This window comes from Polaribacter litoreus (genome assembly GCF_054584775.1).
The window spans coordinates 1-162,510 of the sequence record NZ_JBTLRD010000012.1; the positions used below are offsets into that span (position 1 = coordinate 1).

General features: G+C 30.5%; 119 protein-coding genes, 1 tRNA gene and 1 pseudogene. 42 read left to right on the top strand and 79 right to left on the bottom strand.

Features of this window, described 5'->3' with window-relative positions; all coding sequences use genetic code 11:
* Positions 1–216 precede the first annotated feature (216 nt).
* Both ACW9UN_RS11580 and dprA read right to left on the bottom strand, forming a co-directional pair.
* Positions 217–1,284, bottom strand: coding sequence for a hypothetical protein (locus ACW9UN_RS11580; RefSeq protein ID WP_459486447.1), 1,068 nt, complete (start codon positions 1,282–1,284; stop codon positions 217–219).
* A 37-nt stretch (positions 1,285–1,321) separates the two neighbouring features.
* On the bottom strand, positions 1,322–2,425 hold the full coding sequence (gene dprA, locus ACW9UN_RS11585) for a DNA-processing protein DprA (RefSeq protein WP_459486448.1): 1,104 nt from the start codon (positions 2,423–2,425) through the stop codon (positions 1,322–1,324).
* A 95-nt stretch (positions 2,426–2,520) separates the two neighbouring features.
* On the opposite strand from dprA, the gene ACW9UN_RS11590 reads away from it, so the two are divergent.
* The 3 genes from ACW9UN_RS11590 to ACW9UN_RS11600 are packed head-to-tail and all read left to right on the top strand — an operon-like array spanning position 2,521 to position 4,489.
* Positions 2,521–3,426 (top strand): HU domain-containing protein, encoded by a 906-nt coding sequence (locus ACW9UN_RS11590; protein WP_459486449.1) that lies wholly within the window; start codon positions 2,521–2,523, stop codon positions 3,424–3,426.
* A 43-nt stretch (positions 3,427–3,469) separates the two neighbouring features.
* Positions 3,470–3,979 (top strand): acyl-CoA thioesterase, encoded by a 510-nt coding sequence (locus tag ACW9UN_RS11595; protein WP_459486450.1) that lies wholly within the window; start codon positions 3,470–3,472, stop codon positions 3,977–3,979.
* A 9-nt stretch (positions 3,980–3,988) separates the two neighbouring features.
* Positions 3,989–4,489, top strand: coding sequence for a mechanosensitive ion channel domain-containing protein (locus ACW9UN_RS11600; protein ID WP_459486451.1), 501 nt, complete (start codon positions 3,989–3,991; stop codon positions 4,487–4,489).
* 135 nt (positions 4,490–4,624) lie between these two features.
* Here ACW9UN_RS11600 and ACW9UN_RS11605 read toward each other — a convergent pair whose 3' ends face one another.
* From ACW9UN_RS11605 to ACW9UN_RS11620, 4 genes are read right to left on the bottom strand one after another with little or no spacing between them, the layout of a single operon-like run.
* The gene (locus ACW9UN_RS11605; protein ID WP_459486452.1) at positions 4,625–5,821 is read right to left on the bottom strand and encodes a murein hydrolase activator EnvC family protein; all 1,197 of its coding nucleotides are present in this window, start codon (positions 5,819–5,821) and stop codon (positions 4,625–4,627) included.
* 41 nt (positions 5,822–5,862) lie between these two features.
* Positions 5,863–6,633, bottom strand: a complete 771-nt coding sequence (gene lolB1 / locus ACW9UN_RS11610; RefSeq protein ID WP_459486453.1) for a lipoprotein insertase outer membrane protein LolB1 — start codon at positions 6,631–6,633, stop codon at positions 5,863–5,865.
* A gap of 1 nt (position 6,634) precedes the next feature.
* Positions 6,635–7,615, bottom strand: a complete 981-nt coding sequence (locus ACW9UN_RS11615) for a tetratricopeptide repeat protein (protein ID WP_459486454.1) — start codon at positions 7,613–7,615, stop codon at positions 6,635–6,637.
* A 1-nt stretch (position 7,616) separates the two neighbouring features.
* Entirely contained in the window at positions 7,617–8,633 is a 1,017-nt protein-coding gene (locus tag ACW9UN_RS11620; protein ID WP_459486455.1) for a sugar nucleotidyltransferase, read from the bottom strand.
* 319 nt (positions 8,634–8,952) lie between these two features.
* Here ACW9UN_RS11620 and ACW9UN_RS11625 point away from each other — a divergent pair, with 319 nt between their 5' ends.
* Positions 8,953–10,812, top strand: coding sequence for an ABC-F family ATP-binding cassette domain-containing protein (locus tag ACW9UN_RS11625; RefSeq protein WP_459486456.1), 1,860 nt, complete (start codon positions 8,953–8,955; stop codon positions 10,810–10,812).
* 180 nt (positions 10,813–10,992) lie between these two features.
* On the opposite strand, the gene ACW9UN_RS11630 is transcribed toward ACW9UN_RS11625, so the two are convergent.
* Both ACW9UN_RS11630 and ACW9UN_RS11635 read right to left on the bottom strand, forming a co-directional pair.
* Positions 10,993–11,709: a 3'-5' exonuclease gene (locus tag ACW9UN_RS11630; protein WP_459486457.1), complete on the bottom strand. Its 717-nt coding sequence runs from the start codon at positions 11,707–11,709 to the stop codon at positions 10,993–10,995.
* Between the two features lie 92 nt (positions 11,710–11,801).
* Positions 11,802–13,886 (bottom strand): lamin tail domain-containing protein, encoded by a 2,085-nt coding sequence (locus ACW9UN_RS11635; RefSeq protein ID WP_459486458.1) that lies wholly within the window; start codon positions 13,884–13,886, stop codon positions 11,802–11,804.
* Positions 13,887–14,070: 184 nt separating this feature from the next.
* On the opposite strand from ACW9UN_RS11635, the gene ACW9UN_RS11640 reads away from it, so the two are divergent.
* Together ACW9UN_RS11640 and ACW9UN_RS11645 are read left to right on the top strand one after the other, a co-directional pair.
* Entirely contained in the window at positions 14,071–14,766 is a 696-nt protein-coding gene (locus ACW9UN_RS11640) for a response regulator transcription factor (protein ID WP_459486459.1), read from the top strand.
* Between the two features lie 30 nt (positions 14,767–14,796).
* Positions 14,797–15,837: a sensor histidine kinase gene (locus ACW9UN_RS11645; RefSeq protein WP_459486460.1), complete on the top strand. Its 1,041-nt coding sequence runs from the start codon at positions 14,797–14,799 to the stop codon at positions 15,835–15,837.
* Positions 15,838–15,858: 21 nt separating this feature from the next.
* Here the strand turns inward: ACW9UN_RS11645 and purD are convergent, their stop codons facing one another.
* From purD to rnpA, 17 genes are all read right to left on the bottom strand, one after another.
* Positions 15,859–17,133, bottom strand: a complete 1,275-nt coding sequence (gene purD, locus ACW9UN_RS11650) for a phosphoribosylamine--glycine ligase (RefSeq protein WP_459486461.1) — start codon at positions 17,131–17,133, stop codon at positions 15,859–15,861.
* 103 nt (positions 17,134–17,236) lie between these two features.
* The gene (locus tag ACW9UN_RS11655) at positions 17,237–18,589 is read right to left on the bottom strand and encodes an exopolysaccharide biosynthesis polyprenyl glycosylphosphotransferase (protein WP_459486462.1); all 1,353 of its coding nucleotides are present in this window, start codon (positions 18,587–18,589) and stop codon (positions 17,237–17,239) included.
* A 174-nt stretch (positions 18,590–18,763) separates the two neighbouring features.
* Positions 18,764–19,534: a glycosyltransferase family protein gene (locus ACW9UN_RS11660; RefSeq protein WP_459486463.1), complete on the bottom strand. Its 771-nt coding sequence runs from the start codon at positions 19,532–19,534 to the stop codon at positions 18,764–18,766.
* A gap of 48 nt (positions 19,535–19,582) precedes the next feature.
* Complete coding sequence (locus tag ACW9UN_RS11665; protein WP_459486464.1) at positions 19,583–20,824, bottom strand: O-antigen ligase family protein; 1,242 nt, start codon at positions 20,822–20,824, stop codon at positions 19,583–19,585.
* Positions 20,778–21,887 carry a DUF1972 domain-containing protein gene (locus tag ACW9UN_RS11670; RefSeq protein WP_459486465.1) on the bottom strand — a complete coding sequence of 370 codons (1,110 nt, stop codon included), beginning with the start codon at positions 21,885–21,887 and terminating at the stop codon, positions 20,778–20,780. Before ACW9UN_RS11670 ends, ACW9UN_RS11665 begins: the two co-directional genes overlap by 47 nt.
* Positions 21,884–22,663, bottom strand: a complete 780-nt coding sequence (locus ACW9UN_RS11675; protein WP_459486566.1) for an O-antigen ligase family protein — start codon at positions 22,661–22,663, stop codon at positions 21,884–21,886. The genes ACW9UN_RS11670 and ACW9UN_RS11675 overlap by 4 nt, the downstream gene beginning before the upstream one ends.
* Positions 22,664–23,129: 466 nt before the next feature.
* The gene (locus ACW9UN_RS11680; RefSeq protein ID WP_459486466.1) at positions 23,130–24,257 is read right to left on the bottom strand and encodes a glycosyltransferase family 4 protein; all 1,128 of its coding nucleotides are present in this window, start codon (positions 24,255–24,257) and stop codon (positions 23,130–23,132) included.
* Complete coding sequence (locus ACW9UN_RS11685) at positions 24,223–25,020, bottom strand: glycosyltransferase family 2 protein (RefSeq protein WP_459486467.1); 798 nt, start codon at positions 25,018–25,020, stop codon at positions 24,223–24,225. The genes ACW9UN_RS11680 and ACW9UN_RS11685 overlap by 35 nt, the downstream gene beginning before the upstream one ends.
* A gap of 143 nt (positions 25,021–25,163) precedes the next feature.
* Positions 25,164–26,252 (bottom strand): glycosyltransferase, encoded by a 1,089-nt coding sequence (locus ACW9UN_RS11690; RefSeq protein ID WP_459486468.1) that lies wholly within the window; start codon positions 26,250–26,252, stop codon positions 25,164–25,166.
* A 27-nt stretch (positions 26,253–26,279) separates the two neighbouring features.
* Entirely contained in the window at positions 26,280–27,560 is a 1,281-nt protein-coding gene (locus tag ACW9UN_RS11695; RefSeq protein WP_459486469.1) for an oligosaccharide flippase family protein, read from the bottom strand.
* Between the two features lie 203 nt (positions 27,561–27,763).
* Positions 27,764–28,309 carry a dTDP-4-dehydrorhamnose 3,5-epimerase gene (gene rfbC, locus ACW9UN_RS11700; RefSeq protein ID WP_459486470.1) on the bottom strand — a complete coding sequence of 182 codons (546 nt, stop codon included), beginning with the start codon at positions 28,307–28,309 and terminating at the stop codon, positions 27,764–27,766.
* On the bottom strand, positions 28,309–29,163 hold the full coding sequence (rfbA, locus tag ACW9UN_RS11705) for a glucose-1-phosphate thymidylyltransferase RfbA (protein WP_459486471.1): 855 nt from the start codon (positions 29,161–29,163) through the stop codon (positions 28,309–28,311). The genes rfbC and rfbA overlap by 1 nt, the downstream gene beginning before the upstream one ends.
* Positions 29,160–30,170 carry a dTDP-glucose 4,6-dehydratase gene (rfbB, locus tag ACW9UN_RS11710; protein ID WP_459486472.1) on the bottom strand — a complete coding sequence of 337 codons (1,011 nt, stop codon included), beginning with the start codon at positions 30,168–30,170 and terminating at the stop codon, positions 29,160–29,162. Before rfbB ends, rfbA begins: the two co-directional genes overlap by 4 nt.
* 2 nt (positions 30,171–30,172) lie before the next feature.
* Positions 30,173–31,219, bottom strand: a complete 1,047-nt coding sequence (locus ACW9UN_RS11715) for a hypothetical protein (RefSeq protein ID WP_459486473.1) — start codon at positions 31,217–31,219, stop codon at positions 30,173–30,175.
* A 39-nt stretch (positions 31,220–31,258) separates the two neighbouring features.
* Positions 31,259–32,938 (bottom strand): DUF6909 family protein, encoded by a 1,680-nt coding sequence (locus ACW9UN_RS11720; RefSeq protein WP_459486474.1) that lies wholly within the window; start codon positions 32,936–32,938, stop codon positions 31,259–31,261.
* A 21-nt stretch (positions 32,939–32,959) separates the two neighbouring features.
* Positions 32,960–34,594 (bottom strand): S41 family peptidase, encoded by a 1,635-nt coding sequence (locus ACW9UN_RS11725; protein WP_459486475.1) that lies wholly within the window; start codon positions 34,592–34,594, stop codon positions 32,960–32,962.
* Positions 34,581–34,973: a ribonuclease P protein component gene (gene rnpA, locus ACW9UN_RS11730; RefSeq protein ID WP_459486476.1), complete on the bottom strand. Its 393-nt coding sequence runs from the start codon at positions 34,971–34,973 to the stop codon at positions 34,581–34,583. The genes ACW9UN_RS11725 and rnpA overlap by 14 nt, the downstream gene beginning before the upstream one ends.
* 166 nt (positions 34,974–35,139) lie before the next feature.
* Between rnpA and ACW9UN_RS11735 the strand changes: the two genes are divergently transcribed.
* The 3 genes from ACW9UN_RS11735 to ACW9UN_RS11745 all read left to right on the top strand — a co-directional run bounded on the left by ACW9UN_RS11735 (position 35,140) and on the right by ACW9UN_RS11745 (position 40,667).
* The gene (locus ACW9UN_RS11735) at positions 35,140–36,318 is read left to right on the top strand and encodes an acyl-CoA dehydrogenase family protein (protein WP_459486477.1); all 1,179 of its coding nucleotides are present in this window, start codon (positions 35,140–35,142) and stop codon (positions 36,316–36,318) included.
* Positions 36,305–37,036, top strand: a complete 732-nt coding sequence (locus ACW9UN_RS11740) for an SGNH/GDSL hydrolase family protein (protein ID WP_459486478.1) — start codon at positions 36,305–36,307, stop codon at positions 37,034–37,036. The genes ACW9UN_RS11735 and ACW9UN_RS11740 overlap by 14 nt, the downstream gene beginning before the upstream one ends.
* Positions 37,037–37,157: 121 nt before the next feature.
* On the top strand, positions 37,158–40,667 hold the full coding sequence (locus ACW9UN_RS11745) for a PPi-type phosphoenolpyruvate carboxykinase family protein (protein WP_459486479.1): 3,510 nt from the start codon (positions 37,158–37,160) through the stop codon (positions 40,665–40,667).
* 134 nt (positions 40,668–40,801) lie between these two features.
* Here the strand turns inward: ACW9UN_RS11745 and ACW9UN_RS11750 are convergent, their stop codons facing one another.
* The 5 genes from ACW9UN_RS11750 to ACW9UN_RS11770 all read right to left on the bottom strand — a co-directional run bounded on the left by ACW9UN_RS11750 (position 40,802) and on the right by ACW9UN_RS11770 (position 49,567).
* Positions 40,802–41,674 carry a DUF6252 domain-containing protein gene (locus tag ACW9UN_RS11750; RefSeq protein ID WP_459486480.1) on the bottom strand — a complete coding sequence of 291 codons (873 nt, stop codon included), beginning with the start codon at positions 41,672–41,674 and terminating at the stop codon, positions 40,802–40,804.
* Between the two features lie 473 nt (positions 41,675–42,147).
* Complete coding sequence (locus tag ACW9UN_RS11755; protein WP_459486481.1) at positions 42,148–44,928, bottom strand: T9SS type A sorting domain-containing protein; 2,781 nt, start codon at positions 44,926–44,928, stop codon at positions 42,148–42,150.
* 103 nt (positions 44,929–45,031) lie between these two features.
* The gene (locus tag ACW9UN_RS11760) at positions 45,032–45,784 is read right to left on the bottom strand and encodes a LytR/AlgR family response regulator transcription factor (protein ID WP_459486482.1); all 753 of its coding nucleotides are present in this window, start codon (positions 45,782–45,784) and stop codon (positions 45,032–45,034) included.
* A complete protein-coding gene (locus tag ACW9UN_RS11765) occupies positions 45,781–48,615 on the bottom strand; it encodes a sensor histidine kinase (protein ID WP_459486483.1) in 2,835 nt (944 codons plus the stop codon). The genes ACW9UN_RS11760 and ACW9UN_RS11765 overlap by 4 nt, the downstream gene beginning before the upstream one ends.
* A gap of 298 nt (positions 48,616–48,913) precedes the next feature.
* Complete coding sequence (locus tag ACW9UN_RS11770; RefSeq protein ID WP_459486484.1) at positions 48,914–49,567, bottom strand: DUF2202 domain-containing protein; 654 nt, start codon at positions 49,565–49,567, stop codon at positions 48,914–48,916.
* Positions 49,568–49,771: 204 nt separating this feature from the next.
* Here ACW9UN_RS11770 and ACW9UN_RS11775 point away from each other — a divergent pair, with 204 nt between their 5' ends.
* A complete protein-coding gene (locus ACW9UN_RS11775; RefSeq protein ID WP_397445104.1) occupies positions 49,772–50,089 on the top strand; it encodes a hypothetical protein in 318 nt (105 codons plus the stop codon).
* A 186-nt stretch (positions 50,090–50,275) separates the two neighbouring features.
* Positions 50,276–52,360 carry a TonB-dependent receptor domain-containing protein gene (locus ACW9UN_RS11780; RefSeq protein WP_459486485.1) on the top strand — a complete coding sequence of 695 codons (2,085 nt, stop codon included), beginning with the start codon at positions 50,276–50,278 and terminating at the stop codon, positions 52,358–52,360.
* 634 nt (positions 52,361–52,994) lie between these two features.
* Here ACW9UN_RS11780 and ACW9UN_RS11785 read toward each other — a convergent pair.
* The 5 genes from ACW9UN_RS11785 to ACW9UN_RS11805 form a co-directional block, all read right to left on the bottom strand.
* Entirely contained in the window at positions 52,995–54,428 is a 1,434-nt protein-coding gene (locus tag ACW9UN_RS11785) for a sulfatase-like hydrolase/transferase (protein ID WP_459486486.1), read from the bottom strand.
* An 84-nt stretch (positions 54,429–54,512) separates the two neighbouring features.
* Entirely contained in the window at positions 54,513–55,289 is a 777-nt protein-coding gene (locus ACW9UN_RS11790; RefSeq protein WP_459486487.1) for a T9SS type A sorting domain-containing protein, read from the bottom strand.
* 100 nt (positions 55,290–55,389) lie between these two features.
* A complete protein-coding gene (locus tag ACW9UN_RS11795; RefSeq protein WP_459486488.1) occupies positions 55,390–57,141 on the bottom strand; it encodes a RagB/SusD family nutrient uptake outer membrane protein in 1,752 nt (583 codons plus the stop codon).
* Positions 57,142–57,161: 20 nt separating this feature from the next.
* Positions 57,162–60,338 carry a SusC/RagA family TonB-linked outer membrane protein gene (locus ACW9UN_RS11800; protein WP_459486490.1) on the bottom strand — a complete coding sequence of 1,059 codons (3,177 nt, stop codon included), beginning with the start codon at positions 60,336–60,338 and terminating at the stop codon, positions 57,162–57,164.
* Positions 60,339–60,662: 324 nt separating this feature from the next.
* Positions 60,663–64,646 (bottom strand): hybrid sensor histidine kinase/response regulator transcription factor, encoded by a 3,984-nt coding sequence (locus tag ACW9UN_RS11805; RefSeq protein WP_459486492.1) that lies wholly within the window; start codon positions 64,644–64,646, stop codon positions 60,663–60,665.
* A gap of 240 nt (positions 64,647–64,886) precedes the next feature.
* Between ACW9UN_RS11805 and ACW9UN_RS11810 the strand changes: the two genes are divergently transcribed.
* From ACW9UN_RS11810 to ACW9UN_RS11860, 11 genes are all read left to right on the top strand, one after another.
* Positions 64,887–66,449, top strand: coding sequence for a sulfatase family protein (locus ACW9UN_RS11810; RefSeq protein ID WP_459486494.1), 1,563 nt, complete (start codon positions 64,887–64,889; stop codon positions 66,447–66,449).
* Positions 66,450–66,459: 10 nt separating this feature from the next.
* Positions 66,460–68,784 (top strand): glycosyl hydrolase, encoded by a 2,325-nt coding sequence (locus ACW9UN_RS11815; RefSeq protein WP_459486495.1) that lies wholly within the window; start codon positions 66,460–66,462, stop codon positions 68,782–68,784.
* Between the two features lie 186 nt (positions 68,785–68,970).
* A complete protein-coding gene (locus ACW9UN_RS11820; protein WP_459486496.1) occupies positions 68,971–70,344 on the top strand; it encodes an arylsulfatase in 1,374 nt (457 codons plus the stop codon).
* Between the two features lie 5 nt (positions 70,345–70,349).
* Positions 70,350–71,939 carry a sulfatase gene (locus ACW9UN_RS11825; protein ID WP_459486497.1) on the top strand — a complete coding sequence of 530 codons (1,590 nt, stop codon included), beginning with the start codon at positions 70,350–70,352 and terminating at the stop codon, positions 71,937–71,939.
* Positions 71,940–71,963: 24 nt separating this feature from the next.
* Positions 71,964–75,110, top strand: a complete 3,147-nt coding sequence (lacZ, locus tag ACW9UN_RS11830) for a beta-galactosidase, LacZ type (RefSeq protein WP_459486498.1) — start codon at positions 71,964–71,966, stop codon at positions 75,108–75,110.
* A complete protein-coding gene (locus ACW9UN_RS11835) occupies positions 75,111–76,241 on the top strand; it encodes a glycoside hydrolase family 43 protein (RefSeq protein ID WP_459486499.1) in 1,131 nt (376 codons plus the stop codon). It begins immediately after the preceding gene.
* Positions 76,238–78,289, top strand: coding sequence for a glycoside hydrolase family 97 protein (locus tag ACW9UN_RS11840; RefSeq protein WP_459486500.1), 2,052 nt, complete (start codon positions 76,238–76,240; stop codon positions 78,287–78,289). The genes ACW9UN_RS11835 and ACW9UN_RS11840 overlap by 4 nt, the downstream gene beginning before the upstream one ends.
* A gap of 10 nt (positions 78,290–78,299) precedes the next feature.
* Positions 78,300–79,907, top strand: a complete 1,608-nt coding sequence (locus tag ACW9UN_RS11845) for a glycosyl hydrolase (RefSeq protein WP_459486501.1) — start codon at positions 78,300–78,302, stop codon at positions 79,905–79,907.
* A 45-nt stretch (positions 79,908–79,952) separates the two neighbouring features.
* On the top strand, positions 79,953–83,090 hold the full coding sequence (locus tag ACW9UN_RS11850) for a glycoside hydrolase family 2 TIM barrel-domain containing protein (protein ID WP_459486502.1): 3,138 nt from the start codon (positions 79,953–79,955) through the stop codon (positions 83,088–83,090).
* A 106-nt stretch (positions 83,091–83,196) separates the two neighbouring features.
* Complete coding sequence (locus tag ACW9UN_RS11855; RefSeq protein WP_459486503.1) at positions 83,197–85,377, top strand: alpha-galactosidase; 2,181 nt, start codon at positions 83,197–83,199, stop codon at positions 85,375–85,377.
* Positions 85,378–85,412: 35 nt separating this feature from the next.
* Positions 85,413–88,319, top strand: a complete 2,907-nt coding sequence (locus ACW9UN_RS11860) for a DUF8487 domain-containing protein (protein WP_459486504.1) — start codon at positions 85,413–85,415, stop codon at positions 88,317–88,319.
* A gap of 770 nt (positions 88,320–89,089) precedes the next feature.
* Here the strand turns inward: ACW9UN_RS11860 and cydB are convergent.
* The 3 genes from cydB to ACW9UN_RS11875 form a co-directional block, all read right to left on the bottom strand.
* Positions 89,090–90,127 (bottom strand): cytochrome d ubiquinol oxidase subunit II, encoded by a 1,038-nt coding sequence (gene cydB, locus ACW9UN_RS11865; protein WP_459486505.1) that lies wholly within the window; start codon positions 90,125–90,127, stop codon positions 89,090–89,092.
* A 10-nt stretch (positions 90,128–90,137) separates the two neighbouring features.
* On the bottom strand, positions 90,138–91,493 hold the full coding sequence (locus ACW9UN_RS11870) for a cytochrome ubiquinol oxidase subunit I (protein WP_459486506.1): 1,356 nt from the start codon (positions 91,491–91,493) through the stop codon (positions 90,138–90,140).
* A gap of 62 nt (positions 91,494–91,555) precedes the next feature.
* Positions 91,556–92,158 (bottom strand): methyltransferase domain-containing protein, encoded by a 603-nt coding sequence (locus tag ACW9UN_RS11875; RefSeq protein ID WP_459486507.1) that lies wholly within the window; start codon positions 92,156–92,158, stop codon positions 91,556–91,558.
* Between the two features lie 92 nt (positions 92,159–92,250).
* Here ACW9UN_RS11875 and nadA point away from each other — a divergent pair, with 92 nt between their 5' ends.
* Positions 92,251–93,246, top strand: a complete 996-nt coding sequence (gene nadA / locus ACW9UN_RS11880) for a quinolinate synthase NadA (RefSeq protein WP_459486508.1) — start codon at positions 92,251–92,253, stop codon at positions 93,244–93,246.
* Between the two features lie 8 nt (positions 93,247–93,254).
* Positions 93,255–94,838 (top strand): L-aspartate oxidase, encoded by a 1,584-nt coding sequence (gene nadB, locus ACW9UN_RS11885; protein ID WP_459486509.1) that lies wholly within the window; start codon positions 93,255–93,257, stop codon positions 94,836–94,838.
* A gap of 56 nt (positions 94,839–94,894) precedes the next feature.
* Here nadB and trxA read toward each other — a convergent pair whose 3' ends face one another.
* The 8 genes from trxA to ACW9UN_RS11925 all read right to left on the bottom strand — a co-directional run bounded on the left by trxA (position 94,895) and on the right by ACW9UN_RS11925 (position 103,320).
* Positions 94,895–95,191 (bottom strand): thioredoxin, encoded by a 297-nt coding sequence (trxA, locus tag ACW9UN_RS11890; RefSeq protein ID WP_459486510.1) that lies wholly within the window; start codon positions 95,189–95,191, stop codon positions 94,895–94,897.
* Between the two features lie 14 nt (positions 95,192–95,205).
* Positions 95,206–96,198, bottom strand: coding sequence for a c-type heme family protein (locus ACW9UN_RS11895; RefSeq protein ID WP_459486511.1), 993 nt, complete (start codon positions 96,196–96,198; stop codon positions 95,206–95,208).
* Between the two features lie 50 nt (positions 96,199–96,248).
* Positions 96,249–96,881 (bottom strand): Crp/Fnr family transcriptional regulator, encoded by a 633-nt coding sequence (locus tag ACW9UN_RS11900; protein WP_459486512.1) that lies wholly within the window; start codon positions 96,879–96,881, stop codon positions 96,249–96,251.
* A 111-nt stretch (positions 96,882–96,992) separates the two neighbouring features.
* Entirely contained in the window at positions 96,993–97,127 is a 135-nt protein-coding gene (locus ACW9UN_RS11905; RefSeq protein WP_459486513.1) for a hypothetical protein, read from the bottom strand.
* A 70-nt stretch (positions 97,128–97,197) separates the two neighbouring features.
* Entirely contained in the window at positions 97,198–98,541 is a 1,344-nt protein-coding gene (locus ACW9UN_RS11910) for a TolC family protein (RefSeq protein ID WP_459486514.1), read from the bottom strand.
* Positions 98,528–101,728, bottom strand: a complete 3,201-nt coding sequence (locus ACW9UN_RS11915; RefSeq protein WP_459486515.1) for an efflux RND transporter permease subunit — start codon at positions 101,726–101,728, stop codon at positions 98,528–98,530. The genes ACW9UN_RS11910 and ACW9UN_RS11915 overlap by 14 nt, the downstream gene beginning before the upstream one ends.
* Positions 101,729–101,732: 4 nt before the next feature.
* Entirely contained in the window at positions 101,733–102,845 is a 1,113-nt protein-coding gene (locus ACW9UN_RS11920; protein ID WP_459486516.1) for an efflux RND transporter periplasmic adaptor subunit, read from the bottom strand.
* Positions 102,846–102,855: 10 nt separating this feature from the next.
* A complete protein-coding gene (locus tag ACW9UN_RS11925; RefSeq protein ID WP_459486517.1) occupies positions 102,856–103,320 on the bottom strand; it encodes a MarR family winged helix-turn-helix transcriptional regulator in 465 nt (154 codons plus the stop codon).
* Positions 103,321–103,552: 232 nt separating this feature from the next.
* On the opposite strand from ACW9UN_RS11925, the gene ACW9UN_RS11930 reads away from it, so the two are divergent.
* The 3 genes from ACW9UN_RS11930 to ACW9UN_RS11940 are packed head-to-tail and all read left to right on the top strand — an operon-like array spanning position 103,553 to position 105,958.
* On the top strand, positions 103,553–104,719 hold the full coding sequence (locus ACW9UN_RS11930) for a GNAT family N-acetyltransferase (RefSeq protein ID WP_459486518.1): 1,167 nt from the start codon (positions 103,553–103,555) through the stop codon (positions 104,717–104,719).
* A 6-nt stretch (positions 104,720–104,725) separates the two neighbouring features.
* Positions 104,726–105,589, top strand: a complete 864-nt coding sequence (locus tag ACW9UN_RS11935) for an acyl-CoA thioesterase (RefSeq protein WP_459486519.1) — start codon at positions 104,726–104,728, stop codon at positions 105,587–105,589.
* A 21-nt stretch (positions 105,590–105,610) separates the two neighbouring features.
* Positions 105,611–105,958, top strand: a complete 348-nt coding sequence (locus ACW9UN_RS11940; RefSeq protein WP_459486521.1) for an SdpI family protein — start codon at positions 105,611–105,613, stop codon at positions 105,956–105,958.
* A gap of 8 nt (positions 105,959–105,966) precedes the next feature.
* Here ACW9UN_RS11940 and ACW9UN_RS11945 read toward each other — a convergent pair whose 3' ends face one another.
* The 5 genes from ACW9UN_RS11945 to porZ are packed head-to-tail and all read right to left on the bottom strand — an operon-like array spanning position 105,967 to position 114,011.
* The gene (locus ACW9UN_RS11945; RefSeq protein ID WP_459486522.1) at positions 105,967–107,472 is read right to left on the bottom strand and encodes a phosphoethanolamine transferase; all 1,506 of its coding nucleotides are present in this window, start codon (positions 107,470–107,472) and stop codon (positions 105,967–105,969) included.
* Complete coding sequence (locus ACW9UN_RS11950) at positions 107,438–108,454, bottom strand: acyltransferase family protein (protein WP_459486523.1); 1,017 nt, start codon at positions 108,452–108,454, stop codon at positions 107,438–107,440. The genes ACW9UN_RS11945 and ACW9UN_RS11950 overlap by 35 nt, the downstream gene beginning before the upstream one ends.
* 18 nt (positions 108,455–108,472) lie before the next feature.
* Positions 108,473–110,926 (bottom strand): TonB-dependent receptor plug domain-containing protein, encoded by a 2,454-nt coding sequence (locus ACW9UN_RS11955; RefSeq protein ID WP_459486524.1) that lies wholly within the window; start codon positions 110,924–110,926, stop codon positions 108,473–108,475.
* Between the two features lie 35 nt (positions 110,927–110,961).
* Complete coding sequence (recO, locus tag ACW9UN_RS11960) at positions 110,962–111,684, bottom strand: DNA repair protein RecO (protein WP_459486525.1); 723 nt, start codon at positions 111,682–111,684, stop codon at positions 110,962–110,964.
* The gene (gene porZ / locus ACW9UN_RS11965; protein WP_459486526.1) at positions 111,684–114,011 is read right to left on the bottom strand and encodes a type IX secretion system anionic LPS delivery protein PorZ; all 2,328 of its coding nucleotides are present in this window, start codon (positions 114,009–114,011) and stop codon (positions 111,684–111,686) included. The genes recO and porZ overlap by 1 nt, the downstream gene beginning before the upstream one ends.
* A gap of 86 nt (positions 114,012–114,097) precedes the next feature.
* On the opposite strand from porZ, the gene ACW9UN_RS11970 reads away from it, so the two are divergent.
* Positions 114,098–114,574, top strand: a complete 477-nt coding sequence (locus ACW9UN_RS11970; RefSeq protein WP_459486527.1) for a CYTH domain-containing protein — start codon at positions 114,098–114,100, stop codon at positions 114,572–114,574.
* Here ACW9UN_RS11970 and trhA read toward each other — a convergent pair.
* A complete protein-coding gene (gene trhA, locus ACW9UN_RS11975) occupies positions 114,569–115,207 on the bottom strand; it encodes a PAQR family membrane homeostasis protein TrhA (protein ID WP_459486528.1) in 639 nt (212 codons plus the stop codon). The two genes, ACW9UN_RS11970 and trhA, sit on opposite strands and share 6 nt — an antisense overlap.
* Positions 115,179–115,892 carry a lysophospholipid acyltransferase family protein gene (locus tag ACW9UN_RS11980; RefSeq protein WP_459486529.1) on the bottom strand — a complete coding sequence of 238 codons (714 nt, stop codon included), beginning with the start codon at positions 115,890–115,892 and terminating at the stop codon, positions 115,179–115,181. Before ACW9UN_RS11980 ends, trhA begins: the two co-directional genes overlap by 29 nt.
* Before the next feature lie 199 nt (positions 115,893–116,091).
* Between ACW9UN_RS11980 and trpS the strand changes: the two genes are divergently transcribed.
* Positions 116,092–117,060, top strand: coding sequence for a tryptophan--tRNA ligase (gene trpS / locus ACW9UN_RS11985; RefSeq protein WP_459486530.1), 969 nt, complete (start codon positions 116,092–116,094; stop codon positions 117,058–117,060).
* A 70-nt stretch (positions 117,061–117,130) separates the two neighbouring features.
* Here trpS and ACW9UN_RS11990 read toward each other — a convergent pair whose 3' ends face one another.
* The 16 genes from ACW9UN_RS11990 to fbp form a co-directional block, all read right to left on the bottom strand.
* Positions 117,131–117,625 (bottom strand): DUF1761 domain-containing protein, encoded by a 495-nt coding sequence (locus ACW9UN_RS11990; protein WP_459486531.1) that lies wholly within the window; start codon positions 117,623–117,625, stop codon positions 117,131–117,133.
* Positions 117,626–117,751: 126 nt separating this feature from the next.
* Positions 117,752–123,796 carry an immunoglobulin-like domain-containing protein gene (locus ACW9UN_RS11995; protein ID WP_459486532.1) on the bottom strand — a complete coding sequence of 2,015 codons (6,045 nt, stop codon included), beginning with the start codon at positions 123,794–123,796 and terminating at the stop codon, positions 117,752–117,754.
* 258 nt (positions 123,797–124,054) lie between these two features.
* Entirely contained in the window at positions 124,055–124,765 is a 711-nt protein-coding gene (locus tag ACW9UN_RS12000) for a response regulator transcription factor (protein WP_459486533.1), read from the bottom strand.
* Positions 124,766–126,490, bottom strand: a complete 1,725-nt coding sequence (locus ACW9UN_RS12005; protein ID WP_459486534.1) for a sensor histidine kinase — start codon at positions 126,488–126,490, stop codon at positions 124,766–124,768.
* A 450-nt stretch (positions 126,491–126,940) separates the two neighbouring features.
* A complete protein-coding gene (locus ACW9UN_RS12010) occupies positions 126,941–127,921 on the bottom strand; it encodes a DUF4837 family protein (RefSeq protein WP_459486535.1) in 981 nt (326 codons plus the stop codon).
* Between the two features lie 104 nt (positions 127,922–128,025).
* Positions 128,026–129,336 carry a lytic transglycosylase domain-containing protein gene (locus tag ACW9UN_RS12015; protein ID WP_459486536.1) on the bottom strand — a complete coding sequence of 437 codons (1,311 nt, stop codon included), beginning with the start codon at positions 129,334–129,336 and terminating at the stop codon, positions 128,026–128,028.
* Positions 129,337–129,349: 13 nt separating this feature from the next.
* A complete protein-coding gene (locus tag ACW9UN_RS12020; RefSeq protein ID WP_459486537.1) occupies positions 129,350–129,577 on the bottom strand; it encodes a hypothetical protein in 228 nt (75 codons plus the stop codon).
* 1 nt (position 129,578) lies between these two features.
* Positions 129,579–130,340, bottom strand: coding sequence for an exodeoxyribonuclease III (locus tag ACW9UN_RS12025; protein ID WP_459486538.1), 762 nt, complete (start codon positions 130,338–130,340; stop codon positions 129,579–129,581).
* A gap of 42 nt (positions 130,341–130,382) precedes the next feature.
* Positions 130,383–130,613 carry a hypothetical protein gene (locus ACW9UN_RS12030; RefSeq protein ID WP_459486539.1) on the bottom strand — a complete coding sequence of 77 codons (231 nt, stop codon included), beginning with the start codon at positions 130,611–130,613 and terminating at the stop codon, positions 130,383–130,385.
* Between the two features lie 58 nt (positions 130,614–130,671).
* Positions 130,672–130,896, bottom strand: coding sequence for a hypothetical protein (locus ACW9UN_RS12035; protein ID WP_459486540.1), 225 nt, complete (start codon positions 130,894–130,896; stop codon positions 130,672–130,674).
* Between the two features lie 3 nt (positions 130,897–130,899).
* Complete coding sequence (locus ACW9UN_RS12040; RefSeq protein ID WP_459486541.1) at positions 130,900–132,705, bottom strand: AMP-binding protein; 1,806 nt, start codon at positions 132,703–132,705, stop codon at positions 130,900–130,902.
* Positions 132,706–132,716: 11 nt separating this feature from the next.
* A complete protein-coding gene (locus tag ACW9UN_RS12045; protein WP_459486542.1) occupies positions 132,717–135,008 on the bottom strand; it encodes a transglycosylase domain-containing protein in 2,292 nt (763 codons plus the stop codon).
* A 65-nt stretch (positions 135,009–135,073) separates the two neighbouring features.
* Positions 135,074–135,535: a gliding motility lipoprotein GldH gene (locus ACW9UN_RS12050; RefSeq protein WP_459486543.1), complete on the bottom strand. Its 462-nt coding sequence runs from the start codon at positions 135,533–135,535 to the stop codon at positions 135,074–135,076.
* A 13-nt stretch (positions 135,536–135,548) separates the two neighbouring features.
* Complete coding sequence (locus ACW9UN_RS12055) at positions 135,549–136,919, bottom strand: PSP1 domain-containing protein (protein WP_459486544.1); 1,371 nt, start codon at positions 136,917–136,919, stop codon at positions 135,549–135,551.
* Between the two features lie 281 nt (positions 136,920–137,200).
* Positions 137,201–137,809 carry a superoxide dismutase gene (locus tag ACW9UN_RS12060; protein WP_459486545.1) on the bottom strand — a complete coding sequence of 203 codons (609 nt, stop codon included), beginning with the start codon at positions 137,807–137,809 and terminating at the stop codon, positions 137,201–137,203.
* Positions 137,810–137,921: 112 nt separating this feature from the next.
* A complete protein-coding gene (gene fbp / locus ACW9UN_RS12065) occupies positions 137,922–138,932 on the bottom strand; it encodes a class 1 fructose-bisphosphatase (protein ID WP_459486546.1) in 1,011 nt (336 codons plus the stop codon).
* Between the two features lie 182 nt (positions 138,933–139,114).
* On the opposite strand from fbp, the gene ACW9UN_RS12070 reads away from it, so the two are divergent.
* From ACW9UN_RS12070 to ACW9UN_RS12090, 5 genes are all read left to right on the top strand, one after another.
* On the top strand, positions 139,115–139,603 hold the full coding sequence (locus ACW9UN_RS12070) for a GNAT family N-acetyltransferase (protein ID WP_459486547.1): 489 nt from the start codon (positions 139,115–139,117) through the stop codon (positions 139,601–139,603).
* A gap of 136 nt (positions 139,604–139,739) precedes the next feature.
* A complete protein-coding gene (gene polA, locus ACW9UN_RS12075; protein ID WP_459486548.1) occupies positions 139,740–142,586 on the top strand; it encodes a DNA polymerase I in 2,847 nt (948 codons plus the stop codon).
* Positions 142,587–142,683: 97 nt separating this feature from the next.
* On the top strand, positions 142,684–143,319 hold the full coding sequence (gene darT, locus ACW9UN_RS12080; protein ID WP_459486549.1) for a type II toxin-antitoxin system toxin DNA ADP-ribosyl transferase DarT: 636 nt from the start codon (positions 142,684–142,686) through the stop codon (positions 143,317–143,319).
* A 1-nt stretch (position 143,320) separates the two neighbouring features.
* The gene (gene darG / locus ACW9UN_RS12085) at positions 143,321–144,349 is read left to right on the top strand and encodes a type II toxin-antitoxin system antitoxin DNA ADP-ribosyl glycohydrolase DarG (RefSeq protein WP_459486550.1); all 1,029 of its coding nucleotides are present in this window, start codon (positions 143,321–143,323) and stop codon (positions 144,347–144,349) included.
* Positions 144,350–144,543: 194 nt separating this feature from the next.
* The gene (locus ACW9UN_RS12090) at positions 144,544–144,927 is read left to right on the top strand and encodes a hypothetical protein (RefSeq protein WP_459486551.1); all 384 of its coding nucleotides are present in this window, start codon (positions 144,544–144,546) and stop codon (positions 144,925–144,927) included.
* A gap of 3 nt (positions 144,928–144,930) precedes the next feature.
* On the opposite strand, the gene ACW9UN_RS12095 is transcribed toward ACW9UN_RS12090, so the two are convergent.
* A complete protein-coding gene (locus ACW9UN_RS12095; RefSeq protein ID WP_459486552.1) occupies positions 144,931–145,464 on the bottom strand; it encodes a TrmH family RNA methyltransferase in 534 nt (177 codons plus the stop codon).
* Positions 145,465–145,624: 160 nt separating this feature from the next.
* Between ACW9UN_RS12095 and mutS the strand changes: the two genes are divergently transcribed.
* Positions 145,625–148,198, top strand: coding sequence for a DNA mismatch repair protein MutS (gene mutS / locus ACW9UN_RS12100; protein ID WP_459486567.1), 2,574 nt, complete (start codon positions 145,625–145,627; stop codon positions 148,196–148,198).
* A gap of 1 nt (position 148,199) precedes the next feature.
* On the opposite strand, the gene ACW9UN_RS12105 is transcribed toward mutS, so the two are convergent.
* The 5 genes and pseudogenes from ACW9UN_RS12105 to ACW9UN_RS12125 form a co-directional block, all read right to left on the bottom strand.
* Complete coding sequence (locus ACW9UN_RS12105) at positions 148,200–149,486, bottom strand: Ig-like domain-containing protein (protein ID WP_459486553.1); 1,287 nt, start codon at positions 149,484–149,486, stop codon at positions 148,200–148,202.
* A 9-nt stretch (positions 149,487–149,495) separates the two neighbouring features.
* Positions 149,496–151,055 carry a sugar porter family MFS transporter gene (locus ACW9UN_RS12110; RefSeq protein ID WP_459486554.1) on the bottom strand — a complete coding sequence of 520 codons (1,560 nt, stop codon included), beginning with the start codon at positions 151,053–151,055 and terminating at the stop codon, positions 149,496–149,498.
* Between the two features lie 27 nt (positions 151,056–151,082).
* A complete protein-coding gene (locus tag ACW9UN_RS12115) occupies positions 151,083–152,201 on the bottom strand; it encodes a glycoside hydrolase family 117 protein (protein WP_459486555.1) in 1,119 nt (372 codons plus the stop codon).
* Positions 152,202–152,654: 453 nt separating this feature from the next.
* A pseudogene (locus ACW9UN_RS12120) lies at positions 152,655–152,753 on the bottom strand (fructose-6-phosphate aldolase); the annotation flags it as partial.
* Between the two features lie 147 nt (positions 152,754–152,900).
* Positions 152,901–152,982, bottom strand: a tRNA-Leu gene (locus ACW9UN_RS12125).
* 124 nt (positions 152,983–153,106) lie between these two features.
* Between ACW9UN_RS12125 and ACW9UN_RS12130 the strand changes: the two genes are divergently transcribed.
* The 5 genes from ACW9UN_RS12130 to ACW9UN_RS12150 all read left to right on the top strand — a co-directional run bounded on the left by ACW9UN_RS12130 (position 153,107) and on the right by ACW9UN_RS12150 (position 156,742).
* Complete coding sequence (locus ACW9UN_RS12130) at positions 153,107–154,048, top strand: ribose-phosphate pyrophosphokinase (RefSeq protein ID WP_459486556.1); 942 nt, start codon at positions 153,107–153,109, stop codon at positions 154,046–154,048.
* Positions 154,049–154,065: 17 nt separating this feature from the next.
* Positions 154,066–154,653 carry a 50S ribosomal protein L25/general stress protein Ctc gene (locus ACW9UN_RS12135; RefSeq protein WP_459486557.1) on the top strand — a complete coding sequence of 196 codons (588 nt, stop codon included), beginning with the start codon at positions 154,066–154,068 and terminating at the stop codon, positions 154,651–154,653.
* A gap of 179 nt (positions 154,654–154,832) precedes the next feature.
* Positions 154,833–155,399 carry an aminoacyl-tRNA hydrolase gene (gene pth, locus ACW9UN_RS12140; RefSeq protein ID WP_459486558.1) on the top strand — a complete coding sequence of 189 codons (567 nt, stop codon included), beginning with the start codon at positions 154,833–154,835 and terminating at the stop codon, positions 155,397–155,399.
* A 97-nt stretch (positions 155,400–155,496) separates the two neighbouring features.
* Positions 155,497–155,991 carry a hypothetical protein gene (locus ACW9UN_RS12145; protein ID WP_459486559.1) on the top strand — a complete coding sequence of 165 codons (495 nt, stop codon included), beginning with the start codon at positions 155,497–155,499 and terminating at the stop codon, positions 155,989–155,991.
* Between the two features lie 4 nt (positions 155,992–155,995).
* Positions 155,996–156,742 carry an LVIVD repeat-containing protein gene (locus tag ACW9UN_RS12150; protein WP_459486560.1) on the top strand — a complete coding sequence of 249 codons (747 nt, stop codon included), beginning with the start codon at positions 155,996–155,998 and terminating at the stop codon, positions 156,740–156,742.
* A gap of 15 nt (positions 156,743–156,757) precedes the next feature.
* On the opposite strand, the gene ACW9UN_RS12155 is transcribed toward ACW9UN_RS12150, so the two are convergent.
* From ACW9UN_RS12155 to ACW9UN_RS12170, 4 genes are all read right to left on the bottom strand, one after another.
* Positions 156,758–157,300 (bottom strand): hypothetical protein, encoded by a 543-nt coding sequence (locus tag ACW9UN_RS12155; protein ID WP_459486561.1) that lies wholly within the window; start codon positions 157,298–157,300, stop codon positions 156,758–156,760.
* Positions 157,301–157,375: 75 nt separating this feature from the next.
* Positions 157,376–157,825, bottom strand: coding sequence for a 6-pyruvoyl trahydropterin synthase family protein (locus tag ACW9UN_RS12160; protein ID WP_459486562.1), 450 nt, complete (start codon positions 157,823–157,825; stop codon positions 157,376–157,378).
* An 86-nt stretch (positions 157,826–157,911) separates the two neighbouring features.
* The gene (locus ACW9UN_RS12165) at positions 157,912–159,408 is read right to left on the bottom strand and encodes a GH3 auxin-responsive promoter family protein (protein ID WP_459486563.1); all 1,497 of its coding nucleotides are present in this window, start codon (positions 159,406–159,408) and stop codon (positions 157,912–157,914) included.
* Positions 159,408–160,274 carry a M23 family metallopeptidase gene (locus ACW9UN_RS12170; protein WP_459486568.1) on the bottom strand — a complete coding sequence of 289 codons (867 nt, stop codon included), beginning with the start codon at positions 160,272–160,274 and terminating at the stop codon, positions 159,408–159,410. Before ACW9UN_RS12170 ends, ACW9UN_RS12165 begins: the two co-directional genes overlap by 1 nt.
* Before the next feature lie 173 nt (positions 160,275–160,447).
* Between ACW9UN_RS12170 and ACW9UN_RS12175 the strand changes: the two genes are divergently transcribed.
* Together ACW9UN_RS12175 and ACW9UN_RS12180 are read left to right on the top strand one after the other, a co-directional pair.
* The gene (locus ACW9UN_RS12175) at positions 160,448–161,932 is read left to right on the top strand and encodes a T9SS type A sorting domain-containing protein (RefSeq protein WP_459486564.1); all 1,485 of its coding nucleotides are present in this window, start codon (positions 160,448–160,450) and stop codon (positions 161,930–161,932) included.
* Positions 161,933–161,935: 3 nt separating this feature from the next.
* Positions 161,936–162,343 (top strand): DUF6530 family protein, encoded by a 408-nt coding sequence (locus tag ACW9UN_RS12180; RefSeq protein ID WP_459486565.1) that lies wholly within the window; start codon positions 161,936–161,938, stop codon positions 162,341–162,343.
* The last annotated feature ends 167 nt before the right edge of the window (positions 162,344–162,510 follow it).

Below are 162,510 nucleotides of genomic sequence, written 5' to 3' on the forward strand. Positions count from 1 at the left end.
TGTTTATCAATTTATAATTCTAAAGATAGAAAATTTAGATATCTTTGAATATCTCAAAGATATGAGCCCAGATTGAAGCATTTGTTTGAGCTCTTTTTTTTGCAAAAACTCGATTCAGTATTTGTTCTAAACAATGAAATTACTTTCTTTAAATGGCAAGATGCTAAAATAAAATCAGCATAAAAAAAAGCGAGTGCGGAAAGCTGGAAACAGCTTCTAAAACAACTCTTTATTACTAATATCTAAATAATTACGTTTTACAAAAATTAAGATCGTTTCTAAGATTTCTCCCATATTTTGGCACTTTTTAAACTCAACATCACCCACGTAACCTATTAAATCTTTTTTTAAACGCTCTATATGACGTGGAAATGAAATTTCATCGTGTTTCATACAACGTACTATATGCTGAATTCTGTCTGGAGAACTAATCATTCTTTTGGCTATAAAAGAGCGTTCTTCGATTTTATACTGCTCTATAGAGCTATTTTGCAATCGTTTACTCACCATTTCTACCATTTTAAAATTTTCTTTTAAAAATTGTAAATTGTACACTTTTAAGTTTCCTTCAAAAGATTGCTGATCGAAATCTATGGCTCTAATTTTATATACAATTTGGTCAAAATCGTGTATTGGAGTAATTACGTAATTGTAAGATCGCATGTCTCCTAACAACCTAATAAAGCAGCGTTCTTTAAACTTTACAAACTCTTTGGCTATTTGCGCTTTTTCTGATTTTGTACATTTTGGTAAAATATCTCTAATAAAATCATCACCAGGAATTCCTGATATGTGTTCTTCTATAAGTGTGTCTTTATACACCAAGTAATTGATGGTATAAGGTGATAAAATATGCTCTAATTCTAAACCATAAACACGAGAAGCGTCTGCTTGTTTGATATAGAAATAGGTAAAGTTGTCATTTAAAATGTTTCTAACTTTAATACGAAAAGGTTTAGAGTTGCCAAAAGTACAGTAGTCTATGGCATCTACATTTAAAAACGGAATGGTACTTTCATTACCATCTGAATGCAGAATAGTGTATATTTTTTTTAAACTACGGTCTATTTCTTGTCTGTCCCATTCAGAATAATATACGCGTACCCAAAGTGTATCTTCATCATTTTTATCAAAAACCGATACAGAGCCTTGAAATCGAAGCAAATCGTTATATAAAATACTAATTTTACTGCTTCTATTGTGTTTTTTTAAAAATGCAGCCAACAGTTTATTTACAGGAAATGTTGGTTTCTTTTTTGATATTAATTTTTGATTTTCGGTCATAACTTCTAAGGATGTACCACAAAAATAGCGATATTTATTATATGGATTCAAACATCTTTCCGGGTAAAGGTTTTACGACACCTTTTAATTCCATTTGCAATAAAATTGATGACAATTGAAATAGTGGAATAGCGCAATCTAAGGCAATAACATCTAGCAATTGCTTGCCATTATTTTGTAAGTACTCGTAAATTTTTTGTTCATCTGTATTTAACTCTACAAATAGCTGTTTTTGAATGGGTGGTTTGATTTTTTCTTTAAGATCCCAATTTAACAGTGTTATAACATCATTTGGTGTATTTAGTAAGTGTGCTTTGTTATTTTTAATTAAGTTGTTGCAACCTTTACTATAAATATCTGTAGTTCTGCCTGGTACTGCAAATACATCTCTATGATACGAATTAGCAATATCTGCAGTTACTAAAGAGCCTCCTTTTTCTGCAGATTCTATAACTATTGTAGCTTGAGAAATACCTGCAACAATACGATTACGCTTTAAAAAATTTTCTCTTAATGGTTGTTCTTCACTCCAAAACTCAGTAAAAAAGCCACCATTTTCGTTTAATGCATTTATGTATTTTTTATGTGCTTTTGGGTATATTATTTCAAAACCATGTGCTAAAACAGCAACATTTTGCAAGTTATGTTTTAAGGCTGCTTTGTGTGCACAAATATCTACACCGTAAGCAAAACCACTCACAATTACAGGGTTATATTCTGCTAAGGTTTCAATTAAATTATTAGTAAAATCTCTGCCATAAGAACTCATATTTCTTGTACCTACAATCGAAATAATTTTACGCTGCTTTAAATTGATATTTCCGTCTTTAAATATTAAAATAGGGCTATCAATACAATTTTGAAGATTTTTAGGATAATCATCTTCTAAAAAATAAGTGTAGTCTATTTTATTTTTGATGATATAATCGAGTTCTTTTTCGGCTGCTTTAAGATTTTTTTGATCAAATAAATGTTTTATAGCATGTGCACCAATACCGTTTATTTTTTCTAAAACAACAGCTTTTTCTTTAAAAACTTGTGCCACATCTCCCACATTTACAATGAGTTTCTTCGCTAAAATATCACCAACAGCTTTGCTTTTTTGTAATCGTAAAATGGCGAGTAATTTTTCTTCTTTCAAAAGGTAACAATTTGAAAACCAAGATATCAAATTTTTGTTAATAAAATTCAACTTAAAAGCTTCTTTTTATACCTAAATATTATAATTTTGTAACTATGATTTTAGCCAACTATATTAACGATTTACTATACAGATACGATTGTGTGATTGTACCTGATTTTGGTGGTTTTGTAACCAACAGAAAAGGTGCTAGCGTAAATGAGGATACTCATATTTTTTATCCTCCTACAAAACAAATTACATTTAATAGTCATTTAAAAGTTAGTGATGGTTTGTTAGCCAATTACATTGCATCTACTGAGCAAATTTCTTTTGAAAAAGCTTCTACAGCAATTAGTTTATCTGTTATAAAATGGCAAAATGAAATACAGTCTAAACCTTTAGAAATAGGTAATGTTGGTGTGTTAACCTTAAATAAAGCTGGGCAAATTATTTTTGAGCCCACTACAGAGGTAAATTATTTATCAGAATCTTTTGGGCTTTCTGCAGTTACATCTTCTACCATACCAAGGCCTAAAGAAATTGTAAAACCTTTAATTCCTATTGTTAAAAAAGAAGATAAAAACGGAGTTGCCTCTTTTATAAAGTATGCAGCCACTGCTGCTATTTTACTAACATTAGGGTTTGCTGGTAAAAACGCGTACGACCAAGATAAACAAGAAAAAGTAATGGCCGTACAGAAAGAAAATTTAGTCAAAAAGATTCAAGCTGCTACGTTTGTTATTTCTAACCCTTTGCCTACTATTGAGTTAAATGTAGCCAAAAAAGTAACAAAACCTTATCATGTTGTTGCAGGCGCTTTTCAGTTTGCAGAAAATGCAGAAAAGAAAGTACAACAACTAAAAAAGAAAGGTTACAACGCCAGTATTATAGGGGTTAACAAATGGGGGTTAACTGAAGTTGCTTTTAATAGTTTTGCTGATAGAAATGATGCAATTAATAACTTGTATAGAATCCAAAAAACGGTTTCTAAAGATGCTTGGTTATTAACAAAAAAATAATCGTTTTTACTTGCCTATCCTTATCTTTGTACAAATTTACAAGATGGAAGCAAAAACACCTAAAGAATCTTTAACTGTTCTTACAGATTTAGTTTTACCTGGAGATACCAACTATTTAGACAACCTTTTTGGAGGTGAATTATTAGCAAGAATGGATAGAGCTTGCAGTATTGCTGCAAGAAGACATTCTGCAAGAATAGTGGTAACTGCTTCTGTAAACCATGTAGCTTTTAATAAATCTGTACCTGTAGGTAGTGTGGTTACTTTAGAAGCAAAAGTTTCTAGAGCCTTTAAATCTTCTATGGAGATTTATGTTGATGTTTGGATTGAGGACAGACAATCTGGACAAAAAACAAAGGTAAACGAAGGGATTTATACCTTTGTGGCTGTAGATGAAACAGGGAAACCTGTTCAGATTCCACAAATTATTCCTGAAACAGCTCTGGAAAAAGAACGTTTTGAAGGTGCTTTACGTCGTAAACAACTTAGTTTAATATTGGCCGGAAAAATGCAACCTGAAAAAGCATCAGAGTTAAAGGCTTTGTTTAAATAAATAAATATTATGTACGAATTTTTAAGTAATTACAAAATTATAGGATCAATTATTGTTGCTGTTTTAGGAACTTTAGTTCGTTTTTTAATCTCTAAATCTTTACGTAAAATTCGTGTTAATTTCAATTTTCAGAAATCTAGAATGGTTGTAATTTACAAAATTGTAACATTCTTAATTTACTGCACTATACTTGTTTTAATTGCCTTTATTTGGGGTGTTGACGAAAAACAACTCATTGTATACATCTCCTCTTTTTTAACCATTTTAGGGATTGCATTTTTTGCACAATGGTCTTTATTATCTAATATTACAGCAGGTTTAATTTTATTTATCAATTACCCTGTAAAAATTGGTGACACCATTACTATTTTAGAAAAAGATAATGATACTACTGGCGAAATTATTGATATTGGTGCGTTTTTTATCACTTTAAAAACACCTGAAAACTTAATGATTACCATACCTAACGCTATTATACTTCAAAAAAACATCAGCTATAAAACCAAATAATGTATAGTAATTTAGAATACAATTATTAATGATTTTATGCCACGCTACTGTCTTTTAAAAATTTAAATTGGATGAACAGTATGTATTATTTGAAATTAAAATAAGCTTATAGAATATTGTAAGGTGATGCAAAAACTATTGCCTCATAATCCAAGAAGATGGGTTTAAACGCGTATTATTTTTAAATAATACAAATACGAGTTTGGTTTTTTTAGATACTTTATCTGTAAAAATCTTACCAATATTTTGCCCTGTTGTAATTTTATCGCCCTTTTTTACATAAGAATTTTGCAAATTATTATATGAACTGATATAATTTCCATGTCTTATTAATACATTTTTGGTTCCACTAGAACTTACTAAAATATTTAATACTTCGCCATCAAAAATAGCTTTTGCCTCACTGCCAGTTGGCACCGCAAAATGGACGCCAGTACTATTTATGGTTATTCCAGGAAAAATAGGATGAGGTTGTACACCAAATTTTCGAATCATTACCCCTTCATATATTGGCCAAGGCAACTTACCCTTATTTTGTTCGAATTTTGCTGCCAATACTTTTGCTTCTGGACTCAAAATAAACGCATCATTATTTTTAGAAACTGGTTTTTTACTTTTGTTTTTGGCTCTTGCTAGTCTATTGGCTTTTGCAATTTCTTCTTTAATAATTTTATCGATTCTTGCTGCAATTTTTTTATCTTCTTGTACTTTCTTTCTTATTTCTCTTTTGTATTTACCCTCTTTCTTTTTAATAGTTGCAATTAAAGATTCTTGCTTTTTTTTGTCAGATTCTATTTGCTTTTTTTGATTTTTCTCTGCCAAAACCAAGGTGTCTTTTACTTTTTTTTGATACAGTAAAGAATCGTTTAATTTTTCAATGATCTTTTTTTGAATAACAATTTCATCTCCTTGCTTTTTTCTAAACTTGGTATACTGTTTCATATACTCTAAACGCTTGTAAGCTTGATAAAAGTTTTGTGAAGACAATAAAAACATGGCTCTACTTTGTTGAGATTTAATTTTGTACGATTTGTAAATCATATCAGCATAATCTGCTTTTAAAATTTCTAAATTTTTATTGAGTGTATTCCGTTTTTTTTCGTTTTTAGAAATAGCGTTCGATAGCAATTTGGCCTCTAAATTTATTGTATTGATAAGTTTATTTCTTGCCTCAATTTTTTGGTTGATATCTTTTAAATCTTCCAAAGCATTTTTTTCTTTTTTTACTTCTGTAGACAACAACCTATTTAGTTGAGTAATTTCAGATTTGTATTTTTTACGTTGATTTTCTAACTGCTTTCTGGTTTGACCAAATGCAGATAAATGTATCAAAAGAAAAAATCCCAAAAAAAGATATAACTTAAACAATTGCATTAAAAACTAAGTTTTTTTAATGAATTAGGCATATTAAAAGACATAAAAACGTCTGTATCAAACACTACTGACTTATACACTAAATCTATTGTTGTTGTAGATTTTGGTTTTTTTGCCTTTATGTTTATAGCAGATGGAAACACCGTATTTTGAATTAAATTATACGATGGATAGTTTACATCTAAGCGTAAATTATTTTCTGTATTCACAATATGTTGTTCATCTAACTTAAAATGAGCAGGATTAATAGTAAAGAAAATATCAAACAATGCTGCTTGTTTTTCTGGTGATAAAATATAACGATTGTTCGCTATTTCTACTTTTTGATCAATTTCTTTTACATTTAATAAAGATTGCCCTAAAAACAAGTTTTGTAGCTGTTCAAAATTAATTTCTACACCCAATAATTTTTCTATCATAGAAAAATCACCTTCAAAAGAATTTTTAAAAACGGTAGAATAGTAACGTACAGAAGTTGGTGTAATTTCGGCTTTAAAAACCGTTAAAAATTTAGATCCTTTTAACCAAATTACTTCGTCTTTTTTAATTTTTAAATTTACTGTTAAACCTTGTTTGGTTTTTCCATTATCAAAATTTACTTTGAGTTTGGCATCCACTGTTTTTTTATCAAAATTAGCTGCAATATGTTTTTTAGCCACTTTTCTTGCAGAAATATCTTTTGCTATTGCATTAGCGTTAATCATATTTTTGGTTGTTTTACAAGAAGCCAATACGACTGTAAAAAAAAGAATGTATTTTAAAAACTTCATGTTAGCTTTTTATTTTTTTTGCTTTTTGCTGATATTTAAGTTCTTCTTTTGTATTGCCCAAACCTTTATAGGCTTTGGCCATTTCTTCATAAAAACCGATCTCCATCTGGTCTTCTATTACAAAATCGATACCATTCTGTAACGTAGTTAATGCGTTTTTATGATGCTGTTGCGCATTTAATGTTTTAGCTTTTATTAAATACACATAAGGTTGAGCAGGAAAAAGTGCAATGCCTTGGTTACTAAACTTAATTAATTGAGTTGGGTTATTTTTCGACTTTTCTAAAATCTCTTTTAAAATTTTGTACGATTTATCGGTTTTAAATTGATTGATTAATTCTGAAATATCGTTTGGCTTGTTGTGTGCTTTTATAACTTTTTTCTTATTTACTAAGTTCTTACGTAATTTTTTTAAGTTAGCAGATAAGGCATTTTCATTTTCTAAAACATTCATTAAAGAAATAGCTTTATTATATTGCCTGTTATATAAATACAATCGTACTAAATTTTCCCTTTCTTTTGGGTTTAAAGCCACAACTTTTTGTTGCACTTCTATTGCCTTTTTATAGTTTCTTTCTTTTTGATAAATTTTAACCAAGTGCTTTAACAGCCAAATATTATTTGCATCTTTTATTAATGCCCTTTGCAGGTATTCTTTGGCTAGTAATGTGTTATTGAGTGCGAAATAGTTTTTAGAAAATTCAAAAAAAACCGCAACATCATTCGCTATTATTTGATTGCAATTTTCTAAATTCTCTAGCGCCTTTTGATGGTTGCCAATTGATTTTTGAGATAAGGCTTTAAAAAAAAATTGTTGAAATTTTAATTCTGCTGTTTCTGTTAAGTCTTCTTTTGCAGCTATGCTGTCTTGCGAAAAAGATAAATGTGAGAAAAAAACACAGCACAAAGCAAAGAGAACAATTGTAAAATATTCTCTTTGCTTTTTTTGTAATTTATCTATATTTATTTCTCTTATTTTCATTTTAGGTCAATTCCGTGTAATCTCCAATACTTACAGAGGTAAACTCTCCATTGTATTTTGCGTAATTTCCAATCATTGCATTTTCTAACTTTGCGTTAGAAATTGCTACATTATTTTGTATAAGAGAATTTACAATAGTTGCATTATTTATTACACTGCCAGCACCAATAGACACATAAGGGCCTACTTTTGCATCTTGTAACACCACATTTTCTCCAATATAACAAGGTTGAATAATTTCTGAATTTTGCAACACTACATCATCAGAAACCAAATTATTACCTGCTTCATGTTCAAAAGATAAGGTTTGTTTGTTGGTATCTACTGTTGGATCTTTTTTACCACAGTCCATCCAAGCATTCACAGTTCCAGGCACAAATTTAGCACCTTGCTGTTTTAAAGACTCTAAAACATTTGTTAATTGATATTCGCCATTTTCTTTTAAATCGTTATCTATTAAATATTGAATTTCGTTTAATAGTTTTTCACCGCTTTTAAAATAGTAAATTCCAATTATGGCCAAATCAGAAACAAATTGTTTTGGCTTTTCTATAAAATCGGTAATGATACCATTTTCTAATTTTATTACTCCAAATGCACTAGGGTTTTCTACTTGGCTCACCCAAATTGCTCCGTCTGCATTTACATCTAATTTAAAATCTGCTTTAAACAAAGTATCTGCATAGGCAACAACACAAGGGCCACTTAACGATTCTTTAGCACAGTAAATGGCATGCGCTGTACCTAAAGCAACATTTTGTACATAAACACTACCTTTTGCACCTAATTTTTCTGCAATTTTTAATAATTTTTCTTCAGTATCTATTGGAAAACCTTTTGCAGTTGTGCCAATTACAAAGGCTATTTCGTCTATTTTTTCATCTATTACAGCAGCAATATCTTCTACCAAACGTTGTACAATGGGCTTGCCTGCAATTACTGTTAAGGGTTTGGGTACTGTTAATGTATGTGGCCTTAATCGAGAACCAATACCAGCCATAGGAACTATAATTTTCATTTATGTTTTTTTGAAGATTTAAGGGCAAGATAACATTAATTCATAGATTCCAAAACTGTTTTTGGTCGAAAAAAAGAGAAAAAACCCTAAAAAAACACATTTCTCTCCCCATTTATGGGGAGGCGCCTCCCCATAAATGGGGAGAGAAAAATTTCACCATAAATGGGGATTGACAGGTATATTATTTTGATATATCTTTACACCATAGAAATTAAATATTACATGTTGTCCCCCAATTATTGTTTATTTATAAATGATGCAAAAACCCAAGTTAACTCTTGGGTTTTTTGTTTCTTTGCTAAAATTAAACATCATTTTTGTGAATTACCTTTCTGTAGAAAATATATCAAAGTCTTATGGAGAACGTGTTTTGTTCGAAAACATTTCTTTTGGCATCAATAAAGATCAAAAAATAGCCTTTGTGGCAAAAAATGGTACAGGGAAAACCTCTATATTGAATATTATTGCTGGTTTAGACAGCTCAGATACTGGCCAAATAGTAAGTAGAAAAGATATTAGTATTGCATATTTAGCCCAAAAAGATGATTTAAATCCTAACTTAACGATTGAAGAAACCATTTTTGCGACAGATAATAAAATACTATCTATTGTAAATCAATATGAAAAAGCATTACAAAATCCTGAAGAAGCAGAAGCTTATCAAGCTGCCTTTGATTTAATGGACCAATATAATGCCTGGGATTTTGAAACCCAATACAGACAAATTTTATCAAAATTAAAGTTAGACGATTTATCTCAGAAAATTTCGTCGCTTTCTGGCGGACAAAAAAAACGACTTTCTTTAGCCATCGTGTTAATTAGCAAACCCGATTTATTAATTCTTGATGAGCCAACAAATCATTTAGATTTAGAAATGATTGAATGGTTAGAAGATTTTTTTGCCAAAGAAAAGATTACACTTTTTATGGTTACTCACGATCGTTATTTTTTAGAGCGTGTTTGTGATGAAATTTTAGAATTAGACGAAGGTAAAATCTATAAATACAAAGGTAATTACTCTTATTATCTACAAAATAAAGAAGAACGTTTAGCTCTAGAAGCTACCAATTTAAGTAAAGCCAAAAGCTTATTTAAAAAAGAATTAGACTGGATGCGTAAACAACCAAAAGCCAGAACAACAAAATCGAAGTCTAGAACTGATGATTTTTACGCAATTAAAGAAAAAGCGCATCAACGTAGAAAAGATCATACAGTACAATTAGAAATAAATATGGAACGTTTAGGTAGTAAAATTCTTGAACTACACAAACTGCATAAATCTTTTGGAGATAAAGTAATTTTAGATGGTTTCGATTATGTTTTTAAACGAGGAGAACGCATAGGAATTATTGGTAAAAACGGAACAGGAAAATCTTCGTTTTTAAATATAATAACGCAAAAAAGTCCTGTTGATGCTGGTAAAGTAATAATTGGTGAAACTGTAAAATTTGGTTATTACACACAAACAGGAATACAAATAAAAGAAGGCCAAAAAGTTATTGAAGTGATTAAAGAATTTGGTGAGTTTATTCCGTTAACCAAAGGAAGAAAAATTTCTGCTTCTCAACTTTTAGAACGTTTTTTGTTTGATAAAAAGAAACAATACGATTTTGTAGAAAAACTCTCTGGTGGTGAACAAAAACGTTTGTACTTGTGTGCGGTGCTAATTCAGAATCCTAACTTCTTAATTTTAGATGAACCTACAAACGACCTTGATGTTGTTACCTTAAATGTACTCGAAAACTTTTTGTTAGATTATCCTGGAAATTTATTGGTTGTTTCTCACGACCGTTATTTTATGGATAAAATTGTGGATGCTTTGTTTGTGTTTAGAGGTGATGGACTTGTTGAGAATTTCCCTGGAAACTATTCAGATTTTAGAGCTTATGACAGCTCTGCAGAAAAAGAAGTTGAAAAAGAAAAACCTGTTGCACAAAAGATTGAAAAGAAAACCACTAAAAGTAGTTTAAGCTTTACTGAAAAACGAGAATATGGCGCGTTAGAAGCAGAAATAGAACGTCTTCAAAATCAAAAAGAACGTATCGAAAAACAATTTTTGAATGTAGAAATTTCGCCTGATGATATTCCTAAAAAATCTGAAGAGTTGCAAGAAATTATTGCATCAATAGAAGAAAAAGAAGAACGTTGGTTTGAGCTTTCTATGAAATTAGAAGGGTAGTTTTTTGAGATTTCTCCACAAGGTAGAAATGACAAAACTCCTATCATTCTCATAAAAATGAGAATTCATTTATGTTATTTAAAATATATAAAAGTTGAGATTTTTTGAGATTTACACAAAAGTTCGGGATGACAATTTCAACGGAAACCTCGAGGCAGAGCCTAGAGAAATTCTTTTCGATTAAACTCTAATAATGTTTTCTTCGGATATGATTTGTTCGTTATTGAAGCGTAATAAAATTTGTGCAACTGCTACAGTGTCTTTTTCGCAATACCTAACAATTCTTTCGATATCTTTTTCTTGGTAATATACTTTGGCAACTTCACTACCATCAATATCATCTTTTGGTGATGGTATTCCTAAAATAGAAGTTAATAATTTAAGTGATGTATAATGTTTATAATCACCAAATTTCCACAATTCTAAAGTATCTAAATGTGGAACTTCCCATGGTTTTTTACCAAATAAATTCAGTTTTTTAGGCAATTCTATTTGATGTACAATCAATCGTCTGGCAATAAACGGAAAATCGAATTCCTTACCATTATGCGCACATAAAACATTTGTATTTTTCGCAAAGTGTTTGTCTAATAAAACTTTAAAATCGGTAAGGATTTTATGTTCATCATCGCCATAAAAAGAAGTTATTCTTAGTTGTTTTTCATTTTCTACATCAACAAAATAGCCCACAGAAATACAGATTATTTTCCCAAACTCTGCCCAAATACCTGCTTTTTCGTAAAACTGTTTTGCTGTAAATTCATCTTTACGTTGGTATTGAGTTTTCTTATCGAACAATTCTTGAGTTGTTTTAGATACGTTTTCCCAATCTTTTTCTTGAGGTACTGTTTCTATATCTAAAAACAACACGTTGTTTAATTTGTAGGTAAGGTTCATAGCTTTATTTCTTTTTCGTTATAAATATACTGAAAAAGAAAAAGCTCCGAAAAATTCGAAGCTTTTTTTTTTAATGTATAAAAATAAATGATTTACTCAATCACTAATTTTGAGGTTGCTATTTTGTTACCTTCAGTTACTTTTAAAATATATAATCCAGAAGATATTGATGAAACATCAATAATTGATTTTGTACCTGCAACACTAGTTGTAAAAACTTTTTTACCGATTACATTAAAAATAGCAACTTTTTTAGTGTCTAAACTATTGCTAGTAATGGTAAATTGATTGTTTGTTACTGGGTTTGGGTAGGTTGCGAAGCCTTCTATTGAGTTTTGTAAAGTTCCTAATGTTCCTGTAAAACTACCAATAGGAAATGGTGTTGTTGCTGTTGCATTATTTGTACCACCTTCTAAACCATCTACTCCACTATAAGTCCATTCAGTTTCTGTAAATGTAGTACCTCCTGGCTGCGAGTTTGACTTTCTGTAGGCCCAGCCATCAAGATAATCATAAGCTTCTCCTGAGAAATCATTATTTACATCACCAAAAACATCAATTATTTGTCCACTTTCATAAAGCTCTATTGCATCATCTCCATTAATTGCCATAGAACTACTTGTATGTGTGGGATTCATTCCAAAAAATGTGTTAAAGTTCGTTTCTTCTGTAGCGATATATATAAATGTCCCTGCTGTTGCAGAACCTGATGGAAGACTAAACTCTACGTTACCTGCAGTAGAACCACCTCCATTAGCTGCTGAACTTACACCAAACAAAGATAAATCTGAAATATCTTGTAAAACGAACAACTCAACACCTTTTGGCGTACCGTTAGTTAAAGAACCATCATAAACACCAGTAATAATCATTTTTCTGGTTGGAGGTCCAAATACTTGCCCTGTAACATCTATAGTTTGATCTGCAACACCAGTTGAAGAAATTGTTATTTGTCCTGAATAATCACCAACTGACAAACCAGAGGCTAACCTTAAAATTACTTCAGTTGATGCAACTGTTCCTGAACTTGGAGTTATAGTAACAGAACTACTAAAATCTTGACCAGAAGTTAATGAAACTTCAAAGTTTGTAGGAGCTGTTATTGTTATATCGCTCGTTAAAAATAATCCTGAAACACTAAAATCTTCTTCAGTTGATGGACCTCCTTGACTTTCTATATACGTCATAGGATCTATAAAAGAAGTAATATTTATTTGAGGGTCAGCCGGACTAACAGTACCTGAAACAGTTAATGTTTTATTTGTATCTCCTGAAGCTACTGTGATATCTCCTGTGTAACTGTTAACAGCTAAACCTGACTTAAGTCTAACATAAATAGTAGTTGAATTTACGATGCCCCCAGATTCAGGTAAAGTAAGTGAAGCCCCAAAATCAGAACCAGAAGTCGTTGATATTTCAAAATCTGTTGGTGCGTTAACACTAATATTTTCAGTTAAATTCAAACCTTCAACTGTAAAGGTTTTTTCTGTTGAAGGTCCATTTCCTTCAAAATAGTCTAGATTGCTAACTGTTGAACTAACTGAAATAGTTGGTGCTGATGCTGTTCCTATCCAAGCACCTGGGTCAAAATCATTATCGGCCACGTTTCTAGTCTCGTTTGTATGAGAAGAACAATCACTTACAGATGAATCTGCCCAAACATTCCAATCTGCTTCATCCCATGTAGTTTTTGGTGTTGTAGCTGTTGCTTTTCTTTCTGCTCTTCCGTCTTCAAATTCATGACATGTACCAGATCCATCTTCACCTGGCACTCCAAAAATATCAACCATTACATCGCTACTATTAAATAATGCTATTTGATCATCTCCATTACTATCTGCTGGTCCTCCACTACCTGCTACAATATCTGGAGCTCTATCATTATATGCTTCTTTAAAACCTGTTTCATTTGCAGCGATTAAAACAAAACTGCCAGGAGCTAAATTTGTAATTGCAGATAAATCTATATTACTTGATGAATCTGAATTTCCATTAGTCCATCTTTTTAGAGACCAACCTGTTAAATCAGCAGCAGTATTTCCAATATTATAAAGTTCTACATATCTAGCATTTGCAGCATCGTTTGGATCTGCTAATTCAGTAATAATAACTTGACTAAAAGAAAAAGTAGTCATGATTAATGTCAGAATTAATGTAAAAAAGTAATTTTTTTTCATGTTTGAATTGATTTAAATTAAGGTTTAAATTTATAAAATAATTATGAAGTGACTGGTATTTAACTGTATTATCTTAAGGTTAAGTTCTTAACATTAACAATTGTAGTGTAATATTAAATGATTGTTAAGAACTGATTATTTTATTATAATTATGATTATTTTTGATGCCTATCATTAAGAAATTATGAATAAAAACGATATTAAAATTTTGTTAGTTGATGATGAACCTGATATTTTAGAGATTATTGGGTACAATTTAAAGAGTGAAGGCTATCAAATTTTTACAGCAGAAAATGGTTTAGAAGCTATTAAGGTAGCAAAAAAACAAATGCCTCATCTTATATTATTAGATATTATGATGCCTGAAATGGATGGTATTGAAGCTTGCGAAAAGATTCGTAAAATTAATGCTTTAGAGAATGTAATTATCGCTTTTTTAACAGCTCGTGGCGAAGATTATTCTCAGGTTGCTGGTTTTGAAGCGGGTGCAGATGACTATATTACAAAACCTATAAAACCAAAAGTTTTAGTTAGTAAAATAAAATCTTTATTAAGACGATTAAAATCAAAGTCTGAGAATGAAGAATCGCTTAAATTAGGTGATATTGTTATTGATAGAGACGAATATGTTGTTTACAAGGCAGGTAAAAAAATTGCATTGCCAAGAAAAGAATTCGAACTCTTTTCGCTCTTAACTTCTAAACCTGGTAAAGTGTTTAAAAGAGAGGTAATTTTAGATACAGTTTGGGGTAATGAAGTAGTTGTAGGTGGTAGAACCATAGATGTTCATATTAGAAAATTAAGAGAAAAAATTGGAGATAACCATTTTAAAACTGTAAAAGGTGTTGGTTATAAATTTGTTTTATTGGCAGACAAATAACTCTCCTTATATTTAAAACTTTATGATTATTTGAAAATAAAGAAAACATATTCATACGCACTTTGGTCTGCCATATATTTAACATTACTTTCTGTTATTATATATGTAATATCTTACTTTGTTGTTAGCAAGCATCTTGGCGTAAGTACCATTATAATTTCTACTATTATTTTATTTGTCATTTCATTTTTTATCATTCAGTATAGAGCCGAACATTTTATCTACAGAAGATTAAAAAAATTGTATAAAGAGGTATCTATTCTTGATATTAATGATTTAAACAAAGCATCTGCTACAACAGATATTGAAGAAATTTCTAGAAGTATGCAAAATTTTGTAGAAGGTAAACGTTTAGAAATAGAAAGTTTAACAGAAAGAGATTCTTTTAGACGTGATTTTTTAGGCAATGTTGCACACGAACTTAAAACTCCGCTTTTTACTGTGCAAGGCTATATCTTAACCTTACTGGAAGGTGCAATAGATGATAAACAAATACGGATGAAGTATTTAGATAGGGCTAATAAAGGGGTTGAACGCTTGGCAGCCGTAATTAAAGACTTAGATATGATTGCCAAGTTAGAGAATGAAGGTACAAAATTAAATATCGAAATTTTTAACATTTTAGAGCTCATTCAAAATGTGTTTGATTTGTTTGAAATGAAAGCTAAAAAAAGAAATATTACGTTGTCTTTTGATAAAATTTATGAATTTCCTGTTTTTGTTAAAGGCGATATTGAAAAAATTGAGCAAGTATTAATTAATTTGGTGGTAAACTCTATAAAATACGGAAAGCCAAATGGAACTACTTTTGTTGGTGCAGAAGACTACTCTAACAAAAAATTTATTATAAAAGTTGCTGATGATGGTGAAGGAATTAAAAAAGAGCATGTACCTCGTTTATTTGAACGTTTTTATAGGGTAGACCAAAGTAGATCTAGAGAACAAGGTGGCTCTGGCTTAGGACTATCTATCGTAAAGCATATTGTAGAGGCTCACAACGAAAATATCTTCTTAAAAAGCACGTATGGAGAAGGTTCTGAGTTTTCTTTTACTTTAGAAAAAGCAAGATAAAACTACCATTCTTTTTTTTGTTTATACTAAATCGAAACCAATATCTTTTCTAAAATTCATTTTATCGAAGTGAATTTTATCAATACTGTTATAACTTTTTTCTAACGCTTCTTCTATAGTATTACCAAATGAGGTAATTGCCATAACACGACCACCATTGGTTACAACCTGATTGTCTTTAAGCGTGGTACCCGCATGGAAAACAGTTGACTCTTGCACTTTTTCGAGCCCTGTAATTTCTTTAGCCTTTTTGTAAGCTTCAGGATATCCACCAGAAACCAACATTACAGTTGTAGCGGTTTTGTTGGTTACCGAAAATGATTTTTCGTTTAAATTTTGGTTGGCTACACCATCAAACAAATCGTATAAATCAGATTCTATTCTTGGCAGCACCACCTCTGTTTCTGGGTCTCCCATTCTTACATTGTATTCCACTACAGAAGGATTTCCATTATCATTCATTAAACCAATAAAAATAAAACCTCTGTAGTCAATTCCGTCTTTTTGCAAACCAGTAATTGTTGGTTTTACCACCAATTCTTCTACTTTATTTAAAAACGATTCATCTGCAAAAGGTACTGGAGAAATCGCACCCATTCCACCTGTATTTAAACCTGTATCTCCCTCACCAATTCGTTTATAATCTTTTGCTGATGGTAAAATTTTATAATTCTTTCCGTCAGTTAACACAAATACAGAAAGCTCAATTCCTTTTAAAAATTCTTCGATAACCACTGTTGTTGATGCTTCTCCGAATTTTTTATTTGATACCATCTCTTTTAATTCAGCTTTAGCTTCGTCTAAAGAATTTAGTATTAAAACACCTTTACCAGCTGCTAAACCGTCTGCTTTTAAAACGTAAGGAGCTGATAAGGTTTCTAAGAAAGCAAAACCATCTTCTAAATTGTTATTGGTAAACGATTGATATTTGGCAGTTGGTATGCCATGTTTATACATAAATTGCTTGGAAAAATCTTTACTGCCTTCTAATAAAGCTCCATCTTTTTTAGGACCAATTACAGGAATGTTTTTCAATTGTTCATCTGTTAAAAAGAAATCGTGTACACCTGCAACCAAAGGTGCTTCTGGGCCTACAACAACCATATCTATTTTTTGTTCTAAAACAACCTCTTTTACCGATTTAAAATCGGTAGGATTTATATTGATATTGGTTGCTATTTTAGCTGTACCTGCATTTCCTGGAGCTACAAAAAGTTGATTAATTTTTGTGCTTTCAGATAATTTTAAAGTAAATGCATGTTCTCTACCACCAGAACCTAAAATAAGTATGTTCATTTTTTATAGAATTAAGGTTGCAAATATATTTAAAATGTTTAGAAAAATTACTGTAGTAAAGGCTTAAGTATTCAGCATTTTTTGTTGGGTAATTTGTGCAGTATTAATATGCTTTTTCTTCTTTAACAAATACGTTTAAAAAGGTTCTTACAATAATTTTAATATCTAAAATAAAAGACCAATTTTCGATATAAAAAATATCTAACCTTACTCTGTTTTTTATATCAGATTTTTCTATCACTTCACCTCTATACCCGCTAATTTGTGCTAAACCAGTTATACCTGGTTTTACGGTATGTCTTTTTAAGTAATTTTCAACTTCTGCCACATATTTTTGGGTATGCGCATTCATGTGAGGTCTTGGCCCTACAATGCTCATATCACCAAATAAAACATTAAAAAATTGTGGTAATTCATCTAAACTAGATTTTCTTAAAAAAGCACCTACTTTGGTAATTCTTTTATCATTTTTAGAGGCAGATACTTTATCTGCGTCTTTATTTACAGTCATAGATCTTAATTTATAACAGTAAAATTGCTTGCCATCTATACCATCTCTCTTTTGCTTAAAAAATAATGGTCCTTTAGAATCTATTTTAATAATAATCCAAAGTATAGGTATTAACCAAGATAAGATGGTAATGCATACCACTAGAGAAAAAACGATGTCTAAAATTCTTTTTTGAATATGGGTTTCTCTTTTTTCGAAAGGAAGTGGCTTTGGTTTTAAAACTGGTATAGCACCAAAATATTCTAAAACATAATCTTTACTGTAAATTGCTCTACTTTCTGGCAAAAAGGTAAGTTCTAAATCATTTTCTTCAACAAATTTTCTAATTTTATTCAATTGTTTTTTAGACACTGTGGATGGATTACAGTAAATTTCATCAATCTTATTTTCCTCTACATATTTTAATCCGTTTTTAGTTTTACCTAAATAGTATTGAGATTTGTATTTATTTTTTGAGAAAAAACCAATAAAACGATACCCCAACTGATTTTTAGCATGGAATAGGTTTTCTAATTTTTCGGCAGAATTAATTTCACCAAAGAGAACGATATTCTTAAATTCATTTTTATAAATATTTCGTGTTTTTAAGATGTAAAATCCTAAAATTTTAAAAAACGCAATACAGCTAATTATAAGTGTAAAAATTCGAATTTGATTACCAATTACCTCGCCCTCTTTAAATAAACTGAAATAACTTAAGAAACCCAATAAGAAAATAGCAGATTGAGAAAAAAGAAGGTACAATAATCTACCAATTTTATCATGTTTAAACACATCATAAAATTTTGTGTAATAGGTTGAGAAAATCCAAAAAATAATGATGAATGTAAGAAAAGATGAATTTAAATACTCTTTATCTGAAATAAAATATACGACACCGCATATTATAAATAAATCTAATAAAATTAACAGGGGTTTTTTAAGAAGGGAGGTTTGTTGTTTCAATTTCTTTACTTTATTAGTACTTTTTAAGATAAGAAGCTATCTTGTAAAGTACACTGTCTATTTATCTTAAAATTTTTCACTGCAAATAATCATTAAAGATAGTATAAAATTATATATTTTTAAAAATATTTTTTTTAGAATTGTTCTAAATTTAAAGTGTGGCTGTACAGGTATTTATAAGCCCCATTTTAAAAAATATTTAATTGCAGATGACGAGTGTCTAAAAAAAAGTGTGAGATTTTTTAATGAGCCTCTTTTTAATATGTGAATAATTTCTTCTTTCGGGTAATATAGTTTTTTCTTTCCTATTGTATCAATTTTTTTACAAATATCAACATCTTCCATGTATAAAAAGTAGCGTTCATCAAAGCCTTTTAAGCGAATAAAATCGGCTGTTTTATACAATTGAAAGCATCCAGATAAATAATCTGCATAAAAGGGTTTTGACAAATCTTTGTCTCTATATTCGCCTTTAGATATTATGTTTTGAAAAAAAGGTTGTAAAAAAGCAAAACGTCTTACAATAAGCTCAATTATATTTGGATACCTTCTGCAAGAATATTGATGAGATTTATCTAAAAATAAAACTTTTGGAGCAATCATTGCCAATATATCGTCTTTTACTAATTCTTTAATTAAATTTGGAATCACGGACAAACTAAATGAGACATCTGGATTTAATACTAAATGATAATCTGATATTTCGTGAATTTTATTTAACACTTTATTGTGACCAGCACCAAAACCAATGTTTTCTTCAACAGCAATATATTCTATGAATTCACTTGTAAAGACATATTCAAAAAATTTATTAGGTGTGTTGTCTATTAAAAAAAGTTTTTTCTTTAAAGGTATATTTAAAAAGCTATCGATTGTATTGTGTAAATCGGATAGATTTTCATCAAAAAGGACTATAGAGCCAGTTATCATTAATTTATTTTTCACTTCATATACGTTTTAAAATATAAGGTATTTTATATCTATTTAAAAATATTACAAATGGTTAATTCTTTTCGTTTTATTGAAAAATAATAACACCATTATAATAAAAAACACCATACCTCTTTGCCTCCATAAAAATGATTCTGTTACACAGACTGCTAATATTAGAATTATAAAGTATAATAAAAAATAATCTTTAAAATTAATTGCTTTTTTTAGCAATACTATAAAAATTGAGATCAAAATGAATAAACCCAAAACACCTAATTCTGCAAACACCTGAATATATTGGTTGTGATAGTTATAATTTAAAAAACCTGGGTACAAGTTGTACTCTTTATATTTTCGATTTAAACTTTCTTGAGAATTATTAAGCCCAAGCCCAAAAATTAATTTCTTGTTTTCGTCTAAAGTTTCTAGAAAAACTTTGGTTTGGAAGATTCTTAACCCAGATCCTGTCCATAGATAAACATGCCCAAAATCTTTTTTTGATAATATTTCTTGAACTTTTGTTTTTTCAAATTCTATATTTACTCGATTTACTAATTTTTTTGAAGCTAGAATAAATACTATTAGAATAGCAGGAAGTATAAATAAAGATTTTAATTTAAATTTCTTATATTTTCTTTTAGACATAAAATATACAAAAACAAAAAACAATGTAACAACTATAATTAGTTTAGAGGATAGCAATAGCAAAAAAAACATTAAAATAAACAAATACATAAAATGATATTTTGTTTTTTGTTCTTTAAAGATGAAAAAAGCAATTGCTATACTGGTATAAATGGATAAATAAATTGCATTTAAATAACCTAAACCACTACTTAACTTATGATAAAACATAAAATTAATATCAGAATTTATAAATACATTATAAATAGCTACAACAATTAAAAGGCAAGAATACAAAACTAATGTTTTAGAAAAAACAGCTATTATTTTGTCTACATTAAAAGTTTTATTAAAACCAAAAGCTAATGGTAATATTAGATAAGACAAAAAACGAATTAGACCCTGTGTTGTGTTTTTTAAATTATCTGACCAAAACATAGATAAGAAACACACCAAATAGAAAAGTATAAATAAAACCTCAATCTTATTTAAACTAAATTTGTACTTATTTTTTACAAAAGAATACAAACAGCCCAAAAAAAATAGAATTATTGCACTACTATTAATTGCAAAACCTACTGGAAGAGTAATTAAAATAATTATAAGTAGTACGTCTGTAAAATTAGTATTTCTAATTTCTTGAAAGACATTGGTAAAAGTATGAGAGATAACTTTCATTTATTTTATTTATATCATACTCATTTTTAATTTTAACCCTATTGTTATCTATTTTTTCTAATTCTTCCTGTTTACTTTTATTGTTTAAATAAAAACTAACATCTTCTGAATTAAAAAAATAGAAAGCATTTTCTTTAAGTACAGCTTTATTAAATATATTGTTATGAGCAATTATTAAACTACTTGACCCCATTGCTTCTAGCAAAGAAGGGTTAGTACCGCCAACAGAATGTCCATGAAAATAAAGATTACAAAAATACCTTAAACTGTTTAATTCAGAAATATTATATATACTGCCAAGAAAAATTATTTGTTTATTGCTATTAAATTTTTCTTTTATTCTTTTACCGAAGGCTGTACTATCGTAATTACCAACAACTAAAAAAGGGGTTTTTGTATTACTTAAAACTACACCATCTAAAATAGTTTCTACATTATTTTCTGGCTCCATTCTAGCAATTAACATATTATATTTTTGTTTTTCTACACCAAACTTTTTTAGAACATTATCGTTTATTGTTGAAACTACCTCACTACCATAAGCAATAAACTTAGCGTTTTTATTATACTTTTTATCAATATAAGATTTTATACCTTCAGAATCGGCTACTAAAAAATCACTGTTTTTAGCAGCAAGTCTTTCTGCATACTTTAAAAATTGTCTAACAAAAAAATTGTATTTTGTTCTTTTCCATTCTAAACCGTCCATATTAGTAATAACTAATGGCTTTTTAGGAAAAAGAAAAGACCATATAGAACTGCTAGTGTAACCTAACTGTAAGATAATGTCAAGATTTTTTTTTCTAGAATCTAATATACAATTTAGGTCATAAATAAATTGACCTACTGTACCCAATTTATCTTCTGGATCATTACAAGTAACTATATTTACACCTTTAAACGTGGTATCTTTATAAGGGTGATTAGAGGAGTTGTACACGTAAACTTGACAGTTTTTATCTACTAAATATGTTGCTAAATATTCTGCAAATTGCTCGAATCCTCCATAATGATTAGGAATACCTCTAGTGCCAACAATTGCAATCTTCAATGATTTTTTCACTTACTTTTCTTTTCTTCTATACTATAATGCAAAAGAGCTCCTAAAATTAAAACGTAGAACTCCCTAAGATTATACATTCCTGTAACTATTAGTGTTGTAAATAAATAATGGATGGCTAAACCCCCAATTAAATTATATGTAATTTTTTTCTGAGTGTTTTTTGTTTTAATATTAGCATATAAATATAATAATAATAACAGCATTAGATATAACAATACCCCTAAAATTCCTGATTTAAAGAAAATATTAATATAACCGTTATGTAAAATTGGTATATATCTAATATTTTCATCTCCCAAAGGAGCTTCGAATTTTAAATCTACTAATGCACCTAAACCTTTACCAAAAAGAAAATCTGTAAAAGTATCAATCTGACTAATTGCCATACCTGCTTCATAAGCCCTCCATCTGTCCCATAATTTTGCATGGTTTTCTACATCTAACGATTTAGGAGGTGAAAAAATTTCTGTTGGTGCATTTTTCATTTTGTATAAGAAGGAATGAAAACCTGATTGACCTCTTTTTATATTTGCATTAAATAAATACACGTAGAATAAACCAAAAAATACGATTACAATAGTTGCATATTTTATAGCTTTTGAAGTAATTTTTATGTAACCAAAAACAGCCAATAATAAAATAATTAGAGACACTATCATTGTTCTTGATAGATAAAGGCTGAATGAAAGAAACAAAATTGCCAGAATAATTTTTTTATAAAAAAGATTTTGAACTACATTTATTTCTTTGAATTTCCACGATGCTATTAGTAACATTATCGCGAATGATTCAATTTCATTTGATATACCTCCAATTTTCCTCAAAGCCCCAACTGATGTAGAACTAAAATCTACTTTAAATAAAATGATAAAAATATGATACACCGCAAATAGTAGCGATATTGAAATGATAATTTTAATAAAAGATTTAAGATTATTAATTTTTTTTGAGAGAAAATACCCTGCTAAAATTCCTAAAATAGGTTTTGTGAAATAGGTAAAATCTTTGATAAAATTATACAAAGTAACCTCATTAAAAAAAGATGAAATGCTTGCAATGATTACTATAACTATTAGATAAGAAATAATGTCTATAATTTTTTTTGAAACTTTAGCATAGTAAATTATACAGGTTGACAAAAACAATAAATAATGCAATTCAAAAACTGAAATAGAGATTAATAGAATTAGGGTAATTGCTAAGTAAGTATTATGTATATTTAATTTAAACAAATTCAGTATTTTATGAATGTATATTTATAATTTTTGCAAATGTTCTAGATGATTTTTCCCAAGTATAATATTCTTTAATTTGATTTTGAATTTCGATTAAATCTGCCTTATTTTTATGTTTTAACAATTCATTTATTTTCTGTTTTAATTCGTTTACGTTCTCTATATTTACATGGTAGGGTTTAAAAAAATTAAAATCGCTTAATGCGGTTTTATTAGAACATACTACAGGAATTTTTAATGCAGCTGCTTCTAAAGGAGGTATACCAAAGCCCTCTGCAAATGTTGGATATACAAATACTGTTGCTGCTTTATAGAATTCTAGCAAGTCATTATTTGAAATAGAGTTAAAGAAATGTACTCTTTTTTTTACATCATAAGGTAAGTTATTGTATTCTTTGTCGAGGGTTTTATTATCTAACGTTTTGCTTCCAATAAAAACAATTTTTGTATTCTTATCATCTATATCAGGAAAAATTTTTAACAGTGCTTGCTGGTTTTTTCTGGGCTCTATTCTACTTACATATAACAAATAATTATTTACTTTATATTTCTTGTAAATATAATCTTGAGACTGCTTTTTATTGTAATCTTTGAAAAACAATTTGCTTACCCCATTTGGAGTTATACCTATTTCTTTATTATTAAGACCATAAAACTCTTGTATTCTTTGTTTAGAATACTCAGAAACGGTTAATAAAACATCTGACTTCTTTGCACTAATTCTAAACAAAAAATTTCTTTTAATTCTATAAGACAAGGAAAAGAATTGAGGAAAATCATTAAACAAAATATCGTGTATTGTAACAATATACTTACAGCTTTTTGATTTAAAAAATGGAATTACATATTGAAAATGAGCATAATCAAATTTATAATGAGTTATTATTTTAGGAATCTCTGAAAGCATTCTTAGAATTCTTTTAGACTGAGTAAAATAAATGAACTTAATGTTGTTATACTTACTAAACTCATCCTCTATAGACTGGTCTTTGAAACACCCAATATAAATTAAAACGCTAGGGTTTTGTTTTGCAAATTCTTTGTAAATTTCTTTAATGTAGGTTTTTGTTCCTTGATGCTCTTTGTTTAGCAGATAACCATCAACGAATATTTTTAAAGCTTTTTTTGTAGGCATAATTTATTTTCAAAGAAATTTGGGCTAAAATACTATTTATTGAATTAAAATGTTTGTTGCTATACAATTTATAACCTGTAATCAATTTAACCTCTCTAGACTGGTTAAAGCCTACAAAATGTATATAAGAAATGTGTGTTAAAAAAATTATTTTTTTTCCTAGATTGCTAATTCGTTTACATAAATCTACATCTTCTACATACATAAAAAAATCTTCATCAAAGCCTTTCACTAAATTCCAAACTTCCTTTTTTATCATCATAAAAGAACCAGAAACCCAATCTACTTGATAATTATTCTTAGTAAAATTACCCGTTATAAACTCATGTCTTTTATCATTTAAATTTGATAATTTTAATAAATCTAAAGCTCTTGGAAATTTACCTACTGAAGGTGTATACTGTTTATTACCATTTAACATTTTAATACCTACAACACCAATATTGTTGTTTTCTATTTCATCAACAACAGGTTGAATATCTTGCAATAGAATTGTATCATTATTTAACAGAAGAATATTTTCTCCTATTGCTTTGCTAACGCCTAAATTATTGGCTTTTCCAAAACCCAAGTTTTTGCTCTCTGCGAATAGCCTAATTTTAGGATAGTTTGATTGAATATAATCTTGGCTGCCATCAGTAGAATTATTATCAACAACTATAATTTCATAGGCTAATGAAGAACAATAACGTTTTATAGATGCTATGCAATCTTTAAAAAAGTGTTTACCATTGTAATTAACTATAACTATTGAGAGTTTCATATATTGTTTTTTCAATTATAAATTGAAATGGCTAAAATTATTTTTTTAATTTGTAAAAGAAACTATTGATCTTTTTATTAGTAGTACGCTAATATTAACTAATATTTATCAAAAGTCAAATATATTGTTATTTAACAAAAAACTTAAATATAATTGTCCAATATTTCAGCCCATTTTTTTGATAAGTTGTTCTTATAAAATTTATGTGCTGTAACTTGAGTATTGGCTATAATTTCTTTGTTGTTATATAGTTTCTCTTTTAAAATTTTTAAGGATTCTTCAACAATATTATTTTCATCAATTAAGAAGCCATTTATACCATTATTTATTATAGATTTTGGCCCAATATGACTGGTTGAAATTGTTGGAATACCACAATACATTGCTTCGATAATTACTATGCCAAACAACTCCTCCCAAGTATTATCTTTTGGTTTTTTAGAAAAAAGTAGTTGAACATCGCTTTTAGAAAATAAATCAAACAATTCTTTTTTAGAACTTATATAGCCTAAATATTCTATGTTAGAAAAAGAGTTTGAAGCCTCTAAAACCTTTTCTTTTAAAGGACCATCACCAATAATTTTTAAAGAATATTTTTCTCTATCTAAATTTTGCATTAAATCCAATAATTCATAAATACCTTTGTCTTCTACAAACCGACCAACAAATATTAGGTTTGTTTTATTAGATACTTTATTGTCAATCTGCTTTTTTTTTATTGTTATTGAATTATCTATAGCGTGATTTACTACAACTATTGGGCAAGATAATCTATAGTGTTCTTCTATACTTTTTGCGGTAACTTTTGTAACAGCAAAAATAGCTTTAAGTTCATTTTTTAAAAAATTAGCCCATGCAATTTTAACATATTTTGTATTACTAAATTTTTGCTTTGGAAAAAAACCACCAGACCAATTGCCCCAAGATGTAAAATAAAAAACATTATGGTTCTTTAAAAAAAATCTGAGAAAGAGTAAGTAATAATCTAAAGGCGCTATGCCAAAAATAATATTCTTTTTCTTACTAACAATTAGGTTAGCAAAAAAAATACAGTTTTTAACCTGTTGTTTAAAAAGGCCAATATCTAATCTAACGATACTTTTTACAAAATATCTAAGGATTAAAAACTCTCTATATCTGACTTCTAAATTTTTAGCTGAAGCATAGGTTTCTAATGCCGTAAAATGTTCTTTTGTACTTCTTTCATGAAGAACATAAATTATTTTTTTCATTGCAATAGTTTTATTATTTAATCAATCTTAGGATAACCTAGGATTTTTTATTTTAAACAAGTAAAAAACGACTAAAGCTAGCACTACAAACTCAGCCACTGCTAAAGCTATTGCAGAACCAATTGCTCCGTAATTTTTAGATAGTAACCAACATAAAATTATATTTATAGTCCCCCCTGTTATTGTTGCTCTATTAAACAATTTTTCCTTATTCAAATTTACCAAACCTACAATACCCAAAAGATAATTTAAACTTCCAACTACAATTACGGGTAATAGAATATAAAAAACAATCGAAAAATCTTCATTATCAACGCCTAAAAATTGGATAAAAAAATCTTCAAATAATAACAAAGTAAATAATATAATTAGCAGAGGAAAAAGATAATATGAAGATAGTTTAAAGAGTTTAGAAACTGCTTTATAGGGGCTTAGTTTAGAAAACTTAATACTCATATTAGGATAAATAGCTTGTGACAAGGGCGCTATTAAGGATTGTACTGCCTTAATTATCTTTTCTACAGCCGCATATATACCAACTTCTACATTTGTAGATAAGAAACCCAAAAGCACAATATTTAAATTTTTATAAACACTCAAAGACAATGTTGAAAAAAACATATGCCTATTTTCTACAAGCATTTTAAATACTTCTGAGGGTTTTGGAGTACAATACTTTAAATTAAACTTGCTATAAGCTATATAGATGGATAATATGCTTGCAAATAAAAAACTAATAGCTTGCGCACCAACCGCCCAATTAATATCTTCTGGCTGCTTTACAAAAATTAAGATTAAAACAACTGCAACTAACCTAATTAATAAGTTTATAATTGTGATAAACTTCATTTTTTCCATACCCTGAAAAAACCAAACAGGCACAATAGTTTGACCTATTAATATGCCAAATGACAAAAAAAATAATTCTTTATTTTCAGAGAGATCTTTTACAAAAAAAATAGCTAATGTGTAAAAGGCTAAAACTATAGTAAGTATAACAGCCTTTATTATTTGTATAGAATGAAAAATATGGTCTATTTTTTTTTGATTATTTCTGTGAATTGATATTAATTTTACACCTGTAAAACCAAAACCATAATCAGTTAAAATTACAAGATACATACTTACACCAAAAGCAAATGAATATAACCCATAATTACTGATACCTAAAACGTTAATTAAGTAAGGCATAATTAATAGCGCTAATCCAGTATTACCTAACTGTAAGATCATTAACGCACTAAAATTTTTGAATACTATAGTTTTAGTAAGTGTAACTATTCTACTTATGGTTTGTTTTAAAAGCATTAATTATGCATATTTAACATAGTCTTTTCTTGGAAATCTAATTGATGAATTGTTCTTAAAACTATTATTTATTGAACTTAAATTAATTATTATCTTTTGCTCTCTGAAAAAAATTCTATAATCATCAAATTAGACAGTCTAAGCATTTATATTTAATCAGTTTAAAATCTTTTTTTAGAAATCTAATTGATAATGCTACACTACTAAACATGCATTAATTTAATTCTTGGTAAAAAGTTATCCTTTTCTGATAAGATAATTTCTTCTTTTTTTAACATCCAATTAATATTAAAAAAAGGATCATCATAAAAATAACCTGCATCACTTTCAGGATTGTAATAATTATCGCATTTATAACTAAAAATAGTGTTATCTTCTAAAGTAGCAAAACCATGTAAAAAACCTCTTGGTACAAACAATTGCTTATTATTTTTACCTGAAAGTTCCACTGAAAAATGCTGTCCGAAAGTTTGTGAATCTTTTCTAAAATCTACTGCTACATCCAATACCCTGCCTTGAATTACCCTTACAAGTTTTGCTTGTGCAAATTCTCCTACTTGATGATGAAGACCTCTTAACACCCCTCTCTGCGATATTGATTGATTATCTTGAACAAAGTTTGTATCTAAACCTGTTTTTTCTTTGAATACTTTTTGGTTAAAGCTTTCAAAAAAACTTCCTCGGCCATCATCAAATATTTTTGGTTCAATAACAAAGCATCCTTTTAAATTTGTATGTATTACTTTCATTAAATTTCTATTAAATTTGTTCCATAACCACTTTTCATTAATGGTTTTGCTAAAGCTGCTAGTTCTTTTTTGTTGATAAAACCACTTTTAAAAGCGGCTTCTTCAATAGACCCTATCTTTAAACCTTGTCTCTCTTCGATAACTGCCACAAAATTACTTGCTTGTTGCAGAGATTTAAATGTACCTGTATCTAGCCATGCTGTTCCTCTATCTAAAATTCTAACCGATAATTTATTTTCATTTAAATAAGCTTTATTAATATCTGTAATCTCTAACTCACCTCTTTTACTCGGTTTTAAACTCTGTGCTTTTTCTAATACAGAATTGTCATAAAAGTAAATACCAGGAACTGCAAAACTTGACTTTGGTTTTTTAGGTTTTTCTTCAATAGATATTACATTTTGATATTTATCAAACTCAACAACCCCATATCTTTCTGGATCGTTTACATGATATGCGTACACAATACCACCACTTGGGTTAGTATTCTCTCTTAATAATTTAGACAAACCCGATCCGTAAAATATATTATCTCCTAATATTAGAGCTACTTTATTATTTCCTATAAAGTTTTTTCCAATCAAAAAAGCTTCTGCTAATCCATTTGGTTTTTCTTGTACTTTGTATTGGAAATCGCACCCTAATTGACTTCCATCTCCAAATAAATTTTTAAATAAAGGTAAATCTTTTGGTGTAGAAATAATGAGAATTTCCCTTATACCAGCTGATATTAACGTTGAAACAGGATAATATATCATTGGCTTATCATAAACAGGCATTAATTGTTTGCTTATTGATAAAGTAAGAGGGTGTAATCTGGTGCCTGAGCCACCTGCTAAAACAATTCCTTTCATAATTTATAATTTTTTAAATACCATTCTACTGTCTTTACAATACCAGATTCAAAGTTTTCATCTGCTTTCCATCCCAAATCATTCTCCATTTTACTGGCATCTATGGCATATCTAAAGTCGTGTCCAAGCCTATCTTTTACAAAACTAATTTGCGCTTTATAAGTTGTATTTTTTGGATGAATTTCATCTAAAATTTCACAAATTTTATGAGCTATATATAAATTATTATGTTCATTATTTCCGCCAATATTATAGGTTTCTCCTGGCTTTCCATTTTTGTATACGAGTGCTATTCCTTTACAGTGGTCTAAAACATATAGCCAATCTCTAACATTTTTACCATCTCCATAAATTGGTATTTTTTCACCTAAAATTGCTTTTTTAATAATTGTTGGAATTAATTTTTCATCATGTTGTTTTGGTCCGTAATTGTTAGAACAACTTGTGGTAACCACATTTAATCCATATGTATGAAAATAACTTCTTATTAAAAAATCTGAAGAAGCCTTAGAAGCACTATAAGGGCTGTTAGGTGCATAAGGTGTATTTTCTGTAAAAAAACCGGTTTTTCCTAAAGAACCATAGACTTCATCTGTAGAGATGTGATGGAATCTAGCATTTTTAAAATGTTCTTTGTATGTATTAGAATCATTTAACCAATGATTCTTTGCAACATCTAAAAGATTAAAAGTGCCAAACACATTTGTTTTTATAAATGCATCTGGTTTTTTTATAGAATTATCTACATGAGATTCTGCTGCAAAATGTATGACACCATTAAATTGATGTATTTCAAATAAATTTTCTATTAATTTTCTATCACAAATATCCCCTTTTACAAAAGTATAGTTTGGGTGATTTGAAATATCATTTAAGTTAGATAAATTACCTGCATAAGTGAGTAAATCTAAATTTACAATTTTAAAATCGGGGTTATTTTCTAAAAAATATGGAATAAAATTCGATCCAATAAAACCTGCTCCTCCAGTTATAAGAATTTTTTGCATCCTTATTGTTTATAATTGTTTAAGTATGTATTTAACTTGACTAAAAGTAAAAAAGCAGTCATAAAAACCGCTCCTAGCAATCCTAAAATAAAAACGTAATTTTTAGCAACTCCTTTTATTTGGTATCCTATAGGTTGAAAGTTAGAAATTACATTAATAACTTCGTATTTATTAGATTTTTCGTCAGCTATTTTTCTTAAGTCAGCATTTATTTTTCGGTTAGTTTCAAACAACTCAAGTTCTTTGGTAGTTCTTTTTTCGCCACCCAAATCTATACTTGTACCTGTTGTCTGTTTTTTAGCTTCTTCTACCATAACTTTCATATAAACCATTCGTAAAGAGTCTATTTGTACTAAATTTTCTCTGTATAAAGAGTCTATTCTATTTAAGCTTTCATTAGTTAAGTTTTTTATTCTATTAAAATACTTATTACTAACTACAGAAGAAATTATCACATCATCTAGTTTACTAAAAACATTATTTTTAGTTGCTGTAACTGTAACTTTATGAATTTTATAATCGAAATCTGTAAAGGCTTCTTTAAAATTTATATAATCATAGCTTCTTATTGCTAAAGTGTCTACTTCTAAAATTAATTCATCATAAGCAGATATAATATCGTTATCTGTTTTTAGTGGTTCAATTTGAAATTTTTGTAGTGAAGCTGCTTCTATAGAATCTAAATCAAACAAATTTTGAAGGTCTTTTATTTTTTTTTGTTTTACTAAATCGTTGTAATAATAAATATTTTTGTACAACTGTTTAGAACTTCCAAAGTTAGGTTCTACCAATAATTCAGAACCATATTTTTTTTCACTTTTTACTTCTAAAAACACACCTGCTATTACACCAATTAAGCCTGCAATTCCTATTTTTATAAAATTTTCTTTAAAGAATATTAAAATTGATATGAATGCATGAAATATCCCTTTAAAAATAGTACCTATAAAATTGAATAATTTTGTAAAACCCTTACCTATAATTAAAAATAATGACCCTAAGTCTACTTCTTCTTCTTCGTTATTTTTATGCTGTTGGTTTGTTGACATTTTTATTTAGTTTGGTTGTAAAATGTATCTTTAATTGATTTAAAAAATTTGTTCTAATATTTTTTGAGTAATTGCATAAGTAGGCACAACACCTGTCATCCCTAAACCTCCAGAGGCTAAAGTTGCCCCAGTTTCTAAAGGATTATCTGATGCATAATAGGCATATCTTACTTTTACGTTTTCTGATATATTTCCTCGGATTTTTGAGGCAGATTGTATGGCTTTTTGGTAATGAGCACCTTCCATTTCTAAGCCAATTACATTCCATGTAGAATCATGGAAAAACTTTAAAAGGTCTTTGTTTTGGAGTGATGTTCCTAAAACAGAAATCATTGTACCATCAAAAACTTGCACGCCAAAATTTTCTAAATCTTCTTTGGTTAACTCATTTTTAAACGGATAATTGTCTGCTGTACCTTCAAAAATATGTGCAGATGGAATCATTATATCACCTTTACCTCCTTCTAAAATTCCTGCTTTACCCATAATGGAAACAGATTTCACATTTAAGTGAGTACTTTCATTATCAGTTTTATAAGGCTTTAAAAGTTCGTCCATTGTTTCGTAAGCTTGTTCTCCAAATGCATAATCCATTACTACGATTACCGGTTTTTCTTGCAAAGAGTGTACTCTTTGAAACGCAGAATCATCGAACTTTATTTTATCTGTATCAATAATTTGAACGTTTATGTTGGTTCCTGATGTATCTTTTATATAAATCAGTCCATTTTTTGATGCGTAATCTTTAACTTTTTGCTGTAAAGGTTTGCTATTGGCATTACTTAATAATTGAAACAGCTCAAAACCTTGATGCTTTTTTGCCTCTTCTGGTAAGGCCCCAACTGCATAAATAGAGTTTAACACGCTATGCATGTTGGCACTTATAATATGAAGTGGTCTTTTTAACAAGTCATATTTTTCTAAAACTTGTTTAATATTATTTGCCCAGATTTCTCCATAAATGTGATGCCCAATCTCTTCTACTAAAAGAGAACTAAACGTTACTGTTCTTTTTTCTGCTTCGTAAACTTCTTTAATAGCTAACTTACCCAACCAATAAATAATATGAAAAAATTTATGTGGCTTTTGTTCTGTAGAAAAGGTTTCGTAAATGTCTGAAACTTCATCAAAAGTTCTACCTAGAATACTTCCCAAATGCACAAGCAACACTTCTTTTTCTTTGTCTGAAATTATTTTTTGATGCAAAACAACCTCTTCTAAATGCAGCCATTCTCTTACAAAATCTTCACCTTCATTTAAAGAAACACGTTCTTGAATTTTATGAGATTCTATAAATAAAAAAGTTAAATGTGTTAAAATATCATAGATTTCAGATCGTCCTCTGGTAATTTCAATATTCATTTGGTCTTTATCAATCCTATAACAATTTCGTCTTCTTTTAGGTGGAATAATTGGATTGAAACTAGAATTTTTATACCCTTCATCTGCGGTTAAGTTGATAAATTGGCATTGTTCTATGCCTTCTGGGAGTCTTTCTATTACGTAAATTAAACCGTTTAATTCTATCTTTTCTTCTGCAATAGAGCCATAAATTTCTGGCCTTAGTAAAAGTAAAGATTTTCGTAGCGTTTCTCCAGAAATTCCCATAGGTTTATAAAACCCTCTACTAAACAAATGACGCATAGATATGTATAGTTTTTCTATGGCATTTGTAGATTCTTGAGCTCTTGTTCTGTCTATGTTTTTGGTATTTAGCATTTTTTGGGTGCAAATATAGAATTATTTCCCTGATAAAATATAATTATACTCATCAAGATTTTTCATTAGTTCTAAGGCTTTAGATATCGTTTTATCATTCTTTAAACGGTATTTATAAACCGCGCTAGTATAATAATATTTTTTTAAAATCTCATCCTGCAGCAACTCTATAATAATATCTTTATTTTTAGATATTTCGTTTACTTTATCTGCTAATAATTTTGATTGTATTCTTTGATATTCTTTCGTAATATTTTTGTTTTTTGAAGCTGCATATGCTTTTTTGAATAAGGATTCTTGCTTGGTAATAAAAGTAGTATCTGTTTTTAAAAAGTCTATAAAATCTTTAAAATCAGTATCTTTAAATTGATAATTTTCTAAATCTATTTTTTCAGGGTTTTTATAAAAATAAGCTGTTGCAAAATTAAAAATAGCTTTAATGTTTAAGAGCTTTTTTGTTGCCGATGTTTTTTTAGATTGCTCAATCACAACATCTGGCAACACCCCTCCACCATCATAAACAACTCTACCATTGGCAGTTTTAAACTCGTTAATTCCTGAATCAGAAAATTTAGGAACCTTACCTGTTTTATTATCTCTATTGGTATAATCTAGCTCTTGAATACATCGTCCACTTGGGGTATAGTATTTAGATATGGTTAACTTTAACTGAGTTCCGTACGTTAATTCTTTTTGACGCTGAACCAAACCTTTACCAAAAGATCGTTGCCCCATAATTACAGCTCTATCATAATCTTGCAAAGAACCACTTACAATTTCTGAAGCAGAGGCAGAGCTACCGTTTACTAAAACTACAATCGGAATTTCTAAGTCTAGAGGATCATTTGAAGTTCTATACGTATTACTCCACTTTTTAATTTTAGCCTTTGTAGTAACTACTGTTTTTCCTTTTGGAAGAAAAAAATTAGAAATATTGATCGACTCCATTAATGAACCTCCAGGATTTGATCGTAAGTCAAAAACTAATTTTTTCATTCCTTTTTTCTTCAAATCTCTAAATGCTTTTTTTACTTCTGCTGATGCCTTATTATTGAAACGAGTTAAAGTGATGTAGCCTGTTTCTTCATCAATCATATCAAAAAAAGGCACAGGATTTACCACTACTTTTTCTCTTTTTAACTCTTTTTTGATAATTTTATCTTGACGTTCAATTTCAATAGCTACAGATGTATTTGGTGTTCCTTTTAAAAACATTGAAAGCTGATCTCTCTCCATATTTTTAAGTGATTGTCCATTCACAGAAATTATCATATCACCTGCTTTAAGACCAGCCTTGTCTCCAGAAAAACCTTTATACACTTCTTTAATTTGAATGCCTTTATTAGTATAATATACAGATACACCTATACCTGCATACTCACCTTCTCTTCTTATTCTTGCATCTTCTACATCTTGTGCATTGTAAAAATTAGTGTACGGATCTAAGTCTTTTAACGTGTTTTTAATTGCTTTATCAGTTAAATCTGCAGGGTTAATTTCATCTACATAATACATGTTCAATTCTTTAAATAAAGAATTGTAAATTTCAATTTGTTTGGCAACTTCAAAAAAATTAGATTTGAATGAGAACGACATAAAAACCGTTGCTACTACTACAATTATAACTGTATTTCTTTTGATTTTAAAGTGTTTCATTTTTGGTATAATTTATTTTTTCAATAAATAAGTGCAGTAAGCTATTCATTTTTGAATGAAGTTCTTGATAAGGTTTTTCCTCTCTCCCAATATACGAAATCATAAAAATATACGGTTCGCTTACATTATCATAAACTGTTGCTTTTTGAAGGCGATATGTTTCTCGCATCAATCTCTTTAATCGATTTCTGTCTGGTGCTTTTTTAAAGTTTCTTTTAGCTACTGAAACCCCTACTTGCACAGGGTATTTTGAAGTATGTTCTATTTGCAAATACACCATTCTAAAAGGAAAAACTTTAATTGATTTTCCTTTCTTGTAGAGCTGTTCAATAAGCTTTTTGCTTTTTAGTCGTTCTTGTTTTCTTAACGTAAACTTCATAAATACAAACTTAGTTGAAAAGGATAACTTTTTTATCCTTTAAGCAAAAGAACTTTAAAAAATCCGTATTTTTATATGCAGATTAAAAATAAATTTTAAACAGTTAAGTTTTAAATCGTTTAAAATTAAACATTTTCTATTATTAAATATCCATTTTTAAAAAGATATGAAACCAGATTTATTTAAAGCACCCGATTACTATAATTTAGATGATTTACTTACAGAAGAGCATAAATTAATTCGAGATGCTGCTCGAAATTGGGTAAAGCGTAATGTGTCTCCAATAATTGAAGAGTATGCTCAAAATGCAAAGTTCCCTAAGCAAATTATAAAAGGTTTGGCAGAAATTGGTGCTTTTGGCCCTTACATTCCTGAAAAATATGGAGGTGCTGGTTTAGATCAGATTTCTTACGGATTAATTATGCAAGAAATAGAACGAGGCGATTCTGGTGTGCGTTCTACTGCTTCTGTGCAATCATCATTAGTAATGTATCCCATTTACAAATATGGTAATGAAGCTCAACGTAAAAAATATTTACCAAAATTAGCTTCTGGTGAATGGATGGGCAGTTTTGGGTTAACAGAACCTAATCATGGTTCTAATCCTGGGGCTATGGAATCTAATTTTAAAGACAAAGGAAATCATTACTTATTAAATGGTGCAAAAATGTGGATTTCTAATGCGCCTTTTTGTGATGTTGCTATAGTTTGGGCCAAAAGTGAAGAAGGCAGAATTCACGGTTTAATTGTAGAACGTGGTATGGAGGGTTTTTCTACCCCAGAAACCCACAACAAATGGTCTTTAAGAGCTTCATCTACAGGTGAATTAATTTTTGATAATGTAAAAGTACCCAAAGAAAACTTATTCCCCAATAAATCTGGATTAGGAGCACCTTTAGGTTGTTTAGATTCTGCAAGATTTGGAATTGCTTGGGGCGCTATTGGTGCTGCCATGGATTGTTATGACACTGCTTTAAGATACGCTAAAGAACGTCAGCAATTTGGCAAACCTATTGGTCAATTTCAATTGCAACAAAAAAAATTAGCAGAAATGATTACTGAAATTACCAAAGCACAATTATTAGCTTGGAGATTAGGTACTTTAAAAAATGAGGATAAAGCAACCTCTGCACAAATATCGATGGCAAAACGTAATAATGTACAAATGGCACTGAATGTTGCTCGTGAAGCGAGACAAATGTTAGGAGGAATGGGTATTTCTGGAGAATATTCTATTATGCGTCATATGATGAATTTAGAAAGCGTAGTAACCTATGAAGGTACACACGACATTCACTTATTAATTACAGGACTTGATATAACTGGTTTAAATGCATTTAAATAAAATACCAACACACCACTTTTTCCTTTTTATTTCGCTGTTTATATTTGCTTGTACCACAGATTCTGAACTTGAAATCATTAAAAATAATGATGTTACTGTTGAAGAAATAGTAAATAATCATCTCAAAATTTTATCTTTAGGTGATAGCTATACTATTGGTGAAAGTGTTTGTGAAAAATGTACATATCCAGCACAACTTGTAGATTCTTTGCAACGAAGAAATAATGGTATTAAATTTAATTTAAAAGTAATTGCTACAACTGGCTGGACCACCAGAAACTTAATCAATGCTATTGATAAAGAAGATTTAAGTACAGATTTTGATTTGGTAACGCTATTAATTGGCGTAAATAATCAATATCAAGGTTTACCTTTTTCTACCTTTCAGGAAGAATTTCCAATACTTATCAATAAAGCGCATAGAAGTGTAAATTTTGATAAAACTAAAATTATTGTATTGTCCATTCCAGATTATGCATTTACACCATTTGGCAATGGTAGCGAAACTGTTTCTAAAGAACTTGAGCAATACAATAGCCACATTAAAAAATTTTGCGAAAGTAGAAACATTACTTTTTTAAATATAACAGATATTACACAAGCTGGTTTAGCTTATCCCAATTATGTTGCTAGTGATGGTTTACACCCTTCTACAGAAGCCTACACTGAATTTGTAAAACGCTTGCTACCTATAGCTACCCAAAAACTTAGCCTATAAATTATTCACTAATAACTTATTAACAGCTAAAACGTATTCGTTAAAATATATTGTTTATATGATATTTGACAGGTTTTTTACAAATCTGATAACATAATTTTGTCATATTAAATATGATAACATGAAACTAAAAACGATGCAAGAATCTAGAAAAGACGCTATTCAGTTTATTAACCTACAATTAGCTTCATTAGGTCAACCTACTTTTAAAGATCCTACAGGTAAATTCTTAGATCCAAAATTCGAAGAATTAACAAGCGAACTTGTAAAAAGCTTACAAGAAAAATCTAGATTATTATCTAGTCATCTCTCTCCTGTTGACAGCAGAATACAAAGTTTTATAGATGATTATTTAAAAGACATTCAAATAGATAAAAACATAACAATACCCAATAATACCTTAATTTTATCTAAAGCAGGGCAAGCAAGAGAGGTAAGTTTACCACCAAATGGCAACTCTTTTAAAAGCAATTTAGTAACATCGAGCAGATTAAAACAAGGTATTTTAAACAATCCTTTACACGATAAAAGAACTACAAAAGGCACGTTTCATATTGTTGAAGGAGATTTACCTGTACCATTAGACAAATTTGAGGTACCAAAAATAGTTTTTGCACATTTTTTAAACGCTGCTTTTAATCCTTCTGACGATTTAAAAATATTGCCTTTTACCTCTAAACAAGATGAAAAGGCAAAAGTTATGGTATCTATGCTATTAAGACCAACTGTATGCCCAGAAGTAAAAGGAATCATCTCTAAAAAGTCTTTAGAGGTACGCTTTTTTGCTCCAGGAAATTTAGTGAGCAATTTAGATTTTGTCGAAAATATTTTTGGAAATGCTGGTGATCCAACCATTGCGCAAAACGACGCTGCATTAGACCCTGAACATTGGACAGGCCATACAGGTTGTATTGTTTTGGCGCCTCAACTATTAAAATTAAAGAAAAAAGAGGTTGGTTTACCTCATTTTGATGATGCAACAGAACGTCAGAAAAAAGACGGAATGTGTTGGACAGATGAAAACGAACTATACAACAATGGTGGTGCATTTAAAATTACTTGTAGAGACGAAAGAGGTGTTGTAATTACGTTAATTGCAGACAATTACTACGGTTATTCTAAAAAAGAAATAAAAACTCAAATTAGTTATTCTGCAAACCTTTACGGTTTGGTTGAAGAAGAACATGCTGGGGGTGCCATTGCGTATGCAAGGCGTGTTATGGGAGATACTGTTAACGGTAAAGATTATTTTAGATATTATGGCTTAAACCATACTTTTGAAGATGTAAAAACACTATTGGCAGATCGAATTGATGTAAAACCAGAAAATTATGCGGTAGATAAAAATTATCCAAATGTAATTTACATTCCAGAAACTGCATATTTTGATATCAACAAAAACAATATCAGCTGGATATATGAAGGCAAAGAACAAGAATTAATTTTATCTCCTTTTAAAACCTACATCCATCCTTCAGGTAATAAATTACGTTTAGAAAAACATCCTCAGAATAAATTATGGCGTATTGTAGAAACTTATCCCGAAGGTATTTTCTGCCATAAACCATGTACAGTTTCTGGTGGTGGTAAATCTGAGATTTCTAAATCAATGCAAAATGCAATTACCTATAGCAATTTTAACATTCATAATTTAGAAGAAGACTTTAAAAAAGCAGATGAAATTATAGAATTCAATTACTCTACAAGATGGAAAGATAAAACTATTGACAGACCAAAATCGAGATCTTTTTTAAGTGAAAAAAGAACCTTAGGCTCTGTAGTTAAGTTATTAACACCATCTGAAGAGAATTCTGATGAATTCAACGAATTTATTAGCAATATTCCTGTACACGTTCGTTCTTTAGTTTTATTGGTAAAACGTATGTTTAGGCAAGCACATGGTGCCAATTTAAACTGGAAAGATATGATGTCTGTTGAAATTATAAACGGCGCAAAAGGTACCTCATTATTATACAATAACACACCTGTTGTGGGTAGTTACGTTCGTATCGGATTTAATCAACAAGGCAATTGGATGTTGAATAAATTACGTTCCGATTTTTCTGCAAGCGAAAAAATTCAAACAGAAGATGATATTTCTGCATCAATAACACTACCTAGAAATCAATTTAAAGATTTACTAAATCCAGAGTTTGATAACCCAAGTGTAAAAGTGGTAACAAACTGTGAAGCACATCTGTTTCAAAGACCAGATGAAGCTATTGTAAGAGGTTATGATAAAGGTGCTGAATTTGATATTATTTCTGATGGAAGATTCTTAACAAACTATGAAATGTTAACCAAACAAGATGCCATAGCTATTTATGAAGACACCATTAATTTTGATAAATACACAGAACCTGTTAAAAATTTTATAAAAGAAATTATCAATAGCGATGATGATGATATTCAGTTTGTGCTACCTTCTCACCCAAGAATTATAGAAGATGGTTTACCAACTAAAAATCCACGTTATTTAGAACCTAACAAATTTTATCATGAAAATGAAGCTTCTTATATTTCTGATATTGGAGTGCGTTTAACAAGAAAAATAAAACAAGAAGACCCAGTAATTCATGTGGTAAATGCTGTTTTACCTGGTAGAAGAAATAACCCTGTTGATAAAGCAAACGGAATTAGACCTTTGGCTGTGTACAACCCAATTCACTACCAAGAAACCCCAGAATTATTCATGGACTTTATTTGTAGTTTAACAGGTAAATCGCCATCAACAACAGGCGCTGGTTCAGAAGGTGCATTAACCAAAGCTCCTTTTAACATGTTAACGCCAACATCTGATTTAAATAATGCGCTATTATCGCATATTTTAACAGCATCTAATGGATTTAGCACTGCAGCTGGTTATATTGGCGCAGAAAATAAAATTGACCATGATGTGAGTTTACTAATTCCTGAAATTTGGGCAAGAATGACTCCCGAAGATAGAGATCCTAAAAATCTTATTAAAAATGGTTCTTTAGAAAAATTAGAAGATTTTGAGTTTGAAGGTAAAAAAGTACTGGCAAGTAGATTAGGCTACAGAATAACAAAAAAGTTTGATTTATATTGTTTAAACAGAATTTTTGATGAACCTACAGCAGTATTTAGTGAACGTATGCTAAAACCAGAATTGCAAGGTTTAGAAGATTTTGTAGACGGAATTAACAACATTGTAGAAGCGCAACAAAAGGTAGCTATAAATTACTTTAAAGATGGTAGTGTGGCAGATGCAATACCTCCTCTACAAATTTTATTACACATTATGGCGTATGGAAATTACGAAGGTAAAGACATAAGCGACCCAGAATTACGTGAATATTTCAGTAGAGAGTATGTTTTAAATAGCGATTGGTATCAAGAGCGTTTGGTATTAAAACAAGAAAAAGATATTGCATTTTACAAACATCAAATTGATTACCTAGAGCGTTTTATTGATAACCCAAACAACGCAGCTTTGGTTAATGAAATGAATATTGAAAATCGTTTACAAAACGTAAAAACCCATTATGAAAAAGTAACATCAAAAGTATATTTAGAGAGTTTAAAGGGCACAATAGGTGCAGACCCTTTGTGCAAAAGGAAAAAAGAAAAAGTAGTTTTTAATGATGCTGACTATTTAGCAGCAAATTAATGGTTGAGGGGGCTGTCTGAAAAGTACAATTAGATGTCGTTTTCGGCTAGAATAGAGAAATCTAAAATAATCAGATTTTTTTGACTAGGTTTAAAATAACAGTATTTCTAAACTTTTCAGATAGTCTTTTTTATTTAGTAAAAAATACTAAAAGAACCTTCTGTAATAGCATGTTTAGCAACTGTACTTGCAGTTAAAGTAGCATCAAAATTAAAAGTACCTGATATTTTTTTTGCTGAGGTATCATGACTAACAATTGTTATTTTTCCATCAGCTTCATATTCATCACCATCAATTACATATTGACCTGCTGGATAGGTTTGATTGATAAAGCTACCAAAATCGTATTCACCTGGAGTAATATTATCGTTTACATAAAAGCTTATCGATTCTGATGAACTTTTATTGGCATTAACATTAATTAAATTGTTTGTTCCAATAGTAATTGTATTGGCAAATAGACTTATTTCTTGAAAAACGACACCATCTACTTTAGCAGTAAAGCTATTTTTGGATATGGGTTGAGAACTTCTTGGAATATAACTAAAGCTACCATTCGAAAAAGCTTTAGAACTCGTAGCTGTTTTATTGCTACCAATAAAACTAAAAGTTCCTGAAACGGTATTGTTTGCCAAATTAATATCTGTAAATGTAATGTTTCCTCTGCTTGAAGTTTCTCCAAAAGTGGTCCAAGTACCTGTAGAAACAGCGTTATTTTGACTGTAGGTTGCTGTGTTATTAACACCCTCTAAACTAAAGCTTTGTACATCGTAACTTTCTACATTTAAGGTAAATGCTTCGTTTGTATCTGACTTAATAGCATAAATAGAAATCTTATCGCCATCTATTACATAATTAGCATTTGATGTTCTAAAAATTTCACCATCTATTGTTACTTCAAAGATTGGATTGTTATCTGAAGGTGGAAACACAATGCCATTTTCTTGGCAAGAATTTGTAACAAGAACAAAACAAAATAATACAAAAAAATAGTGAAAATGCTTCATAGCTTATGATGTAAAAAGCAAAAGTAAGAATATTAATGATGTAAATAAACTTGTGCTACATAATTTAAGAGGCAGTCTCTAGTAATATATGTGGACATCTTTTGCAATTAACGCCTTTTTTCTTGTATTTATTGCAACATTTACTTTTTGGTTTTATACAGTTAGAAAAGCAAGAAGTTTCGCAACTTAATGCTTTTTCTAATTGAATTGTAGTTTTTTTTGCTGTATAAAAAACAATCATTTTTGTAACTTTATATTGCAAATATAATTGTTTATTTAGAATAAATAAAAATAAAATATCAAAATCTATTAAAATAAACAGGCTGTCTGAAAAGTAGATCTATATGTAATTTTGAGCGAAATCGAAAAAACCTAACTATTTGATGATCATAAATAAGATTTCTCTATTACAATCTAAATGACAGGGATTTTATACTTTTTAGACAGCCTATTTTAATAAATATTTGGCTTTTTTAGTACTTTAAAAATTTCTTATTCGTGATTTTTTGATTTGAGTGAATTTGAATCATATACCAACCATTAGGCAACTCAGACACATTTATAAAGTTATCAAAACTGTTAATTTGTTTTACTTTTTGCCCATTGATGTTGTAAATGGTTAAACTTGTAATAGACTCTGAAGATTTTAAAAACAAATTATCTCTGACTGGGTTTGGATGTACAATTATGCTATTGTTTGCGTAATTTATATCTGTAACATTTAATGTGGTATCAAACTCATAAGCACCCAAATCTATAGTAGAGTTTACTATTCTAGTATTACCAGAAGCATCTAAAGAACCGTATAAACTAGAATTGTAAAATGCATTAGTTGCTTGATCTACAACAGCTATTGAAGATAATGTAGGTCTATAATTAGCATCTAGATTAGGATTTGCTATGTTTATATTAAAAGCATCTCCATCTATATTTGCTGTAAAAGGAGTTATTGTTGGTGCTATACAATTATCAATATCTAAATCTCCAAAATTTCCTTCTGCTTGTTTAGAGTTATCAAAAACAACATCGCTTACAACAGAAGTATTGTGAAAATTATTGTAAAATATTGAATTATAAACCTCTACCTCATTTTCTAATGATCCTGAAGAACTAATGTTGATTAAATGTTTAATTGTAGATGTAGAAAAATCGTTTTTATTGTTAACAAAAGTTGAATTTAAAATAGTTGTACTCATATTTGATGTACCTGTTTCTCTAAACCAAATGGCTCCAAAATCTGAATTGTATTGATTATCAGTAAATTCAAAATTTACAAATTTAAAATTAATAGGTGTATTACTAGCTGAACTTTGAAATAAAGCCACACCGTTATTGAGTAAATTCCCTTTTATAGCTACGTTAATAAATTGAATATCATCTGTAAAATATCTATAATCCATCAACATTCCGTTACCTGAATAATTGTTTCTAATAATACTATTCTTTAACGTAAAATAAGAAGTATAATACGTTGTTGGAAAATAAATAACAGGATTACTTCCACTAGGTTTATGAGCACCTTCGAAAATAAATCCATCAAGGGTTACGCTGTTTGTATTAACAGCCATCAATTGCTCTAAATTATCGGCTTTGTTAGCAGCAAAATTGCCAGTAATATCATCATTGTTTACATCACCAGAAATAATGGTAGCATTTGTTGAATAAATTAATGACATGTCTCTATCATTTTCATCGGTTTCAGTGCCATCAAAACCACCAATAATTTGCACATTATTATCACTAATAGTATACCCTCCTTTTGTTGGGTAATAGGTTCCTGCTTTTACATATACTTTACCACCTGGCACTAAACTAGGATCGTTTAAAGCATCGTATATAGAACTGTAAGCATCTGCCCAAGATGTACCTTCTTGATTTACGGGTGCTGCAGCATCTACAAATATAGCTGCTACTGGTGTTGGTAGCGATAGACTTGCAATATCTGAAGGACCATGAAACATGGCTGTATTTGCATGTTGTATAGCCCCTAAGCCAATGCTTGTTCCACTAGAATAGGTTCTACTATTTTGAAAACAATCAGTAGTTGGAAAATCAGATAAATTATAAGCTGAACCGCCCATGGCTCCATTTTGTCTGTATGCAGCTATGGGTTCAAAATTTCCTGCAGTAATTTCTACAAAAGGGTTTGATGGCAAATAAACAGAGTTTGGTACATCATAAACTGGTGTAAAATCTCTTGCATTTGTATTACCAACAGAAATACCTGCAGATCCTATTGTTGTAGATCCTATATATTCTTTAGTTCCTGAATTGTTATAATATATGTTGTTGTACCAAGCACCACCAACACTACCAGATGTTTTTTCTAAACGAATACAACTAGCCACAGCAACTGCTGCACCTGTACCTTCTTGATTTAAAGAAAGTGTGTTATTTAAAAAATGTACACTTACACCTTGGGCTCCGTTAGAAATAAATCTTGCTACACTACCAGATTTACCAGCATCTATAACCTTGTTTGCAATAAATAAATTGTTAGCAATAAAAATGGCATCATAATCTCGAAGTCCTCGATATTCAAAAGCGAACCCTACTTGCGATACATTTTCGTCAACAATACTGTTTAATAAAGAAAACGTTTTTAGAGGATTTGATGAAGAACCTCCAACCTCATAAGACCAAACATCAAAAGCAGGCCTAGTGGTAGCATAGTTTCTAGAAAAACGACAATTTAAAAGTGTAATTTCTTTTTGAGTATAGTTTACTGTACTTGGGTGACTGTATAATGCACTGCCTCCATGAGCATTTACAAAATTGATACGATTTATTGTTATTTTTTCATTTACATGAACTAAAGTTGAACCACTAACTGTTATAGGTTCAATTTGTAAAATACGGTTTGCATTATCACTTTTAAACAATGAATTTACACGAGGTAATTCGTCTAAATCATCTCCGTTAATATCTCCAGATAAATAGACAGGATGTAACCAAGGGTCAGTACTTCTATCTGCTTTTGTGGCTTCTGTACCCACAAAACCACCGTAAATATTAACACCATATTTATTTAAAAACGGAGTTGAAGCATCTACAGGTGTGTAAGTTCCTTCTGCAATCCAAATTTCTGCACCTGCAATATTAGTATTGTTTAAGGCATCGTGTAAAGATGTATAGGCATTTGCCCAACTGGAGCCATCATTAGTTCCTGAGGCATCTAAATCTACATAAACTATGGTTTGTGCGTTAGAAAAACTTAATATAAAAAAGGATAATAAGAGTAAATATTTTTTCATTGTAATTGAGATTAATTATAATTTTCAATTACAAATTAATACTAAGACTAAAGATTAATAGTGGGCTTTTTTCTGAAACACTTTAATTTTTTTCTGAATGAAATTACATAAACGTTTCTTTAATGACTTCTATAAACTGATCGCGTTTAGATTTTGAAATCGGAATTCTTTTTTTATTGTTCATCAGCAAATAATCTCCATCATTTTTTACTAATTCTTCTACATATTTAAGATTAATAAAATAGGATCTATGACATTTAAAAAACATGGCGTTACTTTCTAATTGCTCTACAAAATGCTTTAATGGTTTACAAATTGTCTTTTGTTTGCCATTAACCAGCTGAACGTTAGTATACATTCCATCTGCTTCAAAATATACAATATCGTTGTGAGAGGTAAACAGTATTCCTTTAGGAATTTCTAAAGCTATTTTATCTACAGATAACAGCTTTAAAGATTCACGCAAATTATTCAATTGTTCGTTTAAGTTATGCTCTTTTATTGCTTTATTAGCTTTAGCAACAGCCTCTACAAGCTCTTGAATATCTACTGGTTTTAGCAAATAATCTATAGCAGATAGTTTAAAAGCATCTATAGCATACTGATTGTAAGCGGTTACAAAAATGATTTTAAAATCAATTTGATTTGGAAAATATTCTAAAATATCTAAACCAGATTGATTGGGCATTTCGATATCTAAAAATACCAAATCTGGTTTTGAGTTTTTTATTAATTGTACACCAGAAACTAAATCTGATGCCTCATCTATAGTAGTTATATGCGTACAATAATCTGTAATCAATTTAGATAACAAGTGTCTTGCCCTCTTTTCATCATCTATTATGATTGCTTTCATAAGTGTTCTGGTATTGATATTTTAATAATCACTTTTGTTCCTTTAGCCTCTTTATTTTCACCATAAAGGTCTATTGTTTTTATACTTATATCTTTCTTTAACTTTGTTTTGTACAAGTAAACTCTTTCTTGGTTAGCTTTTGTGGCAAATGATTTGTGCTGATGATTTGACTTCTTTATTACTTCGGATTTTATACGTCCAATTCCATTATCTTCTATTGAAATTTCTAAAATTGAATGCGAAATCATTTTAATAATTACTTGCAGTTTTCTATTGTTTGATTTGTGCAGCAACCCATGTTTTAAAGCATTTTCTACGTAAGGTTGTATAAATAAAGGAGGTACTTTTATATTTTTAGTATTGAGTTGTTTTTCTATTTGAATCCTATATTCTAGTTCGTCTTCAAAACGAACTTTTTCTAACTCTAAATACAATTGCAAGGCCCTTAACTCTTCATCCAAAGAAATTTCGTTTTGCTGGCTATAATCTAAATAAATTCGTATTAACCTACTAAATTTTACTAAATAAGAACTTGCTAAATCTTTTTCATTAGATATGATATAATCTTGTATAGAATTTAACGCATTAAAAATAAAGTGTGGGTTCATTTGCGAGCGTAAATTTTCTAAACGCAAATTCGTGATTTTTTTATCAATTAAAATTTTATCAACTTCAATATTTCGTTTTGCTTCTTTACGTTTTGAGCTCCACCTAAAATACAACCAAATAATAGTAAAAATAAGAAGCAGTATTAAACAATAAAACCACCACCTTTGCCAAAAAGGTTTGGTAATTATAAAAGAAATAGAAGGGGCATAAACTGCTTTTTTAGCGCTTATATTTTTTGCTTTTAACTCTATTTTATGTTTTCCACTAGACAAACTATTAAAATTAATTGTTTGTGTGTTTAAAGGAACTTGCTGCCAACTTGTGTCAATTGAATTTATACGATATTGATAAGCTACATGTTTATTGCTTTGAAAACCATTAGCGTTAAAGTGTAGTCCTATTTTATTAAAATGATAAGGCAATTTATATTGTGGTTTTACCAAGGTATCTTTATCATTAATAATTACTTTTTTAATAGTAACATTGGCTGTTTTAAAGTTTTTAAACAACCCATTATCTTTTGGTAATACATAAAATGATTTTGGTAAAGTAAGCACAAGATAATCTTTGAGAATTAAAAAATCATTTACGGCAATATTAATTCCGTCTTGAGCGCTTAATGAAGCTAAGGAGTTTGTTATGATGTTGTATTGAAACAGACCCGAATCTGTAGAAATCCACAAATAATCAACATCAGATTTTATTGTATTTATTTGAAGATCTTTTGGTAAACCTAATTCTACTTTGGTTAAAGTATCATTTTTTAATTTTAATAAACCATTATGTTGGGTTGTTAACCAAACTGTATTTTTAGATTTAGTTATAGCATTTACTAGTAAACTATTTTCATTTTTCTTTATTTCTTTAGACTTAAATGTAGTTAAATCGTATTGAAACAAACCGTTAATATAAGCCACTAAAAGAGTTGAATTATAAACTAAAGATGTTTTTACTCTATTAGCATGTAAAACCTTTTTTTCTTTAAATTTAAATGGATATTTATAAAGTATCCCTTCTTTATAATTTCCGTAAAATAATAGTGAATCATTTATTTTAGAAAAAGTTTTCGCTACAGAAAATTGAGAGCCAGTATTTGTAATTTCATGATTTTTTAAGTTTACTGTAAAAGATTCAGTAGCATTTATACTAACAATTAATTGTTCTTTTTGTGCGTCAAAAAAAAGTTTACCTATTATTTTTTTCCCCGGTAATTGAATCGTTTTAAATTGTTTTTGCGTATTGTAAAACAACAATTTACCATCATTAGTTCCTAAAACAAACCTATTGTTTTTTAAATTACAAGATGCTGTAATTTTAGAAACTAAAGGCTTTAAATTAACCTGACGTATGTTTAAATTTGGCGATACAAATACTCCATTATCTAATGTTGTAAACCAATAGTTACTATTAAAATCAATTTCTACGTCTGTAATAGATTCATTTTTAAAAATATGATCTTTAAAAATGAATTTATGATTATTTAGTTGATAAATATAAACGCCCGAAGTTGTTAAAAACCAGTAATTATCTTTAAAACTTAAAAGATTATAGATGGTTTTATCTTTTAATTCAATAGGTGTATCTAATTTTTGTTTTGTATTCTTACCCTTATTAATAACATACAGTACATTACCATTACCAGCTTTGTAGGTAAAAAAAACATCATTCTTAAACGCAAATAGCTTTGGAGATTGTATATGTTTAAAACTTTCAATTTTAACAATATTAGTACCTTTTACATTTTCTATTTTAAAAGTAATATTACTATTTAAACCCTTCTTAGAGTTTACAACAAATACATAATTTGTTTGCTCATCATTGGCATTACTAATACAAAAACCATCCAAAATTTTAATTGGTTTTCTGGTAATTTTATCAATATCATAAATACCTGTTGTAGTAAATAAGCGTATGTTTTTTGAATTGATTTGATAGTTAAAAAGTTGACCCTTGGCAAACTCGCTTGCGTCGTAAAACAATTGTAATTCATTATTTTTAACGTAAAATAGTTGTCCATAAAGATTGTTACACCATAATTTGCCAAACTCATCTAGCTTTAATTGAAAGAGTGAATTTGCTTTTTGTTTAGGATGACTAAAACGCTTATATGATTTTCCATTATAACGATACAAACCCTTATTTGCAGCTAACCAAATGTATTTTTGCACATCTTCTTTAACATCGTAAAACTCAACATCTGGTAGCTTAGATATTTTATTCATTTGTTCTATTACTGGATTTTGAGCAAAAACAGTTGTAATAAAAAAATAAATCAGTAAAACTATATGGATTCTAAAATAATGCATGACATAAAAAACAAACTTAATATATAAATTTTAAGCTAAAATTTGTTTTTTCTAAATTCCTTATTTTTTTTTCTAAACAAAAAAGATTCAAAAGTTATTTGTGAATTCTTAGAAAAATAGTGGGTAGCTATTTAAAAAGCAAAAAGTTTTGCCACTTAATGCTTTTTAAAATTGAACTATATCTTAAAGTTTCATAGTATTCATAATCAAAAACTCAATTGCACTGTTCTTGACCACTACTTATTATAGCATCAAAAGCATCTTGAGTGATAAATTGAGGTGTATATGTGCCTTCATTATTATCTAAACCTCTCATAAAACTTCTTAAATGATTTCTTGAACCGCATATTAAATTTTGATAAATACTTATAAGAGTACTATTTTTAGTTAGTGAAACATAGTTTTCTAAATCTTTGATATCCAAATCTTCAATGGTTGCTCCAATTTGTAAAGCATCAATAGTACTTTTTGCACCTTCAACTTTAAATGTATTGTAATGCGCTTGTAAATCTTTATTACTAAAAACTCCTTTTGGCAAAATAGTGTAAGAAATCTCGTTTTGTTTTAATACATCTTCTATAGCATCCATATGGGCTTGTTCGCTTTTTTTTATGTTTTCAAACTGACTTAAACTCCAAGTATTGTCTAAATACTCATAAGTATCTCTCGCTAATTTTTCTTCTTCTAACATAAACAATAATGCATCAATATCTTCCTGCAAAATTGTTGTACTTTCTTGAACATCTTCAACATCATTCAAGTCAAATAGTATAAATTCATCTTGTGAATCATCTGAACATGCATTTACAACTATAGCTAAAGTTATTAGAACAAATAGAACCGTTACTTTTTTAATTACATTTTTCATAATTTCTAATATTTAAAATTCCTTGTATAAAGATATTACGAAAAAAAGAGGTTGTAAGTAACCTAAGTTACTGGAATAAGTTAATTTTGTAACTATATTTGCGCTGTAAATACGTTGATACAAACCTTATAATATTTGATTTTTTTATCAAAATATAAAACTCTTTTTTATGCTTTTTTTTTAAGCAGTCTTGTATTGTACAACATGTTACGAGTTTCATTTACGTATATTTATTACAATGTAGATCCTATTGGTTTTATTGCAGAATTGTGTGAGAATAAAGATCAACCCGAATTGCAATGTAATGGAAAATGTCACTTAAAAAAAGTAACAGAAAGTAGTAAAAGTTCAGAAGAAGCACCTCTTCAAATCGTAGATTTTAAAGATATTTTACTACATCAACATACCATCTGCCAAGTTGATTTTCAAATAAATATAGCTGCAAAAAAAACATTTTTCAACTATCAAAATTATTATGACTACTTGATTATTGACACAAGTTTTCACCCACCACAAGTTTAGTTTTACTTCAATTTAAAAAACAGGCTGTCTAAAAACTATAAAATCCATGTCATTTCGACTCTAATGGAGAAATCTTATTTTTTGATCATCAAATAGTTAGATTTTTGACTTCGCTAAAAATGACATATAGGTCTACTTTTCAGATAGCCTCTACAAAATCGTATATAAAAAACTAAAATTTAAAAAATGAAAACAATTTTTAGTGTGCTTTTATGCGCACTTATTTCTACAGTTTCTTTTTCTCAAGACAAAAAAGAGACTAAAAAAGACACCCTAAAAAGAGTAAAACTAGATGAAGTAATCGTAACTGGAAAATTACAAAAAGATCCTATACATACCATTATTTCTAATAGATATGCTAAAAACGTTGTGCAACCAAAAAACGTGGCAGATTTATTTAATAATATCAATGGTTTTTCTGTAATCAAAAGAGGAAATTATGCTATTGATCCCTCTTTTAGAGGAAGCCAGTATGAACAATTAAACATACAATATGATGGAGGAACCAAAGCAATGCACGCTTGCCCAAACAGAATGGATCCTATTACAACGCATATTATTCCAGAAGAAATTTCTAAAATAGAAATTATAAAAGGACCTTATACAGTGCGTTATGGAGCTACTTTTGGTGGTATTGTAAATATGGTTTCTAAACAAACTAATTATTTAGAAAATGGCTTTCATGGTAAGTTTTCATCGGGTTTTGAAACCAATGGAAATTCTACCGTAAATATGCTGCAATTACAGTACATAAAAGACAAATATGATGTAGTAGGTAATTTTGGTTACAGAGATTTTGGAAATTATAAAGATGGTGATGGTACAGAAATTCCGTCTTCTTTTTTAAGCACTGATTATGGCGTAAAAGTGGGTTATAATTTTTCTGATGTTGAGCGTTTGCAATTTCATTGGAGACAATCTTTTGGACGTGATGTTTTACACGCAGGTTTGCCTATGGATACTGAATATGATAATAGTAGCATTGCTTCTTTAGACTATAAAAAAACGAATTTATCAGGAAAATTAAATAGTATTTCTGCAAAGTTGTATTATAGTTATGTAGATCATTTAATGACCAATACTAATAGACCTTCTTTTATGATGACAGAAGCTTCTTCTGCTGTTGAAGCCACAACCATGGGTGGAAAAATAGAACTGAATTGGCAACCTACCAAAAATGTAGATATTTTTACAGGTGCAGATGCGATGTTAATAGCTAGAGATGGTGGAAGAACACGATTGGTAAAAATGATGAACGGAAATATGTTGGCAACACCAATGGAATTTAACGATAAAGTTTGGCAAGATTCTTATGTAAATGATTTCGGAGTATTTACAGAAGCAAAATGGTTGTTAACAGAAAATACTTTGTTAACTGCTGGTTTAAGGTTAGATAGAATAATTTCTGACATTAAAGATCCTGAAGCAGATTTTGCAGCGCTTTACAATTTAGAAAAAAGAACAGAAAATAATATTAGCGGAACTGTTTCGTTTAAAAAACTTGTTTCTAAAAATCTTACTCTAGAAGCTGCTTTTGGAAGAGGAGTTCGTTCTGCAAATATGATTGAACGTTACATCAATCACTTTACCATCAATCAAGATCCTTATGAATATATTGGAAATCCAGATTTAAAAGCAGAAGTAAACAATCAGTTTGAAATTGGTTTTAAAGCAAAAAACACCAAAAACAGTATTAAATATGCTGCTTCTGTGTATTATTCTGATTTTCAAAACTTTATTGTGGGTATTGTAGATGCAACCAAAACCAGAAAGTTTATGCCAACTGCACAACCTGTAAACCCAAAAGTGTTTCAAAATTTAGACAACGCTTACAGAACAGGCTTTGAAGCTTCTTTTGAAACTGCAATTTTAACTGATTATTATTTTAAATCTGAATTGGCTTATGTGTATGCAAAAAATAAAGATTTAGACGAATCTTTGCCTTTAACTCCGCCTTTTAATGCAAGATTGATTTTAGGAACAAATAAAGAAAAATACTGGGCTAATGTGCAATATAATAGTACCAGTTCTCAAAATGAGATTGCACCAAGCTTTGGAGAAACAAGCACAGATGGTTACCAAACTGTAGATGTTCGTTTTGGATTTAAACCTTTTAAAAATGCAAATTTAGGTTTTGCTGCTATTAATATTTTTGATAAAACGTATAACAATCATTTAAACTTTAGTTTTACCAATCAAGCTAATTTTGGTAGGGTTCCTATTACTGAACCAGGAAGAAATTTCACTGCTTTTTTACAGTATAATTTTTAAAAATAAAATAGGGCATTAAATTTTTAATGCCCTATTTTATCAAGTAAGTTTTGATATAAAATATTAGTTTCTTGGCTAAATCTAATTCGGTTTTAATAGTCTTTTATTTTCTAAGGATATGATTCGAAAGTTAGAAAGTGTTCAAAAGGAAGTTTTTGGTTTTTTAAACACACTCCATTGCTGAACTTTATCTATATTTTGTTAACGCTGTATTTTCTAAATATTCTATTTCGATTCATAAGATAAAGCCATTCAAATACCTGATTAACTTGAGTTCAATATAGCTTTTTAGGCAGATATAGGTTTATTTTATTGAAAAACATGAGTTTGCCATTTCGAGTATTACTGAGATAAAACAAATTTTTATTGAAAGTAACTTACCAAGTAAATAGTGAAACTAAGAAATCTCAAATTTAAATTTCTTCATTTCAGTAGAAATGGTATTCGTTTCAAAGAATAAAAACTATAATACACTATAGTTTTTAAATTAAACACGCGTTGATTATGTGTTAAACCACTAATTTTAAAAGTATCATCCTATTACAAATAACGGTTTTGTGTTAATGTGTTCTATTTCTTTTCTTAAAGGATTTCTAAATCAATCACAAAAAGAGTTATTATACAAAAAAATCTTTTATTTTTTCTTTAAAAATGACTTTCTGGATTTTGGGTCTAAATATAAAACAGGTTTATTTTCCATTAATTTCTTATGAATATGATAGGTAATATTCATCCAGTCTTTGTCTTCTTTCCATAAAGGATCAATCAATTTAGACTCCCAGGTAGATAATCCTTTAGATAAATTATTTAAAGTAAGTGTATCTGAATCAGCAAGGTTATTCATTTCACTGATATCATTTGATAGGTTGTATAGAACACTGCCATGATTTTTTAATCGTATGAGTTTATAATCTCCGTGCCTAGCAGCAGCTTCTTCTAATTTTCGCCAATATAATTTTTTATGAGGATTACCACTTTTTTCATTCATCAAATATGGCAATAGGTTAACACCATCTAATGATAAATCTTCACTCACTTTTATATCTGCAGCTGCAATTGAAGTGGTAAAAATATCTAAAGAAGATGTTAAACCTGTAAATTTTTGATTTTTTTCAATTTTTGCAGGCCAACTAACAATAAATGGTACGCGATGTCCACCTTCAAATTTATTACCTTTCCAACCTTTCAATTCGCCGTTGTTAGAACTGTTATTATGCGCTCCTCCGTTATCACTTATAAAGTAAATCAAGGTGTTGTCTAGTAAATCTAGTTCTTTTAATTTATTGCGCAGTTTTCCAATATTCTGATCTAAAGACCAGGTCATTGCAGCAAGTTCTTTTCTTGGATGATCTTTATATTTTAGTAAATCTTCTTCTTTAGCATGCATTGGAGTATGAACTGCATTGTATGCTAGATACATAAAAAAAGGATGATCTTTGTTTTTTTGAACATAATCAACAGCGTAATCACCCAAAACATCTGTTAGGTAACCATCGAATATAACTCGTTTTCCATTGTGTTGTAATGCATGAGTAGCTGGAGGATTTTTAATAGGGAAGTAAGATCTTCCTCCACTTAAAAATCCATAAAAATCTTTAAATCCTCTCTGTTTTGGTTGATCTGTTTTTGTTTCACCCAAATGCCATTTTCCAATGGCAACTGTATTGTAATTGTTTTCTTTAAAAACGTCTGCTAAGGTGGTAACATCATCAGATAAACCTATATCTCCTGTATGCTTGTCTCCTGTATGATTAGCTTCAAAACCAAAACGCTGTTGGTATTTACCTGTTATTAACCCAGCTCTTGAGGGTGCACAAACGGTTGCGCTTACATGAGCATCTGTAAAGTAAACACCGTCTTTAGCCAATTGATCTATATGTGGTGTATCTAAATCTTTACTACCCATAAAGCCAAAATCTACATAACCAGCATCGTCTGCAATTATAACAATGACATTTGGTGGAGTTTGCTTTATATTTTGATCTTCTTCTTTTTTTACCTTTTTATCTTTAACACAAGAAACAAAAAGGAATAGAAAAATTGCGCACAGGTAAGAATATTTAATCATGTAATGTTTTAATCTTTAAGAGATAAAGGTTTTTATTCTTAATAAAAACCTTTATCTAGATTTTAATTAGGGTAAAACTTATGTTTATCTTTTAACAAATTTACGTGTACCAACAACGCCATCTATATAAACTTTTAAAAGATAAACACCCTGAGAAAGATCAGAAATATTAGTCTTATAAGTTTTATTTGATATTTGTTGATTTATTACTTGTTTACCTAAAAGGTTGTAAATTTCTATTTTTTCTATAGTATTTGCCGCTGATAAATATAAATTGTCATCTGCAGGATTTGGATATGTTCTAAAATTGAATTTTGAAAAATTATCTACTGATAAAGAACTTGTGGGTACAATACTCATATCATCAAATCGCATTGAATTGTTTACAGACTGAGGTGTAACAATACTTCTATAGGGTTTTGAAACAGTAAAACGTACACTAGGAAAGGTAGAGGTAAATGTAAATGTTGTATTTTGCCAGTCTTCTCCACTTTCTGTTCCCATTGGAAGTCTTATTTCATCTGAAACAGTTGTACCACTTGCTGTTGTATAAATACCAGCAGTAGCATCTGTTGTAGAGCCTGTGTTGTTAAATCTCCACCAAAAACTTACAGTATATTCTACACCAGGTGTTGGCGTTATATCTTGGTTTATAGACCCTTTTTCGTTACCAAGATTTGCTCTGTAATCTCCTGTTCGTTGTGTATCATTTGCAAAAGGGAAACCTAATGCTGCAGGACCATCAGCATTGTACCATACATTTTCGGTATTGGCATTTTCAAAACCACCGTCTTTAAGTAATTCTTGGCTGTTGCAAAAGTTTACAGATAGTAATACAAGTAAAAAAGTAATTTTTTTCATAATAAATAGTTTTTAAGATTAATTTTAATTGTAGCTGTTCAAAGTTGTTTACATTAGTAAAACTTTGAACAGCTTTTTTTTATTTTTATATAATAAATTATTAGTAACCAGGATTTTGAACCATATTAGGATTATCTGCAAGTCTTCCATTACCAAAAGGCAAATAATAACGCTCTGGCCCAAAAGTTCTTGTAAAACCACCCTCGGCATTTTTAAGGGTAATGATGTATTCATCTGAAGCTTCTACATATGAAAACACTAACCCTTTATTTTGTACACCATCTAAATATAATGGGGCAATACGCCAGCGAATTAAGTCCCAGTATCTTTGATCTTCAAAGCAAAGTTCTACTTGACGTTCTTGTCTTATAAAATCTTCTGTAATATTAGCTCTAAGAGGCATTCCTGCTCTTGTTCTGATTTGATTAATAGCATCTAATGATTCTGCTGTTTTATTTAAATAGAAAGCAGCTTCAGCAAAATTTAATAGTGTTTCTCCATATCTATAGACAATATAGTCTTGACCAGAAGCATTACCAATAGGTTGAGGATTACTCTCATCTAGTCTTTTTCGTAAAAGCAAAGATGTATTTCTTCTATTTCTAGGTAGACTTGCTTCTGGCATTTCTACACCATCTGCTCTAACAAATGTAGTATTTGTACTATTTCCTGTACTACCATCTGCTTTGATAACCTTATTATGAAACCAAACACGTTGGTTTTGCCATTCTGATTCTGGATAGAATACCGAAGCTCTAAAACGAGGGTCTCTATTTCCAAAAAAGTCATCTAAATCCCAGGTATTTGAGCCTGTTAATAATGACCTGTTTACTTTACCTGAACGACCATCAGTAAAATCAAATAGCTCAACAAAATCATAAATTACAGGAAAATTAGAATTCCATGTAGCCCCAAAACCTTGAGGAGTCGCTAACAAATCTAAGCTATGACCTCTAACAACTGGTTCATATATTTCTGCAAAAATGGTTTCACTATTATTAGTACCTTCTGTTAAGAAAATAGAGGCATAGTTGGCCACCTTATCTGAACCAGAATCTATTAAGCTAAACATTCCAGAATCTATTATTTGTTTTGAAGCGTCATAACTTTTCTGATAATAAGAATTTGCTAAACCTGCTGGGATACCAACTACTCCATTTGGACCTAACTCACCATTTTTAGCAATACTAGCAGCATAAAGCATTGCTCTACTCTGCAACATTAATACAGCGTATTTATCTACACGTCCATTGGCTCCTCTTTTATCATCAGAAAAATCATTTAAAATAGCTTGAGTTTCATTGTAAATAAAATCATAAACTTCTTGTTCTGTATTTCTAGGAAGATACAATTCTTCATAACTATCATCTCTATTTAGAACACTTGTTAAAATAGGAACACCACCAAAACGCTTTACCATTTCAAAGTAATCGTAAGCTCTTAAAAAACGAACCTCAGCTTTTTTTGCTTTTATATAATCTGCATCCAAAGATTCACTAAGTTCAATATTTTCTAAAAGAAAGTTCATATCTCTCATGTTCCCATAGTTCCAACGATCTAAAGGTCCTGGGCCTGTATCTTGCGTATATGCTCTACGAAAAGCTTGGTTTGGTTGTTGCCAGTTCGCAAAATTTATATATTCTGCACCCATGGCAGAGAACAATCCCATATTTGCACCTCTAGAATATTGAAATAATGATCTTTGATATACATCAGCTATATAGGCTTCTGTTAAATTTTCATCTTCAAAAACTGAAGCTTCAGATATAAAGTTAGGATCTAATTCTAGTTGTTTTTCACATCCAACAAATGCAAAACAACAAATAATAAGTAAATAAATAATTTTTTTCATTTTTAGTGTTTTTTAATTTATTATAACCCCATTTTTAAACCAAAAGTAAATGTTCTTAATAGTGGTATACTATAGCCACTATTGTTATAAGACTGTTCTGGATCAATTACATCGTCATAAATACCTAATCTTGTCCATGTGAATAAATTATCACCTGTTACATAGAAACTTAAGTTTCTAAAGCCTATTTTATCTAGTATATCTTTATCTACGGCATAGTTTAAGGTTACCGTTTTTAAACGTAGGTAAGTACCATCTCTAAGCCAGAAATCAGAAAAATTATTATTCCAATCTCTACCTCCATTGTCAGTATATCCAGGTAATGCAGCGTTAGGGTTGTTGCCTACGCCTGGGTTGTTAGGGTCTTGTGTCCAACTGTACTCTTCATGTAATGTGAGCAAAGACATTTCATTGTCAAAAGGATTTCTAAAAACGCCTCCTTGTGCACGAACATCAAACATAGAAGCTCCTTGAAAAAGTGCGGTAAGAGAAACGTTTTTGTAGGTTAATTTTGCATTAAAACCAAAATTAATATCTGGACTACTACCATACCCAATTTCTTGAACATCAAACCTATTGATTACACCATCAGGTACACCATCTGGACCGGAAACATCTACATATTTAATATCACCTAGTTGAGGAAGCCCTCCATCTAGCGTTTCGAAAGTAGTTGCGTTTATATATGCGTCTAGTTCATCTTGTGTATTTATTAAACCATCACTTACATAGCCAAAGGTTCTGTTTACATGTCTACCGTTTCTAAAATCGATACGTACTTGATTTGGGTCATCAAAATCAATATCTTGTTGTATATTTTGAAAACGCTCACGAGCATAGGTGAAGTTACCATCTAAGTTTATTTTTAAATCTCCAATTCTACCTTTATAGCCTAAATTAAACTCTACACCTCGGTCGTTTCTTGAATTAATATTTACTTGAGGTAAGTTAGCACCAAATATGGATGGTACTTCTTCTATCGCTGCTCCGAAAAGCCCTTCTCTAATTCTGTAAAAGGCGTCTACACCACCATAAAATTTACCTTTAAGTAATCTAAAGTCTAAACCTGCATTGTAATTTATAATATTTATCCAAGATAAGTTTCGATTAACTAACCCTTCTGTTCTAATTGTAGGCACAGCTTCACCATCAAGGTAGTAAATACCACCATTTTCTGTAAATCCGGTTAAATAATCAAAGGTTGTATAACCAATTCCTGTATCTCTACCTGTTTCACTATAAGATAGTCTTAGCTTCAATAAATCTACCATTGAATCTTTCAAGAAGCTTTCTTCTGCTAAATTCCAACCTATAGAAACTGAAGGAAAGTATCCCCATCTAGCTTCTGGGGCAACAATTGAACTTGCATCAGCACGAATCGTTGCTTCAAATAAATACTTATTATCGAAAGAATAATTAAATCTACCAGCGTAACTTAAACGTGCATACTCACCAGGAATACCTCTACCATTTATTTCGGTTGTTTCGTTTAGAGATGTACCAATCTGCTCAACTTCGTCAGATAAAAGGTCTCTACGTAAAATATTAATATTATCTACTTCATTATATTCGTTTTCAACAAAAACTAAACCAGAAACTTTGTGTTTACCGAAAGTATTATCAAAATTTAGATAAAAACGAGATAAAAATCGCATTGTAGGGTCACCATCTCCAGCAAGAAATCCTCTACTAAAAAGTGGCTCTGGGTTAACTGTTTGCTCTAATCTATATGTATCTGTTTCTGGGAAATACTCATAAATACCATAAGTTTTAGTAAGTCTAAAAGATTTTCTATCTCGTTGTCTTACATTAGCTCTAGCACCCGCTGTTAAACCTTTTATAAAAGGAAGTTTGTATTTTAATTCTAAGGCTGCTGCTAAAGTTTTTGTTTCATTTAAATTGTACCCCCCAAACCTTTGATAAATTCTAGCGACAGGAGAACGTTGAGAAAAACCACTATAGGGTGCTCTATCTGGATCTGGTAGTTCTGGATTGTAAAAAGGTTGTGCAGTTCTTAAATCATTCCATAACTCACCAACACCTGCTGCTGGATAATCTCTAGTTTCATCAATATAAGATGAATTTAAAGATAATGATAAGTCATCTGTTAAATCAACATCTAAATTATTTGTGATATTAAATTTATTGTAACTATAATCTCCCTTAAAAATAGCATTTTGGTTTAAAAACCCTAAAGAGGTAAAATATCTAACTTTTTCAGAACCACCGCTTACGCTAAAGTTATGAGCTGATAATTGACTTCCGCTACTTTTTAGAAGTGCATCTACCCAATCATAACTTGGTAATTCTCCAGACTGATATTGAGCCAAACGCTCTTCAGACCATTCTGGTCCGTAGTCAATTGGCGCGTCTGGAAAATCTGGATTATATTGAGTATTAAAGATACCATTTCTTTTAGCTTGAACATAAGCAGCAGCAGAGGATGGCTGCAGAAATTTAATCGGATTTTGAAAACCAGTATATCCATGGTAGCTTAACTTGGCAGCACCAGTTTTTCCTCGTTTTGTTGTTACCAAAATTACTCCATCACCACCTCTTACACCGTAAATAGCGGCAGCAGCATCTTTAAGTATAGATATATCTTCTATATCATTAGAGTCAAGTCTATCAAAAGATGATTCTACACCATCTACAATAACCAACGGATTTCCAAAACCACGAATGCTTAGCCCTACCCCATCTTGACCTGGCAATCCTGGGTTTTGATTTGTTATTAATCCTGGTACTTGCCCAATTAGTAGACTTCTAGCATTGGGTGCGGGTGTTGAAACAACATCATTTGCCTTAATTGATGAAACAGCACCAGTTACATTAATTTTCTTTTGGGTACCATAACCAACAATAACAATCTCATCTAGACTAGAAATATCTTCTTCAAGAACTACATTAACTACATTTTTTGAAGATACATTAACTTCTTTATTAACAAAACCTAAATAAGAAAAGACCAATGTAGCATTATTGGCAACTTTAATGGAATATTTTCCATCAAAATCTGTTTGCACACCATTTGTTGTACCTTTCTCAACAACACTTGCCCCAAGAAGAGGCATTCCATTTATATCTTTAATTGTACCTGTTATGGTTTTTTGTTGAACCTGATTTGTTTTTTTGTTTTTAAAATCATCAACCTTATTTGCATAAGAAAATGAAGTAAAAAAACATACTAAGAGCATACACGTCAGTTTTTCCCAACGTTTACTAAAAAGCTTTATTTGATTGTTCATATAAAATTTTCTGTTTAGTTAATTATTTTGATTTAATTTATTGGTCTTGGAGACAAATTTCTTATAATAACTGTGTTTTGAGGGGGACTTATAATGCAAATTAAGGGGTGTATTTGCCCTTTATAGCTCAATTTGCTGGTCTTAGTTATGAAAAGACAGATTTAAGGTTTACCTGCTATTTTATTAGGATGTAGAATTAAATTAAAAAAATATTGGAAAGATGTTGCTATGATATGCGCTTTAGCTTTTTATCTGACAATCTATTAAATACAACTACTTTTTGTACTTAGATGGAGTTACCCCAAACTGCTCTTTAAAACATTTTCTAAAATATTTTAAATCGTTAAAGCCAACTATGTATGCAATAGAGCTAATACTATCTTCTTTTTTTAGAATTAATTGTGCCGCTCGTTTTATACGTATAGATCTTATAAATGCTGTTGTTGAAAGACCTGTTAAAGATTTAATTTTTCTGTACAGAGTTGATTGACTCATACAAAATTCATCCACCATATTTTCTATGCCAAAAGAAGGGTTGTCTAGATTATTTTCAACCAACAAAATAGCTTTATTAATAAATGATTTTTCTATATCAATATCATCTTCTATCTCTAAAGGGGTTGGTTCTAAACGAACTTTGTTTAATAAATACTTTTGAATTTTCTCTCTATTTTCAAATAAGTTAGCAATTCTGGCTTTTATTACCTTAGCGTTAAATGGTTTTGTTATATAATCGTCTGCACCTCTTTCTAACCCTTCTATTTGATATACTGTTGATGTTCTTGCCGTAAGCAATATTATTGGAATGTGAGATGTTAGTATAGAAGATTTTAACTCTTTGCATAGTGTAATGCCGTCTTTACCTGGCATCATAATATCACTTATAATTAAGTCTGGTATAGAACTTGAAGCTTTTTCTAAACCAATATTACCATTTTCAGCCTGAATTACTGTGTAATCTTCTGAAAGAATGTCTTTTAAGTAGCTTAAGATTTCTACATTATCATCTATAATTAAAATAGTTTGCTCTTTTTCTTTTTTATTAAAATTTTCACTAGATAGTGCAACATCACTTGTATTATAGGCAGATATATTATCTGTTTTAATATAATTTTCATTTATACTTTTATAAAGATTCGTATCCATAGAAAGCTTTACAATGAATTCTGTACCTTTATTTTTTTGGCTTTTAGCTTTTATTTCTCCATGATGCAATTCAACAATTTTCTTACTGAATGACAACCCAATACCACTACCTATTAAACGTGCAGTTTCTGCTGTTTTAATTTGGAAAAATCTATCAAAGATTTTGTCAAGATTTTTCTCATCCATGCCAATACCTGTATCCTTAACTACAATAATACAATAGTTAGATTCTGTAGTTATAGTAATGGTAATTTCATCACCAGATTTTGTATATTTTATTGCATTTGATATTAAATTACACAATACAATTTCCATTTTATTTCTATCAAATGGAAAATTAATTGCATTTTTAACCGGTTTAAATTTGTATTTTATATTTTTTGCTTCTGCAGCATCTTTAAAGTACAGAAATACTTCTTTGCTAAATCTTACAAAATTACCCTGAGATATGTTTAACTTTAATAGTCCTTGATCTGCTTTTCTAAAATCTAACAGTTGATTTATTAGATTTAATAATCTGTTTGTGTTTTTATCGATATAACTTAAATTTCTATAGATTTTTTTGGGTATGTTCTCACTCTCTAAAAGTTCTTTAAGTGGACTTATTATAAGTGTTAAAGGAGTTCTAAATTCATGAGAAATATTCGTAAAAAAAGTAAGTTTAGCTTCTGTTAGTTCTATTTCTTTTTCTCTGTCTATTCTAGATATTTCTAATTTATTTTGAAGTTTTAATTTATAATTGTTTGATTTAACTAAATAAAATATTACCCAAGATATGAATAGTAAATAAATTATAATTGCCCATATACTTTTAAAAGGTGAGTTCAATAACTTAATATCAATAGACTTTGGAGCACTCCAGTTTTGATTATCTCTAGAAGCTTTAACTTTTAAAGTATATGTACCTGGTAACAACCCAGCAAAACTTATTTCGTTTTGATTTTGCAAGTCTATCCAATCTTTTTGATAACTTTCTAACTGATATTTATATTTTATATTAGACTTTCCTAAATAGTCGTTTACTATAAATCTGGTAGAAAAAAACTTATCTTTATGTGATAAATTTATTTCTTTTGCATAAGAAAAGTTTTTATTTAAGATAATACTGTCCGATTTGTAATCTATTAGCTTATTGTTTACTCTTAGCGATGTAAAAATAATTTCTGGTATTACATTAAAATCTTTTATTTTAGAAGGATTAAAAAAGGTAATGTTATCGAAACCTCCAAAGGCAATAAATTCATTATCGTAATTGTAAAAACTTCTATTATTAAATGAAGTAGATTTCACTCCATTTATTTTATTGTAGCAAATAATAGATTTGTTTTTATCATTATATTTAACAATTTCTGTATGCGTTGTAAGCCATAGGTTTGATTGATTATCAAAAGTAATAGCGCATATAAAATCACTATTAAGACCATTTTTTTTGGTGATTTTACTTTCTATTTTTAATTCTCTGTTGCTATAACTAAGCTTAATTAATCCCCCTGGTGTAGCCAACCAAATAAAGTTGTCTTTTAAAGCTATTGCGTTAATAATAATGCTTGGTAATTTATCTTTTAATAGTTTTGACTGATTGATAAATACTTTTTTTTCTTTGTCAAAAAGCTCTAAACCATTATAAGTTCCTACCCAAATATTATCTTTACTATCTCTTACAATGGTGGTAACTCTATCACTCTTTATCTTATGCTTATTTTTTATATCTTCAGAATAAAACTGATACAATTTTAAATTGTTAATGTTTTTTAAATTAACAATGGCAAGACCTCGTTGTTGAGTTCCAATAAAAAGAAGGTTATTATCTACTAAAAAAGAGGTTACTTTATTTATTTCTTTACAAGAAAAAACAATCTTTCTTAAATTTAAATCATATATATAAAAACCATTACTTGTACCTATATAAAGTTTTTTATTATTTTCATATAATGCATTAATTTTATCATTACCAATCTCTTCTATTTTGGTTAAATCTGAAAAATTTTTACCATGCCATAACCCAAGAAACACGGTTCCAAGAAACACTTCTTCTTTGTTTTTATAAATGCTAGTACAGTTTAAGAATTTTTTTAAACTATTGTTTTTTATAAGGTTACTGGCATTTTTAAACCCATTTCCTTCTAAGAGTTTTACAACTCCACCACTTGCTGTTGCTAACCATGTTATGTTATTCTTATCGTGATGGATATTTAAAATTGTATTGTAATTTCCTCCTATTTTTTCAGAATCACTAGAAATTAAGTTAATTTTACTAAATACAGAAATATCTTCATTACTCCTGTAAACACCTTGCCCCCATGTTCCTATCCAAAGTCTATGGTATTTATCAATGGATAGTTTTTTAGAAAAATTACTTACAATACCAGTTTCTATTTTTTCTATAGATTCTGTTTTTAAGTTAAAACTATATATAAAAGTGTTTTTTCCAGAAGGTGTTATCCATATTTTCTCTCTACTCGGATCAGAGAGAAGGTCTGTTATTAAACCTTTTATTTTATAAGTTTTTAATTCATTACTAGAAATATTAAACTTATAAAACATATTATTACGACAAAACCACATATTATTTTTAACTCCTCTTATAATACTATATGTTGGCTCAGAATAGTTATAGCGCTTAATAACCTTATTATTTTTATAGTCAATAATAAAGACCCCGTGTTTCCATGTTCCAGCCCATATATTGCCATTTAAATCTTGAGAAATAGCTGTTATTCTTAGGTCACCTTCTTTAACTGTATCTATTAAATAATCTATATTTATAACTTTATTTGTTTTGGTGTTTAGGTAAGATAAGCCACCGCTTTTTGTACCAATCCATATGTTAGATTCGTAATCTTTAAATAAAACCTCTATGTTTTCATTTAATAATTCTTTATAACGCTCTCCAGGTTTAATATACTCAAAATCAAAGCCATTATATTTGGTAATACCATTTTCGGTTCCAATCCATTTAATATTTAGATCATCACTTAAAATAGAGGTGCTAAAATTATGTGATAAACCTTGTTCTGTGGTTACAAAATCTACAATATAATTAACATCATTCTTTTGAGAATACATCATTATAGATAATAATAACCCCAAATATTTAATAGCTGATTTCATTAGTTTAATTCTTAAAATGTATTATTAAAGTAAAAGTTTTAATAAAAGTTTCCTATAAATATATACCAAATCTTCGGCATATTTTTCTAATAATACATTTAACCCTTTAAATGAATAATATACCCCTTTTTACATTTAATTGAGGTTGTATTTTTGATGTTGAAACAAATTAGTGGTAGTTTAATTTAACACGCTTATCGGTTTTCGAAAACATTTATTGTCCATTCATAAACACTTTTAATGAAAAAACACTTTAACCTCATTCTTCTTTTAACGTTAGTAATTTCATCCTGTAATAATAAAAATTCAAAGGATGAATCACAATCTTTAAACAAAGAAAAAAAACAGCCCAATATTATTTTTATATATGCAGACGATTTAGGTTATGGTGATGTCTCTGCTTATGGTGCTACAGAAATATCAACTCCAAATATAGATGATCTTGCAAATGGAGGCGTTGTTTTTACCAATGGTTATGCCTCGTCAGCTACATGTTCTCCCAGCAGATTTGCTTTACTTACAGGTACATACCCTTGGCGTAATAAAAATGCTAAAATATTACCAGGAACTGCACCTCTACTTATTGATACTGCTCAACCTACAATCGCTAAAATGTTACAATCTAAAGGATACCATACAGGTATAGTAGGTAAATGGCATCTTGGTTTAGGAAATGGTAATGTAGATTGGAATAAACATATTTCTCCAGGGCCAAATGAAGTTGGTTTTGATTACAGCTACATCATGGCTGCCACTCAAGATAGAGTGCCAACAGTTTATATTAAAAATGGTAAAGTAGAAAATCTTAGCGATAATGACCCTATTGAAATTGATTATAAGAAAAATTTTGAAGGTCAGCCAACAGGAAAGCTTAATCCGGAGTTAGTAAAAATGAAATGGCATCATGGACATAATAATACCATCGTAAACGGAATTCCTAGAATTGGATTTATGAAAGGCGGTGAAATGGCAAAATGGGTAGATGAAGATATGGCTGATCATTTTTTAATAAAAGCACAGAACTATATTAAAACTCAAAAAGATAAGCCATTCTTCTTATATTATGCTATGCAACAACCACACGTTCCAAGAACTCCTCACCCACGTTTTGTTGGTTCATCTGGAATGGGACCTAGAGGAGACGTTATCGTTGAAGCAGATTGGTGTATTGGTGAACTTGTAAAGACTCTAAAAGCAGAAGGTCTTCTAGAAAACACTCTTATTGTTCTTTCTAGTGATAATGGACCTGTTTTAAATGACGGTTATTATGATGATGCCGTCGAAAAACTAGGAAAACACACTCCTGCAGGAAACTTACGTGGTGGAAAATATAGTTTATTTGAAGCAGGAACAAGAGTGCCATTTATAACCTATTGGAAAGGAACCATTAAACCTAAAAAATCTGATGCTTTAGTATCTCAAATAGATTTATTCAGTTCATTGTCTTCTTTAGTAGGCAGTAATATAAAAGGACTAGATAGTAAAAATTTATTGGATACATTTTTAGGAGCAAACGATAAAGGTAGAGAAGAGTTAATAATTGAAGCAAACCGTAAAACTGCATTAAGAAAAGGTAACTGGGTATTAATACCTCCATACAAAGGAAGACGAATTGCTAGAGAAGTTAATATTGAATTAGGAAATTCAAAAGATTTTCAACTTTACAATTTAAAAGAAGATATAGGTCAACAAAATAATTTAGCGAAAAGCAACCCAGAGAAACTTAAAGAAATGATTGCAACTTTTGAAAATATAAGGGATGAAAATTTCAATAAAACCGGTAAAGAGTTAATATTAAAATAAATAACATATAATGAAAAATATAAAAATAAAGCAAATAGTATCATTAGCTAGTATTTTTGTTATGCTTATTTCATCTGCTTATGCTCAGGAGATAGTATGGACAGGGAATGCATCTAACAATGATTTTTTTGATGAAAATAATTGGCAAGATAGTAGTACTAGTCAACCACCAAGTGCAGGAACAATTGATGCTGCAAATGCAATAAATGCTAATTTGCAATTAAGCAATGCTTCTGCTAAAGTAGTTGCATCAGGAGTTATAAATTTAGGTACAGGTAGTTTGTCTGTAACAAATTCTAGTCTTGAAGCACCTGCGTTTAGTGGTGGAAATGTATCATTAAATACAGAGGCATATATTGATTTAAGTGATAGTAACCCACTTCAAAACAATGTAAACATAGATTTTACATCAGGTATAGCATGGTTGAGAACACTAAATTTACACGGTACTTCTGTGGAAGCTAATAATTTATCTCAAATTACTGTTAACGGACAACCAGCAACTTATAGAACCAACTTAAGATTAGATAATTATTATTTAGAAGGAACTGTAATAAGAAGCAATGAGCTAACCACAAAACCTTTAAAAATTTATGATAACACCAATCTGCAAGGTGCAAACGGAGAAATTAGTCTAGATATTGTTCATAGTGGTGTTGCCATCGCAAATGCAATGAATAATAAAACTGAATCTTTTATTCTTAAAAAAGGATTTATGGCAACTTTTGCAATTACAGATGAAGGAACTGGACCAAGTAAAAATTATATTGCCTCTGAAGAAGATTTAGTAGTAAACGAACTTCCAGAATATTTGCAAAATGATATTTCTTTTATAAGAGTAATTCCTTGGAACTGGGTAGCAAAAAAAGGAAGAGCTGGAAAAAGATTAACTACAGATTTAAATAATACTTGGAATTACAGATGGGGTAATGATGGCGAGTCAACCACTGCTATTCAAGTAGATCCAATGTCTTGGGGTGCTGGTGGTACAGGAAATCCACGAATTCCTTTGTATATAGGTAAATACAAAGCCACACATGTCTTAGGATTTAATGAACCAGATGATTGTAATGCGCAATCAGGTCAATATAATAATTTATGTCAAGTAGATGTTGCTGTTGGTTTTTATAAAAATTTAATGAAAACAGGAATGCGTATGGTATCTCCAAATGGTAGAGAAGAGGCACCATTTGGCTGGTTAAAGGAATTTCGTAACAAAGCAAATGCGCAAGATATCAGAATAGATGTTATAGGTGTACATTGGTACGATTGGGGAAGTAATCCTAAAAATAGTCCAAACGCAAATCCACAAGATATATTTAATAGATTTAAGAATTATTTGCAAAGAGTTTATGATTTATACAAACTGCCTATTTGGATAACAGAATTTAATGGAAATCCAAACAGAAGTACAGCGTCAAATTTAGGTTTTATGAAATTGGCTTTGCCATATTTAGAGTCTTTGGATTATGTAGAAAGATATGCTTGGTTTCAACCTAGTTCTGGTACTGCAGACTATTATAGTGATCCAGAAGACTTTAGCACAATTACAGATGTTGGTACTTTTTACAGAGATCATCAATCTACACCTTCAGTTCCTGAAGCAACTATAAGCGATGATAGTAACTTAGATGCTCATTACGCTGTTGTGAATTTGGATGCAGATAATTTATTAGTAAACGGCTTTTTTGAAACAGGAGATTTAACTGGATGGAGTGGCAGAAACAGTGGTATAATAAACAGTGATACTTATGAAGGCAATAATGCTGCTAGAATAATATCAGGTACTGGTACATTACTTCAAACAGTAAATGTTAATCCTCAAAGCACATACGATTTATCTCTTTACACAAAATGGAGTTCTGCCCCATCTTCACCAATTAGTATTCAAATTTTAAATGGTGCTACAGAGGCTTTTATCACTAGTAAACAATTATCTACAAACACTTCATGGGCGTTGTCAGAAATGAGTTTTACCATTCCAAATGATGTAACATCTATAATTGTTTTCATATCAAAAAGTGGAGGTTCTCCACAATTGCTAATAGATAATGCAGTTTTACTAGAAGACTCATCACTTAGTATCAATGACTTTAATTTAAAACCATATAGTATATTTCCTAATCCATCAACAGGTATTGTAACTATAAAAGGAAAAAATATGATAACATCTTACACTATCTTTGATATTCAAGGGCGTTTGGTAGAGAGCAAAAAACAAATGATGCTAAAAGAAGCACAAATAAACTTAACACATAAAAGTAAAGGTATTTACTTCATTCGCTTAACAGATAGTAATGGGAATCAATCAACTGAAAAACTGGTTTTAAACTAATAAGATATTTTTCTTAAAAATTACTTAATATTTAAACGTGTAATAAACTTTTACAAGCTCTTAATAAGCAAAGAGATTGTAAAAGTTTAGATAATAATAATATATCACATGATTAGTGCTAAACATCTAACCTTTTTAGTATTTGCTATTGTATTATTTGGTTGTAAAACAGTAAAAAATAATTCAATGCAACCCAATAAGCCAAATATCATCTATATTCTAGCTGATGACTTGGGTTATGGTGATTTAAGTTGTTACGGACAAACACGTTTTACTACACCAAATATAGATCGTTTAGCAAAAGAAGGCCTTTTATTTACACAACATTATTCTGGTTCTACGGTTTGTGCACCATCAAGATCTGCATTATTAACAGGTTTGCATACAGGTAATACCTACATCAGAGGAAATCATTTTACAGGAGGAAAAAATAAAAATAGAAGACCAAAAACAGCAGAAGGTCAAATTCCTTTACCAGATAGCGTCTATACTGTACCAGAGTTTTTAAAAAAACAAGGTTATGCCACTGGTGCTTTTGGCAAATGGGGTTTAGGATATCCTGGTTCTGAGGGCGATCCAATAAATCAAGGTTTTGATACGTTTTATGGGTATAATTGCCAAAGATTGGGACATCATTATTATCCATATCATCTTTGGGATAACGAAAATAAGGTATTTTTAGAGGGTAATTCTGGAACTAAAAAAGGGCAATATGCACCTGATTTAATTCATAATGAAGCTCTTAAATTTATTGATGAAAATAAAAACACACCTTTCTTTTTATATTATCCAAGTATTATCCCTCATGCAGAATTAGCTGCGCCAAAAGCTTATATGGATAAGTATATTGGAAAGTATAATCCTGAAAAAAAATACAAAGGAAATGATGGTGGTGATAATTATAGAAAAGGGAAGTATGAATCTCAAGAATATCCTCATGCAGCTTTTGCTGCTATGATTCATGTTTTAGACGATCAAGTGGGTGAAATTGTTCAAAAAGTTAAAGACTTAGGATTAGAAGAAAATACCATATTTATCTTCACTTCAGATAATGGACCACATAGAGAAGGTGGTGCAGATCCTAATTATTTTGATAGCAACGGAATTTTAAAAGGCTATAAAAGAGATTTGTATGAAGGAGGTGTTAGAGTACCCATGATTGCTAAATGGAAAGGTAAAATTAAAGAAGGTTCTAAAACCGACCATATCTCTGCCTTTTGGGATATTATGCCAACATTTGCTCATATTTTAAATACAGAATTACAGGTTAAAACAGATGGAATCTCATTTTTACCAACCTTATTAGATACTAAAAATCAAGAAAAGCACGATTATTTGTATTGGGAATTCCATGAGAAAAAAGGAAAACAAGCCATAAGAAAAGGCAATTGGAAATTAATAAAACTTAATGTAAAACGGAATCCTGAATATTTTTTGTTTGATTTAAGTAAAGACCCAAGTGAGGAAAATAATCTATCTGAAGAAAAACCAGAAAAATTAAAAGAACTCATTCATATTTTAGAGAATTCTAGAACACCTTCCAAAAATTTTAAATTCTAAATACTATGAATTTCAAACCTACTTTATATCTACTTTTTTTTTCTATTGTAGCATGTAAAAAAACTACTAACATTACTATTGAACCCACTAAGAAACCAAATGTATTGTTTATACTGGTAGATGATTTGGGGTTAAAAGATTTAAGCTTTGCAGGTAGTACGTTTTACGAAACCCCAAATATAGACAAGCTAGCTTCTAAAGGAGTTATTTTTACACAAGGGTACGCAGGTAGTAGAGTTTGTAGTCCATCAAGAGCCACAATTTTAACAGGAAAGTTTACAGCTAGACACGGAATTACAGATTGGATAGGTGAAAAATCTGGCACAGATTGGAGAAGTATGAAACGGTTTGATAAACTTCTGCCAGCAGAATACATTCATAGTTTGCCAAAAGAAGACATCACTATTGCAGAAACAATGAGAGCCAATGGTTACAAAACGTTTTTTGCTGGAAAATGGCATTTAGGGAACAAAGGTTCTTATCCTGAAGATCATGGTTTTGATATTAACATTGGTGGTTGGGAAAAAGGTGGCCCAAACCGTAGGTATTTTTCCCCTTTTAAAAATCCAAAATTAGAGAATAAAGAAAAAGGAGAGAATTTATCAATGCGATTAGCAAACGAAACAGCTTCTTTTATCACACAACCTAAAGAAAAACCATTTTTTGCTTTTTTATCTTTTTATGCCGTACACAGTCCAATACAAACTACGCAAGAAAAATGGAGTAAATACAGGGCTAAAGCTATACAACAAGGCATACAAAATAAAGGCTTTGTTATGGAAAAAAAGTTACCAATTCGTCAAGTGCAAGACAATCCTATTTATGGTGGTTTAGTAGAAACGATGGATGATGCTGTAGGTATTGTAATGAAAGCATTAAAAGAGTCTGGTCAAGATAAAAATACAATTGTAATTTTTACTTCCGATAATGGAGGTGTTGCATCAGGTGATAACTTCTCAACTTCTAATTTACCTTTTCGTGGAGGTAAAGGATATCATTGGGAAGGTGGTATTAGAGAGCCTTATTTGGTTTATGTTCCTTGGCAAAAATCTAATGGTAAAAAAGTAGATTATCCTGTTACAGGAGCAGATTTTTATCCTACAATTTTAGATTATGCTCAAATTAAAGAACTACCAGAACAACATCAAGATGGTATCAGCTTAAAGCCCATAATTGATGAGAATAAAACTTTGAATAAGCGTCCTTTATATTGGCATTACCCACATTATGGAAATCAAGGTGGAGACCCATCATCAGTGATAAGAGAAGGAGATTGGAAACTAATTCATTACTATGAAGATGGGACAAATGAGTTATACAATATGAAAGATGATGCCTCTGAACAAAATAATTTGGCAGATCAATTTCCAGAAATAACTTCTAAATTACAAAACAAACTAAAAACATGGCTTGTTAGTGTAAACGCTAAATATCCTGAAAAGGACTTAGAATTTGATGCGGAAAAAAGAGCGCGTTACGATAAAAATATTATTGAAAAACGATTGCCTAAACTAGAACAAGAAAGACTGAATATGCTTTCTAAAGATTTTCAACCGAATAAAGATTGGTGGGGAAGTAAAGTTACCAAAGATTAAATAAACGTGATAACATCATAAAAAATGAAATACAACAATTTACTAGTTTTAATAATTCTAATTATATTTAGTAGTTGCCAAGAAAAAAGTATAGAAAAACCCCTTTATACTGCCGAAAAATGGGAGAATCCAGAATGGGAAAACCCTGAGGTTTTTCAAATTAACAGAGAACAACCTACTGCTTCATTTTATAAATATACTGATGAATCTTCAGCTTTAAAAAATGAGAGTTGGCAAAATTCGTCATTATATAAATCGTTAAACGGAACTTGGAATTTTTATTATGCAGATAGCGTAAACGCAAGACCAACCGAGTTTTATAAAAATGATTTTAATTTAAAAGGTTGGGATACAATTACAGTGCCTTCTAACTGGGAAATGAAAGGCTTTGGAATTCCTGTATATACGAATATTAAGTATATGTTTCCTAAAAACCCTCCTTTTATACCTCATAACATCAATAATAACGGAAGCTATAAACGCGATTTTGAAATTTCTAAAGATTGGGATGGAAAAGATATTTATTTGCACTTTGCTGGTGTAAGTGGCGCAATGTATGTATGGTTGAATGGTGAATTTGTGGGCTATAATGAAGGTAGTAAAACTGCAGCAGAGTTTAAGGTTACAAACCTTGCAAAAACTGGTAAAAACACAATTGCAGTTCAAGTGATGCGATGGTCTGATGCCAGTTATATGGAAGATCAAGATTTTTGGCGTTTGTCAGGAATTGAAAGAGATGTGTACATCTATGCCTCTAATAAAGTGAGTTTAAGAGACTTTAGAGTGATCTCAGATTTAGAAAATAATTATAAAGATGGAGTTTTTAGTGCAGCATTAAAGGTTGATAATAATTCGAACAATGCCATAGAAAAAGAGATTAAAATTCAATTATTAGATGGCACTAAAGAGGTGTATTCAGAAGTTAAAAATAGTAACCTGAAACCAGGTGAAAATCAAATTAATTTTAGTAAAAATATAGCTAATGTTAAATCTTGGAATGCAGAACAACCTAATTTATACACCATATTAATTTCTGTAAATGGAGAATCAACAGCAATAAAAGTTGGTTTTAGAAATATAAAAATTGAGAACAGTCAGTTTTTAGTAAATGGCAAACCTGTACTTATTAAAGGTGTTAATTTACACGATCATGATGAGGTAGAAGGTCATACAGTTACCCAAGACTTAACCTTAAAAGATATGGAGTTGATGAAACTTAACAACATCAATGCTATACGTTGTAGTCATTATCCAAAAGATCCACATTTTTATAGATTGGCAGATAAATACGGTTTTTACGTGGTAGATGAAGCCAATATAGAATTGCATGGTATGGGAGCAACCAACCAGGGTTTAGATAAAGATTTAAAAAAACAAGCTACACATCCAGCGTATTTACCTTCTTGGAAAGAAGCACATTTAGATAGAACTATTAGAATGTTTGAGCGTGATAAAAACTTTCCAAGTGTTGTAACCTGGTCTTTGGGTAATGAAGCTGGTAATGGTGATAATTTTTACGCTACTTATGAATGGCTAAAAGCACACGATAAAACAAGACCAACACAATATGAAGGCGCTACTGGTTACGAAAATACAGATATACAAGCCCCAATGTATTGGCCTATTAAAAAAATGGTAAAGTATGTTGAAGAAGGAGGAAAACGTCCTTTAATACAATGCGAATATGCACACGCAATGGGAAATAGTGTTGGAAATCTGCAAGATTATTGGGATATTATAGAAAAATACCCAAGCATGCAAGGTGGTTTTATTTGGGATTGGGTAGATCAAGGTATTTTAACCACTACAGATGATGGCGAAGAATATTGGGCCTATGGAGGCGATCTTGGAGGAGCACATTTACAAAACGATAAAAACTTTTGCTTAAACGGAATTGTAAATCCAGATAGAACAGCGCATCCAGCCTTACACGAAGTGAAAAAGGTATATCAAAACATCAAAATTAAATCGAGCAGCACAAAAAATACAGGTGTTATCGAGATAAAAAATATGCACGATTTCACCAATTTAAATGTTTATAATTTTTCTTGGGAATTACTCGAAAACGGTACTCAAGTTGCTACAGGAAATTTACCTAAAATAGATTTAAAGCCTTATAGAACCATCCAGCAAGTTGTAGATTTTCCTAAATTAGAAAATCCTGCAAGTGATTATCATTTGAATATCTATGCAAAAACTACTGAATCTAAAGGACTTATTCCTGAAAATCATACAATAGCTTATGAGCAAATTCAACTTCAAAAAGGAAATTTCTCAACGGTATTAGCCTCAGAAAATGCTGTTTCAATGGCTAAAACAGAAACACTTTTAACAGTGTTTAACGATAATTTTAAAATAGCGTTTAATACTGAAACTGGGTTGTTAAATACCATAGATTATGGTAATGGTAATATTCTGGTAAAAGGAATTACACCCAATTTTTGGAGAGCAACAACCGATAATGATTATGGGTTTAAAATGCCTAAAAAGTTAGGTGTTTGGAAAAAAGCTACAGATTCAACTGAACTAGTTTCTTTTAAAGAAGGTAAATCAGGAAACAATATAGAGGTAGTTTCTATTTATAATTTGCCAGCTGCTAAAAATGCGAAAGTTCAAATAAGTTATACCATTAATTCTGATGGTGCTATAAATGTAGCTACATCACTTAGTAATGTAAATTCAAAACTTCCTGTTTTACCAAGATTTGGTACAAACTTTATTATAAATGATGCGTTTAACCAAGTAAATTGGTTTGGTAGAGGCCCTCACGAAAATTATCAAGATAGAAACACATCTGCATTGGTTGGCGTGTATAATGCTAAGGTATCAGAGTTGTATTTTCCATACAGTCGTCCACAAGAAAACGGCTATAAAACAGATACACGTTGGGTAACCTTTACCAATGCAAATGGGCAAGGTATTAAAGTTACAGCACCAGAATATTTTAGTTTTAGTACACATCATCAATATAATAATGATTTTGATGCAGGTAAAGAAAAAAAACAAAGACACACTACAGATATTGTAAAAAGAGATTTTGTAAATATCAATATAGATCATGCGCAAATGGGTGTTGGTGGAGATACAAGCTGGGGTGCAATGCCACATAAACAATACAGAATAAAAGCTGAGAAAAAAACTTATAGTTATACTATTAAACCCATAAATTAAATGCGAAAATCAATTTTTTCTTTCCTAACATTATGCTTATTTATTTTGCAAAGTAATGCACAAACTAAGCACACAAATTTTTCTCCTGGAAAATTGTGGTTAGATAATAATGGTAAGCATATCAATGCTCATGGAGGAGGATTTTTGGTGCATAATGACACTTATTATTGGTTTGGAGAACATAAAGTTGCAGGAAAGCAAGGCAATAAAGCCATGGTTGGTATCAGTGTTTATGCTTCCAAAGATTTATACAATTGGAAAGATGAAGGCATTGCCTTCTCTGTTGCTGATGATACAACTTCGCCAATACAAAAAGGCTGCATTATAGAACGCCCTAAAGTAATCTACAATAAAAAGACAAAGAAATTTGTCATGTGGTTTCATCACGAGTTAAAAGGACAAGGGTATAGAGCTGCATTAACTGGAGTAGCGGTTTCAGATCATGTTACTGGTCCTTTTACTTATGTGAGAAGTGAAAGAATTCATTCCAAAAAATTACCTCAAAATTTTTCTAGAGCATCTTTTTTACAGACAGAAGCCATTAAAGATAAGAAAGAGAAAAACTTAAGAGAAAAAATTATTAACGGAGGATATTTTGTAAGAGATTTTGAAGGTGGACAAATGTCTAGAGATATGACGCTTTTTGTTGATGACGATGAAACAGCTTATCATATTACAGCTTCCGAAGAAAACCACACCTTATTAATTTCTAAATTGTCTGACGATTATCTATCACTAACGGATACGTTTGTGAGAGTTTTTCCTAACGGAAATAATGAAGCACCAGCTATTTTTAAAAAGGATGGAAAATACTTTATGTTTTCCTCTGGCTTAACGGGTTGGAGTCCAAATCCTGCTAGATTATCTTCAGCAGATTCAATTATGGGAGAATGGACAGCTTTAGGAAATCCTTGTATAGGTACCAAAGAAGAAAAAGCAACCACATTTTGGTCTCAAAGCACTTATGTAATTCCTGTAATAGGCAAAAAAGATGCGTTTATTTTCGCAGCAGATAGATGGAATCCAAAAAACGCCATTGACGGACGATATGTATGGTTACCAGTGGAATTTAAAAATGAAATACCTTATATAAAGTGGCAAGAATCTTGGGATTTATCAATTTTTGAATGATAAACACTAAAGCTTATTTTACAGGTAAAATTATACATACACATATGAAATTAAAATTGTTTTTCAATAGCTTTTTTGTAGTTGTAATTGCCGTTTTTGTGTTGTCTTGCAAGCCTGAAAACACTAAGCTGGTATCACCAAATAATGATATTAAGGTACAACTATCGCTAGATACGCTTCATGGTAATCCATCCGTTTTATTTTATGATGTAAATTTTAATAAAAAATCTATACTCAAGCCTTCACCTATTCATTTTACCATAAATAATAGTTGGGGTGCAGAACATTTAAGAATAATTAATATTTCTAAAAAATCAGTGAATAAAACATGGCAGCGCATTTGGGGTAAAAACAAAGACGTAGCAGATATTTATAACGAGTATGTTGTTGCGTTAGAAAACACTAAATCAAATAAAAATATTTCTGTAATTTTTAGATTATACAATGATGGTATTGCATTTAGATATGCCATACCAAATGCTGCAGAAAATGGAACGTTTGATTTAACTGAAGAATGGAGTGGCTTTAATTTTGCGAAGAATTACAACTGTTGGGGCGTTGATTTTAAAAAATATGATACACCACAAGAAGGCAAATTTGATATAAGAAAACTGAATCAGGTAAAAGACAGCACACTACTAGGTATGCCCTTAGTTGTAGAGGTTGATAAGCAAACTTATGTAGGCATTACAGAAGCAAACCTAACAGATTGGGCAGGTATGTTCCTTAAAAAAGGAACAACAGATTTTACATTACGTACCTCATTAGCTCCTAGAAAAGATGTAAAAAATGTTTTGGTTAGAACTTCTGGTGCACGCAAATCGCCTTGGCGAGTATTAATGTTAGGTACAGGTTTTGGAGATTTAATTGAAACCGATATTATCGCCAATCTTAATGAATCATGTAAAATTGATGATACCAGTTGGATAAAACCGGGTATGTCTGCTTGGGATTGGTGGTGGCCTAATAAATATGCACCAGATGCAGGTTTTGAGCTTGGACCAAATACTGAAACCATGAAGTATTTTGTTGATTTAGCAGCAGATATGGGTTGGGATTATCAATTGGTAGATTGGCAGTGGTATGGAAAACCATTTACAGAACAACCTTATGCAAATCCAGAATCGGATATTAGAACTCCAAATCCTAATATAGATATTCCTGAAATAGTAGAATATGCTAAGAAAAAAAATGTTGGCATATTCTTATGGTTGCATTGGGATCCTGCAAATACATTTATGGATGAAGCATTTCCAATTTATGAAAAATGGGGTGTAAAAGGTGTAAAAGTTGATTTTATGGATCGTGAAGACCAAGAAATCGTAAATTTTTATCATAGACTTGTAAAAAAAGCAGCAGAACATCATTTAATGGTAGATTTTCACGGTGCTTACAAACCTACAGGATGGTCTCGAACCTATCCTAATATGTTAACCAGAGAAGGTGTTCTTGGAAATGAATTTAACAAATGGAGCAAAGAAATTTCACTTGAACATACTGTAACAATTCCTTTTACACGCGGACTTTTGGGTGAGATGGATTTCACTCCTGGTGGCTATAACAATGTTCATGATGAGGATTTTAAAACGCAATACAATTCGGTTTCTCCAAATGTTAGAGGCACTAGATGTCACCAATTGGCTATGAATGTTGTGTACGAAAGTGCATTGCAGGTAATGTGCGATTCTCCTTATAATTATAGAACCTATCCACAAGGCAATGCATTTTTAAAAATAGTACCAACCACTTGGGACGAAACAAAATTTATAGCAGGTTATCCTGGAGATTATGTGTGTATTGCACGCAGAAGTGGTACAGATTGGTTTATAGGAGGAATGTCTGATGAAGAAGCTAGAAATTTTTCGTTTACACTTAATTTTTTAGATGAAGGGAAATATGAAGCCACATTTTGGGAAGATGATAGTGTAGAAACAGAAAAAGATCCTAAAAAATTAAAAAAATCAACCATAATTCTCGACAACAATAAACAGCTAGATATGAATATGATTCGTGGAGGTGGTTTTGTAATTCATTTAAAGAAAATTTAAAATTAATAGAATGAAGTTATCTAGTTTTAATCACATTGCTTTACTGTTCATTTTTTTGTCTAGTGTTTCTTTTTATGGGCAAACCATTAAATGGATTGGAAAAAACGGAGCTAATCCTATTCAATCAAAAAACTGGATAATAGAAGGCTCTAAAAAGCATCCTAAAAACAGCACTATTTTATCTAATGGATCGATAAATTATTCTCTTTTAGTGGAAAATGACACCATCGATTTGTCAAAGCTCAATCAACTTAATTTTAAAGATGATACGATGAGCATCTCACTAAATGGTGCATATTTAAAAGGGATTAAACTAACCAAAGGACAGATAAACCTATCAAATGCTTCAACGTTAGAATTATCAGATACTCATCCTTTTGGTACTAAAAGTATCGTAGCAATAAAAGATAACAGCAGTTGGATTAAACTAACCAATGTTAACCCACTAGAATTTAAAGAATTTTTTATCAATGTGAAATTATCTCATCACGAAAAAGCAAATTCTGAAAATCTAAGAGTAAATCAATATTATTACTTAGGTAGTCTTGTAAGGCCTTTACATGATGCTTATAAGCCCTGTAAACTATTCAAAAATCAATCAAGGAGTGATGATTCGTTGGAAATTTCAGAGTTTAAAATTTACAGAGCAAAAGATCTAAAAGAATTTAACAACTCAGTTTCTTCACTCTTTTTAGATAGAGGTTATATGATTACCCTAGCAGAAAACGAAGACGGAACAGGAAAAAGTAAGGTATATATAGCAGATGAATCACCACTTTTTATTGATCTAAAAAAGAACCTCAACAATGCTGTTTCGTTTATTCGAGTAATGCCTTGGAATTGGGTAACCAAAAAAGGAGTTGCTGGATTTAAAAAGGGAATTGGAGCCAGTTGGACCTATAATTGGGGAAACAAAAAAGAGTCGTTGCCAAATATGGAATATGCGCCTATGGCTTGGAGTGGTAGATCTGCTACCAAAGCTGATGTTGCGAAACACATCACTAAAAAAAATGTAACCCATTTTATGGGGTTTAATGAGTGTGATAACTGTCACGATCAATCTGGACAATATGACAATCTTTGTAACGTAGATGTTGCCATTCCACTTTACGAAAACCTGATGGGAACAGGATTAAGATTGGTGTCTCCATCACTTAGAGAAGAAGGACCATTTGGATGGCTAGAGGAATTTGTTGAAAAAGCAGAAGCACAAAATATTCGTATTGATGTTATAGGTGTGCATTGGTACGATTGGGGCAGTAAACCAAAAAATTCTCCCTATGAAGATGCAAAAGAAGTATTTGAGAGATTTAAAACATACCTACAAAGAGTTTATGATAAATACCAAAGACCAATTTGGATTACAGAATTTAATGCCAATCCAAATCGTGATGTATCTGTTCATATCGATTTTGTGAAGCTAGTACTACCTTATTTAGAACAATTAGATTACGTAGAACGCTATTGTTATTTTGAGCCGTTTAAACATAGATCGCTAGAAAATGGTGTAAACCCAACCTATTACAGAGAAAAGAATGGATTACTAACTGCTTTTGGTAAGGTTTATGTAGAGTTAGGTGTATCTGAATATTCAAAATCTACTCATATTCAAAAATAATACAGATAAAAAATAATTATTAAATACAAGTTGAAAATAAATATAATGACATTTAAAAAAATATTCCTTTTAGCACTAATTATTATCATTTCTATACCAGAAAAAGTAATTGCTCAAAACGATTGGGAAAACGAACAAGTAACTCAAATCAATAAAGAAGCCCCTACTTCAACAATGTATTATGATGACAGTCTAGAGAATATTGAGCTGCTAAATGGAAAATGGAATTTTAGTTGGTATGCTAATCCTAGTGATGTTCCAGCATACGAAAAGATAAAATTTGAAAATAAAATTCAAGTTCCAGGTGCGTGGCAAATGCAAGGTTTTGGAAAACCAATTTATCGAAACACAAAATATCCGTTTGATGTTAATCCACCTTTTGTAAAAGGAATGTATGGAAATCCGGTTGGTGTGTATGAACGTACATTTGCTATAAAAAATTTAGAAAATAAAACTACCTATGTGCGTTTTGAAAGTGTTTCATCTGCGTTTTACTTATGGGTTAATGACCAAAAAGTTGGTTATAGTCAAGACAGTTGGTCTCCTGCCGAGTTTAATATTACCAAGTATTTAAAAGAAGGCGAAAATACCATTCGTTTACAAGTTTTTCGTTGGTCTGATGGTAGTTATTTAGAGGATCAAGATGGTTGGCGAATGTCAGGAATTTTTAGAGATGTTTATCTCATATCAAAACCAGAAATACACATTCGCGATTACTTTGTTACCACACCACTAAAAGGAAATAATAATGCAGATTTTAATTTGAAAATTGACCTTCTAAATTCTGGAAATGCATCCCAAAAAAAATACAAATTGGGTTATTTACTTACAGATAAAGATGGTAAAGAAATTGCTTGTTCAGAAGAAAAAATAGCAAAAAAAGAGTTGTCTCAAGAATGGGATATTGAGATAAACAAAGCCATTGCAGCTGTTAAATTATGGTCTAATGAAAAACCAAATTTATACAAACTACATATTTATCTCAAGAAAAAAAACAAAATTGTTGATGAGTTTTACACCCATATTGGCTTTCGCGAAATAAAAATTTCAGATAAGAAAGAACTGCTATTAAATGGCAAACCCATTATTTTAAAAGGTGTAAATGTTGTAGAACACGATCCCATTTTTGGAAAATACATTCCACGTAACACTATCGAAAAAAAGGTAAAACTGCTCAAACAAAACAATATCAATACAGTAAGAACATCTCATTATCCTGCAGACCCTTATTTTTATAAACTTTGCGATGAATATGGAATTTTAGTGATAGATGAAGCGAATGTAGAATCGCATGGAATGAAATATGGTGAGCATAGTTTAGCAAAAAAAGAAAACTGGCAAAAATCGCATGTAGAACGCATGGAAGCTATGGTTCAGCGTGATAAAAATCATCCATCAGTTATAATGTGGTCTTTTGGTAACGAAGCAGGAAATGGAAAAACAATGTCTGCAATGAATAGCAGAACAAAAGAACTGGATACTACAAGACCAACACACTATCATTTTGCTGATGAACCTAGCGATTATGATGTTTATGGTGGAGGCATTTGGAAGTATGGTGAAAAGCATAAATTTGGACGTTATCAGTCTGTTGATGATATGATTCATATTGGTGAACTTGATTTAGACAAACCTTTTTTATTGAATGAATACGCGCACGCAATGGGAAATGCGGTTGGTAATTTACAAGAATATGTAGATGCATTCGAAAAATATCCTGCTCTAATTGGTGGCTGTATTTGGGATTGGTCAGATCAAGGAATCACCAAAAGTTTAAATGGCGATTTTGGAACTAAAATTAAAGACATAGACCAAGCAAATGCAGCGTGTTTAAAACCTAATGGGAATTACTTTTGGGGATATGGTGGCGATTTTGATGATGGCCCAAACAATGGAAACTTTGTGCTAAATGGGATAATGTTTCCAGATTTAACACCAACGCCTAAAACAGTTGAGGTAAAAAAAGCATATCAAGACATTGCATTCAAATTAAAAAACACCAAAAAAGGAATCATTGAAATTAAAAATAAATATCTCTTTACTGATTTATCGGAATTTGATGTTACGTGGCAATTACTTGAAAATGGTCAAATAATTAAAAACGGAATTGTAGATGTAAATCTTCCAGCGTTACAAACACAAAATTTTCAAATAAATAATTGGTATTCAGTATTTCATAAAGACAAAGAATATGTGTTGCAGCTAAAAGCAAAAACAAAACAAGATGCAAAATGGGGAAAAACAGGACATGTAATTGCTTGGGAAGAATTTATATTACAAAAAGTAGATTTTATCCTAAAACCAATAAGTAATGCTGGTAAAGCGGGTATTGAAAACGATACAAAAGCATCTGTAACAGTAACTTTTTCTGATGGAAACCTGTTGTTTGATAAAACGAAAGGAGAAATCGTAAAACTAACCAAAAACGACAAAACGCTAATCGATGGAGGCTTTGCTTTATCTTTTGCACGCGCTTATATAGACAATGATAAGGCTAAAAAAATGCGAGACTTATGGAACTGGATTAAACTTCATAGCTTAGAAACTAAAGTGCTTAAGTTTGATATTGTTTTAGAAGAAAATAATGCCAAAGTCACTATTGAAAAAGAACTAAAAGCACCCAACAAAAAGATAGGTTTTAAAACAATAGAGCACTTTGTTATTGCAGGCAATGGTACTATCGATATTGATGTAAAAGCGAAATACACTGGTAAAAAAACGCCTTTTACATTGCCTCGTATTGGTTATGAGTTAAAACTAAATAAAAACTTAACCGAAAGTACTTGGTATGGAAAAGGTCCTGGAAGTTCTTACATCGACAGAAAAACAGGAATGCAAATGGGTATTTATACTGCAAATGTAGATGAACATTTTGTAAACTATCCTAGACCTCAAGAAAATGGTAATAAAGCTGATGTAAGGTGGGTAAATGTTTATGATTCAAATAAAAATGGTTTTACAGTAAAAGGTAATCAAGCTTTAAATTTTTCGTTAAGGAGATACACCACCACACAATTAAATCAAGCAAAACATCCTTATGATTTAAAAGAAAATCCTTTTACAATATTAAATATTGATTTTATACAAGGTGCTATAGGAAATGGTAGTGTTGGTACTATGCCAATGAAAAAATATTTTACATCCATAAAATCAAGTGGTTATAAAATGAGAATAGAATTGTAGAACCAAAAAGGGGAATAACCTTGCAAAATCATTCGTCTAAAGAAAATAATTTCAAGGGAAAAGACGTATCAATTTAAAAAATAATACAAAAAATAAATACTGATTTATGTTACAAAGTAAAATTAGAATCTTAATTATAGCATTACTTTTTAGTAGTACAATCTATAAAATAAGTGCACAAGTTATTCATATTAAAACTGAAAAAACCTCTTTATTTTATGGTGTTTATGATCAGAAATTAAAACAAGTTCATTTTGGGAAATTCCTGAGTGCCACAACTGGTATTGATGATTTATCAACAAAATTCGACGAGATTTACCCATCGTTTGGTAATGGAAGTTCAAACGAAATAGCGCTAATTGTCAATCATGATGATGGTACTATGGCTACTGACTTGATATACGATTCTCACAATCAAAACAGTGAAAATAATATTCAAACTACTACAATAAAATTAAAAGATAAAAAGAAACCATTTTTTGTTGAATTACATTTTAAAGCCTATCAAACTGAAAATGTTATTGAACAATGGGTAACTATTCATCATAAAGAAAAAAAACCAGTAAGATTAGAACAGTTTGCTTCTGCAGCACTCGGTTTTAAAGCAGAAAGCTATTACCTCACGCATTTTTATGGTAGTTGGGCGCAAGAAATGCAACTAGCAGAAGAAAAATTAACCAATGGTATAAAGCTTATTGAAACTAAACGTGGTGTACGTTCTACGGAATATGAAAACCCCTCTTTTGTATTGGCATTAAATCAAAAAGCATCAGATTTTAATGGAGAAGTAATAATGGGTGCTTTAGCGTGGTCTGGTAATTTTAGGTTTTCGTTTCAAATAGAAGATAAAGAATACTGCCAATTAACGGCAGGCATCAATCCGTTTGCTTCAGATTATAAATTGTTGCCAAATGAAAAATTTACAACACCACGAATGATTTATACCTACAGCAGTACTGGAAAAAATCAAGGTTCTATAAATCTTCATAGATGGGCACGTAAGTATAATTTACAAGATGGTGATGAGGTGCGCCCTATTGTATTGAATAGTTGGGAAGGTGCTTATTTTAAATTTAACGCTGCAAAGCTAAAATCTATGATGGATGGTGCTGCACAAATGGGTGTAGAAATGTTTGTTTTAGACGATGGATGGTTTGGTAATAAATACCCAAGAAATAGCGACAAAGCAGGTTTAGGAGATTGGCAAGTAAACAAAAAAAAGTTACCAAAAGGCATAAGTGATTTAATAGATCATGCAGAAAGTAAAGGACTAAAATTTGGTATTTGGGTTGAGCCAGAAATGGTAAATCCTAAGAGTGAATTGGCAGAAAATCATCCAGAATGGATTATCCAAAGAAAAAATAATAGAACACAATTATTAGAACGTAGTCAGTTACTTTTAGATTTATCAAATCCAAAAGTTCAAGATTTTGTTTTTGGAGTTGTAGATGATGTTTTAACTGACAACCCAAGAATAGCTTATGTTAAATGGGATGCGAATAGACATATTCAAAATTTTGGTTCCACCTATTTAGATAAAGACAAACAATCGCACTTATGGATTGATTACACCAAAGGACTAGAAAGTGTATTAGCTAGATTGAATACAAAATACCCAGATGTTATTTTTCAAGCTTGTGCTTCTGGTGGAGGAAGAGTGGATTATGGTGCGCTAAAATATACGCACGAATATTGGGCTAGTGATGATACTGATCCTTTAGAGCGTTTGTTTATTCAATGGGGATCCAATCATATTTATCCAGCCATTGCAACAGGTGCTCACATTACCAAATCACCCAATCATCAAACCAATAGATCTACGCCTCTTAAATTTAGATGCGATATGGCTTTTGCTGGACGACTTGGGTTAGAATTAAGTCCAGATATTTTAAGTGATAAAGATGTTGATTATGTAAAACAAGTGCTAAAAACATATAAAGCAAATAGAGAAATTATTCAATTTGGTGATTTGTATCGTTTGTACTCTCCTTACGATTCTGATGGTTATGCTGCAATTAGTTATGTTACTCCAGAAAAAGATAAAGCGATTGTTATGGCTTATAGTCACGAATTTCACAGAAGAGATGAGCGTGCTTTAATTAGATTTCAAGGATTATTAGATGATGCTGTTTATAAAGTAACAGAATTAAACCAAAAAGCGAAACGCAGTAAAGTAAAAGAAGTTGGTAAGGAAATCTCTGGAGCATTATTAATGAACAGAGGTTTATTAATGGATATGAAAAAACCTTACGAAAGTGTGGTGTTGAAGCTTGAACGCGTAAAATAATAGCAAAGTGCCTAATTAATGTTTAGAAGCTTATCATGACAATAAAGACTAATTTTTATCTCTATGTTTTTTTAGCAAGTTGTTTGTTTTCGGCTTGTTCATCCTATGAGTCAACACCTAAAACTATTGATCTCTCAGGCAAATGGGCGTTTAAAATAGATTCCAATAATGTTGGGGTTCAAGAAAAATGGTTCAATACATCATTTAAAGAGTATGTTACACTTCCAGGAACTACAGACGAGAACAAAAAAGGCAATTTAAATGACGCTATTGAAGTAAATCATCTTACTAGAAGGTATATGTATATTGGAAAAGCTTGGTATCAACGCGCCATTAACATTCCCCCTAACTGGAATAATAAAACTATTCATCTATTTCTAGAACGCACAAAAGCTACTGAAGTTTGGGTAGATAGCATACATTTTGACCTTCAAAAACATTTATCTGCTCCTCATATTTATGACCTTTCTAAAGTATTAACACCAGGGCAACACAATTTAACTATTTCTGTGGATAACTCATCTGAGCTTTTTCCAACAGGAGGTTCTCATGCTTTAGCAAAACATACACAAACCAACTGGAATGGCATCATTGGGAAAATGGAACTATCTGCTAAAGACGAGGTGTTTATTAAGTCTTTAAAATTATTTCCAAACATAGAAAATAAGGAAGCAAAAGTCGTTTTTAAATTGGTTAACCCTAATAAAGAATATATAAAAGGAAGCATAGTTTGTGAAGCCATAGGTTTTAATGGAAACACTCATAATGTTAAAAAACAAACCTTTGATTTTTCTTCAAATGAAAGTGAAATTCTTGTTACAGGTAAATATAAAATGGGAGATGATTTTAATACTTGGGACGAATTCAATCCTAATCTATATAATTTCACAGCTAAACTTAATGCAAAAGGAGCGTCAAAAAATTATAAGGACAATTACGAAGCTTCTTTTGGTATGGTAAAGTTTAAAACTAACGGAACACAATTTGTAGTTAATGATAAAGTTACCATACTTCGTGGTAAACATGATGCCTGTGTTTTTCCTTTAACAGGATACCCACCAACTACAAAAGATGAATGGATACGCCAAATGAAAATTTGTAAAGATTATGGTTTAAATCACTATCGTTTTCATAGTTGGACACCTCCAAAAGCTGCTTTTGAAGCTGCTGATATTGTTGGTATTTACATGCAACCTGAATTACCTCAATGGCGCGCTTTTAAAGAAAAAGATACTGTACATTTTAATTTTCAAAAAAAGGAAGGTGAAGTTATTTTTGACTCTTATGCGAACCACCCAAGTTTTGTAATGTTTGCTCTAGGTAACGAGTTGGGTGGCAGTCGTGGTATGATGGCAAAAATGATAAAACATTTAAAGACCTATGATGGGAGAAGTCTTTTTGCGCAAGGTTCCAATAATTATTTTTGGAATCCCAAAAAACAACCTACTGAAGATTTCTTTATTTCTGCCCGAACTAAGAAAAGAAAAGATAATTCTTATAAATTTGATATTAGAGCATCCTTTTCTTTTGCAAATGATTCTACAGGAGGTATCATCAATGGACAGTTTCCTAATACAGAGCGTAGTTTTGAAAGTGCTTTAAAACTAGTTAACGTGCCAGCTATTGGACATGAAACTGGGCAATACCAAGTGCTTCCAAATTTTGATGAAATCGATAAGTACTCTGGCATTTTAGAAGCACGAAATTTTGAAGTTTTTAAACGACGTATGATCGATAAAAAAATGTTTTCGTATTGGAAAGAACTTTTTTTAGCCTCGGGGAAGCACGCGGCGATATGCTATAAGGAAGATAATGAGATATCCATGAGAACCCCTGGTTTTGGAGGATTTCAAATTTTAGATTTACAAGATTTCCCTGGGCAAGGTACTGCACTAGTAGGGATGCTTGATGCCTTTATGGACTCAAAAGGTATTATTACTCCTAAAGAATGGCGACAATCTTGTGCTTCACAAACCATACAAGCTAAAATGCCGCGTTTGGTTTGGCAAAATAACGAAACATTTACGGCCAACATTATCGCTATTAATTATGGTGCTGCTGCTATGAAAAATCAAATTATACAATGGTCTTTAGTAGCAAAAAACGGTTCTAAAATAAAAGAAGGGAAAATGGATATTGCTACTTTTAAACAAGGGAAAATAACTAATCTGGGAGATATCAATATCCCTCTTTCAAATATAAAAGACACACAGCAATTAACATTTAAATTATCGACTTCTAATAACACTATAAGCAATCAATATAATATTTGGGTGTATCCTAAAATTGATAGCGAAGAACCTATTAACTCTATAAAAATAAAATCTTTTTTAGATGATATAACCATCGCACAACTTGAAAAAGGGGCTAAAGTTCTACTGTTACCAGAAACTTCAAGCATTAAGGCTAATTCTGTTGGGGGTTTATTTACAAGCGATTATTGGTGTTACCCCATGTTTAAAGGTATTTCTGAACGCAACAAGAAGCCTGTTTCTCCAGGAACACTCGGATTATTGATTGATGATAAGCATCCTGTATTTAATAATTTTCCAACATCCTTTCATTCTGATTGGCAATGGTGGTCTATTATGAAAAAATCACGTCCTATAATACTTGATGCTCTTGATGAAGCATATAGACCAATTGTACAACCTATTGATAATTTTGAACGTTGTTCAAAACTGGGGTTGCTATTTGAATTTAAGGTTGGTAAAGGAAATATATTAGTATGTTCAACTGATCTTAGCGACACCGATGATTTTGTGGCCCAACAATTACGACTTTCTATTTTGAGGTATATGAATTCTGAAGCGTTTCATCCAAAAGCTCTAATAACTTCTAAAGCACTTTTATCAACTATTTACGGAAATTTAGGAACTAATGCTAACAGTCGTACCACTAATGATAAAGGTAATACAAATGGTTATGATTTGTTGAATTAAGATATGAGCTTATTAAATTTAGATTAGGGCTACTTAAAAACAAAGTATAAATGAAGCTAAATAAAGTTTTTATAAAAGGGATAATTTTAACAGGAGTTTTAATCTTATTATTGGCATGTGTAAATGAAAAAGTTGTCAATCTGATACCTGAAGAGTCCTCAAATAATCCTCCATATTGGTGTACCTGGTGAGCACAAAATTATGCAGTTGATGCTAGCACACTTCAAAATGCAACTTGGGGTATAAACGGTCACTCTCAACAAGCTAATCATTTAAATGAACAATCAGTGTTTGGAGAAAATGGTTGGGCAGTATATTTCCGGAAGTTAGATAAGACCTTGTAATAATGTTCGATTGTGGTTGGGATATAAGCCAAAGACAAATTCCCTTCTTGCACTGGCTCTCCAATGGAATGTTTAAAAAAACTGAATCAACTTTGTAATGAAAAAGGTTGAAAAGGGACAGGAATATGGGTTACAGCACATCCAGTAAATTATCAAGAAAAGAAAATGATTTCTGGCAAATTAATTGAGGAAATCGGGTGTTCTGCAAATAAAAAACAAGATTTTTCAGGGCCTGGTCTAATCCTTAAACTCGAAAAAATTGAATAGCTGTATGTATACTTAAAATAGATTCCAATAATATTGGGGTTCAAGAAAAATAGTTCAATACATCATTTAGTGATTGAGATTGCTTTGAAATTACGTAACGCTCCGAATTTTGGATGTGAAACTGGATAAGTGTCTTTAAATATAAAATTTATAATCATTTTAATAACTCGTATCATCTAACTTTACCTTACCATGAAAGGTTTTGTATAAGAATAAAAAGTAACCTGCCAAAAGAGGTGCACCAATTAACACAATAGTTAACATAATGCCTAACGATTTTTGTGAAGATGCTGCATTGTAAATGGTAACACTAAATTTTGAGTCTATGGTTGAAGGTAATAAAACAGGATACAATTGAAAAGCAACTAACATCAATAGAAATGCCATTGTTAATGAAGAAAACACTAAAGCATTCGCATATTTTTTCTTTGAAACCAACCTTGGCACATTTGCCACAGCTAAAAATGCAAGAATAGGTAATACGAAAAATACAGGAAATTCTTTAAATTTATCAATAACACCTGGTAAAAAAACTAAAGTATATAAAGATGTTATTGCGAATGATATAATGAAAAATATCATTCCTTTTTTTAATAAAAACGTTAATCTTGTATACAAACGTCCTTCTGTTTTTAACAGTAAAAATATTGCGCCTTGGGTCATAAAAATAGATAAGGTTGTAAAGCCCACCATAATTGCATACGGACTTAGAAAAGCAAAGAAAATACCGCCTTTGTAACTAAAATTTTCTGCAATTTCAAAGCCTTGTAATACGTTTCCTAAAACCACACCTAATAAAAAAGCAATTAAGGTATTAGATATAAAATAAATAATATCCCATGTTTTTCGCCACCAATTCATTTTTTCGGCACTTCTAAACTTTATCGCAGAAGAACGCAAAACTAACAAAACCAAAAACAACATAAACGGAATGTACATTGCAGATAACATGGTTGCATACATTACTGGAAAACCTGCAAACAAAGCACCACCACCAATAATCAACCATACTTGATTAGCATCCCAAAGAGGGCCAATGGCGTTGATTGCAATGCGTCTACTTAAATCTTTTTTAAAAAAAAGATGCCAAGCACCAGCTCCATAATCAAAGCCTTCTAAAATGGCGTAACCTGAGAATAATAGTCCAACTACTAAGTACCAAAGTGTAGGATAATCTATACCTAAAAAAGTTTCCATAATTATAGATTTAAACGAATTTTAAAAATTTATCTGGGTTTTTAGCTTCATCATATGGACCACTCTTTATTTTCTTATTTAAAGAATAAAGGAACAAAAGGAATAATATGGTATAAACCACTAAAAACAATATTAAAGAAAAAAGAATTTGATTTGAAGATACTTCTTGCGAAAATCCTTCACTAGTTCTTAAATGTCCGTAAACAATCCATGGTTGCCTACCCATTTCTGCTGCAAACCAGCCTACTTGATTGGCTATTTGAGGTAAAATAACCGAAAACGCGAAAATTTGCAAAAGCCATCTTTTATCAAATAATTTTCCTCTCCACCATAAAAAACTTGCATATAACGTTAATCCTATTAAAAACATCCCTATAGAAATCATAATGTGATAAAACTGAAAAACGGCATTAACTTGACTTGGCCTGTCTTCTTCTGGAAATGCATTTAAACCCGTAATTGGTGCATTAAAATCTTGATGAACCAGAAAGGACAATCCACCAGGTAAAGCCAATCCTACAACTTGTTGCGTTTGATTATTTACCCAACCAAACAAATACAAATCTGCGGGTGCAGACTTGTCATAATGTCCTTCCATAGCAGCTAATTTTGCGGGTTGATTTTTTGCTACTCCATCAGCTGAACTGTGCCCAGAAAGCAATTGTGTTAATGAAAATATTGTGGCAACCAAAAGCGAAATTTTAAATGCTTTTTTAGAAATTTCTATATACCTACCTTTAAGTAAATAATAGGCATGCACACTTAACACCAAGAAAGCTCCTGCTAAAAAAGCTCCTTGCCAAACGTGAATAATTCGATCTACACTTGATGGATTAAAAACCATTTCCCAAAAATCAGTAACCTCTGCTCTAGCATTTAAACCCTCTCCAACAATATGATAACCAGCAGGAGTTTGCTGCCAACTATTGGCTACAACAATCCAAACTGCCGAAAACATGGAACCCAAAAAAACACCAATAGTAGAAATAAAATGTACTTTTGGAGATACTCTATTCCAACCAAAAATTAAAATACCTAAAAAGGTGCTTTCTAAACCAAATGCAAATAAACCTTCTGCTGCTAATGCACTACCAAAAATATCACCCACGTATTTTGAATAGACTGCCCAATTGGTACCAAATTCAAACTCCATAATAATACCTGTAGCCACACCAATACCAAAAGTTATGGCAAATATTTTTAACCAAAAACGTGTTAAAACTTCATAATGCTTATTGCCGGTTTTTAGATATAAACCCTCCATAATTACCATAATTAACCCTATTCCTATACTTAAAGGTGGATATATGTAATGAAAAGCAATGGTGAAGGCAAACTGAATTCGAGCTAAAATTTCCGTTTCCATAAAATATAAGTTTTTACAAAGTTAAGCTCTTACAATTACTTTATTTGTAACTCATATTACATTTAAGTTATTTTTATTGAATCTATTTTTACAAATAATTCCATACCCTCTCTATTATGAAAAGAATTGTAGCATGGTTGCATCTTAATATTCTTAAAATAAGGTTCGAAATAGGGTAAATACTCTTCTTTATTTCCACCAAAAGGTGGATGATCTTCGTTAAGTTTTGCATCGAAAAGTAAGCCTACCAATTTTCCGTTTTTGTTTAGTAAACTATGAATTTTAGAAGCGTATTTTTGTCTTAAATCAGGATTTATGGCACAGAAAAAAGTTTGTTCGATAATCAAATCGAAAGTCTCTTCTAAATCAAAAAAATTGGCATGAATTAATTGAGTTTCTGGAAAATTAGGAACTCTTTTTTTTAAGTTTTCTAAAGGTTGTTTTGCAATATCTATTACATAAACATTTTTAAATCCGTTGTTAAAAAGATATTCGGCTTCATAAGAATTTCCAGCACCAGGAATTAATATTTTAAGTGCTTTGTTTGCCAATTGATCAAAATAAGATTTTAAAGGCGGAGAAATTTCACCTAAATCCCAACCGATTTTATTTGTTTCGTATTTATTTGTCCAAAAATTCTCTGATAAATTCAACATTTCACGCATTATAGTTATAATTTAATAGCAATGACTTTAATCATTTTCCTACCAACAAAATAGCCATTATATTTGTAGTCTAGTTAAAAATATACATTTTTATGGAAACTTTAGCAACTGCAAAAAGAAATCTTAATGAGAAAGGTTTTTTAGATATAGAAACCCCTAATATTGATTATGTTGAGGAGATTTTAAAGCTAAAAAAAGAAAAAAATGCAGTTATTCTAGCGCATTATTATCAAATTGATGAAATACAAGAAATTGCAGATTTTGTTGGAGATAGTTTAGCGTTAGCACAAAAAGCAGCTAAAACGGATGCAGATGTTATTGTTTTTGCAGGTGTACATTTTATGGCAGAAACAGCAAAAATTTTAAATCCTACAAAAAAGGTTTTATTACCAGATTTATTAGCAGGTTGTTCTTTGGCAGATTCTTGTCCGCCAGAAGAATTTTCTGCTTTTAAAGCAAAACATCCAGACCATAAAGTAGTTACCTATATCAATTGTTCAGCAGAAATTAAGGCGCTAAGCGATATTGTTTGTACTTCTTCTAATGCCAAAAAAATAATTGATTCTTTTCCAAAAGATCAACCTATTATTTTTGCGCCAGATAGAAATTTAGGCGATTATTTAAACAAAGAAACAGGAAGAGACATGTTACTTTGGGATGGAGCTTGTATGGTACATGAAGCGTTTTCTATGGAAAAGTTGATAGACTTATACAAAGAGCATCCAGATGCAGAAATAATTGCGCATCCAGAGTCTGAAGCACACTTGCTAAAAGTTGCTAAATACATTGGCTCTACTTCAGGTTTATTAAATCATGTAAAAAACAGTGAAAAGAACAAGTTTATTGTAGCCACAGAAGCTGGTATTTTATTTGAAATGATGCAAGAAAATCCAGATAAAACGATTATTCCTGCACCCGCAAAAGAAGATAATACTTGCGCTTGTAGCGAATGTGCCTACATGAAAATGAATACAATGAAAAAATTGTATTTATGTTTAAAACACGAATTACCTAACATAGAAGTTGAGAGTGAATTGGCAAAAAAAGCAATTGTACCCATTAACAGAATGTTAGAATTATCTAAATAAAAAGCAACATGGTTAGTGACGAAAAAATAATTACATGCGATTTTTTAGTAATTGGTTCTGGTGTTTCTGGCTTAACTTTTGCCCTAAAAATTGCAACAGAACACAAAGATTCTAGAGTAATTATTGTTACTAAAGATTCTCAAAGTGAATCGAATACCAAATATGCACAAGGTGGTATTGCAACCGTTTTTAATAAAGATGTAGATAGTTTTGAACAACATGTACAAGATACTTTAATTGCTGGTGATGGTTTGTGCGATGAAGATGTTGTTAGAATGGTTGTAGAAAACGCTCCTAAAAGACTTAAAGAGTTAATTGAGTGGGGTACACAATTCGATAAAAATGAAAATGGTTATTACGATTTAGGTCGTGAAGGAGGACATTCTCAAAACCGAATTTTACATCATACAGATATCACTGGTGCAGAAATTGAACGTGCATTATTAGCACAAGTAAATGCATTGCCAAACATCGATTTTCTTACCCATCATTATGCCATAGATTTAATTACAGAGCATCAACTAAAAAAGAAAAAAACCAAAAGAAATGGTAAAATTTCTTGTTATGGTGCTTATGTTTTAGATGAAAAAAAAGAGCGCGTAAAAACAATTGTTAGTAAATTTACCTTGCTTGCTTCTGGTGGAAATGGCCAAGTTTATGAAACCACTACAAACCCAACTGTAGCTACTGGAGATGGAATAGGAATTGCTTACAGAGCCAAAGCAGAAATTTCTGATATGGAGTTTATTCAGTTTCATCCTACAGCATTGTTTAATCCTGGAGAATATCCTGCTTTTTTAATTTCTGAGGCTGTTAGAGGTTTTGGAGCTAAATTAAGAGATTATCATGGTAATTTCTTTATGTATAAATATGATGAAAGAGAAGAGTTAGCCTCTAGAGATATTGTTGCAAGAGCCATAGACAACGAATTAAAAATTAGCGGAAAACCTCATGTTTATTTAGATTGTACGCAATTAGATAGGATTAAGTTTAAAGAACATTTTCCTAATATTACCGAAAAATGTGCTTCTCTTAATATTGATATCAGTAAAGATTACATACCAGTTGTACCAGCTGCGCATTATATTTGTGGAGGCGTAAACGTGAACAAAAAAGCAAAAACTTCTATAAAAAAATTATATGCTTGTGGCGAGGTTACAAGAACAGGTTTACATGGAGGTAACAGACTAGCTTCTAATTCTTTATTAGAAGGATTGGTTTATGCACATAATGCTTTTAAAGATATTTCGAAGAAGTTAAAAAAAGCAAAATTTCCAGATAATGTACCAGCCTGGAATGATAGTGGTGTGAAAAAGAATATGGAAAAAGTTTTAATTTCTCATGATAGAAATGAAGTAAAAACAATAATGACTAATTATGTAGGCATTGTGCGTTCTAACGAGCGTTTACAACGTGCAGAAAAACGTTTACGTGTTTTATACGAAGACAACAAACGTTTGTATGATTTTTCTGAACTTTCTGTAGATTTATGCGAATTGAGAAACCTAATTACAACTGCTTATTTAATAACCCAATTTTCTAAAAAAAGAACCGTGAATTGTGGTGGTTTTTATAGTTTAGACTGCATTTAAAACAAAAAACACCTGAAATTTAATTCAGGTGCTCACTAACCAAACTATTATAATAATCAACTAAATTTATCAATAATAGAAACTAATTCGTTTTTCTGTACCATACCAGATTGTCTCCAAACTTGTTTTCCAGACTTATACAACATTAATGTAGGCACTCCCCTAACTTGATATTTTGAAGCCAAGGTTTGATTTTTATCAACATCAATTTTAATAATTGATACTTGGTCTCCTAAACTATCTTTTACTTCTTTTAAAATGGGACTCATCATTTTACAGGGCCCACACCATTCTGCAAAAAAATCTACCAAAACTGGTTTCTCTTGATTGATAATTTCCGAAAATTTACTCATGCCTAAGAACTATTTTATTTGTTAAAAGATATACTCCATATACCCCTTACTTGATTTTCACTATAACCTGTTGCCATATCTTTTGGATATAGCTTATCTATTTGCGTTAAAACGTTAGGCTGTATATCCGCACTTTTATCACCATGACATTGTATGCACATGCTGTTTGTTTTAATTGGGTAATACACATTTACGTAATTTGTAGATGCTACCACAATAGGTTCTGAATCTTTAGCAGATTTTACATCTTCTTTAAAAATATTGATATACATATTTTCTTCTGAACTGGCTAAATTTTTAGGATTTCTGGGTTTGTCTGAAACTCGTTTAATAGTTGCATTGTGCACAACAGCCATGCTATCGGTTAAAGGATAAGCTTTTATATTACAAAATTTTAAAGCAGCCAAAGTACCTTCTTTTTGTATTTTACCCATTAAGTTTTTTCCTAAAACAGCTTTTGTAGTTAGTGCATATTTTAAACCTCTTTCATGATAAGGTAGGTTTTTAAAATTATAGCTTTGTTGTTGTTTGTGCATCCCTTTACCAGTACCCATTCCATGACCTTTGCCCTTACCACTTTCTTTATTATAATGATCTTCAAACCATGTTGGTTTTTCAATTTCATTATCAAACATATATTCAGAAATTTTCTTAATATCTTCTTTAGAGAAATACTGTTTTGGCATCAAGCCAAATCTTTTTACTGCTCCTAACATTTTAGCATTCTCTTCAATCGGATTTTGAATCCAATTTTGCATCTCTTGTATAAATTCTTCTTTTGATGTTTCTGAAGAAATATAATGCCTTTTAATGGCAATCATAGGTGGCGCAATTCGGCCATCTTCTGTTGCTGATGGATTATGACAAACATAACATTTGTTTTCCATTATTTTCTTTCCAGGATGATTTTCATCCGCAGAAGATTTTTGTTTAGCGTAAGATGGTTTTTGGCTTTTTTGACAGCTAAAAGCAAAAAGTAAGACGAATAGTAGCGTATAGTATTTCATAATTTTATTACAAAAATAAAATAGAATCTTTACATCTTTTGTAACCTATGTTACAGTTGTATTACTTTTATACTATTTCTATGCAACTCTATTTTCTTTTCGTTTTCTAATTTTTTTAAGAGTCTAGACACCACAACTCTAGAGGTATGTAAATCTTCAGAAATCTGTTTATGAGTTGTTGTTAATTCATCATTATGCACCACCATAGCTTTGTCTTTAAGATACTTAAAAAGGCGGTCTTCCATTTTTAAAAAAGCAATGGTATCTATAGCTTCTAAAAGTTCTTCTACTCTGTTATGGTAACTTTCTAAAATAAACGATTGCCAAGATTTATACTTGCTTAACCAAACTGTCATTTTTTCTTTTGGCAATAAAATTAAAGAAACATCGGTTTCTGCAACAGCTCTAATTTTACTTTTTGTTTGGCCCATACAGCAAGATAATGTCATAGCACATGTATCTCCTTTTTCTAAATAATAAAGTACAAGTTCTTCTCCTTTATCGTCTTCTCTTAGAATTTTTATGGCTCCAGAGAGCAATAGTGGCATCGATTTTATAAAGTCTTCTAACTCTATAATAACACTGTCGGCTTTAAATTGTTTTGCTACGCCAAGAGTATTAATTTCTTCGAGTAACTCTTTTTCAAATAAGTACGCAAAATTACTAACAAGATCTACATTCATTATAAATCAAAAATTTAGACTATAAATTTACATAAAAAATGCTTGAAATAATGCTAAAAAAAAGAGGTATCCAAATGAAAATTTAGATTGCAAAAAAAATAAAGCAGCTCTTTATTTGGTTGGCTTCTTATCGCTATTCATCAATAAGTAAACTGCTGCTACTAGACCAATAACTACTAAAACAAAAATGCCAATCATAATTGTACCATTGGTCCAAGATACTAAAGGTATATTTAAAAACTTCATATTCAATAAAATTAGATTGTAAAAGTATTGTATTCTATTACGTTATTTTATGACAAAAGTCAGTCAGTATTTAAAACGCCACATTTAAAATATCGCCACTTAATTGTAACAATTGTAATTCTATTAATTTTGCATCAAATTTTGCATTATTTAAAGCTGTTTTTGCGTTTATTAAGTTAATTTGTGCTTGCCTAAATTCTACTGAAGTAATTTGCCCTAACTTAAAACGCTCTTGAGTTCTATCAAAATTATTTTGATTACTCAGTACATTTTGTTCTTGTGCTTTTAAGATAAAAAGCTGATTTTTATAGTTTTCCCAAGTGTTTTTTAGGTTATTTTTAATACTAACTTTCTGTTGCTCTAAGGCTATTTCTTGATTGTCTAACTCAATTTTTGCATTAGCAACTCTTGTTTTTCTAGAGCCACCATCAAAAACATTCCAAGATAAATTTAAACCCGCATTTAATCCATCAGAAGTAATTAATTTTGCCCCAAATGGGTTAATTAGATTTTCATTTTCGGTTCTATTAAATCCGTAAGATGCATTAAAACTTAATGTTGGAAAATAATTGGCTTTATTTACTTTTATATTAAATTCGCTAATGGCGATATTTTTTTCGTTTTGTTTTAAGAGAGAGTTATTCGCGATTGTTTTAACTTCTAAATCATTATAATTTAACATTGTGGTATAATCTACCTTAGTTTCAACGTTATAGTTGGTTTCTTTTTCAATACCCAAAATAACATTTAAACCTCTTTTTGCATTGCTTAATTGCTGTTTTGCGCTTATATAACTAATACTATCATTATTTACATCTACTTGAGCATTTAGGTATTCTAGTTTTGTAGATTGCCCATAATCATAGGTATATTTTGCTCTTTGCAATCTTCTTTTTGAGATAGATAAGGCTTCTTTTAAATTTTTTTCATTTTCAGACAAACGTGCAATTTGAAAATAGCTAGTAAATAACTGTAAATAAGTGTTTTCTATAGTTGCTCTTGCTTGTAACTCTGTTAAGTTGTAGGTTTCTTTTAATTGCTTGTAGTTGTACTTTCTGCCCAAACCATCAAAAAGAGTATAATTTACACCTAAGGTTGCATTGTAGGTTTTTGCTACAATTCCACTACCTTCTATTTCAGAATCAGCACCAGTATCTCTGTCTGTAAATGTTAAACTCTGGTTATTTCTGCTATAATTTGCACCTGAAGTTATAGAAGCTGTTGGTAAAAAACCTGTATTTAAAATACTAGAATTATTTTTGGCAACTTCTACATTGTTTTTGGCTATTTTAATACCAAAATTATTTTCTAAAGTAATAGCAAGCGCCTCTTTTTTTGTTAAAATTTCTTGAGAAACTACTTGTAAAGTCGATAAAAAAACGACCGCTAATATTGTGTTTTTAATGATCTTCATTTTCATCAAATTTTGATTCTATAATTGCTCTTTCTACTTCTTCTTTGGTTATTTTATCTCCTGTTTTTAACCATTTAATACCCACTTTTACAGAATTAGAAACGGATAATAATAATGGTAACATCACCAAAGTTAACACTGTAGCAATTGCAATTCCGTAAGAAATAGAGATTGCCATTGGTATTAAAAATTGTGCTTGTCTACTTTTTTCTAACATTAAAGGTGCTAAACCTGCAATTGTAGTTAAAGAAGTTAAGAAAATTGCTCTAAAACGAGATTGACCAGCTGCAACAAGTGCATCATCGAATTTCATACCCTCTTTTAAATAACTGTTGAATTTACCTATTAAAACTAAGCCATCATTTACCATAATACCTACTAAGGCTATAATTCCTAAAAACGATAAAATACCTATTGAAAAATTGTGAAAATAATGCCCCCAAATAACTCCAATCATACTAAAAGGAATCATAATTATTAATAGAATTGGCTGACTGTAAGAACGGAATGTAAATGCAATTACAATGTAGATTAATAATAAAATTATGGGGCCAACAATATATACAGAATCTGTAGTTTTTTTAGCTTCTCTATTTTGCCCTTCGTAAAGTGGTGTAACTGTGTGATATTTAGATAAAATTTCTGGCATTACATTCGCTTTTATATCATCTAAAATCTCAGTAGCACTTGTTTCTAAATCTTTTAAATCTGCAGTAACTTGAATTTCTCTTTTACCATCTAAGTGGTTAATGGCAATATCTCCTCTTGCAATGGTATAATTTGCAATTTCTGAAAACGGAATTCTTGTTCCTGTAGGAGTTATGATTCGCATATCATCTAAATTTTTAATAGAAGATCTGTCTTTTTTATCGTAACGAACCCAAATTTTAATTTCGTCTTGCCCTCTTTGAAAACGCTGTGCTTGTAATCCGAAGAAACCATAACGTACTTGCGCCATTACAGATTGCAGGTTTAAACCTAACAAATACGCATTGTCTTTTAATTGGATTTTTACTTCTTTAATTCCTGCAGGATCGTTATCAGAAACATCTTTTAAAAGCACATTATTTTCTAGTACCGTTTTTAATTCTTCTTTAACCGCTTTAAGTTCGTCTATATTATTACCCAATAAAGAAACTGCAACTGGGCTACCTCCAAAATTACCTCCAGAACCAAAAACTAAACTTTCTACACCATATACTTTACCAACTTTATCGCTAATAGCATTTGTAATTTCTGGTGATGAAAAGTCTCTAGCTTCACCTGGCAAAAGATTTACACTTAAAGAAGCATTTGCACTACCAGGACCAACTCTTTTAATTACATTTTCTACAACCTCTAAATCTCCAGATTGTTTGGCAGAATACTCTTTATTAACCAACCAAACTTTTTCTTCTATAGCTGAAATGATAGAATCTGTAATTTTTTCGTTAGTACCTTCTGGCATTGCTAAAGTTATCTTTACCTGATCACTAGCAACTCTTGGAAAAAATGATTGTTTTATGATGCCTGCGTTCATAGCCAAAATGCTAAAAATTAACAGTGCGACTGGAATACCGAAGGCAAAAATTTTGTTTTGTAAACTGAACCTTAAAAAAGGCATATAGTAGCTATCTCTAATTTTTGTTAAAAAACGATCTGCAGCTCTGTTAACTTTATTAAAGAAATCATCTAGCTTATTGCTCTTTTTCTTTTTACCATTTTCTAATCTTTTTCTGTCTAAAGCTTTAGAATGTGCAATGTGTGCAGGTAAAATAATTAAGGCTTCTACCAAAGAAACTGTTAGCGTTAACAACACTATTGTAGCAACTTCGCCAAAAAAGCTACCTATTCTACCATCCACAAAAAAGAAGGTAGAAAATGCAATAATAGTGGTTAAAATTGCAGAAACAATTGGCGGAATTACTTCCATTGTTCCGTCTATTGCGGCTTTTATTTTAGATTTCCCTAAATCGTAATAATGATGATAGATGTTTTCTCCAATTACAATTCCATCATCAACTAAAATACCAATTACGATAATCATCCCAAAAAGAGATAAAACGTTAATAGTAACATCGAATTGAGCTGCGAAAATGAACATCCCCAAAAATGCAACTGGCAAACCAAATGCCACCCAAATTGCTAAACGTAAATTTAAAAAGAGTGCTAAAAAGAATAAAACTAATAGAATACCTACAACTCCATTTTCTACTAACAATTGTGTTCTTCCTTTTAAGGTTAAACTTCTATCGCTAGTAACACTTAATTGTACATTTTGGTTTTCTTGATTGTATTTATGAATGTAATCTTTAATTTTATCTGCAGAAGAAATTAAATCTTCGCTATTGGTATTACTTACTGTTATATCTATAGCCAAATTGCCATTATAATACAATCTGTCTGGAGTTTCTGACCAAGTATCTCTAACTTCTGCAATATCTTTTAAACGAATAATATTACCTGAAGTTTCTGTTCTAACAATTAAATTTTGAAGTTCTAAACCATAATAAGAACGATTGCTTGCTCTAATTAAATAGTCTTCTTCTATGGTTTTAATATTACCACCTGTTATTAAAATATTAGAATTTGTAACGGCACTAGCTACTTCTGCAAAAGACATATTGTAGGCACGTAAATCATTTTCTCTAACTGCAATTTCTATTTCTTCATCAGGAAAACCAGAAAGTACAACTTGTGATATACCTTCTATACCTCTAATATCATTTTCTACATCTCTAGCATATTGTTTAATTGCTTTTAAAGAAAGGTTTTCTCCGCTAACTGTAAAACTAATGGTAGGCCTAATACTTTCTACTTTAGCAATAACAGCTGGCTCCATACCAGAAGGAAAAGATGGAACACGATCTACAGCATTTTTTACATCAGATAAAACAACATCTATATTTTTGCCTTTTTCTACTTCTATACTTACAGTAGCCGAATTTTCTCTAGACACAGAAGTTACTCGTTCTACACCTACAATTCCTTTTAAATTGTCTTCAATTTTAAGCACAACACCTTCTTCCATTTCTGTAGGAGAGGCTCCTGGATACGCCAATGAAATATTAATTAGTTCTGAATCTACCAGTGGAAAGAATGAAGATTTCATGCTAATAATACCTACTGCACCAAAGATGATAAATGCAATAATCACTACATTTACGGCTACAGGATATTTTATAAAATATGTAATTATTTTTTTCATATAATTACTCTTTGTTTGTTTTTACAATCATACCATTAAAAGCACCTGGTAAAGTTTGCGTAACTAAGTTTGTGTTATTTTTAAGTCCTTTTATAACCACAGTTTCATCACTAAAATAAACAGGATTGATTTTTGAAAGCGTTAAAACACTATCATTCTTAACTGTATACACTGCAGTATTATCTACCAATAACTTTCTAGGAATTTCTATAGCATCTGTTTCTGATTTAGCCACCAAATTGGCTTCTAAATACATTCCTTCTTTTAAATCTTTGTGTTTAACATCGATGAATGCTTTTACGGTTTGCGATACCTGATCTACTTTACCATTTACACGAACCACTTTACCTGAATAATTTTTTGTTTTTTCTAAATTAGAAAGCGCAACATCATTACCCACTTTTAATAAGTCTGCATATTCAGAATTGATAGACACTTCCATTTCGTAAATGCTTGGATCTATAAATTCTCCTAATTTTTGCCCCACTCTTACCAAAGAACCAGGACTCACTAAGGCTTCTGTTAAAATACCCGAAAAAGGCGCTTTGATATGATATTTGGACAAACGAACTTCTAAATTCTTTACATTGTAGTAGGCTGTTAAAATGCCTCTACCAGAAATAAAATATCTTTCTTTATCTGTAGAAAATTCAGGCATTTTTGGCGTTGATTTGTTCATATCAAAACCTTGTAAATAGGTTTCCCATTTTGTGAATTCTGAAGGATAATCTAATCTTAAATCCGGTAAAATTGCCGTAATTAAATTGTATAAATTACTTTTCTGAGATTGTAAACTTGCGTAAAACTCATCGCTGCTTATGCGCAATAAAGTTTCGCCTCTAGAATATTGAAAACCTGCTTTAAATAATTTTTTAGAAGGTTGTAAAACCCCAGAAACCTCTGAATATATTTCAATTTTATTTTTAGCAGTTAAATTACCAGTAGCCGATAAAATGATTGGTATTTCTTTGTTCTGCACCCTTTCTACAAAAACTGTTTTAATTTGTTTTTTAAATTTTGGTTTGGGTTTCTGATTTATTTCTATTAGATAATTCCCTAAAAAAATTGCTCCTACAATGGCAGCAACTCCTAGTACAGCAAGTATTATTTTTCTCATATATGGTTCGTTAAATGTGCTCTATTTTAGAGTTAAAATTAGTTTGTATTTGTTTAAAAATTTTAATAATTAGTTGCTTTTCTTCTTGTGAAATGTTTTGTTCCATTGTAGCTATTAAGTTCTGAATAACAGGTTTTGTTTTTTCATAAATCTCTTTACCATACTTGGTTAAATACACATTTTTAATACGTTTATCTTCTTTACTTTGCTCTCTAAAAATATAATTCTTCTTTTCCATTTTAGATAATAAACGGGTTAAAGAAGACTTGTCTCTTAAGGTTAAAAAAGCCAGTTCATTTTGATTTAAACCATCTTTAAATGTTAATTTTTTTAAAACTATCATTTGTTCTTTGGTTAAATCTAAACCTTTAGCATTAAAAGATTCTTGAAAAAAATAATCTACCAATTTACCTGTTCTACCAAGCCAAGGCCCAATAGAATTCTCAAAATCAATATTTAAATCTTTTGTTTTCACGCAGCAAAAGTAAATAAATCAACTTCTTAGTTGCATGTGCAACTATTTAATATTTTGTTAAAAAAAATATACCATTTAAAAACATTTTTAATGTTTTAGAAAGTATAAAAAGAAAAAAACGACAATTATAAGGTAACTTTTAGTAAACCATATTTTTTTAGCATCTTTATCTTTTTTTAAATAAGAAATACGCTAATTTATATGCATTTAATCCTAAAACCTTTATAGTTGTTTGATTTGCAATACTAACACAAATACATCGTTAATTTTTGATTCTGTTGATGCAATTCCTGCTGAAATTTGGGAAGATTTAGCTTGTAATAATAATTTTTATTTTCATCCTAATTATTTAAAATCATTAGAAAAAAATCATCCAGAAATTGGCTTTTCTTATATTGTTCTAATTGATAAGAATAAAAAACCAACTGCAATTGCCAATTTAAAAATTGTTGATTTTCATGTAAATTCCATTAAAAATGATTTAGAATTTTTAAGAACTATTGGTAAAAAACTGCATATAATTCCAGATAACAAACCTTTAAAATTGTTAATCTGTGGAAACATTTTTGTGAGCGGAGAACATGGCGTTTTTATCAAAAAAGACGAAGATAAAAATGCAATTCTTAAAGAACTGGCAGAAAGTATAAATCACTTTTTAAACTTAAAAAAAGACCTTAAAACAAAAATCGATGCCTTTTTAATGAAAGATTTTGTAAACGAATCTTTATTGATTACAGACGAATTAAAAGCGTACAATTATCATCCTTTTTCTGTTGAGCCAAATATGAAATTAAAATTACCTAAAAACTGGGCAACTTTTGATGATTATTTAATGGCTATGAAAACAAAATTCAGAGTAAAAGCAAAAAGAGCTTTGGTATTGAGTAAAAGTCTGTTAATAGAAGATGTTACCTTAGATAATATTGATGAAAAATTACCAAAAATGACAGCTTTGTATAAAAAGGTGAGTGCTAGTGCAAATTTTAATCTGGCCAATTTTAATATAGAAACGTACAAAGATTTTAAAGAAAAACTAGGCAGCAATTACATTTTAAAAACCTACAGCATAAATGATAAAATTGTAGGATTTATGTCTGGTGTCATCAACCAAAAATCTTTAGACGCTCATTTTGTAGGAATTGATTACAAACTGAATAAAAAATATGCCATTTATCAAAGAATGCTATATGATTATGTAGAAATTGCCATTGAAAAAAAATTAAAAACCGTTAATTTTGGAAGAACAGCAAGCGAAATAAAAAGTTCTGTAGGCGCAGTTCCACAAGATTTAACCATGTATCTTCGTCATAAAAAAAGTATCACAAATAAAATTTTAAAGTTATTTTTGCAATATGTACAACCTACATCTTTTCGTCAAAAATTTCCATTTAAATCATAAATTTTAATGAAGAATAGTAAAGAACTCATCTCTCTTTTATCTTTAAAAGAAGTCACAAAAAACAAGTTTTTAGGAGAAAGTGTAACCATTGGAAGTGCAATTGTATTTGGTGGTCAAGTGCTGGCGCAAGCTGTACATGCTGCTTATAGAACAATTCCAGAAAATCGTTTTTTACATTCTTTACATTCGTATTTTTTAGAATCTGGAGATTTAACAATCCCTATAGAATACGATGTTTCTGAGGTTAGAAATGGTGGTAGTTTTTCTACAAGAAGAGTTACTGCAAGTCAGAATGGTAAAACCATATTTATTCTGGCTGCTTCTTTTCATAAAAAAGAAGAAGGTTTTGAACATCAAGTTGCCATGAAAACGAATATTAAGCAACCCGAAGAACTATTAAGTTGGGATGATATGGCTGTTCAGTTTGGCGATTTTTTACCAAAAAGTATAAAAGCATTTTTAGAAATAGAAAGGCCAATTGCATTTAAACCTTTGGTTGTCCCAAATCCTTTAGAACCAAAAAACAGGCCTCCAAAAGAAGAAGTTTGGTTTAAATTAAAGGGAGATATTCCAGCAATGAACATCCAAATGAAACATCAAATTTTGACCTATATTTCTGATTATAATGTGTTAAATGCTGCTTTTAATCCGAATGCAAAAGATTATAATTTTGGGAACACCATGACTGCGAGTTTAGATCATTCTATGTGGTTTTTTAGAGATTTTGATTTTAATGATTGGATGCTATTGTCTGCAGAATCACCCAATGCCTTTGGTGCAAGAGGCTTGTGTAAAGCAAATATTTTTACAAGAGATGGTAAATTGATAGCTTCATTAACACAAGAAGGTTTATTAAGACCTAAGAAATAATTAAAAGAAAAAAGAAAGAAAATGAGTCCTTTTATATATGTTTTAACCACTAATGGTGTATTATTTTTAATTAGTGTTATTTTTTGGAAATTTCCTCCTAAAAAAGTTAATAACATCTATGGATATCGCACACCTAAGGCTATGCAAAATCAACAAATTTGGGATTTTGCAAACAATACTTTTAATGAAGCTTTCTTAAAATATAGTGGTTTTTCTTTTTTGGCTGCTTTATTATTAGCAAGCATTACAAAAGTAGCATTAAGCTGGGAACCTATGGTTTTAGTAGCCTTATCCGTTTTAGTAAGCATCATAAAAACAGAACGTTCTATAAACGATAATTTTACTGACGAGGGTAAAAAGAAGAAATAAGCCTGATTTTAATTAAAAATACTTTTTGTTTTATCAAATTTAAAATTTTTAATTTCTGCAAGATCTATAATGCTATGAAACAAAAAATCTGTTGTAATAGCATCGTTTTTTTTAGCTTTTAAATTTTCTATTTTTAAAGGATAACTGTTTTTAAAATTATCAGAAAACCAAACTAACATCGCTGGATTTTTAGAAGACTCGTGTTCTTGTGCATGAAACCATTTACCATCTTCTCCTAAAGTTTCTCCATGATCTGAGAGATAAATCAAGATGGTTTTTTTTGAAGATTTTTTAAGTTTATGAATCAACGTATTTAAAAAAGAATCTAAGTATAAAATTGTATTATCATAAGAGTTTATCAACTCTTCTGCAGTAGATGAACCTACATATTTGCTTTTAACAATGGGTGTATACTGTTCAAATTGTTTTGAAATTCTACTATTGTAATACCAGTGGCTACCTATCATGTGTAAAGTTGTTATCTTATTCTCTTCTATTTTTTCATCTTCAAAAAAATCTAAAAGTTCCATATCTTTTTCTTTTTTGAAACTTAAAACAGAGTGAAATTTATCGATAATTTTAACAGTATCATTAGTATGAACAATTTTTTGATAACTCTTTTCTAAAGTTTGATTTCCTAACCAAGTTGTCTTAAAGTCAGCTTTGTGAAGAACACTGTAAACGCTAGTCCATTTTTTATGATTTACATCTGTAATAGATTTATTTGTTAATATTTGAGGAACACTAATAGCTGTATACGTTAATGGTGTATAGATATTTTTGAAGCTAACGATGTTTTTTTGAATCGATAATAAAGGTGTTGTATTTCTATAATAACCATTTAAACCTAAGTGATCTGCCCTTACAGATTCTCCTAAAACAAAAATAATTTCTATATTTTTTTCTGTTGATACCACATCTTCAACAACTTCATTCAACTCTAAATTAGATGTTTTTATGTAATCTACTAATCCAAAATAAGCGTTATAAGGTAGCTTTCTTTTAAAAGTGCCAAATTTATAATGTTCAACTACAAAAAAAGTAATAATACCAAAAATTGCAAGGAAAAATAAAGGTGACTTTACGCCATTAGTTTTCAAATTTTTAAACCTTTTCATCAGGAAAAAAAGCGGTATGAGAGATATGAGCACAAACGCTAAAAATTGAATACTGATGGTATCTATGGCTATATCTGTTTTTGTTTCTAAAATTGCATGAATTAACCCCAAAGCAATGGTAACATCTTGTGTATAAACCCAAAAGGATAATGAAGTGAATACTAAAAATATCAATGGAAATAAAACAAGAAAAAATTTTTTGAATACACTAAGGATGTAAACAAAGCCAAACACCGAAAATTGTAATAATAGAAAGTGTATAAAATATACTAGAAGTGCTTTAACACCACCAAATGGAATGTATACGTAAGACGAAAGTGTAACAAAAATTACAATAAGTACTTGCAATTTTAAATGAAACTTAAATTCCTCTTTCCAAAGCCTTTTTTTTACCATTTAAGATTGGGAATTTTTTATTAATGATTAGTATTGCTGGATACATTATGCATAATTGTGCTATGGTAATTATAACGATTTCTAACTCTGTAAAATTAAAATTTTTATAATTAAAAATAAATAATAACAAAGCCTTAATTAATGTTAAAGCCCTTATTTGCATTGCTAAAACAGGTATGGTATGCTTCCCAAAAAAAGATAAAATTGATATCTTTTTTGTGGTTTTAAAAAATAATATCCAAAAACATACAGCAGTTATTCCGTTTAAAATAAACAAAAATTCATTGCCATAGTTAGATCGATACATATCTACTTTGTTTTCAAAAAATATGGAAATGAATAAGTGAACAATAAAAAAAAATAGCAATAGTGGTTTTTGATATTGCATTTTATCACTTAAAATAAAAGCCTTAAAATAGTATCCAATAGCATAGAAAACAAGCGAAACCAATACAACATCTAAACTCCATACGAAATGAAAATCAGTAAATCTTGGAATTAAAAACCCAATGATTATTAAAATTACAGTAAATATTATTTGATGTACTTTTTGTTTAAACTTTAAAACGGATCCAAAAATTAAAAATGATAAAAAAATAGCGGGTAAAAACCACATAGGTATACCCCAATTCATGTATTCGATATCTCCTTGAGCATATAAGATGCCTAAAATATTTTTACATACACTTAAGTTCATCGCTTTAGACTCTCCAAAATGCCTACCTAAGGAAAACCAAAACACAAATAATAGGGTGCTCCACAAAAAATATGGAATTAGAATTTGCTGAGCTCTTTTTTTAATGATTGTATTTGTAATTTTATTAGGATGAAACAAGCCTGCAATTAAAAAAAACAAGGGCATGTGAAAAGTATATATATAATTTTCTAATAAAGGAAAATTATGACCATATACAACCAGAATAATACCAAAACCTTTCACAGTATCTATCCATTGTATCCTATTTTTTAGTAAGCTTTTCATTATAGGATAAATATACAACTAAAAATTAGCCGTAAAAGAAACCGATAAATTTCTACCAGGAGAAGAAACACCAGAAGCAAACTCTATATAATGTTCATCAAAGAGATTGTCTAATCTTGCTTGTACAGAAAAATTAGTATTTACCTCGTAACTACCATTTACACCAAAAGTCATCCAACTTGGTGAACCGTAAAATTTATCAACATCATCTGTAGCATTAGCATTTACAATGGGTGTTAAATCATGATTATCAATGCCTTCAGTAAAATTAAAATCTTCGATATCTTTTTTACTATTAAATCTAAAATCTGCGCCTAACGCAATTTTATCTTTTTGATAATTGAGTTGAAACTGACCAAATAATGGCGGAATTGAAGACATTGGTTCTTCTGTATCATAGGTTCTACCTTTAGTGTAGGTAATAAATCCAGAAGTGTTTATGGTTTTAGAAATTTTACCTAAATAATTTAAAGTGTATCCAAAAATATAGGCATTTCCTTTATTTTGATTGTTTACAGCATTACCCAATTCACCATCAAATTCAACTTGCATAATGCTACCATCTGCATTGTAGACAAAATCTCTTTGTATATAATTATCTAACAAGGTATAATATAAGTTAGCCCCGATTCTAAATTTTCGTTTGTTCAAGTATTTTAAAATACCAATCTCTGCATTGTAAGCAAATTCAGGATCTACATTAATATTGGGTATGGTAACATTTCCTGCTTTTTCACGAACCCTACCAACATCATCTATATTTGGTGATCGAAAGCCAGAAGATAAAACCCCATTCAATTGCCAATTTCTATTGGGTTTATACACATAACCCAAAGTAGCTGTTACAGCAGAATTGTTTCGGCTTAACTTTTTGTCTTCAAAGTTTAAAAAAGTATCATCTACCCAAGTTGCGTTTTTATTTGTATTTGTAAATCGTATGCCTGTATTCAGGGTAGATTTGCTATTTAAATCTTGCCTATAGCCTAAATATACAGCTGATGTTAAAAAATTGCTACCCCCATCAGGATATCGAGATTGTACTTTAAAATCGTTAGCAAAACCAGCTATTTTATCATCTACAATCGTTAAGGTTTTTCCATAAGAATTAGACGCAACATTATTGTAAGCAAACTCAAAACCATACGATAATACTCTGGTTTTATCTTCGGTTACAGGCACAGAAAAATCACCATTTATACTAAAAACATCAACAGTTTCTTCTCTATAACTTCTATCTAAACTACTAAATTTTCTTTGAATTCTACTTTCTTCAATATTTTGGTATGCAGCTGTAATTGTACCACTTTCTAACCAATTTTTATTAGGGTTGATGAGTAATTGTGACGAGATTAGTAACCGATTTTGAGGCCCATAATACCATTCTGCAAATTTTAATGAAGAGGCATCTGTAATGTCTGTAAGCTCTGTTAATCGATCAAATCTTGGAATATCTGAAGATGTAGAATATTGTAAATTAATTTTTAAATCTGTATTTTTTGATAAGGGTACAAAAAACTTTTGCAGTACATCTGTTTGATTAAACCCTGTATTTCTTAATAAATTAGGATTAGAATTTAATGTGGGATTTGCTGCATAATTTCCATTTATATTTTCTGAAAAATAGAATACTTTTCCCCAATCTGAAAAACCGTGATTTCTATTTGTTCCTGCTTTTAAATCGCCAAAATCAGAATAAGAGACACTTGTAAAAGAAGCCCAATTACTAAAACTAACTTCTGCAGAAACATTGGTAGTTATTTCTTGATTTACAGAAGAATACCTAGAAAATAATTGACTATTAACTTTTGTTTCTTCGGATAATTTAGGTGTTTTTGTATAATAATGAATAACTCCACCTAAAGCATCAGATCCATACATTACAGACGATGGCCCAAAAACAACTTCAGTTTTATCTAACAAATTTGGCGATAAAGTAATTGAGTTTTGCAAATGCCCTTTCCTATAAATTGCATTGTTCATTCTAACACCATCAACTACCAGCAAAACCCGATTAGATTCCATACCACGAATTACAGGACTACCACCACCAAACTGCGATTTTTGTACTTTAATACCAGGAATTGTTGCTAACAAATCAGCCGAAGTTTGAGGTGAAACTTTTTGAATGTCTTTTTGAGAAAGTACAGCTATTTGTTCTGCAATACGTTTTGCTTTTTCTGCTTTTTTAAATGATGAAATAACTATTTCATCCAATTCTTCAGACTGTTTGTTGAGATACACAATAAAATTTCGCTTTCTTAATGTTGCTTTTTTTATTCTAAAAACAGCATAAGACAAATGTGAAAAAAAGATAATCTCATTATCTTTAATAGACGAAATATCTGTAAATCCTAAATTGTTTGTTGTTAAGCTTACTGTATTAAATTCGTTAAAAACTGTTACATTTTTAACAATTTTACCTGTTTCTTGGTCTAAAACTTTTACTTTTTGTGTATAAGCAATGTTGCTCATCAAAAAAATAACTACAAAAAAGAAATACTTCATCATCAACTAAAAACGGTTTCTAAAACTTGCAAGGATTTCGGCTCTCTAAAAGTCCCCAAATGTAACTTAAAATACCGAATTATGGTTTGCAAAACCAGTTGTCTTTCATCCTTACTGTAAGACACTTTATCAATAGCATCAAAATTTATGCCTAACAGCTTTTTAAATTGATAAAAATTATTGTGATGAATGACATTCTTATCTTGAATATCATCAGAAAAAACACCTTCTAAAAGGTTAAAGCCTGCTTTATTAGTTTGAGACATCTCTGGATAAAATCCTAAAAAACCAGTTAAATTCAATAAAAATAACAAATGAAAATTGGCAATTTTATCGTGCACATCTAACCAAATAAAAGCGGTTTCTAAATAACTGTATAATGTTTTATTCTGTTCTTCTTCTTGTATTGCACTCGTTAAAATTTCTGATAAAAAAAACACTACAGATTGCTTTACAATATCTGAATGTATGGTTTTATAAGGATGCATAACTTGTACATCTTTAATAGAATTTAACGAGTTTTTGTTATTGTGATTGGCAACTATTTTTAACTGAGTAAGAGGCTGAAAATAAGCAGCTTTTACACCCTTTTTTTTAGGCTTTAGCACACCTCTAATCAAATAGGTTTTTACACCATCTTCTTCTGTATAACATTTTACAATTAAGCTAGTGTCTCCATATTTTATTGCGCTTAATACAATTGCTTTCGTAGTTACAACAGCCATTAATTTACAATTGCAATTTTTGTGGTGGCTGTTTCTGTTGCATCATCATTAGACAATAAAACGATATAAATACCAGAAGCCACTTTATTACCAGCTAGATTTTTTTTGTTCCATACAACTTTACCCCCTTGTAATTCTTGCCCTTCTACAACATTGGTTTCGTAAACTAAATTACCTGCAACATCTAAAATTTTTACGTTAGTACCTTGAGGTAAATGTGTACCATTTCTACCATCTATAGTTACAGTTTCGTGGTTTTTTAAAGCAGGATTTGGATAGGCATACACCTCTGCCAATTCTTCTCCAAAAGGCGCAACATTACTATTGTAAGCTACAATTCCTTTATCTGTTGCAAAGTAAACTTTACCTGTACTATCATCTACTCTAATTTTTAAAATTCTGTTTGATGGTAAAGGAGAATTATCTGTGCTAAAATTTGCCAAAGTAGTTTGCCCAGAAGGATTTGTATATAAAACACCTCCACTATCTGTACCAAACCATTTATTATCTGCACCATCTACAAAAATGGTATTAATTCTTTGATCTCCTAACAAGCGCTCACCTACTCCATTTTCTTCTATAATAACCGGTTCTGCATTTAAAACATCCGCATCAAAAACAGAAGATGCATTTCTAAAAACAACCATTCCTGTTCTTGTACCCAGCCAAACTCTTCCGCTTTTATCAATAGCTACAGTTAACACATCTGTATCTGGTAAATTTCCTAAATTTTCTGTGGCAATTAAAGCTCTTTTTCTATTTCCAGTTTCATTAAATGCATACACACCATTTCTTCTAGTACCTATCCAAATGGTATTGTTACTACTTATAGCCATTTCGCTTAGACCAAAAGCAAAAACGGTTTGTATAGCACTAATATCGTAACTACTCCATTGCCCATTTGAGCTTAATTTCTTAAGCTCTTCATTTTGATTGATATTAGCTACCCATAAGTTACCTTGATTATCAAAAGCTGTAGCACTAACTCTAACAGTTACATAGTTTGGATTAGCTGATTCTATATCTACCAATGGACTATTTAAATGATTGTAAAACGTTTTTATTTCATCGTTCTCTACAACTAGCAAACCTCCTGTAGCAACTGAACTAACATTATTTGTAGCTCCAAAAGAACTGATATACACTTTATTATCGTGATTAGGATCTATAGAAACATAGTTTAAATCGGTTACAGGATAACTGGGATCATAAGGAGTATTAATCCAATTTTCTCCATTAAAATGACTAAAACCTTGTTTGATTTGTGAAGGTGCATATACTCCATTATACCCTCCATAAACCACCCAGAGATCATTGTTATTTACTTGTATCGAAAATACATTATTAGACAAAGGCCCTTCTGGATGAATTTCTTCGAAAGTAGTAGCCTGAGAAGAAGTGGTTTTTAAAATTCCGAATTCTTCTGTGGCTAAATAAATAGTTTCATCTACAAATAATGAATTAGATAAAGTAAAATCAAAATCTGTAGTCGTTGTAAAATTAGCTGTTTGGCTGTTAGATGTATCTAAAACAACTGCACTTTTGTTTAGTGTAACCGTTAAATGTGAGCTTGATGAATTTAATGCAATAATCGTCTGAAAAAAGTCTCTAACTTGTGTTAAAGTTCCATTATTGAATTGATATAATTTATTGCCCTCTGAAACATAGACTTGATTATTAAAAAAAGAAATATTGCTAAATTCACGACCAGCAAAATTTTGATTCCAGTTATTAAAATCAATCAATAAATTGTTACTAACATCCGCAGTAAAAACACCATCTTCTGTTGCTGCGTAAATGGTGTTATTTTCTACAAGAGTTTGATGAATCACTAACGATGTTGAGCTATTACCAATAAAAAAAGTATCACCAAATTCTAATTTTTCGATATTATATTCAACAATAGCAAAAGGTGTAGCTAAATATAAAATGTTACCAGATTCAGAAATATGGTTAATGCTCTTATTACCAGATTGATTAAAATTTACAATATCCGAAGAAATGGTAATGCTATCATCGCTATCAATTACTTCTACAAGTCCGTTTTCATAACCAATTATCAATCTATCGTAAGTAGCACTGTAATAAATTGCAGAAGTTGTTTCGCCAGACAAACCCCGAATTGATGAAAATTTCTCAATTTCTAAAGTTGTTTCGTTAAAAGTAAAAACGGCATTATCTGCTAAAGCATAGATGATATCATCAACTTTTACAAAGTCTTTTACATTATTATAAGAATAAAAATCTTCCCAAGAATCGCTATAATCTATTTGAGAAAAAACAGTAGAATACATAGATAAAAGAAGAAGAAAAATTACTTTTTTCATAAAACTGATTATATTACCAAAGATATTTAAATATTGTAAATTAACGTTAAAAAGAGCTACATTAGTACAAAATTGAAATAATTTTTATGAGTTTAGAAATAGAAAGAAAATTTTTGGTGATAAATGACGATTTTAAATCTGAAGCATATCAAAAAAAAATAATTAAACAAGGGTATTTAAATTCTGATAAAAACAGAACTGTTAGAGTTAGAATTTCTGATGACAAAGCATTTTTAACCATAAAAGGTAAAACAAATTTTTCTGGTACAACACGTTTTGAATGGGAAAAAGAAATTGATAAAAACGAAGCTGAAGAATTACTTTTGTTATGCGAACCTTCAATTATTGATAAAACTCGTTTTTTAGTAAAAAGCGATCATCATACTTATGAAATTGACGAATTTTATGGTGATAATGAAGGTTTAATTGTTGCAGAAATTGAATTAAATTCAGAAAATGAAACCTTTAAAAAACCTAGTTGGCTGGGCAAAGAAGTTACTGGAAACATCGAATATTACAACTCGAGTATCAGTAAAAATCCTTTTAAAAATTGGGTTTTATAAATTATAAATTGCCAAAAAATGACTAAAACTTCCTAACAATACAAAAAGATGAAAAATGGCATGGTTGTAGGGTATTTTTTTAATAGAATACAAAATTGCACCCACTGAATAAAACACTCCACCAGCCACTAAATATTGAAAATTCTCGGCAGAAATACTACTCATTAAAGGTTTTATAAAAAACATTACTTGCCAACCCATAAGCAAATACATTGCTGTTGAAATTTTATCGAATTTACCCGTAAAAAATAGTTTTAAAATGATGCCTGTTAGTGCAAATAGCCAAACAAATAAAAACATATACCAACCTAGTTTAGAATCTAAACCTACCAAACAAAAAGGAGAATAACTACCAGCAATTAAAACATAAATAGCTGCATGATCAAAAATATTTAAGCGTCTTCTTTTCTTCGGATGTTTTGCTGCATGGTAAAAAGTAGATGCTGCATACAAAATAATCATACTTAATCCATAAATGATAAAACTAGTTGGTTTCCAAAAATCATCAAAATTAAATGATTTTATCACCAAAAAAGGAAAAGCTACTACACTTAAAAACAAGCCAAAGCCGTGAGAAATTATATTCAATTTCTCTTCTTTACTGCTATATAAGTGATTTAAATTCTCGCTCATTATTAGGTCTATTTGTGTCTTTCATAAACTTTTTATCATTTATCAAATCGTTATACATTATGTTAAAAGTTTGCTCTTTTAAACTTTCTACATCTTTTTTTTCTAAATTTTTAGTTTCAATAAATTTATGTTGATGAATTCTAAAAACACCAGGACCGCCTTTAAAAAAATCCCAAGAAAAAAGTCGTTTACAATCGTAATAAATTTGTGGTACAATTGGCATTTTGTATTCTATTGCTAAACTAAAAGCACCTTTTTTAAAAGGAGCCAAAACTGTGTTTTCTGTAGGCACTAATCCTTCTGGAAAAATAGCCATACTTGTGCCATTTTGCAATTTCTTTTTTGCCAATTCAAATACTTGTTTTCTACTTTTAGGGTCGCTTCTATCAACCATAATTACAACTTTTTTATAAAAAAAACCGAAAATTGGAATCTTAACAAACTCTTTTTTACCTACAAAAACAATCGGATTTTTACTGAGAACCACCAACACAAAAGGATCCATTAACGACGTATGATTGGGGCAAAACATATAACTTTTGTCTCTTTCTATTACTTGATCGTTTTGTATTTTTAAACGAAAACCCATTCCGTAAATCAATACTTTAGACCAAATTCTAACCATTTTCCAAAAAGTAGGATAGTAAGATTCTTTTGCTGTTAATACAAACAAAAATGGGAGCATCAACAAAATTGTTATTACCATTAAAATGTAAAACCATGCTCGCCAAATTAATAGGAAAGGTGTTTTTAAATACTTCATAAACATCAAAAATACTAATATTCTTTTGTTTATTGATTTTATAAATCAAAACCTTATTTTTGCGCTCTTAAAGTGTTTTTTATAACACACTTTTTTAATTTTATCTTAAAATTATAAGTAAATGTCAAGAATTTTAACTGGAGTTCAAAGTACAGGAACACCGCATTTAGGAAATTTATTAGGCGCTATTTTACCCGCTATAAAAATGGCAAATAGTCCAGAAAATGAATCTTTTATTTTTATTGCAGATATGCATTCTTTAACGCAAATTAAAGATGGAGATTTATTAAGAGAAAACACGTATAGTGTTGCTGCTACTTGGCTTGCTTGTGGTTTAGATATTAACAAAACGATATTTTACAGACAAAGTGATATACCACAAGTAACAGAATTAACGTGGTATTTAAGCTGTTTTTTTCCGTATCAAAGATTAACTTTAGCTCACGGTTTTAAAGACAAAGCAGACAGACTTGCAGATGTAAATGCAGGTTTATTTACTTACCCAATGTTAATGGCTGCAGATATTTTATTATATGATGCAGAAATTGTACCTGTAGGTAAAGATCAATTGCAACATTTAGAAATGACTAGAGATGTTGCCAATCGTTTTAATAACATTGTTGGTAAAACATTAGTTGCACCAGAGGCTAAGATTCAAGAAAACACAAAATTAGTACCTGGTATTGATGGCGAAAAAATGAGTAAATCTAGAAATAACATTATTAATATTTTTTTAGCGGATAAAAAGCTAAGAAAACAAGTAATGTCTATTAAAACGGATAGCAAAGGTTTAGAAGAACCTAAAGACCCTGATACAGATAATGTTTTTGCGCTTTATAAATTATTAGCTTCTGATGATCAAATTGCTGAAATGAGAGCAAATTACGAAGGTGGAAATTATGGTTATGGACACGCAAAACAAGCTTTATACGAATTAATTCTTGATAAGTTTGCAACAATTAGAGAACGTTACCATCATTTTATGGAAAACAAAAATGAAATTGATGAAGCGTTAACTATTGGTGCAGAAAAAGCAACTTTGGTAGCCAACGATGTTTTAAAAAGAGTAAGAGAAAAAATAGGATATTAAATTATAGATCACCAACAAAAAATGCCGCTTTTAAGCGACATTTTTTATTTATGGTGAAAATCAATTGACTTTACATTGCCCATTTACAAACAATACCTCCCATAATTGCAAGAGTTATAATCCAATAACCTGCATTAATTGCTAAATATTTAAGAGATTTTTTTTCAAACACGGCAATGATTCCTAAAATTGGCATTATTAAGAAAAATCCATATATCATTCCGTGAAAAGCACCGTGTTTAAAAGTTCTAAAACGATCTCCATAAGTCGATATAAAGTTTTCAAAGTAAGAATACGCCTCACCTGTTTGTTCTGCAAATCCAGGTTCACCTGCTAAGGTTGAGTAAGCTCCCATTTGATGAATTGTCATAGGCATTAAAGCAAAAGCAACTAAAACGCTAAAAATATAGCAGATCACTAAAACCTTAACCATATTGGTATCTTTAAGTGATTCTTCAGTAAACCCCATTTCGCTCATCCAAGCTTTGCCAAATAAAGGGCCATACCAAATAGAGCCTAAAATCATTGGCACTAATGCCGCTAAAAAAAAGATGTAAAAATTCATTTCCATGATAAAAAGTTTTGGTTGGTTATCAAATATAGGGAATATGAATTAAAGAAATTGGCTCAAAACAAAAAACCCTGAAATATTCATTTTCAAGGTTTTACAATTTATTAATTTAAGAAAAATCTATCTAAAAATGATTTTAGAAATTCCATAATCATTTTCTGGTGATGTTACTTGTAATAGCATCATACCTGTTTTGACTTTAAAGTCGAAGTCTAGCTCGTTTTTACCAGCGTTTAACTGTACTTTCTGATTATAAATTACTTTACCAGTAACATCTGTTAAAGTTACAGTTGCTTCCGTATCTGTTTCACTGAATAACAATAAGCTCACATTGCCTTGAGATGGGTTTGGGTATGCCATAAACTCATTCTCAAAAGTCTCAATTTTCTGTACTATCTGATCTTCAACAGCAGTTTTTGTAAACTTCACATCAGAGATTTTCAAATCTAACGCTTTCGTTTGCGCCTCAACAGGTAAAAACGTAAAGGTTAACGTTGTTAAATCGTTAGCTTTTAACTTATCTTGTGTAGTACTAGAACTAAAAATATCAAAAGGTACATAATACGTTTGCTCTTCTTCTGAGAAATCTACCATTACTCGGTATTGTGCTTTCCAATCTTCGATAGAAGACTTGATTAAACCTAACTCCATTAAACCAGAACCTCTAGCTGTGAATGATACATAGTTGTAATCAGAATAATCTGCAGATAATGTACCAGGTAATAATGATTTGTATAATGTTAAGTAATCATAATTGCTTAAGGCCTTCACCTCAGGATTTCTGTTGATGGTATATTCATCATCTTGATAGGTTCTGTCAAAATCATTCCATACAAAGTAGTTCTTAATTTCTGTATAACGTTTGTCATAATCTAAGCCCCAGTTTCCATCTGCGTGATAGAAGGCATCTTGTACTTCATTACCTACTTTAATTAAAGCATCATACTCATAGCCATCAGCGATGTCTAATCGTAAGGCTTGTTGAATTTCTGTAGTTAACGCATTGTCTCTAAACTTGATGTTGTTCGCCGTTTCAGAATACAATTCTACCATAGATACTTCTGCTGTGTTTCCTTCTTGAGTACTTCTTAAAGCAACTACTAATTCGCCTTTTTCTCTGTAAATTTTAGAGGCATACGTTTCTGGGAATTTCTGTTTTTCTGTTTGTTTCACTGGAATGAAATCATTCAAGTTCTCTAAAATATCAGCCACCATTTTTTGCGTATCAGCTGGTGTTTTAGACCAAACTTGGAAGTTATACACATCATTAAACTTGGTATAATCATTTACATACCAGTTGGTCTGAATCGTGTATTTGCTATCGTTGTTGTTCTTAGCCGTTGCAAACGAGATGGCATATTCTACCACTCCATTTCTTTGTTTGATTCCTTGCATTAAGAAGTTATAGCCTCCTATGTACATTTTTTGAACATTTAGGATCTCAGCACCTCTTAATCGATCGCAAGATGCTTTGGTGTGATTGTATACTTTATCTGAAGTTTTAATACCTAAAACAACTCCTTTGGTTTCGCCATCTACAGCGAAATCTACAGACAATACTTCATCAGCAATGGTATAATCTAAAATATCAGTTGGCGATGTTACATTGGCAGTATTTCCAGCTACTAATTCTGTTGGAAACATACCTAACAACGTTTGCCCCTTGCCTTTATAAGGTTGTACAGATTTCATTTTCTGTTTATTGTAAACGTTTTCAGAAGTTTTTACGAACTCAGTTGGTACAGAGTTTTTCTTTCTACTTACATAAACTTTTGTGAGTGCATCTCCTAAAGATTCAGATTCTATTCCTCCTGCATTTCCTGAAGATACGCCACCACCTGAACCTCCTCCAGCTCCACTAGGGGTAGGATCGATATACGCAAAGTCTTGTTCTAAATTGTCTTCACCTGCAACTAAAGTTAAGGTACTTGTATTTGGTGAACTTACTCCATCTGCATCAAAGGTTGGAATTAAAGCTGCAATCGTTTTACCTGGAGGTAAACCATCTGTTATGGTGCTAACATCTACGGTAATGGTATAAACCCCTGCAACTAAATTATCGAATAAATATCCTCCATTAGCATCTGTTAGCACAGTAGAATCATCAGCTAAATTTCCAGGAGTACCAGGATCTAACGTTACTGTTGCTCTTTCAAATCTATATTCACCTGGATCTCTAATTCCATTTTGATTTAGGTCATACCATATTAAGTCTCCTATAGCACCATATTCAACTACTAATTCTGCAGAAGCTATTTCTTGAAGGCAGTTATTATTTGAATGCGTTAAAATAACAAAGTATTCATTTCCATCTAAATTTGATACATCACTAATCATTAAATTAGGAGTTTGTGTTCCAGAATAAACACCTGTATCATTTAGTAAAGTACCACCATTATTAGGATCTCCATTGTACCATTGGAACGCTATATTTAGATCTGCATTTCCTAGTGTTCCATACACAGGATTACCAGCGACATAGCTTGTTGCAAACTCAGCAGAACCCACCACACTAAAGGTTGCAGATTGTCCTTCAGCTATCGTTTGATTTGTTGGTTGTGAAGTAATTTCCATTTGATGAGCCACTATTTCATTACCAGTAGTACCATTATAACCAGCAGTACCTCCTGTTACTAGACCATCACCATCAAAACCTGTTCCGTCTAAAACACCATCATTATTTGCATCAATTCCTCCAGATTCTAAAACATCTAAACAACCATCGTTATCTGAATCTAAATCTAAAGAGTTAAGCATGCCATCGTTATCAGTATCTAAAGAACAGTTTATGGGAGATATACTTATAGCGTCGAATAAATAATCATTTCCATTACTATTAGGGCCTCTTTTAATTTGGATTTTTATAATTGCAACCCCAGAAGCATTGGTTTGAAATAAAATGGTATCGTATTCCCATTCGCCGAAAGCAAGCCCAATTTCTCCTTCTAAAGTGGCAACATCTACATTATTATTTAATATTTTTACTTGGCCCTTAATATCTTGTGGATCATTGCTTCTACCCCATATCATGTTTGCTAATGAAAGATTATAATCTTCATTTGGATTACCATTTACAGTAAATTCATATACCGTTAAGAAATCGTTACCTGGACCTGCTTGGATCCCAATAATTTCTCCTGAATCTGTGGCACCTGTTTCGTAGTCTGTAACGGTACCACCAAAACTTGTTTGAAAGCAAAGATCATTCGGAGCACCTATTTTATATTGTGAACTCGTACCAAACCACATTCCATTACCCGCTAATGTACAACCAGAAGCTTCCGTAAATTCATTTGGAAATTGTGCTGTATTTAAGCCTATGTTTTGTTGACATTCATTTACATCTAAAATACCATCATTATCATCATCTAAATCACATTCGTTGTTAATACCATCTGCATCTGGATCATTTGCTGTTGGAGTGCCTACGATTGCACCATCTGTACATGGGTTACTAATTACAGTTAACGTTGCTGAATTGATTTGTTCTATACAATTATTAGATGCATGTGTTGTAACTACGTAATATACTGTTCCATCTAAACCTGTAACATCCAAAATGTTTAAGGTAGCTGTATCAAAATCAGTGTAATTGACATCTGTACCATCTATTAGAATTCCTCCATTATTTGGATTTCCAATATACCACTGGTACATAATTGTAGCAGTAAGATCTATGGCAGCTGTATCTGTATAATCTGGTACTGTGTTTGGAGCCACACCAGTAAATGCAGTTGTACTTGTAGCTGATGCATCAACAGTAAAAGAAGTAGGATTACCAAAAATTATATCTTGATTTGAAGGGGCTGTATTTATAGTTAGTGCTGTAGCCACTGTTTCATTTCCAGTAACGCCATTGTACCCATCTGTTCCTCCTGTTACTAAACCATCACCATCAAAACCTGTACCATCTAATACGCCATCATTATTTGCATCAATTCCTCCTGATTCTGAAACATCAAAACAACCATCATTATCTGAATCCTTGTCTAGGCTATTTATAATACCATCATTATCAGTATCTATGCAAGTACCATCAGTAGGAATTATAGAAACATCATCAATTGAAAAGTCATTACCTGCTGATTCAAATGATAGGTTTTCTACTTTAACTATGTAATCTTCTGCTCCAGCTGGTGTAAACGTCATTGCTAGTTCTTCCCATGAAATTGTTCTTTTGTCTAAAGAACTTGCTGTTGCTATATCAGTATTATCTGAAACTCTAATTACAGAAATTTTTAACTGATAACCTTGCCCAACAGGTGCATTATATGCAGAGGCATGCCAAATAGAAAATGAATATTCCTTTGCTTCTAACGATAATACTTCTGTATAAAAAGTACCAAGAGTTGTAGATCCATTTACAGCAAGGTATGCATCATCTGCATCTCCTGTAGTATGACCTGGATAACTCCAAAGGGCACCACCTGGAAACCAAGTCCCTTGAGTACTTTGACTTTCTTGGCTGATCACTGCATATTGAGCTGCCCCCGTGTTTGTAGGTGCAACATAATTATAGTTTCCACCTGGTGCTGATTGCAAGTCACGATAATTATTTGTTGTTCCAAATGTTCCTGAAAATTCGCTTCTAGCAAGAGAACTTCCACACTCTTCAGTATCTAAAATACCATCGTTGTCATCATCTAAATCACACACATCACCAATAGTATCATTGTCTGTATCTAATTGATCTGCATTGGCTATGGTAGGGCAAATGTCTGTTGCATCTGGCACACCATCTCCATCAGTGTCTGGTGAAATAACATTTACAGTTCTTATAACTTCTGTTGCTGGATTACCTGCTGTATCTACTACATTGTAAGTAACTGTATAAGATCCTACAACATTTGTATTTACATTTGAATCATCTATTACAATATTGTTTGATATATCTCCATCTGTATCGTCATTGGCAGTTGCATCTAATTCTGTGTAAGTTGTACCTAAAACTATGGTTTGCGGATTGTTTCCTATTAAGGTTATTATTGGGGGTATATTGTCTACTTTAAAAAAATAGACAGCGCCTGAATCTGTTCCAATATCATCTTTAAATGGTGTACCAATAATTACATTATCACCAGAAATAGAAACTGATCTGCTAAATTCATCGCCATTTTGGATATCTGAAGAAATTAAAATATCTTCCTCTAACCAAACACTACCATCGTAATTAAATACTGTTGCATAACCAGAACCGCCTGTAGAAACACCTACAATTACTTTATTTGATTTTATGTCTACAGAATACCCAAAGTTATCTGCTGTTAAAGGTTGAGATGATAGTAGTTTTGTATTCTCTAACCAATTCACACCATTATAATTATATATATATGCAGAACCTGCATCAGATTGTACATCATCATTATGATGTGCTCCAATTATTAAATTATTTCCGTCAATAGCAACTGATCTTCCAAACAAATCACCTTGACTTGCATCTGATGCTGTTAGCTTTTGAGATTGAGACCAAATTAAACCATCATAATTAAAAATATAACCAGAACCAGAAGAAGTTCCATCATCATCATTTAGATATGCTCCTATAATAGCGTTGTTACCACTAATCCCTACAGCATAACCAAAATAATCACCTGATGCACCATCAGATGCAGTTAATTTAACCTCATCTCCCCAAGTAACTCCATTAAAACTATAAATATAAGCCGCACCTGATTGACTTCCATTTTCATCATCCCAAAAAGCACCAACAATAACCTTATCATTTGTTATATCTACAGAATTTCCAAACAATTTGCTACCATCTGATGGCAATAATTTAGCTTCTTGAATCCAATTTATCCCATCATTTGCAAAAATATAGGCAGCACCCGAGCTTCCTTTTCCGTTTGCACCAACAATAATTTTATTTCCATAAATTGCAACTGATTTTCCAAAACTATCACCTGATGCTGCATCTAACGCATCTAAATCAGTTTTCTGAATCCAATTTGCACCATCAAATTCAAAAACATAGGCAGATCCACCAGTACCTTGTCCATTTGCACCTATTACAGCCAAATTTCCATCAATTGCAACTGATATTCCAAAACTATCACCTGATGCCGTATCTGATGCTAGAGACTTTAAAATCTCGTTCCAATTTTGGGATTGTGTACTAATTGCTGTGAACAGCATAAGACAAATTAAAAGTAATTTTTTAATCATAATTCTTAAATTTTTGGTTATTACTACTCCAAACTAAATCAATGATTTTTTGAGTTATTTTTCATTGAATTAATTAAAATATAACAGTACTTTACATATTTTATTAATCTTTACTGAATATTAAAACCAACTAAAAATTTTGTCGTTAAAAAAATTTGGAAAGCAAACAAAAATAAGACCTGGTTTCCATCATATATAAAAAATGATGTGGAACCCCTATTTTTTGTTGTGAGTTTAATTAATGTAATTATCTAAAAACTAAGTATTAGGATTAATTTGAGTTTTAAAATCGTCACTGAATTTCTTAGAAATTTTAAAATACTGTTCTTGAATTTTTACTTGAGAAAAGCTGAATTCTTGTACATATTTTAAATTTATGGCTGTGCTTCTATTAATTTGAATTAATTCTTTGCTTGAAAAATGACTTAAAAATTTGGAAAGAGGAAAACGGATGAGTTGTTTTTGTTGTTTTAAATGATGTATATTTAAGTAAACATTTTCTGCTTGAACAAAAACGATTTCGCTCTTATTAATTTGATATATTTTAGAACCAATAGTGATAGCCACTATGTTACTAACCGCCTTTTTAATGGTTTTAAAATAAAAATTTATCGCAGAAAGTAAGGTGTATTTATTTATTGGCTTATTTAGGTAAGCTAAAGGTTTTAAGAGCATCAACTTCTCTAACGTTTTTTCATCGTTATAAGAAGTTAGAAAAATAAATGGAATTTGTATGTTTTCATTGATAAAATTGGCAATGTCTATACCAGATTTAGCTCCATTAATATTAATGTCTAACAAAGCAATATCTATAGGATACTTTTTAAAATTACGAACTGCATCTTTATAATTGGTTGTAATAATTACGTCTGAATATCCATTTTCTAAAAGATTTTTTTTGACTTGCATTGCGAGTAAAACTTCGTCTTCTACGATTAAAATTCTTTCTTTTCCTTGATTTTTAGTCATTTATTTTTTTATAATTAAAGAAATAAAATAATTGAACTCATTTTGTTTAAAATCTCCCGACAATTGTTCTACCATACTTTGGATAATGGTTATACCCAATGAAGACGGTTTTTTGAGGTTATGAAAAATAATACCATTGTCTTTATAATCGATTGTAATGGTATTTTTATTTTTGATTAATTGAACATCAATACTCAATTGCTCTTTAGGTTTAGCATGCTCAATACTGTTAGATATTAATTCATTTAAGATAATACCAATGGGCAATGCAGTATCTATATTTACTTTTATATCCTCTTTTAAATTCAAATTTATTACAGGACTCTTAACTGCAATATTTTGTAACCCATCAGAAATCTTTTCTATATATTTTTTTAAATTATAAGATTTACCTTTTATATGCTTTTCATCATACATAAATTGCTCATGAGCAATGAAAATTGTATTTATTCTTTTTTGTAAGTTTTTAAACTTGTTTTGGTATTTAATATCATCTAAATCATCGGCTTGAAACTCTATTAATGCAAGTATTAAGGCTAAATTATTTTTTACGCGATGATTGAGCTCTTGTATTAAAAACGTTTTTTCTTTCACAGTTTTTTCTAGCTGAATCGCATCATTTTCTATAATTAATTTTTGCTTGACGATTTGTTTTTTTGTTCTATATGACTGCAATAAAAAAGCCAAAAGTATAAATGCTAGTGCAAGGATTAATAGAATATTTTTACTTAATGTTTTATTTTCATCAATAACTTGCTGATTTTGAATTTTCTCTTTTTTAAGTTCAAAATTTAACGTTTGCTCGTTAATTTTTATGGCTTTCAGATTAAAATTATGTTGTTTCTTGTAATTTATAGCTTCTTTATAAAAATATAAAGCAGAATCCATTTGTTTTTGCACTTCAAAAACCTCACTTTTTTTTAAATAACTAGCAGATTTAACTTCGAAATAGTTGGTGTTTTTAATATGGTGATACGCGGAATCTATGTATGTATTAGCAAGCGCCTCCTCACCTAATTCTTTGTAGTTTTTACTGAGATTTAGGTATAAATAGGTAACGCTTATTTTATTGTTCAACTTTTTGCCAAGTACAATGGCTGCATTAAATAATTGTTCCGACTTCTTATAGTTTTTTGTGTAGGAATTATAAAATGCCTGCAAAACATCGGCTTCTGAGCTGCTATAATAATCGTTCTGTTTATCTGCAAATTGCTGTGCTTTTAAGGCTAATTGATATGATTTTTCTCTTTCTTCTTGGACACGATACCAAGAGGCTAACCTTATGAGCCATGTTGCATAATATTTATTTTTTACTCTTTTGCTATTGTTGATATACCCTTGCGCTAAATTAAGCTCTTGTAGTGATTTTGAAAAATCTGGTAGAACTTCATAAATAAGTGCCCTTACTAAAATTAATCTTGTGAGTTGATATTCTGACAAAAGGTTTTGTGATAAAATTTCATTGGAAAGTTCTAGACCATCGTCTATTAAACCAACATCTACAAGCTCCTGTACTTTAATTACTTTTAAATTTTCTATTTGAACAGGGCTATAATTATAGGGATTGTATAATAAAACCAAGTTTATAGCTTCTAATAATTCCTTAGATTGGTGGTTTAAAAGCAGATTTTCAGCTTTATTATAAAATATATCATAATTACTTGACTGGGTAAAACTACAAATTGAAATAAGGATTAATATCGGTAAAATAAAAAATCTGAGCATAACTAAATTATTTTACAATTGGATAATCCCTTGTCTTACTTTTTTTGAAAAGGTCAAAAAAAAACATTGTAGATAGAAATAATCTACATCTTAAACAGAACGTAACAAACTTATATTTAAAAGTTTATCTGTAATATGCAAAAATAGACTAATTAAAAATTTATTAGTTCATAAAAAAGTGTTTTTAATCAAAAAAGCGCTTGTTTTCCTTGTATTTGAAAATTATATTATCATAACAATTTTGTTTCATAAACCATAAAATACACTATTGGCATAATTTTTTGGTGTCTTTTTAAAATTTTACTGTTACAAACGCTTGAACGATGTATTTATTCATTCAAAAACTAAAAATCGGTTTTTTTTAGCTTAATTCTAGGATAAAATAGTTGTTACTCAAAACTAGGTTTTGTTATCAAAATAGCTGTTTTTTTTAATATTGCAAATCAAAAATCACTCTATCTTCATCGACTTCGCGATAGCTTCTAGCTCAAATAAAAATGCTCTTTTACTAACTGAAGGTGCATACGTAAATCCTTCAAAAACAATTAATCTGTTTTTCTTTTCATCAATAATTGTATAATTTAAAAATGGCCCAGCCATAAAATCGTCTTTTACTTCCCATTTTCCACGAGTTTCATACGCTTTTCTACCATCAATTTCGGCATCAAAAGTAAATGGTGTGTAAGCTTTTTCTGTAATCATATACATGCCTTCTTTAGAACCAGGTATGTATTTTTTACCAATTTTATTTCTAATGGCTACAATACTATCAGAAACCGTTTCTTTATCTTCTAAAGGTACAGCATACACCAAAATATTATTGCTACCCGATTTTGCAATTCCGCTTGTTAAATGGTTACGTAGCCATAAAAATTCTCCAGTATCATCAACCGTTCTAAATTTATCTGGAATGATTAGCGATAAGCCTAAATTTTGTATGGTTTTAAACTGATTTTCATCTAGTTTCTCTTTTTTGAAGATGTTTTGTGTGAACTCAATATCTGCATCTAAAAATATTCTTCGAATTTCGTTTTTACGATCTTGCAGTATTTTTATGATACTTGCATCATCTTTAGCTTGTACATAAACAATAGTTTGTGGTCTGGCATACACATTTTTTTTCACTGAAAAATTTTCGGTTTCTCCTTCAGAAATAATTAAAATATTTCTGCTAGATTTCATCATAGAACTATATCCATTAGGTGCTACTTGCGAAACAGATAAAATAGGCTCGCTTTGTGGCAAACCAACTTGTAGCTCCCCAAAAGAGTTTCTTATTTCTTTACCAACATCTCCTGTCCAGTCGCTTATTTTAGCAACTACCATTACTTTGTTAATTTTACCTATAGATTCTCTCAAAATCATTTTGTCATTTCCTACACAAGAGGTTAACAAAATGGTAAGTGTTAGAATTGAAAATATTTTTTTCATAAAGTTGATGTGTTTTGGGTTAGTTCTTACTTTAAACCTACCAAATATTGTTCCATTTTTACTTTTATTATTAGATAAATTAAATTTTTATCTATTTTAAAAAACTATCGTATTCTTTTCGGGTAAATATACAATCGTTGTCCTATTTTTAAATTACTAGTTCTTAAACCATTCCAGCGCTTTATACTGCTTACTCGTACTCCAAATTTATTGGCAATTTTACCTAAATAATCACCACTTTTTACCTTGTAACGAATACGTTTATCCATTTCAAAATATTTAGGTAATGGCTTTTCTCTTTTTGCATCTATAGAATCTGCTAAGGCATACAACTGTTTTTCTTTATCTAAAAAATCGATAATTTTATTGCTTGGTAATCGCAAAGCATAATCTCTATTTTTTACAAACGGAATAATATCGAGTTTATAGGACGGATTTAAAAACGTAAGTACATCTTCATCGACATTGATGGTCTTAGAAATTTGACCAAAGGTAACTGTTCTTTTTACACGAACTGTATCTGTTTGAAATTCGAAAAACTTTGGTATATCTGAATAAATATTGTGCTCTTTTGCATAGTTAAAAATATACATTGTAGCATAAAAAGCAGGTACATAACCTGCTGTTTCTCTTGGTAAATATGGTCTTATATTCCAATAATTGGTAAAACCACCTGAACGTTTTATGGCTTTAGAAACGTTTCCTGGGCCTGAATTGTAGGCAGCCAAAGCCAAATCCCAATCACCAAAAATACTATATAACTGACTTAAATATTTACATGCAGCAATGGTTGCTTTTACAGGATCGTGCCTCTCATCTACATAAGAGCTTACTTTTAAACCAAATTGTTTTCCTGTGCCATACATAAATTGCCACAAACCAGAAGCACCAACACCGGATCTTGCTTTTGGTCTTAATGCAGATTCTACAATGGCCAAGTATTTCATTTCTAAAGGAATATCGTATTGATCTAAATACTGCTCAAACATCGGAAAGTAGTACTTTGCTTTTGCCATTAATGCAGGATAATATTTTTTACGATATTTTAAATAGCCATTTATGACTTTTTCTAATGCAGGATTAAAGGCGAGATTAAAAGGTGTAGTTTCATTCAAATCTGCCAAGCGTACTTTTAGTAAATCTGAGGTTACTGCTTGAATTGTGTTGCCTATTAGATCTTTATCATCAATAACGTATTCTAAAGTATCCACTAAGGGTGAATTGAACTTTTCATCTACCAATAAACTATCTATGAGTTTTAAATCATCATCTGTAAAAAATTCTTTTTTTAAGGTTTTTTTTATGGAATCTTTAGCGATAAATAAAGTATCAATTTTTGGTATGAGGATACTATCTGTTTTTTCTTGAGAAAAAAATGAGGTGCTAATCAATAAAAATAATACAATGTTTTTCATGCTAAATAATGGGCTATTTCTCTTTTAGCGCAAAGAAATAATAAATAACATAAAACCAACTAAAAATACCATGAAGAATTGCCAATAAAATAGATTCATTTCTACTCCAAGAAATTACCACTGCTATTACAGATCCTAATCCTATTCCGTTTTTAACTACAGTGTTTTGTGTTTGCGAATGCGCAAAAGCATCCACATATATTAATACTAAAAATAATAGTGTTAAATATATCTTTTTCATTTTATAAATTTAATTCTAAAGCAATTGGGCAGTGATCTGAATGTTTGGCTTCTGGCAAAATATAAGCTCTCGCTATTTTTTCTTTTAAAGGTGATGAAACCATGGCATAATCTAATCGCCAACCTTTGTTATTGGCTCTTGCATTGGCTCTATAACTCCACCAAGAATATTCTTGTTTTTCAGGATTTAGGTATCTAAAACTGTCTATAAATCCACTTTGGATAAATGCTCCAATCCAAGTTCTTTCTTCAGGTAAAAATCCAGAAACACCTTTCATTTTTGGGTTGTGAATGTCTATTTCTTCATGACAAATATTATAATCGCCACAAATTACCAAATTCGGAATTTCTTGTTTTAAATTGTTGATGTATTCTTGAAATTCATCCATATAATTTAGCTTAAAATTCAATCGATCTAAATTGGTTCCTGAAGGTAAGTATAAACTCATAACAGATACTTCATCAAAATCTACACGAAGGTTTCTACCCTCAAAATCCATAGTTTCGATTCCTGTTCCATACTCAATATGTTTCGGTTTTTCTTTGCACAAAATAGCCACAGAAGAATAGCCTTTTTTTTGTGCCGAAAACCAATAATGGTATGGATAACCCGCATTTTCAAACGCTTCTAAATCTAATTGTTCCTTATGCGCTTTCGTTTCTTGAATGCAAATTACATCTGGTTTTGCAGCTTGCAACCAATCTAAAAAACCTTTTTTTAATGCTGCTCTAATTCCGTTTACGTTGTATGATATTATTTTCATTAAGCTCCTTTTAATTTCCCCAAAAGGGGAAACACTTTTGTGTTATAATTTTTTATTAATTACTTTTTTAAAAAACAACCATTTTATTTGCTCTTCTTCTCCATGATTTTTATCTACTATTTTAATTTTTGGAGATAAAATATAAGCAAGTGAAATATTTATAACAATAGTATAAACATTAGGCTCGTACCCCAATATTGTATAGGTGATAAACCCAAAGAGAATTATTAAAACAGGAAAAAGAAAAGGCACAATATTTTTTAAGTTTTTCATCTGTTCGTATGTTTTTTTTTATGAAACATCAGTTTTCACAAGATACTCAAAATTTAACTCAATTTAAAATAATTGGTTTCTTCAAAAAAAGGCAAGTAATTTGAGTTTTCTCTCCTGTTTGTGTTTGTACTTTCTTTTTTCTTGGTGATAACACAAAAGCTAACGTAATTGAAAACACCGTTCTTAACATACCGTTTTCAATTCCTGAAATGTACATAACGTAATACATCACTAAAAATAGCATTACAAAAATTAGTCTTGGATATTTTACAATATTTTTCATCGTTTAACTTTTATAAGTATCTCTTAATTTACGTCTCATTATTTTGTTAGATGCTGTTCTTGGTAACACGCTAATTTTAACTAAATCTACAACTTTAAATAACGGATTTAGCTCTGTTTTTACAATTTTTTGAGCTGCCTTTAATCTATCATCATTAGGTATAGCATCTCTTTTATCAACATAAAACACCACTAATTTTGCTGGCCCACCATCTTTAGGTGCAACTGCAATTGCTGCAGATTCTAACACAAAATCTAACTGATTAATGGCTTCTTCTATTTGAGTTGCACTTACTTTAATTCCGCCTAAATTCATAGCATCATCAACTCTCCCTAAAATTTTGAAGTAGTCATTTTCTAGCAGCTTTAACTCATCTCCATGTCTTCTTAACGTTTGATGATATTTAGGAGTATCATCATAATAAATTTTCTGATGATTTTTATTCAACAACTCTGTTGAAAGCCCCATTATTGGCGGAATTAAAAATACTTCTCCTGTATTGGTTTCTTGATGATTTTCATCCAACAACACAAAATCACTCCCCAAAGCTTTTGTAGAAAACGTACTTGGTATATTTTCTTGAACAACTGTACTTGTAACGTAACCTCCACCAATTTCTGTACCTCCACAATATTCTATCACAGGTTTGTTATTGGCTAAATGCATTAAATATTCCATTTCTGTGGGATTGGAAACTTCACCTGTAGAACTGTAGTTTTTAATGGCATTCCAATTATAAGATTCCATACAAGCTGAATTTTTCCAATGTTTTACAATACTCGGAATTACACCCAACATGGTAACTTTTCCATTTTGAACAAATTCTCCAAAATCTGCACCTAAAGGCGCATCATAATACAATCCAATAGCTGCTTTATTGACTAAAGCTGCAAAAATTAACCAAGGCCCCATCATCCAACCTAAATTTGTAGGCCAACAAACCACATCATTTTTTTGTATATTTTGATGATACAATCCGTCTGACGCTGCTTTTATTGCAGTAGTATGATTCCAAGGAATTGCTTTAGGCTCTCCAGTTGTACCCGATGAAAAAAGTACGGTAATACAGTTTTGTGGTGTTTGTTTTACTGATGTAAAGTTGGTGTTTTCTGATAAAAAATCATCCCAAAAAACGTCTTGATTTCTTAATTCAAAATCTTTGTTTTTGATGGTTTTTATAGCGATAATTTTATCTGCATTTGCTTCTACAACTTTATCATATAATGGAAATGTTTTATTAGCTCTAACTAAAAAATCTTGAGTAAAAACAACTTTTGGTTGTGTTAAATCTAACCTTACTTTTATTTCTTTGGTTGTAAAGCTATCTACAATAGTTGCCACTTTTACGCCTGCTTTTATGGCAGCCAAATAAATAGCTACACATTCTAAGGTCATTGGTAAATCTATGGCAATAGTATCCCCTTTTTTTACATTTATATTTGGAAAACTATTGGCTATTTTATTTACGAGCTTTTCTAACTCTTTTTGAGTTACTTTTTGAACTTTTTCGTTGGGTTTTTGAAAAACGATTGCAGTTGCATTATCCTCATTTTGAAAACAAGAATCTATAATATTTAGCTTAGCACCAAATAACCATTTTGCTTGAGTAACACCACCATCAATATTTAAAATTTGGTCGTATTTTTTATCTTGAATGATGTTTAAAGACTCCACTGTTTCTTCCCAAAAAGTTTCTTTATTTTTTACAGACCAAGTCCATAAATCTTTATAAGCAGAAAATTGATGCTTTTGCATCAACTTTCCAATATTAGATGTTTTTATATGTTCTTTAGGGGGTATCCAAGTCATAAAAAATACTTTTAAAAATCGGTTTCATCCTCTACAGGAACAATTGCTTTTTTCTCTTTTCCTTCCTCTTCTTCTTCAATTTTTTCTCCACAATCTACTCGAATAGATAAATTTTCTGGTTTTTCAAATTCATCTTGACTAACATTTAAAGTTTTATCTGCATAACATTTCTTCATAAATAAAGCCCAAGTAGGTAAAGACATTGAAGCTCCTTGACCCAATCTAATACCTGCAAAATGTGTGGCTCTGTCTTCACCACCTGTCCAAACTCCGGTTGCTAAATTAGGTACAATTCCCATAAACCAACCATCTGATTGATTTTGTGTTGTACCCGTTTTTCCTGCAATTTCGTTTTCAAATTCGTAAGGAAAACCTGTAACTGCTTTTCCTCCAGAAGTCCATTTTGAGCGCAAACGAATTCCAGAACCAGAAGTTGTAACCCCTTGCAATAAATTTAAGATTACATAAGCAGATTCTTCACTTAAAACCTCTTCAGTTTTGGGTACAAAATCTTTTAAAACGGTTCCGTTTTTATCTTCAATTCTGGTAATAATCATTGGTTTTACACGCAGTCCTTTATTGGCAAAGGTACTGTATGCACTTACCATTTCGTATAAAGATAAATCTACTGCACCTAAAGCTATAGAAGGATTTGGTTTAATTTCAGTTTCTATTCCAGCAGCTTTTGCCAAACGCACTACATTAGTTGGTGATACTTGATCTATTAAATTCGCTGTAACTACGTTTGTAGAAGTTGCTAAAGCATCCCTTAAACTTAACATTCCACCATATTTATCATTCGAGTTTTTTGGTGTCCATTCTTCAGGAATACCATATTTACCTTTTGGAATTGTATATGGTGTATTTGGTAATACATCGCAAGGAGATTTTCTTAATTGGTTGATTGCAGTTGCGTACACAAATGGCTTAAACGTAGAACCTACTTGTCTTTTTTGTTGTGCTACAGCATCATACTTAAAATGCTTGTTATTGATACCTCCCACCCAAGCCTTGATGTGGCCAGTTTGTGGTTCTATGGATAGTAACCCTGAACGTAAAAACGATTTATAATATTTGATAGAATCGTTTGGAGACATTATGGTATCTATATTTCCTTTCCAAGAAAAGACTTTCATTTTGGTTTTTTTCTTGAAGATTTCATCAATTTCTTTAGATGATTTTCCTGCAATTTTTAATCGTTTGTATCGTTCTGAATTTCTTTTAGCTCTATTTAAAATTCCTTTGATTTGACTTTTTTCTAAATCGTAAAAAGGTGCTGTTTTATTATTTTTTTGTTCTTTAAAAAAATACGATTGCAAATTAGCCATGTGTTCTGAGATAGCTTCTTCTGCATATTGTTGCATTCTAGAATCTATAGTTACATAAATTTTTAAACCATCACTAAAAATATCATATTGTTCTCCATTTGGTTTTGGGTTGTTTTTTACCCAAGTACGCATCACCTTTTGTAAATGTGTTCTAAAATAAGTTGCGTAACCTTCATCATGACTTTCTGGAGTATAATTAATACCTAAATCAAGCTGTTGTAAATCTAGTTTTTCTCTTTCAGTGATAAATCCATTTTTAGTCATCTGCAATAAAACAACATTTCTTCTTTGTTTTACTTTAGCTTCTCTTCGTAAAGGATTAAAATACGATGAGTTTTTTAACATCCCTACTAACATGGCAGATTCATGAATTTCCAACTCTTTAGGTTCTTTGCCAAAATAAATTCTTGCTGCAGAACGAATACCTACTGCCTGATTTAAAAAGTCGTACTTATTTAAATACATGGCTATAATTTCATTCTTTGTGTATTGCCTCTCTAACTTTGTAGCAACCACCCATTCTTTCATTTTTTGACCTATCCTTTTAAAGATATTTCTAGAAGCTCTTCCTGTAAACAACATTTTTGCCAATTGCTGCGTAATTGTACTTGCACCTCCACTTCCTGGTTTTAAAACGGCTCTTGCTGTACCTCTGTAATCTATACCAGAATGTTCATAAAAACGTTCATCTTCTGTGGCTACTAAGGCATTTACCAAATTTTGTGGTAATTCATTATATTTTACAGGAGTTCTATTTTCTTTAGCATATTTACCAATAGTAACACCATCTGCAGATATGACTTCTGTGGCTAAATTAGTTTGTGGATTTTCTAATTCTTCAAAAGTAGGTAGCGCACCTAACCCCCCTGAAGCAGCTATGTAAAACAGTAAAATCAAAATTAATAATCCACTTAATAGAATACCCCAAAACCATAAAAGGTATTTTCTATAACTTGTTGTTTGTTTCTTTGCCATAATAAAAACTTCTTCTCAAATTTTTTGAGATTTCATTAATTTATATTGCCTGTAAAAACAGGAATCTATTCTATTTTTTCTATGCTAAAACCTACATCTTGCAATCCTTCTACAAAAGGAATTGGCTCTACAGCTCCATTTTTACGCATTGCTTGACGAATGTTAAACACATATTTTCCTGATTCTGGAAAAATCTTTTCTTCTTTATAAAATAATTTATTTTCTTTGATATCTGTAAACCCTTCTCCTAAATATTTCCCAGATTTATCTGCCATTCGATACTCTAAAGTATCAATAATTTTATTCCCATTTGGAAATTTAAGTTCAGTTATTACAAACAAATTACTAAATGAGTACTCTTTATTGTTTCTAATATTTATAAACAAGTTTTTGGGTGATATTGTATCAGTAACCTCAAACTCAAATGAGATATTCGTATTCGCTTCCCAAGAAGCATTTGGTAGCGATTTGTATTTCGTAAACTCAATCGAATCACTACATGAAATAACCCCTAAACACACTATCAAAAAAACAACTTTTTTATTTTTTTGAAGGCCTATTTTTAGTATTCGATACATTTCTATTAGTATTTGAATTGTTTCGTTTAGAATTCGTTTTTCTGGGAGAATTAGAATTCTGTTGATTATTGTTTGCCGGTTTTCTTCTAGTATTTTGCTTTGGTTTTGGCTTTCTTTTTTGTTGTGGTTTTTGCTGATTTTTTTGAGTATTGTCTTCAGCCTGAGTTACAGCTGCAACTGGTTTTTTTCTCCTCTTATTTCTATTATTTCTTCTTCTTTTACTTGTTTTAGGTGCATCAAAACGAGTTAAACTGTCTTGCCCTACTGCATCTTCAAAATCTACTTTAATAGCTACTTCTACATCAGACTCATACTCTTCTAACGACATAGATTTCTCGTTATTTTTATTCAAGTCGATAATTTCTTGAACTTGATCTAACGTTAATCGAAACCATTTAAAACGCTCTTCTTTATAGGTATACCATAGGTGCTTTTTAAAAATATCCATCTTTACAAAAACAGCATCTCCTTTTTCGGTTTTTAATACCACATCTTGTTTTGGGAAAGATTTTAGCGCATCTAAATACGTATCTAACTCAAAGTTTAAACAACATTTTAATTTTCCACATTGCCCAGCTAACTTTAAAGGATTTAAAGACAATTGTTGGTAACGTGCTGCTGATGTGGTTACTTTTCTAAAATCTGTTAACCAAGTAGAACAACATAATTCTCTACCACAAGAACCTACACCACCCAATCTTGCTGCTTCTTGCCTTGCACCAACTTGTTTCATTTCTACACGAATGGAAAATGCACTTGCCAAATCTCTTATCAATTGTCTAAAATCTACTCTTGCATCAGCGGTATAATAGAACGTAGCTTTATTTCCATCACCTTGAAACTCAACATCAGAGAGTTTCATTTTTAAGCCTAATTTGCCTAAAATTTCTCTACCTCTTCTTTGTGTTTCTTCTTCTCTACCTCTGGCTTGTTGCCAAATATCTATATCTTTTTGAGTGGCTTTTCTGTATATTTTCTTAACATCTTCGTGGTTTTCGGTAATTTTTCGCTTTTTCATTTGCACTTTTACCAATTCACCAGCTAAAGAAATTGTACCAATATCATGACCTGGAGCACCTTCAACTGCAATAATATCTCCCATTGTTAAGGGTAAATTATCTACATTTTTATAAAAATGCTTTCTTCCATTTTTAAAACGTACTTCGAAAATATTAAATCGTTCTTGACCACTAGGTAGTGTCATATTAGAAAGCCAATCAAAAACTGCTAGTTTTTCACTACCACTTCCGCAAGTTCCTGTACCACAATTTCCATTACTTTTACAACCTCTTGGTACTCCATTTTCTGTTGTACCACAACTTCCACATGCCATAAGTAAAATAATATATTTTTATTCGTTTTTAGAATTTAAGTAATTTGTATCAAGTAAAATTGATTCAAAAAACCATTTCTAGAAAACTTTTAAGATTCATAAATGTTGATTATCAAACGGATAGAAAACTATAATTTGATAATGACTAATCAGTAAATATATGAAATCTAAACGAGTCAAAAAAGGTAAATTTTTGAGTAACTCCATTACTCTATTTTTTAGAGCAATAAAAAAGCATCCCGTAAAAGGATGCTTTAAAAGTAATACTAGTTTGTACGAAATTATTTCGCTGCTGCATATCTTTTTTCAACTTCGTTCCAGTTGATTACTTTAAAGAAAGCATCAATATAATCTGGTCTTCTATTTTGGTAATTTAAATAATAAGCGTGTTCCCAAACGTCTAGTCCTAAGATTGGAGTTCCTCCACAAGTAACACCTGGCATTAATGGGTTATCTTGATTTGGAGTAGAACACACCTCTACTTTTCCTCCTGGAAGTACACATAACCAAGCCCAACCAGAACCAAATTGTGTAGCTGCAGCTTTAGAAAAAGCATCTATAAAAGCATCTTTTGAACCAAAAGCAGCTTCAATAGCATCTTTTAACTCTCCAGACAAATACCCTCTTCCTTCAGGATTCATAACTGTCCAAAATAATGAGTGATTGTAGAATCCACCCCCATTATTTCTTACTGCAGCATTACTCATATCTAAATTAGCAAGAATATCTTCGATTGATTTTCCTTCTAAATCAGTATCTGCAATTGCTGCATTTAATTTTGTAGTATATCCATTGTGGTGCTTTGTATGGTGAATCTCCATAGTTCTTGCATCTATATGTGGTTCTAACGCGTCGTAAGCATATCCTAATTCTGGTAATTCAAAAGCCATAATTGTTATAATTTTTTTTGATTAATAAATTTTTGTGTAACAAATTTAAATGTTTATTAGGCATTACCCAAAACATTAGCGTTTTGTTAACTTATACTGCTATAAGCAACATTTATTCGCCAAAGGTTTGCATAAACTCAGAAACTTTTTTCACCATATTTTTACTTCCACAAACAAAGGGCACACGTTCATGCAATTCTGTAGGTTCAATTTCCATAATTCTTCTTGTTCCATCAGTAGCTAAGCCTCCAGCTTGTTCCGCTAAAAAAGCCATTGGACTACATTCGTATAACAATCTTAATTTTCCTTTCGGATTCTTAGATCCTTTTGGGTACATGTAAATACCACCTTTAATCATATTTCTATGAAAATCAGAAACCAAAGACCCAATATATCTGCTTGTATATGGTCTATCTCCTTCTTCTGCTTGGCAGTACTTTATATACATTTTAATTCCAGCAGGAAAATCTAAATAGTTTCCTTCATTTACAGAATATATTTTTCCGTCCTCTGGAAATTTTATGTTTGGGTGTGACAAGTACCAACTTCCTAATGCAGGGTTTAATGTAAAACCATTTACACCATTTCCTGTTGTGTACACCAACATTGTAGAAGTTCCGTACACAATATAACCCGCTGCAACTTGCTTATCTCCAGACTGTAAAAAATCTTCAATTTTTACAGGGGTTCCAACTTCGGTAACTCTTCTAAAAATAGAAAAAATTGTACCTACAGATACATTTACATCAATATTAGAAGAACCGTCTAAAGGATCCATTAAAACTACATACTTATTTTGATGATTTTTATCTTGGCTGTTAATAATGATAAAATCATCTTCTTCTTCACTTGCAATTCCGCAAACTATATTTCTATTTCTAATGGTTTCAATAAACACATCATTTGCCAACACATCTAACTTTTGTTGGTCCTCTCCTTGTATATTAGTGTCTCCAGCTGCACCTGTAATATCAACTAAACCCGCTTTATTTACTTCGTGATTTACTACTTTACCTGCTAAACGAATAGAGTTTAATAATCTTGATAGTTCTCCAGAGGAATATTTAAAATCATTTTGATTTTCAATTATAAATTCTCCTAAAGTCTGATTTTTTTTTGCCATAATTATAAAAAGTTGATGTGTACAAAGATGCAATATTTTATAATCTACGACAACGTTTTCGTAAAAATCATTTGGTAATTTTTTTATGTTATTTTTAACAAATCAAAAATAAATGTTCAAAAAAATCCTTTTTTTTCAGAAATGTTCAAAACTACTATATTTACATTCCAAAACGTATTGTCATGAAATTTAAAATTAGAGAAGGAAATAAAGAAGATATGCCATCTGTCTTAGATTTAATTAACGAATTGGCCATTTTTGAAAAAGAACCAGATGCCGTAGAAATTACAGTAAACGATTTGATTAATGATGGGTTTTCTGATCATCCAAAATTTAAAATATTTGTTGCAGAACAAGAAGATGCAATCATAGGTATTGCGCTTTTTTACGAGCGCTATTCTACATGGAAAGGAAAAACCATTCATTTAGAAGATTTAATTGTTACTAAAAGCAAACAAAAAATAGGAGCTGGTAAAGCGTTATACACTGCCGTTTTAAAATATGCGTATGACAACAATTTTAATAGAGTTGCTTGGGAAGTAATTGATTGGAATACAAACGCAATTAATTTTTATAAAAGCACAGGTGCAACGTATTTAAACGACTGGTCTGTAGTACAGATGAATAAAGAAAACTTGGCAAAGTTTATTAAGAATAGTGAAGTTTTATAAACAGAATTTATGACAAGCTAATATGGGGGTTTAAAAATCAATTTATCTAAAGATTAATCAAACTGATAAAAACCATTTCAAGTTTCTTAGGAATCATAAGTTTTTGTAGTTTTATCTTTTTACAATTAAAGATAAAATGGCAGACCAAAAAAGACTTTTTCTTGTTGATGCATATGCATTAATTTTTCGTGGATATTATGCTTTTATAAAGAACCCAAGAATTAATTCGAAAGGATTAGATACTTCTGCAATAATGGGTTTTATGAACTCGCTACTAGATGTTATAAAACGCGAAAGACCAGACCACTTGGCTGTTTGTTTTGACAAAGGAGGCAGTGTAGATCGTGTAGAAATGTTCGAAGCTTACAAAGCCAACAGAGATGAAACGCCAGAGGCAATTCGTTTGGCTGTTCCTTACATTTATGAGATTTTGAAAGCAATGCATATCCCAATTATGGTAAAAGAGGGGTTTGAAGCTGATGATGTAATTGGTACACTTTCTAAACAAGCCGAAAAAGAAGGTTACAAAACCTATATGGTTACGCCTGATAAGGATTTTGCTCAACTCGTTTCAGAAAATATTTTTATGTACAAACCTCGTTTTGGAGGTGGTTATGATATTTGGGGTGTACCTGAAGTGCAAGCTAAATTCGGAGTAGAAAAACCTGAGCAAGTTATCGATTATTTAGGGATGATGGGCGATTCTGCTGACAACATTCCTGGTTTGCCTGGAGTTGGCGAAAAAACAGCTAAAAAGTTCTTGACACAATTTGGCTCTATGGAAGGTTTGTTAGCCAACACAGATCAACTAAAAGGAAAAATGAAAGAAAAGGTAGAAGCAAATGGCGAATTGGGTTTGCTTTCTAAAAAATTGGCAACCATTATGCTAGATGTACCTGTTACTTTTGATGCTACTGATTTTACCTTAGATGAACCTGATAAAGAAAAGGTAACCGAAATTTTTAACGATTTAGAATTTAGAAATCTACTTACTAATTTCTTACGAACTTTTACTGATGAAAATGCAGTAAAAACAAATGCAACAGAAAACTCGTCAACTCAAGAATCAAAACCATCAACCAAAAACCAACAAAAAACTTTAGAAGGTCAATTCGATTTATTTGCGGCTCCAGGAACAGGAAGTATTACTCAAGAAGAAGTAGCTTCTGGTTTTAAAACCATTGCAACTACCAATCATTTTTATCAGCATATAAATACGCCATTATCAAGAAAATTGTTGCTGCAAAAATTAATGCAACAACCTTCGGTTTGTTTTGATACAGAAACTACAGGTTTAAAAGCACTTGAAGTTGAGTTAATCGGAATTGCTTTTTCCTACGAAAAAGGCAAAGGATATTATGTTTCATTTCCAGAAAATCAAGAAGAAACCAAATCAATTTTAGAAGAATTTAGACCATTTTTTGAAAGTGATATTGAGAAAGTTGGTCATAATTTAAAATATGATATAAAGGTCTTATCCAATTACAAAATGCCTGTAAAAGGTAAATTGTTTGATACCATGATTGCGCATTATTTGATCAATCCAGATATGAGGCATAATATGGATGTTTTAGCTGAAACGTATTTAAATTATCAACCCGTTTCAATTACAGAATTAATTGGTAAAAAAGGAAAAAATCAACTTTCTATGCGAGTTGTACCCATCAAAGATCAAACAGAATATGCTGTTGAAGATGCAGATATTACTCATCAATTAAAACAATATTTTACATCAGAATTAGAGTCTGGCAACGTTACAAAACTCTTCAATGAAGTAGAAATTCCGCTAGTTTCTGTGCTAACAGCAATGGAAATTGAAGGCATTAATGTAAACACTGAGTTTTTACAAGAATTATCTGCCGCGTTAACCGAAGACATCAACAAACTCGAAAAAAGTATTTACGAACAAGCAGGAGAAGAGTTTAATATTGCTTCTCCAAAACAATTGGGTATTGTATTGTTCGAAAACATGAAGTTGGTAGATAAGCCTAAAAAAACAAAAAAAGGACAATATAAAACAGGCGAAGATATTTTATCTTTCTTGGCAAAAGACCACAAAATAATTAGAGATATTCAAGAATATCGTCAATATAAAAAATTACAAAGCACCTATGTTGATGCCTTGCCCAACGAAATCAACCCAAAAACAGGCAGAATTCATACACAATATATGCAAGCTGTTGCTGCAACAGGTAGATTGAGTTCTAACAATCCGAATTTGCAGAACATCCCAATTAGAACAGAAAGAGGTAGAGAAGTGCGTAAAGCATTTGTTCCTAAAAGTAACGATTATGTGTTGTTGGCCGCTGATTATAGCCAAATAGAATTGCGAATTATTGCTGCTTTAAGTGAAGAAGAAAATATGATAAATGCCTTTAAAAATGGCGAAGATATTCACGCTTCTACTGCTGCAAAAGTGTTTAACGTGCCTTTAGATGAAGTGACTCGCGAACAAAGAAGTAATGCAAAAACCGTTAATTTCGGAATTATTTATGGAGTTTCTGCATTTGGTTTAAGCAACCAAACCAACTTATCTAGAGGAGAAGCCAAAGAATTGATTGATACGTATTATGAAACGTATCCAAAATTAAAAGCTTACATGTCTGCACAAGTAGATTTTGCAAGAGAACATGGGTATGTAGAAACGGTTTTAAACAGACGTCGTTATTTAAAAGACATCAATTCTAGAAATGCAATGGTAAGATCTGGTGCAGAACGAAATGCGGTAAATGCGCCAATACAAGGTTCTGCTGCTGATATTATAAAACTGGCAATGATTAATATTCACAACCGATTTGAAAAAGAAGGTTTTAAATCTAAAATGTTATTACAAGTACATGATGAATTGGTTTTTGATGCACATAAAGACGAACTTAAAATCATAGAACCCATTATAAAACACGAAATGGAAAACGCCTTTAAAATGAGTGTTCCTTTAGATGTTGAAGTTGGTTTGGGTTATAATTGGTTGGAGGCGCATTAATTTGGTTTATCTCTAAACTTATATTATATTATGTTTTTTTTATATATCATAAAAACATTAAAAATAATTTATAAACCGTTTACTTTTACTATAACAAATGGAAAAACCTGATACAGTATACTTGTATCGAATTATGCATATTGATAATTTAGATTTTATATTAAAGTCTAAAACCATTTGTTGTCCAAATTTAAAAAAGAGTGACCCAGATTTTATTGGGATTGGGGATAACTCTTTAATTGAAAGTAGAAAATCAAAACAAATACCAATAAAACCAAAAGGAGATTTTTCAAATTATGTTTCTTTTTATTTTGGAGCAAGATCTCCAATGCTTTACAATATTCAGAAAGGATACAATAACGTTACAAAACGAAAACCTGAAGATATTATATATTTAGTTACTAGCTTTAAAACTGTCAAAGAAAATAAATTAGCATTTGTTTTTACAGATGGTCATGGTTATCATAACCTTTCTCAATTTTTTAATGAAGAAAAATTTTTAAAAGAAGTTGATTGGAAGACAGTAAACCTTGTCAGGTGGAATGATACAGAAAGCGACCCTGATAGAAAAAGAAAGAAGCAAGCAGAGTTTCTAATTCACAAAGAGGTTCCTTTTTCAATGATAAAAGGAATTGTTACTTATAATGAAAATGCTAAAACAAAAATTTTAACTAAACTTGCCGAAAATAATATTAATTGCAATGTAATTGTTAAATCAAATTATTATTACTAAAATGATAAAATTTACTAAAGGAAATATACTTAATGCTGATGTTGACGCCCTAGTTAATACAGTAAATACAGTTGGAGTAATGGGTAAAGGTATTGCACTTGCATTTAAAAAAGCTTTTCCTTTAAACTATAAGTTATATAAAGAAGTATGTGACAAAAAAGAATTTTCAGTTGGAAATATGTTTACAACTAATACTGGACAACTAAACCCAAAGTTTATTATAAACTTTCCAACCAAAGAACATTGGAGAGGTCGTTCAAAAATTGAGTTCATTGAAAACGGGATGAAAAAACTTGTTGAAACAATAAAGACTAATGAAATAAAATCAATAGCTATTCCACCTTTAGGATGTGGAAATGGAGGTTTACAATGGAATATTGTTAAACCTATAATACTTAAAGAACTAAAAAATATAGATAAAAATATTGAAGTTATTATTTATGAACCTGGATTCAATAACCAAACAATAATTAAAAAGAAAGAAGTTTCTTTAACACCAGCAAGAGCAATGCTTCTTTGTGCATTAAAGGACTATCAAGTACTAGGTTATTCAATAAACTTATTGGTTACGCAAAAAATAGCTTATTTTCTCCAAAGAGTTGGAGAACCTTTAAACTTACAATATGAAAAAGGACACTATGGTCCGTATTCCAATAGATTACAGCATTTACTAAAATACTTGAATGGTTATTATTTAAACTTTAAACCCGAAGAAACCAAGCCAAGTTCTTTAGTTACTATTAATCATTTTGAAAAAGTAGTTAATTATACTCAAAAAAAGTTAGATAACAATCAACTTGAAAGGTTAAAAAAAGTAAAAAAATTACTTGAAGGATTTGAATCTCCATATGGTTTAGAATTACTTGCAACAGTTGATTATATTTCTCAAAACGAAAATATTAAAAATACAGATGAAATTGTAGATAAAATTGGACAATGGACGCAACGAAAAAAAGATATTATGAAGCCATTCCATATAAAAGTAGCTCACAATAGATTAAAAGAATATTACAGTCAAAAATGGTTGTAATAAATGCAGTTTTACATTTATTCTAAATTTAGAGCGTGAAACTTCAGAAAACAGTAGAGTTAAGTAAATAAAACAGATTGTCGCTACAATGACACGACAATTAAGAATAAATTTAGGAGTTAGTTTAAAAAGAAAATCTAGTAGGAATAATTCAGTTTTTTGATATTAATTCTCTTAAAATCTGCGAATTCAAAATGAAACTAGATTACATAGAAAACTATAATGAACTCGATGAAAATATAGTTCGTTTGTTTGATTTTGATAAAGCAGAAGCTATCAAACTTAGAGATCTTTTGGTAGACGTTGTTATCAACAAAAAACAAAAATTAGATTTAGCACAAGTCGATTTTATGGAACTTATAAATTGTAATTTAATATTCGGTTTGTTTAAAACAGATGAAGGAATTTTAACCAAAGACAATCAAACTTTTTTCTGTATTTTAACTTTAAAAGGTTTTGAAAATATGGTAAAATTAATTGAACCGTTTTGCAAAAAAGAAGTTAGAAGTTATCAATATTTATATGATATAGATAATCCTACAGAATTGCTGTTTTCTCCTTCTGCTGGTATGGTTTAAAAACTATAAACTATTCATTTTCGTAAACAAATCCCAAATTACAACTCCAGTAGTTACAGAAATATTTAAAGAATGTTTGGTGCCTAATTGCGGAATTTCAATACAAAAATCACTGGCATTTACCACTTCTTGTTGCACGCCTTTTACTTCATTACCCATTACAATGGCATATTTCTGATCTTTTATTGGATAAAAAGTATCTAATTTTGTCGAGTTTTCAGCTTGTTCAATGGCCAAAACTTTAACTTTTGAATCTTGTAAATTTTGAACTACTGAAAGTGTACTTTCAGCATATTCCCAATCTACAGATTCTGTAGCACCCAAAGCCGTTTTATGAATATCTTTGTTTGGCGGAGTTGCACAAATACCACACAAATAGATTTTTTCAATCAAAAAAGCATCACTAGTTCTAAACACAGAACCAATATTATTTAAACTTCTAATGTTGTCTAAAACCACAATAATTGGTGTTTTTTCAACGGCTTTAAATTCATCAACCGAAATTCTACCTAACTCGTTATTTTTTAATTTCCTCATAAATTTAGCTGTTGGCTTTTAGCTTTTAGCTTTTTGTTAGTTTGGTGTGAAAACTAATAGCTAAGAGCTAAAGGCTAAAGTCTTTTTTTTATCTTCGCAAAACTAATTGAAAATTTCCAAAAACTTGGCAAAACAGAAAGCGAAAAAGGTAACTCCTTTAATGAAACAGTACAATACTATCAAGAACAAATATCCTGATGCTATGTTGCTTTTTCGTGTTGGAGATTTCTACGAAACTTTTGGAGATGATGCTAAAAAAGCAGCTCAAGTTTTAGGCATTACACTTACAAAACGTGGTGCAGGTTCAGATTCAGAAACGGCTTTGGCTGGTTTTCCTCATCATTCTTTAAATACCTATTTACCAAAGTTGGTAAAAGCAGGAATGCGTGTTGCCATTTGCGATCAGTTAGAAGACCCAAAAATGACCAAAACCATTGTAAAACGTGGAGTTACAGAATTGGTTACGCCTGGTGTTTCTTTAAATGATGAAGTTTTACAAAGCAAAAGCAACAACTTTTTAGCGGCTGTTCATTTTGATAAAAAACAACTCGGAATTTCATTTTTGGATGTTTCTACAGGTGAATATTTAGTTGCTCAAGGAACATCAGAATATATTGATAAACTACTGCAAAATTTTAGTCCAAGTGAGGTTTTAGTTCAGAAACAAAACAAGCAAAAATTCTTAGAACTTTTTGAAAACAGGTATTATACGTTTTATTTAGATGATTGGGTTTTTCAAAAAGAATATGCCAATGAAACTTTACAAAATCATTTTGAAGTAAAAACGCTTAAAGGTTTTGGTGTTCAAGATTTAAAAAACGGAATTATTGCTGCTGGTGCTGTCTTGTATTATTTATCTGAAACACAACATAATCAATTAAAACACATTCAAAATATCAGCAGAATTGCTGAAGATAACTATGTTTGGATGGATCGTTTTACAGTTCGTAATTTAGAATTGTACAATCCAAATTCTGTAAATGCAGTTACGCTTTTAGATGTAATTGATAAAACCATTTCACCTATGGGTGGAAGATTGTTAAAACGTTGGTTGGCTTTGCCTTTAAAAAATATTGATGAAATTAAAAATCGTCATGAATTGGTCAAATTTTTTATAGATTCTGATGAATTTTCGCAAACTGTAACCTATCAATTAAAACAAATTTCTGATTTAGAAAGACTCATTTCTAAAGTAGCAACTGGTAAAGCTTCACCAAGAGAAATTGTATTGTTAAAAGATTCTCTAAAAGCAATTTTACCGATAAAAATTGAAGCTGAAAAGAGTAAAAATAAAGCTGTTCAAAATTTAGGAAAACAACTCCATACTTGTAAAGATTTAATCACAAAAATTTCTGAAACCTTGTTTGATGATGCTCCTGTAAACATCAATAAAGGAAACGCAATTGCCAACAATGTACATCAAGAATTAGATGATTTACGTGCAATTTCATCATCAGGAAAACAGTTTTTAGATGAACTATTAGCGCGTGAAACTGAAGCTACAGGAATTACAAGTTTAAAAATTGCGTTTAACAATGTGTTTGGCTATTACATAGAGGTTAGAAACACACATAAAGACAAAGTTCCTGAACAATGGATTAGAAAACAGACCTTAGTTTCTGCTGAACGATACATTACTGAAGAACTAAAAGAATACGAAACCAAAATTTTAGGAGCAGAGGAAAAAATTGCCAAATTAGAGCAAGAAATTTTCTCAAAACTGTTGCAATACATCATTCAGTTTGTTGATGTTGTACAAGAAAATGCACAAATTATTGCAAAAATAGATTGTTTATTGTCTTTTTCTGTATTGGCTGTAGATAATAATTACGTTCGTCCTATTATGGATGAAAGCACAGATTTAGACATTAAAAATGGTAGACATCCTGTAATTGAAAAACAACTTCCTATTGATCAAACCTATATTGCTAATGATGTTGTTTTAAACAGGAATCAGCAACAAATTATTATGATTACTGGGCCAAACATGTCTGGTAAATCTGCCATTTTACGTCAAACTGCTTTGATTGTTTTACTAGCTCAAATGGGTAGTTATGTTCCTGCACAAAATGCTAAAATTGGGATTGTTGATAAGATTTTTACCAGAGTTGGTGCTAGTGATAATATTTCTATGGGAGAATCTACGTTTATGGTAGAAATGAACGAAACTGCATCGATCTTAAATAACGTTTCTGAGCGCAGTTTAATTCTGTTAGATGAAATTGGTAGAGGAACCTCTACTTATGATGGAATATCGATTGCTTGGGCCATTTCTGAGTTCTTGCACGAACATCCATCAAAAGCAAAAACATTATTTGCCACACATTATCACGAATTGAATGAAATGACCACGACTTTTGAGCGCATTAAAAACTTTAATGTGTCTGTAAAAGAACTAGAAGACAACATTATTTTCTTACGTAAATTGGTTGCTGGAGGCTCTAATCATAGTTTTGGAATTCACGTAGCCAAACTAGCTGGAATGCCAAATATGGTAATTCATAGAGCCAATAAAATATTGAAAAAACTAGAAGAAAATAATAAAAATGCTGAAGTTAAAGATGTTTTAAAACAAACTCAAGAAGAAGAAATGCAACTCAGCTTTTTTCAGTTAGATGATCCTTTGTTAGAAAATATTAGAGAAGAAATTTTGGCTACAAATATTGATACATTAACACCAATTGAAGCTTTAATGAAATTGAATGAAATTAAGCGAATGTTGGTAAAAAAGTAATTTACTTATCTTCTAACTTCCAAGTTCTTACCCAGTCGATTCGCATTGTGTTAATAGAATTATTTGATAAATCACTTTTTGGAGGTAAACCTCCTAACCAACCTGCTTCATTTGTCCAAACATCAAAAATAATTTCTAATTCTCTTGTAAAAAAACGATCTTCATGATAAGTTCCATCCAAATGTTCACCAACTACAACACTTCCTGCTGGTTCACCATCTAAGTAAAATTGAATATTTTTTTCATCTTTCCACCAAACTCCATAAGTGTGGTATTCTTCATTCCAACCTTTAGTTTTTAAGGGATTTGTGTCAGATAAATCCGAACGTAAAAAATTACCTTTATTTCTAATTTCTTTAGGAGTTTTATTATTGTCTGCGTGAAAGTATTGTGAGTTCATCTGTTCTGGAAAATTATCTGCAGTACAATTTGTACAAGATGGATTTGAGTTGTTTTCTATAATATCGATTTCATCTCTAAAAATACCACCACCACCTTCACCTTTATTCAACCAATACGTATTATAAGCCGAAATGTGTGCAGTTCTAATTCTTGCTTCTGTATACATTGGATATCCTGTTTCAGCTTTAGAGTGGATTCTAGCAGTTTGAAACCATCTACCATCTGCATTACTTTCGTTTAATGTAGCTTTAATCCAAAGATTACCATCTGCAACACCAGAATTTTCATCTGATTTCGACATAAAAACAGGCACTCCGTAATTCCAAGTAGATTTAAACCATTTAGAACCATCCCAAGCATCAAACTCATCTGACATTGTTTCTAATTTTACCCATTTTTTATCTTCTGGAGTTGTATCTTCAATAGAAGTAAATGATGGGAAATCTGGGTCTATATTTAGAAAAGCAGATTCAGTTGGTACAAATTTGTTTACCGTAATTGTTACAGTTGCTGTTGCTTTATCTCCATCTTTATCAGACAATTGGTAAGTAAAACCATCTTCGCCATAAAAATCTGAATTTGGCACATATTCAAAAACACCATCGCTTATTTCTGTTAAAGTACCTTGATTAGTTGTTGTGCTAATACTGTAATTATCAGCATCTCCTCCATCATTTCCTAAAGTATCATTTTTGCTAACATCAATCTGGTTTACTGTACCAGCTGTACTATTTTCTTCTACAATTAAAATATCGTTTTCTGCAGTTGGTGTGTCATTTTGTGTAATAACTTCTTCTGCTTCTGTTGTATCTGAACTACCACAGTTCATTAAAAATATCGATAAAAAAGCGACTATAATTAAATTCTTGTATACTAATATTTGCATTTTACTTTTTTATTTGATTAACAATTCTTCTAATTCTTCTAAAGATTTTCCTTTGGTTTCTGGCACTTTAAACCATATAAACACAAAGCCTATAACTGCAAAAACACCAAAGAGTAAAAAGGTACCAGCGTTTCCTAAAGTTTCTAATTCCCAAGGAAATAAAAGTTGTACCAAGAAAGAAATTGCCATATTTACTAGGCCTACAAAAGTTATGGCTATGGCTCTAATTCTATTAGGAAATAATTCTGAAAATAAAACCCACATTACAGGACCAATAGACATTGCAAACGCACCTACAAAACCTATAATACCAATCAGAATTAAAATGGTATTCATTTTTGCTGCTGCAGTTACTAAAGTTCCTTCGTATTTTGCAGCATTTTCTTTACCCAAAACATTTGCTAATGCTGCTTTAAAATCTAAATCGTTCTCGAAAACTTTGTCTTTAAGTGATGCTATTTTTGAGCTATCTATTTCTGATGGTAAGTTTGCAATAGCTTCTTGATTTAATGCATAAGTAGCATCGTTAAAACCATAACTTAATAAAAATAAGCAAATGGCAATACCAGCCATACCAATAATTAAAAGTGGTTTTCTACCTAATTTATCTATTGCCAAAATAGCAACTATGGTAAAAGCTAAATTTGTAACACCTACTAAAGCCGCCTGTATAAAAGAAGCATCTGTACCTATACCTGTTTGTTCAAAAATCATAGGAGCATAAAAAAGTACTGCATTTATACCAACAATCTGCTGAAAAACACCAACTACCAAACCAATTACAATAACTTTTCGCATGGATTTTTTAAACAAATCTGATACTTTAGTTTTTTCTTTTGTGGCATCTTCAGAAATGCTTTGTTCTACTTCTTTAAGTTGATTTTTAGCTTTATTTTCATCAACAATTTTGTTCATTACTTGTAAAGCTTCTTCTTTTTGATTTTGAATCATTAGCCATCTAGGACTTCTAGGAACTATGTATAATCCTAAAAAATAAAGAATTGCTGGTAAAGCTTCTAAACCTAGCATCCATCTCCAGTTCCATTTACCAAGTCCAATAGATTTTGCCCATTCAGCATCAGAATTACCCCATTTTAAAATTAAATAGTTGGTAAAAAAAGCGATAGAAATACCCAAAACAATATTTAGTTGATTAAAAGAAACAAGTTGTCCTCTTTTTTCTGGTGGAGCCACTTCTGCAATATACATTGGTGCAATAATTAATGCTGTACCAACTGCAAAACCACCAATCATCCTAAAAAATATTAGCCAAAAGAAATTGAAAGCCAAAGCAGAACCAATTGCAGAAATTGTAAACAGTAATGCTGCATATTTTAAAATTTTTCGTCTTCCAAATTTATCGCTCATGGGTCCAGAGATTAACATCCCAGCTCCTGCTGTTAAAGTTATAGAGCTTACAGCCCAACCCAATTGTAATTTTGTAAGGTTAAATTCTGGCTCTATAAATTTTACAACTCCAGAAATTACGGAAGCATCAAATCCTAATAAAAAACCACCCAATGCAACAATTGCGGCTATTTTTGTGACAAATAAATTTTTGTTAGACATATTATTTTTTAAACATTAGTATTAAAATTATTCTCCTCTTTCTCCTTTAGCTACGTGATGTGTCATTTTCCAGGTAGTAAATCTTCTGATGTATTGATAATCATCATTCATATATTCATGAGTTAATCCCCATCTTAAAATATGAGTTGGGTGTATTTCTGCATCTACAGTTCTATTTAAACCAATTGCATGAGGCGCACCTTTTACCACACTTTTTATGTCAAAATTAATTCCATCAGGAGACCATTGAAGCGTGTTTTTTTCTGGACCATCTGTGGTAATTAAAGAAGAAACACCTCCATTAAATGGCCAAACACAAATTTCATGACCACTGTTAGAAATAGGGTTGTATTCCGATTTTATATAAGGTCCTTTTGGATGATCTGCAATTGCAACTCCATGTCTAATTTGTCTACCACCAAATGTAATGGCTTCGCCCATTTGTTCTCCTTTGTAATAAAGGTAAAATTTGTTTTTATAGGGTATTATGCAAGGATCGTGTACTTTATGGCTATCAAAATCGCCCTTTTTTTCTACTAAAAATCGATTTTGGGTATCACCTTTCCAAATGCCATTATCAGCAGGTTTTAAAATTGGAGCATCACTTTTTGTACATGGACCATAAGGAGAATTTGACCAAGCCAAACCTACTTCATTTTTAACTCTTACAGTATAATCGCCTTTTATGGTTTGGTAGGATAAATAATACATCCCTTCATATTCCATAATTTCTGGAGTAAACACAGACCTATCATCGTAAGCACCTTCTGCTCCTCTAGGCACAGCTAAACCTTCTTCTTTCCAGGTGATGCCATCGTAAGAAGTAGCAAACCATAAATCGCATCTATCCCAAGGAAAAACTTTATCCGTAGAAATATTACCAGCAAAACCGTCTGTAGCACCAGTAGATCTAGAATACCACACAAAATATTTATCATTAAATTTAATTAAAGCACTTGGATCGCGTCTTACAACACCTTCTTCGTAAGCCAAATCTCCTTTTAAATCTTCGATTTGATAATCAAAAAACCATTCATTAGATAAATCTTTTGGCCATTGCAAAGCTCTTTTACTTGCTGCACTTAATTTGTCTTTGTTGGTAATGCCCAAAAAATCTTTTTGTTCGTCTGTGATTTCTATGCTCATTTTTAGGTATTATTTTTATAATTGGACTGTATTCAAAAACTAAAAATTACTCGTTTTATAGTGAGTATATCTCCTTGATTATTTCGAAACTTAAAAGTACACTTTAGAAAACTACCATCTTCTTTTTTTATTCAACGTATAAATAACAAATCAACTTTATTGTATAATATATTAACACAGTTCACTCCATTTATGGTAATCTATTCTATTTAAAGTAGAATTAGCTAAGCTAATAATATTTAGGTTTTGGCAAACTTGATGTGATAAATCTTAATAATTCTTTTACTATTAGCTTACAAGAAAATTTAAAATACCGCAAAAATATCTGGAACAGCAATCCAATTTAAATACTTAAAAATTAAACAGGCATAACGATATTGGTTCTTTATAAATTACCAAACAAAATATATGTATATAGAGGAAGATTATACAAATGAAAAGATTACTATTTTTTATAGCACTTAAAGGCCCTGTCATTATATCAAATCCTAATTTTGCACAATTATTAATATGCCTAGTACTCCTTACTGAAGCTGCTAAAATTTCAGTTTTAGAGATATAGTGATCAGAAACTCATCAAATAAGAGTTTTAGTAAAGGAAAGCGCTTTCTTTTTTAAAGAATATATGAAAAGTCTAATTTGTTGTACCTATACTTAATAAAAAAGCCTTTCAAAGAAAAACCTTGAAAAGCCTTTTAGTACTCAAGGTGGGAATCGAACCCACACTCCCGAAAGAACTGGATTTTGAATCCAGCGCGTCTACCAATTCCGCCACTTGAGCTTCTTTAAATTGGTTTGCAAATTTACTAAATATTTTTAACTTATAATGAGAAAATTTAATTTCAAACTCAATAAATTATTTCTACTTTTGTGAACTCACAACAACACTACTAAAATCATATCTTATGATCATCAGCTCTCTTGCTCCAAAACTTTTTGGTTGCAGACAAAGTACAGTTTTAGCCCACAAAATAGCCAAAGAATATAATACAGAGTTAGGAAACGTAATAACTACTTACTTTAGTGATGGAGAATTTCAGCCAGCATTCGAAGAATCAGTTCGCGGAAGACGTGTATTTATAATTGGTTCTACTTTTCCAAATGCAGACAACTTAATGGAAATGTTACTAATGTTAGACGCTGCTAAAAGAGCTTCTGCGAGACACATTACAGCTGTTATGCCATATTTTGGTTGGGCAAGACAAGATAGAAAAGACAAACCTAGAGTAGCTATAGGAGCAAAATTAGTCGCAAAATTACTAGAATCTGCTGGTGCAACAAGAATAATGACAATGGATTTACATGCAGATCAAATTCAAGGTTTTTTTGAAAAACCTGTAGATCATCTTTTTGCCTCTACTATTTTTATGCCATATATAGAAAGCTTAAATTTAGAAAATTTAACCATTGCTTCACCAGATATGGGGGGTTCTAAAAGAGCATATGCTTATTCAAAACATTTACTTTCTGATGTTGTAATTTGTTATAAACAAAGAAAAAAAGCCAATGTAATTGGTCATATGGAACTCATTGGTGATGTAGAAGGTAAAAATGTAGTACTGGTTGATGATATGATTGATACAGGAGGTACTTTAGCTCATGCAGCAAATTTAATGAAAGAAAGAGGAGCCGAAAGTGTGCGTGCCATATGTACACATCCTATTCTCTCTGGAGGAGCTTATGAAAAAATTGAAAACTCTGCTTTGACAGAATTAATTGTTTCTGACACAATACCTTTAAAACAAGAGACATCTAAAATAAAAGTTGTATCTTGCGCGCCCTTATTCGCTGATGTTATGCACAAAGTACAAGATAACACATCAATAAGTAATCAATTTTTAATGTAAATTTTTAATAAAAAGTAATGAAATCAATTACAATTAAAGGATCAAAAAGAGAAAGCGTGGGCAAAGTAGCTACTAAAGCCTTACGTAATGCTGGAATGGTTCCTTGCGTTATATACGGAGGAGAAACACCAATTCACTTTTCAGCAGATGAAAAAGCGTTTAAAAATTTGGTATATACTCCAAATGTATTTACAGCAAGTATTAATGTTGATGGACAAACAATAAGCGCTATTTTACAAGACATTCAGTTTCACCCAGTAAGTGATAAAATTTTACACGTAGATTTTTATCAATTGTTTGATGACAAAGAAGTTACAATGAATATTCCAGTAAAATTAACGGGTACTTCTCCTGGTGTTTTAAATGGTGGTTCTTTGCGTTTTACTAATCGTAAATTAAAAGTAAAAGCATTACCTGCTAATTTACCAGATTTTATTACCGCAGATATTTCTAAATTAAAAATAGGAAATAAATTATTTGTAACATCATTAAAGAATGATGATTATACATTTATGCACCCTGATAACACAGTTGTTGTTCAAGTAAGAACATCTCGTAATGCAACTGTTACTGTGGATGAAGATGAAGAAACAGCAGCAGAATAAATTGTTGCTACTATAATTTTATAAAAGCGTTACATTTTTGTAACGCTTTTTTTTACCTTAAATTTATGTGAAAATTCATTGAATTGAATTCAAGTAAAGGTATTCGAAAGAAGATCTTATTTTTGTAATACAAATTTTACAAACTTATTCTATAAAAAAGAAGTCTCAAAAAAAAATTAATGAAGAAATTTTTAATTGTAGGTTTAGGAAATATAGGCGACAAATACGCCAATACACGTCATAACATCGGCTTTAAAATTATTGATGAAGTTGCTGAAGAACACAAAGTTACTTTTGAAACAGAAAAATTAGGCGATGTAGCTAGTTTTAGATATAAAGGACGAACTTTTATTCTATTAAAACCAAGTACTTACATGAATTTAAGTGGAAAAGCAGTAAAATATTGGATGCAAAAAGAAAAAATTGCTACAGAAAATCTATTAATTGTTACAGATGATTTGAATATTGATTTTGGTACCATTAGAGTAAAAGCCAAAGGAAGTGATGGTGGCCATAATGGACTTAAAGATATTCAAGAAAAATTAGGCACAAACAAATACCCAAGATTTAGATTCGGTGTAGGAGCCAACTATTCAAAAGGGCGTCAAGTAGATTATGTTTTAGGTGAATGGAATAAAGATGAAAATAGCCAGTTAATCGAACGTTTACCAACTTCTGCAAAAGTAATAACCTCTTTTGGTACGGCTGGTCTAGCAAATACAATGAACACCTTTAACGGAAAATAACTCTAAATCTGAGGTTTAGATAAAATTTCCAATAATTTAACGCAACCTTTTTAGATATTTTACATCTATAGAGTATATTTATACAAACTAAAAAAATATGAAAAAAATTGCTGTTATTTTATTCTGTTTAAGTTTAACTAGTTGTATTATAGATAATTGGAACAACTCTGGCACTGTAGACCCTGTGTGGTCTAGATATAACCCAGTTACACTATCAAGAACTGAGTTTGAAAATTCAATCAAAATTCAAGAAAAAACCCCAGTTACAGAATCATCAAAAATATACATTATTGATGATTACATTTTTGTGAACGACAAACGTACTGGTTTTCATATTTTTGATAATACAGACGAAACCAACCCCATTAAAAAGAAATTTTTAAAAATTCCAGGCGCTACAGATGTTGCTATAAGAAATAACACGCTTTACATCAATCAAGCAACAGATTTAGTAGTATTAAGTTTAGATTTTTCTACTTTTCAAATAGCGGTTAAAAAAAGGTTGAAAAATGTTTTTCCTGAATTGCAATCTCCTGATGGAGATTCTTTTTATGAAAATGATAAAGTTGTTGTGAATTGGGTTCAAAAATAATACTATGAAAAAAAGATATATCATTCCGTTATTTGCTATTTTATTTGCTTTTTCGTGCTGCGAAAGCGATAGCGCTGTTTCTTCTAATATTGCAAGTGATGGACAAGGTGGGTCGTTAGCAACCTTTATTTTAAAAGAAGATTATTTGTATACGGTAGATTTTTTTAATTTGTCTGTATTTAATATTAGCAACGTTTCAAATCCTGTAAAGGTAAATACCATAAATGTTGGTTTTAATATAGAAACACTATTTAGTTTTAAAAACTATTTATTTATTGGTTCACAAGATGCTATGTATATTTATGATGTTACTAATGCAGAGTTACCTAAATTAATGTCGCGTTCAAACCACTTTAGAGCCTGTGATCCTGTAGTTGCTAATGATACCAATGCTTACGTTACATTACATAGTAATGCCACTTGTGGAGGAGCCGTTAACGAGTTAAAAACCTATAATATCGAAGATGTTGAAAATCCTATTTTATTAAACACAAGAGGGTTAACACAACCAAAAGGTTTGAGTTTATATGGCAATAATTACCTTTTGGTTTGTGATGATACAGTAAAAATATTTGATGTTACAGACCCAAGTGATTCTAAATATATTGATGAAATTGTAACAGAAGGCGCAATTGACATCATTATAAGAAACAATCATGCTTTTATCATATCAGAATTTGCAATAGCGCAATATCAATTAAACAAAGAAGATATTACGAAGTCCACTAAAATAAGCACGTTTACTTTTTAATGTTTCAGTGATAATTTATTGTCTAGAAAGTGCAATACCAGTTGTAGTTTTTAAAGAAATTCCTACACTTTGGTTATCTACCACTTCTTGAAACATTACTAATGAGTTTTCAGAAAAAGTGGTAATATTAAAAGTTCCTAAGATAAAATCTCCTTTTGTTTGAGAAAAAGTAATGGTATTTGCACTAGAATTTACAGTAAAAGTACCAGCTGCGTCTACTTGTATGGTTTCAGGATTTGGCTGACCTGATTGAGGTGTAGGTGAAATAGTGGAAACAAATCCATGCAAACCATTCGCAGTATATGTGCCATCTGTATTAAGTATAATTGTCATCTGAAACCTATCTCCTACTTTAGAATTTCTTTCGAGTTCGGTAGTATTTTCTCCAGATGTTGAAGTTGCAGATTCTACAATCAACTTTTCGTAACTACTTATACCATAAGTACCAGTTACATTTGCACTAGAAAGTACAAAAGTTGGTACGCTTGATGAATCATCACCACAACTAAAAAAAGATACTGATACAAATAAGACTAAAATATATGTTAGATTTTTCATAAGAATAAATTTTTGTCAAATATAACTCATTAATTACAACGATATTGTCTTAAAAAAGTTACATTTCTATTAAAATTAATTTTCACTTGCAAACCATTCTGCAAAGCTAGTATCTGTTTCTTGTAATTTTATAGCATGCAATTTTATGTTTTGTGGCAGCCTCGCTTTTATTTTTTCTGCAAAATCAATTACCATCATTTCACTGGTTGGCTGATAATCAACTAAAATTACATGATGACCTCTTTTTTGAAGTTCGGCAGCCAATTCTACATGAGGGGTATTTTTATTAAACACAGTAGCATGATCAAAAAGATCTACAATTTCTTCATTTACAATCTTTTTTAAATCGCCAAAATCGATTACCATCCCAAATTTTACATTGGTACTATCAGCAATAGGAGTACCAGAAACAGTTACGGCTAATTTGTAGGAATGGCCATGCACATTTTTACATTTTCCATCATAACCATACAAAGCATGTCCTGTTTCAAAATTAAATTGTTTTGTAATTCTAATTGTACTCATTAACGTCTGTTTCTAAATTTGTTGTAAAAGTAAACAATAACTAAAAATACTGCCAATCCTATAAATAAATAATCACCTCCCATATGTTAATCCTTTAAAAAATCTTGTAAAACATCTGCAATTTTTCTGTTATCAGATAATTGCGGAATCTTATTTTGCCCACCAAATTTGCCTATGGATTTCATATACGCATGAAAACCTCCTTTTTTTACTTTTCTAATGATTAATGGACGTAATACTTTACCTTCAATCAAATCGAAATAATAAATATTTTGTGCTTGCATAGAAGCATCTACTTTTTGGGCAAATTCTTCAATATTTTTTGGTTCAGTTTCGAATTCAATGAACCATTCGTGATAAGGTAAACCATTTTCTGGGTTTACTTGTGGTGCAACAGTAAACTCACTTATATTAATGTTAGTTCCTAAAATAGAATCGTTTAATGCTTTTTCTACTTCTTTACCAATTACGTGTTCGCCAAAGGCGGATATAAAATGTTTTATACGACCTGTAACTTTAATTCTAAAGGGTTTTGTTGACGTAAATTCTACAGTATCTCCAATATTGTATCCCCATAAACCTGCTGTAGTGTTTAAAATGATGACATAATTTACCCCAATTTTTACATCTCTGATGGATATTCTGGTTGGGTTTTCATCAAAAAATTCAGTTGCAGGAATAAATTCATAGAACATTCCTGAGTTTAATTGCAGCAACATTCCTTTTTCTTTTTGTGAATCTTGGTAGGCGATAAAACCTTCTGATGCAGGATACAATTCAATATAATCGATTTTTTTACCAATTAAACTTTCGAATTTGTTTTTATAAGGTTCAAAATTTACACCACCATAAATAAAGAAATTAAAATTCGGGAACAATTCTGAAACCTTTTTACCGGTTTTTTCTATCAGTTTTTCGAAATACATTTGTACCCAAGAAGGAATTCCGCTAATTACAGACATATCTTCATTTAGGGTTTCTTCTACAATGGCGTTTACTTTGGTATCCCAATCTTCTATGCAATTGGTTTCCCAGCTTGGCAAACGGTTTTTTAGCAAGTATTTTGGTACGTAATGTGCTACAATTCCACTTAATCTGCCTAATTTAACTCCATTTTTATCGCTTAAAACTGGGCTACCTTGTAAGAAAATCATTTTTCCATCTACAAAACTTGCATCATTTTTTTCTACAATATAAAACAACAAAGCATTTCTGGCGGCTTTAATATGCGTTGGCATAGATTCTTTGGTAATCGGAATGTATTTTGCCCCAGAAGTTGTACCCGAAGTTTTTGCAAAATATAAGGGTTTACCTGGCCAAAGCACATCAGATTCACCTTCTACAATTCGATCTACATATGTTCGTAAACCTTCGTAATCTGATACTTTTACGCGCTTCTTAAAATCATCATAAGAAGTAATATTCTTAAAATCATGATCTTTACCAAAAGCTGTATTTTTTGCTTTTGAAATTAAATTTTTAAAAACTTTATCTTGCGTTTTATAAGGATTATTAGCCCACTTAAAAACTCTTTTTGTAGCAATTTTAGCAAACGGAATAGCAAATACGGACTTTATACTCATTATTTAAAATCGATTAAATTTGTAGGATTTACGGCATAACCACCACTCCAAAGTTCAAAATGTAAATGCGGTCCAGTTGTTAACTCGCCAGTAGAACCTACACTAGCAATTACCTCTCCAGACTTTACAAAATCACCTTGTTCTTTAAGTAAAGTTCCATTATGTTTGTATACAGAAATGTAATCATAAGCGTGTTTTAGAATTATCACGTAGCCTGTTTCTGTGTTCCAACCAGAAAAAATTACTGTACCATCTGCAGTAGCCTTAACAGGTGTACCACTTTTTGCAACAATATCTACAGCTAAATGTTTAGATTTTGCATCAAAATTTTGAGAAATGCTACCCGTTAAAGGTGCAAAAAAAACAATTTTTACATTTGTTGCTGCATTATTCTGAATCGGAAAACGATCTTGACTTTCAATTTTTTCTCTAAAGATAGAATCTTCTTTAGATGCACTTAACAAACTATCTATAATAATAGTTTTACCCGCTTCAATTTCTATAGAATCTATAATATCTGGTTCAATTTTACCCATTAAAATAGGTTGCAAAGCCCTAGTATAATCGTGCATTACATCTAGTTTTCGTTTTAATGAATCTGTTTGAAAAGCCAATTTAGTGGCCTTAATCTTTAAATCTGTTGATGAATAACCAGGAATAAATTCTTTTATTGGTGTAAAAGTGATGATAAATGTGGTTACTAAGATTAACAAGAAAGAAAGTAGACCACCCAAAACAAATACATTTAAACGAGATAATTTTAAAGAAAATCGTTCTTCAAATGTATCTTCATTTAAAACTACCAACCTGTATTTATCTGTTAGTTTTTGTTTTAATTTACCTTTTTTCTTTTTTTTCAAATAAATAACGTTTTAAACCTTTACAAATATACAACGAAACGAACAGTTTTTTTTTATTTGTTAAAGAGGAATATTTTGTTAAAATTTACTTTCGAATATAGCATAGTTAACTTTTGGATGAAGTAATAACTACTTATTGAAAGAAAAATTATATTTTTGAAAAAAAAAGTATGGAAATTATGTTGAAAAAAAATTTTTTATACAGAGCATTGCTGTTTTTAGCCATTTCTTTACATGGATTAATCAATGCACAGGCACCTACCTTTATTTCTTGGACTCCAGAAAGAACTGTTTGGATAGCTAGAGAATCAAATCGAAATTGGAATAGCATAACTAGTTCATCAGATGGAACAAAATTAGCGGCTACAACTTGGAATGGTAAAATATATACTTCATCCGATAGTGGGGTTACATGGAGAGAAAGTGCAACGGATGAAAACAGGTACTGGACTAATATTACAAGTTCATCAGATGGTATAAAATTGGCTGCTGTAGAAAATAGCAATCTTTACGTCTCTACAGATGCAGGAGCAACTTGGACTGAAAGAGCACGAAATATCGATAAATATGGTGGTAAATTGAATAGTATTACAAGTTCATCAGATGGTACAATATTAGCCGCTGTAACTACTAATAGAATTTGTATTTCCAAAAATAGTGGAGCAACATGGGCGGTAAGAGAATCTACTGTATCTTGGGATGGTAATAATAATTGGCAAGATATTACCAGTTCATCCGATGGTACAAAACAAGCAGCAGTTGGTTTTGGTAGCCGAATTAATACTTCTACAAATAGTGGACAAAATTGGACGGCAAGAATTCCTTACAAGTCTTGGAGTAGCATTATAAGTTCAGAGGACGGTACAAAATTAGCCGCAACTGAAACTGTTGGTCAAATTTACACATCATCAGATAGTGGCCTAACTTGGACAGAAAGAGCAACAGATATAGATAGGCTCTGGAAAAGTATAACGAGTTCATCAGATGGTACAAAATTAGCTGCAGTAGTTCAAAATGGACAAATTTATACTTCTATTGATAGTGGAATTACTTGGACAGCAAGGGAATCAGACCGAGATTGGCGTGATATTACAAGCTCATCGGATGGTACAAAATTAGTTGCAGTTGCTTTTAATAGCCAAATTTATACTAATGATGTTATTACCCAAAATTATAATACAGGGGACGAGGCGACAGCGTTATCCGCAACCGCTATATCTGATCGAGGTGACGTAATATATCAATGGCAAAAAAGTACAGATAATAGAGAAACTTGGACGGATATATTAGGCGCTAATACTGATACTTATGTACCACCTGTAACAACGCCAAGCACCGCTTTTTATAGAATTGTTACTACAGTTGGTGGAGAATCGAATACATTGGAATTAGCTAAAGTAATAGTTGATAATCAATTATCTGTAAAAGAAAATGAAGCTTTTGAATTTTTAGTTTATCCAAATCCTACAAAAAACTTAATACAATTTAATACACAAGAAGAGTTTAATTCAGCGAAAGTATTTGACCTTTTAGGAAAAGAAGTACAGAGCACAAAACAACCAGGAGTAAGTATAGATGTATCGTCATTAAATAAAGGATTATATATTTTGAAATTAGAAGCTAAAAATGGTGGTTTTGTAACAAGAAAGTTTACAAAAGAATAAATAATGAATATACCAACCCATCTAAAACACAATCCAATTATTGCAGTAAAAGAATATGATAAAATTGATTCAATTTACGCGAATAATTCGGATGTTAGATTTTTATCTTTAGGTGTAGCCCAATACGATAATAAAGAAATTTCTTTAAAAGTATGGAGACATAATGGAAAAAAATGGAATCGTCAAAATGAGGAAATTCCAATTCATAGAAATATAGATCTAACAATACTCCTGATAGGTTCATTGTTAACTGATATTTCTTCAAAATATCCAATATCTTGTTTGAGAGAAGAAATAATAAATGAAAGCAAGGTCATTGAAATTGAAAATTATTATAAGAAGAATGAAAACTATTTAAAACCAAGATTAGAAGAATTAAAAAGCTTATTAGATAAATTTTTGTCTAAATAGTCTAATACTAATATTCTAACAACAACCTTTAGATAAGCTCTTATTCTTTTATGTTATAAATTGACACTTTCCCATCAAGTGTGTAAGTTCAAAATTACAGGATTAGATTTTTCATAGTTTAATCCTGTTTTCAAATATAGCTAAAAATTGGTTTAAAATAATTCCCC

Bases quoted from the DNA above. Each gene is read 5' to 3' on its own strand.
- trpS (WP_459486530.1), top strand. From the start codon at position 116,092: ATGTCAAGAATTTTAACTGGAGTTCAAAGTACAGGAACACCGCATTTA.
- ACW9UN_RS11590 (WP_459486449.1), top strand. From the start codon at position 2,521: ATGATTTTAGCCAACTATATTAACGATTTACTATACAGATACGATTGT.
- ACW9UN_RS11810 (WP_459486494.1), top strand. From the start codon at position 64,887: ATGAAAAAACACTTTAACCTCATTCTTCTTTTAACGTTAGTAATTTCA.
- ACW9UN_RS11580 (WP_459486447.1), bottom strand. From the start codon at position 1,284: ATGACCGAAAATCAAAAATTAATATCAAAAAAGAAACCAACATTTCCT.
- ACW9UN_RS11695 (WP_459486469.1), bottom strand. From the start codon at position 27,560: ATGCTTTTAAAACAAACCATAAGTAGAATAGTTACACTTACTAAAACT.
- ACW9UN_RS12030 (WP_459486539.1), bottom strand. From the start codon at position 130,613: ATGAAAAACTTAAAAAATATTGTGCCTTTTCTTTTTCCTGTTTTAATA.
- trxA (WP_459486510.1), bottom strand. From the start codon at position 95,191: ATGAGTAAATTTTCGGAAATTATCAATCAAGAGAAACCAGTTTTGGTA.
- ACW9UN_RS12095 (WP_459486552.1), bottom strand. From the start codon at position 145,464: ATGAGGAAATTAAAAAATAACGAGTTAGGTAGAATTTCGGTTGATGAA.
- ACW9UN_RS11640 (WP_459486459.1), top strand. From the start codon at position 14,071: ATGAATAAAAACGATATTAAAATTTTGTTAGTTGATGATGAACCTGAT.
- ACW9UN_RS11940 (WP_459486521.1), top strand. From the start codon at position 105,611: ATGAGTCCTTTTATATATGTTTTAACCACTAATGGTGTATTATTTTTA.
- purD (WP_459486461.1), bottom strand. From the start codon at position 17,133: ATGAACATACTTATTTTAGGTTCTGGTGGTAGAGAACATGCATTTACT.
- ACW9UN_RS11740 (WP_459486478.1), top strand. From the start codon at position 36,305: ATGCATTTAAATAAAATACCAACACACCACTTTTTCCTTTTTATTTCG.
- ACW9UN_RS11620 (WP_459486455.1), bottom strand. From the start codon at position 8,633: ATGAAAATTATAGTTCCTATGGCTGGTATTGGTTCTCGATTAAGGCCA.
- ACW9UN_RS12135 (WP_459486557.1), top strand. From the start codon at position 154,066: ATGAAATCAATTACAATTAAAGGATCAAAAAGAGAAAGCGTGGGCAAA.
- ACW9UN_RS11795 (WP_459486488.1), bottom strand. From the start codon at position 57,141: ATGAAAAAAATTATTTATTTACTTATTATTTGTTGTTTTGCATTTGTT.
- ACW9UN_RS11755 (WP_459486481.1), bottom strand. From the start codon at position 44,928: ATGAAAAAATATTTACTCTTATTATCCTTTTTTATATTAAGTTTTTCT.
- ACW9UN_RS11770 (WP_459486484.1), bottom strand. From the start codon at position 49,567: ATGAAAAATGTAATTAAAAAAGTAACGGTTCTATTTGTTCTAATAACT.
- ACW9UN_RS11725 (WP_459486475.1), bottom strand. From the start codon at position 34,594: ATGAAACACTTTAAAATCAAAAGAAATACAGTTATAATTGTAGTAGTA.
- ACW9UN_RS11675 (WP_459486566.1), bottom strand. From the start codon at position 22,663: ATGTTACTAATAGCATCGTGGAAATTCAAAGAAATAAATGTAGTTCAA.
- ACW9UN_RS12035 (WP_459486540.1), bottom strand. From the start codon at position 130,896: ATGAAAAATATTGTAAAATATCCAAGACTAATTTTTGTAATGCTATTT.
- ACW9UN_RS11825 (WP_459486497.1), top strand. From the start codon at position 70,350: ATGAATTTCAAACCTACTTTATATCTACTTTTTTTTTCTATTGTAGCA.
- darG (WP_459486550.1), top strand. From the start codon at position 143,321: ATGATAAAATTTACTAAAGGAAATATACTTAATGCTGATGTTGACGCC.
- ACW9UN_RS11905 (WP_459486513.1), bottom strand. From the start codon at position 97,127: ATGAAGTTTTTAAATATACCTTTAGTATCTTGGACCAATGGTACAATT.
- nadB (WP_459486509.1), top strand. From the start codon at position 93,255: ATGGTTAGTGACGAAAAAATAATTACATGCGATTTTTTAGTAATTGGT.
- ACW9UN_RS11900 (WP_459486512.1), bottom strand. From the start codon at position 96,881: ATGAATGTAGATCTTGTTAGTAATTTTGCGTACTTATTTGAAAAAGAG.
- rfbB (WP_459486472.1), bottom strand. From the start codon at position 30,170: ATGCAAAAAATTCTTATAACTGGAGGAGCAGGTTTTATTGGATCGAAT.
- ACW9UN_RS12045 (WP_459486542.1), bottom strand. From the start codon at position 135,008: ATGGCAAAGAAACAAACAACAAGTTATAGAAAATACCTTTTATGGTTT.
- ACW9UN_RS12000 (WP_459486533.1), bottom strand. From the start codon at position 124,765: ATGACTAAAAATCAAGGAAAAGAAAGAATTTTAATCGTAGAAGACGAA.
- ACW9UN_RS11915 (WP_459486515.1), bottom strand. From the start codon at position 101,728: ATGAAAAAAATAATTACATATTTTATAAAATATCCTGTAGCCGTAAAT.
- ACW9UN_RS11870 (WP_459486506.1), bottom strand. From the start codon at position 91,493: ATGGAAACGGAAATTTTAGCTCGAATTCAGTTTGCCTTCACCATTGCT.
- ACW9UN_RS12090 (WP_459486551.1), top strand. From the start codon at position 144,544: ATGAAACTAGATTACATAGAAAACTATAATGAACTCGATGAAAATATA.
- ACW9UN_RS12180 (WP_459486565.1), top strand. From the start codon at position 161,936: ATGAATATACCAACCCATCTAAAACACAATCCAATTATTGCAGTAAAA.
- ACW9UN_RS11840 (WP_459486500.1), top strand. From the start codon at position 76,238: ATGATAAACACTAAAGCTTATTTTACAGGTAAAATTATACATACACAT.
- trhA (WP_459486528.1), bottom strand. From the start codon at position 115,207: ATGAGCGAGAATTTAAATCACTTATATAGCAGTAAAGAAGAGAAATTG.
- ACW9UN_RS12130 (WP_459486556.1), top strand. From the start codon at position 153,107: ATGATCATCAGCTCTCTTGCTCCAAAACTTTTTGGTTGCAGACAAAGT.
- ACW9UN_RS12020 (WP_459486537.1), bottom strand. From the start codon at position 129,577: ATGAAAAAGATATATTTAACACTATTATTTTTAGTATTAATATATGTG.
- ACW9UN_RS12070 (WP_459486547.1), top strand. From the start codon at position 139,115: ATGAAATTTAAAATTAGAGAAGGAAATAAAGAAGATATGCCATCTGTC.
- ACW9UN_RS11860 (WP_459486504.1), top strand. From the start codon at position 85,413: ATGACAATAAAGACTAATTTTTATCTCTATGTTTTTTTAGCAAGTTGT.
- ACW9UN_RS11720 (WP_459486474.1), bottom strand. From the start codon at position 32,938: ATGCTAAATACCAAAAACATAGACAGAACAAGAGCTCAAGAATCTACA.
- ACW9UN_RS11980 (WP_459486529.1), bottom strand. From the start codon at position 115,892: ATGCTCCCATTTTTGTTTGTATTAACAGCAAAAGAATCTTACTATCCT.
- ACW9UN_RS12160 (WP_459486562.1), bottom strand. From the start codon at position 157,825: ATGAGTACAATTAGAATTACAAAACAATTTAATTTTGAAACAGGACAT.
- fbp (WP_459486546.1), bottom strand. From the start codon at position 138,932: ATGGCAAAAAAAAATCAGACTTTAGGAGAATTTATAATTGAAAATCAA.
- lacZ (WP_459486498.1), top strand. From the start codon at position 71,964: ATGAAATACAACAATTTACTAGTTTTAATAATTCTAATTATATTTAGT.
- ACW9UN_RS12005 (WP_459486534.1), bottom strand. From the start codon at position 126,490: ATGCTCAGATTTTTTATTTTACCGATATTAATCCTTATTTCAATTTGT.
- ACW9UN_RS11780 (WP_459486485.1), top strand. From the start codon at position 50,276: ATGAAAACAATTTTTAGTGTGCTTTTATGCGCACTTATTTCTACAGTT.
- ACW9UN_RS11615 (WP_459486454.1), bottom strand. From the start codon at position 7,615: ATGAAAATAAGAGAAATAAATATAGATAAATTACAAAAAAAGCAAAGA.
- ACW9UN_RS11910 (WP_459486514.1), bottom strand. From the start codon at position 98,541: ATGAAGATCATTAAAAACACAATATTAGCGGTCGTTTTTTTATCGACT.
- polA (WP_459486548.1), top strand. From the start codon at position 139,740: ATGGCAGACCAAAAAAGACTTTTTCTTGTTGATGCATATGCATTAATT.
- ACW9UN_RS11945 (WP_459486522.1), bottom strand. From the start codon at position 107,472: ATGGTAAAAAAAAGGCTTTGGAAAGAGGAATTTAAGTTTCATTTAAAA.
- ACW9UN_RS11775 (WP_397445104.1), top strand. From the start codon at position 49,772: ATGTTACGAGTTTCATTTACGTATATTTATTACAATGTAGATCCTATT.
- porZ (WP_459486526.1), bottom strand. From the start codon at position 114,011: ATGAAAAAAGTAATTTTTCTTCTTCTTTTATCTATGTATTCTACTGTT.
- ACW9UN_RS11990 (WP_459486531.1), bottom strand. From the start codon at position 117,625: ATGAATTTTTACATCTTTTTTTTAGCGGCATTAGTGCCAATGATTTTA.
- ACW9UN_RS12165 (WP_459486563.1), bottom strand. From the start codon at position 159,408: ATGAGTATAAAGTCCGTATTTGCTATTCCGTTTGCTAAAATTGCTACA.
- ACW9UN_RS12105 (WP_459486553.1), bottom strand. From the start codon at position 149,486: ATGCAAATATTAGTATACAAGAATTTAATTATAGTCGCTTTTTTATCG.
- ACW9UN_RS11765 (WP_459486483.1), bottom strand. From the start codon at position 48,615: ATGAATAAAATATCTAAGCTACCAGATGTTGAGTTTTACGATGTTAAA.
- ACW9UN_RS12145 (WP_459486559.1), top strand. From the start codon at position 155,497: ATGAAAAAAATTGCTGTTATTTTATTCTGTTTAAGTTTAACTAGTTGT.
- ACW9UN_RS12055 (WP_459486544.1), bottom strand. From the start codon at position 136,919: ATGGCATGTGGAAGTTGTGGTACAACAGAAAATGGAGTACCAAGAGGT.
- ACW9UN_RS11750 (WP_459486480.1), bottom strand. From the start codon at position 41,674: ATGAAGCATTTTCACTATTTTTTTGTATTATTTTGTTTTGTTCTTGTT.
- cydB (WP_459486505.1), bottom strand. From the start codon at position 90,127: ATGGAAACTTTTTTAGGTATAGATTATCCTACACTTTGGTACTTAGTA.
- ACW9UN_RS12060 (WP_459486545.1), bottom strand. From the start codon at position 137,809: ATGGCTTTTGAATTACCAGAATTAGGATATGCTTACGACGCGTTAGAA.
- rfbA (WP_459486471.1), bottom strand. From the start codon at position 29,163: ATGAAAGGAATTGTTTTAGCAGGTGGCTCAGGCACCAGATTACACCCT.
- ACW9UN_RS11850 (WP_459486502.1), top strand. From the start codon at position 79,953: ATGACATTTAAAAAAATATTCCTTTTAGCACTAATTATTATCATTTCT.
- ACW9UN_RS11595 (WP_459486450.1), top strand. From the start codon at position 3,470: ATGGAAGCAAAAACACCTAAAGAATCTTTAACTGTTCTTACAGATTTA.
- ACW9UN_RS11600 (WP_459486451.1), top strand. From the start codon at position 3,989: ATGTACGAATTTTTAAGTAATTACAAAATTATAGGATCAATTATTGTT.
- ACW9UN_RS12115 (WP_459486555.1), bottom strand. From the start codon at position 152,201: ATGAGCATAGAAATCACAGACGAACAAAAAGATTTTTTGGGCATTACC.
- ACW9UN_RS11805 (WP_459486492.1), bottom strand. From the start codon at position 64,646: ATGAAATCAGCTATTAAATATTTGGGGTTATTATTATCTATAATGATG.
- ACW9UN_RS11835 (WP_459486499.1), top strand. From the start codon at position 75,111: ATGCGAAAATCAATTTTTTCTTTCCTAACATTATGCTTATTTATTTTG.
- ACW9UN_RS11955 (WP_459486524.1), bottom strand. From the start codon at position 110,926: ATGAGCAACATTGCTTATACACAAAAAGTAAAAGTTTTAGACCAAGAA.
- ACW9UN_RS11685 (WP_459486467.1), bottom strand. From the start codon at position 25,020: ATGAAACTCTCAATAGTTATAGTTAATTACAATGGTAAACACTTTTTT.
- ACW9UN_RS11790 (WP_459486487.1), bottom strand. From the start codon at position 55,289: ATGAAAAAAATTACTTTTTTACTTGTATTACTATCTGTAAACTTTTGC.
- ACW9UN_RS11895 (WP_459486511.1), bottom strand. From the start codon at position 96,198: ATGAAATACTATACGCTACTATTCGTCTTACTTTTTGCTTTTAGCTGT.
- ACW9UN_RS11935 (WP_459486519.1), top strand. From the start codon at position 104,726: ATGAAGAATAGTAAAGAACTCATCTCTCTTTTATCTTTAAAAGAAGTC.
- ACW9UN_RS11845 (WP_459486501.1), top strand. From the start codon at position 78,300: ATGAAGTTATCTAGTTTTAATCACATTGCTTTACTGTTCATTTTTTTG.
- ACW9UN_RS11920 (WP_459486516.1), bottom strand. From the start codon at position 102,845: ATGAGAAAAATAATACTTGCTGTACTAGGAGTTGCTGCCATTGTAGGA.
- ACW9UN_RS12015 (WP_459486536.1), bottom strand. From the start codon at position 129,336: ATGAAAAACATTGTATTATTTTTATTGATTAGCACCTCATTTTTTTCT.
- ACW9UN_RS11635 (WP_459486458.1), bottom strand. From the start codon at position 13,886: ATGAAAAAAAATTACTTTTTTACATTAATTCTGACATTAATCATGACT.
- ACW9UN_RS11690 (WP_459486468.1), bottom strand. From the start codon at position 26,252: ATGAAAAAAATAATTTATGTTCTTCATGAAAGAAGTACAAAAGAACAT.
- rnpA (WP_459486476.1), bottom strand. From the start codon at position 34,973: ATGAAGTTTACGTTAAGAAAACAAGAACGACTAAAAAGCAAAAAGCTT.
- lolB1 (WP_459486453.1), bottom strand. From the start codon at position 6,633: ATGAAGTTTTTAAAATACATTCTTTTTTTTACAGTCGTATTGGCTTCT.
- darT (WP_459486549.1), top strand. From the start codon at position 142,684: ATGGAAAAACCTGATACAGTATACTTGTATCGAATTATGCATATTGAT.
- ACW9UN_RS12040 (WP_459486541.1), bottom strand. From the start codon at position 132,705: ATGACTTGGATACCCCCTAAAGAACATATAAAAACATCTAATATTGGA.
- ACW9UN_RS11735 (WP_459486477.1), top strand. From the start codon at position 35,140: ATGAAACCAGATTTATTTAAAGCACCCGATTACTATAATTTAGATGAT.
- ACW9UN_RS11680 (WP_459486466.1), bottom strand. From the start codon at position 24,257: ATGCCTACAAAAAAAGCTTTAAAAATATTCGTTGATGGTTATCTGCTA.
- ACW9UN_RS12155 (WP_459486561.1), bottom strand. From the start codon at position 157,300: ATGAAAAATCTAACATATATTTTAGTCTTATTTGTATCAGTATCTTTT.
- ACW9UN_RS11715 (WP_459486473.1), bottom strand. From the start codon at position 31,219: ATGTCAACAAACCAACAGCATAAAAATAACGAAGAAGAAGAAGTAGAC.
- ACW9UN_RS11855 (WP_459486503.1), top strand. From the start codon at position 83,197: ATGTTACAAAGTAAAATTAGAATCTTAATTATAGCATTACTTTTTAGT.
- ACW9UN_RS12010 (WP_459486535.1), bottom strand. From the start codon at position 127,921: ATGAAAAAAATATTTTCAATTCTAACACTTACCATTTTGTTAACCTCT.
- ACW9UN_RS11800 (WP_459486490.1), bottom strand. From the start codon at position 60,338: ATGCTCTTAGTATGTTTTTTTACTTCATTTTCTTATGCAAATAAGGTT.
- nadA (WP_459486508.1), top strand. From the start codon at position 92,251: ATGGAAACTTTAGCAACTGCAAAAAGAAATCTTAATGAGAAAGGTTTT.
- ACW9UN_RS11995 (WP_459486532.1), bottom strand. From the start codon at position 123,796: ATGATTAAAAAATTACTTTTAATTTGTCTTATGCTGTTCACAGCAATT.
- ACW9UN_RS12110 (WP_459486554.1), bottom strand. From the start codon at position 151,055: ATGTCTAACAAAAATTTATTTGTCACAAAAATAGCCGCAATTGTTGCA.
- rfbC (WP_459486470.1), bottom strand. From the start codon at position 28,309: ATGAAAGTAATACATACAAATTTAAAAGGATGCTTTGTTATTGAACCA.
- pth (WP_459486558.1), top strand. From the start codon at position 154,833: ATGAAGAAATTTTTAATTGTAGGTTTAGGAAATATAGGCGACAAATAC.
- ACW9UN_RS11760 (WP_459486482.1), bottom strand. From the start codon at position 45,784: ATGAAAGCAATCATAATAGATGATGAAAAGAGGGCAAGACACTTGTTA.
- ACW9UN_RS11785 (WP_459486486.1), bottom strand. From the start codon at position 54,428: ATGATTAAATATTCTTACCTGTGCGCAATTTTTCTATTCCTTTTTGTT.
- mutS (WP_459486567.1), top strand. From the start codon at position 145,625: ATGAAACAGTACAATACTATCAAGAACAAATATCCTGATGCTATGTTG.
- ACW9UN_RS12025 (WP_459486538.1), bottom strand. From the start codon at position 130,340: ATGAAAATAATATCATACAACGTAAACGGAATTAGAGCAGCATTAAAA.
- ACW9UN_RS11745 (WP_459486479.1), top strand. From the start codon at position 37,158: ATGAAACTAAAAACGATGCAAGAATCTAGAAAAGACGCTATTCAGTTT.
- ACW9UN_RS11875 (WP_459486507.1), bottom strand. From the start codon at position 92,158: ATGCGTGAAATGTTGAATTTATCAGAGAATTTTTGGACAAATAAATAC.
- ACW9UN_RS12150 (WP_459486560.1), top strand. From the start codon at position 155,996: ATGAAAAAAAGATATATCATTCCGTTATTTGCTATTTTATTTGCTTTT.
- ACW9UN_RS12175 (WP_459486564.1), top strand. From the start codon at position 160,448: ATGTTGAAAAAAAATTTTTTATACAGAGCATTGCTGTTTTTAGCCATT.
- ACW9UN_RS11970 (WP_459486527.1), top strand. From the start codon at position 114,098: ATGAGTTTAGAAATAGAAAGAAAATTTTTGGTGATAAATGACGATTTT.
- ACW9UN_RS11820 (WP_459486496.1), top strand. From the start codon at position 68,971: ATGCAACCCAATAAGCCAAATATCATCTATATTCTAGCTGATGACTTG.
- ACW9UN_RS11665 (WP_459486464.1), bottom strand. From the start codon at position 20,824: ATGAAAGTTATCTCTCATACTTTTACCAATGTCTTTCAAGAAATTAGA.
- ACW9UN_RS11815 (WP_459486495.1), top strand. From the start codon at position 66,460: ATGAAAAATATAAAAATAAAGCAAATAGTATCATTAGCTAGTATTTTT.
- ACW9UN_RS11950 (WP_459486523.1), bottom strand. From the start codon at position 108,454: ATGAAAAGCTTACTAAAAAATAGGATACAATGGATAGATACTGTGAAA.
- recO (WP_459486525.1), bottom strand. From the start codon at position 111,684: ATGGCTGTTGTAACTACGAAAGCAATTGTATTAAGCGCAATAAAATAT.
- ACW9UN_RS11630 (WP_459486457.1), bottom strand. From the start codon at position 11,709: ATGAACCTTACCTACAAATTAAACAACGTGTTGTTTTTAGATATAGAA.